This is a genomic window from Pantoea sp. SO10, from assembly GCF_005281435.1.
GTDB lineage: Bacteria > Pseudomonadota > Gammaproteobacteria > Enterobacterales > Enterobacteriaceae > Pantoea > Pantoea leporis.
Genome location: NZ_CP040095.1, coordinates 3563407 through 3794092, shown reverse-complemented (window position 1 = coordinate 3794092; position 230686 = coordinate 3563407). Strand labels below are relative to the sequence as shown.

Here is a 230686-nt window from a genome sequence, read left to right as displayed (position 1 = left end):
GTAACACGAAATCGTACCCCAAACCGACACAGGTGGTCAGGTAGAGAATACCAAGGCGCTTGAGAGAACTCGGGTGAAGGAACTAGGCAAAATGGTGCCGTAACTTCGGGAGAAGGCACGCTGTCATCAGGTGAAGTCCCTCGCGGATGGAGCTGAAGGCAGTCGAAGATACCAGCTGGCTGCAACTGTTTATTAAAAACACAGCACTGTGCAAACACGAAAGTGGACGTATACGGTGTGACGCCTGCCCGGTGCCGGAAGGTTAATTGATGGGGTTATCCGCAAGGAGAAGCTCTTGATCGAAGCCCCGGTAAACGGCGGCCGTAACTATAACGGTCCTAAGGTAGCGAAATTCCTTGTCGGGTAAGTTCCGACCTGCACGAATGGCGTAATGATGGCCAGGCTGTCTCCACCCGAGACTCAGTGAAATTGAAATCGCTGTGAAGATGCAGTGTACCCGCGGCAAGACGGAAAGACCCCGTGAACCTTTACTATAGCTTGACACTGAACATTGAGCCTTGATGTGTAGGATAGGTGGGAGGCTTTGAAGCGTGGACGCCAGTCTGCGTGGAGCCAACCTTGAAATACCACCCTTTAATGTTTGATGTTCTAACGTAGGCCCGTAATCCGGGCTGCGGACAGTGTCTGGTGGGTAGTTTGACTGGGGCGGTCTCCTCCCAAAGAGTAACGGAGGAGCACGAAGGTTGGCTAATCCTGGTCGGACATCAGGAGGTTAGTGCAATGGCATAAGCCAGCTTGACTGCGAGAGTGACGGCTCGAGCAGGTGCGAAAGCAGGTCATAGTGATCCGGTGGTTCTGAATGGAAGGGCCATCGCTCAACGGATAAAAGGTACTCCGGGGATAACAGGCTGATACCGCCCAAGAGTTCATATCGACGGCGGTGTTTGGCACCTCGATGTCGGCTCATCACATCCTGGGGCTGAAGTAGGTCCCAAGGGTACGGCTGTTCGCCGTTTAAAGTGGTACGCGAGCTGGGTTTAGAACGTCGTGAGACAGTTCGGTCCCTATCTGCCGTGGGCGCTGGAGAATTGAGGGGGGTTGCTCCTAGTACGAGAGGACCGGAGTGAACGCACCACTGGTGTTCGGGTTGTCATGCCAATGGCACTGCCCGGTAGCTAAGTGCGGAAAAGATAAGTGCTGAAAGCATCTAAGCACGAAACTTGCCCCGAGATGAGTTCTCCCTGACCCCTTGAGGGTCCTGAAGGGACGTTGAAGACTACGACGTTGATAGGCCGGATGTGTAAGCGCAGCGATGCGTTGAGCTAACCGGTACTAATGACCCGTGAGGCTTAACCTTACAACGCCAGAGGCGTTTTGGTCTGAGAGACCGGATTTTCAGCTTGTTTTACCGGATAAAGAATTAGCGGAAGCGAAGATTTTACGCTGAGGCGAGGCGCCGACCGAGACGGAGCGAGGGAGCATACTGAAGTATGTGACTGAGTTACGCGAGGGAGAGCAACGCGGCATCAGTGAAAAATATTCGTTTCGTGCAGCAAGAATTTGCCTGGCGGCTTTAGCGCGGTGGTCCCACCTGACCCCATGCCGAACTCAGAAGTGAAACGCCGTAGCGCCGATGGTAGTGTGGGGCCTCCCCATGCGAGAGTAGGGAACTGCCAGGCATCAATTTAAAGTGTGCTGATATGGCTCAGTTGGTAGAGCGCACCCTTGGTAAGGGTGAGGTCCCCAGTTCGACTCTGGGTATCAGCACCAGTTTTAAAGCGTGAGTTCGGTAAATTACAGAATTTGCCTGGCGGCTTTAGCGCGGTGGTCCCACCTGACCCCATGCCGAACTCAGAAGTGAAACGCCGTAGCGCCGATGGTAGTGTGGGGTCTCCCCATGCGAGAGTAGGGAACTGCCAGGCATCAAACACAGAAGCCCTGAACGAAAGTTCAGGGCTTTTTTGTATGCATCAGAAACCTTCAGCTGTCACTCACAAACCTAACCCAATTCAAATTGCAGTTATAAAAAAAGCCCCTGCTTTTCAGCAGAGGCGTTTCTTAATCTAACTCACTGGATATCAATGAATAACCTGTGACAGAAACGCACGTGTACGTTCTGATTTCGGATTGGCAAAGAACTCCTGAGGCGGGGCTTCTTCGACAATTTCACCCCGATCCATGAAGATCACACGATCCGCCACCGTACGCGCAAATCCCATCTCATGGGTAACGCACAACATGGTCATGCCATCTTCTGCCAGGCCAATCATCGTATCGAGTACTTCTTTAACCATCTCTGGATCGAGCGCGGAGGTTGGCTCATCAAACAGCATAATTTTCGGCTTCATACAGAGTGAACGGGCGATCGCCACACGCTGTTGCTGACCACCTGAAAGCTGGCCAGGAAATTTATGCGCATGCTCAGCAATGCGTACACGCTGAAGGTAATGCATGGCCAGCTCTTCTGCTTCTTTCTTCGGCATTTTGCGTACCCAAATCGGTGCCAGCGTACAGTTTTGCAAAACGGTAAGATGCGGGAAAAGATTAAAGTGCTGGAAAACCATGCCTACTTCGGTTCGAACTCGTTCAATATTACGCACATCGTGATTGAGATGGATGCCATCCACCACGATGCGTCCTTGCTGATGTTCTTCGAGGTGATTGATACAACGAATAGTGGTCGATTTACCCGAACCGGACGGTCCGCACAGTACGATACGTTCGCGTGGTTTTACTTTTAAATTGATGTCTTTCAATACATGGAACTGACCGTACCATTTGTTAACGTTTTCGAGTGTAATCATCATGGCATCAGCCGCATTAGTCATAGTTTGTGTCATGTTAAACCTCAGTGCGATGCACGCCCGGTGTGAAAACGCTTCTCCAGATACTGGCTATAGCGCGACATACTAAAACAGAAAATCCAGTAAACCATGGCAGCAAATACATAGCCTTCCGTCGACATACCCAACCAGGTTGGATCAACGGTGGCTTGCTGCACGCTACTGAAGAGATCGAATAAGCCGATGATGATCACCAGGCTGGTATCTTTAAACAGCGCAATGATGGTATTCACCAGGCCGGGAATGGTCATCTTGAGCGCCTGCGGTAAAATCACCAGCATCTGGGTTTTACAGTAGCCCAGCGACAGAGATTCAGCGGCTTCATATTGGCCTTTTGGTAGCGCCTGCAAACCGCCGCGCACCACTTCCGCGACATACGCAGACTGGAACAAAATCACGCCAACCAACGCACGCACCAGCTTGTCGATGGTAGTACCTTCCGCCATAAACAGTGGCAGCATCACCGACGACATAAACAGTACGGTGATCAGCGGTACACCACGCCAGAACTCAATGAAGATGATCGAAAGTGTACGCACCACCGGCATTTCAGAGCGGCGTCCCAGCGCCAGTAAAATCCCCAACGGCAGCGCGCCGGCAATCCCCACTGAAGCGATAATCAGCGTTAATGTCAGGCCGCCCCACTGGCGAGTCTCTACGCGCTCTAAACCGAAATAACCACCGTACATCAGGAACCAAACCACAATCGGATAGACCACCGCCCAACAAGCGATGTAGCGACCGCGACGCGGCATTGATTTGATGAACATCGGAATAATCGAGAGCAAGCCGATGACCAGCGACAGGTTGATGCGCCAGCGCAGTTCATGCGGATAGAGCCCATACATAAACTGGCCAAAGCGTGCATGGATAAACACCCAGCATGCGCCTTCTTTGGTACAGTCTGCGCGCGTCTCACCAATCCAGTTAGCCTGAAATACCAGCCAGTTCAGTGCCGGAGGAATCACGTTCCAGATAAGCCAGATGCTGAACAACGTCAGCAATGTATTCAGCCAGCTGGAGAACAGATTTTTGCGTGCCCAGAGCCAAGCCTTGCTAAGTGGATTGGTCGGAATCGGCGGTGTTTCATGTGTAGTAACAGACATAATGATCCCGTTCTCTTAACGCTCAACCAGCGCAATTTTGCGATTGTAGAGGTTCATCAGCAGTGAAATGATCAGGCTGATAATCAGGTAAACCGCCATGGTAATCGCGATGGTTTCTATCGCCTGACCGGTTTGGTTCAGCACGGTACCGGCAAACAGCGAAACCATATCTGGATAGCCGATAGCGGCCGCCAGCGATGAGTTTTTCACGATGTTGAGGTACTGGCTGGTGAGTGGCGGGATAATCACACGCATTGCCTGCGGAATGATCACCTGTCGCATGGTCACTGGATTAGGTAAACCGAGCGAACGTGCAGCTTCACTTTGACCATGTGGCACCGACTGAATACCGGAACGAATCACTTCGGCGATGAACGACGAGGTATAAACCGACAGCGCGAGAGTCAACGCGGCGAGCTCAGGGATCATCACGAAACCGCCGCGGAAGTTAAATCCACGCAGTTCCGGCACATCCCAATGCATGGCAACGCCAAACAAGGTATGAGCAATCAGCGGCAGCAGAATCAGCAACCCAACCGCAGCCGGCCAGGTGCGACGCAGTTGGCCGGTTTTTAACTGATGCTTACGGTTGTAGCGGAACAGCGCCACGCAACCCAGCACCGCTAACGCCAGCGCGATCAGGAATGGCCATGTGCCAGGTGCGTACTCTGGCCACGGAATATACAAACCGCGATTGCTGACGAATGCCAAATCAAAAGCGTTGAGTGCCTGACGTGGGCCGGGCAGGTTACGCAGTACCGCGAAGTACCAGAAAAAGATCTGCAGCAGCGGCGGGATATTACGGAAGGTCTCGATATAAATGGTTGAAAGCTTGCGCAGCAGCCAGTTCTCAGACAAGCGAGCCAGGCCCACGGCAAAGCCAAGGATCGAAGCGAAAACAATACAGAGCGCAGAAACCAGCAGGGTGTTGGTCAACCCCACCATAAACACGCGCGCGTAAGTGTCGCCTTCGGTGTAATCAATCAGGTGCTGGACGATGCCGAAGCCGGCACTGCGATCCAGAAACCCGAATCCGGAAGTGATGCCACGATTGGCCAGATTGATTACGGTGTTGTGGATTAAATATCCCACCACAGCAAGCACGGCAACAATCGCGACGATCTGGTAAAGCCAGGCGCGAACCGTAGGATTACCGAACGAAAAATCCCTTTTTACGGTTGGGCGTTGCGACATGTTAAAACCTCAGTGAAGATTACGCGTGGGCACCGCAGGATGCGGTGCCCGACTGGCAGAATGGAATTAACGAACTGGCGGAGCGTACTGGATGCCGCCCGCATTCCACAGCGCATTCTGGCCGCGCTTAATCTTCAGTGCGCTGTCTTTACCGACGTTACGGTCGAACACTTCCTGATAGTTACCCACTTGTTTGATGATGTTGTAAGCCCACTTGTTATCGAGCTTCAGGTCTTTACCGAAGTCACCTTCCGCGCCCAGCAGATGTGCCATATCCGGCGTAGTCGGTTTCGCTACCATGTCATCGACATTTTTAGAGCTGATACCCATCTCTTCCGCGTTCAGCATGGCATACAGCGACCATTTGACGATGGTGAACCAATCGTCATCACCGCGACGTACCACGGGCCCCAGCGGCTCTTTCGAGATCACTTCTGGCAGTACAATGAACTCGTCTGGCTTGCCAAGTTTGATACGCAGCGCATACAGCTGAGATTGGTCAGACGCGAGGGTGTCGCAACGGCCGCTGTCGAGCGCTTTAGCGGATTCGTCAGAGCGGTCGAAGGTCACGGGGGTGTACTGCATTTTATGGGTTTTGAAGTAGTCAGCCACGTTCAGCTCGGTATCAGTACCGGCCTGAATACACACGGTGGCGCCATCCAACTCTTTAGCACTTTTCAGACCGGCTTTCTGGTGCGTCAGGAAGCCGATACCGTCGTAATAGTTCACGCCTGCAAACAGGAAGCCCATGCCGCCATCGCGTGATGAGGTCCATGTGGTGTTACGAGATAAGATGTCTACTTCGCCAGACTGCAGCGCGGTGAAGCGTTCTTTCGCGGTCAGCGGGGTGTATTTCACTTTAGTTGCGTCGCCAAATACTGCGGCAGCGGCTGCACGGCATACATCCACGTCAATACCGGTGAATTTGCCGTTAGAGTCAGCATAAGAGAAGCCTGGCAGGCCGTCACTGATGCCGCACTGTATAAAACCTTTCTTCTTAATGGCATCCAGCGTGGTGCCAGCGTGCGCTTGTTGAGCAACAGCTAACAGCGAGGCTGCAGCAACCAGAGTGGAAAGCATCATCTTTTTCATAAAGCATCCTGTGTGGCGATATCGTGTGTTGTTATGTTTGCGCGCACTTTAATGTGCGCTGTTTTCTGTCTGTGGTGGTTAGCCATCCACAACTCTGCAAACCTGATGCCAGGTTTGCAGAATCCTGAATTCTCTGGAAAGATCTTTTAATAAACTGAAGCACTCAGAAGATTCTGGCTAATATGGCGCACCAAAAGGCAGCATGACGAGACGACACGATCACAAATAGTGCAAAAAGTTTCACTATATGGAAGCAGTGTGAGCTAACGCTCAGGAGTGGATGTATGAGTTTGCAAGCTTACGGCCGAAGCGGTTGAGGATCACAGAGAAAGCGGGCTGAAGGGTGATGAAAGGATAAGTGAGCGCGTAATAAAGTGAGGGGAAATGCGTTGCTAAGAAGGACGGGATATCACTGCTGCAATTGCAACTATCGTTACCATTACCGCGCCAATTGTTTCATGCGTTCTTAACCTCAGGAAATCATCGGCAGCAGAAACAAAAACGCCAGCCGCAAGGCTGGCGTTATCGCAGCAACGAACAGATTAGTTCATGCCGTATTTTTTCAGCTTCTTACGCAGGGTACCGCGGTTGATACCCATCATCAGAGCTGCACGGGTCTGGTTGCCACGGGTGTACTGCATCACCATGTCCAACAGAGGCTGCTCGACTTCTGCCAATACCAGCTCATACAGATCACTCACATCCTGACCGTTCAGTTGAGCAAAATAGTTCTTCAGTGACTGTTTAACCGAATCACGCAGTGGCTTTTGGGTCACCTGATCCTGAGAGTTAACGGTAGAAACGGTGAGTACGTCAGAATTTACGCGTTGTTCGAACATAGTTCTTTCAGCTCTTTATTTCGTTTACGCAAGATTTTCGAAGTATGCCTCCAACGCCTCCAGCTGTTCGCTGGCATCCTCTATGGCGTTGAATGTGCGCCGAAACTGGTCATCAGGAGCACTTTCCTGCAAATACCAGGAAACGTGTTTTCGGGCAATACGGTATCCTTTGCGCTGACCGTAAAAGTCGTGCAGCTCCCGTATATGTCCAATCAGCATTTGCTTCACTTCAGCCAGCGGCTTCGGTGCCAGCAGCTCCCCTGTGTCCAGATAATGCTGGATTTCCCGGAAGATCCACGGTCTTCCCTGAGCGGCACGGCCAACCATAAGAGCATCGGCTCCGGTATAGTCGAGCACCGCTCTGGCTTTATGCGGGTCAGTAATGTCGCCATTCGCAATAATCGGAATGGAAACGCTCTGCTTAACTGTCCGAATGCTGTCGTATTCAGCAAATCCCTCAAACAAACAGGCGCGCGTGCGGCCATGAATGGTGAGAGCCTGAATGCCACAGCGTTCAGCCAATTGGGCAATCTCTACACAATTACGATTTTCTTTGTCCCAGCCGGTACGAATTTTCAGCGTAACCGGTACATCCACTGCATTAACCACCGCGGTGAGAATCGACTCCACCAGTTGCGGATGTTGCAGCAGCGCTGAACCTGCCATCTTACGATTCACTTTTTTGGCCGGGCAGCCCATGTTGATATCGATAATCTGCGCGCCAGACGCCACATTAATGCGCGCGGCAGCAGCCATCTCATCAGGATCGCAACCGGCAATTTGCACGGCGCGGATACCAGGCTCGTCACTATGCACCATGCGCAAACGGGATTTGTCACTGGCCCAAACTTCCGGGTTCGACGACAGCATCTCGGAGACAGTCATACCGGCGCCGTTCTCGTAACACAGGGTGCGAAATGGCTTATCGGATACTCCGGCCATAGGCGCAGCAATGAGTCGATTACGTAGCTGATGTTGTCCAATGCGCATGAAAAAAGAAGTGACCCTAACTGTTCGCAAGGCGGCGTATATTACGCATTTTTTAAAGAAGATGAAAGGCCAAACTTTGAACAATTCGCTCTCAGAGAGCACGGAAATAGCGTTATCCAGTAAGGGATGAGTTATTAATCTTTATAATTCATGAGATTAAAAAAATATGCTGAAATTGTGTACAAAAATTTTTCTCAAAACATGACCTAAATCACAACATAAAAACCGCTTCTTCCGGTAATTAGCGAAAGAAATGACGCCATTATGATTATTAATTGAACTACTTAGTCACGTAGGGTTAGCGTCACTCCCCAGAAACCCACGTCGTGGAGGAGTGACAGATATAACCTCAGACATCAGGCAACTATTCAATAACCACGCGACCATTCAGCGGCTGTACTGGGCGACTGTTGCCGTGCTCACCTAACAGTTTGGCGAACGTTTTAAGCTGTTCAGTTGATGCCGAAACAGTTTGCTTCATCACTAACCAGCGCACACCTTCGGTACAAGGTGGCGTCGTCAACGAACCGCTAAAGCGATAGTAGTTCTTTTGACCCGGAATCAAAGCGCTGAGATTAAGTGGCTGTTGCAGCGCCGCCTCTTTGTTAACTTCAGGTGGCAGTTCACGCAGGATCTCCGCCAGCGCAGGGTTTTCCGCCCCGGCTTCAAACATCACGCCAACCACCGCCAGATGTCCCTCTTCGCTGGCATGGACGAAATGCGCGGCCAGCGGAAAGCGTTTGCCATCAATCAGATTTTCGCTCGGCGTATGGAAGTGGAACTGACGCAGCGTATAAGCTTCGCCATCCAGCGCGAGCGCATCGCCATCTTTGACGTTGATCTGGGTGGTGTGACCGTTATTGATGATGGATTTTTGTTTGGCTTGATAGCTCAACGTTAGCGGCGGCAATTGTCCATTCACCACCTTGCGGATATCGACAGGCGACTGGTTCACACCGCTTTTACAGGTGTGATAATCGGCGTGCAGATTGCCCCATTCATCCGGCGCTTCATAAGACCAGTTTGAGCTGTGAGCGTGCGCATACGATGCCATGCTTGTCAGCAGAGCGAATAAACAAAGTTTCTTTTTCATCATCCATTATTTTCAGCGATTTATCGAAGTGAAATGCCATCAAAGGCATTGCCAGCAGGGATAGCGCTATCGCCTGGAGCAGGATTGTAATGACTGAAATGTAAAGAAACGGCAAGGGTTGAGAAGGGCTGGCGCTTTGAGACGGGTCTCAGAAAAATAGTACGGCTTGCCAGTCAGTTAGCCCGACTGGCAAGCGGGCAGGTTAGCGGCGTACGCCGGTGATGCGGCACCACTCTTCTTTCTCTGCAACCGCGTCGAGCTCAAAACGCTCAGCGTAGGCTTCACACACGCTTTCAGCCTGGCTCGCTAACACGCCGGACAATCCAAGATGACCGCCGGCTTTCGGCAGCACGCTAATCAGCGGTGCCAGCTCACGCAGCGGACCCGCGAGGATGTTGGCGACCACCACGTCAGCCTGCAAGTTTTCCGGCTGCTGATGGGGCAGATAGAGCGCCAGACGCTCAGAGACGCCATTACGCTCGGCGTTATCACGGCTGGCCTCAATCGCCTGCGGATCGATATCAATGCCGATCGCCTGCGCCGCGCCCAATTTCAGTGCAGCGATAGCGAGAATGCCGGAGCCACAGCCAAAGTCGATCACCGTTTTGCCCTGCAGATCCAGGCCATCAAGCCAGGTCAAACACATCGATGTGGTAGGATGCGTGCCGGTACCAAAGGCGAGGCCCGGATCCAGCATCACATTGACGGCATTTGGATCCGGCACATCGCGCCAGCTTGGGCAGATCCACAGACGCTCACCGAAACGCATCGGGTGGAAGTTATCCATCCATTCGCGCTCCCAGTCTTTATCTTCGATCTGCTCGATCTTATGGCGAAACGCGGATCCCAGCAGCTGATGCTGGCTTAACTCGGCCACCACATCGCTCATCTCGGTTTCAGCGTCGAACAGGCCGATGACATCGGTATCGCCCCACAGCAGTGTTTCGCCCGGCAGCGGCTCGTACACTGGATTGTCGTGCGTGTCCTGGAAAGTGACCGACACCGCGCCAACCTCCATCAGCGCATCGCTTAGGGTTTCGGCGTTTTCGCCGGTGCTGTTAATTTTGATTTGAATCCAAGGCATAGCGTTTCTCTTTATTCCAGTGCCGCGGCATGCGTTGCAGGCGTGCGGCCAAACAGATTGCCCACCAGGAAGGCCAGCAGGCTTAAGGTCAATGACGGAACGATCGGGTGGAAGCCCCACCACTCAATATTCAGGCTGGCAAGCAGCGTATAGCATCCCGCGCCGACCAGCATGCCGCTGATCGCACCGGTGGAGTTGGCGCGCTCCCAGTACAAACCCAGCACCAGCGGCCACAGAAATACCGCTTCAAGGCCACCAAATGCCAGCAGATTCAGCCAGATAATCATATCTGGCGGATTCCACGCTGCCAGCAATAGCAGCACACCGAGCACGAAAGTGATGGTGCCTGACAGCATGCGCAGGCGCGCTTCATTTTCACTGTGCTGCGGGGCAATACGCAGGTAGAGATCTTTGATCAGCGTAGCGGAGGATTGCAGCAGCTGCGCGTTGATGGTCGACATAATGGCCGCCATCGGCGCCGCAAGAAATACGCCCGCCGCCATGGGCGGTAATACGGTAATCATCAGCGTGGGAATCACGCGATCGGGGATGGTGAGATCGGGCAAAATCACGCGTCCCAGCGCACCGGCCAGATGCATACCAAGCATCAGGATCACCACTACAATGGTGCCGAGCACAATACCACGATGCATGGCTTTGCTGTCTTTATAGGAAATACAGCGCACCGCGGTGTGGGGCAGGCCAATCACCCCGAAACACACCAGCACGGCAAACGAGCTGAGGAAGGTTGGGTTGATGACGTTGCCCACGCCTTCCGGTGAGGTCAGCTGCGGATCGATATCATGCAGTTTGGTTACTGCGGAGGCTAATCCGCCAGCGTGGTGAATCACTGCAAAAAGCAGCAGGAAGGTGCCGATCAGCATTACCAAACCTTGCATCGCATCGTTCAGCACGCTGGCGCGGAAGCCACCGAAAGCGGTGTAGAGCGCGATGGTGCCGCCGAAGATCAGCAGGCCGGTGTCATAAGGAATGCCGGCCGCTGTTTCCAGCAGGCGCGCACCGCCGATGAACTGCACGGTCATTGCGCCGATAAACGCCACCAACAAACTGATGCTGGAGAGCCAAATCAGCAGCGTGCTGCCGTAGCGGCCATACAACATGTCGTTGAGCGTCACGGCGTTGTAGCGACGCGCCAGAATGGCGAATTTCTTGCCTAACACGCCAAGCGAAAGCCAGACGGCAGGCACCTGAATCATCGCCAGCAGCACCCAGCCAAGGCCATATTTATAGGCTGCGCCGGGGCCGCCAATGAACGAGCTGGCGCTGATATATGTGGTGGTGATGGTCATGGCCAGCACAAAACCGCCCATCGAACGGCTGCCGAGGAAGTATTCGCTCAGGAAGTTGCCCTGACGCTGCTTGCGCATGGCAAACACCGACAGCGCGGCGATCAGCACCAGATAGGCCAACAGCGGAAGAATGATTTCAGAGTCCATCGTTATCCTCCAGCGACATGTCGCGGAACAGCACGCGCACCATCAGCCAGCACAACACAATAAACAGCAGCGGAGCGAACAGACACGAAAGCTCGAACCACCTTGGTAAGCCAAACAAGCCGATCTCATTGCCGCCCAGCCAGGCAGAAAGTCCCCAAACGGCAAGGTAGGCCAGCGTCAGATAAAGTGACCAGCGCGCCTCTTTGTTTGCTTGTAAAAAACGCCAATCCATTATGTAACCTCAAAGGCGACAAAAATGAAAAAGGCCGGAGTTAACCGGCCTCTGCTTTGCTCTGCGCTGCAATTACTTCTCTTGCAGGCCGAGTTTTTTCTCCAGATAGTGGATGTTGGTGCCACCCTGCTGGAAGTTTTCGTCGGACATGATTTTCATCTGCAGCTCAATGTTGGTCTTGATGCCGTCGATGATCAGTTCCGCCAGCGCATTCTTCATGCGCGAGATTGCCACGTCACGGTTTTCACCGTAGGTAATCAGCTTACCAATCATGGAATCGTAGTACGGTGGCACACTGTAACCGGCATAGATATGCGATTCCCAACGTACACCAAAGCCGCCCGGCGCGTGGAAACGGGTGATCTTGCCTGGGCTTGGCAGGAAGGTGTTGGGATCTTCGGCGTTGATACGGCATTCAACCGCATGACCGCGAATCACCACGTCTTCCTGTTTGATCGACAGCGGCTGACCAGCAGCAATACGCAGCTGCTCTTTGATCAGATCGACGCCGGTGATCATCTCAGTCACCGGATGCTCCACCTGAATACGGGTGTTCATCTCGATGAAGTAGAACTCACCGTTTTCGTACAGGAACTCGAAGGTACCTGCACCGCGATAGCCGATATCGATACAGGCTTTAGAGCAGCGCTCACCGATGTAGCGACGCAGTTCCGGCGTGATGCCTGGCGCTGGCGCTTCTTCGACGACTTTCTGGTGACGACGCTGCATTGAGCAGTCACGTTCCGCCAGATAGATCGCGTTACCCTGGCCATCGGCCAGCACCTGAATCTCAATGTGGCGTGGATTCTCGAGGTACTTCTCCATGTACACCATGTCGTTGTTGAAAGCCGCTTTAGCTTCCGCTTTCGTCATGTTGATGGATTGCTCAAGATCCTTGTCGCTGCGCACTACGCGCATACCGCGACCGCCGCCGCCGCCGGAGGCTTTGATGATCACCGGATAACCGATGCGCTTAGCGAAGGCACGGTTTTTTTCCATGTCGTCGGTCAGCGAGCCATCAGAACCTGGCACGGTGGGTACGCCCGCTTTCTTCATGGCGGTGATGGCAGACACTTTGTCGCCCATCAGGCGAATGGTGTCGGCTTTCGGGCCAATGAAGATAAAGCCTGAACGTTCAACCTGCTCGGCGAAATCGGCGTTCTCAGAGAGGAAGCCGTAACCCGGGTGGATCGCGACCGCGCCAGTAATTTCAGCGGCGGAGATCAGTGCCGGGATGTTCAGGTAGCTTTTGACTGAAGGTGGCGGGCCGATGCAGACGGTTTCGTCTGCCAGCAGCACGTGCTTCAGGTCACGGTCCGCGGTGGAGTGCACGGCAACAGTCTTAATGCCCAGCTCTTTGCAGGCACGCAGAATGCGCAGCGCGATCTCACCACGGTTAGCAATGACAATTTTATCCAGCATGCTTCGCCTCGTTATTCGATGATGACCAGCGGCTCGTCAAATTCAACCGGTTGGCCGCTTTCGACCAGAATCGCCTTCACAACGCCGGATTTATCGGCTTCGATCTGGTTCATCATTTTCATCGCTTCAACGATGCACAGGGTGTCGCCGGCATTCACTTTCTGGCCAACTTCAACGAAAGCTTTCGCGTCTGGGCTTGGCGTGCGATAGAAAGTGCCGACCATTGGTGAACGCACGATGTGGCCACTGATTTCTGGTTTAGCGGCTTCTGCTGCAACCGGTGCGGCAGGCGCCACCGCGGTAGACAACGCAGGCTGCTGCTGCATCATTGGCGCAGCATAAGCCTGCTGCATCATTGGGTAGCCGGCATTTGCAGGTGAACGGCTGATACGAACGGACTCTTCGCCCTCGGAGATTTCCAGCTCGGAGATGCCAGACTCTTCAACCAGTTCGATCAGTTTCTTAATTTTACGAATATCCATGAGTGTGGTTCCGTACTCTGTTTAATTGGAATGTGACAGGCGTTTTACTGCCGTTTGTAAAGCCCACGCGTATCCATCAGCGCCAAGTCCACAGATGACGCCGGCGGATACATCGGAAAGATAGGAGTGATGTCGGAACGGTTCGCGTGCATGCACGTTCGAGAGATGCACCTCAATAAAAGGAATGCTAACCGCCAACAGGGCATCACGCAGTGCAACGCTGGTATGCGTGAACGCAGCAGGATTGATGATGATGTAATCCACGTTGCCGCGGGCTTCGTGAATACGGTCAATCAACTGAAACTCTGCGTTCGATTGCAAATGACTCAATTTCACATGGTGCTGATCGGCCTGTTGCGTCAGATCGCCGACGATTTGCGCCAGCGTGGTGTGACCATACTTATCAGGCTCGCGCGTTCCCAGTAGATTCAGGTTGGGACCGTTCAAAAGCAGTATGTGAAATTTGTGCGCCATCTTGCTGCTATCTCCTGCAATCAGTAAGGCATCGCGTAAAATACCGCGACATCTTGCGTTTGTCACCCTTGCGGATGAAAAACCAGACTTCGCTTGCAATAAAGCCGGGCATTATATCCGTTTCGTCGACATTCGCAGCAAAATACTGGTCTTATCTGCGAAGTTGATCGAATGCGGCCCGAAGGCCACACTTTTTAACAGATCTCGCGGGAGGAACACAACCGTGCGGGGATTATCTGGGGAGACGTTTACGCAACTTATTGTAACGCCACGCTAACAGCGCAATGGCCAGCACGGCGTAGATCACCGGCTGCGGGGAGAGCACTTTCACTGACCAGATATAGTGTATCGGCACGAGGATCGCGACCAGATAGACGCCGTTATGCAGCGTTTGCCAGCGACGACCCAGTTTGCGCTGCATGCGCTGAAATGAGGTGATGGCGAGGGCGCAGAGAATAATCCAGCTGATCATCCCCAGTAACAAATAAGGACGCGAAATGAGCTCGCTGCCGAGTAAACGCAGATGATCGTAGCCAAGTTCCAGCAGGTAGTAGCTGGTGAGATGCAAACTGGCCCAGGCGAAACACCACACGCCGAGCAGGCGGCGAGTGCGAATCAGCAGCGGCTGTTTAAGGTAGCGTGTCAGCGGGCTGACCAGCAGCGTGGCGAGCAGCAACTTAAGCGCCATTCTGCCGGTAAAATGCTGGATATCTTTGGCCGGATCAGCGCTCAGCCAGCCCTGACTCGCTGCCATAAACAGATACACAAACGGCAGAAAAGCCGCCAGATGCAGCACGACTTTCAACGCAGTGATGTGATGTAAAGAGAGGCGCACTCAATAGTTCTCCCGTAAATCCAGGCCGCGATACAGCGACGCCACCTCTTCCGCGTAGCCGTTGAACAGCAGCGTAGGTTGGCGATCAACCTTCAGAATGCCGCCCGCGCCGATAAAGCGCTCGGTTGCCTGCGACCAGCGCGGATGATTCACATGCGGGTTCACATTGGCGTAGAAACCATACTCATTGGCGGCGATCTGGCTCCAGGTCGTTGGCGGGCGATCGTGCGTCAGCGTAATCTTCACAATCGATTTAATCCCTTTGAAACCATATTTCCACGGCACCGTCAGGCGAATCGGTGCGCCATTCTGCGGCGGCAGCGCTTTGCCATACACGCCGGTACTCAGCAGCGTCAGCGGATGCATCGCTTCATCAAGACGCAAGCCTTCCACATAGGGATAATCCAGACCGCCGCCGATAAAGCGATCTTTCTGACCCGGCATTTGGTCAGGTGCGTACAGCGTTTCAAACGCCACAAAGCGCGCATTGCTGGTGGGTTCAGCCAGTTTGAGCAGCTTGTTGAGTTCAAAACCGACCCACGGAATCACCATCGACCAGGCTTCGACACAGCGCATGCGGTAGATGCGCTGCTCCATGGCAAAACGCTTGAAGATGTCATCCATATCCAGCGTGATCGGTTTGGCAACTTCGCCTTCGATACGCAGCTTCCACGGATCGGTTTTCAGCGTGCCAGCGTTGGCAGCAGGATCGGCTTTATCAAGGCCAAATTCATAGAAGTTGTTATAACCTGACACCTTATCAAACGGCGTGAGCGGCAAATCGGCTTGCCATTCAGCCGGTTTAGTAAAATCTAAATCACGGCCAGCGGGCGCGGGCGGACGATCATTGCCTTTAAACCAGCTCAGCACATCGGCTTGCGCGGTGCCGGGTAAACTGGCTGCTGCTGCGCCTAATCCCAACGCTTTCAGCACCTGACGGCGGCGCATATTAAAGACGCTTTCTGGCGTGACGTCGGCTTCTGTGAGCAAGTGCTTCAGGTTCATGACGTTCTCCTGTGAATAGTAAATTATGACCAGCATGCTCAACTTCAGTGTCAGGCGCGAACTTGCGGGGAAAAATGTGAAATTTCCTGGCGCATCGCCCTCTTTGAGAATAGGACGAAAAAGCCCATAGCAAAGTCAGGCCATCACGGTTTAACGCTATACTCGCGCCGTAGCGCTTATCATGCTGTGTTATGTGCGATTTTGATGCCAGTCTGGCGCTGAATCACACCTTGATTTGTGCTATTTTGCTCAGGTTTGCGCCAGGGGTAAGCGTGGCGCCGACGGATTAACACCGTTCATAACCGCAGTGATGCAGGCACAGGGATGCGATTAACAACTAAATTTTCTGCGTTTATTACCTTATTAAGTTTACTGGCGATGATATTGATGCTGGTGGGCTGCGCTTTTAGTTTTATCTGGCTATCGCAGCAGCGCGTGGAAACGCGGATGCAAACGCTGGCGACTGAAGTGGATAAAGCACTGGCTTCACAATCGCCGCAGGAAATCACGCAGTGGCTGACGCGCATGATGCCGGTGGTCAATGCCGAACAGGTGCAACTGCTGAACGGCGATACGTTAGTGTTCAGTTTAGCCCGCCATGAAAATCCGATGTTAGAAGATGAGCCTAATCGCTTTGTGCAGTTCGATTTGCCCCTGACGCATTCGCCAGGCCTCGAACTGCGCGTGGTGGTGCTGGATCCGGCCAAAACGCTGTTTCGCTCCTTTACCGGCACTTATACGCTGGTGGTCCTGTTTACGGTCGTCGCCATCATGTGCGTGCTGCTGGTCATGACCAACCGTTGGCTCAAGCGGCGCTGGCAGGATATGGAACAGTTAGAAGCGCGCGCCGATCGCATTCTGACCGGTGAACGTCATTCGCAGGGTGACCATGCGGCGGAATGGCCGCCGAAAGCCAGTCGCGCCATCGATGCGCTGCTGGGCGATTTGCAGGAAGCGGGCGAGCAGCGTTTACGCATCGATACCTTAATTCGCACCTTTGCGGCGCAAGATCCGCGTACCGGCCTGAACAATCGGTTGTTCTTTGATAACCAATTGGCGACGTTGCTGGAAGATCAGGAAGATGTCGGCACGCACGGCGTGGTGATGATGGTGCGTCTGCCGGACCTCGATATGCTGCACGAAACCCTCGGCCCAACGCTGGTGGAAGAGTATCTGTTTGATTTGATTAATATGCTGTCGACCTTTGTGCTGCGCTATCCGGGCGCGCTGCTGGCGCGATATTTCCGCAGTGATTTCGCCGTCTTGCTGCCGCATCGCACTTTAAAAGAAGCCAACAGCATAGCCGATCAACTGATTAATGCCGTCGATTCACTGCCGCCGATGCGCATGGTCGATCGTGATGATTTGATCCACATCGGCATCAGCGCGTGGCGCAGCGGTCAGAGCGTGTCGCAGGTGATGGAAAATGTGGAGATGGCTACGCGGCGTGCGGCATTGCAGGGCGGTAATAGCTGGTCGGTTGGCGAAGGCAATACGCTGGATATGGGGCGCGGCAGTGTGCGCTGGCGGACCTTGCTGGAGAACACGCTCAATCGTGGTGGCCCGCGTCTGTATCAAAAGCCGGCGGTGTTGCTGGATGGAAAAGTCCATCATCGTGAATTACTGACGCGTGTGTTTGATGGCGACAAAGAAGTGGTGTCGGCTGAGTTTATGCCGCTGGTATTGCAGCTGGGTATGACTGACAGCTGGGATCGTCAACTGGTGACGCGCATCGCGGCGCTTTCGGAAGTGTGGCCGGATGAAACTCTGGCACTTCCCGTGAATATTGATTCGCTGTTGCAGCGGCCTTTTCAGCGCTGGCTGCAAAAACTGCTGCTACAGTGCAGCAAATCGCAAAGAAAACGTTTTTTATTTGAACTTGCTGAGGCCGACGTTTGTCAACACATCAGCCGTTTAGTGCCGGTTTTTCACATGTTAACCGCATTTGGCTGTCGCATTGCGGTGGATCAGGCCGGTTTGACGGTGGTGAGCAGCGCTTATATCAAACAATTCCCGATAGAAGTGATTAAACTTGCGCCGGGTTTGGTACGCAATATTGAACGACGCACCGAGAACCAGCTGTTTGTGCAGAGCTTGCTGGAAGTGTGTAAGTCATCGCCAACTCAAGTTTTCGCCGCGGGTGTGCGAACACGCGCGGAGTGGCAAACGCTGTCGGGATTAGGTGTTTCGGGCGGGCAGGGCGATTTCTTTGCGCCTTCGTTGCCGGTCAACAGTAATGTAAAGAAACACTCGCAACGTTATCGAATTTAGACCTTCAGCGCGCGAAGTGCAGGCTGATGGCTGTTTTTATCGCTTATTAGTGCCGGAGCGCGCGATGCTGACGGCTGGAAATGTTAGATTTTATGTCGAAATTCGCCGGCTAGCGCCGGGGCAATTTAGGTTAAAACGGCGAGTTAACGCCATTTAACTGCGGCAAAAGACCCTACGATCAGGCCAAAAAAGTATTCAGCGTATTTTTTCACCGAAGCCGAACGTTTTTGCGCCTTGTAGCGGCTTCGCGTGGTTGGTAAAGTAGGCGGATTTTATTTTCCGCCCCCAGCTTGCAGGATTATCCCTTAGTATGTTTAAAAAATTTCGTGGCATGTTTTCCAATGACTTGTCCATTGACCTGGGTACCGCGAATACCCTGATTTACGTGAAAGGACAAGGCATCGTGTTAAACGAGCCTTCTGTGGTTGCCATTCGTCAGGATCGTGCCGGCTCCCCAAAGAGCGTAGCGGCTGTCGGTCATGACGCTAAGCAGATGCTGGGCCGTACGCCGGGCAACATCGCTGCTATCCGTCCTATGAAAGATGGCGTGATCGCCGACTTCTTCGTTACCGAAAAAATGCTGCAGCACTTCATTAAGCAAGTGCATAGCAATAGCTTTATGCGTCCAAGCCCGCGTGTGCTGGTCTGCGTACCGGTGGGTGCGACCCAGGTTGAGCGTCGCGCCATCCGTGAATCTGCACAGGGTGCAGGCGCACGCGAAGTGTTCCTGATTGAAGAGCCAATGGCGGCGGCGATTGGTGCAGGTCTGCCGGTTTCTGAAGCAACCGGTTCTATGGTAGTGGATATCGGTGGTGGTACCACTGAAGTAGCAGTGATCTCGCTGAACGGCGTGGTTTACTCCTCTTCAGTGCGTATTGGTGGTGACCGCTTCGATGAAGCTATCATTAATTATGTTCGCCGCAACTACGGTTCACTGATTGGTGAAGCGACTGCAGAGCGTATCAAGCATGGTATCGGTTCTGCTTATCCGGGCGATGAAGTACACGAGATTGAAGTTCGCGGCCGTAACCTGGCAGAAGGTGTGCCACGTGGCTTTACCCTGAACTCGAACGAGATTCTTGAAGCGCTGCAGGAACCGCTGACCGGCATCGTGAGCGCGGTGATGGTTGCGCTGGAACAGTGCCCGCCAGAGCTGGCTTCTGACATCTCCGAGCGCGGTATGGTGCTGACCGGTGGTGGCGCATTGCTGCGTAACCTCGATCGCCTGCTGATGGAAGAGACCGGTATTCCGGTGGTCGTGGCAGAAGATCCGCTGACCTGCGTAGCACGCGGCGGTGGTAAAGCGTTGGAAATGATCGACATGCATGGCGGCGATTTGTTCAGCGAGGAGTAATTCCTCAACGGCTGAGGCCCTGGTCAAATTGCGCAGGGAATAGCGCCTATGCTGACGCAGCTGCTGCAACGCACGACGGCGAAATGCGTCCAGCCCTGAGGCGTTGGTGATTTAGGCTAACGCTTCTTCCCTGATGTCGAGGAACACGCAGAATTTATGAAGCCGATTTTTAGCAGGGGACCTTCCCTGCAGTTGCGCCTCTTTCTGGCAGTCATTGTGGCTATCGCGATTATTATCGCCGATAGCCGCGTGAGCTCCTTTTCCCAGATCCGCAACTACCTGGACACATCGGTCAGTCCATTTTATTTTTTGGCCAACGGGCCAAGACAACTTCTTGATGGCGTTTCCGAAACCCTGGCGTCACGTCAGCAATTGGAACTGGAAAATAAAGCACTGCGCCGTGAGCTCTTCCTGAAAAACAGTGACTTGCTGATGCTGGGGCAATATAAGCAGGAAAACGCGCGTCTGCGCGAACTGCTTGGCTCGCCGCTGCGCCAGGATGAGCACAAGATGGTGACGCAGGTGATCTCCACCGGCACCGATCCTTATACCGATCAGGTGGTTATCGACAAAGGCAGCGTAAACGGCGTTTACGAAGGCCAGCCGGTGATCAGTGATAAAGGGGTAGTCGGTCAGGTGGTCGCGGTCGGTCAGGTGACCAGTCGCGTACTGCTGATTTGCGACGCGTCGCATGCGTTGCCGATTCAGGTGCTGCGTAATGATATTCGTGTTATAGCCGCCGGTAATGGCTGCAGCGAAGATCTGCAGCTGGAGCATCTACCGGGCAACACCGATATTCGCGTGGGCGATGTGTTAGTCACGTCTGGCCTGGGCGGCCGCTTCCCGGAAGGTTATCCGGTTGGCGTGGTCTCTTCGGTGAAAGTCGATACGCAGCGCGCTTACACGGTGATTCAGGCGCGTCCAGCCGCTGGCTTGCAGCGTTTGCGCTATCTGCTGCTGCTGTGGGGCGCGGATCGCAACGGCGTCGCACCGATGGCACCGGACGAAGTGCACCGCGTGGCCAACGAACGTTTAATGCAGATGATGCCGCAGGTGCTGCCGCCAGCAGGCGAAATGGGCCCACCGGCACCGGATACTTTGCAGTCTTCGCAGCAAATGGGGCCACCGCAACCCGCTAACAGCAGTCGTTCGCAAGGGAATTCTGCGAACACACGCGGAGGCCAGCCTTGAGTCGATATCGCAGCCAGGGCCGATGGGTTATCTGGCTGTCCTTTCTGATTGCCCTCATCCTGCAAATCATGCCGTGGCCGGAACAGATCTATATGTTCCGGCCATCATGGCTGTTGCTGATCCTCATTTATTGGGTGCTGGCGCTGCCGCATCGGGTGAATGTTGGTACCGGTTTTTGTCTTGGTGCCATTATGGATCTGGTGGCGGGTTCAACGCTGGGCGTGCGCGCATTAGCCTTTAGCATCATCGCGTATCTGGTGGCCTTTAAATTTCAGTTATTCCGAAACTTAGCGTTGTGGCAGCAGGCATTAATGGTTATGGTGCTGTCCCTTGCGGTGGATGTGATTGTTTTCTGGGCAGAATTCCTGGTGATCAACGTCTCTTTCCGCCCGGAAATCTTCTGGAGTAGCGTGGTCGACGGCGTACTGTGGCCCTGGCTATTCTTATTGATGAGAAAGATTCGCCGTCAATTCGCTGTTCAGTAAGGAATACTATGATAAGCCTGTACCTCGCATCCGGTTCACCGCGTCGACGTGAGCTGTTAACGCAGCTTGGTCTGCAATTTGAACGCCTGATTACCCACGTAGAAGAGCAGCGTCAGCCTGAAGAAGCGGCTGACGCTTACGTGCGTCGTCTGGCGTCAGATAAGGCGCGCGCGGGCGTCGCGGTGGCACCGCAGGATCTGCCGGTGCTGGGTGCTGATACCATCGTGGTGCTGAACGGTGAAGTACTGGAAAAACCGCAGGATGCCGCGCACGCCGCCGCGATGCTGAGCAAGCTGTCGGGACAAACTCATCAGGTGATGACCGCGGTGACGCTGGCCGATACGCAGCGTGAGCTGGATTGTCTGGTGACCACGGACGTGACCTTCCGCACGATGACGGCGGAGGAAATTTCGCACTATATTGCCAGTGGCGAGCCGATGGATAAAGCCGGCGCGTACGGAATTCAGGGCCTTGGCGGCAATTTTGTCCGCAAGATTAATGGAAGTTATCACGCCGTGGTGGGATTGCCGCTGGTTGAGACCGGTGAGCTGCTGAGCCATTTTCAGTCACTGCGGGCGTTAAGGGGACAAGATGACGGCTGAACTGCTGGTAAATGTGACACCTTCAGAAACCCGTGTTGCCTATATTGATGGCGGCATTCTGCAGGAAATCCACATTGAGCGTGAAGCACGACGTGGCATCGTGGGCAACATCTATAAAGGACGCGTCAGTCGCGTCTTACCTGGCATGCAGGCGGCCTTTGTCGATATCGGCATGGAAAAAGCCGCCTTTCTGCACGCTTCCGACATCATGCCGCACACCGAATGCGTGGCGGGTGATGAGAAGAAAAATTTTGTGGTGCGCGACATTGGCGAGCTGGTGCGTCCCGGCCAGGATCTGATGGTGCAGGTGGTGAAAGATCCGCTGGGCACTAAAGGCGCGCGCCTCACCACCGACATTACTTTGCCCTCGCGCTATCTGGTGTTTATGCCTGGCGCGTCACACGTCGGCGTCTCGCAGCGTATTGAGAGCGAAGCCGAGCGCGAACGACTGAAAACGGTAGTTGCTGCGCACTGTGACGATCTCGGCGGCTTTATTATTCGTACCGCTGCGGAAGGCATTGGTTCGGAAGAGTTGTCGCAGGATGCCGCTTTCCTGAAACGTTTGTGGACCAAAGTCAGCGAGCGTAAAAAGCGTAATCAGACGCGCTGCCTGCTCTACGGTGAGCTGGCGTTAGCGCAGCGCGTACTGCGAGATTTCGCCGGTGCCGCGCTGGATCGCATTCGCGTGGACTCACGTTTGACCTGCGATTTGTTGGTGGAATTTACCAGCGAATATATTCCGGAAATGGCCAGCAAGCTGGAGCTTTACAGCGGCAAACAGCCGATTTTTGATCTGTTCGACGTTGAGAACGAAATCCAGCGTTCGCTGGAGCGTAAGGTCGAGCTAAAATCCGGCGGCTATCTGATTATCGATCAAACCGAAGCCATGACCACGGTGGATATCAACACCGGTGCGTTTGTCGGACACCGCAATCTCGACGAGACCATCTTCAACACCAACATTGAAGCGACGCAAGCGATCGCGCGTCAGCTGCGACTGCGCAACCTCGGCGGCATCATCATTATCGATTTCATCGACATGAGTAACGACGAGCATCGCCGCCGCGTGCTGCATTCGCTGGAGAGCGCGCTGAGCAAAGATCGGGTGAAAACCGGCATCAATGGTTTCTCGGCGCTCGGTTTGGTGGAGATGACGCGTAAACGCACGCGTGAAAGTATTGAACATGTGCTGTGCGCCGATTGCCCGGTGTGTAAAGGGCGCGGCACCTTGAAAACGGTGGAAACCGTCTGCTATGAGATCATGCGTGAAATTGTGCGCGTGCATCACGCCTATGATTCCGACCGTTTCCTGGTGTACGTTTCCCCGGCGGTGGGCGACGCGCTGAAGGGCGAAGAGTCACACGCGCTGGCGGAAGTGGAGATTTTCGTCGGGAAACAGGTCAAAGTTCATGTTGAACCGCTCTATACCCAAGAGCAGTTTGATGTCGTCATGATGTGATTTTGAGGTTGAGTTCCGCAAGCCAACGGACAGCAAGGAGAGGTGTGTGAGGCGGTTGCCGAGGATTTTGTTACTGCTGCTCGCCGCAATCATCGTAATTGTGGCGCTGCTGGTCAGCGGGTTGCGCCTCGTGATGCCGCACCTCAACAGTTATCGCAGCGATATTCTGCAGACGATCTCACGCGTCAGCGGCGTCACGGTGACGGCCAGCGAACTGCAGGGCAAATGGGAGAATTTTGGCCCGACGCTGCAGATGCGCAATCTCAACGTCGCGATGCAGGAAGATGGGCAACTGACCATCGGCCGCGTCAATCTGGCGCTAAACGTGTGGCAATCGCTGCTGCACTGGCGCTGGCAATTCCGCGATCTCACCTTCTGGCAGCTGCATCTCGAAACCAATCATCCGCTGTTCACCAGTGACGAACAGAAGAACAGCTTCAAACCGGCGCAAATCAACGATCTGTTTTTGCGTCAGTTCGATCACTTCGATCTGCGCGACAGCAGCATCCGTTTTCTGACGCCGTCCGGCCAGCATGCTGAACTAGCGATTCCGCGCCTTACCTGGCTGAACGAAAATACCCGTCACCGCGCCGAGGGCGAAGTGAGCCTCTCCAGTTTTACCGGTCAGCATGGCGTGGTGCAGGTGCGACTTGATCTCAACGACAGCAACGGCTTACTCAGCGATGGCCGCATCTGGATGCAGGCCGATGATGTGGATGTGCGACCGTGGATTGGTCCGTGGCTGCGTGATAACACCAGCCTTGAGAGCGCGCGCTTCAGTCTGGCCGCGTGGGCGAATTTGCGCGATGGCGATCTCTACGCCGGTGATTTGCTGTTGAGTAAAGGTGGCGCGCGCTGGCGCGGCGAGCAGGGCGATCATCAATTAGAGGTTGATGGCTTAACCGCGCACTTGTCGCGCTACCAGAATGGCTGGAGCCTTTCGGTACCGCAAACCCGCTTGAGAACGGATGGCATCGCATGGGCGCCAGGACATTTTTCCCTGCTGTGGAAGCCAGAAGATAAGCAGATGCTCGGCGCCAACAGTGCGCCGGAGATGCGCGTGCGTGCCACGCAGCTGGATTTAGAACGTCTGGCGCCCGTCGTTCCGCTGTTTGCACCGCTTTCCCCAACCTTGCTGGATAACTGGCGTGCGCTACAGCCGCACGGCCACATTGATGCGCTGGCGCTGGATATCCCGCTGCAGCAGCCTGAGCAAACGCGTTTGCAGGTGAAATGGCGCGATCTCGCCTGGCAACAGTGGGAATTACTGCCGGGTATCAGCAATCTCAGCGGGAGCGCCAGCGGTAGCTTAAACAACGGCTTGCTGGATGTGGCGATGGGCCAGGCGGAAGTACCGTACGGCGATATGTTTCAGGCTCCGCTGCAGATTAAACAGATCACTGGCCAGCTCAACTGGCTGCGCGATGCTAACGGCTTAACGCTGGATGGACATCAGCTGGATGTGCAGGCCCGTTCGCTGTGGGCACGCGGCGATTTCCGCTACCAGCAGAATTTGGGTAGCGCGCCGCGCCTCGATATTCTCGCCGGAATTCGCGTTACCGATGCTGGCGATGCGTGGCGTTATTTCCCGCAGCAGCTGATGGGTCACGATCTTACTCACTATCTCAGTGACGCGATTAAAGGCGGGCAGGTGGATAACGCCACGCTGCTGTTTGCTGGCGATCCCTCGCTGTTCCCGTTCAAACACAATGACGGCATGTTTGAAGTTTGGGTTCCGCTGCGCAATGCCACCTTCCAGTTCCAGCCCGGCTGGCCTGCGCTGGAAAACCTCGACATTAATCTCGACTTCCTCAACAACGGTTTGTGGATGAAAGCCGATAAAACCAGGCTCGGCGAGGTTGATGCGCGCAATGTCAGCGCGGTGATTCCGGATTATTTGAAAGAGAAATTGATCATCGATGGTGACATCAGCGGCGAAGGCAAAAAAATCGCTGACTATTTCGAGCAAACACCGCTGAAACCGACGCTCGGCGCGGCGCTGCAGGAGCTACAGATTGGCGGCAATGTGCGCGGCACGCTGAATCTTGATATTCCACTGGATGGCGAGCAGGTGCACGCCAGCGGCAATGTGGTGCTGAACAACAACAGCCTGCATATCAAGCCGTTAAATACCACGCTGAACAATCTCACCGGCCGCTTCCGTTACAATAACGGCAATCTGGAGAGTGAAGAGCTGCAGGCCAACTGGTTCGGACAGCCAACCGGCGTGAGTTTCAGCACGAAAGAGAATCCCAACGATTTTGGCGTGAACGTCAAGCTGCTGGGCGATTGGCAGCCAGGCAAACTCAAGGTGTTGCCGGACGCCATCACGCGTCAGTTAGGCGGCTCTTTACCGTGGCAGGGCAATGTGGATATCACGCTGCCGCATAAAGGTGGCGCAACCTACAAAGTGGCACTGCAAGGCGAGGGCAAAGCAGTAAGCAGTCACTTACCTGCGCCGCTGGATAAAGCGGCCGGTGAAGCGATGCCGATTACCATCAACGCGGATGGTGATCTTAAAGGCTTTACCTTGAGCGGCAGCGTGCGCGAGCGCCATCGTTTCAATAGCCGCTGGATTCTGGAGCCGCAGCTGCGCGTTGATCGCGGGATCTGGCTGAATGATGCGAAAAGCACACCGAAGCTGCCCGAGAAGCGCGGCATGGAGCTGAATCTCCCGCCGCTGAATGGCGAAGCCTGGATGGGGATGATGGCTGGCGCGGGCAGTGCGCGTAACGCTCAGGGCGAGCCGGAAGTGGGCGGCGCGGCGCTGCCGGGCGACTTTATTCTGCGCACACCGGCGCTGACGCTTGGTGGTCAGCAATGGCACGACGTTAACGCTACCGTTACGCAGGGGCCAGCCGGCAATACCCACTTGCAGCTGGAGAGCCGTGAAGCACGTGGCAGTTTGCAGACGGCGCAGCGCTCTCCGTGGCAGATCAACCTGAGCTATCTTTACTACAATCCTGAATGGGCTGAGAAAAGCGATGGAAAATCATCGCCGTTTGGCGGCAACAGCAGCAACATCAACTTCAGCAGCTGGCCAGCGTTGCAGCTCAACTGTGATGAGTGCTGGATTCGCGGGCAGAAGTTTGGCCATATGCAGGCGAAGCTTCAGCCACAAGGCGATACGTTAGCACTTACTAACGCCTCGATTGATTCTGGCAGCTCTAAATTGAACGTGACGGGTGAATGGGTGAATAAACCCGGCGATCAGCGTACTTCGCTAAAGGGCAGCCTGAGCGGCGACAACATCAATGACGCGGCTAACTGGTTTGGCATGAATACGCCGCTGCGCGATGCACCGTTTAAACTCGATTACGATCTGCACTGGCGTTCTGCGCCGTGGCAGCCATCGGAAGAGACGCTAAGCGGTACGCTGAAAACCCACTTTGGCAAAGGTCAGATCGCCGATGTGAATACCGGTCGCGCCGGGCAGTTACTGCGCCTGTTTAGCTTTGATGCCTTGCTACGCAAGATGCGCTTCGATTTCAGCGACACCTTTAGTGACGGTTTCTATTTCGATTCGATCAACGGCACCGCGTGGATTGAAAACGGTGTGATGCGTACCGATAACCTGCTGGTGGATGGCCTGGAAGCGGATATCGCCATGAAGGGCAACATCGATTTGGTGAAGCGTCAGATCGACATGGAAGCGGTGGTCGCCCCGGAAATCTCCGCGTCGGTTGGCGTCGCCACTGCATTCGTCATCAATCCGGTGGTCGGTGCTGCGGTCTTCGCCGCCAGCAAAGTGCTGGGACCGCTGTGGAATAAGATTTCACTGTTGCGCTACCACATCAGCGGACCGCTGGATAAGCCGGAAATCAATGAAGTACTGCGCAAACCGCGTGAAGACGAGAAGAAGTGAATTTGACGCCGTCGGGTAATTGCCGCAGGCTATGACTATCCGAGCACATAATGAGTGAGAAACGATGACTCTGAATCTGGTAAGTGAGCAGTTGCTAACTGCGAACAGCATTAATCAGCAGGACCTTTATTCCCTGTTAGGGCAGCTTTCAGAACGTCGTCTGGATTATGCCGATCTCTATTTCCAGTCCAGTTTCCACGAATCCTGGATGCTGGAAGACAAAATTATTAAAGATGGTTCCTACCATATCGATCAGGGCGTGGGCGTCCGCGCCGTGAGCGGTGAGAAAACCGGTTTCGCCTACGCTGACCAGATTTCCCTGAATGCACTGCGTCAGTCGTCTGAAGCGGCGCGCAGCATCGTGCGTGAACAAGGCAACGGCAAAGCGCATACCTTATCGGCGGTGCTGAACCGTTCGTTGTATGCGCCCGTTAATCCGCTGGATAGCCTGACGCGCGAAGACAAAATTGCCCTGCTGCACCGTGTTGATAAAGTGGCGCGTGCTGCCGATCCACGTGTGCAGGAAGTGAATGCCAGTCTGAGCGGTGTTTACGAACAGGTGCTGGTCGCCGCAACTGACGGCACGCTGGCCGCAGATATTCGTCCGCTGGTGCGTCTTTCCATCAGCGTGCAGGTGGAAGATCAGGGTAAACGCGAACGTGGCTCAAGCGGCGGCGGCGCGCGTACCGGTTATGAATTCTTCCTCGCTGATGAGAGCGGTGATGTGCGTGCCGATGCCTGGGCGCGCGAAGCGGTGCGCATGGCGCTGGTCAATCTCTCCGCCGTGGCGGCACCCGCTGGCATGTTGCCGGTGGTGCTGGGCGCAGGTTGGCCGGGTGTGCTGCTGCACGAAGCAGTTGGACACGGTCTGGAAGGTGACTTCAACCGTCGTGCGACATCGGTATTCAGCGGCAAAATGGGCCAGCTGGTGGCTTCAGAGCTGTGTACCGTGGTTGACGATGGCACCATTGAAGGTCTGCGCGGTTCGCTGGCGGTCGATGATGAAGGCGTGCCGGGCCAGTACAACATGCTGATCGAAAATGGCGTGCTGAAAGGCTACATGCAGGACAAGCTGAATGCGCGCCTGATGGGCGTCAACCCAACTGGCAATGGTCGCCGTGAATCTTACGCGCACCTGCCAATGCCGCGCATGACCAACACTTACATGCTGGCAGGCAAATCGACGCCGCAAGATATCATTGAAAGCGTGGAGTACGGCATTTACGCGCCAAACTTCGGCGGCGGCCAGGTTGATATCACGTCCGGCAAGTTCGTGTTCTCCACCTCAGAAGCTTATCTGATCGAGAACGGCAAAGTGACGACGCCCGTGAAAGGCGCCACGCTGATTGGCTCCGGCATCGAAGCGATGCAGCAGATCTCGATGGTCGGCAACGATCTGGCGCTGGATAAAGGCGTCGGCGTATGCGGTAAAGAGGGACAAAGCGTACCGGTTGGCGTGGGTCAGCCAACGCTGAAGCTGGATAAAATCACCGTAGGTGGTACCGCCTAACGTTGTCAGGTCGCCATGTATGGCGACCTGAACATCTGCCCTCAACCTTTCCGATGCTGCTGATACTGCTGCGCTACCTGCCTGAAATACTCGGTCAGATAATCAATGCACACCTGCACTTTCAGCGGCAGCTTGTCTTTCTCAGTATAGAGCGCATAGACCGGGCGCGGCTCCGAGTGATATTGCGGGAACAGAATATCGATCTCCCCCGCATTGATCTCATCAATCACCCACATCAACGGCACATAGGCGATACCGCAACCTGCTTTCAGCCAGCGAATCAGCGTCTGCGAATCGTTGGTGACGAAACGGCCTTGCGGCGTAAGGCGGGTAACCAATCCTTCCGGCGCAACCAGTTCAAAAGTGTTATCCGGCCGCACGCTATATTCCAGCCACGAAAAATTATCGATCTCGCTGGGTTTTTCCGGCGTGCCATGCTGCGCCAGATAGCTCTTCGCCGCGCACACCACCATCGGCATTGCACCCAGCCGACGCGAGAACAAGTTCGAATCCTGCAGCGCGCCCACGCGCACCACCAAATCCAACCCGTTGGCGATCAAATCGGGGGCAGGAATGCCCGTCACCAGATTGACGCCCAAACCCGGATATTCGCGTAACATTTCGCTGGTCATCGCCGATAACACATTCTGCGCCATCGTCGATGAGCAGCCGATCCGTAGAATACCGATCGGCGTGTTGTTAAAGGCGTACAGCTGCTCGTGTACCTGCGAAGCCTCCGCCAGCATGCGGCGACAGCCCTGAAAATAGATCTTTCCGGCCTCAGTCAAGCCAATGCTGCGCGTGCTGCGATTAAGCAATTTAACCTGTAACTCATCTTCCAGTTTGGCGACAATCTGGCTCATAGACGAAACGCTAAGCTGTAGCTGGCGCGCCGCGGCGGTAAATGAACCTAATTCAACCACTTTGGCGAAAATGGACATGCTTTTAAGTCGATCCATTGTTTACTCTGGCTAAAAAGTGATTTAGCTCACAATATGTAGAAAACGTATAGTCAAGCGCGTTACTATACGCGCGCTGGGTCTCTTCACTGCACCTGAACACGGCTGTGTTAGCCCGATGATACGCTATGATTAGCTCAACGCGGCCTGAATGTTGCCATCAGTTTATCCGTCATCCCCTGATCGTAAACCCAACGTGCTACACGGCACGTGGGCAGGTATCGGTGCAATCCGGCAAGGTCGAACTAAGGATCCGAAATGAGTGTGCTTCCGGTATTTGTCGTATTCGGGCTGAGTTTTCCGCCCATCTTCATTGAACTACTGGTTTCACTGGCGCTGTTCTGGCTGGTGAAACGCGTGCTAACGCCTAGCGGGATCTACGATCTGGTTTGGCATCCGGCACTGTTTAACACTGCGCTGTATTGCTGCGTGTTTTACCTTGTATCCCGTTTATTCGTCTGAGGTTTTTTAAGTGAAAGCGCTAATAAGAAAAATCGCGCGATACGCGATTACACTCCTGCTGGTTGTCATCGCCATCGTGATCATCTTCCGCGCCTGGGTGTTCTACACCGAATCACCGTGGACGCGTGATGCCAAATTCTCTGCCGATGTGGTGGCGATCTCGCCTGACGTCACCGGCATCATCACTGACGTGCCGGTGCACGACAACCAGCTGGTGAAAAAAGGCGACACGCTGTTTGTGGTTGATCGTCCGCGCTACCAAAAAGCGCTGGACGAAGCCCAGGCGGATGTCGAGTATTACCAGGCTTTGGTGAGTGAAAAACGCCGTGAAGCCAGTCGCCGCAATCAGTTGGGGACCAGCGCGATGTCGCGTGAAGCGATTGAGCAATCCAATAACGATCTGCAAACCAGCGAGCATCAGCTGGCGAAGTCTGTGGCCACGCGCGACCTGGCGGTGATTGACCTCGATCGCACCACTATCAAAGCGCCATCTGACGGCTGGGTCACCAACCTCAATGTCTATCAGGGCGAATTCATCACGCGCGGCTCGGTAGCCGTGGCGCTGGTGCAACAGCACTCCTTCTATGTGCTGGCCTATATGGAAGAGACCAAGCTGGATGGCGTGCGTCCGGGCTTCCGCGCGCAAATCACGCCGTTGGGGAGCAACGCGGTACTGCGTGGCACCGTTGACAGCATCGCGGCGGGCGTAACCAACAGCAGCAGCACCAGCGACAGCAAAGGCATGGCAACCATCGACTCGAATCTGGAGTGGGTGCGTCTTGCGCAGCGTGTGCCGGTGCGTATTCGTCTCGACGAGCAACCGGGCAACCGCTTCCCGGCGGGGACCACGGCGACGGTGGTGATCACCGGTGCGCAGGATCGCGAAACCAAAGTCTCGCCGCTGGCACAGTTGTTCAATCGCCTGCGTGAGTTTGGTTAAGCGAGGGCGATATGATTGAGTTTTTGCGTTTCCCGGTGAAGCTCACCTTCGCGCTGGTTGCGGCGTTGATGATTGGCTTTCACTTCAATCTGGAAACGCCGCGTTGGGCGGTGATGACCGCCGGCATCGTGGCCGGTGGTACCGCCTTTGCTGCGGGGGGCGATCCCTATTCTGGCGCGCTGCGCTATCGCGGCATTCTGCGCATCATCGGTACTTTTATTGGCTGTATCGCCGCGCTCACCATCATGATTGCCACGGTGCGTGCGCCGGTGGTGATGCTGCTGCTGTGCTGTATGTGGGCCGGCATGTGCGTGTGGCTCTCTTCGCTGATCAAAGTCGAAAACTCCTATGCGTTGGGTCTTGCCGGTTACACCGCGCTGATCATCGTGGTGACGGCGGATGCCAGCGGCGGCTTAACGCTGGCTCCGCAGTACGCGGTTGAGCGCTGCAGTGAAATCGTCATCGGTATTCTGTGTGCCATCCTCGCCGACATGCTGTTCTCGCCGCGTTCGATCAAGAAAGTGATTGAGCAGGAAGTGGACGCGCTGCTGGTGGCGCACTACAAATTGCTGCAGCTGTGCGTCGCGCATGAAGACAAAGAGGAAGTGGACAAAGCCTGGAGCGCGTTAGTGCGTCGCACCACGGCACTCAACGGCATGCGCGCCCAGCTGATGATGGAATCCTCACGCTGGAAAAACTCCAGCCGCCGCCTGCAAATGCTTAACACCTTATCGCTGACGCTGATCACGCAGGCCGCCGAAACTTTCCTGATTCAAAACTCGCGTCCGGAATACATTCCACCGCACTATCGTTTGCTGATCGAAAAAGAGGTCAACAGCGTCAACGATGTGCATAAGCGCATGAAGGTGATGCGTCGCCTGATTGGCGTGAGCAGCAAAACCGTGCCGGTGACGCTGGCGAGTTGGGTCGGCGCGGCCACTGAATATCTGCTGCTGATTAACGGCATTAAAAGTAATAGCCGCATCACCACGCTGGAAGAGAGCATTCTGCAGCGTGAGGTAGTGATTCAGGCGCGCTCTGCGGAAACCCATCACGCGATGATCAACGGTATACGTACCTTTGTCGCCACCGCGCTGGGATCGCTGTTTTGGCTATATACCGGCTGGACATCAGGCAGCGGCTGCATGGTGATGCTGGCGGTAATTACCGCGCTGGCGATGCGTATGCCGAATCCGTTGATGATGGCGAAAGACTTCCTTTACGGCATGACGGTTGCGGTGCCGCTCGGCGCGCTCTACTTCATCTTTATTCTGCCCGCGACCCAGCAAAGTGCGCTGCTGTTGTGTATCGCCATCGGCGCGCTGGGTTTTATCGGCGGCATCTTCGTGCAGCGTCGTCAGTTGGGTACGCTGGGTGCGTTGATTGGTACCATCAACGTGCTGGTGCTGGATAACCCGATGAAGTTCGAGTTCAACGTATTCCTCGATAACGTGTTGGGCCAGGTGATTGGCTGCTTTGTAGCGATGATGGTGATTCTGCTGATTCGCGATAAATCCAAAGAGCGTACCGGACGTAAACTGCTGAATCGCTTTATGTATGCCGCAGTTGCTGCGCTGACCACTAATCAGGCGCGTCGTCGTGAAAACCACTTGCCGGCGCTGTATCAGCAATTGTTTTTGTTGCTCAACCTGTTCCCCGGCGATATCGATAAATACCGTATCGCGCTGACGCTGATTATCGGCCATCAACGCCTGAGCAATGCCGAAGTGCCGGTGAATGCAGATCTCTCGGCCTATCACCGCCAGCTGCGCTACACCGCCGATCGCATTATCTCCGCGACCAGCGATGATAAGCGGCGCTATTACTTCGAGCGGCTGCTGAAGGAGCTGGATGTGTATCAGGAGAAGCTGCAGCACTATGCTGCGCCTGATAACGTCACCGAGCCGGTGAAACGGCTGGCACTGATGCTGGATAAGTATCAGAACACCTTAATACAAATCTGAAACTGGCCGCTGCAACCTGCAGCGGCCTTTTAGATCCCACGCTGACACAAAAACCTCTGATATTGGCATCTATACTTTCCTGACAGGATGCAAACTGACAGGAGAAAACCGATGTCCACTTCCCTGCAACAACACGAATTATTCAAGACCGGCTATTTTGCTGATGGTCAATGGCATAACGCCAGCGCCACCTTTGAGGTGACCAATCCTGCCACCGGCGAAGTTATCGCTAACGTGGCGAAAGCCGGCCAGCAAGAAACCGAACAGGCGATTGCCGCCGCGCAGCGTGCGTTTCCCGCCTGGCGCGATAAAACCGCCAAGGCGCGTGCCGAAATCCTCTATCGCTGGTATCAGCTGATCATCGAGAACAAAAGCTGGCTCGGCCAGTTGATGACGGCCGAGCAGGGTAAACCGCTTAAAGAAGCCGAAGGTGAAGTGGAATACGCTGCCAGCTTTATTCAGTGGTTTGCCGAGCAGGCGAAACGCGCCAACGGTGAAATCATCCCGCCGACTAAACCGGGCTCGCGCATTCTGGCGACGCGCGAACCAATTGGTGTGGTCGCGGCGATCACGCCGTGGAATTTCCCGATGGCGATGCTGACGCGCAAACTTGGCCCCGCATTGGCCGCAGGCTGTACCGGCATCATCAAACCCGCTAACAACACACCGCTGAGCGCCTTCGCGTTGCTGGCGCTGGCGCAGAAAGCCGGTGTGCCTGATGGCGTACTCAATGCGGTGGCGGGCGATACGCATGCCATCAGCGACGCGATCATGGCCAGTAAGGCGGTGCGCAAAATCTCCTTTACCGGTTCCACCGCGGTGGGCAAAACGCTGATGCGTAATGCGGCTGAAACCATGAAAAAGGTCTCGATGGAGTTAGGCGGCAACGCGCCTTACATCGTGTTTGATGATGCCGATATTGATGCGGCGGTGCAGGGCGCGATTGCCAACAAATTCCGCAACGCCGGGCAGGTGTGCGTCAGCGTCAACCGCTTCTATGTGCATAACGCGGTCTACAATCGCTTCGTTAATCAATTGGCCGATGCGGTGGGCAAACTAAAAGTCGGAAATGGCGTGGAAGAAGGGGTGATCGTTGGCCCGCTGATTGAGCCGTCCGCGCTGGAGAAAGTGGAAGAGCACGTCAAAGATGCATTGAGTAAAGGCGGCAAATTGCTGGTCGGCGGCGAACGTCATCCTCTTGGCGGCAACTTCTGGCAACCAACGGTGATTGGCGAAGCGCATGAAGAGATGAAGCTGGCGCAGGAAGAGACGTTTGGTCCGGTTGCGGCCTGCTTCCGCTTTGACGATGAAGCCGAGGTGATTGCGCGCGCCAACAACACCGAATTTGGCCTGGCGGCTTACTTCTACACGCAGAATCTGCAACGGGTGTTCCGCGTCTCAGCGGCGCTGGAAGCGGGCATGATCGGCATTAACGAATGCGCGGTATCCACTGAGCTGGCACCGTTTGGCGGCGTGAAAGAGTCTGGACTGGGACGCGAAGGATCGGTGTTGGGGATGGAAGAGTATCTGGAAGTTAAAGCGTTGCACCTCGGCGGACTCAGCTAGCCGCAACAACCAAGAGGGCGTCATGATGAGAACCGAGCGTTTCGATTTCGACGAGATTGTCGATCAAGCCCATTTTTATCGACAGTTTAGCGATCGTTTTGCGTTAGCCGATTTCGCCATCAACGATCTTGACAATCTTTGGGATGCGATTGTCGGTGAGCAACTGCCGTTGCCGCTGGAGATTGAATTTGTAAATCTGGGGAAAGGGCAGAAACGCCGGTATGGCGCATTGATCCTGCTATTTGATGAAGCAGAAGAGGAGCTGGAAGGCCAGCTCCGCTTCAATATAAAGTAAAAAGGGCCCCGGCGAGCGGGGCCAAAGGGTTCGTCTTAATTGACGAGGAATTACTTATACAGCTCAGCTGTTACGTGGTAGCTGTCGCCGGTTTTCGCTTCAATCACTTTGTAAGCGCTGGCACCTTGCTCATCCGCTTTCTGAGAAAGCTCGGCACGATAATCCATTGGCGAACCGCCGGTTCCGCTGATTGAAATAGTGCTGCCGGTAGGTTGCAGATTCTGCGCCTGTTGTTCGGTGACCAGTTGCGCTGCAGAAGCACCAAAGGCGAACAGGGAAAGCAGGGTAGCAGTTGCGATGGTTGTTTTGATTTTCATAATTTTCTCCTCGTTTAATCAACAACCTGCGGCAGAAAAGGGGTGGCGGGTCGTCGATCTATTGCCTGGCGCCATCAAGGCACCGGACGTTCAATTAGTGATTATTTGTACAGTTCAGCAGTTACGTGGAAAGTATCGCCACGGTTGCTTTCGATGATGCGGTAATGGCTGGCACCCTGCGCATCGGCTTTCTGTGACAGTTCCTGACGCACGTTGGTTTGGTCGCCGTCAACACCGCTCACGCTGATGGTTTGGTTCAGAGATTGCAGCTGTTCAGCTTGTTGGTTTGAAACCAGGCTGGCGGCACTCGCGCCAAAAGAAAGAACAGAAGCCAGGCCCAGTACTGCGATAGCTAATTTGGTTTTCATGATTCACTCTCCTGAAATGGGGGCCGGCAACCTGAGAGGCAAGAGCGTCTCAAACGGGTCGCCGTTCACATTGCTTTTTAAGTCAATAACTTATTTGTACAGCTCAGCGGTTGCGTGGTAGCTGTCACCGGTATTCGCCTCAACCACGCGATAGGCTTTCGCACCTTGCTGGTCGGCTTTATCGTTTAACTGCTGACGGATATCCATTGGAGAACCGCCCACGCCGCTGACGCTGATGGTGCCCGCAGGTTGCAGATTCGCTGCCTGTTCGGCATTAATAGAATCTGCTGCAAAAGCACCAAATGACAGGGCAGAGAGAACACTTAAAGTCGCGATAGTAGTTTTAACGTTCATGATAATTTTCCTCGTCGTCTGTTTTTATCTTTTTCTTTCGTGTGATTTGCATCACGAAAACAAGTATAGATCTAATCACCCATGAAATTAATACCGAGCTAATAATGTTTGGTTGTAATTCTTTATCCTTATGGCACTTTTTTAGAACCTGAAGTTATAAAAAACGCCTGGATCTTAACCAGAGGTAGTTATTTCACCGTAAAAACAATGATCTACATCAAATTATCTTTTAGTGCGAAAGATCGTGGTTGATCTCGCTGGCTGATACAGATAGAGAAGGGAAAGACACTGAGCACAATGTGTAAAGCAGCGTAAAATAGCGCATAAGGTTAAACGGGCACAAAGGTCGTACCAATGATAGCGGCTGAAAAGAACCGCTGAGCATATGGATAACTTATTATTTACAAAGGGATTTGTAACAGAATGGTTACGAATGAAGCGTAAAGGGCAAGATAACCGGCAGATGAACTGCCGGAATGCAGCAGGGTTTTATAGCTCTTGTTCGAATAAAACCAGAATCGCGTCGTACAGCTGTTTTACCGAGAAGGTGCGCGCGGGGGTAATAAAGATGGTGTCATCACCGGCAATGGTGCCGAGAATGCCTTCCGCTTTGCCCAGCGAATCCAGCAGGCGCGCAATCAGCTGCGCCGCGCCCGGACTGGTGTGAATCACCACTAACGCATCGTTGTAATCGATATCCAGCACCAGATTCTTCAGCGGGCTGGTGGTGGTGGGCACGCCGAGTTCAGCAGGCAGGCAGTAAACCATCTCCATTTTGGCGTTGCGCGTGCGCACCGCGCCAAACTTGGTCAGCATGCGAGAAACTTTGGACTGATTAATATTCTCGAAGCCGTCTTCCTGCAGCGCCTGCACGATTTCGCCCTGGGAGCTGAATTTCTCTTCCTTCAATAAGGCTTTAAACGCCTTAATCAAGTCGTCTTGTTTCGATGGGTTTCGCATAAGCTACCAATTAAAAAGGGGTTGCAGAGGGCAACAGGCCCACGGCAGATAAATTATTATGCATTTAGATGAATTTTTATGCAATAAGTCTGGTAAGAGAATCGCGGTAATGACCTGCGGGGCGGGCATCATAACAGAATATGATGTTGCACCAAAATCGCGGGTGGACGCGCAAAGCGAAGGTTGCAAAGTTGTTATATTATTGAAGTGGTAACAACAATATCGATGATCATTGCCGTCCATTGTCTTCTGGCTGCGAATGAATCATTCAGGCGACTTCTGAAGTGGAGATGTCTCGGGAGCCGATTGCGGCGTAGTGTTTAGTGCGCGACAGGTTTAGTCGCTATCGCCTGAGAAGTTGATTAAACTCGTAACCTGATGGATTTTCGGCATATCTCTGCCCCACCTTAATAAGGAGTTCAGGATGAAAGTTGCCGTTCTCGGTGCCGCTGGTGGTATTGGCCAGGCGCTCGCACTGCTGCTCAAAACGCAATTACCCGCAGGCTCAGCTCTCTCACTTTACGATATCGCCCCGGTAACGCCCGGTGTGGCGGTCGATCTCAGTCATATCCCAACGGCAGTCACCGTGGAAGGGTTTAGCGGTGAAGATGCTACGCCTGCGCTGCATGGTGCTGATGTGGTGCTGATCTCCGCGGGTGTGGCACGTAAGCCGGGCATGGATCGCGCCGACCTGTTTAACGTCAACGCCGGTATCGTGCGTAACCTGATCGAACAGGTTGCCAGTACCGCGCCAAAAGCGCTGATTGGCGTCATCACCAATCCGGTGAATACGACGGTGGCGATTGCGGCCGAAGTGCTAAAAAAAGCCGGCGTGTATGACAAGAATCGCCTGTTTGGCGTTTCCACCCTCGATATCATCCGTGCCAATACCTTTGTCGCGGCGCTAAAAGGCAAGCAGCCTAACGAGATTGAAGTGCCGGTGGTGGGCGGGCATTCCGGCGTAACGATTCTGCCGCTGCTGTCGCAGGTGAAAGGCGTGAGCTTCAGCGAGCAGGAAGTGGCGGATCTCACCAAACGTATTCAGAACGCGGGCACCGAAGTGGTGGAAGCCAAAGCCGGTGGCGGATCGGCGACGCTGTCGATGGGACAGGCAGCGGCCCGTTTTGGCCTGTCATTGATTCGTGCCCTGCAAGGCGAAGCCAACGTGGTGGAGTGCGCGTATGTGGAAGGCGATGGCGAATATGCCCGCTTCTTCTCGCAGCCGCTGCTGCTGGGCAAAAACGGTATCGTTGAACGCCGTCCGCTGGGCACGCTGAGTGCCTTTGAACAGCAGGCGCTAAACGGCATGCTGGAAACGCTGAAGAAAGATATCGCGCAGGGCGAAGAGTTTGTGAAGTGATAAACTCCGAGCGGCAATAAAAAACGCCCGGCATCTGCCGGGCGTTTTGTTTTTATAATCCGCCAGATTTGAAGGTCTTATTGGCGGGCGCACCGTTAGTCGCGGGGTTTTGCTTTCCTAGCGTCTCCATGCGTACCTGGAATGGTGGGAACGGCATCTCAATGCCGTGCTCCTCAAAGCCGCGCAGAATCAGCTGATGCAGTTCATGGCGCAGCGGCATGCGATGCCCCATCTCCGCCGCATGCACGCGCAGTTCAAACAGCTGAATACCTTGCTGCAGATCGACCAGGAACACATCCGGCGCTGGCATATCAAGCACGTAGGTGCAGCGATCGGCCGCTTGCTTAAGAATGTTGGTCACTTCATCACTGTTGACTCTGGCGGGCGCTGGAATCGTCAGCACCACACGCGTCACTGAATCCGACAGCGACCAGTTCACGAACTGCTCAGTAATGAAAGCCTTATTCGGCACGATGATCTCTTTGCGGTCCCAATCGGTGATGGTGGTGGCACGCGTGTTGATGCGCGTAATGCTGCCAGTCAGGTCGCGAATGGTCACGGTATCGCCAATACGGATCGGTTTCTCAAACAGGATAATCAGGCCGGAGATAAAGTTAGCGAAAATCTCCTGCATCCCGAAGCCCAACCCCAGACCCAACGCAGCAACCAGCCACTGCAGCTTCGACCACTCAATGCCCATCATTGAGAAGCCAATCAAGCCGCCAATCAGCATCAAAGCATACTTGGTCAAAGTGGTAATGGCGTAACCGGTGCCCGGCGCCAAACTGAGATGCTGCAACAGCGCCAGCTCCAGCAGCGCGGGCATGTTACGCACCAGCTGCGTGGTGATGATCAGCACCAGAATCGCAATCAACACCGCACCCAGCGTAATCGCCTGCACGCTGTCCACGCCCTGAATGGTAGTGCTGGCATTCCACAGCGGAATGTTATCAAGGAAGCTAAACGCCGAGTGGATTTCTGACCACAGTACAATTACCGAAACCAGTGCAATCAGCGTCAGGATGGAACGCACCAGACGCAGCGACTGTGCGCTGATCTCATCGAGATCAATGCTTGGCTCATCGATTTCGATGGTGTCGGCATTCGCTGGCGTTGATTGCTCTTTCTCTTCTTCGCTGCGCGCGCGGTTGGCCAGCATATCGGCACGACGCTGACGTGCACGGTCAAAGGCGATGCGGCGGCGCTGAATCAGCATCCAGCGGCGGATGATGTGATACACCACCAGCAGGAAGAACCAGATGCCCACCGAGGTTTCCAGACGCGCCAGCAGCGCCTGCGCGGTGGCGAGATAACCGATGCAGGAGGCGAGGGCAGCCACCAGCGGCAGGGCAATCATCAGGTTCCACAAAATGCGGTTTACGAAGTTATCGCCGTTGCCCTCTTTATCCAGATAGAGCGGAATACCGGCGCGTTTCAGGCTAACGGTAACGATACTCAGCGCGCCACAAATCAGGATGAAGCACACGCGTCCCAGCGTGCCGGAGAATTGCGGATCGTCGAGATTGGCAAAGGCGATCAGCAGCATGATCAGCGGCACAATCAGCCCTACCGATAGCGAGTAATAGCGCATGGCACGCGCCACGCGCGCTTGCGGCCAGCGGAAATGCACCACAAACAAGCCATCGGGACGTGCAAACGCCGCGCTGATCATAAAGGCCCACAGCAGCGGCAGCGTGGCGGTGATGCCATCGCCAATCGCCACGGCGAACGGATAAGGCCAGGCATGCTGTAAACCGTAACCGAGCGCGGCCCACAATACCGGCAGCGGCACCGCCACCAGAATCGACCAAAATACCGTGCGCAGCGTCAGGCTGAAGCGATCCTGCGTCACTTTGCCGACGCGGCTGGCGGAGCGCTCCATAAAGGCGTTGTAGTGACGACGCGAGCTGATGCTGAAGCCAACCAGCAGAATCGCACCAATAATCGGTAACACGGTTTCGCGATTGGTAAACATCATCGCCAGCGCTTTGCCGAGCTGGCCGGCGGTATCCAGCGACAACAGACGCTTGAGATCCTGCGCCATCTCCACCGGGAAATTCAGGCCGATGGTATTAACGTCAGCGGTCCAGAACAGATAGCGATGCGTCGCATCTTTAACTTCGGCTAAGGCATCCTGCAGCTGCGTATTGGAAACTTTGAGCTTGGTGATTTCCAGAATCAGCGTATCGCAACCGGAAATCAGCGAGTTCAGCAGTTCGCGCTGGGTTTTAAGTTGCGCTTCGAGGATACGTACCTGATCGCTGCTGAACGGCGTGCCGTCATCCTGCTTGGCTTTGCGCAGTTCCTGCTGGCGCTCCAGCAGATCCTCATAATGCAGACGCTGCACGCGCAGCTGGCCCATTTCGCTGTCAATCTGCTGAGATTTCGGCATCTCTGGCAGACGGGCAACCTGCGCACGCAAGGCTTCGCCCAACAGATTGGACGCCCCCAGCCATTGCGACTGCTCACGCAGCGTGCTCAGCGCCTGACGCACCTGCAAGGTCTGATTGGTGGCCAGACGCTGCTGCGAAGCGACTAAATCCATGCGCTGCGCTTGCTGATTGAGGTCTGCGGAGAGTTCGCGGTTAACGCGGAACTGATCGCTGATCGAACTCGGCAGATCGCCACTGTTTTCCGCCAGCTGCTCGGTGCGCTCCAGCGCCAGTTCAGCTTCGCGCTGGCGCTGATTGTTGAGCTGATTGCGCAGCGCCTGCAGATAGTTATCCAGTTGAGTCGCTTTGCGCTGATGCACTTCGGCGCGCATGCGCGCCAGTTCCTGACGGTTATTCGCCGAAAGCTGCGCCAGCTCTAACTCGTCCACGCGCGCTTTGTTGGCGGCGTTTTCCGCCTGACGCGCGTAAATCTGCGCCTGCGCCAGCGGCGTGGTCGCCGTCGAAGCGCTCTGCGCGCGACGATCGCTTTCGGTCATCGCCCGGCGTGCGTCGGTTTGCTGCTGCGGCAGCTGCGACAGTGAATCGCTGATCTCGCGCGCGCGATCCTGCTCCTGCTGCGCCTGGCGGCCTTCCTCCAGCAGCTGGCTGCTGACCTGCAACAGCTCCTGATCCAGCTCGGCGCTGCTCATATTGCTGCGCACCGCCTTGCTGCTGTCCGTCAGCGTGGCGATCTGCTGACGTAATTCGCGCGCCAGCCGCGGGAAATCATCAATCACCTGCTGATACTGCTTCGCGCGCTCCAGCGACTCATCGCGCTCGTTGAGGAAATTGATCGCCGATTCGAGCGCCTGCACCTGCTCGGTTTGCGCGGGTGAGGTTTTCGCCAATTTAGCCGCATCCAGTTCCTGCTTTAGCTGGCTGGATTGCGGAACGGTGGCTGCAAATACAGAACTGCTGAGCACAAGGCTCAGCAGCAAGGAGAGGAAAACACGCACGGGAGAGATTCCGGGTTATTTGCTAAGTGAGACGCTGTCGCCAGGCTGAGGCAGGGCGATGGCCAGCGGCTGACCGAGGCGGGTTTTGCTTTCGGCTTCAAGGCTTTCTGCCAGCTTCACGCGATTCGGCGCGAACAGGTTGATCACCGTTGAACCCAACTTGAAGCGACCCATTTCCTGGCCTTTCAGCAGCACCACCGCACCATCATGATCGGCAGACGGATAGCGCCAGCGTTTAATCACACCTTCGCGCGGTGGCGTAATGGTGCCCGCCCACACGGTTTCGATGCTACCCACAATGGTGGCACCGACAAGGATCTGCACCATCGGGCCATGATCGGTATCGAATACGCAGATCACGCGCTCGTTACGCGCAAACAGATTCGGGATGTTACGTGCGGTCAGCGGGTTGACGGAGTAGAGATCGCCCGGCACATAGATCATTTCGCGCAGGATGCCGTTACACGGCATATGCACGCGGTGATAATCGCGCGGGGCGAGATAAGTGGTAACAAACTCGCCGTCATGAAACTGATCCGCCAGATCGTCGTTACCGGCCAGCAGCGCCTGCAGGCTGTAAGTGTGGCCTTTGGCCTGGAAGATCTGATCGCCGGCAATGCGCCCCAGCTGGCTGATCGCGCCATCGGCGGGCAGCGCCAGTAAAGAGGCATCAGTATCGATCGGACGCGCGCCCTCTTTTAACGGACGCACGAAGAAATCATTGAAGGTGCGGTAGCTGCCGGTATGTGGCTTGCTGGCTTCCGCCATATCCACTTTGTAGTACCAGACAAATAGATCGATGACCGCTTTAGTGAGCCAGCCACCACGGCGGCTGGCACCCCAACCGGCGAGCTCGGTGAGCCCTTTTTTAGGCAAAATATGATTCAGGCCGAGTTTAAAACGATCAAACACCGTTGCCTCCTGGCTTAATTACGTGTCGTTAACAAAAAAGGGGGCGGATTGTAGCAGCGCCCCAGCGCGTTGGCGAATGTGCCGTTGTACTGCTTAATCTGCGTCGGAGGAAAAGTTTTTACGCGTCTTTACCTGCGCCATACTTTCCAGAATTCGGTGATAGTTATCGAAGCGGGAGATATCAATCTTGCCCTCTTCTACCGCTTCGCGAATGGCACAGCCAGGATCGGTATCGTGCTTACAGTCGCGGAAACGGCAACCGCCAAGGAATTCACGGAATTCGACAAAGCCGCGCGTCACTTGTTCCGGCTCCAGATGCCATAAACCAAACTCACGCACCCCCGGTGAATCGATCACATCGCCGCCCGCCGGGAAGTGGTAAAGGCGTGACGCGGTGGTGGTGTGCTGACCTAATCCAGAAACGTTCGACACATCGTTGGTCAGAATTTCAGCCGCTACCTCCAGGCCAAGCAGGTTATTCAGCAGGCTCGATTTACCCACGCCAGATTGGCCGGCAAAGATGCTGACGCGGCCGGTTAAGGCGCTTTCCAGTTCAACCAGGCCATCTTTGGCGTGGCTGGAAACCATCAAGACGCGATAACCAATGTTGCGATAGATCTCCATCTGCTCATCAACAAACGCGCGGCCTTCGGCATCTAAAAGGTCGGTTTTGTTGAGCACCAGCAGCGGTTCCACGCCAAGGGTTTCGCTGGCGACCAGGTAGCGATCGATGATGTTGAGTGACAGCTCTGGCAGGATCGCCGAAACGATAATGATCTGATCGATGTTGGCGGCGATCGGTTTCACGCCGTCATAGAAGTCTGGGCGCGTAAGCACCGTCTTACGTTCGTGTACCGCTTCGACGATCCCTTTGCCGCCGCCAATGGCAGCGCGCCATAAAACGCGATCGCCAGTGACCAGCGAGCGAATAGTGCGGCGGATGTTACAGCGATGCACAACGCCTTCGCTGTCTTCCACGTCTGCGTGCATGCCGAAACGGCTGATCACCACGCCATCAGCCGCTTCTCCAAACAGACTATCATCCGGCTCCGGCTTATCGCTCCGTTGCTGCAGACGACGCTGATGGTTGGCGCTTACGCGACGTTGTTGACCTTTCGACAGTTTGTTTTTACTCACGCATCCTCTCACGGCTTTCGCCAGGTTTCGCCCTGCTGGGCAAAACGTCTATGATACACCTGAAATGAGTTTAATGACGACTTTGGCAACAGGCGGGAAACGCATGACAGCTGGAAATGAAAACAACCTGATTTGGATCGACCTCGAAATGACCGGATTGGATCCGGAACGCGATCGCATTATTGAGATCGCTACCATCGTGACCGATGCCAACCTTAACATCCTGGCAGAAGGCCCGGTGTTCGCGGTGCATCAATCTGACGATCAGTTGGCGTTGATGGATGACTGGAACGTGCGCACGCACACCAATAGCGGATTGGTGGCGCGCGTCAAAGCCAGCGAGCACGATGACCGTGCGGCGGAACTGGCCACCATCGAGTTCCTGAAACAGTGGGTGCCGGCGAACACCTCGCCGATTTGCGGCAACAGTATTGGTCAGGATCGTCGCTTCCTGTTTAAGTACATGCCTAAACTGGAAGCCTATTTCCACTATCGCTATCTTGATGTCAGCACGCTGAAAGAGCTGGCGCGCCGCTGGAAACCGGATATCTTGCCAGGTTTTAAAAAGTCCGGTAGCCATCAGGCACTGGATGATATTCGCGAGTCCGTCGCCGAGCTGGCGTACTATCGCGAGCACTTCCTGCAGCTTTAACCGCCGCGGGTGCGCAGGAAATCATCAGGTTGTCGATAAAAGCAGCGAACGCGCGGAAAGCGCAAAATTTTGCTTTTAGACTCTTGCGACTGAAAGGATTTCTCGTATAATGCGCACCCCGTACCGGTGAAGAATTTCATGCGGAACGGAGAAGTAAAGTAGTACGGCGAAGTTCAGAATCGAGTAGTTGAGTTGGGTACAAGGCGGCAACTGAGCGAATATCTGGGAGCTTACTTCAGTAAGTGACCTGATTGAGTGAAGGAAGCCAACGCAGTAACCAACACAAATACGATGATTATGCGGGAATAGCTCAGTTGGTAGAGCACGACCTTGCCAAGGTCGGGGTCGCGAGTTCGAGTCTCGTTTCCCGCTCCAAACTTTCGTTGAGTAGTAAACCTCTAATGCGGGAATAGCTCAGTTGGTAGAGCACGACCTTGCCAAGGTCGGGGTCGCGAGTTCGAGTCTCGTTTCCCGCTCCAGAGTTTGTAGTAAACCATCCAAATCACGGATTTAGTCGTTAGCGTGATTGTTGTGACAAAAATACGTAGAGTCAGAATCGAGTATTTTAGTTTGCAACAAGGCGGCAACTGAACGAATCCCTGGGAGCTTACATGAGTAAGTGACCTGGGTGAGTGAAGGCAGCCAACGCAGTAGCAGACTAAAATACGAAGATTATGCGGGAATAGCTCAGTTGGTAGAGCACGACCTTGCCAAGGTCGGGGTCGCGAGTTCGAGTCTCGTTTCCCGCTCCAGATTTTCATATTCACTAATGTTATTTGCCCTTAGGCGCAATCAGAATTAAAACTGCTGCAGATCTTTTTTGATCGCATACGACACCGTTTTTTTCTGGAAATTTTGCACGCCTCGCTAGCAGCGATAATGCTTGTAGTCTGATGCAGTTATCTTTCAGGTTATCCACAATGCGCCTGCAAGCTTCTGACGGCGTTTTCCCCGTTGTTTAAAACTGTTTTGAACAGAGTTATCCACAAGCTCTGGACAAACCCCTGCGCGCTAAATACGACGTGAATATTTACAATAATCGCTTAATTGATTGATTTTTAAGTGGTTATAACTATTTCAGACTGTGATCTTGCCCTTAAGACGAAATTACGATCTCCGTCACGATTCAGTGGGAAAATTTTATTCACAGCATGTGGAAAAGCGTTTTATCCTGTGCGACTGCTCAATCACGCATCACGTTGCAGGCCTTTTTCGACCGCGCGCACCAGCCGCTGTTTCTTCGCTGGCTGCACTTCTACCGCTTGCGCCGCGCGTTTCTGCAACTGCTGTGCAATCGCCCATTCAATATGCTCATCAAGCAGGGGATGTTCGCCGCTGCGCAATGCTAATGCCGCCATATTTTCTTCTGCCCAGGGCGCATTGCCCAATGCTACCGCAATATTTCGCAACCAGCGCAAATGCCCAATACGCCGAATCGCTGAACCTTCGGTGATGCGCAGAAATTTGGCTTCATCCCATTTGAACAGATCGGTGAGCGGCGGCGCATGCAACACCGCGCGCGGCGAGAAATCATCTTCATCGGTTAACTGGCCGTAACGATTCCACGGGCAGATCAGCTGGCAATCATCGCAGCCATAAATTCGATTACCAATCAGCGGACGGAACTCTTCAGGAATTGCGCCTTCCAACTCGATGGTGAGATAGGAGATGCAGCGACGCGCATCGACCACGTAAGGTTCGACGATGGCGGAAGTGGGGCAGATAGTGATACAGGCGACACAGCGTCCACACTGCTCTTCCTGGGGCTGATCGACCGGTAACGGCAGATCAATCAGCAGTTCGCCGAGGAAGAACCACGAACCCGCTTCACGGTTGAGGATCAGCGAATGTTTGCCGGTCCAGCCTAAACCGGCTTTAGCGGCAATCGGGCGTTCCAGAATCGGTGCGGAATCGACGAACGGACGAAAATTGCGTTCGCCACAGTGCGCCTGAATCATTTCTCCGAGCTTTTTCAGTCGATTGCGCAATACTTTGTGATAGTCGCGGCCCAGCGCATAGCGGCTTACATAGCCCAGCTGCGGATTTTTTAAGGTGCTGGCAAAGGCGGCTTTAGCTGGAAGGTAATTCATGCGTACGCTAATCACGCGCAGCGTGCCAGGTAGCAGCTCATGCGGCCGCGCACGCATCATGCCGTGGCGCGCCATCCAATCCATCTCGCCGTGATATTGCTTATCCAGCCACGCCTGCAGTTTGGGCTCTTCGGCGCTCAGATCGGTATCGCAAATACCCACCTGCTGGAAGCCGAGGTCGCGTCCCCACTGTTTAATTTGTTCAGCGAGCTGTTGAAGATCGAGAGGATATGACATGAGAAACCAGGCAATTGAAGCAAACGCGCGCAGTTTAACACACTCTGTCTGGCCTGCGCAGGCGATGGCGCAACTGGAACGCGATGCCGCCGATAGCCTGGGCTTAACGCTGTTTGAGCTGATGCAACGTGCGGGCCAGGCCAGCTATGAATTAGGCCGCCAGCTGTGGCCGCAGGCGCAGCATTGGTTGATCCTGTGCGGGCACGGCAACAATGGCGGCGATGGTTATGTGGTGGCGCGACTGGCGCAGGCAGCAGGATTGAACGTGACGCTGCTGGCGTGTGCGGGCAGTAAAGCTCTGCCAGAAGAGGCGCAGCAGGCTCAAGACGCATGGCTGGCGGCGGGCGGTGTGATTCACGCGGCGGATGCGCCCTGGCCGGAGCAGGTTGAGGTGATTGTCGATGCGCTGCTCGGCACCGGCCTGAATCGCGCGCCCGCCGATCCTTACGATCGCCTGATCACACTCATCAACGCGCATGCCGCACCGGTGCTGGCGATCGATATTCCCTCTGGTTTGCTGGCGGCTAATGGCACGGCGCCGGGCAAAACGGTCATCGCCGATCACACGTTGAGCATGATTACGCTGAAACCCGGCCAACTGACCGGCAAGGCGCGCGATTACGTTGGCGTTCTGCACAACCATGAGTTGGGCTTGTCGGCATATCTTGCCGCTGAGCAGGCACCGATTTCACGCTATGACGCCGGGGATTTAACGTGCTGGCTGAAACCACGTCGCGCTACTTCACATAAAGGTGATCAGGGGCGGCTATTGGTGGTCGGCGGCGACAGCGGCACGGCGGGCGCGATTCGCATGACCGGTGAAGCCGCCCTGCGAACCGGCGCCGGACTTGTGCGCGTGCTGACACATGAAGATAATATTGGCCCGATTCTCACCGCGCGACCGGAGTTAATGGTTGATGCGCTGAGCGATGAACGGCTGGATCAGGCGCTGGAGTGGGCGGATGTGATCGCCGTTGGACCGGGGCTCGGCCAGCGCGATTGGGCTCAGAAGGCACTGAAAAAGATCGCGGTCAGTGAAAAGCCGATGCTTTGGGATGCGGATGCGCTTAACCTGCTGGCAATCAAGCAGGATAACCGTCAGAATCGCATCATTACGCCGCATCCCGGCGAAGCTGCGCGCTTGCTGGGGGTGAAAACCAGCGAGATTGAGAGTGACCGCTTACACGCTGCGCGCGCCCTGGCGAAACGCTACGGCGGCGTGGTGGTTCTGAAAGGCGCGGGCACGGTGATTGCCAGCGCGGCGGGTGACATCGCCATTGCCGATGTGGGCAACGCGGGCATGGCGTCTGGCGGCATGGGCGATGTGCTGAGCGGGATTATTGCCGCTCTGCTCGGCCAGAAACTGACATTACTTGATGCAGCCTGCGCAGGCTGTGTCGCGCATGGGGCAACAGCCGATGCCGTTGCGCGTCAGCGCGGTACTCGCGGCATGTTAGCCACTGATTTGTTCGAGCTGCTGTGGCAGTTTGTTAATCCAGAGATGATCCAACAATAAAGCATGAAGACCTGTGTTATCCCTTTGCCCGATGAGGCGGCAACCCTGAATCTGGGTGCGCAATTGGCGCGCGTCTGCAACAGCGCGCTGGTGATCTATCTTTATGGCGATTTGGGTGCCGGTAAGACCACCTTTAGCCGTGGTTTTCTGCAGGCGCTCGGCCATCAAGGCAATGTAAAAAGCCCAACGTATACGCTGGTCGAGCCCTACGAGCTCGGCTCTCGCACGCTATACCATTTCGATCTCTATCGTCTTGCCGATCCCGAAGAGTTGGAGTTCATGGGCATCCGCGACTATTTCACCGGCGATGCGCTCTGTCTGGTGGAGTGGCCGCAGAGGGGCACCGGCGTGCTGCCTGAGCCCGATTTAGCGCTGACGTTGCGCTACGTGGATGCGGCGCGTGAAGCCGAAATAAGCGCGATTTCCGCCACGGGCGAAGCGCTGTTAACCCAATTCCAGCAAGGCAGGGATCCGGCATGATGTCACGGATGAAAATCATTGTACTGGGCTTGCTGTGCCTGTTTTCTGCCTCGGCGTTGTCTGCCACGTTATCGGATATCAAAGTCGAGAATGGCGATAGCCAGGCCACCGTTACTCTGAGCTTTAACGGTCAGCCCGTGTATGGTTTTTTCCCGCTGCATAATCCCAATCGTGTGGTGCTGGATATTCGTCAAAGCGGCGCGATTAAAGGTTTGCCGCTCAATTTTAGCGGCGAAAATATTGTGCAGCGCATTCGCCATAGCCAGCCGAAGGATAAGCAAAGCCTGCGTTTAGTGTTCGAACTGACGCAGCCCGCGCAGACGCGCGCCAGCACGCAGCGCGATGGCAGTAATTATCGCGTGGTGTTCACCATTCGTGGGACGCAGCCAGCGAAGCGCCCGGCCGCTGCCGCGCCTGTTACCACCGCGCGTGAAAGCCAGCCGAGCAGCAGCAGCCAAGGCAATCCGTTCAACGCCAATCAGGTGACAGCGGTGACCAGCAGCAATACCACCGTGCGTCCCGGCAACTCGGTTAGTCGCAACGATGTGGTAATTGTGGCGATTGATGCCGGGCACGGCGGTCAGGATCCCGGCGCATCCGGCCAGCACGGTTTGCACGAGAAAAATGTCACCATCTCAATTGCGCGTAAGTTGAAAGCGCTGATGGATCAGGATCCGATGTTCAAACCGGTGCTGACGCGTAACGGCGACTATTTCATCTCGGTAATGGGCCGCTCAGAAGTGGCGCGTAAAGAGAACGCGAATCTGCTGGTATCCATTCACGCCGACGCCGCGCCAAATCACTCAGCCACTGGCGCATCGGTTTGGGTGCTGTCCAACCGCCGCGCCAATAACGAAATGGCGAACTGGCTGGAACAGAAAGAAAAACAATCTGAGCTGCTGGGCGGCGCAGGGGATCTGCTGGCGAACAGCCAGGCCGATCCCTATCTTAGCCAGGCAGTGCTGGATTTGCAGTTTGGTCATTCACAGCGTGTAGGTTATGACGTCGCCGTCAAAGTCCTGCAGCAGTTGCGCGGTATTACGCCGCTGCATAAGCGTCTGCCGGAACATGCCAGCCTTGGCGTTTTACGTTCCCCGGATATTCCCTCTTTACTGGTCGAAACCGGCTTTATTAGTAATGCCGCGGAGGAGCGGCTGCTTGGCAGCAGCGCGTATCAGGAGAAGATTGCGCAGTCGATTTATAAAGGCCTGCGCAATTATTTCCTTACGCATCCGCTGCAATCGATCCCAAAGGAGGAAAACCGGCCGCTGGACAGCGCACCAGCGGTTAGCGTCGCCAGCAACCCGGCGACCGGCACGGTGCAATATACCGGCGCAACGCAGCGTCATACCGTCACGCGTGGCGAAACGCTGTCGGGCATCGCGGCAAAATATGGCGTGAGCATGGCGACGTTACGTGAGATGAATAGCCTGAAGCGCGATGTGGTTTGGGTGGGACAGCGCCTGAAGGTGCCCGCGAAATCCAGCGTCAGCGTGGCGGCGAGTCGTCCAACCCGGCATAAAGTGGTGCGGGGTGATTCCCTCACGGCGATTGCCGCGCACTATGGCGTGAGCTCAAAAGCCATCATGCAGGCGAATAATATGAAGTCGAGCAATGTGATGCTGGGGCAAAACTTAAAAATTCCGCAATCCTGATTGTTGGCTCCCCGTGAGCCAACCAGCCAGAAGGATCACCACCATGCCAATACAGATTTTACCGCCGCAGCTGGCGAACCAGATTGCCGCAGGCGAAGTGGTTGAGCGCCCGGCGTCGGTCGTAAAAGAGCTGGTGGAAAACAGCCTTGATGCCGGCGCCACGCGCATTGACGTCGATATTGAGAAAGGTGGCGCGAAGCTCATCCGCATTCGCGACAACGGCTGCGGCATCGCCAAAGCCGAGCTTGCAATGGCATTGGCGCGGCATGCGACCAGCAAAATTGCTTCGCTTGATGACCTTGAGGCGATCATGAGCCTCGGCTTTCGTGGCGAAGCGCTTGCCAGTATCAGTTCCGTTTCTCGTTTAACGCTGACTTCACGCACCGCCGACCAAAGCGAAGCCTGGCAAGCCTACGCGGAAGGGCGCGACATGGATGTGACGGTGAAACCGGCTGCGCATCCGGTGGGCACCTCGCTGGAAGTGCTCGACCTGTTCTATAACACGCCCGCTCGCCGCAAATTCATGCGCACTGAAAAGACCGAGTTTACCCATATCGATGAGGTGATTCGTCGTATTGCGCTGGCACGCTTTGACGTCGCTATTTCGCTTAGCCACAACGGTAAGTTAATGCGTCAGTATCGCGCGGTCAGTGAAGATGCGCAGCGGGAGCGGCGTTTAGGGGCCATTTGCGGCACCACGTTTATGCAGCACGCTTTACGCATTGAGTGGCAGCACGATGATTTAGCGCTGCGCGGTTGGGTCGCCGATCCTCAGGGTTCGCGCCAGGTTACCGATCTGCAATATTGCTACGTCAACGGACGCATGATGCGCGACAAGCTCATCAATCACGCGATTCGTCAGGCTTATCAAACGCAGCTTGGTGACGATCAGCAGCCAGCTTACGTGCTCTATCTGGAGATCGACCCGCATCAGGTGGATGTCAACGTCCATCCGGCTAAGCACGAGGTGCGTTTTCATCAGTCGCGTCTGGTACATGATTTTATCTGGCAAGGCGTGATGAGTGCGTTGCAAGCCAGCCGCGCGCCGGAATTGCCCATCGCCCACGCCGAAGAACCAGCGCCGAAGTGGCAGCCAGAAAACCGTCAGGCGGCAGGCGCGAACCACTTTGCACAACCCAGCAACACGCCACGCAGCGGCGGCGCTTCTGCGGCCGCGAGTGCGAACTGGCAGAACAAAGAGCCGGTTTACAGTGCGCGTGAAGGTAATGCCTATAAGCAGTTGATGAAAACGCCGATGGTAGAAACGCCGCGCGCTGCGCCAGTTCCTGCCGCGGCTCCGGTACGTCTGCCGGAAAAGCGTGAAGCGCCGCTGGCCGCCCATGCGCAAAGCTTCGGCCGCGTGTTAAGCGTTTTGCAGGATCGTTATGCGCTGCTGGAGCGTGGTAGCGCATTGCAATTGTTATCGCTGGCCGTGGCGGCGCGCTGGCTAAAACAGGCCCAGCTTGAACCAGGGGAAGAGGGTTTAAAACCGCAGCCGCTCCTGATCCCGGTGCGCCTGAAAATTGCTGCGCCCGAGCTGGCCGCCATCGCCGATCATGCCGCGCTGCTGAGCCAGATGGGCATTGATTTACAACGAGAAGGGCAACACGTGACGTTGCGCGCGGTGCCTTTACCGTTACGAACACAAAATTTACAAATCTTGATTCCAGAACTGTTAGGCTACCTGGCCCGGCAGCAAGAGGTTTCTGCATCCACGTTGGCCCAATGGCTGGCGCGTCGAGATGAGGCAGAAGACGCTCACTGGAATCACTCGCAGGCGATTGCACTGCTGGCAGAGCTGGAAAGGCTTTGTCCGCAACTGCTGAAGTCGCCGCCTTCAGGTCTGTTACAGACCATTGAGATTGAGAGCGCGCTAAACGCGTTGAAGCATGAGTGAACTAAACCAGGCTAGCCGGCCAAAGGCAATTTTTTTGATGGGGCCTACCGCCTCCGGTAAGACGGCATTAGCGATTTCGCTGCGTCAGCAACTTCCGGTGGAACTTATTAGCGTTGACTCTGCCTTAATCTATCGCGGGATGGATATTGGCACGGCGAAACCGTCGGCAGAAGAGTTAGCACTGGCGCCCCATCGTTTGCTGGACATTCGCGATCCGTCGGAAGCGTATTCCGCCGCAGAATTTCGTCGCGATGCGTTGGCAGAAATGGCGGATATCACCCGGAAGGGGAAGATTCCGTTGCTTGTTGGTGGAACCATGCTCTACTTCAAGGCGTTACTTGAAGGATTGTCGCCGTTGCCCTCGGCCGATCCCGGGGTGCGTCAGCGAATAGAGCAAATGGCGGCGGAGAAAGGGTGGGAAGCCCTGCACCGTCAGCTGTGTGAAATCGATCCGGTCGCCGGTAGTCGTATTCATCCGAATGATCCGCAGAGACTTTCGCGAGCACTGGAAGTTTTTTTTATTTCGGGTAAAACTTTAACGGAACTGACAAAAACCTCCGGCGAAGCGTTACCCTACGACGTGTACCAGTTTGCTATCGCACCTGCGAGTCGTGAACTGATACATCAACGCATTGCGTTGCGTTACGACCAGATGCTAGCGTCAGGATTTGAAGCGGAGGCTCGTGCACTGTTTGCGCGAGGTGATTTGCATACGGACATGCCTTCCATTCGTTGTGTAGGTTATCGCCAGATGTGGTCTTATTTGTCAGGTGAAATCGATTACGACGAAATGGTTTATCGGGGAATTTGCGCCACTCGGCAGCTCGCTAAACGCCAGATGACCTGGTTACGTGGCTGGCCTGAAGTACACTGGTTAAACAGTGATGAGCCAGAGTTAGCGCGTAATGCGGTGCTTAAGGTAGTTAGTGCGTAGCAGGGATGATTGTGTACAATTGGTCCGTTATCGTGCGCAAATTTTTACGCAGTTTTTCTGAACCACGGTTCTTAAAGCAACAAACAACAAGCATATAAGGAAAAGATAGAATGGCTAAGGGGCAATCTTTACAAGACCCGTTTTTGAACGCATTGCGTCGTGAACGTGTACCGGTTTCGATCTATTTGGTGAATGGTATTAAGCTGCAAGGGCAAATTGAATCCTTTGATCAGTTCGTCATTCTGTTAAAAAACACGGTCAGCCAGATGGTGTATAAACACGCCATCTCTACAGTGGTTCCTTCTCGTCCAGTGTCGCACCATAGCAATAACGCGGGCGGCAGCGGTGGTAGCAGCAACTATCATCACAGCGGAAGCAATCAAAGCGCTCAGTCGCAGCCACAACAAGACGGCGATAACGCAGAGTAATTTTGCGCTGCCGTAAAGCCAGGGCTGGAGAACGAGCACGTTTTCCTGTCCTGGTTATTTTATTTTAGCGAGGTTATAGCTTGTTTGACCGTTATGATGCCGGTGAGCAGGCCGTACTGGTACACATCTGGTTCTCCCAAGACAAAGAGCTGGAAGATTTGCAGGAGTTTGAAACTCTTGTCTCTTCTGCGGGCGTTGAAGCGCTGCAAGTCATTACGGGCAGCCGTAAAGCGCCACATCCCAAATATTTTGTCGGTGAAGGAAAGGCAGTTGAAATTGCCGATGCGGTAAAAGCGAGTGGAGCATCGGTCGTTTTATTCGATCATGCCTTAACTCCTGCTCAGGAACGTAATCTTGAACGGCTGTGCGAATGTCGCGTAATCGATCGCACCGGCTTAATTCTCGATATATTCGCCCAGCGCGCCCGCACCCATGAGGGTAAATTGCAGGTCGAGCTGGCACAACTACGCCATTTAGCAACCCGTTTGGTTCGCGGATGGACACACCTTGAACGCCAGAAAGGCGGTATCGGTTTACGTGGTCCGGGTGAAACTCAGCTGGAAACGGACCGACGCTTGCTGCGTGGCCGTATCAGTCAGATTCTCTCCCGTCTTGAACGCGTCGAAAAACAGCGCGATCAGGGCAGACAAGCGCGTGCCAAAGCTGACGTGCCAACCGTTTCGCTGGTGGGTTACACCAACGCCGGTAAATCCACCCTGTTCAACGCGATTACCTCTGCGGATGTGTACGTAGCGGATCAACTGTTCGCGACACTTGATCCGACATTGCGCCGTCTGAATGTGGCGGATGTGGGTGAAGTGGTGTTAGCAGACACCGTTGGTTTTATCCGTCATTTGCCGCACGACTTAGTTGCGGCGTTTAAAGCCACGCTGCAGGAAACGCGTCAGGCGACATTGCTGCTGCATGTGATTGACGCCGCCGATTTGCGTGTGAATGACAACATTGATGCGGTAAATGAAGTTCTGGAAGAGATTGAAGCTGACGAAATTCCGGCGCTGTTGATCATGAATAAAATCGATATGCTTGAGGACTTTGTGCCGCGTATCGATCGCAACGAAGAGAACCAGCCGATTCGTGTGTGGTTATCTGCACAGAGCGGCGTGGGTCTGCCGTTGCTGTGGCAGGCGCTCTCGGAGCGTTTAGCCGGTGAAATCGCGCAGTACGATTTACGTCTGCCGCCGGAAGCGGGCCGTTTGCGCAGTCGTTTTTATCAGTTGCATGCTATAGAAAAAGAATGGAATGAAGATGATGGCTGTGTGAGTTTGCACGTGCGTATGCCGATCGTTGATTGGCGTCGTCTGTGTAAACAAGAGCCTTCGCTAGCCAGTTATATTGTTTGAAATTGCCCAAACGCCTTTACTCAATATCTTTTAGATTGTCGTCATTATCGTTGCAGGCCGTATGTGCAGGATTTACCCGAATATTTCGGATTCCAGCAAGGCGGCAACTGAGTGAATCCCCAGGAGCTTACATCAGTAGGTGACTGGGGTGAACGAAGGCAGCCAACGAAGCTGCAATCCGAAAGATGAAGGGTAAAAAACGTAAATACAATAAATGGAGTAGAAACATGGCGTGGAATCAGCCCGGAAATAACGGACAGGACCGCGACCCGTGGGGAAGCAGCAATAATCAAGGCGGCAACTCTGGGGGAAATAAAGGAGGTCGCGATCAGGGACCACCTGATCTGGATGATATCTTCCGAAAGTTGAGTAAAAAACTCGGCGGACTGGGCGGTGGCAAACAGAATGACAATGGCCAGCGCAGCGGCGGTAGCGGTGGCAAAGTGGTTGGCATTGTTGCCGTAGCGGCAGTCGTTATCTGGGCGGCTAGCGGTTTCTACACCATCAAAGAAGCGGAACGTGGCGTCGTCACGCGCTTTGGCAAATTTAGCCATCTGGTTGAGCCAGGCCTCAACTGGAAACCGACTTTCGTCGATCAGGTTCGCGCCGTAAACGTAGAAGCCGTACGTGAACTGGCGGCGTCTGGCGTGATGTTGACGTCGGATGAAAACGTAGTGCGCGTTGAGATGAACGTGCAGTACCGCGTGACCGATCCTGAGCGTTATCTGTATGCCGTGACCAGCGCCGACGACAGCCTGCGTCAGGCCACCGACAGCGCCTTGCGTGGCGTGATTGGTCGCTCGACCATGGACCGCATCCTGACGGAAGGTCGTACCGTGGTACGTAGCGAAACTCAGCGTGAGCTTGACGAGACTATCCGTCCTTACAACATGGGTATTACCCTGCTGGACGTAAACTTCCAGGCGGCGCGCCCACCAGAAGAAGTAAAAGCCGCGTTTGATGATGCGATTGCCGCGCGTGAAAACCGTGAACAATACGTCCGTGAAGCTGAAGCTTATTCGAACGAAGTTCAGCCGCGTGCTAATGGTCAGGCGCAACGTATCCTCGAAGAGGGTCGTGCTTACAAAGAACGTACGGTGTTAGAAGCGCAGGGTGAAGTGGCGCGTTTTGCTCGCTTGCTGCCTGAATATAAAGCTGCACCAGAAATCACGAAAGAGCGTCTCTATATTGAAACCATGGAACGTGTGCTGAGTCATACCCGCAAGGTATTGATCAGCGATCGTGGTAATAATTTGACGGTCCTGCCATTGGATCAACTGATGCGCGGTGGTCAGGCATCTGGCCAGGGCGGTCAGAAAATGACGAATCTAATGAAGTCTCCTTCGTCGTCCGATAGTAATGCGAGCCGTGGAGATTCTTCATCTTACAGTCCAGACAGCATCATGGATCAGCGTCGCGCCAATGCGCTGCGCAACGATACCCAGCGCCAGGGGAGGGAGTAATCGATGCGTAAGCCAATCATCGCCGTAATTATTGTAGTGCTGGTGGTGCTTTACGCGTCACTGTTCGTGGTGCAGGAAGGCCAACGCGGCATCGTGCTGCGCTTTGGTAAGGTTCTGCGTGATGACGAAAACAAACCGCTGGTGTACGCACCGGGTCTGCATTTCAAAATTCCGTTTATCGAAACCATGAAATCACTGGATGCGCGCATTCAGACCATGGATAACCAGGCTGACCGCTTTGTTACCAAAGAGAAGAAAGACCTGATCGTTGATTCTTACATCAAGTGGCGCATCAGTGACTTCAGCCGTTACTACCTGGCAACCGGTGGTGGCGACGTTTCTCAGGCAGAAGTGCTGCTGAAACGTAAGTTCAGTGACCGTCTGCGTTCTGAAATGGGTCGTCTGGATGTGAAAGACATCGTGACTGATTCACGTGGCCGTTTAACCACCGACGTGCGTGATGCCCTGAACACCGGCAGCGCTGGCAATGATGATGACGTTCAGACGCCAGCAGCGGATGATGCGATTGCGAGTGCGGCAGCACGTGTAGAACGTGAAACCAACAGCAGTGAGCCGGCACCAAACCCGAACAGCATGGCTGCGTTAGGTATTGAAGTTGTCGACGTGCGCATCAAGCAGATCAACCTGCCGACTGAAGTGTCTGACGCGATCTACAACCGTATGCGCGCCGAGCGTGAAGCGGTAGCGCGTAGTCAGCGTTCACAAGGTCAGGAAGAGGCAGAGAAACTGCGTGCACAGGCCGATTATCAGGTTACGCGCACGCTGGCAGAAGCACAGCGTGAAGCGCTGATTTCGCGCGGTGAAGGTGATGGTGAAGCGGCAAAACTGTTTGCTGATGCCTTCAGCCAGGATCCGGATTTCTATGCCTTTATCCGCAGCCTGCGCGCCTATGAGAATAGCTTCTCAGACAATCAGGATGTGCTGGTGCTGAGCCCGGATAGCGATTTCTTCCGCTATATGAAAGCGCCCTCTAACGCCACGCGTTAAGAACTGATATAAAGTCCAGGCCGACAATGTTGTCGGCCTTTTTTTTGGGAAAAAATCATGAACTCAACCATCTGGATGGCGCTGGCTTTGGTTTTGGTGCTGGAAGGACTTGGACCGATGTTTATGCCACGTGCGTGGCGGCGGATGATTCTGGCGATGACGCAGTTGCCCGATCGTCTCTTGCATCGTTTTGGTGGCGGTTTAGTGGTGGCCGGCGTGGTGATTTACGCCATGATCAGTATGCATGCGCGTTAATCAGCCTGAAATTATGTGAGGCCGCCCGACTCAATTGTGTCTGTTGGCCGCTGTTCCCCCAACATGTTGTGAGCTGAGCAAAACTCAGGCAAAAAACAGCGCAATCGTATGCTAAAAGTGCTGAAAGAGTAAAAGTCAGGTGGTAGAATCCATTTTTAAGCAATCGGTGATTTTGAAAAAATGGGTAAGAACGTCGTCGTACTGGGCACCCAATGGGGTGACGAAGGTAAAGGTAAGATCGTAGACCTTCTGACAGAACGCGCGAATTACGTCGTGCGTTACCAAGGTGGCCATAATGCAGGCCACACACTTGTCATCAACGGTGAAAAAACCGTCCTCCACTTAATTCCATCTGGCATTCTGCGTGAAAACGTTACCAGCATCATTGGTAACGGCGTTGTCCTGTCGCCTGAAGCGCTGATGAAAGAGATGAAAGGTCTGGAAGAGCGCGGTGTGCCGGTACGTGAACGTCTGTTGATCTCTGAAGCCTGCCCATTGATTCTGCAGTACCACGTAGCAATGGATGTGGCGCGCGAAAAAGCGCGTGGCGCTAAAGCTATCGGCACCACCGGTCGCGGTATCGGTCCTGCCTATGAAGATAAAGTGGCACGTCGCGGTCTGCGCGTGAGCGATCTCTTCAACAAAGAAACCTTTGCGGTGAAGCTGAAAGAGATCGTCGATTTCTACAACTTCCAGCTGGTTAACTATTACAAAACCGACGCAGTTGACTACGAAAAAGTGCTGAGTGATACGCTGGCTGTGGCCGATATCATTACCAGCATGGTGGTTGATGTGTCTGATCTGCTGGACGGCGCGCGCAAGCGTGGCGACCTGATCATGTTTGAAGGTGCGCAGGGTACGCTGCTGGATATCGACCACGGTACCTATCCGTACGTGACCTCCTCAAACACCACCGCAGGTGGCGTAGCGACGGGTTCAGGTATTGGTCCACGGTATGTTGATTACGTGCTGGGTATCGTGAAAGCCTACTCAACGCGCGTGGGTGCCGGTCCATTCCCGACCGAACTGTTCGATGAAACCGGCGAGTTCCTGTGTGCTCAAGGTAACGAGTTCGGCGCGACCACCGGTCGTCGTCGTCGTACCGGCTGGCTGGATGCGGTTGCCGTTCGCCGTGCCGTACAGATCAACTCCCTGTCAGGTTTCTGCATGACCAAACTGGACGTGCTGGATGGCCTGAAAGAAGTGAAAATCTGTGTGGCTTATCGCATGCCAGATGGCCGCGAAATGACCACCACGCCGCTGGCAGCTGAAGGCTGGGAAGGCATTGAGCCGATTTACGAAACCATGCCAGGCTGGAGCGAGACCACATTCGGCGTCAAGACGCTGGAAGGTCTGCCGCAAGCTGCACGTGACTACATCAAACGTGTAGAAGAAGTGACCGGTGTGCCGATTGATATTATTTCTACCGGCCCAGACCGCAGTGAGACCATGATTCTGCGCGACCCGTTCGACGCATAATCTCCTCAGGCCGGACTCCGTCCGGCCTTTGTATTTCTAATCTTTGACTCCACTCACTCTATTTTTTCTTGCAAATATCGATACTTGCCGGAAAAAAACGCACCGGCCACCACGCTCTGGTTTATCATCATATTTAAACATCACGCCGACCGGCGCATAACCATAACGTTCGATGATTCACTGAGGTATATGTGCAGCTAACAAGTTTTACCGATTATGGTCTGCGTGCCCTGATTTACATGGCGACGTTACCGGAAGGTAAGCAGACCAACATTACCGAAGTCACCGATACCTACGGGGTGTCGCGTAACCATATGGTTAAAATCATCAATCAACTTAGCCGGGCTGGCTTTGTCGCCGCAACACGCGGTAAAAACGGCGGAATTCGTTTAGGCATGGACCCGGAAAAAATCGTCATTGGCGATGTGGTGCGAAGAATGGAGCCATTGCAGCTCGTGAACTGCGACGAGTGTGTGATCACGCCAGCCTGTCGTTTGCGTAAAGCATTGCACGATGCGGTCCAGCTATTCCTCAAGGAACTGGACAAGTATACGCTGGCCGATTTGGTCAAAGATAACGATTCGCTGTACCAACTTTTATTGTCCGAACCGCCGGTGGCAATCCAAATTAAATGACATCGGAGGAACCGTAATGTCAAAAGATCCTTATCAGGATAGAGAAGCTGAAAAATACGAAAACCCAATTCCAAGCCGCGAATTTATTCTGGCACTGCTGGAAAAACGCGAAAAGCCGACCAGCCGCGATGACATCGCGCAGGAATTGAATATCACCAGCGAAGAGCAGCTGGAAGCGCTGCGTCGTCGTCTGCGCGCCATGGAGCGCGATGGCCAGCTGGTGTTTACTCGCCGTCAATGTTACGCCCTGCCAGAACGTCTTGATCTGCTTCGCGGTAAAGTGATTGGCCATCGCGATGGCTATGGCTTCCTGCGCGTAGAAGGTCAGAAAGATGATTTCTATCTCTCTGCTGAGCAGATGAAATTCTGCCTGCATGGCGACGTGATTCTGGCGCAGCCAGGCAGCGCCGATCGTAAAGGTCGTCGTGAAGCGCGCGTGGTGCGCGTGCTTGAGCCACGTAACAGCCAGATCGTCGGCCGCTACTTTACCGATGCAGGTACTGGTTTTGTGGTGCCGGATGACAGCCGCCTGAGTTTTGACATCCTGATCCCGCAAGAAGAAACGCTTAACGCGCGTATGGGTTCAGTGGTGGTGGTTGAAATCACCCAACGTGCGACGCGTCGCACCAAAGCGATCGGCAAAGTGACCGAGCTGCTGGGCGACGATATGGGCACCAGCCTTGCGGTCGATATGGCGGTGCGCACCCATGAAATCCCGCACACATGGCCGGAAGAAGTTGAGAAGCAGATCGCTAAGCTGAAAGAAGAAGTACCGGAAGAAGCGAAGCTGGGACGTGTTGATTTACGTAAGTTGCCGCTGGTCACCATTGATGGTGAAGATGCGCGTGACTTTGATGATGCGGTTTTCTGCGAGAAGAAACGCGGCGGCGGCTGGCGTTTATGGGTGGCCATTGCCGACGTCAGCTATTACGTACGTCCGGGCACGCCGCTGGACGATGAAGCGCATCAGCGCGGCACCTCGGTCTATTTCCCGTCGCAGGTTATCCCGATGCTGCCGGAGATTCTCTCCAACGGCTTGTGCTCGCTGAATCCGCAGGTTGATCGTTTGTGCATGGTGTGTGAGATGACCATCTCCTCCAGCGGCAAACTTACCGGTTTCAAACACTATGAAGCGGTGATGAATTCCCATGCGCGACTGACCTACAACAAAGTGTGGAACATTCTGCAAGGTGATGCCGATCTGCGTGAACAATACGCGGCTCAGGTTCCTCATCTGCACGAGTTGCACAACATGTATCAGGTGCTGGAAACCGCGCGCGAGCAGCGTGGCGGCATTTCGTTTGAGACCGATGAACCCAAGTTCATCTTCAACGCCGAGCGTCGCATTGAGCGCGTTGAGCGCACCTCACGCAATGATGCGCATAAGCTGATTGAAGAGTGTATGATTCTCGCCAACATCGCCTCGGCGCGTTTTGTTGAGAAAAATGAAGAGCCTGCGCTGTTCCGCGATCACGATCGTCCAAGCGAAGACAGCATCAAAAGCTTCCGTACCGTACTGAACGAGCTGGGCTTAAGCCTGCCGGGTGGCACTAAGCCACACCCGACCGATTATGCCGCCTTGCTGAAGCAAGTGGCCGATCGCCCAGACGCAGAAATGCTGCAAACCATGCTGCTGCGTTCGATGAAACAGGCGGTTTACGATCCTGAAAACCGGGGTCACTTCGGCCTGGCGCTGGCGTCGTACGCGCACTTCACCTCGCCGATTCGCCGCTATCCGGATTTGCTGTTGCATCGCGCCATCAAATATCTGCTGGCAAAAGAGCGCGGCGAAGTGGACGGCATCACCACGCCGACCGGCGGCTATCACTACGACATGCAGCAGATGCTGCAGCTGGGCCAGCACTGTTCACTGACCGAGCGCCGTGCTGATGAAGCCACGCGCGATGTTGCCGATTGGCTGAAGTGTGACTTCATGCAGGATCAGGTCGGCAACGTGTTCAACGGCGTGATCTCCAGTGTGACCGGCTTTGGTTTCTTCGTGCGTCTTAACGAACTGTTTATCGATGGTTTGGTGCACGTTTCCTCGCTGGATAACGACTATTATCGCTTCGATGCGGTGGGTCAGCGTCTGATTGGTGAATCCGGCGGCCGTACTTATCGTCTGGGCGATGCGGTGGAAGTGCGCGTTGAAGCCGTGCATATGGACGAGCGTAAAATCGACTTCGCGCTGATCTCCAGCAAGCGTGTACCGCGCGGCGAAGGCAAAACCGAACGTGAGCGCGAGAAACGCGGTGGCAAACCGCCAGCCAAGCGTCGTCGTGATGCCGGCAAGAAGGGCACTTTCGAACCTGATTCAGCGTTCCGCGGCGAAAAGAAAAAGACTGCGGTTGCTGAAAAACCGGCTAAAACCGAGAAAAAAGGCAAAAAAGTCTCCGAGAAAACCCGTAAAATCGCCGCCGCCACCAAGTCTAAGCGCGCGTCGAAGAAGCAGCCTGACGAAGCCTGATAGTTTGGTCGCCTTGCAGGGCGACCTGACGAAACCGTTGTAGGGTGCGCGTTCCTGCGCACCTGAATCTCCGAATTCAACGATCTAAATCCAACCTTGAGCAAAGTAATGAGTGAAATAATTTTTGGTATTCATAGCGTGCAGGCGCTGCTGGAGCGCGATCCTCAGCGTTTTCAGGAAGTCTTTATCCTTAAAGGCCGCGACGATCGTCGCCTGCAGCCGCTGATCCTCGCGCTGGAAGCTCAGGGAATCCCGGTGCAGGTGGCGAACCGTCAATGGCTCGATAGCCAGGTTGAAGGCGGCGTGCATCAGGGCATCGTGGCGCGCGTGAAGCCGGGCAAGCAGTATCAGGAAGGTGATTTACCGGATCTGCTGCAGAGCCTTGAGAAGCCGTTCCTGCTGGTGCTGGATGGCGTTACCGATCCGCATAATCTCGGTGCTTGCCTGCGCAGCGCGGATGCTGCGGGCGTGCATGCGGTCATCGTGCCAAAAGACCGCGCAGCACCGTTGAATGCCACCGCGAAGAAAGTGGCCAGCGGCGCAGCGGAAAACGTGCCGTTGATTCGCGTCACCAACCTGGCGCGTACCTTGCGCTTGCTGCAGGAATACAACATCTGGGTGGTGGGCACCGCAGGCGAAGCCGATCACACCGTTTACCAAAGCAAAATGACCGGCCCAATGGCGCTGGTGATGGGCGCGGAAGGTGAAGGCATGCGTCGTTTAACGCGTGAGCATTGCGATGAGCTGATCAGCATCCCAATGGCAGGCAGCGTCTCGTCACTCAACGTGTCAGTTGCCACCGGCGTGTGCTTGTTCGAAGCCGTTCGTCAGCGTCAGGCGTGATCCCCGCCGCAAAAAATTTTCCAGGCCAGGCATAACTGCACATCCTCTTCATACTTGAAAAATGAGTATGAGGAGGACGATATATGATTTGGACCACTCACACCGTATTTAATCAGCCCCATCCACTCAGTAACAGCAATCTGTTCACGCGCGATATCGCCCTGTGCGAGGCCGTTGCACGCGAAGGTGCCAGCTGGGATCGCGAATGGCTGGCTTCCGTCGGCTTGCAACTTGGCAGCGCCGAATCCCTTGAACTAGGCCGCTTAGCTAACGTCGAAGCGCCTGAACTGCTGCGCTACAACGCGCGCGGTGAACGCCTTGACGAAGTGCGTTTTCATCCCGCCTGGCATCTGCTGATGCAGGGATTATGCGCCAGTCGGCTTCACAATCTCAGCTGGCAGCCCGACGTGCAGCCACAGGCGATGGTGGCGCGTGCCGCACGATTTATCCTGCATGCCCAAGTGGAAGCCGGCTCGCTCTGTCCGGTGACCATGACGCACGCCGCCATTCCGCTGCTGCAGAATCATCTGCCTGAACCCTACGCTGACTGGCGCGAAGCGCTGCTCAGCGATCGTTACGATGCGCATCATCTGCCTGGCAACAAGAAACGCGGTCTGTTGATTGGCATGGGCATGACGGAAAAACAGGGCGGCACCGATGTGTTGAGCAACACCACACGCGCCGAACCGCTCGGCGTGCGCGGGGCGGGCGAAGCGTATCGCATCACCGGCCATAAATGGTTTTTCTCGGTCCCGCAAAGCGATGCGCATCTGATTCTGGCGCAAACGTCACAGGGATTGAGTTGCTTCTTCCTGCCACGCTTGCTGCCGGACGGCACGCGCAACGCTATTCGCATCGAACGCCTTAAAAACAAGCTCGGCAATCGCTCCAACGCCAGCGCTGAAGTGGAATTTCAGGATGCTATCGGCTGGCTGATGGGCGAAGAGGGCGAAGGGGTGCGGCTGATCCTCAAAATGGGCGGCATGACGCGCTTCGACTGCGCGCTGGGCAGTCACGGACAGATGCGCCGTGCGCTGTCGATTGCCGTGCATCATGCGCAGCAGCGTCAGGTGATGGGCAAGAACCTTATCGATCAACCGTTGATGCGCGCGGTGCTGGCGCAACAGGCACTACAGCTGGAAGGGCAAACCGCACTGCTGCTGCGGCTGGCGCGCGCCTGGTCAACACCGGCCAGCGAACATGAGCGCTTATACGCACGTCTGTTCACACCCGCCGCCAAATTTGTGATCTGCCAGGCGGGCATGCCTTTTGTGGCAGAAGCGATGGAAGTGTTGGGCGGCATTGGCTATTGCGAAGAGAGCGAGCTGCCGCGTCTTTATCGTGAGATGCCAGTGAATAGCATCTGGGAAGGCGCCGGCAATGTGATGTGCCTGGATGTCATGCGGGTGCTCGGTCGTCACGCCGAGGTGATGACCATGCTGCATGATGAGTTTGAGGCGGTGAAGGGCAGCAATCGTCACTTTGATCGCCGCTGGCGGCAATTACGCTTGCATCTCGCCAACCCGCGTGAAGGGCAGGCGCGAGAAATCACGCGCGAGTTACTGCAGCTGGCAAGTGCCGCGATTCTGCTGAAAGTGGCAGAGCCGCCGCTGGCCGATGGCTGGTGTCAGCAGCAGCTTGATCTGCGCGGCACACGGGCATTAAGCGACGATCTCTGCGCGCGCTTACTGTTGCGCTGCAGCGCCGGTTGACGGCGCGCCATACAGAGTGGCAGTGGCGTACCAGAAGCTGGGAAGGGTGGTTTCATCCAGCATCAGAATTTGATAGTAAACCGCACCCGCCTGATTGGCTTTCGCGGCAATAGCGCGCTGCGCATCATCCGGCGAGCCGCGTGTGGTGGTGGTGATAGTGCCGAGCTTCGGCAGGCCAATACTCTGCGCGCGTGAAATTTCCTGCGCGTGCTGCATGGGCGGCGGCGGAGCTTGTGGCGTGGTGGTGAAAGCGGCGCAGCCGCTGAGCAGCAGCGTTAAGGCCAAATAGAGAGTACGCATAGCAACTCCTGAAGCAGGAAGATGGCTCAAGTGTAAGCCATCTTCCTGTGGCTTTTAGTCCTTCAGATGAAAAATGCTCACCAGCTGCGTTAGATGATGCCCTTTCTTACTCAGATGATTGGCGGTGGTTTCTGACTGGTTAATCATATCGCTGCTTTGATGCGTGGCCTGGCTGATGTGATTCATCGCCAGTTTCACCTGACCAATGCCCGCCGCCTGTTCCTGCGCGGCAATATTGATCTCACCCATTAGCGTTTTAACCTGCTCGATGTGATTGACGATATGGCTCATCGCATCGCGCGTCTGCTCAGATAACGTATGGCCGGCCGCCACTTTATCGATGGAGCTGGCAATCAATCCATCAATCTCTTTGGCTGCCGTAGCACTGCGCTGTGCCAGCGCGCGCACTTCCGCCGCGACCACCGCAAAGCCTTTACCGTGTTCACCGGCGCGAGCGGCTTCAACCGCGGCATTGAGCGCCAGAATGTTGGTCTGGAAGGCGATCGACTCAATCACATGGGTGATATCGGCGATGCTCTGCGACGCCACGCGAATCTCCGACATGGTTTCCACCGAACGTGCCACGGTGCTGCCGCCGTGATTCACGGTATTAGCCGCTTCACCGACCAGCGCCATCGCCTGCCGCACGTTGGCAGCGGTTTGTGCCACGGTGGCGCCAAACTGCTCCATGCTGGCCGAGGTTTCCTCCACGCTGCTGGCCTGACGGCCAATCTGCTCGCTGATGCTGGAGCTGCTGGCGGCGATGGTATCGGTGCCGCTGCTGATTTCCCGCGCCGCCGAACGTACCTGACTAACGACTTTCTCCAGTCCATCGCCAATGCCGTTGATCGCGCTGACCAACTGACCAATCTCATCACGACGTGAAGAGTCGAGATGTGCCTGCAGATTACCAGCGGCGTACTGTTCTGCCAGATGGATCACCTGCTGCAGCGGACGCGTGATGGCGCGGCGGCTGTACCACATAAAGCCAATGGCAAACGCGATCACCAGCGCCAGGCCAATCGCCATAAACAGGTTACGGCTGTGCGTGATTGGCGCCAGCAGGCTGGCACGGCTCACTTCACCGGCGATGATCCAGTTCCAGCCCGGCAGCTGCTGCCACGCCAGCAGTTTGGTTTCGCCATCCAGTTCAATCGCCACTAATCCCTTCGGCTGGCTAAGCAATTGCTGCTGCGTGGCGTTATCCCAGCGCGGCAGTTTGCCTTCAGCGTGACGATCAAACAGATATTGGCCCTGGCTGCTGCCCGGCGTCCCATTCAACACCGAGAAGGTGCCGCTGTCACCAAGATGGCGCGCCAGCACTTTGTCACGCATCAGCGCGTACTGCGCGTCGATCTGTACCCCGACGAACAGAATAGCGATCACCGCGCCGCTGCTATCCTGCACCGGCTGATATTGCGTAATGTAACGATGGCCAAACAGCGTCGCCAGGCCGCGATAGACCGTGCCCTGATTGACGCTGCGCCAGGCGGCGCTGCTGCGATCCAGTTTGGTGCCCACCGCGCGGCTGCCATCCTCTTTTTTCAGCGAGGTGGCGATGCGGATGTAATCTTCGCCGTCACGCACGAAGATGGTGGATACCGCACCAGTACGATCGAGAAAATCATCTACCGCGATCTGATCGAGGTTGAGGGTTTTCAATCCCGCTCGCAGCGTTGGCGTGCTGAATTCACCTACCTGCACACGTTCGCTGTCGTCACGACTAAAACGTTTTGGCAGGAAGCTTTGGAACAGTTTGGTGTAATTCGCCACCTCTTCCGACAGCGTGGCGTTGAACATGGTGGCCATTTCATTAATGCCTTGCACCTGATTCTGCATATCATCGGTGGCCAGTTGCTCCAGCTGACGTGCCGCGTTATGGCTCAGGGTCAAGGTCAGCGTAAATAGCACAATTGCCACGCTCAAAGACGTCAATACAGACAGCTTGATTCCGAGACCCATGGCGCTGAGAGAAAGACGCTTCATAAAGTACCTTTTGAGATTATTGAAGGGGTACAAGATCAACGGCAAAGTGGGCTAAATGTTTAGGGCAGAAATTATTCAAACTTAATGTGAAGTGGCTCGCATTTTGTCAGGCAGCGCTTACACTGAGGCCAGTGATAATCATTCTCAATGGAGGCGGTATGATTGAGTTGGCAACGGAGCATCTGGCAGGCATTGAATGTATCCACGCATCACCGGCCGGGCAGCGCCAGGCGCGCTTGCCGACGGTGTTGTTCTATCACGGTTTTACCTCATCGAAAGAGGTTTACAGCTACTTTGCCGTGGCGCTGGCGCAGGCTGGTTTCCGCGTGATCATGCCCGATGCGGACATGCACGGCGCACGTTACAACGGTGATACCGACGCGCGGATGACCCACTTCTGGGAGATCCTTAAACAGAACATCGATGAAGTGCCGTTGCTGGAAAAGGCGCTGCGCGATAACGACTGGATTGCGGATGAGCGTTTTGCCGTGGCAGGCGCCTCAATGGGCGGCATGACCGCGCTGGGCGCGATGGCACGCTATCCACAGATTCACAGCGTGGCGTGTTTGATGGGTTCCGGCTATTTCATGCAGCTGAGTCATACGCTGTTTCCGCCGCTGGTGGCGCGCACGCCAGAGCAGAAAGAGGCTTTTGCCGCGCGTTTAGCACCGCTGGCGCCTTACGATCCCAGCGAACAGCTGGAGAAACTGGCGAATCGACCTTTGCTGTTGTGGCACGGCGAAGCGGATGAAGTGGTGCCCTTTGCTGAAACGGCGCGTTTGCAGAAAGCCTTAGGCGAGGCAGAACTCGATCACCATGTGACCACGCTATCTGAAAAAAACATCGGCCATAAAATCACGCCTGCGGCCCTGACGGCGCTGGTCAGTTTCTTTAAACATCATTTATAAAAATGCGGGTTGGCGTGATTGGCGCCAGCCCGTTTAGGCTGCCGGACTAAAGTTGTGATGACAACCGTTCGGCGGCGCTGGTATTGGCACTGACTGGGTTACTGCTTGCAGGCGCATCCAGCCGATTGACGTAGACATAGCCTGATGCCGCGTTGCTGCTGTGACTTCTCATCTGCTGCGCGAAGTCAGCGGAGCTGGCAAAAGCGGGTGTAGACAGGAAGAGACCCAGTAAAGTGGCGAAAATGATCGTTTTCATTATCGACTCCTCACTCCAGGGATTGCACTCTCAGACGCGGCGAAAAGCGGAATTCGTTGCGCCTGTAAACAGTGTAGTTCTTAACCAATTTGCCGCCAGATCGTCCCTTTGAACGCCTTCTTCAGAGAATTTGATAAAACCTTCTCTAACTCACTGATGCATTTCACTTAGCACGAAAAGCCGCATCAGCTGGCACGATAGTCGCCATTTGATGAATTGTGCGCTTGAGTTTCCGCAAGGACGCCAGTATGATTACGCGTCAATTTTTCAGCTGCATTCAGAGGTGTGTTTCATTTTTTAAATGATTCGCAACCTATAACGTTCCTTGCTTCCGTGGGCCGCAGCTGACCCTGACAGGAGGCTGAATAATCCGTAAGGAGCTATCGATGCGTCATTACGAAATCGTATTTATGGTCCACCCTGACCAGAGCGAACAGGTTCCAGGTATGATCGAGCGTTACACTGGTGCTATCACCGGTGCACAGGGCACGATTCACCGTCTGGAAGACTGGGGCCGCCGTCAGCTGGCTTACCCAATCAACAAACTGCACAAAGCTCACTATGTTCTGATGAACGTAGAAGCGCCGCAGGAAGTGATTGACGAGCTGGAAACTAACTTCCGCTTCAACGACGCCGTTATCCGCAGCATGGTTATGCGCGTTAAGCACGCGGTAACTGAAGCATCTCCGATGGTTAAAGCTAAAGACGAGCGTCGTGATCGCCGCGAAGACTTTGCTAACGAATCGGCTGATGACTCAGATGCTGGGGATTCTGAAGAGTAATCCGACATGACGGCAAATCGACTGCGCCTGTCTGGCACTGTGTGCAAGACGCCGGTTCGAAAAGTCAGTCCGTCAGGGATTCCTCATTGCCAGTTCGTGCTTGAGCATCGTTCTGTGCAAGAGGAAGCCGGTTTCCACCGGCAAGCCTGGTGTCAAATGCCGGTGATTATCAGCGGCAGCACCCATCAGGTGATTACTCAACATATAACGGTCGGCACGCAACTCACTCTCGAAGGCTTTATTAGCTGCCATCAGGCACGCAATGGTCAGAGCAGAATGGTGTTACATGCCGAGCAGATTGATTTGATAGATTCTGGAGACTAGCCAAATGGCACGTTATTTCCGTCGTCGCAAGTTCTGCCGTTTCACCGCGGAAGGCGTTGTAGAGATTGATTACAAAGATATCGCTACACTGAAAAACTACATTACCGAAAGCGGTAAAATTGTCCCGAGCCGTATTACCGGTACTCGTGCAAAATACCAGCGCCAGCTCGCTCGTTGCATCAAGCGCGCTCGCTACCTGTCCCTGCTTCCGTACACTGATCGTCATCAGTAATCGGTAGTTGTCCATTAACGACTTTAAGAGGATAAGGTAATGCAAGTTATTCTGCTTGATAAAGTAGCAAACCTGGGCAGCCTGGGTGATCAGGTTAACGTTAAAGCGGGCTACGCTCGTAACTTCCTGGTTCCACAGGGTAAAGCTGTTCCTGCTACCAAGAAAAACGTTGAGTTCTTCGAAACACGTCGCGCTGAACTGGAAGCCAAACTGGCTGACGTTCTGGCTGCTGCTAACGCACGTGCAGAGAAAATCAACGCACTGGGCACCGTAACCATCGCGTCTAAATCAGGCGACGCTGGTAAGCTGTTCGGTTCCATCGGTACCCGTGACATCGCTGATGCAGTAACTGCAGCTGGCGTTGAAGTGGCTAAAAGCGAAGTTCGTCTTCCAGAAGGCGTACTGCGCACCACCGGTGAGCACGAAGTTGACTTCCAGATCCATAGCGAAGTCTTCGCTAAACTGGTTGTGAATGTAGTTGCTGAGTAAGTTCACTCAGTAATGCGAAAACGCCGGCCATGTGCCGGCGTTTTTGTTTCTGCGTTTTACTGAGCGCGGATAAAGCTGCCATCTGGCTGGCGCGTAAACAGCACCGGACCGTTGCTGCCATCCACCGTTAAACCGGTCACCATGCCTTGCGCGTTCTGACGAATCTTCACCTGCTGACCATTCTGTAACGCACTCAGCGGCTGCCCATCACCTTCGACTCGCGCCATGGCAAACACATCATTCACCGGTAAATTATTGTCGCGGAACAGCTGCGCCAGCGTCTGGCCTGATGCCACATTATAGGTGCGCCACTCGCCCTGCGAATCGGTTTTCGCCGGCGTGTTCTGCTGTTGATTATTTTCGTAAATTTCCGCCTGCATCGGCACTTCTTTAGCGCCAGTGTCCGCCGGACGCTCAACCGGATATTGCGGCGTGCTGCTCGGCCAGAGAAACGCCAGCAGCAGCACCAGCAGGGCAATGACGATGCCGCGACGATGAAAAGCGGGTAGCGGATCCATCCAGCGCACATCATCCAGCAAATGCCAGACGCGCTGTAGTGCGGCGGGAACGCGGGAAGGGTGATCGGAAGCCATTCGTGAATCCTCCTCGCTGGCGGCCTGGCGCGGAATGCGCGGCAGCCAACGTTGCAACCAAGGTAATAAAGTACGCGGTGCGCGCGTCCTGCGACGTCGTGGGGCGATCTGGCCCATGTATTCTCTCTTGTTCCGACGGTGGCGGGTGAAAACCTCGCCACAGCTATAGTATGAGTAATGCTGACAGGAAGTGCCTGGCAGCATTGAAAAATTTGACCGCTGTATTGTTTCCGTTTCGCCGGGAAATGTCATCTGCGGCGCGTGAGATTTTACGCCAGCCGCCCGCGCTGGTATGCTGCCGGTTCTATTTTTCTCCGGGATTAAGGAATCAAGATGACGACCCCTTCATTCGACAGCGTCGAATCACAAGCAAGTTACGGTATCGGTTTACAGGTAGGCCAGCAGCTGCAAGAGTCTGGACTGCAGGGTCTGCAGCCAGAAGCACTGCTCGCCGGCCTGCGCGACGCGCTGGAAGGGAACTCACCGGCCGTCCCGGTTGACGTGGTACATCGCGCACTGCGTGAAGTGCACGAGCGCGCTGAAGGCGTGCGTCGTGAGCGTGTAGAAGCGATGGCGGCAGAAGGTCAGACTTTCCTTAAGCAGAACGCACAACGCGAAGGCGTAAGCAGCACCGAAACCGGTCTGCAGTTCAGCGTCATCACGCAGGGCGAAGGTCCAATTCCTTCACGTCAGGATCGTGTGCGCGTGCATTACACCGGCAAACTGATCGATGGCACGGTATTCGACAGCTCAGTCGCGCGTGGCGAACCCGCAGAATTCCCGGTTAGCGGCGTAATCGCCGGCTGGATCGAAGCGCTGACGCTGATGCCGGTCGGTTCCAAGTGGGAACTGGCGATTCCACACAACCTCGCTTACGGCGAGCGCGGTGCTGGCGCCTCCATCCCGCCATTCAGCACCCTGATCTTCGAAGTTGAACTGCTGGAAATTCTGTAAGTCGCCAAGTTGATTCTCAAAACCGGCACACGATCGTGCCGGTTTTTTTATATCTGTAGAACAAGCTGGTTTTAAATTAATCAGCGTATATAATGTGCGAATCGAACGATTCACACGAAAGGTGCGGTATGCATTCACTTTCCGCCAACGAAGCCAAAACCCAATTTGGCGATATGCTGCTGAAAGCGCAGCGTGAGCCTGTCCAGATTAGCCGTAATGGAAAGCCGGTAGCAGTGGTCATCTCCGCTGAGGAGTATCAGGCGATAGAGGCCATGAAGCAGCAATTTTTGCAGGAAAAAATTGCCCGAGCCAGAAATGATATTGCCAACGGACAACTGACCGATGGTGAAACCTTTTTCGACCAACTGCTGGATTAAATGGCTAATTATCAGCTTACGGATGAAGCGCGACAGGATCTTGTCGATATTCGCCGGTTCACTATGCAGAACTGGGGTGATGCGCAATCAAAAATCTATTTAAGGCGTTTGCAGGAGACGTTACGCACGCTGGCAGAAATGCCGGCATTGGGAAAAAGCAGAGCGCTGGATGTTGCAGAAGGTGTGCTCAGCTTTCCCTATGTCAGCCACATGGTTTATTACCAGCCAGGCCAGAAAGGCATTATTATTTTGGCGGTATTACATCAGAGCAGGGTGCCAGCTATGCATCTGGCAACCCGCTTATAACAACTATTTCTTCTGCAAATCCACCTGCCACAACGCAAAACCTATCTCATCGCTGCCCACCGCTTTCATCGGGTAATCGGCGTGCTGCTCGATAAACTTCGTTGCTTTCGCGCCAGGCGCGGTCTCAAAACGGATATCCAGCGGCGTGCTGCTGTTAATCGGCGCTAAACGCCAGTTGTGATCGGCCTGCGGTTTCACTTCGCCATGCGCTTTGGTTTCGCTGCTGATATAAGCGGCAACCACCGAGCGGTTCTCATCCGGCGACGCGAAGGCGACATACTTATCGCCGGTGCCGGCAAACTTGCCGCCATAAGCGCGATAGTTATTGGTGGCGACCAGGAAACTGGCCTGAGGATCAATAGGTTTGCCTTGCCAGCTAAGATCCTTAATGCGCGAAGCCCCCTTGTTGATCAGCGAGCACTCTGCGTCATAGCGCGCCGGCTGCGTAACATCGATTTGATACTGCACGCCATCGATCACATCAAAATTATAGGTACGGAAATCCCAGTTAATCAGCGCTTGCGGTTTGCTGCTGTGCGGATCGATTTGGTTAAACTGCGCGGCTGAACACTCCAGCCACTCTTTCACCTGTGCACCGCTGACTTTCATCACCACCAGCGTATTGGGATAGAGATAGAGATCGGCGGCGTTACGGAAAGTGAGGTTACCTTTCTCCACTTCGACATAGCTGGCGGGATCGTTTTTGCGGCCGCCAGCTTTAAACGGCGCGGCGGCGGAGAGCACCGGCAAGCGGCCAAGATCAGGATCGCCCTGAATAAAGTGCTCGACGTAAGCGCGCTGCGCGTTGTTAACGATCTGCACCGTGGGATCGTCCTGCACCAGCGACAAGTAGCTGTACATCACGTCGGCGGATTTACCGATCGGTTTGGCAACAAAATCGCGCGTGGCGCGGTGATCTTGCTCCAGCACTTTCACCAGATCGGCATCTTCGGCAGCCAGCGATTTTTTCGCCGCGCTGTCATAAATTGCACGTGCCTCGGCTTTGCCCTGCGCAACCTGCCATTTGCCGCCCTCGTTATTCAGCACCAGATCGACCACACCCAGATGATCGCCCCACATACCGGGCATCACCGCCGGAATACCATTAAGTGTGCCCTGGGCGATATCAGCGCCTTTAATTGCCGCAAACTCTTTGCTCGGGAAGACCGCGTGAGCGTGACCGAACATGATGGCGTTGATGCCAGCAACCTGGCTGAGGTAATAGACCGAATTTTCGGCCATGGCATGATAGGGTTCACTGCTCAAACCGGAGTGCGGAATAGCGATGATTATTTCAGCACCTTTTGCGCGCATTTCCGGCACATAGCGCTTCGCTGTTTCAGTGATGTCATCAACCCGCACTTTTCCCTGCAGATTGTTGCGATCCCAAACCATAATCTGCGGGGGAACGAAGCCGATGTAACCAATTTTCAGCGTATGCGGCTTACCGTCACGGTCTGTAACGGTGGTTTCCTTGATTAAGTAGGGCGTAAACAGCGGTTTTCCGCTCTTTTCATCGATAATGTTGGCGTTGACGTAAGGGAAACGCGCGCCGGCCAGCACTTTTTGCAGATAAGGTAAACCGTAATTGAACTCATGATTACCGAGGTTTCCGACCGCGTAATCCAGCGTATTCATCGCTTTATATACCGGATGAACTTCGCCCGGTTTTAGCCCTTTCGCCGCCATGTAATCGCCCAGCGGACTGCCCTGAATGATATCGCCGTTATCGACCAGCACGCTGTTCTTCGCTTGCGCGCGGGCCTGCTGAATTAAGGTGGCGGTGCGTACCAGGCCAAACTTCTCCGTCGGCGTATCTTTGTAATAATCGAAATCCATCATATTGCTGTGCAGATCGGTGGTTTCCAGAATGCGCAGATCCACCGTAGCAGCCTGTACCGTGGCGGCAGTTATACAGAGTGCCAATAACGACATGCTCGCTTTGAACATCGCTTGCTCCTTGTTCGGTCCAATGGGCCTCTCAAAATAATGTAAAACCATGACGAATTATCATTTCAATTTGTGATGAAGCTCGGACTTTCATCCAATATCTCCCGCCGGGCCGCGCTAAAAGCGCATTCAGCATCCCGCCATAGCCGCCGACGATGAACTATGGTATTGATATTCAAATAGATTGCTGTAGCAGACAGCACAGTCGCAGGCTGTTGAATGACAACTGCTAAAATAAGGACAGATTGGCAGTTGGTGTCTGACAGGCAGAATCAGCGGAAAAGAGGTAAAGAATGTTAGATAAAATTTGTCAGCTGGCGCGTGATGCGGGCGATGCCATTATGCAGGTATATAACGGCGCAGAGCCGGTTGACGTGACCCGTAAGTCGGATGATTCTCCGGTCACCGCGGCCGATCTCGCGGCGCATCGCGTGATTGTGCAAGGTCTGACGGCGCTTTCGCCGGGGGTGCCGGTGCTATCTGAAGAGGATCCCCCGAGCTGGGACGTGCGTCAGCACTGGCAGAAATACTGGCTGGTCGATCCGCTGGATGGTACCAAAGAGTTCATCAAGCGCAACGGCGAGTTTACAGTCAACATTGCGCTGATCGAAAATGGCAAACCGGTATTGGGCGTGGTTTATGCGCCCGTCCTGGGCGTGATGTACTCGGCGGCTGAGGGTAAAGCCTGGAAAGAAGAGAACGGCCAGCAGACGCAGATTCATGCGCGTGAAGCGCGTCCACCATTAGTGGTGGTTAGCCGTTCGCATTTTGAGAGCGATACCGAGTTGCAGGAGTATTTGCACCAGCTCGGCGAGCATCAAACCACCGCGATTGGTTCATCGCTGAAGTTCTGTCTGGTAGCCGAAGGCAGCGCGCAACTCTATCCGCGCTTCGGGCCCACTAACATCTGGGATACCGGCGCAGGCCATGCGGTGGCGATTGCGGCTGGTGCGCATGTGCATGACTGGCAGGGCAAAACCCTCGATTACACCCCACGCGAATCGTTCCTCAATCCCGGTTTCCGCGTTTCATTGTTTTAGGCTTTCAACGGCGCAATTTAATACGTAATAAATTGCGCCGCTAAAGAATGTGCAATGCATGGATGCATCCGTATTGGCCGTCCACGGCAACTTCCGTTCACTTCTGCAACAACTCGTGAATTAACTTCATCGCCTGCTGCACTTCGTCCTGCGTCAGCGGACCATCTTTGACGTAGCGCACATGTGCGGTGTTATCCAGCACCACAATTGCGGATCCGCCTTTCTCCAACTGCCAGGCCTGACGCGCGCTGCCGTTGCTATCGACGATAAACTGCGACCATGGAAACTGCTGCTTATTGCTCTCAAGGCTGCTGCGCACGAACATGCCGGTGCCCGGAATCGCATCGTCGGTATTGACGATAGTAGTGGTTTGATATCGATCGTGCGGCAGATGCGCAGCTTTGATGGCTTCAATTAACGCCGCATTCTGCTCTTTAGCAGAAGAGCGCCCGGCAATATGCAGGATAACGCGAACTTTTCCGCTTAGCTGCGCGCTATTCCAGGATTTGTAGCTAAACTTATCTTCATCTTGTTGATAAACCAGCTCTCCTTTGTCGTTAACGCCAACGGCTGGCACGCGTTCACCCAGTTTGAAGGCATGTGCCGCAGCCAGGCCCGGCAGCAAGAGTGCCAGTGCTATCACAGTGTGTCTCAAACGCATTTATTACTCTCCTTGGTGATCCGACCAGTTGTTCATGTTCCTGCAATATTAGGCGTGGATGATGCGTCTGTCGCAATGAGTTAACAGGTTTGCAACCTATGCCACAATTCCATAATGAGTGAAGGTTTATACTGGGTTTAGTGAGGCTGATAACAGAGTATTCTGTAATGATGTGTCAATTCAGTAAATAATTCACCTTTTCGGAACACGGCTAAGAAAGGATGCTCTATAGTTATGCCTCATTTGCGCTTCACGGGTTCGTACCAAATTTGGTAACGACGGAGCGTATTAAACATTTTAGGAGTTAAACAGCATGAAGATCTTCCAGCGCTATAATCCGCTGCAAATTGCGAAATATGTCAAAACGCTATTTAGAGGAAGGTTGTACATCAAGGACGTGGGCGCGTTCGAGTTTGATAAGGGCAAAGTGATGTTGCCGCGTGTCAAAGATAAACAGCATCTCAGCGTGATGTCAGAAATCAATCGCCAGGTGCTGCGGCTGCAAGCCGAGTACAACTAAGTAAGCATAAGAAAGGGCGCCGATGGCGCCCTCAGTTTTTAGTGCGGTTGTTGGCTTGTCGCCATCAATCGCGATCCTGCGACGACTCTGATTCATCCACCGTATTTTTGTTTACATTCAGCACCGGCGGACGTTCATCAATACGCGTAACCAGCAGCTGGTCGATACGGTAGCTATCAATATCCACCACTTCAAACTTGTAGCCGGAAAACTTCACAAAGTCGGTACGCTTCGGAATCTTGCGCAGCATGTACATCATGAAGCCGCCAATGGTTTCATAATTGCCAGACTGCGGGAAATCATCGATATCCAGCACGCGCATCACGTCATCAATTGGCGTGCCGCCTTCGACCAGCCATGAGTTCTCATCGCGCGCGACAATCTGCTCTTCCTGACCTTGACCCACCAAATCGCCCATCAACGTGGTCATCACATCATTCAGCGTAATGATGCCCACCACCAGCGCGTATTCGTTCATGATCACCGCGAAGTCTTCACCAGCGGTTTTGAAGCTTTCCAACGCTTCAGAAAGCGTCAGCGTATCCGGCACAATCAGCGCTGAACGAATCTGTACGCCGCTGTTCAGCGTCAGGCTTTGATTGCCGAGTACACGCAGCAGCAGCTCTTTGGAATCGACATAGCCGACGATGTGGTCGATATCGCCATCGCAGACGATGAATTTCGAGTGCGGATGCTGGGCGATTTTGGTTTTCAGCGTGGTTTCATCTTCGTGCAAATCGAACCACACCACGTTCTCGCGCGAGGTCATTGATGACGGCACGGTACGCGATTCCAGCTCAAACACGTTCTCAATCAGCTCATGTTCCTGCTTACGCAGCACACCCGCCAGCGCACCGGCTTCCACCACCGCATAGATATCGTCGGAGGTGATGTCGTCTTTACGCACCATCGGCAGTTTGAACAGACGGAAGAAGACGTTCGCCAGGCCGTTGAACAGCCACACCAGCGGACGCAGCACCACCAGACAGAAGCGCATCGGGTTGATGATGCGCAGCGCTACGGCTTCCGGTGCAATCATGCCGACGCGTTTTGGCGTCAGGTCAGCAAACAGAATGAACAGGCTGGTCACGATGGTGAAGGAGCAGATAAAACTGAGCTGTTCAGCCAATTCGGGTGCCATGATGCGGCTGAATAAGCTATTAAAGGCGGGCGAAAACGCCGCATCGCCGACGATACCGCCGAGGATCGCCACGGCATTCAGGCCAATCTGCACTACGGTGAAGAACATGCCAGGTTGTTCCTGCATCTTCAGCACGCGCTGGGCATTGATATTGCCTTCGTCAGCCAGCAGCTTCAGTTTGATCTTACGGGCGGCGGCCAGCGAGATCTCCGAAAGGGAGAAAAATGAACTGATGACGATCAGTAAAAGAATGACAAGTAAGCTATCGAGCATAAAAGGTCCGTTGGGTTAATCACTTGTCATTTTTGGCCTGGGCAGCGCGGGAATGGGCGTACATCCGGTACTTGCCAGTCAAACAGGCTATCCGTGCCAAAAATGTCTGCGCCATTTCGACAAGATAAGGTTAACGTCGGGGCAGAAAGGGTGCAGGCGAGGCCTGCTGGTCGCTGATTATAGCAGCAGCGCTTATCATGCCGCTATAGGCGCGCATCAGGGGGTCGGATTAATCTGAGTGAACGTCATTCGCGAGCTTAAGAATCGCCTTGGTTGTTGTATCGTTTAGCACATTTACCCACAATAGGTCACAATTTGGCTTAGTCGCTGAATTTGCGCCAGTGGGGGGAAAAGAGCGGCTATGCTGATGGGTACACGCGCGCTGGTGATACCCTTCCAGAGAATAAACGCCCCTGCGGAATAGGGGCCGGCATTATTAACAGGAGTACGTGTGCCACGATTTCATATTTATTGTTTGGCCAGCCTGTTGCTTGCTGCACCTGCCGTTGAGGCAGCCAAAGTGCGCTTGCAGCTGGACGGTCTTAGCGGGGATTTGCAAAAGAACGTCAGGGCACGCTTGTCCACCATCGGCAGTGACGAGGTGTCGAACGACGGCCGTTTCCGCGCGCGCGTTGCGGAAGCGATCAAAGAAGGCCTGCGGGCGCTGGGTTATTACGAACCGGAGATCAATTTTGAATCGCGCCCGGCACCGCCGCAAGGTGGTCGTCCGGTATTGATCGCACACGTTAAGCCCGGCGAACCGGTCAAGATCGGCGGCAGCACCATTGTGATCGAAGGTGAAGCCCGCACCGACAAGGATTACCAAGCCTGGGTCAAACAGGGCACGCCGAAAGTCGGTACACAGCTGAATCACGGCGCCTATGACAAATTTAAAAACGGCTTCTCCAGCCTGGCATTGCGTAATGGTTACTTCGACGGTGACTTTAAGCAAAGCCAGCTTGGCGTTTCGGTTGAACGGCGCGAAGCCTTCTGGGACATCAATTACGATAGCGGCCCGCGCTACCGTTTCGGTGATGTCGGTTTCCAGGGCTCGCAAATCGACGAAGCCTATCTGCAAAATCTGGTGCCGTTCAAAAAGGGCGATTACTACAGCTCGCGCGATCTGGCCGAACTTAACCGCCGCTTGTCGGCGACCGGCTGGTTCAACTCAGTGGTGGTCGCGCCTGAGTTTGATAAAGGTCGTCAAAGCAAAGTGCTGCCGCTGAATGCGGTGGTATCGCCACGCGTGGAAAACACCATTGAAACCGGCGTCGGTTACTCCACCGATGTCGGGCCGCGCATTAAAGGCACGTGGAAAAAACCGTGGATTAACAGCAGCGGCCACAGCCTGGCCGCCAGCGCCTACGTTTCTGCGCCGGAGCAACAGCTCGATCTCAGCTACAAAGTCCCGCTGCTGAAAAGTCCGCTGGAGCAGTATTACACCTTCTCCGGCGGCGTGAAGCGTACCGATCTCAACGACACCAAAGCCGATACCACCACGCTGGCGATGTCGCGAAACTGGGACAGCAGCAGCGGCTGGCAGAAGGCAATCAACCTGCGCTGGAGCCTCGATCACTTTACCCAGGCCAGCGTGACCAACACCACTATGCTGCTCTATCCGGGCGTCAGCCTGAACCGCACCCGTTCGCGCGGCGGTCTGATGCCAACGTGGGGCGATTCGCAGCGCTACTCGGTGGACGTGTCGGATACCACATGGGGTTCGGACGTTGATTTCGTCATCATGCAGGCGCAAAACGTCTGGATTCGCACGCTCGCCGATAAGCATCGCTTTGTGGCGCGCGGCAATGTGGGCTGGATCGAAACCAACGACTTCGACAAAGTGCCGCCGGATCTGCGCTTCTTCGCCGGTGGCGATCGCAGCATTCGCGGCTACAAATACAAAGACGTATCGCCACGTGATGATAACGGCAAGCTGACCGGCGCCTCGAAAATGGCCACCGGCTCGCTTGAATATCAATACAACGTGACCGGCAAATGGTGGGGCGCGGTGTTCGTCGATTCCGGTGAAGCGGTCAACGACATCAAGCAGAGCAACCTGAAAACCGGTGCCGGCTTCGGCGTGCGCTGGTCTTCTCCGGTCGGGCCGATCAAGTTTGATATCGCGCGGCCGATTGGCGACGACAAGGAGCATGGATTGCAATTTTATGTAGGATTGGGGCCTGAACTATGAAGCTGTGGAAAAAGGTCCTGATTGGCATCGGTATTTTTCTGGTGCTGCTGTTGGGCAGCATCGCGTTTCTGGTGGGCACCACGCCGGGTTTGCATCTGCTGCTGAAAGGCGCCGATCGCTGGGTGCCAGGTTTGTCGATCAAACAGGTGGAAGGTGGCTGGCGCGATCTGACGCTAAGCGGCGTGAAGTATGAGATGCCGGGCGTCAGTGTGGATGCCGGACGTTTCCACCTGGCGCTGAATCTCAACTGCCTGCTGCATTCGTCGGTGTGTGTCAATGACATCGCGCTGCAGGATGTCAGCGTGGTGGTCGATAGCAAAAAAATGGCACCGGCCAGCGCACCGCCGCCGGAAGAGGAGAGCGGCAGCACCAATCTCAGCACGCCGTATCCCATCACGCTCAGCAAAGTCGGCCTGCATAACATCAACGTAAAAGTGGATGACACCGCAATTTCCCTGCTCGACTTCACCAGCGGCCTGCAGTGGCAGGATCGCGCACTGACGCTGACGCCAACCCATATCCAAAGCCTGCTGATCGCGCTGCCGAAAGCGGCCAAGGTGGTGGATGAGCAAGTAGTGCAGCCAAAAGTGCAGCAGCCACAGCCGGATGAACAGCCTCTGGGCGAAACGCTGCAGGCGATGTTCGCTAAGCCACTGTTACCAGATATGCCGGACTTCCAGCTGCCGCTGGATATCACCGTGCAGGAACTGCTGGGTGAGCAGCTGCGCATCACCGGCGATACCGACATCTCAATCACGCGTCTGCTGTTAAAAGCCAAAACCGCCGATCGTCATCTCCAACTGGAAACCTTTGATGTCGATTCGCCGCAAGGGCAGGTGAACGCCAGCGGTGAAGCAACGTTGGCCGATAACTGGCCGGTGAATTTTGCGCTGAACGGCACGCTCAATCTCGACCCGATCAAGGGCGAGAAGATCAAAATGAACCTTGCAGGCGCGATGCGTGACGAGCTGAAGCTCGGGCTGAATCTTTCCGGTCCGGTGCGTGCGCAGCTGGATGCGACCACGCAACCTGCGGTTGCTGGTTTGCCGCTGGCGCTAAAACTCACCAGCCCGCAGCTGCGCTGGCCGCTCACCGGCGCGGTGCAGTATCAGGCGGATAATCTCGATTATCAGTTCAAAGGCAAAGCCACCGATTACGTGATGTCGCTGCGCACTGCGGTGAAAGGCGAAGGCGTGCCGCCTGCCAGCATTGCGCTCGACGGCAAAGGCAACGAGCAGCAGTTCAATCTTGATAAGCTGCGCGTGGCGGCGCTGCAGGGCAATATCGATCTGACGGCGCTGGTGGACTGGAGCAAAGCCATCAGCTGGCGCAGCGAATTGACGCTTTCAGGCATCAACACCGCCAAACAGTATCCGGATTGGCCAGCGAAGCTGGAGGGCAAAATTGCCACGCGCGGCAGCTTGTACGGCGGAACCTGGCAGCTCAGCGTGCCGCAGCTCGAGCTGAAAGGAAACGTTAAGCAGAACGCGGTGAGCGCCAAAGGTACGTTGACCGGCAACAGCTACAACCAGTGGAAAGTGCCCGGCCTTAACATTGCGCTGGGTCGCAACCATCTGGACGTGAAGGGCGAGCTGGGCGACACGCTCAATCTCGACGCCAGCATTGATGCGCCAAAGCTGGATAACGCGCTGCCGGGCCTGGGCGGCGTCGCCAAAGGTACCATCAAAGCACGCGGCACCTTACAAGCGCCGCAGCTGCTGGCCGATCTCACGGCTACTGGTTTGCGCTGGCAGCAGCTGCAGATCCGTCGCGTGGCGTTACAGGGCGATGTGAAATCCAGCGATCAGATCGCCGGTAAGCTGCAACTGCGCGTGGAACAGCTGCAGCAGGACGCGCTGAAAGTGAACCTGTTAACGCTGAACGCCGACGGCAACGAAAAGCAGCATCAGCTTAAGCTCGAGGTACAGGGCGAACCGGTTTCCGGTCAGCTGGCGCTTAACGGCAGCTTTGATCGCACAACCGAGCGCTGGCAGGGCAATCTCAACAACACGCGTTTCGACACGCCGGTAGGCGAATGGCGACTGACGCGGGCGATGGCGATTGATTACCTCAACAGCAAGCAGACCGCCACCATTGGGCCGCACTGCTGGCAGAACCCGAACGCGCAGCTGTGCGTACCGGAACCGATTGAAGCCGGTGCCAGCGGACATGCGCATGTGGTGCTCAATCGCTTCGATCTGGCGATGATCAAACCGTTCCTCACCGATGCCACCAAACTGAACGGCGTGTTCAGTGGTGATGCGCGCGTTAACTGGACCGCCGACGGCGCGCTGCCAACCGGCACCTTAGCGCTGAAAGGCAGCGGCGTGAAAGTGGAGCAAGACGTGCAGGGCAACAGTTTGCCTATCGCCTTCGACACGCTGAACCTGAATGCGGCGCTGCGTAACGGTCGCGCACAGCTTGATTGGTTGATCCATATCGTCAACAACGGCCAGCTGAGCGGCAATGTGCAGATCGCCGATCCTGAGAATCGGCGTCACCTGTCGGGCAACATCGGCATCAGCAATATTTCGCTGGCGATGCTGAATCCGGCGCTGATGCAGGGCGAGAAGATTAAAGGCAACCTGAACAGCAACCTGCGCCTTGGCGGCACGCTGCAGCAGCCGCAGGTGTTTGGTCAGTTGGGGCTGAGCGATGTGGATGTCGACGGCAGCTTTATGCCGGTCGATCTCACCGCCGCCAACCTTAACATGGTGTTCAACGGCATGAGCTCAACGCTCAACGGCATGATTCAGACGGCGCAGGGCAATCTTAACCTGAGCGGCAACGCCGACTGGAGCCAGCTGGATAACTGGCGCGCGCGCGTGGCGGCGCAAGGTAGCCGCATCCGCGTTACCGTGCCGCCAATGGTGCGCATGGATGTCTCGCCGGATCTGGTGTTTGCAGCCACGCCGGCCGCGTTCAGCCTTGACGGCAAAGTGGATATTCCGTGGGCGCGCATTACCGTGCAGGAAGTGCCGGAAAGCGCCACCGGCGTCTCCTCTGATGAAGTGATGCTGGATCAAAATCTCAAGCCGATTCAGCCGAAAACGGCGGCGATCCCGATCAACAGCAATCTGGTGATCCACGTCGGTAATGATGTGCGGCTCTCGGCATTTGGCCTAAAAGCCAGGCTGAATGGCGATCTCAAACTGGTGCAGGATAAAAACGGCCTCGGCTTGAATGGCCAGATCAACATCCCATCCGGCCGCTTCCACGCTTATGGTCAGGATTTGCTGGTGCGTAAAGGTGAGCTGCAATTCGCCGGACCGCCGGACCAGCCTTACGTCAATCTCGAGGCGATCCGTAATCCTGAGGCCACTGAAGATGATGTCACCGCCGGATTACGGGTAACCGGGCTGGCGGATGAGCCGAAAGTGGAAGTGTTCTCCGATCCGGCGATGTCACAGCAGGAAGCGCTTTCTTACCTGTTACGTGGTCAGGGACTCAACAGCGATGGCGACAGCAACGCATTAACTTCCGCGTTGGTGGGATTGGGGGTTGCGCAAAGTGGTCAGGTTGTGGGTAAAATCGGCGAGACCTTCGGTGTCAGTAATCTCGCGGTTGATACCGCTGGCGTAGGCGATAGCCAGCAGGTGCAGGTGAGTGGTTACGTGTTGCCGGGTCTACAAGTAAAATACGGTGTTGGCATATTTGATTCACTGGCGACCTTAACCTTGCGTTATCGCCTGATGCCCAAACTCTATTTAGAAGCCGTGTCGGGTCTCGATCAGGCACTGGATCTGCTCTATCAGTTTGAGTTTTAGCAATGCGAATAATTGTCTATGGCAGTTTACGGCGCAAACAGGGAAACAGTCATTGGATGACGAATGCGCAGTGGCTCGGCGACCATCAGATTGTGGGGTTTGATCTCTACAATCTGGGTCACTATCCGGGCGTGGTGGAAGGAGAAGGCAGCGTTTATTGCGAGGTGTATCGCATTGACGCCAGCACGCTCGGCGAACTTGATGCCTTGCGCACCAAAAATGGCGAATACAAACGCCAGCTTATTCAGACGCCTTACGGCAGTGCCTGGCTGTATGTCTATCAGCGTTCAGTTGCGGGTCGCACGCACATCGCGAGCGGTGACTGGTTAAGGCGAGATGGCGAAACAGAGGCATAAATAAAAACACCGTCCATTGGACGGTGTTTTTTTATGCGTTGCAGAAAAGAATCTTATTTCTTCTGCGCGCGCTCGTAAGAGGCGATGATTTCAGCTTTGGCCGCTTCTGCGTTGTCCCAGCCATCAACCTTCACCCATTTGCCTTTTTCCAGATCTTTGTAGTGCTCGAAGAAGTGGGTGATCTGCGCTTTCAGCAGTTCTGGCAGGTCGTTCACATCTTTGATGTGATCGTACTCTTTGCTCAGCTTGGTGTGTGGCACCGCAACCAGTTTGGCATCTTCGCCAGACTCGTCGGTCATTTTCAGCACGCCAACGGGACGGCAGCGGATCACTGAGCCCGGTACCAGCGGATAAGGGGTTGGCACCAGCACGTCAACCGGGTCACCATCCAGAGACAGGGTGTGGTTGATGTAACCGTAGTTGCACGGATAGAACATGGCGGTAGACATGAAACGGTCTACAAACAGGGCGCCAGACTCTTTGTCGACTTCATATTTGATCGGATCGGCGTTAGCCGGGATCTCAATGACAACGTAGATATCTTCTGGCAACTCTTTACCTGCAGGCACCTGGTTCAAACTCATCTGGCTTTCCTTCATTAGTCATATGTTGAGTGACGGCTATTATAGCCAACTGACTCTGAAAGTATGCCCCCTTTTTGGCGTTTCGGAATGCTCCAACCCTCTACTTCGCCGTGACAAACAGCGAGACGATCCCCGCCGCAATCAGTGGCCCAACCGGCACACCACGGAAGAAGGCCACGCCAATCACCGTACCAATCAACAGCCCACCAATCACCGACGGCTGCACGCTCATAAAGTTCACGCCGCGTCCGCCCAGCCAGGCAACGAAAACCCCCACTACAATCGCGATAATCGATTGCCAGTTGGCGAACGATTTCAACAGAGAGGAAGCCGGCAGCGTACCGCTGGCCAGCGGCGCCATCACCGCAACGGTGAGGATGATGATGCCAATCTGAATGCCCTGTTTTTCCACATAGGTAAAGAATTGCGACAGCGGGGTGAGCTTGATCGCCAGCAGGATCAGAATCGAGATGGTAACGGCGCTGTTATGAACGAAATAGCTGAGGACGGCGAGGCAAACAAGAATGATGGTGGAGGCATAAGCAGCCATGGTTTCTCCCTGCAGATTAATGGGCGCGCTGGCCGATGCCAGCGCTAAGCGTATTAAACGCTTACATTAATCAACAATCGTCGGGGTTGGCGCAACTGCCTTTGTTAATTGATTGCAACATCAGCGCCTGATTACGCACCAGACTGACGCCCTGCGCACCAACTGACAGCGCGGCCATCGTGCCCTGGCTGCTAACAAAATAGCTGCGGCTGGCATCCAGCCAACTGTCGCGATAGGTCAGCCACGCGCGCTGGGCGCTGCGCAATTTGTCTTTAGGTGCGCCGGTTAATTTTTTCATTGCTTGGGTGTACTGCGCGTTCATCTCTTTATCCCAGGCTTTATTAGCGGTGCCGTAGCATTGAGACATGCCGGCGGTGCTGGATTCCTTATTCAGACACTGATCGAGCTGCTGATCGATAGGGTTTTGTTGCGCTGCAGCAAAACCACTGACCAACAAACACGCCATCGGGAGCCATTTTTTCATCGTTTCATTCCTTAAATTTTGCTGGGGCAGAGTTCAGTAAAAGTGAAGTCTGGATGATCGTCAGCCAGTTGACCATCAACAATGGATAAAGTTTCCGCGATCAACTGCCGATAATCTTTCCGTTTTAGGGCCAGCGGATTTCTGCCTTTTCTTGCAAACGGGGATAATCATGTTCAAACAGCTATCAATTCGTACTGCATTACTCACGCTTTTGGCTTTTATGACGCTGCTGCTGCTGGCAGTCAGCGCGATGGGCATCTCTGCCATCAACGCAGGCAATCAATCACTGGATGCCATTAACCGCATTCAGGGAATTGAACTGAACAGTTTGTATCAAAGCAATGCCGACCTCATGCGCGCGCGCGGCAGCGCCGCATTGGCCGTGCGCAAAATCGAAATCGGATTACTGGAGGACGGCGCCAGCGTCACCAAACAAGCTGAGGAGGATGTCACCAGTTCCCAGCGTCATCTGAAAGCCTTTATTGATGCCGGAACGGTAACGGCTCAGGGTAAAATCCTCGCCGATGCCGTGGCTACTTCGTTCGCTGCCTATCATAAGGGCGCTATCGTGCCGATGATGGATGCGTTGCAAAAGCAGTATACCGACGAATATTACCAGGTTTTGGAAGGCAACCTCTCAACGCTGGCAAGCAACTACGCGAAAGCCGTGCATGATTTTGCCGTTTATGCTGATGAAGTCTCAGCTACACGTCTGGCGCAAGCTGCACACAATGAGTGGCAGATGAAAATCATGATTGGCGTGGCGATGGCGTTGACGCTATTGCTGATCGTCATTGCCTGGCAACTGCTGCGTCGTCTGCTGCTGCGTCCACTCGATGGCGCGATTGTGCATCTGGAGCAAATTGCGGCCGGCGATTTATCCCAGCCGCTGCCCGCAGCCGGAAAGAGTGAATTAGGCCGTCTCAATCAGGCGCTGGCGAATATGCAGCTGGCGCTCAGCAGTTCGGTCAGTCAGGTGCGCGAAGCCAGCTTGCAGATTGACGTGGGAAGCCGCGAGTTAGCGGCGGGCACCGTGCATCTCTCGCAGCGTACCGAAGAGTCCGCCGCTTCGCTGGAGCAAACCGCGGCCAGCATGGAACAGCTCACCGCCACCGTGCGTCTCAATGCCAGCAACGCTAAAGAGGCCAATCAGCTCGCCAGCAATGTCTCCGACAGTGCCGATCGCGGTGCCGAAGTGGTCGGCTACGTGATGGAGAAGATGCAGGAGATCACCCAAAGCGCCAATCGCATTGGCGACATCCTCAGCGTGATTGATGGCATTGCCTTCCAGACCAACATCCTGGCACTGAACGCTGCGGTTGAAGCCGCGCGTGCCGGTGAACAAGGGCGCGGTTTTGCCGTGGTCGCTAATGAAGTGCGCACGCTGGCTGGTCGCAGCGCTACCGCCGCCAAAGAGATCCGCGAGCTCATCGCAGAATCGCAGACGCGGGTGCAAGAGGGCAGCGATATGGCCACGCGCGCCGGTGAAACCATGGATGAGATCTCCAGCGAAGTGATGCGCGTGACTACGCTGATGAAAGAGATCTCCATTGCTTCGGAAGAGCAGAGTCGCGGTATCGAGCAGGTAAATCAGGCGGTGACGCAAATGGATGAAGCCGCGCAGCAGAACGCCGCGTTAGTCGAAGAAGCCAGCGCTGCCACCCAATCGCTGGAAGCGCAATCGCAGCAGTTGCAGGATTCGATGGCGCAATTCCGCGTGGTAAACTGATAATACATAGCGGCCTAAAGGCCGCTTTTGAAATAATTTCACTTCGAACTTTTTAAAATCATATTTCATTATCATATCTACTTTGCTTATCATCACTTATTACACTATTGATAAGTTATTTCATTAAGAACTATAATGTAAATCATGCATTATGTTTTTAATAAGAAATTGTTTATCAAGGGATTTTTGATGGATTGCATTACTCATTCTTTTACTGCTATCGATCTGTTTTGCGGGGCTGGCGGATTAACATGTGGTTTAAAACAAGCTGGTTTCAAAGTCATTGCTGGCGTTGAACTTAATCCAGTCGCAGCTCAAACTTATCGCATAAATCATCCTGAAGACCTTCTTCTTGAACAAGATATTGCTAAAGTTAATCGCCATAAATTGATGAAAGAATTGAATTTAAAACCCGGAGAGTTAGACCTCCTAGCTGGCTGCCCTCCATGTCAAGGGTTTTCATCACATAGGACTCGTAATCAATCTACTGCTGTAGAAGATGATAGAAATGATCTTATATTTGAATTAATGAAATTTACAAAAAAATTTCTACCTAAAGTTATTATGATTGAAAACGTACCAGCTTTAGCTAAGGATGATAGGATTAATAAAGTTATATTTCTTTTAAAAAAATTAAATTACAAAATTAATGAAGAATCTCTTCAGGTTAAAGATACAGCTAATTATGGTGTTCCACAGCGAAGAAAAAGAATGATTCTTGTGGCATCTCGTTATGGTTTTGTTGAACACCCCACGAAAAACAAAGAAATATCAACGGTGAGAAGTACTATCAAGGATCTTACAAATCCTGGATGCGGAAATGATCCACTCCATGATTACTTTTCTAAAAGAAGTGAAAAAGTAATGGAAATGATAAGGTTAGTCCCTAAAAATGGAGGCTCTCGACAGCAGCTCCCAAAAGAATATTGGCTCGATTGCCATAAAAAACACCCCGGGGGATATCGAGACGTTTATGGCAGAATGGCTTGGGATAAGGTATCTCCGACAATTACTGGTGGTTGTATAAATCCATCTAAAGGTCGTTTTTTACACCCTCAAGAGGATAGAGCTATTACTCTCAGAGAAGCTGCACTACTTCAGACATTTCCTCATGATTATATTTTTTCTTTAGAGAAAGGACGAGATGCTGCGGCATTGATGATAGGTAATGCGCTGCCCCCCAAGTTTATATTTGAGCATGCGATAAAAATTAAAAAGCATCTTGAAAGTATCATTAAATAATATTTATAGTGGATGGAATCATGAACAATAACCTCGAAATGCGCTTTGATCCAAGAACAATTGAACATTTAGGCGTTAAGATGTACTCAACGTTGCCACCTGCATTAGCTGAGCTAATATCTAATGCCTATGATGCTGACGCTGAAAATGTATCTTTAAGATTCAGCGAGGTTGGTAGTGATAAAAGTATCTATGTGTTAGATGATGGTACAGGAATGAGTGCCGACGAAATACAAAATAGATTTTTGGTTATTGGTAGAAATAGACGAAGCGATGTTGGAGATACACCTTCACCTAGATTTAAACGACTAGCAACAGGTAAAAAAGGGTTAGGTAAGTTAGCATTATTTGGTTTAGCTAAAAAAATAACGATTGATACTATTAAAAATGGTAGACGTAATAGATTTAATCTAGATTGGGATAAACTCCTAAATTCTGATGGAACTTACAATCCTGAAGTCGAAATTTATAATAAGATGACCGATAAGCGTAATGGTACAACAATTACTTTAGCTAAGCTCAAGAGACAATCACCCTTTGATCTTGATGCAATAGCAAATAACTTGTCAAAAATATTTATTGTTGATAATGATTTTAAAATAAGTTTAACGAATAATGAAGGTGATGTAGTTAATATCACAACGGGTAGACGCTATGAGGGTTTTGTAAAACAATTCTCATGGATACTTGATGATTTCATTGATGATGAAAGTAAATTCAAAGGTAGATTAACTGGAGAGTTTTTCACATCAGATTATCCTATTAAGCCTAACTCAGGGCTTAGAGGAGTATCTCTTTTTTCAAGAGGTAAACTTGTTAATGCTCCTGAATATTTTTCCAGCAGTACATCAAGCCACTTTTTCCAATATTTAACGGGTTGGATATCTGCAGATTTTATTGACCTTCTTCCTGAAGATGTTATCTCTACAAACAGGCAATCTGTTGATTGGGATAACCCAGACATGAAAGAATTAAGGGATTTCTTATCCGATGTAATAAGCAAAATTAATAGTTCTTGGCGAACAAAACGTAAAGAGGATAAGACACTTCAATTCACCCAATCCTCTGGTATAGATACAGAAAAATGGATGAGCACTTTGCCACATGATATTAGGCAAAATACCCAATCAATTTTGAATAAATTGGCTGATGAAGAAGCTATTGAACAATTTGCCCCAGTTGTTAAAGCTCTTTACAATATTGTGCCTGAATACCCTTTGCTTCATTGGCGTCATTTAAATAGTAAACTCAAAGATAGAATACAACCACTTTATATAAATGGACAATACGCCTTTGCTGCAGATCAAGGGGTTAAAATTTACAGTGATTTATTACGTGAGCTTACAGGATTAGATAAGGATGGTGTGGCTTTGATGCAACACGTTTGGTCAGAGAATAATCCGATGTTGACTATTAGTGATCTAACTACCGATTCAGGTAGAAATATTCAGAAGGGACAACTTAGTCTTGCTAAAGGTGTTGTTGAGGCATTTAGAAACCCCTTTAATCATACACCTATGGATAAATTCACAGAATCAGTTTATTCGGAGTTGGATTGTTTGAATATATTAAGTTTGATTTCGTACTTATCCGAGAGGCTAGAACATTTGCGCAATAAAAATGATGATAAATCATGATTTTTAATATATGGCCGAGTAAACATTTTCTCGGCTTTTTATTGCTAATTTAGTTCCCAAGGTTTATCCGTTCGTTTATTCACTTGTTTTAAAATTCCATCTCGACGTAAAAGTTGTGCTGCCCAACGTAAATCATACTGCCACGTATAAAGCATTCCTCCAGATCTTTTAAGGTCTCCTTCATATTTTTCCCAAACATACTTAGCTACATCCTTAGGCCAGCCAACTCCATTCATCGAATGGAGAGCTTCGATAATCCAATCCTTCATAATCTCACGAGTTATCATTAGGAATAACCTTTTATTAATTGTTGTAAGTAAAATTTCACTAGCTGAAAAAATTTATTAAAAATACGTGAATGCTTAGTCCATTAAGTAATTTTTAAAAAAATTTAGGATGTTAAAAATTTACTGTTCTTTTCAATTAAAAAAGCCTGCTATGCAGGCCTTTTTTTAATAATTATCATTTAGGCTGAATGGTCGTCCGGATATTCACGGATGAAGCGTTCAACGTCGCCCACCATTGCGTCGTTGCCGCAGAAGAACGGGCAGCGCTGATGCAGCGTTTCTGGCTGGATGTCGAGGATGCGATTGGCACCATCGCTGGCTTTACCGCCCGCTTGCTCCGCCAGGAAGGCCATTGGGTTGCATTCGTACAGCAGACGCAGCTTGCCTTTCGGGTGGCTGGCGGTGCTTGGATAGAGATAGATGCCGCCTTTCAGCAGGTTACGGTGGAAATCGGCCACCAGTGAACCAATGTAGCGCGAGGTATACGGGCGCTTGGTGGCGATATCTTCTTCCTGACAGAACTTCAGGTATTTCTTCACACCCTGCGGGAAGCGAATGTAGTTACCTTCGTTGATCGAGTAGGTGTAACCCTTCTCCGGGAAGGTCATGCGCTCGTGGCTCAGGCAGAATACGCCGAGCGACGGATCGTAAGTAAACGCATGCACGCCCACGCCGGTGGTGTAAACCATCATGGTCGAAGAACCGTAAACCACGTAACCCGCGGCAACCTGCTTGTTGCCCGGCTGCATGAAGTCGGCTTCGGTGATTGGCGTGCCCGGCTCGCTGATGCGATGGTAGATAGAGAAAATGGTGCCGACGGAAACGTTAACGTCGATGTTTGAAGAACCGTCCAGCGGATCCATTAATACAACGTATTTGCCATTCTCGGAGCCTTCAAAGATGACGAACTCGTCTTCTTCTTCCGACGCGATACCGGCCACCACGCCGCGTGCTTTCAGGGCGGCTTTCAGCTTTTCGTTGGCAAACAGATCAAGCTTCATCTGCTGCTCACCCTGCACGTTTTCCACGCCGCTGGCACCCAGAATATCCACCAGACCCGCTTTGTTGATGTCGCGGTGGATAATTTTAGCGCCAAGCTTAATGGAAGAAATCAGCGCCGTCAGTTCACCTGTGGCGTGTGGAAAGTCGTGTTGCTTCTCGACGATGAATTCGCCTAACGTTTTCATAACACATTCCCTGCATCTACGATGGAGTGGCAGCAGCTGTAACAAGCTACCAACGTATGAGCGCAGTTTAGCCGATTGAACTTTAAAAACCATAGTCCTAATCCGTTTCTTCCCTCTCAACTCGGCGTTACACTGTGCGCCGAACTTTTGAGTAATGGATCTCTTTATGCGTATTCACATCCTCGGGATTTGTGGCACTTTCATGGGCGGACTGGCGATGCTGGCGCGCTCGCTGGGACACGAAGTGACCGGCTCAGACGCCAATGTCTATCCGCCGATGAGCACGTTGCTGGAACAGCAAGGCATTGAATTGACTGAAGGTTACGATGCCAGCCAGCTCGATCCGCAACCGGATCTGGTGATCATTGGTAACGCGATGACGCGCGGCAATCCTTGTGTCGAAGCGGTACTGGAACGCAACATTCCTTACCTCTCCGGCCCGCAATGGCTACACGATTTCGTCCTGCGCGATCGTTGGGTGCTGGCGGTGGCGGGAACCCACGGCAAAACCACCACAGCCGGCATGGCAGCGTGGATTCTCGAGGCCTGCGGCCTGGAACCGGGCTTTATCATCGGTGGTGTGCCAGGAAACTTCGAGGTTTCGGCAAAATTAGGAAAAAGTCCATTCTTCGTCATCGAAGCGGATGAGTACGACAGCGCGTTCTTCGACAAGCGTTCCAAGTTTGTGCATTACTGCCCGCGCACGCTGATCCTCAACAACCTCGAATTCGATCACGCGGATATCTTTGACGATCTGCGCGCCATCCAGAAGCAGTTCCATCATTTGATCCGTATCGTGCCGGGCCAGGGCAAGATCCTGCTGCCGGAGCACGACAACAACATCAAGCAAGTGATGGCGATGGGCTGCTGGAGCGAGCAGGAAACGGTGGGCGATAACGGTCACTGGCAGGCGAAAAAGTTGACGCCCGACTCTTCACATTGGGAGATCTGGCTCGACGGCGAGAAAGTCGGCGAAGTGAACTGGGCGCTGGTGGGCGAGCACAACATGCACAATGGCCTGATGGCGATTGCGGCGGCGCGTCATGTTGGGGTGAAACCGGTGGATGCCGGTGAAGCGTTGAGCAGCTTCATCAATGCGCGCCGTCGTCTCGAACTGCGCGGTGAAGTGAACGCCATCAAGGTGTACGACGATTTCGCTCACCATCCTACCGCGATTCTCGCCACGCTGGCGGCGCTGCGCAGCAAAGTGGGCGGCACCGCACGCATTCTGGCGGTGCTGGAGCCGCGCTCAAATACCATGAAGATGGGCGTGAGCAAGAACGAATTAGCGCCATCGCTGGGCCGCGCAGACGAAGTGTTCCTGTTCCAGCCGCACCATATTCCGTGGCAGGTTTCTGATGTCGCTGAGGCGTGCATTCAACCAGCGCAGTGGAGCGCGGATATCGATACGCTGGTGGAAATGGTGGCGAAGAAAGCCCAGCCAGGCGATTCGATCCTGGTGATGAGTAACGGCGGATTTGGTGGTATTCACCAGAAACTGCTGGAGCGGTTAGGGCGGTGATGGTGCGGGTTTTCCCCTCACCCTGGCCCTCTCCCGCAAGCGGGCGAGGGAATGTTTAGGTGGAGCTCGGTCAGCCCCTTCTCCCGCTTGCGGGAGAAGGGGCTGAGGGGAAAACCGCAGAAAACTTACGCTTCTGCCAACTCACGTAGATACTGGAAAATCAGGCGGGCAGATTTTGGCGGCTTATTCGCGGCTTTCTCTTTCTGCGCGTTACGGATCATGCTGCGCAGTTGCTGACGATCGGCGTGCGGATAGAGGTTAAACACTTCAGCGACCGCGTCATCACCTTGCTCGATCAAACGATCGCGCAAAATCTCCAGCTTATGGAACAGTGCAACCTGCTGGTTGTGACGATTCTTCAGCTTATCCAGCGCCTGGCGAATCGGATCTTCATCGCGTGAACGCAGCATCTTACCGATCAGCTGCAGCTGACGGCGACGGCCTTCTTTCTTGATGCGCTGCGCCAGTTCAATCGCGTCGCGCAATTGTTCGTCGAGTGGGATCTTGTCGAGGGAATTTTTCCCCAGCTCAACCAGCTCGGCACCAAGGCGTTTTAGCTCTTCGGCATCGCGTTTAATTTCGCTTTTGCTGACCCAGATAATCTCTTCATCTTCTTCGTCATTATTATCCGGCACATCGTCGAGCCAGTCTTCGGGCTGCTTGGTCATCTCTTGGCTCCCAAAAAAAAGAGGCTAATCCTACCAGTTTATCGGGCGACTGCGAAATTGTTCTCTGAGTCTGATAGACTCAAACAATTCATACTTAAGATTAGACGGCAGGTCGATGAACGTATCTACTCAGGTTGCAGAACAACGTAAAGTGTTGGAACAGGCTGTCGCGCAGGCGTTGGAACTGGCAAAAGCCAGCACCGATGGCGCTGAAGTGGCGGTCACGAAAACCACCGGCATCGGCGTCAGTACCCGCTATGGCGAAGTGGAAAACGTCGAATTCAACAGCGATGGTGCGCTCGGCATCACCGTCTACCATCAAAACCGTAAAGGCAGCGCTTCCTCCACCGATCTCAGCCCGGATGCGATCAAACGCACCGTGCAGGCGGCGATCGACATTGCGCGCTACACCTCGGTGGATCCATTTGGCGCACCGGCCGATCCCGAGTTGCTGGCGTTTGACGCGCCGGATCTCGATCTCTACCATCCGTGGGAGATCAATGCCGATCGCGCTATCGAACTGGCCGCTCAGGCGGAACAAGCGTCGTTGCAGGCCGACAAACGCATCACCAACACCGAAGGCGGCAGCTTCAACAGCCACGTTGGTATCAAAGTCTTTGGTAACAGCCACGGCATGTTGCAGAGCTACTGCTCCAGCCGCCATTCGCTCTCCAGCTGTGTGATAGCCGAGCAGGACGGCAATATGGAGCGCGATTACGCGTATACCATTGGTCGCGCTTTTGACGATCTGAAAAGCCCGGAATGGGTTGGCGCCGAGTGCGCACGCCGCACGCTGTCGCGTCTGGCACCGCGCAAGCTCTCGACCATGAAAGCGCCGGTGATCTTCGCGCCAGAAGTGGCGACCGGTTTGTTTGGTCATCTGGTGGGCATGATCAGCGGCAGCAGCGTGTACCGCAAATCGACCTTCCTGCTTGATTCGCTCGGTAAGCAGATTCTGCCAGAGTGGCTGACCATTGAAGAGCATCCGCACCTGCTGAAAGGCCTGGCATCCACGCCGTTCGACAGCGAAGGCGTGCGCACCCAATCGCGTGACATCATTAAAGATGGCGTGCTGCAGAACTGGCTGCTGACCAGCTACTCGGCGCGCAAGCTCGGCTTGCAGAGCACCGGCCACGCAGGCGGCATCCACAACTGGCGTATTGCCGGTCAGGGCCACAGCTTTGACGACCTGCTGAAGCAGATGGGCACCGGTTTAGTGGTAACCGAGATGATGGGCTCCAGCATCAACGGCATGACCGGCGACTATTCACGCGGCGCATCCGGTTTCTGGGTGGAAAACGGAGAGATTCAATATCCTGTGAGCGAGATCACAATCGCCGGTAATCTCAAGGAGATGTGGCTCAATATGGTAACCGTCGGTAACGACATTGAAACCCGCAGCAATATACAATGCGGATCGGTGCTGCTGCCGGAGATGAAAATCGCCGGACAATAAGAGTCATCGCTTTCTGAAAGCAGCCCGCAAGGCTGCTTTTTTTTTTGGCCCGACAATAATAAAAGGACATACCAATGCGTAATAAGCATGTGATTGCAGTGTTGTCGTTATCGCTGTTGTTCTCCTCGGCTAGCGTGTTTGCAGCCGATTTAGAAAAAGATATGGATACGCTCAAGGATGGTCTGAGCGTGGTGAAGAAAACCTCTGACGCGCAGGAGATGCATACCGCGTTGGGTAAGATGCGCCAAGCGGCAACGGATGCTAAGCAATCCACGCCGGAAAAACTGGAAGGTCAGGCGGCCGATAGCGCGCAGATCAAGGATTATCACGCCGGTCTGGATTCGCTGATTGCCCAGATCGATGTGGTCGATCAGCTGGCGCAAGCCAACAAGCTGGACGAAGCCAAGGCCGAAGCGAAGAAACTGGAAGATATTCGCAACGCCAACCATAAGAAATTCCGCTGATAACCCGGCCAGCCCCGTGGCTGGCCTTATTCCTCTTTGCCTTATCTCCGTTTTAATCCGCCTAAATCCATCACTTCTCGCATTATGTGACCGCTTTCGCACACTTCGTGCGTCCTGAGATCTGGCGCACACTCGCCCGCGGGATTTCCACTTTGAGGTGGAAAAGTTGCGACTCAACAGCCTCAAGGCGAAAGCGTACTTTCTTATCAACGAGAAATATCTGTAATTGTCCGCTGTAAACAGGAGTAACAAGGTGAGGAGTGAAGCTGTCCCGCTGAAACAGAGCACGCCGGAAGCGATCCAGGCGCTGGCGGATAAGGTGTTAAGCCAAATTGCAGCGATCTACGCCGCGCATCACATCGAAGCCAACGCCGTGCAGCAGCAGATGCTGGCTTCGCATGTCCGGGCGATGGCATCGCGCTCTTTAACGGGTGAAGCGCTACCGGAAGTAGAGGCTGAGCTGTTTGAAGATATCTCGCCGGAAACCATGGCGCTGGCGCAGCAGGTGGTGGATCTGTTTGGCAATCTGCCCAAAGAGGAAGCCTGGTTGTTGTCCGTCCATATCGAAGTGGCGAAATCGAACGAAGCATAAATTGTGAGGAATTGAACATGGTAACTGTAGTGATTGGTGATCGTCTGGGTAAAGGTCAGAAAGTAGCAGCGGGCATCGAGAAAGCCGGTGGTCGTGCGGTGGTGGTGCCAGGCGTGGCAGCCGACATGAAGCTGGGCGACGTGATGAAAGCGGAAAACGCCGACTTCGGTATCTCCTTCTGCGGCAGCGGCGGTGCCGGTGCGATTACCGCGCAGAACAAATATGGCTACAAAGCCAAACACGGGATGCGTTCGATTGACGAAGGCGTTACCGCCATCAATGAAGGTGCCACCGTGCTGGGCTTCGGCTTTATGGATAAAGAAGAGCTGGGTGAGCGTCTGGTGCAGGCCTGGACTAAAAAACACGGCAGCTAAGTATGAAACAGCAATACGAGACGCAGGTAACGGTGCAGGGCAAAGGCGACAGTAAAGCAAAAGCCTTTGCCGATGCGCTCAGCAAGGTGCAGCAGCAAGTGCTGCGCACCAGCCAAAAGATTCTGTTGCGCATTGAACCCATAGATGTGCGGGTGCTGCGCGCGCAGGAGAGCGTGCGCAAGGAAAAATTCTTGTTCTTCTTCCTCGCGCGTGAGCGACGGAATTACAGCGTTGAGCTGGACATTACCGTTAGCGTCACTGTGATCGACACCGACAAGGTGGACTTCATAGCGACTTAATAAAAACGACAACAAGGGTACGACGACATGTTTTTAATCATTTTGTTTAAGTCGTTAATCATTGGCGGATTGGTTGGCGTCGGGGTGGGAGCGGGCGCAGCGCGCATGTTCCACGCACCGACCACACAAGGTATGGGCGCGTTCCGTACCTTGGGAGAACTCAATTCCTGTGAAGGCGATCCGGCATCGCACTTCTCCTTTGGTCTCGGCTTCTTCTTTAACGCCTGGGCATCATCCGTGGCAGCGGGTTCATTCACGCAGGACGTCGATCACCGCATTTTGCCGAACTGGGGCGCGGCGGCACTGATGGTGAAAAACCGCAACGTGGCGGAAACGCTGCACAACCCGAAACGCATGGCGATTGCCTGCGGCATCATCGGCATGATTGTGGTGGCCTTCCTTAACAGCACGGCATCTGCGGTTCCGGCGGCGCTGCAGGTTACCGCAGTAAAAGTGCTGGTGCCAGCGGCTAACCTGCTGGTGAACACCGTGATGCCAGTGATCTTCTGGCTGGCAGCGATTGATGCCGGTAAGAAATCTGGCTTCTGGGCCACCATTTTTGGCGGCCTGGCGCAGCTGATCATGGGTAACGCCGTACCGGGTTTGGTGCTGGGCATCCTGATCGGTAAAGGTGTGGAAGAGAGCGGCTGGAACAAAGTCACCAAGGTGATGATGTTTGCCATCGTGCTGCTGTTTGCCTTGAGCGGCTTCTTCCGCGGTTTCGATCTGAAACTGCTGCAATCCTTCCAGCTAGGTATTCCGGGCTGGCTGGATATGATCCACAACAGCGTCAGCGGCAAATAAGGAGCCATCAGCATGAACGAGAACGAAAACAAAGGGTTCTGGTACGCCGACTGGTCTTTCCCGATTTTTGTTGGCCTGCTCTCCTCCGGCGTATTTGCCGGTACGCACATGTATTACCTGTACGGCATTGGTGCTTTTAACGAAGTGGCGTTTGTCTCGATGCTGCGCTCCGGTATGGAAACCGGCGTGTATGGCGCGGTGGCGGCGTTTGGTGCCAGCTTCCTGTTTGCACGCATTATCGAAGGTTCGCTGGTGGGGATTCTCGATATTGGCGGCGCGATCCAGACCGGCGTCGGCCTCGGCGTGCCTGCGCTGCTGCTCGGTGCCGGCATTGTGTTCCCGGTCGCCAACTTTGCCGCATCGCTGGCCACGGGTTTGGTGGTGGGCTTAGCGATAGGTTATCTGATCATCCTGGCGCGTAAGTTCACCATCAACCAGAGCGACTCAACCTACGGCGCAGACGTGATGATGGGCGCGGGTAACGCATCGGGCCGTTTCCTCGGGCCGCTGATTATCCTGTCGGCCATGGCGGCGTCGATTCCTATTGGTCTCGGTTCGCTGGTGGGGGCGCTGCTGTTCTACCTGTGGAATAAGCCTATTACCGGCGGCGCGATTTTGGGCGCGATGGTGTTGGGTGCGATGTTCCCAATCTCACTCTGATACCGATGTGCGGCCATATGGCTGCACATATCCGTAGCGGCGCCATTTATTGCGCGATAAATCACGCCGCTACGAAATGAGCGTTTGTACGTGAGGAGTAAGCATGTTTGATCTGATTCTGCGCCGCGCACGTCTGTGCGACGAACAGCTGGTGGATATTGCCATCCAGCACGGCAAAATTGCCGCCGTCGGCGAGGTGAGCGGCCCGGCACAGCAGGAGCGCGATCTCGCCGGACGTTACTATGTCAGCGCTGGCTGGATTGATAGCCACGTGCACTGTTATCCCCAATCCCCGATTTATCACGACGATGCCGACACCATTGGTATGGCGCAAGGCGTCACCACGGTGGTGGATGCCGGCAGCACCGGCGCTGACGACATCGACGACTTTTATCAGCTCACGCGTTCGGCTACCACCGAAGTACGCGCGCTGATCAACATTTCACGCACCGGCATTGTGACGCAAAACGAGCTGGCCGATATGGCGCAGATTGATGGCGATGCGGTGGTGCAGGCGGTGAAACGCCGTCCCGACTTTATCGTTGGCCTGAAAGCGCGCATGAGCAGCAGCGTGGTGGGCGAGAACGGCATTCAGCCGCTGGTGCGGGCCAAGGCGATTCAGCAGGCAGCCGGAAACTTGCCGCTGATGGTGCACATTGGCAACAATCCGCCAGTGCTGGAAGAGATCGCCGATCTGCTGACCTCCGGCGACATCATTACCCACTGCTTTAACGGCAAGCCGAACCGTATCTTGTCACCGCAGGGTGAATTGAAAGCAGCGGTGAAAAATGCCATCGCGCGCGGCGTGAAGCTGGATATCGGCCACGGCGGCGCCAGCTTCAGTTTTGAGGTGGCGCGTCAGGCGATTGCGCAGGGCATTCTGCCCGACACCATCAGCTCCGACATTTACTGTCGCAACCGCATCAACGGCCCGGTGCATAGCCTGGCGCACGTGATGTCGAAATTCTTCAGCATTGGCATGACGCTGCCGCAAATCGTCGAGTGCGTCACCGTTAATGCCGCTGCTGGCTTGCGTCTGGCGGGCAAAGGGCGCTTGACCGCCGGTTATGACGCCGACCTGACCATTTTTACCGTCAAAGAGGAAGCCTGCCCGTTCGTTGATGCTGAAGGCGAACGGGTATTAGGTGAACAACATATTCTGCCGCTGGCCGTGGTTATCGCCGGTCACTGGCATCTGACTGATGAAGGGAAAGCGAATCATGTCTTCGATCTATGAAAAATATGACCTGAAACAGGTCATCAACGCCTCGGGCCGCATGACCATTCTCGGCGTCTCCACGCCGTCTGCGGATGTGGTGGATACCGTCAGCTACGGTCTGAATCACTATTTCGAGATGAAAGATCTGGTCAACAAGACCGGCGCTTACATCGCCAAACTGCTGGACGTGGAGAGCGCGGTGGTGGTGTCATGCGCCTCAGCGGGCATTGCGCAGAGCGTGGCGGCGGTGATTGTTAAAGATAACGACTGGCTGCTGGAGAACCTGCACGCCGCACCGCTCAGCGTGCCGCACGATATCGTGGTGCCAAAAGGGCACAACGTGAACTTCGGTGCGCCGGTTGGCACAATGGTGGCGCTGGGCGGCGGGCGTTTGATCGAAGCCGGTTACAGCAATGAATGTTCGCCAGAGCAGTTGGCGGCGGCAATCACGCCGACCACGGCGGCGCTGATGTACATCAAATCGCACCATTGCGTGCAGAAAAGCCATCTTAGCGTGGAGCAGGCAGCGGTAGTGGCGCGCAAGCACGGCATTCCACTGATCGTTGATGCGGCAGCGGAAGAAGATTTGCAGTGCTACTACCAAATGGGCGCGGATCTGGTGATTTACAGCGGCGCCAAGGCGATTGAAGGGCCGACCAGCGGCTTAGTGATTGGTCGCACGCAATACGTTGAGTGGGTGAAGCGCCAGAGCAACGGCATTGGTCGCGCGATGAAAGTCGGCAAAGAGGGCATTCTCGGGCTGACGCAGGCGATTGAAAACTCTCTGGTGCAGCCAAAAACCACCGGCGCCGAGATGGTGGCCAACATGACGCCGTTTATCGACAACCTCAACACGCTGAACGGCGTCACCGCCCGCGTGGTGTGGGATGCCGCCGGACGCGATATTGCGCGTGCCGAGATCAAGTTTGATGAAGCGGTCACCGGCTGGCCGACTGGCGAACTGGTGCAGGCGTTGAAAACTGGCGACATCGCCATCTATTTCCGTGGCTACAAAGCCAACGAAGGCATTATCGAAGCCGATGTGCGCAGCGTTAGCGCCGTTCAGCTGCACATCATCTTTAGCGCTATTCAGGCGTTGATCAGCGGAGGAAAACGCGCATGAGTCTGAACCCGAACTTCTATCAGGATCGCCTGTGCCTTAACGTGCTGGCCGGTTCGAAGCAGAACGCCAAAGCGATCTGGCAGGCGGCTGAAGGCCATGTGCTGGTGGGCGTGCTGTCAAATAACTACGCCAGCAATGAAGAAGCCATTGCCGATATGCGTGAGTATGCGGCGCTGATCGACAATGCGTTATCCGTGGGTTTGGGCGCGGGCGATCCCAACCAGTCGGCGATGGTGAGTGAGATCTCGGCGGTGCTGCAACCGCAGCACGTCAATCAGGTCTTCACCGGCGTGGCGACCAGCCGTGCACTGCTCGGCCAGAATCAAACCGTGGTGAATGGTTTGATTTCACCGACCGGCACGCCGGGCCTGGTGAAAATCTCCACCGGACCGCGCAGCTCGAAGAACGCCGACGCGATTGTACCGATCGACAGCGCCATCGCCATGTTGCAGGACATGGGCGGCAGCTCGGTGAAATACTTCCCGATGGGCGGCCTGAAAGCGGTAAATGAGTATCGCGCGGTGGCGGAAGCCTGCGCGCGTCACGACTTCTGGCTGGAACCCACCGGCGGCATCGATCTCAACAACTTCGAAGAGATTGTGCGTATTGCGCTCGATGCGGGCGTCAGCAAAGTGATCCCGCACGTTTACAGTTCGATTATCGATAGCGCAAGCGGCGACACGCGCATTGACGATGTACGTCAGCTTCTGGCAACGTGCAAGAAACTGCTGTAACAAATGAGTAACAGGTGAGGCTCCGTGAGATTTCCCAATCAGCGTCTGACTCAGCTTTTCGCTGCGCTGCAAAATGAAACGCTGCCGCAGGATGAGCTGGCACGTCGCTTTTCCGTTTCAACGCGCACGGTGCGCACCGATATCACCGCGCTGAACGCGCTGCTGGAACAGCATGGCGCGCAGTTTGTGCTGGCGCGCGGCGCGGGATATCAACTCAAAATTGACGATGCGGCGCGCTTTGGCCGCTTACAGCAAGAGAGCGCGACGCCACTGCGCGTGCCGCGTACCTCACAGGAGCGCGTGCGCTATCTGCTGACGCGCTTTCTGACGGCGGCGTATTCGATCAAGCTGGAAGATCTGTCCGAAGAGTGGTTTGTCAGTCGCGCCACGCTGCAAAGCGATATGGCAGAAGTGCGCGAATGGCTGGGCCGCTATCACCTCAATATCGAAACTAAACCGCATTACGGCATGAAGCTGTTTGGCAGCGAGGCGGCGATCCGCACCTGCTTAACCGACCTGCTGTGGCAGATCGATCAGGAGACGCCGGACAGCCCGCTGCTGACGGTAGAAGCGCTGCACAGCGGCATTCTGGCGCAGCTCGAACCTTTGCTGCAACAGTGCTTCGCCCAGCACGCCATTCGCCTCAGCGATGAGGGTGACCGCTATCTGCAAATCTACTGCGCGGTGGCGGTACGACGCATCAGTGAAGGTTTCCCACTCAACGATCCGGGTGCGGAAGATGTGGGCGAGGAAGTGCGCGAGGCGGCGAACGACCTGATAAACCTGATGCGTCCGCTGGTCGGCAAACCGATTTCACAGGCGGAAGAGAACTGGCTGCGGGTCAACATCGCCGCACGCCAGATTCAGGCGCTGGCACCGAGCACCATTAACGCTGACGACGCCGATGCGCTGGTCGATTACCTGCTAAATTACATCAACACCCATTACAACTATCGGCTGCAGCATGATGAGCAGCTGCGCGCCGATCTGCTCACCCATATCAAAACCATGATCACGCGGGTGCGCTACCAAATCCATATCCCCAATCCGCTGCTGAGCAACATCAAACAGCACTATCCAATGGCCTACGATGTGACGCTGGCGGCGGTCACCAGCTGGGGTAAATACACCCCTTACACTATCAGTGAGAACGAGATCGGTTTTCTGGTGCTGCACATCGGCGTTGGGCTGGAGAGGCATTACGACGTCGGCTATCAGCGCCATCCACAGGTGCTGCTGGTGTGCGACAGCGGCAACTCCACGCTGCGCATGATTGAGGCGCTGCTGCTGCGCAAATACCCGCAATTGGTGGTGACGGCGCGGCTGTCGCAGCGCGACTATGAACTGCGCGAGCATATCGACGAAGACTTCGTGATCTCCACCGCGCGGCTCAGCGAGAAGAACAAGCCGATTGCGGTGATGTCGCCATTCCCAACCGAGTTCCAGCTGGAGCAGCTCGGCAAGCTGGTGCTGGTGGATCGCACGCGCCCGTACATGCTGGAGAAGTACTTCGACGCGCAGCACTTTATGGTGCTGGATAAGCCGATGGCGCAGTCAGAGTTGTTCCGCCTGCTGTGCGATCAGCTGGAGAGCGAAGGTTTTGTCGATGCGGATTTCTATCCGTCGGTTGAGGAGCGCGAAGCGATTGTCAGCACCCTGCTCGGCGAAGGCATCGCGCTACCGCACTCCCTTGGCTTGCTGGCGCAGAAAACCGTGGTCTACACGGTGCTGGCACCGCACGGCGTCAGCTGGGGCGAGGAAACGGCGTCGGTGATTTTCCTGCTAGCGATCAGCAAGAGCGAATACGAAGAGGCGATGGCGATTTACGATCTGTTCGTCACCTTCCTGCGCGAAAGGGCGATGACGCGGCTGCGTGATTGCACGGATTTTGTCAGTTTTAAAGCGGTGGCGATCGATTGTTTGAGTCGGATGTAAGGGTTGTGCGTGCTGTCCCCCATCCCGGCCTTCCCCCGCAAGCGGGGGAAGGAGATGCAGCTTCATCACTAACATGTGGCAGCATCTTCCTCCCCATGCAGCTTCATCACTAACATGTGGCAGCATCTTCCTCCCCCATTTATGGGGGAGGACCGAGGAGGGGGAAACCCCGCACAATCTACCCGCGTTTCGCCAGCAACCTCGGAATCTCACGCAAACACCAGGCTTTGGCTTCGCCCATGCTGTCGCGGCGCCACGCCATAATAATGTCCACTTCGCGCGTATACTCGGCGCTCACCACGCGTAAACGACCTTCGGCGATATCCTGCTCCACCATCGGATACGGCATGGTCGCCACACCCAAACCGGCCAGCAGCGCGCGGCGTTTATCATCCATGCTGCTAACCGTCAGACGCTGCTGCTTATCCAGCAACTGCACCGTCAACACCGGGCGCTCGCGCGCGGTGTCCGCCACCGCGATGCCGCGATACTTCACGCGCGTCACTTCTGACAGCGGCTCAGCTTCCTGATGAATGGGATGATCCGGGCTGGCAACGTAGACGCTCATCGTGCTGTACAGCTTGCGGGTGTTAATTTCGGTTGAGGCGCGGAAGTGCATATCCGGGGCAATCACGATATCGGCGCGGCCCTGTTCCAGCCTTTCCCAGGCACCGGCTAACACTTCCGTGATGAGAGAAATTTGCGTATTGGCTTTTTCTGACAGCTTCTCAACCAGCGGGAATAAACGCTCGGAAGGCACCAGCGCCTCGGCAACAATGGTGAGATGCGTTTCCCAACCGCGCGCCAGCGCTTCGGCATCGGTGGTGAGCTTGTCGGCGGCTTCCAGCAGCACGCGGCCCCGTTCCAGCAGCATGCGGCCCACGTTGGTGAACTTGGTGCGGTGGCCGGAACGGTCAAACAGCACCACATCCAGCTCCTCTTCCAGCTTCTGCATGGTGTAACTCAGCGCGGAAGGGACGCGACCCAGTTCATCGGCCGCAGCGGCAAAGCTGCCACGACGGTCAATAGCATCCATCACACGTAAAGCTTCAAGGGTTAACGCGCGGTCTTTTGCCATGCCGATTCTCTGTCAGTAAATTTGAACATGCCAGGCAGATTAACTGGCTTACAATCCGGCGTCCAGACTTTTACCATAATCCTATCAAGCCTGCGGTCGGTTCTCACCGCAGCGCGTCGGAGGATTATCATGATGACAACCCGCTGCGCGTCCGCATGTGGCCAGGCCGATTTCGGTTGGTTGCAGGCGCGCTACAGCTTCTCATTTGGCCACTATTTCGATCCAAAATTAATGGGCTACGCGTCGCTGCGCGTACTCAACCAGGAAATTCTGGCACCGGGCGCCGCATTCCAGCCGCGCAGTTATCCGCAGGTCGATGTGCTGAATCTGGTGCTGCAAGGTGAAGCCGAGTATCGCGACAGCGAAGGCAATCATCTGGTGGCGCGTGAAGGCGAGGCGATGCTGCTCTCTGCGCGTCAGGGCGTGAATTACAGTGAAATTAACATCAGCAAAGATCGCCCGTTAACCCGCATGCAACTGTGGCTGGCGGCCTGTCCGGAACGTGAAAACCCGCTGTTGCAGAAGCTCGACCTGCCGCAACAAACCAGCGTACTGATCGCCTCGCCCGATGGCGCGCAGGGCAGCCTGCAGCTGCGCCAGCAGGTTTGGGTGCATCAGGTGACGCTAGCACCGGGCGAGCAGTACACGGTGAAATTGCACGGACCGCGCGCTTACCTGCAATCGATCCATGGTTCGCTGGATGTGCAGGCCAGCAGCGCCAACCAGCAGCCGCTAGGCTGCGGCGACGGCGCGTTTCTCAGCGATGAGAACCAGATTAGCCTGCAGGCCAGAACGCCGCTGCGCGCGCTGGTGATTGACCTTCCCGCCTAACCCTCACGCACAAAAAAGGGCGACCGAAGTCGCCCTGATGCTTTGCTGTAACGCTTATTTGAGAATGGTGAAGGCCGTAGTCACGTGCTTCACGCCGCTCACCCGGCTGGCAACATCGGCCGCCGCCTTCGCTTCTTCTGCAGTAACCAGTCCCAACAGGAACACTTCACCGTTTTCGGTGGTCACTTTGACGTTGGAGGATTTCACCTGATCGCTGCCCAGCAGCTGCGAGCGGATTTTGGTGGTGATCCAGGTATCCGATGACGAGGTGCCGAGGCTGACTTTCTGTCCATTACGGATTTCGTTATACACCTCGGTGGCCCCATCAACGCCCATGGCAATCTGTTTGGCACGGCTTGCCAGATCCGGGGTTGGCGACTGGCCGGTTAGCAGTACTTTGCCCTGATAAGCGGTGACAACCACGCGCGCCTGGTTTTTGATCTGTTCATCTTTTGCCAGTGCGTTCGAGACGCGCAGCTCCAGCGTACCGTCATCGACCTGCGTGCCCACGGTGCGCGGATCAGTGGCGGTTTTGGTGGCGACGGCAGCGCCGCCGGCAACCACGGCAACACAACCTTGCAGCAGCATGGCGGTTAAGAGAATGGCGACAGCGTTCAATGCTTTCATTTGAGCTCCTTCAGTCATTCCTGGTGTGGGAATAAAGTGTTATCAATCAAATCGCACAGGCAGTTCAGCGTCAGCATATGCATTTCCTGAATGCGCGCACTGCGATGTGATGGAATGCGAATTTCCACATCATGCGGACCGAGCAGGCCCGCCAGCTCACCGCCGTCGTGGCCGGTTAACGCAACGATGGTCATATCGCGGGTAACCGCAGCTTCAACCGCTTTGACGATATCGCGGGTGTTGCCACGGGTGGAAATGGCCAGCAGCACATCACCAGCCTGACCAAGCGCTCGAACCTGCTTGGCGTAAATTTCATCGTGCAGACGATCATTACCAATCGCCGTCAGCATCACATTATCAGCGCTCAGCGCCAGCGCAGGCAGGCTAGGGCGCTCCGTCTCGAAACGGTTAATCATGCTGGCGGCAAAATGCTGGGCATTCGCCGACGACGCACCGTTACCGCAGCTAAGGATTTTGTTACCGTTCAGCAGCGACTGCACCAGCGTCATCGCAGCGCGGGAAATCGCATCGGGCAGCGCTTCGGCTGCGGCGATTTGGGTCTGAATACTCTCGGTAAAACACGCTTTAATTCTGTCCTGCACAAGACCACCTGGTTCTATCCATCGGCATTAAAGGCATCGGGCAGCCACTCCAGCTCACGCCCGGTAATGGCAATGATGTCAAAACGGCAATTCACCGTATCAAAACTGCCGCCACGCGCCAGCAACCAGAGTGCGGCGGCACGCAGCAGCTTTTGTTGTTTCTGGCGCGTTACGCTGGCGGCGGCACCGCCGTAGCGCGCATCGCGTCGATAGCGCACTTCAACAAATACCCAGCAATCGGCGTCGCGCATAATCAGGTCAATTTCCCCGCTGCGACAGCGTACATTGCTGGCAAACCACTGCAGCCCGGCGCGCTCCAGATAGCGACGCGCCAGTTGTTCCTGCTCAGCGCCAATGCGCTGGCGGTTTACTGCACCGGAACGATCTGTCCCTGACGATACTGGTTCCATGCCAACTTCCTGTTGATCACGCAATCCGTGTCGGCGTTCAGCTTGCCGGTGTTGCCATCAATGGCAAAGCCTGGCACCTGACGCATCTGGTTAAAGTGATTCGCCAGCGTCCAGGCATCAATGCCCATCGCGTAGAGGCGAACCAGCGAATAATCGTTGTTAAACGACTTCGCCGCCTGCTGCATCAGGCCCGGATTGCTACCGGACAACAGCGGGATATCGCTGAACTGCAGGCCATCCATCTCCAGACGGAAGTCCGGACCTGCGCCCGCCTGCGCACTGCGCGAACTGGCGTACAGCGCGGTGTTGTTGCGGCTGCTGGTGCGCATCGCAATCATCGGCTTGATCAGCTGCAGCTCATCCTGGCTAGCGACAATGTACACCGCATCCACGCTACCGCTGCTGGCATCGGCCGCTGGTGCCGGTGCGCTGGTTTGCGGCGCAGGAATCGTAAGGCCAGCAATCGCCACGCTCTGCGATTGCGCAGGCTCAACGTTGAGCGGCGTGCCGCTTAACGCGATACCCGCACCGCTGTTGATGCCTTGCTTCAGTTCGCCAACGCCGCCAAAACGCTGCTGCAGTACGGTTGAACCACCCAACGTTTGCCACTCTTGTGCGAACGCTTTGCTGATACGGTCGCCATAACTGCTGCGCGGCACCAGCAACAATGGCTGACGTTTGCCTTGCTCGTAGATATGGTGCGCGGCATCGCGCGCTTCGTCTTCAGGAGAAAGCGCAAAGTAACAAATATTCGGATGGTTCTGGATCTGTTCGGGTTCGTTCAGCGCCAGCACGTTTAGCGGAGTGTTGCTATTAACGACGGTTTCAACGTCATTTTTTAGGAGCGGGCCGACCACCAGCGTGGCGCCATCTTGCTGAGCCTGCTGCATCACCTGCGCAATCGGCTGGCTGCTGGTGTCATACACTTTTACCTGCGCATTGCTGTTGCCCTGTGCCGCGGCCGGTTGTGCGGCTGGCTGTGGCTGCTCGGTTTGCGGTGGTGTGTTACCGGCAACGGCGGGGCTGACAACGCTATTGGCGTCGGCTGGCGGCTGTGCGCTGGCATCGGCTGCAGCAGGCGCTGACGCGGCTTGCGGTGCCGGTGCGTTGAGCACGCCATTGCGCGCGTCGTTGAAACCTTTTTGAATCGCGTTAGCAAACACCTGCGCCTGGCCGTTGAGCGGCAGTAGCAGCGCGATGGTGCTGGTCGACGCTTTAGTGAAGTTTTGCACCTGGCTGAGCTGCGTTGGCAGCGTCTTCGCGCCTGGGTTCTGTGGATAACGTGTCTGCCAGTCCTGAATCGCCGCTTTCAACATTTGTGGATCCTGGCTGTTTGCACGCCAGGTATTCAGCAGATCCAACCAGCCTTGCAGCGTATTTTCGTCAGCATTGATCACCAGACTGTTGATTTGATCCTGCGTCATCTGCGTCAGCGCTTGCCAGGTTGCATCAATATTGCTTTGGTGATCGGCGCCTTTCAGCTGCGGCTCCTGCGCAATATAGGCACGCAGCAGTGGGAGTGAAGGGCGATTCTGCGCCGCTGCGATTTGCAACGCGTAGTAGCGCACCTGCTGATCCTGCGACAGGTCACCGACTTTCACCTGACCAAGCTGTTGTTGTGCACCGCTGTAATTCTGCTGACCAATCTGCATCTGCGCGCGCAGCAGCAGCAGTTCTTGCTGTTGCACATCGCTTAACTGCTGCGGCAGCTGATTAAGCTGATTCGCTGCCTGCGGATACTTTCCTTCCTTCAACAGGGCACGGATGGCAAGTAATTGCCAGTCGGTCTTGCTATCATCGCTGCTTTGCTGCACCTGTTGCAGATAATAGTCAGACCGGCCAGTCGCAGGACCCTGAATATTGACGTTAGAGGTTTGTTGCGGTCCCTGACCACTACAGGCGGCTAAAATCAGCCCAGCGAGAAGAACAGGTACTAAGCGTCCTGCTTTATGACGTACGACTTTTGAAGGAAGCATACTGTATCCAGTGATGTTTTTTTCAAGATGCTCAATATTAAATCGGCAATTCGGATGAAACAATGAAACAACTCGATCGGGCAGAGATTTCTGCCAGCACGCTCTATATCGTTCCTACCCCGATCGGTAACCTGGGTGATATCACTCAACGAGCGTTGACGGTCCTCTCAAGCGTCGATCTAGTCGCAGCGGAAGATACACGTCATACCGGGCTGTTGCTACAACATTTCGCCATCAATGCGCGACTCTTCGCACTTCACGACCACAACGAACAGCAGAAAGCTGAGGTGCTATTAGCTAAGCTGCAAGAGGGCCAGAGCATCGCGCTGGTCTCCGATGCCGGCACGCCGTTAATCAACGATCCCGGCTACCATTTAGTACGTCGCTGCCGTGAGGCTGGTGTGCGCGTGGTGCCGTTGCCAGGTGCCTGCGCGGCGATTACAGCATTAAGCGCGGCGGGGTTACCGTCCGATCGTTTCTGTTACGAAGGGTTTCTACCGGCCAAAAGCAAAGGACGTTGCGATGTGCTGCGCGCGCTGGGTGAAGAGCCGCGTACGCTGATTTTCTACGAATCGACCCATCGCCTGATCGATAGCCTGCAGGATATGGTCAGCGTGTGGGGCGGCGAGCGCTACGTGGTGCTGGCGCGTGAGATCACCAAAACGTGGGAATCTATTCAGGGCGCACCGGTCGGCGAGTTGCTGGCGTGGGTGCAGGAAGATGAAAATCGTCGTAAAGGCGAGATGGTGCTGATTGTTGAAGGCCATAAAGCGGATGAAGAAGCGCTGCCAGCGGAGGCGTTGCGCACGCTGGCGCTGCTGCAAAAAGAGCTGCCATTGAAGAAAGCCGCTGCGCTGACGGCGGAAATTCATGGTGTGAAGAAGAACGCGCTTTATAAGTACGCGCTGGAGCAGCAAGAGGCGTGACAAACGCTGGCAGATCGCCTATTATCCCGCGCCGAAGCTGACCAGACAGTCGCCGCTTTGTCGTCGTCCTCTTTCGGGGGGAGACGGGCAAAGGGGAGGAAAGTCCGGGCTCCATAGGGCAGGGTGCCAGGTAACGCCTGGGGGGCGCAAGCCTACGACCAGTGCAACAGAGAGCAAACCGCCGATGGCCCAGTAATGGGATCAGGTAAGGGTGAAAGGGTGCGGTAAGAGCGCACCGCGCGGCTGGCAACAGTTCGTGGCACGGTAAACTCCACCCGGAGCAAGGCCAAATAGGGGTTCACAAGGTACGGCCCGTACTGAACCCGGGTAGGCTGCTTGAGCCAGTGAGCGATTGCTGGCCTAGATGAATGACTGTCCACGACAGAACCCGGCTTATCGGTCAGTTTCGACTTTTTTAAACACAAAACCCGCTTCGGCGGGTTTTGTGTTTTCTGGGGTTGGGTGCGCGCTGGCCCTCATCCTAACCTTCTCCCACAAGTGGGAGAAGGAATCGATCGAGCGATCTTTCAAACCGCAATAAACAGTTCCCTCTCCTGTGGGAGAGGGTTAGGGTGAGGGAATACACACACTTTTAATTAAACGCCTCCACGTAAAGAAATGAAAATCCCTGAAAACATTACTGCCGCTATGCCAGAATAAGCGCGTGTTTAACTACTGAGGACAAATTTAATCCACACTGACGAGAAGCAACAACGTGGATAAGTTGTAATTTTATGGACAAAATGTTTGCGTCAAATAAGGCTCCACTCTCCTCCTCTCTCTCTGAATCAAACTGCTCAATCTGCGATCAGCACTGGCGCTTCGCGCTTTAGTTCCGTTCTCTCCTATTCTGACTTTTTAATTTAACTTTGCTAACACGCCTATTTTCGCGTGGGTGGCGTTTATTTCTCGTTCAGGAGAGAAATCATGCTGTATTGGATTTTATTAGCGCTGGCGATCGCCGCGGAAATTATTGGCACCGTCTCAATGAAATGGGCCAGCGTAAACGGTGGCAACGCCGGTTATATTTTTATGCTGGTGATGATCGCACTTTCTTATATTTGTTTATCCTTCGCCATTAAACGTATTGCCCTTGGCGTGGCGTATGCCATGTGGGAAGGCATTGGCATTCTGTTTATTACGCTGTTTAGCGTGCTGTTGTTCGATGAAGCCTTATCCGCCATCAAAGTAGCCGGCCTGCTGACGCTGATCCTCGGCATCGTCCTGATCAAATCCGGTACGCTGAGCCGCAAGGAGCTGCGCCATGGCAACGTTTAACTGGCTGCATATCGCATGGCTGGCGCTGGCCATTGGCCTGGAGATCGTCGCCAATATCTTCCTGAAATACTCCAACGGTTTCCGCCGTCCACTGTTTGGCGTGTTATCGCTGGTGGCGGTGCTGGCGGCGTTCAGTGCGCTGGCGCAGGCGGTGAAAGGCATTGATTTGACGGTAGCCTACGCGTTATGGGGCGGGCTGGGATTGGTCGCCACCGTGGCGGCAGGCTGGATTCTGTTTGGCCAGCGTCTGAGTCGGGTTGGCTGGCTGGGCGTGGGATTGTTGTTGGTCGGTATGGTGCTGATTAAGTTTGCCTAAAGTACCCTCTCCACGTTGGGAGAGGGTAAGAGCATCAACCCCGGCCGTGTGGCTCATCCCAGTCAAAGGCTGGACCCAGCGAGATCACGCCGCTTGGGTTGATGGTTTTGTGGCTGCAGTAGTAGTGATGGCGAATGTGCGGCAAATTAACCGTGTCAGCGATGCCTGGCATCTGATAGATATCGCGCAGGAAGCCGCTCAGATTACGGTAATCACTGATGCGGTGACGATCGCACTTAAAGTGGGTGACGTAGACCGGATCGAAGCGCACCAGGGTGGTCCACAAGCGCAAATCGGCTTCGGTAAGTTGGTTGCCAGTGAGATAGCGGTGTTGGCCAAGAATCTGTTCGAGACGCGCTAACGAATGGAACAGCGCCGTTACCGATTCATCGTACGCCGCCTGCGAAGTGGCAAAACCGCTTTTATACACGCCATTGTTAACAGTGTCGTAAACCCAGCTGTTCACTTCATCAATTTTGTCGCGCAGCTCCGCCGGATAATAGTCACCCGCGCGGGCACCTTGCGCATCAAAAGCGCTGTTGAGCATGCGCATGATGTCGGCAGATTCATTACTAACGATGGTTTGCTGGGTTTTATCCCACAGCACTGGCACGGTCACACGGCCGGAATAGTGCGCATCGGCGTGCAGATAGATCTGATAGAGAAACTCTTTTTGATACAACGCATCGCCGGTGGCATCAGGGAAACTGGCGTCAAAGGTCCAGCCGTTCTCCAGCATCAGCGGATGCACCACCGAAACCGAAATCATCTCCTCCAATCCCTTGAGTTTAAGCATTAATAGCGTGCGATGCGCCCACGGGCAGGCAAGCGAGACGTAAAGATGATAGCGATCACGCTCAGCGGCGAAGCCCGCTTTGCCGGTTGGACCGGCGCTGCCATCGGCGGTAACCCAGTTACGCCAGACGGCTTCTGTGCGCTTGAAGCGGCCACCGGTTGACTTCGTATCGTACCAGGTATCATGCCAGACACCGTCAATCAGCTGTCCCATAAGCCCTCCATAATAAAAAGGGGCGAGGAAAATCCCCGCCCCTGCAATTCAGTATATGTGTTCTCTAACGCTTGTGCTGCTTAGCGTGCGGTCGCTGGCTGAACGCGCTGACGAATCAGACGGTCAATGCTGTAAGCGCCTGGACCTACCAGACCCAACACCAGGAAGCCACCGGCGATGGAGAGGTTTTTCATGAACATCAGCTGGTTAACACCTTCCGCGAAGTTGCTGTGGAACAGGAACGCGGTCAGCAGAGTAAAGCCAGCGGTGAACAGGGCGGTAAAGCGCGTCAGGAAACCGAACAGAATCGCCAGGCCGCCACCGAACTCCAGCAGAATAACCAGCGGCAGCAGGAAGCCTGGGACGCCCATTGCCTGCATGTATTGTGCGGTACCGGCGTAACCGGTGATTTTGCCCCAGCCTGCGGTGATAAACAGAATGGTCATTAATACGCGTGCTACCAGCAGGCCTGAGTCTTCGAATTTTTTCATCATCTACTCCAACAAGGTTTTTGTTGCAGGTTGTTGGCCTGCGGGTTTTGAATCCCCTTGAACCGGTTGTTTCAGTTCACTGGGCTGATGGAGGAAGATGATAATCGCAGGTTGAAAGAGTTGTAAGCGAGATAAACTGTCAATGTTGTTCAGTAAATTTGAGGGGGAGTAAAACCGAATCAATTCGATCCGGTTTTAGAGAGAGAAGCTAGCGGGTATTTAAAGTCGATTTGATCATGCGCCAGGTGCTCCAGACGCCGAAACCGCGCTTGGCCCAGCGCAGCAGACGATTGGGGCTGCGAATCGACCAAATGGCCAATGCACTGCTGCCAATCGCCAGATAACGACGCATGCCAATGATGGTTAACCAGCCGCGATCGTACTGCGCGGTGCTGGTCAGCCAGTCGCGGCTGTCGGCGCTGAGGTCAAGCCGCTGCTGCTGCACCTGATTGAGCAGTTCGTGAATGCGTGCTTCACGTTCGCGGCGGCTCATGAGCGATGCTCCTCCAGCAGTTTGCGATCGGTATCCAGCTCTTTACGCGTATGGCGCAACAACGTTGATTGACGCGATTTGTATAACGTCCACAAACCGAAGATGAGCGCCAGAGCAAATAGCACCGCCGTAGTGATGGCAATCGCCATCAAGCGATATTGTGCGTCCACCGCCCAGATGATCAACACCATCAGGCTCATGAGACCGAAAGCGGTAAACAGCATAGTAAGGCCCACCATCATCAGCATCTGAATCAGGTTGGCCTTTTCCTCTTCCAGTTCCACAATTGCCAGTCTGACGCGCGTCTCGACCATGCTGACCAGCGTGGTAACGACCCGTTGACCGATGTTAAAGACCCCTTTGCCGGGGCCGTGGCTTTGCTGACTATCACTCATCATTAACGCCGTGAGATTAAAATGCCGATGAGAATACCTACCGCTGCACCGATACCCACGCCGTGCCACGGATTGTCGCGCACGTATTCGTCCGCTTTTTCCGCTGCTTCACGTGTGGTTTGTGCAATACGTTCGCCGGAATCGCCGAGACGTTCACGGGAGCTTTCAATAGCGCCGCGCGCTTTATGACGCAGTTTATCCAGCTCACCTTTGGATTTATCTGCTGAGCTGCTCAGCACTTCTTCCAGGGTATCAGCCAGATTTTTCAATTCAGCGCGCAGATGTTCAGATGTTGTTTCTTTAGCCATGGAAATCTCCTTTTACAGCATTGAGTTAAGTCCGATTAATAAGGTTCAGCTTCAAGCTTTTTCAGTTCGTGCTGCGCATCGAGCAGCTTACGTTCGCGCTTCTCAATTTTGTCCTTGTCGCCATCCTGACGCTCTTCTTTCAGCTCACGCTCACGTTCGGCAATTTTGTGCTTCTGCTCAGCGATGCGTTCGCTATGTGCAGATTTCAGCTGCTCATCGGTGCAGCCTGCGCGGACTTCGGTCAACGCGCGCTCCAGCCCGGTAACGCGGCGCTGGTTGTCGTGCTGTTTCGCCATATCGATCTCGCGTTGAATATCCTGCTCTTTTTGTTGGCAGAGCGATTCAGCCGCCAGCAGCGAACCCGAGAGTGAAAAAAGAATAGCACCTAGCAGTAATTGATGTTTCATCAGGTTGTGACCTTCCATTGTTGATGACCTGCCCGAGAGCAGACAGGAGAAGCTTCCCAGCATGTCTTAGGCTTACGCTATCTCTAAGGATAGACAGCAGACGAAAAAATTCAAAGAAGACGCGGGGATAGCGAGGATTAGCTCACCGCCTGGCTTAACGTCAGGCGGTGAAATTTAGCTAAAAATTGGGCGACTGGCGTCAGGATATTGCTGCGAAGCCTGCGGGCCAGCGGCGACCACAAAGCCTTGTGGCAACAGGCGCTTCAACACTTTTTGCGCCGCCAGGCTCTGTTCTTCATTCTCAAAATGAATCACCAGCGCATCGCCGGAGGGCGTAATACTTTTGATACGCACGCCCTGCGCAGAAAGTTGCTGATAAAGATAAAAACCATCGGGCAGATTGGTGCCGCTGTTGGCGACGCGGATCTGCACCACGGTTTCATGCTGCATCAAGGTAGGAACGAAACAGATCGCCAGCAGCGCCAACGCGCCACCCAGCGCCCAAGGCAGGAAACGCCTTGGGAATCCACGGAATGTGATCATGACTGTGAATTCCCGCTACGCGCTGACTGACGTTTACGCCAAATCACCACTAAAGAACCGATCAGGCCAATCACCAGCAGCACCAGCGGCAGCAGCATCAGGCACAACATCAGCTCATCTTCGTAACGACGGAAAATCGGTGTTTTACCCAGCGCGAAGCCCAGCACGGTAAGGATTAGCACCCACAGGAAGCCACTTACCCAGTTGAAGAACTGGAAGCGCGCATTACTCAGGCCAGAAAGCCCGGCGATGGTAGGGAGCAAGGTGCGGACGAAGGCAATAAAGCGACCCACCAGCAGTGCAGACAAGCCATGGCGATGGAACAGCCGGTGGGCGCGTTGGTGATATTGCGCGGGCAAGTGCGAAAGCCATTTTTGTACGGTAGGCGTATTACCGAGCCAGCGGCCCTGAATGTAGCTCACCCAGCAGCCGAGGCTGGCGCCGGTGGTCAGAATCAGCAGCGTCAGCGGGAAACCCATGGTGCCTTTAGCAATCAAAACGCCGACCAGAATCAGTAAACTATCGCCCGGCAGAAAGGCGGCGGGCAGCAATCCATTTTCCAGAAACAGAATCATGAACAACACGCCATAAATGGCCCAAACCAACGTCGGGTCGGAGAGCATTTCGTAATCCTGCTGCCACAAGGCATGCAGCAATGCTTGCAAAATATCCATCAATCATTCCTGAACATCATTGTTAAACGTGCCCGTGAGGGGCTTAGGCGCAGACTGGCGTTGGTTATACATTTTAGATAAGCAGCCTGAGCAGGAGTTTCCGGATCCTTCCAGAATTGATTGTTAAATCAGCGACTTTTTAAAGCCCTGTCGCAAAGGGTAATAAAAGGGCGATAACTGTAACAAAAATAACGTTATCCAGACAGGGGAAAGTGCCTGCCGCACAGGAGTTTTACCTTTAGACGCAGGTGGTCAAAAGGAGCTTTACATGAGCTGACACTATTGCAGACTAACTGACTTTTTCAGCAACAAAACGCCTGAAAAATAAGCAGGATCAGCGTGGATTTTCGCTACCTTCAGGCAGGATGACCGGATTTTCAGCAAACATGTAACGATCAACGTTAAATTCGAAATCGTCGGTGGTGGCGTTAAACAGCATCTGCTTAGTATTTTCCAGATGCTGCCACATTGCCAGCTTACTGGCGGCGGGATCTTTGCGGATCAGGGCTTTGAGGATCTGGTCGTGATCGTCACACCAGCTGGTGATATTTTTGGCATCAATATGTTCGTGCAGCTTTAACCAGTAAGGATTGTGCAGACGGTGCAGCCACATCTTCTCGACAATCGCTGCTAAGGCGCTGTTCTGCGTCGATTGCGCAATGCGCACGTGAAACTCCATATCCCACGCCGAATCGCGCGAATGATCTTCCTGACGCGCTTTCTCCTGAATCGCCATCAATGCCACGATATCCTGGCGTGTCACCTGCGTGGCGGCAAACTCAGCCACGTTGCTTTCAATCAGCTGGCGCGCCTGCAATAACTCGAAGGGGCCAAAATTAGCGAACTCCAGCTGGCTGGACGTTACCACGCGGTTCTGCTGCTGGCTGCTGATGACGTGAATGCCGGAACCTTTCCGCACCTCCACGTAACCTTCCACTTCCAGCATGATGATCGCTTCACGCACCACGGTACGGCTTACCTGCATCTCCTCCGCAATCAGACGCTCGGCAGGCAGTTTGTCGCCGACCCGGTAGTCGGCAGCTTCAATGCGGCGTTTGAGTTCGCTGGCGAGCTGTTGATAGAGGCGTCGTGATTCGGTCAGGTCCATTGCGCGGTCCGCTGTGGGAGAAAGTTGAGTTGTTATACCACTTCAGCCGCACAGAGGAAATGGGCTGGCCGATGCCAGCCCGGAAAGGTTAGGTGCGCACTGCAGCGGACTGCACCGCAGGCTGATCGTCGAGTTCAGAAACCGGCTGGTTTTTCAGCACCGTCCAAATAACCACCGCGCCTAACAGATCAAACACCGCCAGCGCCGCAAACAGCGGGCTGAAGCCCAGCGTATCGGCCAGCGCACCGACCACCAACGCAAACAGGGTGCTCGCCGTCCAGGCCGCCATGCCGGTTAAGCCGTTGGCGGTAGCCACTTCGTTACGGCCAAATACATCCGAAGAGAGCGTGATTAGCGCGCCTGAAAGCGCCTGATGGGCAAAACCACCGACACACAACAACCCAATCGCCACATACGGGCTGGTGAACAACCCGATGGTGCCTGGCGCAATCATTAACACCGCGCCCATGGTCACCACCAGTTTGCGTGAGACGATGAGATTGACGCCAAACCAGCGCTGAAACAGCGGCGGCAAGTAGCCCCCGACGATGCAGCCGAGATCGGCGAACAACATTGGCATCCAGGCAAACATGGCGATCTCTTTCAGGTTGAAGCCGTACACCTTAAACATAAACAACGGGATCCACGCGTTAAACGTTCCCCACGCGGGTTCGGCGAGGAAACGCGGCAGCGCAATGCCCCAGAACTGGCGATTGCGCAGGATCTGGCGTGCCGACATCTTCTTATTATTACCGGTTTGATGCTGCAACTCCTGGCCGGCAATGATGTAGTGACGCTCCTCATCGCTCAGCTTGGTTTGTTGTTTAGGATGCTTATAAAACACCAGCCAGCACAGGGCCCATACCATGCTCAGCACGCCAGTAATAATGAACGCCATTTGCCAGCTGTGCGCCATGATCGCCCACACCACCAGCGGCGGCGCCAGCATTGCGCCAATTGACGAGCCCACGTTGAAATAGCCCACCGCCACCGAACGCTCTTTGGCAGGGAACCATTCGCTACTGGCTTTCAGGCCTGCGGGAATCATTGCTGCTTCAGCGGCACCCACCGCGCCGCGTGCCAGCGCAAAGCCGCCCCAGCTGCCCGCCATCGCGGTTGCCGCACAGAAGATTGCCCACAGCACGGCAAACACCGCATAACCAATTTTGGTGCCGAGCATGTCCAGCACATAACCGGCTACCGGCTGCATGATGGTGTAGCACGCCGAGTAGGCGGCGACGATATAAGAATATTGTTGCGTGGTGATACCCAACTGCGTTTCCAGCGTGGGCGCAGCGACGGCAATGGTATTGCGCGTCAGGTAACCGAGCACGGTGCCCAGCGTCACCAGCCCAATCATGTACCAGCGTAGCCCTTTGATCTTACGCATTATTAACCTCGTCCAGTCTGTCGTTGCGGTTTTACCGCTGTAGTTATCTGGAGCGGGAAGACGTGAACAGTGCTGTTCACTCCCGCTGTTCCTTGCCTGTGCCATTAATCCCGTTAGCAACGGAGCGAGAGGTTAACTTGTTATACCTCTTTAAAAGTTGAATGCCATCACATAAACCTTGTGGCGAGTGTGTGTTAGAGCGAAAGATCGTTAAAACAGCCATTTAACGCATTATCCGCAACATAATCGTCCATATACCCACAGTGAAACTGTCATTATTGTGAGTCGGATCGCAAATAATTTTGCCGCCCGTTTAAATTGGTATGATAACTTTTAGTTAAAAGCCATCTGGCTACAAAATGAGGAAGCAGGTATGTCGCGTTTTATGAGTGAGGATTTTCTACTCGACACAGAGTTCGCCCGTCGTCTGTACCACGACTACGCTAAAGACCAGCCGATTTTCGACTATCACTGTCACTTACCGCCGCAGCAGATTGCCGATAATTACCGCTTCACCAACCTCTATGACATCTGGCTGAAAGGCGATCACTACAAATGGCGTGCGATGCGCGCTAACGGCGTGCCGGAAGCGTTATGCACCGGCGATGCCAGCGATCGTGAGAAATTTAACGCCTGGGCGCGTACCGTGCCGCATACCATCGGCAATCCGCTCTATCATTGGACGCACCTCGAATTGCGCCGGCCTTTTGGCATCACCGATGTGCTGCTGAATGAGCAGAGCGCAGATCGCATCTGGCAGCAGTGCAATGAACTGCTGGCGCAGGACGCCTTCAGCGCGCGCGGCATCATGCAGCAGATGAAGGTGAAAATGGTCGGCACCACCGACGATCCGCTCGACGACTTACAGCATCACCGCAAGCTGGCGCAGGACAGCAGCTTTGACGTCAAAGTGCTGCCGAGCTGGCGTCCAGACAAAGCCTTTAACATTGAGCTGGAGAGTTTCCTACCGTGGATTCAGCGCTTAGCGCAGGTCGCGGATGTTAACGTGCAGCGCTTTGACGATCTGCGCCGCGCCTTAAGCCAGCGACTCGATCACTTCGCCGCGCATGGCTGCAAAATTTCCGATCACGCGCTGGATGTGGTGGTGTTTGCGGAAGCGGATGACGCCACGCTGGATGGCATTCTAGCGCGTCGACTGCAAGGTGCAGCGCCTTCCGCTGAAGAGGCGGCCCAGTTTAAAACCGCCGTGCTGGTGTGGCTCGGCAGCGAATATGCGCGTCGCGGCTGGGCGCAGCAGTATCACATTGGCGCGCTACGCAACGCCAATCGCCGCCAGTTCGATATCCTCGGGCCGGATGTAGGCTTCGATTCGATTAACGATGCGCCGTTGGCGATTCCGCTGGCGCGTCTGCTGGATGCGCAAAACCGCAATAACGCGCTGCCCAAAACCATTCTTTACTGCCTCAACCCGCGCGACAACGAAGTGCTGGCGACCATGGCAGGCAATTTCCAGGGTGAAGGCGAACCCGGCAAGATGCAGTTTGGTTCGGCGTGGTGGTTTAACGATCAGCTGGATGGCATGCAGCGGCAGATGACGCAGCTGGCGCAAATCGGCCTGCTGAGCCGCTTTGTCGGCATGCTAACCGACAGCCGCAGCTTCCTCTCTTACACGCGTCATGAATATTTCCGTCGTCTGTTGTGCCAGATGATCGGCAATTGGGTGGCGCGGGGCGAAGCGCCTGAAGACGAGGCGTTGTTAGGGCAGATGGTACAGAACATCAGTTTCAACAATGCGCGCGATTACTTCGGTATTGAGCTGGGAGCCTGATAATGCAGCGACTCAACCGTCACGATTTTCCTGGCGCGCACTACAGCGAGCGCGTTATCCAGTTTGGTGAAGGCAACTTCCTGCGCGCCTTTATCGACTGGCAGCTCGACTGGCTTAATCAGCATCACAATACCGATGCGGGCGTGGTGGTGGTGCGGCCGCGCAACCGCGTGGTGGAAGAGACACTGAATCAGCAAGATGGCTTATACACCACGCTGATTCGCGGACTCAATGCGGCGGGTGAGCAGGTGAGTGAAGCCCGCCTGATCCGCAGCGTGAATCGTGAAATCCAGCCGTATCAGCAGTTTGATGCGTTTCTCGCGCTGGCACGCGCACCGCAGATGCGCTTTGTCTTCTCTAATACCACAGAAGCCGGCATTGCCTTTGCGGAGCAGGATCGGCTGGACGACACGCCCGCCTCATCCTTCCCCGGCAAGCTGACGCAGCTGCTGTGGGCGCGCTTCAACCATTTTGCCGGTGCCAGTGATAAAGGTTGGCTGGTGGTGCCCTGTGAACTGATCGATTACAACGGCGACACGCTGCGTGAGCTGGTGCTGCGCTACAGCCAGCATTGGCAGCTGCCGCCGGCGTTTGCCCGCTGGGTGCAGGATCACTGCGCGTTCTACAACACGCTGGTGGATCGCATTGTCACCGGTTATCCCGCGGATAGCGCGGCGATCGAAGCGTCATTAGGCTACGAAGATCGCTATCTGGTGGCGGGCGAAGTCTATTACCAGTTTGTGATTCAGGGACCAAATGCACTGGCGCAGGAGCTGCAGCTGCACACGCTGGCACCGGAAGTGAAGCTGGTGGACGACATCACACCGTACAAAGCGCAAAAGGTGGCGATCCTTAACGGCGCGCACACTGCGCTGGTACCGGTGGCGTTTCAGGCCGGGCTGGAGAGCGTGGGAGAGGCGATGGATGATGCGCAGATGGCCGGCTTTGTCGATGCGCTGCTGCGCGATGAGGTCATTCCCACGCTGGATCTGCCGCGCGACGAGCTGCACGCCTTTGCCGACGCGGTGCAGCGTCGCTTCCGCAATCCCTTTATCCGCCATGCGTTGCTCTCCATCGCCCTTAACGGCATGACCAAATTCCGCACCCGTTTGCTGCCGCAATTGTTGTTGTCGCAGCAGCAAAACGGGCAATGGCCTGTGCGGCTGACCTTCGCCTTTGCCGCGCTGCTGGCCTTTTATCGTGGTGCAGAGGGCAAACGTCACTGGCCGCTGCAGGACGACGAACAGTGGCTGCAGCGTTTCGCTGAACTGTGGTCAGCAGTAAATAACGATAAACAGACTCCAGAACAGTTGGTGCGTGCGGTACTCAGCGACGCCAATCACTGGGGCGAAGATCTCACTCAGCAGCCCGGATTAGTGGCTGCGGTCAGCCAACACCTGCAAAACATCATCGTCCACGGGATGCGGACGGCGTTGACACAACTGAGATAACGCTATGCAAGATGCCATTAGAATCCATTCACGCGACAACGTTGCTGTGGCGTTGCGCGATTTGCCAGCCAATACCCAGGTCGAAATCAATCAACAGGCGATCATCTTGCAGCAGGAGGTTGGACGCGGCCATAAGTTTGCGCTGCAGCCTTTAGCCACCGACGCGCTGGTGATCAAATACGGTTTGCCGATCGCGCACGCCACTCAACCGATTGCGGCCGGCGAGATCATTCACTCCAGCAATGCGCGCACCAACCTAAGCGACGTGGATGAGTACGACTATCAACCCGATTTTCTCGATCTGCCGCCGCAAGCTGGCGATCGCGACGTGCAGATTTATCGTCGCGCCAGCGGGGAAGTGGGCATCCGTAATGAGTTATGGATCCTGCCCACCGTGGGCTGCGTCAACGGCATCGCGCGGCAAATCCTGACGCGCTTTATGAAAGAGACCAATGACGCCGAAGGCATTGATGGCGTGCATCTGTTCAGCCATCCGTTTGGCTGTTCGCAGCTTGGGCAGGATCACGAGAACACCCGCACCATGCTGCAGAACATGGTGCGCCATCCCAATGCCGGCGCGGTGCTGGTGATTGGGCTTGGCTGCGAGAACAATCAGGTTGATGTGTTTCGTGAAACGCTTGGTGGCTTCGATAGCGATCGCGTGCAGTTCATGGAGTGCCAGAAGCAGGATGATGAAGTGGAAGCGGGGCTGGAACGTCTGCACGAACTCTATCGTGCCATGCGCGCGGATCAGCGTCAGCCGGGCAAACTCAGCGAGCTAAAGTTTGGTCTGGAGTGCGGGGGTTCGGATGGTTTTTCCGGCATCACCGCCAATCCTATGCTGGGCTGTTTCTCTGACCAGATGATTGCCAACGGCGGCACCACGGTGCTGACCGAAGTGCCAGAGATGTTTGGCGCTGAGCGCATTTTGATGAGCCGCTGCCGCGATGAAGCCACCTTTGAAAAAACCGTGGCGATGATAAATGACTTCAAGCGCTACTTTATCGATCACCAGCAGCCGATTTATGAGAATCCATCACCCGGCAACAAAGCGGGCGGCATCACCACGCTGGAGGAGAAGTCGCTCGGCTGCACGCAAAAGGCCGGACAAAGTCAGGTGGTGGATGTGCTGAAGTACGGTGAGCGCCTGCATACACCGGGACTGAATCTGTTAAGTGCGCCGGGCAACGATGCGGTTGCAACCAGCGCGCTGGCGGGCGCGGGCTGTCATATGGTGCTGTTTACCACCGGACGCGGCACGCCGTACGGCGGTTTTGTGCCGACGGTGAAGATCGCCACCAATACGCAGCTCGCCGAGAAGAAGCCGCACTGGATCGATTTTAATGCCGGGCGTTTGCTTGAAGGAATGAGTATGGCGGAGATGCTGGCGGACTTCGTCGATATGATTGTGGCGATTGCCAATGGCCAACCCGCGCGCAACGAAACTAATGATTTTCGCGAGTTAGCCATCTTTAAAAGCGGTGTAACCTTGTAAAACCAGGTCGCCATGGATGGCGACCTATTCAAAACCTTACCTTACTCCGATTCTGACACCGTACGACGCGGCTGGCGCTCGGCTTCGGCCTGGCATACGGCCGCGGTAAACAGAATATCCGTCGAGGAGTTCAGCGCGGTCTCGGCGGAATCCTGCAGCACGCCAATAATAAAGCCCACCGCCACTACCTGCATCGCCAAATCATTCGGAATACCAAACATGTTGCAGGCTACCGGGATCAGCAGCAGCGAACCGCCGGCCACACCGGATGCACCACAAGCACATAGCGACGCCACCAGACTCAACAGAATGGCGGTTGGAACATCCACCGCAATACCCAGCGTATGTACTGCCGCCAGCGTCAACACCGTGATGGTGATGGATGCGCCAGCCATGCTGATGGTGGCACCCAGCGGGATCGACACGGAATACGTGTCTTCATCCAGATTGAGACGTTTCGCCAGCGCCATATTGACCGGAATGTTAGCCGCTGAACTGCGGGTGAAGAACGCGGTGACGCCACTTTCACGCATGCAGGTAAACACCAGCGGATACGGGTTGCGGCGAATCTTCTGGAACACCAGCATTGGGTTGATTACCAGCGCCATAATCAGCATGCAGCCGAGCAGCAGCGCCAGCAGATTGGCGTATTCCCACAGCGCGTCAAAGCCGGTTGAGGCGAGAATAGAGGCCACCAGACCAAAAATTCCCAGCGGCGCACAGCGGATCACACAGCGCACGACCCAGGTCGCGGCATTGGACGCGTCGTTAAGAAACGCTTTGCTGCTTGGGCTGGCATGACGAAACGCCAGCCCCAATCCCAGCGCCCACACCAAAATACCGATGTAGTTGGCGTTCATCAGCGCTTCAATCGGGTTCGACACCATGCTCATCAGCAAACCGTGCAGCACTTCGGTAATACCCGACGGCGGCGTAATTTGCGTGGCGCCGACGTTCATCGACAGCGTCTGAGGGAACAGATGGCTGAAGATCACCGCCACAACCGCAGCAAAGAACGTGCTGAGCAGATACAGCATGATAATCGGGCGGATATTGGTTTTCTGTCCCTGCTGATGGTTAGCGATCGAAGATATTACCAGCACCAAAACCAACAGCGGCGCGACGGCTTTTAGCGCACGCACGAACAGCTCACCCAGCAAGCCAACGGCCAGTGCGGCATCGCGTGAGAACCACGCCAGCGCCACGCCCGCCACCAGGCCGATCATGATTTGTTTTACCAGGCTTCCTGCGAACAGTGCGCCCAGACGTCCAATAAAGTTGTTTTGCATATCACAGTCTTTTTATATTCGCGGTCATGAGTATTGTGCGCGGTTCCACCACGCACAACGGTTTGCCCGGCGGAGTATAAGGAAAAGAGCTTATGAGGAAAGAGATAATTCTGTGCATGCGCAGCAGATCGGTTTTTTGATCTGCTGATGATGGGAAGTGTGACAGATATATAAAAGGTGAAGGTTGCCACTGGCGAAACAAAGCAGGGGCGATTAGCGCCCCTGCAGAAGATTATGGTGAGATCTTCTTCTGGTCGTTTCTGTGGTTTACCCAGGCGTTGATCAGCAGCGTACCGCCGAGAATTACACCCACCACCGTCAGCGAGATGCCGACGGGAATGTGATAGAACTCGACAATCAGCATTTTGATACCGATAAACACCAGCACAATCGCCAGGCCATATTTCAGCATCGAGAAACGCTCCGCGACGTTAGCCAGCAGGAAGTACATGGCGCGCAGGCCAAGAATCGCGAACAGGTTGGAAGTCAGCACAATGAACGGATCGGTGGTCACCGCGAAGATTGCGGGAATGCTGTCCACGGCGAAAATCACATCGCTTAGTTCAACCATGATCAGCACCAGCAGCAGCGGCGTAGCAAACAGCACACCGTTTTTGCGGGTGAAGAACTTCTCTCCGTCCAGACTATCGGTCATGCGCAGATGTTTGCGCAGCCAGCGTACCACCGGCTTGTCACCCACCGTGCTGTCATCTTCCTCTTTCGCCAGCGCCATTTTCAGGCCGGTAAACAGCAGGAAGGCGCCGAACACGTATAGGATCCAGCTGAACTGAGTAACCAAATAGCTGCCAGCGAAGATCATGATGGTACGCAGCACAATCGCGCCCAATACGCCATAAATCAGCACGCGGCGCTGTAGGTTGGCCGGTACAGCGAAGTAACTAAACAGCATCAGCCAGACAAAAACGTTATCCACCGCCAGCGCTTTCTCTAAAACGTAGCCAGTGAGGAAAGCGAGGGTTTGCGCGGTGGCGACTTCACGTCCGGCGGTACCGTCGAGATACCACCAGAAGGCGGCGCTGAACAGCAGTGAAACTGACACCCAAATCAGCGACCAGACCGCTGCTTGTTTGAATGACATGGTTTGTGCGCCACGGCGGCCCTGTAACAGCAGGTCGATCGCCAGCATGATGAGCACTACGACAGCGAAGCTGCCCCAAAGTAACGGTGTGCCAACTGAGTGCATAGTCGTATCCTTTTCCAGAAATAAAAAAGCGGCTGAAGTCAAAAGACGTCAGCCGCTTTGATCGTGCTGCAAGCAAACCTCGCCTTCCGGCAAGGTCTCACTTACAACTCAGAATAGATTCCGGGTTGCCTGACGACCGGATGCGTAACGCATATTGCATGGCGCATCGTAATGACGATCAATCAGCGTAGAAGTTACTCCCCTTTGCAGCGCTAAACATACGGAGTTCGATAATCGCTTTCAAGAGGGCTCTGGAAATGTTTTGCAATATTTACACTTCAGCCTGATCCGCCGGGAATACCACGCCGGTCTGGCGACGGATTTCCGTGAGCAACTGTGCCGTGATGCGCGAGTTTTCTAAGGCCGCATGCTCAACTTCACCGGCTTCCACCAATTTGGCGAAGGTTTCGGCTTCATACAGCATGGTATTGATGTGCTGCGGCTGCGTCAGGTTTTGGCTCTCGCCACCGCGCGGGATAAAGCGCAGTTGCTGGCACTCGGAGATCTTTTCAATCACCAGCGATCCCGCTTCGCCCTGAATTTCACTCGGGATCAGTGAATCGCTGACCTTTGAGTGCAGCAGCGTGACATCAAAATCGCCGTAGCCCAGCACCACCACGCCATGCGCATCAACGCCACTTTCCAGCAGAGAAGCTTGCGCCTTGACCTGCTGTGGCGCACCCCACAAGGTGACAGCGGCGGCGAGGCAGTAAAAGCCGATATCCATCATCGAGCCATTCGACCAGCGAGGATTAAAGGTATTCGGGTTCTCGCCATCCAGATAGCGCTGATAACGCGAAGAATACTGGCAGTAGTTGATCAAGGCTTTACGCAGTTTGCCCAATTGCGGTAGCGTTTTTTGCAGTTGCAGGAAGGTGGGCAGGCTGGCGGTTTTAAAGGCTTCGAACAGCACCACCTGATGCTGGCGCGCGCAGGCAATCATCGCCTCGGCTTCACGCAGATTAGACGCCATCGGCTTCTCGCAAATCACATGCTTACCGTGCGACATAAACAGTATCGCCTGCTCACTGTGCAGCGCATTTGGACTGGCGATATACACCGCATCGATCTCACTGCTGGCGGCAAGTTCATCCAGAGAGGTGAAGGTCAGCTTGCAGGGATAATCCACCACAAACGCGTCGGCCTGCTGCTGACTACGCGAATAGACGCCGCTCAGCTTCATCTTGCCGGTTTCATGCGCGGCGTCGATAAACTGGCGGGTAATCCAGTTGGTTCCCACGATGGCGAAACGAATCACGTGCTGCTCTCCTGCTAAAGTAAAACGGCAGAGTAACATGTTCATCTGAGCGCCAGGCAGGCGAAATTTGATCCTGAGATCCGCATTCCAATATGATGATGCCGCACAACTTTTTAACCGACTTAGCGGGGACGCGCGGGTGAGTGGAAGTAAACATGCTCTGAACTGGACCACATTACTGATTGCCATCCCCGTTGGATGTGTGGCCTCGCTGGTGACGCTGGCCTTTCGCGGCGTAATTGAATTGATCAACCATCTGCTGTTCAACAGTGACAGTGAAATCACCGTGGCGATGCATGTCTGGCCGTGGATCTTCTGGCCGCTGCTGGTGGGCGCGGGCGGCGTATTGGCCGGTTTTTTCCTGCGCTATGCGGTGGCGATTGAGAAACAGGAAACGGTGCAGACCGATTATCTGGAGGTGATCAACGCGCGGCTCGATGCGGTACCAACCAAAACCTCGCTGTTCCGTGCGCTGTCATCGATGGCCAGCATCGGCAGTGGCGCGTCGATTGGTAAAGAGGGGCCGATGGTGCAGCTATCGGCGCTGAGCGGCAGTTTAATCGGGCGCTGGCTGCCGAAATCGCTGAATCTGCGTAACAGCGATATCGTGGCGATGGCCGCTGCTGCCGGGCTTTCATCGGTGTATCACGCCCCGTTGGCGTCGGCGATATTTGTCGCGGAGATCGCTTTTGGCATCTCGGCGCTACAACGCTTGATTCCGCTAATTGTCTCGTCGGCGGTGGCGGTGATGACCATGTGGTCGCTGGGTTTTCGCAGCGCACTATATCCGTTATCCGAAGCGCTATTCCAGATGGATATCAGCAGTTTGCTGATGACGTTGCTGATTGGTTTTGTCGCCGGTATCGCCGGCTGGCTGCTGATCAAACTGATTGCGCGCAGCAAGGCGCTGTTTGGCCGCGTGCGTTCGCTGCCGCTGCGGCTCGGCGCCGGTGGATTAGCGGTGGGCTTTTTGGCGCTGATCTCCACCGATATTCTCGGTAACGGTTACGAAGTGATCGTGAAAATCATTGATGGCCAATATCTACTGATGGGATTACTGGGATTGCTGGTGCTCAAAACGCTGGCGACCACGCTGTCGGTGGGTTCCAATGCGGTGGGCGGGCTGTTTACCCCTTCCTTATTGATCGGCGCACTGCTCGGCGTGGCGCTGGCGCAAATGGGTGTGATGCTGCATTTACCGGTCGGCAATACTTTGCTGTATGCGGCCATCGGCATGGCGGCGGTGCTGGCGGCGGTCAGCCAGGCACCGTTAATGGCGATGCTGATGGTGCTTGAGATGACGCTGAATAGCAGCCTGTTGTTCCCGATTATGATCGCGTCAGTGCTGGCCTCGATGGTGGTGTATCGCCTGCAATCGTCCAGCACTTATCCGGTGGTGAGCAGCCATTTCAGTCGTTCCGAAGCCAAGTATGATTTCGATAACATGCGTGTCGATCAGTTGATCATTCCCGGCGCGGCGTTGCAGCCAGAAGAGTCAGTAGGGCAGGCGCTGGCGGTGAGCTCGCTCAAGCGGGAACGTTATGTCTATGTGATTAATAGTGAAGGGCAATTTCTCGGCGTGGTGTCGATACACGATATCTCACGCAAGGTGTTGTCGCAGGAGATCACGCTGCATTCGCCAGTCAGTAGCGTGATGGACAATAACTTTCCCTGCATTTATCAGAATCAAAGCATGCGCGAAGGTTGGGAAGCCTTTGCCCGCGTCACGCTTGAACGCCTGCCGGTGCTAAATAATCCGCAGGAGCGCCGTTTTATGGGCGCACTGACCAAAACCAGCCTGATCCAAAAAGCGCAGGAGTTTCTTTAAGCTGCGTTGCCGCGCATCGCCTGATCGGTCATCCACAAGCGGGCGTCAAATTCGAGCTGATGATAATCCGGTTCCATGTGGCAGCAGAGTTGGTAAAACGCTTTGTCGTGCTCTTTCTCTTTCAGGTGCGCCAGCTCGTGCACCACGATCATGCGCAAAAACGCTTCCGGTGCGAGGCGGAAGAAAGTGGAGATGCGAATCTCCGCTTTGGCTTTTAGATTGCCGCCTTGCACGCGCGAAATCGCCGTATGCAGCCCCAACGCGTGCTTCATCACCTTGATTTTATTGTCCCAAATCACTTTGCTCACCGGCGGTGCGCTGCGCATATAGCGGTTTTTCAGCGCCTGCGTGTAATCATAGAGCGCGCGGTCGCTGACGATATTGTGCGTATCGGGATAGCGTTGCTGGAGAAAGGCACCTAAGCGCTCATGTTCGATCAGCGTCTGAACCTGCTCGAGGATGTTTTCAGGGTAGCCCTGCAGATAGATTAATGACATTGGGATTCCCGGCGAAAGACAGTATACTGCGCCCCCTTTTTAGGGCGAAAATCGCGCAAAGTGTACCACGCCGGAGATTCCATGAGCCAACTTGAACTGACCAATCGCACGCTGACGCTGCACCGCTTCCCGCCAATGCGTGAGGAAAGCCCGCTACAGGCGTGGGATTCCGCCGATGAATACCTGTTGCAGCAAGCGCTGCCCGAGGGACCGGTTTTGGTGTTCAACGACAGCTTTGGTGCGCTGACTTGCGGGTTGGGTGCACGTCCCGTGTGGCACGTCAGCGATTCGCTGCTGAGCGAACAGGCGGCTAGACAGAACCTGCGACTCAATGAGATGGATGAAGATCAGGTGCATTTTCTCGATAGCCTGGCACCATTGCCGGCCGCACCGGCGGTGGTGATGATCAAAATCCCCAAAGCGCTGGCGCTGCTCGAGCATCAACTGCGTGCACTGCGCGAAGTGGTGACGCCAGACACGCTGATTCTGGCGGCGGCGAAAGCCAAAGATATTCACAACTCCACGCTGCAACTGTTCGAGCGCATCCTCGGCGAGAGCAAAACCTCGCTGGCGTGGAAAAAAGCGCGTCTGATTTACAGCCGCTTCACTGCGCCGCAATTAGCGGATCAGCCCGCCACCACCGTTTGGCCGCTGGATGATTCTGAGTACCAGATCCACAATCACGCCAACGTGTTTTCCCGCGCGTCGCTGGATGTGGGCGCACGCTTCTTTATGCAGCATCTGCCTTTTGACATTGAAGGGGAGATTCTCGATCTGGGTTGTGGCAATGGCGTGATTGGCTTGCTGGCGCTGGAACAGAACCCAAACGCGGACGTGCTGTTTTATGATGAATCCTACATGGCGGTGGCATCAAGCAAACTGAACGTGGAAGTGAACCGTCCGCAAGATATGGCGCGCTGTCAGTTTCGCGTTAACAACGTGCTGAGTGGCTTCCCGTCCGATCGCCTGCACGCGGTGCTGTGCAATCCGCCATTCCACCAGCAGCACGCGGTGACCGATCATCTGGCATGGCAAATGCTGCGTGATGCGAAACGCTGCCTGCAGTATGGCGGCGAGTTGCGCATCGTCGGCAACCGCCACCTCGGTTATCACGTCAAAATGAAAAAGCTGTTTGGCAACTGCGAGCTGGTGGCGTCCAACGCCAAGTTCGTGGTACTGCGTTCGGTCAAACTGCGCTAATTACACACTCAGCGCCAGTTCGGTCGCCTGAGCGATGGCGCGGCGAGCATCCAGCTCCTGCGCCACATCCGCACCCCCAATCACACGTACGGATTTGCCACGCGCGCTGAGCTGATCCGCCAGCAGGCGCAGCGGTTCCTGCCCGGCACAAATCACCACGTTATCCACCGCCAGCGTCATCGCTTCGCCCTGATGACGCAGATGTAATCCAGCATCATCAATCTGCAAATATTCGACGTCGCCCCACATCTGCACGCCGTGCGCCTGCAAGCTGGCGCGGTGGATCCAGCCGGTGGTTTTCGCTAAGCCTGCGCCCGGCTTGCCGGATTTGCGCTGCAGCAACCAGATTTGCCGATCGGCGGGCTGTGGCTGTGGCACCATCAAACCGCCTCGCGCCTGCAGGCTGCGATCGATGCCCCAGCTTTGGTAGAAATCGTCATGGTTGGTTTGATGCAGCAGAAACTCGGCGGTATCAAAACCAATGCCGCCCGCGCCGATAATCGCCACGCGTTTTCCCACCGGTTTTTTATCGCGAATCACATCAAGGTAGCTCAGCACGCTGGGATGATCGATGCCAGGAATCGTCAGCTGGCGCGGCAAGATACCGGTTGCGATGATCACTTCGTCAGCGGCTGCCAGTTCGTCGGCGCTGACGCGATGTTCCGTTTTAATCGTTACGCCTGCGGCAGCAAGTTGGTGACGGAAATAGCGCAGCGTTTCACTGAATTCGGCTTTGCCGGGAATCTGCCGGGCGATATTAAACTGCCCACCAATTTGCGCATCGGCCTCGTAAAGCGTGACCTGATGGCCGCGCTGCGCCGCCTGCAGCGCGAACGCCATACCCGCGGGCCCCGCGCCCACCACCGCCAGCTGTTTCGGCTGCTTGGTGGCGATCACCGGCATCAGCGTTTCGTGGCAGGCGCGCGGATTCACCAGACAAGAGGTGATTTTGCCGACAAAGATTTGATCGAGACAGGCCTGATTACAGGCAATGCAGGTGTTGATGGCATCGGGCTGGCCGGTTTCGGCTTTACGGACGAAAGCCGCATCGGCGAGGAAAGGGCGCGCCATCGAGACCATATCAGCGATGCCATCACGCAAAAGCTGTTCAGCTACATCGGGATGGTTGATGCGATTGGTGGCGATGACCGGCACCGATACGCGCTCGCGCAGGTGCTGCGTGACCCAGGCAAAACCAGCACGCGGCACGCAGGTGGCGATGGTGGGAATACGCGCTTCATGCCAGCCAATGCCGCTGTTAAACAGCGTAACGCCGCACTGCTCCAGCGCTTGCGCCAGTGAAAGCGTCTCTTCCAGCGAGCTGCCGTTATTGACCAAATCGAGCATCGACAGGCGGAAGATAATGATGAAGTCGCGGCCGACGGCATCACGCACCGCTTGCGTCACCGCTAACGCAAAGCGCTGGCGTCGCGTCACATCGCCGCCCCAGTCATCCTCACGCTGATTGGTGTGCGCCACCAGAAACTGGTTAATCAGATAACCTTCCGAGCCCATGATCTCCACGCCGTCATAGCCGGCCTGTTGCGCCAGTTTGGCGCAGTGCGCGAAGTCCTGAAAGGTTTGCTGAATATCAGCATCGCTGAGCGCTTGTGGCGTAAAAGGATTGATCGGCGCCTGTAATGCCGATGGGGCAACCAGGTCACGCTGATAGCTGTAGCGCCCGGCATGCAGAATTTGCAGCGCGATTTTCCCGCCTTCTGCATGCACCGCATCGGTGATGATACGGTGCCAGTTGCACTGACTTTCCTGGTTGAGGATCGCTCCGCCTTGTGCCACCACGCCTTGCGGATTGGGCGCGATACCGCCAGTGACAATCAGCGCCACGCCTTCACGCGCGCGCTCAGCGTAAAAAGCGGCCAGGCGCTCTGCGCCCTCGGCGTGTTCTTCCAGTCCGGTATGCATCGAACCCATCAGAAAACGATTTTTAAGCTGGGTGAAACCCAGATCCAGCGGGGCGAACAGGTGGGCATAATGCTCAGACATAATCACATACTCAGAGAGTGGTCGGATGAGTGAACTCTAGCGGGATTTTGCAGGGAAGGAAGTGTGTGGCGTTCAGCCTGTGAGAAGTATCAAAAAAAAGCAGGGCGGTAAGTCGCAGACGAAAGTATCGGACTTCTTTCGGCAGGCACGGGAAGAAACCTACTCGCCCTGTAATAGCATGAAGAAGGGGCTAATAAATTAGCTCTGTGGTTATTAATTCCTTTATAACTCAATCTTTTTAGAAACTGTCCGGGGTTAGGACAAGGCATATCATGCCACGCCATAACGTTATTAATCAGCAAGACTAGTCTTGATTTTTCTTTCAACAAGCCCCATTGCGACGTGCAAGTTCGATGATATCAACCAGGTTTTTTGACTCGAGTTTTTGGAATATATTTGTTTTATAAGTGCTGATTGTTTTATTATTTAATCCCAATTCGCAAGCGATGGTTTTATTGGACTTCCCCTGTGCGAGCTGTCGCAAAATTAAATTTTCACGGTCAGTCAGGCGAGAAAGCATATCTTGCTCATTCGCATAACGCTGACGTTTATCCAGAATGTCGCCCGGTAGATAATTCACATTATTAGAAACGCAGCCAATGGCGGCGATCAGTGTTTGAATGGGATCGTAAGTTGACACGAACCCATTCGCACCCTGGCTAAGTGACTGTATGGAAAGGTGGTTATTGCCATCCTGACTAATCAGTATGACTTTCATCCACGTCTTTGATTTGACGATATCGCGTAAAAATGCGATGCCATTTTTTTCTTTAAAGTCAGGATCTAATATTAGTATGTCGATGTGGTGATGAATGATATCATCAATACCATCGTTAATTGTGTGCGCAGTAGTGACACAATTAAAGCCATTCATTAATAATAAAGCCTGCACGCCGGCGGCAACCAAACGATGCTCATCAACGATGAGAATTTTTGCATTAAACATATCTCTCCCTTTAACGGCACCGTAATGATGACGTTGACGGCCATTATGTCCGCCAGATTAATAGGGCGAACCGAGAAATGTCTCGATAAGATTATGATTCTATAAATCTTGATGATTTTTCAGGCGATGTTTCTCAAATTCTTGCAAGGATTCATTAACACGTTTCATTTCCTCGACAATCTGCTGAATTAACGCTTGCGGATCGAGGGCTTCCTCGCGGTGTTTCTCCAACTTGCGGCCCAGTTCAGTCAACGTTGGAGCATTTAGCATTGCTGCTCCTCCTTTTAATTTGTGACCCAGCTGTGACAGGGCGCTGGCATCATCGGTTTGCTGAAGTGATACCAACAACTCATCGTGGCTGGTTCGTATGCTGTTGAGTAACACCAGACAACCTTCACTATCCTGTTCGGCCAATTGTGTTAACAGCTGTGGGAAGGAGGAGATACTCGCTGCCGGCGGGGCCTGGATTTCGGGTTTTATGGCGCTGCGCCGGGTACAACGTGCAACCTGAGCAAGTAAGCTCTCTAAATCCAGCGGCTTGAAAAGACAATCGTTCATTCCCGCCTGAAGGCAGCGTTGCATAATATGCTGCTCAGCCGATGCAGTCAGGCCGAATAGCATGATCGGTGTTAACTGATGCTCATGCTCGTATAGACGCAGCGCTTCAGCGAACTGAAAGCCGTTCATGCCCGGCATATTACAGTCTGTGATGATGAGGTCGAAACGTAATGGATCCTGCTGCCATAACGTCAGTGCTTCTGCCGCACTTTCACTCACCATGACTTGATGGCCAGCCAGTTCAAGCTGTTTCCCAAGCAGTAATCGGTTGGGTGCATGATCGTCGATGATCATCACGGAGAGCTTGTCGGAGATCAGCGGCTGCGACAAATGAGGCTGTGTTTGATCCTGCGGTTCACCGGGCAAGGCACGGAAATAAAAAGAGAACACCGCGCCTTCCCCTGGCGCACTTTCCACAATCAGCTCACCATCCAGTAAATGCGCCAGATTACGACAAATGCTTAATCCTAATCCGGTGCCAATTTGCTGTTGCTGACGATCGCCCACCTGCACAAAAGGTTCGAAGATGGCGTGCTGTTGGTCTTCCGTCATGCCACAACCTTGATCGCTAACTTCGATCACGAATTCACAACCGTCCTCCTCCTGCGCAATGCCCTGCATGAGCACAACAGTGACAGTGCCGTAATCGGAAAACTTAATGGCGTTGCTCAATAGGTTGGAGAGAATTTGATTCAGCATCAATGGGTCTGTCTTCACCCAGTAAGCAGCAATATCCATCTCTACCCGCAGTTCAAGTCCCTTAATCTCTGCTTTATTACGAAATAGCGTAACCGCTTGATCGAGAACATCAGGAAGGTAGACCGTTTCTAACGTTGGTTGATAAAGGCCGGACTCGATTTTCGACAAATCGAGAATATCGCCAATCAATGACAGCAACGCGCGTGCCGAATGGTACGCAACACGGATGTTCTCTGAGAGTGAATCAGCCGGTTGCAAGCGAGTTTCGAGCTCCAGTAAGCCAATCATGGCATGCAGTGGCGTGCGGATTTCATGGCTCATGCTGGCAAGAAATTCACTTTTGGAGCGGTTGGCTTTATCAGCCACATCTTTGGCGAGTTGTAACTCCTGCAGCAGCGCATTGCGTTCAGTGACATCCAGCCAGCCCCCAATAACACCTGCGACATCACCGTGCCGATCGCGAAACGGCAGTATCCAGTGATAAAGCTGGAATGTCCGCTGTTCAAAATCCATGTGTATATCGCGCATGACGGCTTCGCCATCCAGTAAGGTTTTTTGATAGCCATCTTCAATACTGTGAATACTGGCGTTATTGCCAGTGAGAACGTCCGACAGTCGTTTACCGATGACATCTTCTCGCTGGAAATCCATAAAACGTAGGTAGGCATTGTTGCAATCCACTAATCGGGTTTGTTTATCGCGGATATACATTGCAACGGGCGAGTCATTGAAGAGTGTATGGGTAAAATTGAGCTGATTTTTCAATGCATTTTCAGCCTGAATACGCTGCTGAATAACCTTCCGCAGATGACGGTTCCACAGCAAAATAAGGGCTATCAATCCGGCCGAGACGGACACGATCAGCAAGATAACTTGTTTGTAACTCTGCCATGAAGCACTGAGGAACGGCATCTCTGACTGACGCCAATGTGCCAGCAACTTGAACATGGTTTCGGGAGGAATCGCGATCAAGGCTTTATTGAGAATGCTAATCAGCGTTTCATTACCGGGTTCAACACGCATGACAAAACGTGCCGGGTCTGCACCCAACGTGGTTTCAATAATCAGGTCATCTGCGTAGTGGTTGTGGAGCAGATAATCCACAAAAATCTTTGGCATCACTACCGCATCGATTTCATGCGCCTGCAATTCACGCAAGGCCTGCAAAGGATCATTGATATAGGCGAGGTTCAGATGGGGATAATGTAGAAGCATCCAATCCTTCATCTGCCGATTGTTCAGCATGAGAGCCGAGCCAAAGGGAAAAGGATCCCGAGCCATAATATTCCGAGGGCGTTTATGGCGAATAATGACCCAGTGTGAAACCAGCCATGGGCGGGTTATTAACTGAGGTGGCATATCCGGGTTAAGCATCTCAAGCGCATACAGATGTGGAAAATGCTTATCGGTTTGGTTACGTCCACTTTCTTCCTGAACTTCTGAATTAAATGTAATGCCACTTTGGTTGGCTATCAGATCTAAAACATCAATGATCATGCCGCGAAACGGCATGCTTCCGTTGCGACTGCTGAGTGGAGCGAGGGTTTGCGGTAGGGCGGTGTTAATACGCGGGTGTGCCTGTAGCCATTTCTCCTCTTCATGCTTGAGTGCAAGCGGATTACGCTGCAGCACATGGTACGTATCCAGTTGCCAGCGCTTCGCTATCTGCATGCGAATTGAGAGAGGAATTTGTGTTAAGGCAAAATTAATCGCTTCGGCAAGTTGTGGATGACGCGGGCTAATGCCAAAGCTGAAATTCATCGGAATAGCGTGGTCATCTTTGGTTATATCCAGCGCATTTGCGAACATGAAGCGATTTAGGTGCGTAAGTGTGGCGGCATTGCCCCATACACGCTCTGTTTGGCCAAATACTGTTGCTGCGACAGCATCGTAGTAACCAGGAAAGCGAACTAAAAGGTCGCTCTTAAAAGTCTCTTCTAAATGTGCACGCATCAACGCTGAACCAGACCAGGCCATGCGATTGGGTTCATCAATTTTTAATGGAGCGTTCTGCCCAGACTTAAAACCGATCGCTGCATAATCCAGCATCCAGGGGTCGCTGGCGATCAAGGTTTGCGCCTCTGCTACTGAGGATTGCTCCACATAGATCGCTAATAGTTGCATTTCTCCGCTGGTTACGGCTTCCTGGGCCGCGCTATGGCTGGCGTAATAATGGATTTCTATTGTGGTATCCAGCATATTCTGAATCAGAGAGAGATAATCCGCACTTACGCCTTCGAATCGTCGCGTATCCATATCCATAAAAAGGGGCGGTTGTGGTTGCCCAGCGACAGCAACTTTGAGAACGTGATGACGAAACTCTGAAGAGATAGGTTCAGCCAGTTGTAAAGCAGGTTGAGCTACATCATATCGCGCCAGTAATTGCAGTTTTTTCTCTGATGCTATTAATGAACATGAAACTAAAGCCAGAAAAAATAAGGCCAACAAACGAAAAGTAGTAAGGTTAATTAGCACGCTGCCTTCTTAAGGTATCCATTAATATCTATTAGGACCAGGGATTATAAAGATATTATTATCTTTCGCTCGTTCTATTCTTTTACTGTTAAAATTTTGCGACCATTCTCAAATGTTTGATTTTTAGCGAAAGAGAGAGGGTGATGGCGATGTCACTATATGATGTTCATTTCTTAGCTTATTCAGTTAGTTATATTGCTCCTTTTCTTTCAAGACAATTCTTATGTGGTCTTGTTAAGGAGTTAAGTCAGACTTTTCCCACTTTTACGTGAGCAGGCAAGTAAGGATCTATCACGGAAAAATATAAACCTAAAAGGGGTATATAAAAATGACCGCTATTAGGGTGACGCTATCGATTTAGAATTCTGATGTTGTGAAGGCTATTTTTTCACAGCTGTTGTAATCGACACCATTTATTTATTGAAGCGGGTGTGACAGTCAGAATTGGACAAAGTTAATGCTGTAATAAAGGAATAAATAAATGGTATATGCACATAATAAACAAGTGCGTGTGGCTGTCCTTGATGATCACCCCATGGTTCGTACCGTTTTCGAGTTGTGTTTGAAACATGAGCCCGATATTCATTTGGTGGGTACCTGGGCTTCAAGTAATGAATTATTTAATCAGCTGAGAAGTACCGTAGTCGATGTGCTGGTACTGGATTTCCTGCTGGGTGAACGTGAACTGGATGGTTTGGCGCTGGTGAAGCAACTGCGTAATCATTATCCCCAGCAAAAAATTCTGATCTCTTCTTCAATGGAGAGTCCGGCTATCGTCAAAATGGTGCTAAGCGCAGGCGTGAAGGGCTTTATTGGTAAAAGCCACAATATGCAGGAAATTACCCATGCGATTCGTCAGGTGGCGCAGGGCCGTTTGTTCTTGTCTAAAGAAGTCGCTTACGAGGTTGAAAATCTCTATGTCATGAGCGAAGAGTCGCTGGATGACAGCCTCGATTTCAGCAGCAAAGGCAATATGTATGAGAAGGTGAAAACCCTCAGCCCGCGTGAAGTTGAAGTGGTGCGTTGTTTTCTCGATGGCTTGAGCGTGTCGCAAATTGCCGTGAAGTTTAAGCGCAGTCGTAAAACCGTGAGCGGGCAGAAACAATCGGCGCTGAAAAAGCTCGGTTTACGTTCGGATTCTGAGCTGTTCAAATACAGCCACGACCTGATGTCAGGCTATTAATTCTCTTCACAGGCGGCCACTTACGGCCGCCTGTTTTCTCTTCGGAATCACAGACTTCACGTTCCAGGTAACAGCTTTCCGTAACATGTCTTTAGGTGATGTTCATCACAGTTTTAAGCCGCATAATCCGGTCTGATGGCCCCCATTGCTACAGCTCTTATGGGGACGTTATGAATATCGAAACGCAATCCGGCGTGATCACTGGAAAAAAACAAGTCAGCGTTGCGCAGCAGCAGGTGAAATGGGACGGCAAAGGTACGCTGGTGCGTATCACGCGTGGCGGCATTTGTGGATCCGATCTGCATTACTATCAGGAAGGCAAGGTCGGCAGTTTCGAGATCAAAATGCCGATGATCCTGGGCCACGAAGTGATTGGTTATGTAGTGGAGAGCGACAATCCAGCACTTAAACCCCAACAAAAAGTCGCGGTAAATCCCTCTAAGCCTTGCGGCGCGTGCAAATATTGCCAGCGCGATCAGGAAAACCAGTGCACCACCATGCGCTTCTTCGGCAGCGCCATGTATGTGCCGCACGTTGACGGCGGTTTTACCCAATACAAAGTGGTGGATAGCGCGCAATGCGTGCCCTTCCCGCAGGATGCCGATGAAACGGTCATGGTGTTCGCTGAGCCGCTGGCGGTGTGTATTCACGCCACGCAGCAGGCAGGTGATCTTAACGGCAAGCACGTGTTTATCTCAGGCGTGGGTCCGATTGGCTGCCTGATTGCGGCGGCGGCCAAAGCGCGCGGCGCGGCCTCCATTGTGTGCAGCGATATTAGCGAACGTTCACTGGAGATGGCGCTGCAGATGGGCGCAAGTGAGGTGATTCATGCCGCCGACGGCGATTTCGCGCCCTATCTTGCCGACAAAGGCTATTTCGATGTGGCGTTTGAAGCCTCCGGCCATCCTTCTTCGCTGCAGCGCTGCCTTGATGTGGTATGCGCCAAAGGCACGCTGGTGCAGGTTGGCATGGGCGGCACCATTCCCAATTTCCCGATCATGGCGCTGATTGCCAAAGAGATTAATCTGGTCGGTTCCTTCCGCTTCACTCATGAATTCAACACCGCCGTCGAATGGCTGGCCACCGGCGTGGTAAACCCGTTGCCGCTGTTCAGCGGTGAGTATGCCTTACAGGATATCGATGCCGCGCTGCAGTTTGCCGGCGATAAAACCCGTGCCGCTAAAGTCCAGTTAACTTTTTAAGGAGCAGTGATGAGCCAGTTATTTTCCCTCGAAGGCAAGCGTGTGCTGCTGACCGGTTCGGCGCGCGGCATTGGATATCTGCTGGCGCGCGGCCTGGCGGAAGCCGGTGCTGAAGTGATCGTCAACGCCACCACGCACGAAGGCGCAGAGAAGGGCGCGGCGCAGCTGCGTGAGTTGGGCTTACGCGCGCACGCCAAAGCGTTTGATGTCACGCAATCGGCGCAGGTGAAACAGGCGGTAGATGAGATCGAAGCGGAGTGGGGCGCGATTGATGTGCTGGTGAATAATGCTGGCATCCAGCGTCGTCGGCCGTTCCTTGAATTCCCGGAGCAGGACTGGAATGACGTTATCGCGGTCAACCAGACCGCCGTATTCCTGGTTTCGCAAACCGTGGCGAAAAAAATGGTCGAGCGTCAGCAGGGTAAAATCATCAATATCGGTTCGATGCAGAGCGAATTAGGGCGCGACACCATCACGCCTTACGCGGCCTCCAAAGGCGCGGTGACTATGCTGACGCGCGGCATGTGCGTGGAGCTGGCGCGTCACAACATACAGGTGAACGCCATTGCGCCGGGCTATTTCGTCACGGAGATGACTCAGGCGCTGGCTGACGATCCTGCCTTTACCGGCTGGCTAACCAAGCGCACGCCAGCCGCTCGCTGGGGCAAACCGGAAGAGCTGATTGGCGCGGCAGTGTTCCTTGCTTCCGGTGCGTCGAACTTCGTTAACGGGCATCTGCTGTTCGTTGACGGTGGCATGCGCGTCGCCGTGTGATGACCGGGCGCGGCTGGCATTATCATCGGGCCGCGCCTAAACCTTAATCACCCCTCTGTATTCCTAAGGATAATAAAAATGCCAATAACCATCATTGTGCTGGGTGTGATACTGCTGCTGGTGTTGATGATTGTATTTAAGGTCAATGGCTTCATTGCTTTGGTATTTGTCTCGGCGGTGGTCGGTATTGCCGAAGGCATGACGCCACTGAATGTAATGGCCTCGATCCAGAAAGGTATCGGCTCGACGCTGGGCGGATTAGCCATGATCCTCGGCTTCGGCGCCATGCTCGGGCGGCTGGTTTCCGATACCGGTGCCGCACAACGCGTGGCTACCACGCTGATCGCCGCTTTTGGTAAAGAGCGGCTGCAATGGGCGCTGGTGGTGACCGGACTGATCGTCGGCCTGGCGATGTTCTATGAAGTTGGCTTCGTACTGTTGCTGCCGCTGGTGTTCACTATCGTGGCGGCTGCCGGTTTGCCGCTGCTGTACGTCGGCGTGCCGATGGTCGCCGCGCTCTCGGTCACTCACTGCTTCCTGCCGCCGCATCCTGGCCCGACGGCGATTGCCACCATCTTTGGCGCCAATCTCGGTACCACGTTGCTCTACGGCATGATCATCACCATTCCAACGGTGATTATTGCCGGACCGGTTTTCTCGAAGTTCCTTAAAAGCTTTGAGAAGTCACCGCCGGAAGGGCTCTACAACCCAAAAATCTTCACGGAAGAGGAGATGCCAGGCTTCGGCATCAGTATTTTTGCCGCAGTGATTCCGGTGGTGCTGATGGCGATTGCCGCCGTCTTCGAGTTGACCACGTCGAAAGAGAACGCGCTGCGTCAGTTCTTCGAATTCATCGGTAATCCGGCAGTGGCGCTGTTTATCGCGGTGGTGATAGCGGTGCTGACGTTGGGGCTGCGCAATGGCCGTAAGATGGAAGAAGTGATGGATATGTGCGGCGAGTCGATTGCCGCCATCGCCATGATCATCTTTATCATCGCGGGCGGCGGTGCATTTAAACAGGTGCTGGTGGATAGCGGCGTGGGTAACTACATTGCCGATATGATGAAGGGATCGTCACTGTCACCGCTGCTGATGTGCTGGACGGTTGCGGCAATGCTGCGCGTGGCGCTGGGTTCAGCCACGGTGGCGGCGATCACCACCGCCGGTATTGTGACGCCAATTATCGCGGCCACGCATGCCGATCCGGCCTTGATGGTACTGGCGGTGGGTTCCGGCAGCGTGATCGCTTCACACGTGAACGATCCCGGCTTCTGGCTATTTAAGGGCTACTTCAACCTGAGCGTGGTGGAAACCCTGAAAACCTGGACGGTGATGGAAACGTTAATCTCGATTCTCGGTTTAGCCGGCGTGTTGGCGCTCAATGCCATAATTCACTGATCGATAAAGCTTCACAAGGACGTGAAGCCCTTAACCGCGCGTGCGGATCCACGAGAAACGTGACTGATAGCCGCTGTCAAAATGGGTGTTGTAGCGATAGCTGGAACCCGCTTCCGCCATGCAGTAAGTACAGACGTTCAGCACTTCAATATGTTCCGCCACCACTCCCCGCTGTAACAACAAGCCTCGCGCCAGGTTAGGCAGATCAAACCAGATTCCATCCTGCTGGGCCCGCGCCTGCGGACGGATCGCTTGTGCGTTGTGCGGCTGCTGGGTGGAGTAGGGTAACGGCGGAAGATCGTGACGATCCTGCATATGTGTCACCAGATCGTTACCCAGTTCATAGCAGCACGGCCCGATCGCTGGACCGATTACCACACGCAGCGTTTCACGGCTGGCGCCGCGCTCTAGCAGACGATCAATCGCGTTGTTCAATACACCACCGAGCGTGCCTTTTAATCCGGCGTGCACCGCCGCAACCTGCTGTTGTTGCGGATCGGCAAATAACACCGGCAGACAATCGGCGGTATACACCGCGACCGGCAGATGATCTTCGCCAATCAAGCCATCCGATTCGCAACGCTTAGGCGGGATGTTTTGGCTTGCCAGCAACACATTGGCGCTGTGACGCTGTTGACCATAAGCCGCCTCTGCAGGAACGGGCTGGCCAGCCGGCTGAAAGGCGTATTCCAGCCAGGAAAAGTCATCCAATAGTCTTGATCGTGGACCGCTGTGGGGGTGCTGTACCATAAGTGTCTCCTCTCACCAAACCGCTGCTTTCTGCTGCCCACAGCTTACGTTAACTGCTACATTTTTAAAGCTTTACAAAAACTGACCCTAATCACTTAAGGATGAAATGATGAAGAAAACCACCTTGCTGGCGGCATCCGGCTTAATGGCGCTGGCATTAACCGGTTGTGCGCAGCCTTCTAAACAGCAGGCTCAGCAGCAGCTCGGCCAGCAATCGGTGCTGGCAGTAAACTGGTTCCAGCAATCCGGCGAATATCAGGCATTGAGTTGGCAGGCATTTAACAGCGCGCGCATGGCCTTCGATCAGGCGCCATCGCTGGCGGGTAAACCGAAAGCGGTTATCGTCGATTTAGATGAAACGATGATTGATAACAGCGCCTACAGCGCGTGGCAGGCGAAAAACGGCCAGCCCTTCTCGGGTAAAACCTGGTCAGCGTGGACGCAGGCGCGTCAGGCAACGGCCGTTCCGGGCGCAGTGGAGTTTGCCAACTACGTCAACAGCCACGGCGGCACTATGTTCTATATCTCCAACCGCGACCAAAAAGATTTTGCCGCAACGGTTGAGAACCTGAATAAGCTGGGCTTCAGCGGCGTGAGCGAGAAAACGGTGCGCTTGAGTACCGGCAATTCTAACAAGCAAGAGCGCTTCGACGCGGTGAAGAATGCCGGTTACAACGTGGTGCTGTATGTGGGCGACAACCTGAATGACTTTGGCGGTTCAACCTGGCATCAGGGAAATGCGCAGCGTCAGCAGTTCGTTAGCCTTAATCATCAGCGTTTTGGCACCCAATTCATCGTGTTACCGAACCCGCTGTATGGCGACTGGGAAAGTGGCATGGCGGAAAACTACAACAAACTCACGCCTGAGCAGCAACTGCAGGTGCGTGAAGCGCGTATGAAAGCGTGGAACGGTAAATAATTTGTCAGGTAAAATAGCGTCTGCTTAGGCAGGCGCATTCATGTCCTTTTCAGGTCCATCAATATTTACATAACTCCGTAACTATTATTCCCCTCACTGTTTTCCTGATCTCTTACTAAATTCATGGCAACTGAATAGCGAAATATCTCGTCTTATTTGCTGAATGGCAGTGAATCGCACTAATCATAAATTTTTTAATTAGGAATTCTCCCAGCTCATAAGGATTAAATTATAGCGTCGCTAAAATGGCATATAATTTTTGCGTGTATTGTTTTGTAATTGCACCGAAAATATCACATTCAAAATAGCTCTTATTTAATTGTTAATAATGCTTTTTATCGATCCTGCCCATCATTCCGCTCCTTGCATAAACTTACCTGATTCATACGTTTATTGAAGTTTTGTTTACAAAAAGATTCGTTTTGTCGACGTCAGAAATATTCATGATGCAAGGTAATGCTTAAGCGTCTATAAACTATTTTTGTGAGGAAGTTCTGCTTTCATCCTCAATGGTTCTCCATAGCCGCGTTTAATGACGTCGCTATCTGCCTGAAAGCGATCTTTTTAAATGTTGAGAGAAGATTATTGTGATGACCCTGAAACCCTTATTAGTGATAAATCGTACTCTGGCTTTGCGGCGCCGCGCGCGGTTAATTCAGCAATCTGCAGAGGAATCAACGCCATGAATTTAAGCACGCTTCGTCAGGATATTCCGGCTGGTTTGGTGGTGTTTCTGGTCGCGCTACCGCTCTGTCTTGGCATCGCGCAGGCGAGTGGATTGCCGCCCTTTGCGGGTCTGCTCACCGGCGTGATTGGTGGGTTGCTGGTGACTGCGCTGAGCCCCTCGCGTTTTGCGGTTAGTGGTCCGGCGGCGGGATTGGTAACGATTGTGGTCGCGTCGATCGCCACACTAGGTAGCTTTTCCGCCTTTCTCACCGCGCTGATTCTGGCGGGTGCGTTGCAGTGCCTGTTTGGCTTACTGCGTGCAGGACGTTTTATCGCCTTAGTCCCGAGCAGCGTGATTAAAGGTATGCTGGCGGCGATTGGTATTTTGCTGATTATGCAGCAAATTCCGGTAGCATTCGGCGCGGCGGGCGATGTTGAGCTGTTGTCGCTGGTAAACGGGGAATTTCATTTTTCCAGCAGCGCGATGCTGGTTGCTGGCGTGGGATTGGCTATTTTATGGCTGTGGACCACGCCGCTGATCAAGGCAGTTAAAGTGCTGAGCTGGATGCCCGGTCCGCTGGTAGCGGTGCTGGTGGGCTGTGCGGCGACGGTGTTTGGCGATCGCCTGTTTCCAGCGTTAGCTGAAGGCTTGCCGCGTATCGCGCTGCCCGCGTTCGACAGCATGTCGGCGCTGGTGGCTGAACTGGAAACGCCAGACTGGCAAGCGTGGCAGAATCCTGCAGTGTGGATGGTGGCGATCACGCTGGCGCTGGTCGCGAGCCTTGAAACGCTGCTCAGCCAGGAAGCGCTGAAGAAACTGCGTCCGCAACATCCTGCACCTTCACCTAACAAAGAGATGTTTGCGCAGGGTATTGGTAACCTGACCGCCGGTTTCCTTGGCGCGATGCCGATTACTGCAGTGATTGTGCGCAGTTCGGTGAACGTCAGCGTTGGCGCGCAAACCAAACTGTCGATTCTGATTCATGGTGTGCTGCTGTTAATCTGCGGCCTGTGGTTCAGTAATCTGCTTAACGCGATTCCCCTTGCCAGCCTTGCGGCGGTGCTGCTTTATACCGGCTATAAGCTGGCCACGCCGCGCCTGTTCATTGAGCAGATGCGCATGGGACCGCAGCAATATGTGCCATTCCTTGCCACTATCGGCGGCATTATTGTGTTTGGCATGCTGGCCGGCATCGGAATTGGCATCGCTACGCAAATCCTCTACAGCATCTATAAAAGCCATCGCAACGCCTTGCAGCTTACGCGACATGACGATCACTACGTTTTACGCCTGCAGCAAAATCTGACCTTTATGCACAATCCAAAGCTGCAGGGATTGCTGGCGGAGATCCCGGAAAACAGCGTGGTGATTGCTGAGCACGGCAATGCCCAATATATGGATCCCGACGTTAAAGCGGTGCTAAAAGACTTTGGTGAAAACGCACGCCAACGTGGCATTCGTCTGAGTCAATGGCCTGTTGCGGTGAAATAGCCATAAGTCTGGGCTGGAACAACCGTTTTAAAACTAAAAAATCGGATATCTCGGATAGCCGATTTTTTTATTTACAGGGCATAATTGCCAAAAGCTTTATCCTTTGTCTCTGGCGTTTCTACAATGCCATTAGGCGCGACGCTGCTTTTTATGGCAGGTGAGCGCCGCCCAGCCGCAGAGTAGGATGACGAACACTTGCTTAATTACCGAATCATCGCACGGTTATTTCCGGTTTAATGCTTGCTGATGCTTAGGGTTGATGCCGGCACTTTCCAGGTTACAGGGTTCAGACGTATGCGCGTTATGCTGTTTGAAGAGAATAATTTTAAAAAGAATGCCCTCACGCTGTTTTTCATTACGCTGTTTTTCTGCTTTATCGGCAGCCATTTACGCATCCCCGAAGAGTTCTCACTATTCTGGCCGGTGAATGCGCTGGTGGCGGGATTAATAGTGAGGAATCCGTTTTTACACACTACCTCCAGCTATCTGGTGTGCTTCAGTGCGATGATTTTTAACGACACGGTATTTTCCGGCTGGGCGCTGCCAGCGTTTACCGTCAATTTTGCCAACATTCTGTTTATTCTCGTCGCGGTCAGCATGCTGATCAAACATCTGCAACGTCCTTCCGCCCACAGTCAGGTGTTCAATGCCATGCGTATTTTTCCCGCCTGTTTTCTTGGCGCGGCGGCTTGTGCAACCTGGGGCGCGTGGGCACAGGATATTGATTTCAATGCGCGCTTTATTGTGGCGTGGAGCGACTGGTTCAGCGAACAGTTCTCTACTTCGCTGATGCTGCTGCCGGTGATGCTGGCACGCCCGCTGCGAACGGTTTCACCGCACACCTTGCTGCATCCCGGCAAACTGCTGCCGCTGGCGGCGGTGATTCTATCGCTGACTGTTGGGGCACTAATTGGCGGGGCCGGTAGCCTGACATTCCCGGTTCCTGCGCTGATCTGGTGCGCCATTGTGTTACCAATTCCATTGACCAGCTTAGTGATCCTGATAACCGGTATTACGGAGATTGTGCTGGTGTCGCATGGTGTGATGAACATCCAGGGTGACGATGCACTGCTGCCGATTAGCCATCTCACCTCGGCACGGCTTGGCGTCGCCACCGTTGCGCTCAGCCCGCTGCTGGTGGCGGTGAGCATGGATGCGATCCGCCAGTTAAATCATCGCCTTGCACTCCGCGCTAATTTTGATTTTCTCACCCAGTTGCTGTCCCGTTCCGGTCTGTATGAAAGCTTAAGAAATGAACCTTTCTCGCTACAACGGGAAGCTGGCGTTATTATGCTTGATGTCGACTATTTCAAAGCCATTAACGACAATTTTGGCCACGATGCCGGTGATTGCGTGCTGGAAGAGATTGCGCGGCGCATTCAGCGTGTGGTTGGCAATCGTGGCATGGTGTGTCGCTTTGGTGGCGAAGAGTTTGTGATGGTGATGTTCGATTGTAGTCATAGCCAGCTTTACCAACTCGCCGAAACGGTACGTCAGGCGATGGTCAAAGAGAAGTTCTGGATTCAGGGCAATACGGTGACGGTAACTGCCAGTTTAGGTCTGGCGCGCGGCAGTGCGCAAAACGAACGTGAATGGCCTAGCGTGATCAATCGCTTAGTGTCAGCGGCGGATAAGAATCTTTATCTTTCCAAACGCAATGGTCGTAATCAAACCTCACCGGCGATGGAGCCGCGCAGCATGATGAATGACGTGGCCTGAGCCACGTCATGGCGATTCAAACGCTACTTTTCAGTTGGCTGGTTTGCTGGTGACGCTGCTGAGCTAGCTCAATCAGACGGGAAATCAGATCGCTGTAGCTCAAACCCGCTGCCTGCCATAACTTCGGATACATGCTGATATTGGTAAAACCTGGCAAGGTGTTCACTTCATTGACAATGATCTCGCCGCTTTCCGTCAGGAACACGTCAACACGCGCCATGCCAAAACACTCCAGCGCCTGAAACGCAGTAATTGCCACCTGACGAATTGCCTTGCTGGCTTGATCGCTGATTGCCGCTGGCACCACCACTTGCGCACCGCTTTCGCTGATGTATTTGGTGTCGTATGAGTAGAAGGCATCATGCACCACCACTTCGCCGCACGGGCTGGCTTCTGGCGTATCGTTGCCCAGCACGGCACATTCAATCTCGCGCCCCTTAATCCCTTGCTCGATCAAGACCTTGCGATCAAACGTAAAGGCGAGATCCAGCGCGGCATCGAACGCTTCAGGGCTCTCGACTTTGCTCACGCCAACGGACGATCCCTGGTTAGCCGGTTTGATAAACAGCGGCAGGCCAAAGCGTGCAATCACGGCCTCAGCATCAATGTTCGCGCGCTGTGCCTGCGTCACGCTCAGCCAGGGTGCAACGTTCAGTCCGGCATCACGCAGCAGCCGCTTGGTAAAATCTTTGTCCATGCTGACGGCAGACCCGAGCACGTCAGAGCCGACAAACGGCAGATTCGCCATGCGTAATAAGCCCTGTAGCGAACCATCTTCACCCAGCGTGCCGTGCACGATGGGGAAAATGACATCCAGCTGTGACAAAGGCTGCGCCTGCTGACGGGTAATCAGCTGCTGGGAAGAACTGCCCGGAACCAGCGCGACATTTTCACCTGAACGATTAAGCGCAATCAGCTTCGGGTTCTCTGCGTTGAGCAAGAATCCCGAAGCATCATTGAGATGCCATTCACCCTGTTTATCGATTCCCAGCAACACCACCTCGTACTTGCTCTTATCGATGGCTTCGAGGATGTTTTTGGCTGATTGTAATGACACCTCATGCTCGGCCGATTTGCCGCCAAACACGATCCCTACGCGCTGTTTTACCATTGCTATTTGTCCGATTGCGATAAAGCGAGCCAGTAAGATAACACGCCCAGGACGAGCATCAACAGCCTTGCATTTTTCTGCGCCAGGCAGTGCATAAAGCCCGCCTCCGTGCCTGCAATCACGAGTTTAAACAATTATTCCTAACCGTTTGAGACAAGTCTTGGACTGCTCAAAACCTGCCTTCTGTCAGAATTTTCCCAATTCAAACAGGTGCAACGGTGGGCAATGTGCTCACCGTTTTTTTGTCAGGTTTACAGGAGTCGGGAAATGGTCGACCAGAAGCAGGATGCTGTGGAGCAGGATGCGCGTTCTGTTGCTCGTATTGAAACCACGGTAGATGACACGCTGTTAAAAAGCGTGGCTTGGATCTGCAAACACTATAAACGCGAGAAAAGTGAAGAAGCGCTGGTGGCAGGTTTGCCAAAAGCGACATTGCTCTCACCATCACAGGCCATGACAGCGCTCGAAAACGCCGGCATTACCGGCGGCATGGTTGAGCGTCGTCTGCAGGATCTGCCGGAGCAGTTGATGCCGATGATTCTGCTGCGCAAAGGGGGCGGCGGTTGCATTGTGCTGTCGCGCCGCATTCACACTAATGAGGAAAATCAACGCGAATTGCGCTTCCAGCTGGTGATGCCAGAAGTCAGCGCTTCAGCCGTTGAGATGAATCTGGCAGAGCTGAATGAGATCTACGCGGGCTTCGCCGTCATGGCGAAACCCACTGCTGTGGTCGATGAGCGCGCCAGTGAAATGCTGCCGGAAGTAAAAGGCCATTGGCTGTTCACCACACTGTGGCGCTATCGCCGCTATTACCGCAGTGCCGCGATTGCGGCGGTATTGATCAACGTTCTCGGTCTTTCCAGCATCTTCTTCACCATGAACGTCTATGACCGTGTGGTGCCGAACCAGGCATTCGTGACGCTGTGGTCACTGGCGATTGGCGTGACCATTGCGATGATCTTCGAAGCCGTTACCCGCTTCGTACGCGCGCATCTGCTGGATATGGCCGGTAAAAAGGCCGATTTAGTGCTCGGCAGTATGCTGTTCCGTCAGGCACTTTCTATCCAGATGGAACACAAACCCGCTTCCTCCGGTACCTTCGCCAACCAGATTCGTGAGTATGAATCGGTACGTGACTTCGTGGCATCTGCCACGCTGGCGGCGATTTCCGATCTTCCTTTCATTCTGATGTTTGTGGGTGTGATCTTCTTTATCAGCGGTCCGCTGGCGATCATTCCACTGATGATGATCCCATTGATCATCATCGTCAGTGCCGCGATCCAGTGGCCGCTGGCCCGCATCATGAAAGAGAACCTGCGTGACGCCTCACTCAAGCAAGGTGTGCTGATCGAATCGGTTGAAGGTATGGAAACGCTGAAAGCAGTGGGCGGTGAAGCACACATGCAGCGTCGCTGGGAAAACTTCAGCGCACTGCAATCCGCTAACTCGATGAAATCAAAACGTTACTCAACGCTGGCAACCGGCGTGGTGACGTTCCTGCAGCAGTTTCAGACGGTGATGTTGGTGGTGGCCGGTGTTTATCTGATCAATGAAGGCACGTTCACCATGGGTGCGATGATCGCCACCGTGATGCTTGCCAGCCGCGCGACTGGCCCGCTCGGTCAGGTTATTGGCCTGGCTGTGCGTTATCAGCAAGCAAAAGCGGCGCTAACGTCACTCAATAAGCTGATGGAGATGCCTATTGATCGTGACAGCAGCAAAACCTATCTCACCGATCCGCCGCTGAGTGGTGAGATCACGCTGACCAACGTCAACTTCTCCTATCCGGCACCGCCAATGAAGCCGAACCCGGAGATCCTCAAAGATATCTCGTTGAGTATTAAAGCCGGGGAACGCGTCGCAATTCTTGGCCGCATCGGTAGCGGTAAATCCACCTTATTACGTGTGATGGCGCGTCTTTACCAACCGGTGAAAGGTCAGCTTTCGGCCGATGGTCTGGATGTTAACCAGATTGATCCGGCGGACTGGCGCAAGGCTGTTGGCTTTGTCGGTCAGGATGCGCGTCTGTTCTACGGCACGCTGCGCGAAAACGTAATGATTGGGCGCCCGGACGCCACCGCCAATGAGCTGCTGCGCGTGCTAAATCTGACCGGTTTGGACCACGTTGCGGCACGCCATCCAAGTGGTATCAATTTAACGGTTGGCGAGGGCGGCGAAGGCTTGTCTGGCGGTCAGCGTCAGCTGGTTTCTCTGGCGCGAACGCTGCTCACCCGTCCTAAAGTGCTGCTGATGGATGAGCCAACCAGCGCCATGGATAGTATGACGGAAAACCAGTTCCTCGCGCATTTACGTCGCGCCAGTGAAGGACACACGCTGGTTGTGGTAACGCATCGTCCATCCATTCTGGCATTGGTCGATCGCATCATCGTGGTGGAAGAAGGCAAAGTGGTGGCGGATGGCCCGAAAGATCAGGTGCTTGCCGCTTTAGAAGGAAAAAATAAAGCCCGCAAACAGCCGCGTCAGGCGGTTGAACCGGCGGTACGTGCGCCAGCTCCCGCTAACGATTCAGCGCCCACGCAAGCAGCAGCAGAGGAGGCCGCAGTATGAGCAAGTTAATGTCATGGCGTAAGAGCGAGAAAGGTATGTCCGCTGCTGATGCCGAATTTATGAATGACGTGCAGGCTTCTCTGCTGTCGCAAACCACGCCGGGTTCCAAGCTAGTGATGTGGATCATCATTGCGGTGTTAGTTGGTGGCCTTACCTGGGCCAATTACGCACGAGTCGAAGAGATCACTAAAGGCGATGGCAAGGTCATCTCACGCAGCCGTGAGCAGGTTATTCAAAGCCTGGAAGGCGGCATTCTGGCAGAGATGAATGTGCGTGAAGGTACGGTTGTAGATCGCGGTGATGTGCTACTGAAAATTGACCCAACGCGTGCGCAATCCAGCTATCGCGAAGTACTGAGTAAAGTGGTGGGTCTGAAGGGCAGCATTGCACGCTTACGTGCTGAAGCTTATTCATTGCCACTGGCGTTTGATGAGCAGGTACAGAGCGATCCCGCCGTTGTGGCGCAGGAAACTAAAGCTTATGAATCGCGCAAACGTGCGCTAAGTGACAGCATCAACTCATTGCAACGCAGTTACGCACTTTCGATGCGCGAGATTCATCTGGCTGAGCCGTTAGCGGCCAAAGGTCTCTTGTCGGAAGTCGAACTACTGCGTATGCAGCGTCAGGCCAATGACATTCAGGCGCAAATCGTCGAACGTCGTAACCGCTATCAATCAGATGCCCACACCGAGCTGGGACGTCTGGAATTAGAACTGAGCCAGGTTAGCGAAAACCTGATTGGTCGTGCCGATATTGTTGATCGTACCACGATCGTCGCACCGGTGCGCGGCACGGTGAAAAACGTACGCGTTAACACCATTGGCGGGGTTATTCAGCCGGGTGAGCACATCCTTGAAATCGTTCCGCTGGAAGAGCAGTTGCTGGTGGAGGGAAAAATCCGTCCGTCGGATGTCGCCTTCCTGCGTCCAGGCTTACCGGCCAAGGTGAAAATCACCGCCTATGACTTTGCCATTTACGGCGGGCTTGATGGGCACGTGGAGTATATCAGTCCGGATACCTTAAAAGACGATCAGAAAGCCGCCAGTGGACGCCCGGATGATACCTATTATCGCGTACTGATCCTGACGGATAAAAGCACGCTGCACGCAGGTAACAAAGATCTGCCGATCATTCCCGGCATGATCGCTACCGTTGAGGTGCGCACGGGTGAGAAAACCATTCTCGATTACCTGCTTAAGCCGGTCCTGAAAGCTAAAGAAGCATTCCGCGAGCGTTAATAATCATGAAAAATAATAACAAGATGCGCCATGCACAGGCGCGTCATCTCTCTCTGCTTGCCGTTTGTATTGCCGTTGTGATGGCGCCCGCGGTTAACGTGATGGCGGATTCCACCAGTGAGTTGATGATGTTTGCGGAAATGAGCGGCCAGCGTCCTGTCGCTCCTGCGGCAGCGCCGGTGCGAACGCAACGTTTGCAAGGTTCAATGGCGCCTGCATCTGCTCCAGCGACACCTGCGGCAAAGGTTGCGCAACCAACGTTCACTGCGCCAGCGCCGCTGTTTGTTGAAAGACAGATACCGGAGGTCGCGATTACTCCGCGGGTTCAGCCGTCAGTTGCGCCAATCGTACCGGCCCCAATAGCAGAAGCGCCGCACCAGCGCGAAGCCGCCGAACGTCCTGCACAGATCAGCGCGAAAACCAGCCAGTATGCTGAAATTCAGGGCGGAGGTTTCCTGACGGAGGATCAGCGTCGCCCTGAACCACAGCCGTTTAACCCGATACAATCGTCGCGAAATGTGGGTCAGCAGCAGGCTGCAGCAACGAAAACCTATGCTCCAGCTGAAAGCGCTAAGGCAGATTTTAGTTATGTTAGCCCTCCAGCAGCGACTACAGCGGCAGAAACGACTTCACCCGTTACGTTAAGCGGCGGAGTTAATGAAACAGTTGCCGAGAGTGAAATACGGCAACTGTTTCTTTCAGCTGCGCGTATCACCTGGCGAATCAGCCCGGCGCTGAAGTCCTATATCGCTCAGGGTGATGCGGCTGAAGCCAGCGTAGATGAAGCGAAAGGCCAGCGCTGGCCACAAGTTGATGTAAGCGCCGCTTCGGCAACCAAAGAGTTTGGTGGTGGAACTAAAAATTATGAATACCAGGGGAATATGCCGTCTTTAGGTGTTTCAGTAGCGACTAATCTAATCGACTTTGGCCAAACCAGTCGCACCATTGAAAGTCGCGAAGAGCGCGTTAAGTCAGCCTTACAGTCGGTGCAGGCACAGCGAGAAGATTTGGCGATGCAGGTAAGTAACGCCTTGATTGAGTGGAATAAACAGCAGCACGTCATCGCCATCAGTAAGCAGTATTTGGCGCGTATGGCAGAGCTGACCAAAATGCTCAGCGGTATTGTTCAGTCAGATACTGGACGTCGCAGTGAACTGACGCAGGCAAAAGGGCGCTTACTGCAAGCGCAAAGCTACCTGGAAAATGCCGAGTCTCGCGCGCGGGATGTTGAAATCACTCTGAATCGCCTGATGGGCAACAACCGCGTGACGTTACCAGCCAGCGATAAGTGGGCGCTTTCCTTTGGTGATTTAAACCGCCAACTGACGAGTTTGGATGTCCATCCTCTGATCTTGCGCGCCAGCGCTGAGGAGCGAGCAGCCTTTAAAGAGGCGGAGGCAATCAAAGCTTCTGGCCTGCCAAAGCTCAACTGGACGGTAAGCAAAAACACCCGTGAAGATCAGCTCGGACGCCAACAGGCATGGCAAACCGGCCTGAACGTTAGCTGGGGCTTATTCCGCGGCGGTTCAACCAACGCCCAGGAAATTGCGGCGATTAAACGTGCCGAAGCGAGTCGTCAGCAGGTGCAGGAGCAACGCCGCGATCTGGAAAATCGTGTGCGTGCTGCCAACCAGAATGCCCACTCAACAGCGGAACGCGCCGTGCTGTACAAAAACCTGATTGTGGAATCCGATCGGATTCGTAAGGACTTCTTTGATCAGTGGTATCACTTAGGCCGCCGTTCATTGCTGGATGTATTGAGCGCAGAAAGCGATCTGTACAACAACCAGGTCAGTGAAGTCAGCAACCGTTTCGATAGCTATGCCGCCATTATCAGCGGATATGCTAACTCGGGCACGCTAAGTCGTTGGCTAACGAAGGGGAGATAACAATTCCATACACCCGCTTCGGCGGGTTTTTTGTTTTAACCCAACGTAAACGAACGGGCTATTTGAGTTGGCAATGCTGCGTAAGTCACTTTAGAATCGCGGCGAATTTTTACCCAAGAGGAGAACGGCATTGGACACAAGTCCCAAACGATTACAGCAGGACCTCGCGGTAAGATAGCCTTCACGCTGTCTTAACTGCGCGTTAAGACGGTGAATTTCCTTCCAGAATCACCCCTTTTCATAAGCACAATGCGGCTGGTTCCCAGCGGTATTTGCACTGTCTGTAATCCATTTATTAACCTGTTGTTCCGCAAATAGAAAGCTGCGGATTGAGGTCTATCATGGATTGGAAAATCTTTTTACTGCGCGTCACCGTCGCGCTGGTTTTGGGCGCGCTGATCGGCAGTGAGCGCCAACTACGTCAACGCATGACCGGATTACGCACCAATGCGCTGGTGAGCACTGGCGCTTGTCTCTTCGTTCTGATGACACAAAGCGTGCCCGGCATCGCTACGGATGCGTCACGCGTTGCGGCTTATGTGGTTTCCGGTATCGGTTTCCTCGGCGGCGGAGTCATCATGCGCGATGGCTTGAACATCCGCGGATTAAATACCGCAGCCACCTTATGGTGCACCGCCGCCATTGGCGTGCTGTGCAGCATGGGATTGCTGCTGGAGGCGGCCCTCGGCTGCATGGTGATCCTGTGCGCGAATATACTGCTGCGAGAACTGGCCTTGGGTATCAACCGCCAAACCATCGTCTCAGCAGCCGAAGCGATGCAACACTATAAAGTACAAATCATCTGCCTCGCGCAGGATGAGGTTCAGGTTCGCAGCCTAATGCTGCACACGCTGGGCGGCAGCGGATTGCGCCTGCAATCACTGCACAGTGAGGATTTGGATCCGCCGCATCGCATGGAGGTGAATGCTGAAGTGATTGGCAATCCCACATTAACCGATCAGCTGGAAAGCCTGGTGAGCCGCATCAGTCTGGAAAAGGGCGTGAGTTCGGTGCGGTGGCAGGTGAATGAGTTGGAGCGTGATTGATATTTAGAATCGCTTTAGAAAACGTATCGCCATTTAATCGCCACTATGAATGACAAACAAAAAAGCCACCTTGAAAAAGGTGGGTTAACAGTATGATTTACATTATTAAATTTGGTGGCCCCTGCTGGGTTTGAACCAGCGACCAAGCGATTATGAGTCGCCTGCTCTAACCACTGAGCTAAGGGGCCAGCGGAGCGGGGATTATAGAGTATCTTGTTAGGGTGATCCAGAGTTCGCCATTTGGATGGTGAAAATTACAGCAATAGCTGACTCATTGATCTCAAAAGAAAATTCTATCGTCCCACGCTCTATCGCTTATTAAGCGCCCAATCATCATTGGTTTTTGAGACCAGGCTCATTCGAAAGTTTGCTGATGCTACAAATAGCGTGATGCAGGCTTGTTAAGCGAGATGAACGGCAATATGGCGATGCGTGCCTCTTCATAACTCCGCCAAAGATGCACATCTTCAACGGATGGGATGGTCACCAACTCGCCGGCATCGAGTCCACGTAGCGCAGCCGAGACCAAATCATCCACTTCCATCAGCATCTCTGCGGGAAGTTCGTTAATGGATTTTCCTGCGCGCTCGAAAATCTCAGTGCGCGTTAAGCCTGGCAACACCGCCTGCATACGCACACCGCTTTCGGCTAATTCACGATGCAAATTACGGGTCAGGGAAAGCACATACGCTTTGCTGGCGTTGTACGCGCCATTCGCCGATTCGCTCACTAGCGCTAGCACTGAAGCAATATTCACTATCGTACCATTGCGACGTGCACGAAACGCCTGCGCAGCAGTGTGGGCCAGCTGTGTCAGCGCCACGATATTTAACGTCAGCATTGTTTGAATTTTCGCGATGTCACCGTCGATGAATTCACCTTCAACCGTCATGCCCGCATTGTTTACCAGCAGAGTAATCGCTTTATTTTGCTGGATTTCGTGATCGACTCTTTGCAAATCATCATGGTTGGTGAGATCGGCCGCTAACACGCTGACTTCAACGCCATGTGATTCACGCAAAGATTGCGCCAATAGATTGAGCCTGGCTTCATCGCGCGCCACCAGAATCAAGTTTGTACCGCATGCTGCCAGCTGTTTTGCATAGGTCGCGCCAATTCCGCTTGATGCGCCGGTGATTAAAGCCAGTTGTTGTGACATGGTGTATTCCTCTAAATGATGGTTATCATATTTACGAGGTTTAATATGACGATCATAATATTTATCGTCAAGCTAGAATATGATGGTTGTAATAATTACACTGATTGCCATCAACGATATCGGAGTCAATGAAGATGGAAAAGCTGAGCCATAAAGCGCGTACGCGACAGCGCATTCTGGATGAAGCCGCTGTGGTAATGCGCGAGAACGGCACTGAAAGCATCGGCGTCGCGGCGCTGATGAAGCGCGTGGGCTTAACGCACGGCGGCTTTTATGCCCACTTCGCCTCGCGCGAAGATTTAGTGCAAGCGGTGATCGCTGAGATGTTTGCCGATTCGGCGCGCCGCTTTGCGGATATCACCTCAATTAACGATCCCGCTGAACGACTGAGTCAGTTAATCGATAGCTATTTATCCGAGCATCATTGCAACACGCCGGGTGAAGGCTGTCCGCTGCCTGCGCTGGTGAGTGAAATGGCACATTTACCGGTTGAGGCGCGCACACTATTTTCCCAGCGGCGAGAAGCCATGCGGCAGCGCCTGGCGTTGACGCTACATGAACTTAACCATCCGCATGCGGATGACGCCGCGACCACCATGTTGGCTGAAATGGTTGGCGCGGTGGCAATGGCACGTGCTTGTCCGGACGACGAGGAAGCACGTACGATGCTGGCGAGCAGTCGTCGGTCGGTAAAACAACGCGCCGGACTGGAGATGGCATGAGCGAGCACGATATCCGCGACATTATTGCGCCTGATTTACAGGTACTGTTTTGTGGCATCAATCCGGGCAAATCGTCGGCGCACACCGGATTTCACTTTGCGCATCCCGGTAATCGCTTTTGGAAGGTGATTTACCAGGCCGGCTTTACGCGCGAGTTACTTAAGCCCGAGCAGGAGCAGCGGCTGCTGGAAACTGGCTGTGGCATCACCATGCTGGTGGAGCGTCCAACGGTGCAGGCTAACGAGTTGGACGGCGATGAATTACGCGACGGTGGTTCACGCCTGCAACAAAAGATTCTGCACTATCAGCCGCGTGCGTTGGCGGTGTTGGGCAAGGATGCTTTTCAGAAAGCGTTTCGTCAGCGCAAAGTTGAGTGGGGCGAGCAGCCGCAAACGCTGGGTGAAACGCGTTTGTGGGTGCTGCCTAATCCGAGCGGGTTAAATCGTGCGACGCTGGAAGAGATGGCCGCATCCTATCGCCAACTGCATGATTGGCTGCAGAACAACGCGTGAAAGAGCTATTCTTCAGGCAATAAAAAACCCCGGCAAGCCAGGGTTTTTTCGTCTAGACAACGATTAATCGTCGAGGAAGCTACGCAGTACTTCTGAGCGGCTTGGGTGACGCAGTTTACGCAGCGCCTTGGCTTCGATCTGACGAATACGCTCACGCGTTACATCAAACTGTTTTCCAACCTCTTCCAGCGTGTGGTCGGTGTTCATATCGATACCGAAACGCATACGCAGCACTTTCGCTTCGCGCGCGGTCAGGCCAGCCAACACGTCGTGGGTCGCTGAGCGCAGGCTTTCCGAGGTTGCGGAATCCAGCGGCAGCTCCAGCGTGGTGTCTTCGATAAAATCGCCCAGATGCGAATCTTCATCATCACCAATCGGCGTCTCCATAGAGATCGGCTCTTTAGCGATTTTCAGCACTTTGCGGATCTTATCTTCAGGCATCAGCATACGTTCAGCCAGCTCTTCCGGCGTCGGTTCGCGACCCATCTCCTGCAGCATCTGACGCGAAATACGGTTGAGTTTGTTGATTGTCTCAATCATATGCACCGGAATACGGATGGTGCGCGCCTGGTCAGCGATAGAGCGAGTGATGGCCTGACGGATCCACCATGTGGCGTAAGTTGAGAACTTATAACCACGACGATATTCAAACTTATCAACGGCTTTCATCAGGCCGATGTTGCCTTCCTGAATCAGATCGAGGAACTGCAGACCACGGTTGGTGTATTTCTTGGCGATAGAGATAACCAGACGTAAGTTTGCTTCAACCATCTCTTTCTTCGCACGGCGCGCTTTCGCTTCGCCGATAGACATGCGACGGTTAATGTCCTTCACCTGCTCGATGGTCAAGCCGGTTTCTTCTTCGATCTGCTGCAGTTTGTACAGCGAACGATTCACATCATCTTCAACTTCCAGCAGCTTCTCAGACCATGGTTTGTTCATTGCCAGCGCGGCTTTGAACCAGCTTGGGTTGGTTTCGTTGCCGGTGAACAGCGTGATGAAGTTTTTCTTCGGCATCTTGCACAGTTCAATACACAGCTTCATGATCAGGCGCTCTTGCGTACGCACGCGCTCCATCATTTCACGCATATTGTTTACCAGGTAGTCGAACTGCTTCGGTACCAGGCGGAACTGCTTGAACACTTCAGAGAGATTCTGGATTTCGGCTACGGCGTCAGCATGGCTGCGACCTTTAGCTTTGATGACGGTACGCGTGGTTTCATACTGCGTACGCAGGTCGCCAAACTTCTCGCGAGCCAGTTCTGGATCGATAGAATTATCGTCGTCAGAGCTGTCGTCATCCTCTTCATCTTCTTCTTCATCGTCGTTACGATCTTCCTGAGATAACTCAGAACCCACGTGCGTGGCGGTCGGCGCGATATCTTCTTCCGCGTTAGGATCGATGAAGCCGATGATCAAGTCAGACAGGCGATAGTCGCCCGCTTCAACGCGATCATACTGATCGAGTAGATAGGTGATCGCTTCCGGATATTCGGCTACAGAGCATTGGACCTGGTTGATACCGTCTTCGATGCGCTTAGCGATGTCAATTTCGCCTTCGCGCGTCAGCAGTTCAACGGTACCCATTTCGCGCATGTACATGCGCACCGGGTCGGTGGTACGGCCAATTTCAGATTCAACACTGGATAAAACCTGAGCGGCGGCTTCTGCGGCATCTTCGTCAGTATCGGAGCTGTTTTCATTCAGTATCAGATCATCAGCATCAGGCGCTTCTTCAACAACCTGAATACCCATGTCATTAATCATCTGGATGATGTCTTCGATCTGATCGGAGTCGACGATATCTTCCGGCAGATGGTCATTGACCTCAGCATAGGTCAAATAGCCTTGCTCCTTACCACGGGTGACAAGTAGCTTAAGCTGTGACTGCGGGTTTTGCTCCATAAGACGGTATCCACACTTCTGTTAATTAGATTGGTGTCGGTCGGCGCGAGCCAACTATAACAGTGAAGGCGTTGTGTTTTTGCCGCTGCCTACATCGCGGCCAGGGCTGAAGCCCATCTATAATCGGCACTTAAGCCGCTTGTGTTCTTTCCGAGGCTAACTTACTTGCCATTTTCAGTGCAGGCAGTGCTCGCAATCCTCACGTACTTCAGTACGCTCCGGTTGCTGTGCGCTGGCAGCACTGAAACTGGCTGCGACGTTGACGCCTCTAAATTTGTGCTGTGTGTTTCCGGCTTCGCTTATCGCGTCTATCAATCCGGAAATCACTGAACCAGAATACTGTTTTTAACGTACTTGCGGTTCTGACCCCGTAAAAATCTTATTTTTTCGCTAATGCCTGGCTTAGAGCCCAGAATTCGCGGCGTTCTACGGCGCTTAGGCCTTCCGTTCGCTCGCGTGCGATCAGCGCTTCAAGGCGCTGTTCGAGTGCGGAATCGTAAATGCTCGCCAGTGAATCCTGGAACACTTCTTCCGCCTCTTCATCCACTATCATGTGGTTCCAGGTGGCCAGTGTTTCAAGGGGCTGGCTAAAATTTGTTCCGCGATATAACTCTAGTAGCTGTCCGGTGGTCAGGCCAGGATTCTCTGTACAACGGCTGACTAACTCCACAAATAGCGGTAAACCCGCCATTTTTGACTGCTCCAGTCCATCCAGTGTAGGCACGATGGAGGCAAATTGCGGATTCTGCACTAATAACGCGATCAATACGCGCATGGTGGTGCGCTTCAACGGTGGGGCAGTTGGCAGCACTCCGCTTTCTGCCAGCTTCGGCATCAGCTTGTCTAACTGGTTATCGTCAAGAATCCCGAGTTTATTACCCAAGGTTTGACGCATATAAATGCGCAGCGTTTCACCGGGAATTTGACTAATCAGCGGTAACGCCAAGGTCGCCAGCTTGGTCTTGCCATCGCGTGTACTCAAATCCACTTGCGGCATCAGGCTGTCGAACAAAAATGTGGAGAGCGGTGTCGCCTGCTCCATCCGCGCTTCAAAGGCTGCTTTGCCCTCTTTGCGTACCAGCGTGTCCGGATCCTCGCCATCGGGCAAAAACATAAAGCGTAGCTGACGACCATCATTCATGTAAGGCAATGCGGTTTCGAGCGTACGCCATGCCGCTTCACGTCCGGCGCGATCGCCGTCGTAACAGCAAATCACGGTATCCGTTGAGCGGTAAAGCAGCTGAACGTGTTCAGCGGTGGTCGAAGTGCCCAACGAAGCTACGGCATAATCGATGCCAAACTGCGCCAGCGCCACCACATCCATGTAACCTTCGACAACCAACAAACGCGTGGGTTGCGGATGATTTTTTTGCGCTTCATAAAGTCCGTATAACTGGCGGCCTTTATGGAAAATCGGTGTTTCCGGTGAGTTCAGATACTTCGGCGTATCGTTGCCCAGCACGCGGCCACCAAAACCAATCACGCGGCCACGCTTATCACGAATAGGGAACATCACACGATCGCGGAAGCGATCGTAGGTGCGGCCAGAGTCATTGCTGACCAACATGCCCGCTTCCATCAGTGATTCGCGATCGTCTTTCTGCTGCCCAAAGCGCTTCAGAGCATTATCCCAACCCGCAGGCGCATAGCCGATAGCGAAGTGATCGATCACTTCCTGACTAAGACCGCGCGTGGCGAGATAGTTCTGTGCAGATTGCGCTTGTGGATTACGCAGGCTCTGTTGATAGAAGCCGTTCAGGCCATCCAGCAACTGATAAAGACTTTGACGTTGATGGCGCTCCATCTGGCTAGGACCGTTGCCCGCTTCATACGGCACTTCTAAGCCATGAAGCGTGGCGAGCTCCTCAACGCTCTCAACAAATTCCAGACGATCGTGATTCATCAGGAAGTCGATGGCGTTGCCTTTGGCGCCACAGCCGAAGCAGTAATAGAACTGCTTCTCACCGCTTACGGTGAAAGAGGGGGTTTTCTCGTTATGAAAAGGACAGCACGCGTGATAGTTCTTACCCTGCTTTTTCAGCTTAACGCGGGCATCGATAATATCCACGATGTCCGTGCGGGCAAGTAAGTCGTTGATAAATATGCGTGGAATTCGTCCAGCCATAAGCCCCGATTTTTCAGCTCATAAACGACAACAAGCCGCGCTTCCTTTCGGAAAGCACGGCCTTTTACTTGACTCTGTCTGCGTTTATCACGCGGCGGAAGCAAGCTTCCGCAAGAAATTAGTACAGACGAGTGCGGCGTGCGTTTTCGCGAGCCAGTTTCTTGGCATGACGCTTAACTGCAGATGCTTTAGCGCGCTTACGCTCAGTGGTAGGCTTCTCGTAGAACTCACGGCTACGAACTTCTGCCAAAACACCTGCTTTCTCGCATGAACGCTTAAAGCGACGCAGTGCTACGTCGAACGGCTCGTTTTCACGTACTTTAATTACCGGCATGTAACTCTTACCTCGATAAAATTCGGTTTTTGCTGCTGACTGCGGCGCCAGCACATTTCAAAATGGTGCAGCATTTTACTCCAGCCGCGGCCGACTTGTAAAGCACCATGTATAATTTAGAACCAACAGGGGCATATGCCATCGCGGCTGCCGGTTTTTTCAGGCCGTGGAGTATAGCGCACTCTTTGTGCGACAGAAAAACACTTTTTCAGGGGCAAAGTCTCTGGCGTGAGAATTGCCTGTGTTACACTGCGCGCCGCACGAAGAGGGTGATAAAAGCTATGCGAGTTCTGGGTATTGAAACGTCCTGCGATGAAACCGGCATCGCGATTTACGACGATGCGTCCGGTCTGCTGGCAAATCAACTATATAGCCAGGTGAAACTGCATGCCGATTACGGCGGCGTGGTGCCGGAACTGGCATCGCGTGACCACGTCCGTAAAACCGTGCCGCTGATTCAGGCGGCACTGAAAGAAGCGGGCCTTGAGCCACAACAGATTGACGGCGTCGCCTACACCGCCGGGCCCGGATTGGTGGGGGCGCTGCTGGTTGGCGCCACCATTGGCCGAGCGTTGGCATTCGCCTGGAATGTGCCGGCGGTGCCGGTGCATCATATGGAAGGGCATCTTCTGGCGCCGATGCTGGAAGAGAATCCGCCGGAATTCCCGTTTGTCGCGCTGCTGGTTTCCGGCGGGCATACGCAATTGATCAGCGTGACCGGCATTGGTGAATACACCTTATTGGGCGAATCGATTGACGATGCGGCTGGCGAAGCGTTCGATAAAACCGCCAAGCTGCTGGGGCTGGATTATCCCGGCGGACCGATGCTGTCGCGTATGGCGCAGCAAGGCACGCCAAACCGTTTCCGCTTCCCGCGGCCAATGACCGATCGTCCGGGGCTGGATTTCAGCTTCTCCGGCCTGAAAACCTTTGCGGCGAATACCATTCGCGAGCATCAGGGCGACGAGCAAGCTCGCGCGGATATTGCTCGCGCATTTGAAGATGCGGTGGTTGATACCTTAATGATTAAGTGCAAACGCGCGCTTGAGCAAACTGGCTTTAAACGTTTGGTGATTGCGGGTGGCGTCAGCGCGAACCGCACGCTGCGTGAGCGCATGGCCGAGATGATGCAAAAGCGTGGCGGCGAGGTGTTTTACGCACGCCCTGAGTTTTGCACCGATAACGGCGCGATGATTGCTTACGCGGGCATGGTGCGCCTCAAAGGCGGCACCAGCGGTGGACTCAGCGTCAGCGTGCGGCCGCGCTGGCCGCTGGCAGAATTGCCCGCCATCTAAAATAAAAAACCGGCCTTGCGCCGGTTTTTTTATTTCTTCTTTTTCCGCTTCCAGATCTTATTTTCCTGGCCGCGCCACAGGCGCTGGATGTTGTCGTGGTGCCGCAACAGAATCAGACACGAGAGCATCGAAACGGGGAAAGTGAATTGCGGTTTGAACCACCACACGTAAAAGGGTGCGATCAGCGCGCTGACAATCGCGCCAAGTGACGAATAGCCGCTTAGCAGCACCGTCAGCAGCCAGGTGCCGGTCATCAATCCCGTCAAATCCCAGCCAATCGGCGCAATCGCACCAAAGGCCGTCGCCACGCCTTTACCGCCGCGAAAACGAAAGAACACCGGATAGATGTGGCCCAGACAGGCGGCAATCGCCGTGAGGCCAAGATAGAGCGGGGCAACGTGCAGCAGATAAGCAATCCACACCGGCAGCATGCCTTTTGCCACGTCAAAAATCAGCACCGCCGCAGCGGCGGCTTTGCCACCAATGCGCAAAACGTTGGTCGCGCCAGGATTGCCTGAGCCTTGCGAGCGCGGATCGGGTAAACCAGCCAGTTTACAGACCAGTATCGCACTGGAAATCGAGCCGCAAAGATACGCGAAAATAATCATACCAAGCGCGATAGCACTCATAGCGTCGTACCGTTCCTTTTGGGTCGTTTTGTTCTCGATAAGCGTGGATAATACGCATAATCCGCCGGAAGTGGTATCCGGCTTAGCCAAAAACAGAGACTGACATCATGGATATCGTATTTATCGAGCAGCTTACCGTGTTCACAACTATTGGCGTTTACGACTGGGAACAAGGCATGCAGCAGAAGCTGGTGCTCGATGTCGAAATGGCGTGGGACAACCGTCACGCCGCCGCCAGCGACGATGTGAATGATTGCCTGAGCTACGCCGATGTCACGGAAGTGATCCTCAATCATCTGCAAGGCCAGCGTTTTGCCCTGGTCGAAAGGGTAGCAGAAGAAATCGCCGATCTGTTGATGAATCGTTTCAAAACCCCTGGAGTACGCATAAAGGTAGGCAAACCGGGCGCTGTAGCGCAGGCGGCCAGCGTTGGCGTACGTATTGAGCGCGGGACTATTCCGAAATAAATCTTCCGTGATTGCCATCACAATGAAACCAAACCAAATTATGGTGTGTCTCACTTGAGGCCGTTGCGCTAACCAGCAGGAAGTGACCGAATTTCTTAAGGTTTCCTTCAGCGTGACGCAGGCATAATTTCAGGCGGTAGCCCTTTGCGACCGCCTTTTTACTGTTTAAAACGGATAGAGGAAATATTTTGATGGCAGACATTCACCAGCTTTGGGTAGCTGCAATCCTGGGGGTTGTAGAAGGCCTCACGGAATTCCTGCCGGTCTCTTCCACGGGCCACATGATTATTGTTGGCCATCTGTTGGGTTTTGAAGGCCAGACCGCTGAAACCTTCGAAGTGGTGATTCAGCTCGGTTCGATTCTGGCTGTGGTTGTGATGTTCTGGCGCCGCCTGTTTGGTTTGATCGGCATTCACTTCGGTGAGGTCAAACATGAAGGCGTGGGTACGGGCAAATTAACCCTGATTCATATTCTGTTGGGTATGGTGCCTGCGGTGGTGATTGGTTTGCTGCTGCACGACCAAATCAAAACGCTGTTTAACCCGATCAACGTGATGTATGCGCTGGTGGTCGGCGGTGTGCTGCTGCTGGTGGCGGAATACTTCAAGCCGAAGCAGCCGAAAGCGGTTGGCGTTGACGATATCACCTACCGTCAGGCATTTATGATTGGCTGCTTCCAGTGTCTGGCGCTGTGGCCAGGTTTCTCGCGCTCAGGTGCGACGATTTCTGGCGGTATGCTGATGGGCGTGAGCCGTTATGCGGCGTCAGAGTTCTCGTTCATTCTGGCGGTGCCGATGATGATTGGCGCCACCGGACTGGATCTCTACAAGAGCCTCGGCTTCCTGACGATGCAGGATTTACCAATGTTTGCCGTCGGTTTTGTAACGGCTTTCGTCGTGGCGCTGCTGGCGATCAAGGTGTTCCTTGAGCTGATCAAGCGTATCTCGTTCGTCTCTTTCGCTATCTACCGCTTCATTGTTGCGGCCGTGGTTTACGCCATCTTTATGTAAGTTGCCCCGCGCGGCTGGTTACACTGGCCGCGCGTTAATCAATTGCGCCTGCAGCACCGCCACACGCCGACGCGTCAACTCTTCCCGCACTTCCGCCCCTTTAAAACCTGCTGCCACCACATCTTTGGTTGGCACCGCTTGCGCCAGCGCAAACGCCTGACGCAAATAGTCGCCTGGCGGATAAGTCATGCTTTCCAGACCCGCACGCCCGCGCGCATCCGCTTCGCTGGTCAGCGCCATCTTCTCCACGCGATCGGGCTTGCGCCAGGCATCAATTCGATCAAAAAGCGCGATTAACGCGTCAGCTGGCTGGCGCTCAATGGTGTGCACCACGTCATGGAATTCGGTCACCACTAACGCCAAATCACGCACCTGATTCGGCACGCGCAGGCGCTGGCACAGCGCTTCAACAATCGGCACGCCCGCGAGGCCATGACCATGATGGCTCGGCCATTTTTCTGCTGGCGTCAGCGCCTTACCGACATCGTGGAACAGCGTAGCGAAACGCACATCAAGCTGATCCGAGAGCGCAGCGGACATCGCCAGCGTCATCAGCGCATGGATGCCGGTATCAATCTCGGGATGCCATTTGATCGGGGCCGGAATGCCATAAAGATTATCGATTTCCGGGAACAGCACCTGCAGCGCGCCGCAATCACGTAATACCTGGAAATAGACCTGTGGATTGCGCGTCAGCAACGCTTTTTCCGTCTCTTTCCACACTCGTTCTGCGGTGAGATGCGCCAGTTCGCCGCTGACCGCCATTTCGCGCATCAGCGCCTGGGTTTCATCAGCAATCCGGAAATTCAGATGGGCAAAGCGGGCGGCGAAACGCGCCACGCGCAGTACACGCAGCGGATCTTCGTTAAAGGCGGCGGAAACATGGCGCAGCTGGCGTTTCGCCAGGTCGCGCTGGCCGCCATATGGATCAATCAGCTCGCCGCTGTCGCTTTGAGCGATGGCATTGATGGTGAGATCGCGGCGCTGCAAATCTTGCTCGAGCGTGACATCCGGCGCGAACTGCGTCACAAAGCCGGTGTAACCGTTGCCGCTTTTGCGTTCCGTACGCGCCAGCGCATACTCTTCACGGCTTCGCGGATGCAAAAAAACCGGAAAATCCCGGCCAACCTGCTGATAACCTTCCGCCAGCATCGCATCTGGCGTCGCGCCTACAACAACCCAATCTCTATCTTTTACCGGCAAACGCAGTAAGGCATCGCGCACTGCGCCACCGACCAGAAACGTCTTCACTCAACCACTCCAGAGGCAGATCAAAAATTGCGTGCTGAACACGCTTGTTACTTTATTGTTGCATACTTTGGCTAAATATCGGGCACGCCAAAAGGGGCATCTTACGATCCCCTTAAATAAAAGAACAAATCTGCGTGGCGCGTTAGTTCATCCAGCGATCGTTTTTCTTACGACGCGGCACCATATGCGGCAGCAACAGACCCAACAGCAGACCAACGCCCAGCACGCCGCCGCCATACATAAACCATTGCATGATGATGGTGCGCTGCTTGTCATCCAGTTGCACATTGGCGGCGCTGACTTTCTTCTGCGCGACAATCAGCTCATTTTTCAGCTTCTGATTCTCCGCTTTCAGGCCATCAATGGTGCCGTCGCTGTTGGCGACTTTGTTCTGCATCTCAGAAGTGCGCTGATTCCAGCTGTTGTCAATATTCGCTAGCTTGGCCGTCAGATCTTTAACCTGCTGCTCCAGCTGTGGTACGCGAGTACGCAGGCTAGGACTGGCGCTCAGTTGCGACAGTGGAATCCAGTTAGTTTTGCCTTCTGCATCACGAATCTGACCATATTGAGAGTCGTTATTGGTCTGCAGCAAGGTCACTTCCTCTCCGGCGTTCAGCTTACCGATCAGGCGATATTGATCGCCCGGACCGCTGCGCACCCAAGTGGATAATTCATCGGAGATGTAGCGTTTTTCGTCAGCAGCATGAGCAGGTGTGATGGCGCTGAAAGCCAGCAAAGAAAGGGCAGCAAGTGTGATTTTTTTCATTCGATGTCGTTTTTTCTTAATGGCGTAAAATTACCGGCACAGTCTGGAGACGCTTCTCAAAAATCTGAATGAGAACTATCCTGGTCTCAATCCGGTGCGAAAAGGGTCGTAAAAGCACAAGAAAGCGGAGACAGCGGGCTTCCGGTGCATTACTCTTCGCCAGATTAAACTCGTAAGTGCCAGCAGCGTATTGAATAAAAATTATGACCATCGAAATCGAATTAAAGTTCATTGCTACACCGCAAGCCGCCGAAAAACTGGCGGAAAAGCTTGCCGCGTGGCCACATCAGCACTTCGCCGCGCGCGAGCTGACCAATATCTATTATGAAACCGACGACAACCAACTGCGTCGCTGGGACATGGGCCTGCGCATTCGTGGCGTTGATCAACGCTATGAAATGACGCTGAAAGCGGCCGGTAAAACCGTTGGCGGTCTGCATCAGCGTCCGGAATACAATGTTGATCTCACGGAGCCGCAGCTGGATATCGCGCGCCTGCCAGCCGAGATTTGGCCGCAGGGCACCGATATTGCTGCACTGCAATCGCGCCTGCAGCCGCTGTTCAGCACTCATTTCCAGCGCGAAGCCTGGCTGGTGCAATTTGGCGACAGCGAAATTGAAGTGGCGTTTGACCGCGGCGAAGTCGCTGCCGGTGAATTCAGCGAACCGCTTTATGAAGTCGAGCTGGAGCTCAAAAGTGGTCAACGCGATGACATGCTGAAGTTCGCTGAAGCGCTGATTACGATGGGCGGATTACGTCTCGGCAGCCTGAGCAAAGCCGCGCGCGGCTATCAGTTGGCCCAAGGTAACTTACCGCGCCCCATCCGTACGTTGCCACTGCAGAAAATCGCCGCGAAAGCGTCGGTTGAGCAGGGCATGATCAACGCAATGACTGCGGCACTGAATCATTGGCAATATCACGAAGAAGTGTGGCTGCGTGGTAATAAAGATGCCAAAGCAGCGGTAATTGATGCGCTGGAAACGCTGCGTCAGGCGTTCTCACTGTTTGGTGCGTTGGTGCCACGCAAAGCCAGCAGCGATCTGCGCCAGAAATTAACCCGTCAGGAAGAGTTGCTGGCCGATGATGAGAACAATGCTGAAGCTACCTGCTTTTCGTTAACCTCGGTTGAAGCTCAGTTAGCACTTACTCACTGGCTGGTTGAGTCGCAGTGGCAAAAATGGCTCGACGACAAGAGCAAAAGCAAGCTGCAGGGATCGTTCAAGCGCTTCAGCGATATTATGCTAAGTCGTATTGCCGCCGATCTCAGAGAAACATTCGTTGATGTTCAACTGTTCAATGAGTTCCAGGATAAAGCCACGCGCCTGAATCGCCAGCTGTTGGCGGTGAACCTGCTGGCGGGTGCTTATCCGGCCGAAGAGGTGAATGTTTGGCTGGACGGTTGGCTGGAGTTACAGCATGCGATTCGAGAGAAGCAGGAGCGTGGCTTAATGCATCTGGTTAACCTGGCCGTGCGCCCCGCACCTTTCTGGCTCAATAGCGGAATCAAACGCTAACGAAAAATCCAATCAGGGAGAGAAGATGTTGTTACCGTTACCGGCGCTCATGCAGGCGCAGTTGGCTAATGTGGCAGAGCGACTTAATTTGCCATCCTCAGCGTTCACGCCAGAACAGGCGGGCGCGCTGACCTTTAGTGACTTTATCCTCGATAACCTGCAGCAGCATCCCGAATGGTGGCAGCATCTGCAACAGCAAGCGCCTGCGCCAGATGAGTGGCAGCACTATGCCCGCTGGCTAAATGACGTGCTGCACTCGGTTGAAAATGAAACCTCCCTGATGCGTGAACTGCGTTTGTTCCGTCGTCATATGCTGGTACGCATCGCCTGGATGCATGCGCTGCAACACGCCACTACCGAACAAAGTTTGCAGCAACTTAGCACGCTGGCGGAAATCCTCATCGCTGCCGCGCGCGACTGGGTTTGGCAGGATTGCAGCCGCGACTTTGGTACGCCATGCAATGAAGCGGGTGAAGCCCAGCCGATGCTGATTCTCGGCATGGGTAAACTCGGCGGCTGTGAACTCAACTTCTCTTCTGATATCGATCTGATTTTTGCCTGGCCGGAAAACGGCGTAACCCAAGGTGGACGGCGCGAGCTCGACAATGCGCAATTCTTCACGCGCATTGGGCAGCGGCTGATCAAAGTGCTCGATCAACCAACGGTGGATGGATTTGTCTATCGCGTGGACATGCGCCTGCGTCCGTTTGGTGATAGCGGTCCGCTGGTGCTGAGTTTCGCGGCACTGGAAGATTATTATCAGGAGCAGGGCCGCGACTGGGAACGCTATGCAATGGTCAAAGCCCGGCTGATGGGCGACGATCACGGCCACTGGAGCCAGGAATTGCAGCAAATGCTGCGGCCGTTCGTCTATCGCCGCTATATCGATTTCAGCGTAATTCAATCGCTGCGTAACATGAAGGGCATGATTGCGCGCGAGGTGCGTCGACGCGGCTTGAAAGACAACATTAAGCTCGGCGCAGGCGGCATTCGTGAAACGGAATTCATTGTGCAGGTGTTCCAGCTGATTCGCGGCGGACGTGAGCGCTCACTACAACTGCGCTCCTTGCTCCCTACGCTCAAAGCGATTGGTGAGCTGGCTTTGTTAAGTCAGAAACAGGTCGATCATCTACGTGAAGCCTATTTGTTCCTGCGTCGGCTGGAAAACCTGCTGCAAAGCATTAATGACGAGCAAACGCAAACGCTGCCAGAGAACGAACTCGACCGCCAGCGCTTAGCCTGGGCGATGGGTGCGGCAGACTGGAACGCACTGATGGCGCAGCTTGAGCTGCAAATGGCCGGTGTGCGCGCCATCTTTGACGAGCTGATTGGCGACGATGCACCGGATGTCGACGATCAGCCGCAGTTGGCTGAGTTTGCCGGGCTGTGGCAGGACGCGCTGGAAGAGAGCGATCTCATCCCGGTAGTACCGCAATTGGACGATGCGCAGCGTCACGCGCTTTACAACGCGTTGAACAACTTCCGCCAGGATGTGAGCCGCCGTACTATTGGTCCGCGCGGTCGTCTGGCGCTCGACCAGTTGATGCCGCGTCTGCTCAGGGAAGTTTGTCCGCGCGAAGATGCCGATGTATTGCTGAATCGTCTAACGCCGTTGTTGCTGGGCGTGCTGACGCGCAGCACTTATCTGGAATTACTCACCGAATATCATGGCGCGCTGCGTCATCTGATTCGTCTGTGTGCCGCGTCACCAATGGTTGCCAGCCAATTGGCGCGCTATCCGCTGCTGCTGGATGAGTTACTCGATCCCGCAACGCTGTATCAACCTACCGCAACCGACGCTTACCGCGACGAACTGCGCCAATATCTGCTGCGTATTCCCACCGATGACGAAGAGCAGCAGTTGGAAGCATTGCGCCAGTTTAAACAGGCGCAGCATCTGCGCATCGCCGCTGCCGATATTGCTGAAACGCTACCCGTAATGAAAGTGAGCGATCACTTAACTTGGCTGGCAGAAGCGATTATTGAATCCGTGGTGCAGCAAGCCTGGCAGATGATGGTGCAGCGATATGGTCGTCCATCGCATTTGACTAGCGACAGTGAGCGCGGTTTTGCGGTTGTCGGTTATGGCAAGCTGGGTGGTTGGGAGCTGGGTTACAGCTCTGACCTTGATTTGGTGTTCCTGCATGATTGTCCGGATGATGCGGAAACCGATGGCGAGCGTGTCATTGATGGTCGCCAGTTCTATCTGCGCCTGGCGCAGCGTGTAATGCATCTGTTTAGCACGCGCACGTCGTCCGGCATTTTGTATGAAGTGGATGCGCGTCTGCGTCCTTCTGGCGCGGCGGGCATGCTGGTCAGTACTTTTTCCGCTTTCAACGAATACCAGCGCAGCGAAGCATGGACCTGGGAACATCAGGCGCTGGTGCGCGCGCGCATCGTGTTTGGCGAACCTGCGCTCTGTGAACGCTTTGATGAAATCCGCCGTAACGTTCTTTGCCTGCCGCGAGACGTTGAGACGTTGCAAAAAGAAGTGCGTGAAATGCGCGAAAAAATGCGGGCGCATCTCAGCAACAAACATAAAGGTCGCTGGGAAATTAAGACCGATGAGGGCGGGATCACCGACATTGAATTCATCGCGCAATACCTTGTCTTAAGCTACGCGGCCGATCAGCCAGCGTTGACGCGTTGGTCGGATAATGTCCGTATTTTCGAATTGATGGCGCGTCATGGCATTATGCCGGATGAAGAGGCGCAGGCTTTAACGCATGCGTACGTTACGCTGCGTGATGCACTGCACCATCTGGCATTGCAGGAATTACCGGGCCATGTGGCGCCTGAAGCCTTTGTCGCTGAACGCACGGTGGTCAACAACAGTTGGCAGCGTTGGTTAAGCGGTACCCAATCTGACAGCGCGGAACGGTGAGCCTGATGGCTTATGTGGTAATATCCCGCGCATTATTTTGACCGTGTTGGAGTCTCTGAATGAAAGTAACACTGCCCACTTTTGGCAAGGCCACTGTGCTGGTCGTCGGCGATGTGATGTTAGATCGCTATTGGTATGGCCCAACCAGCCGTATTTCCCCGGAAGCGCCGGTGCCGGTGGTGAAAGTGGATACCATTGAAGAGCGTCCAGGCGGCGCGGCAAACGTCGCCATGAACATTGCTGCGCTCGGTGCAGCATCACGGCTGATTGGCTTGACCGGCGCCGATGATGCCGCGCGCGTGTTAAGCGAAACCCTGCAAAAGGTCAACGTCAACTGTGATTTTGTGGCGGTACAAAGCCATCCAACCATCACCAAATTGCGCGTGCTTTCGCGCAATCAACAGCTGATTCGCCTCGATTTCGAAGAGGGTTTTGAGCAGATTGATCCGCAGCCGATTCACGATCGTATGCGTCAATCGCTGACGCAAGCGGGTGCGCTGGTGCTGTCTGACTACGCCAAAGGCGCGCTGAACAGCGTGCAGACCATGATTCAATTAGCGCGTGAAGCTAAAGTGCCGGTACTGATTGATCCTAAAGGCACGGATTTTGAACGTTATCGCGGTGCAACGCTGCTGACGCCGAATTTGTCTGAATTCGAAGCGGTTGTGGGTAAATGCAAAAGCGTGGAAGAGATTGTCAGTCGTGGCATGCAGTTAATCGCTGATTATGAGCTTTCCGCGCTGCTGGTAACCCGTTCTGAAAACGGAATGACGCTGCTGCAGCCGGGCAAAGCGCCGCTGCATCTGCCTACGCAGGCGCAGGAAGTGTATGACGTGACCGGTGCGGGCGATACGGTGATTGGCGTGCTAGCCGCGGTGCTGGCGGCTGGCGACAGCCTGGAAGAAGCCTGCTTCCTGGCGAATGCTGCGGCTGGCGTCGTCGTCGGGAAGCTCGGTACTTCCACTGTCAGCACTGTTGAGCTGGAAAATGCCATTCACGCCCGTCCGGAAACGGGATTTGGTGTGATGACCGAAGCGGAGCTGAAAGCCGCTGTTGCGCTGGCGCGTCAGCGTGGTGAGAAAGTGGTAATGACCAACGGCGTGTTTGACATTCTGCACGCTGGCCATGTTTCTTATCTGGCGAATGCGCGCAAGCTGGGCGATCGCCTGATTGTGGCCGTTAATAGTGATGCCTCGACGAAGCGTCTGAAAGGCGAAACGCGTCCGGTCAATCCGCAAGAAAACCGTATGATTGTGCTGGGTGCGCTGGAAGCGGTGGATTGGGTGGTGCTGTTTGAAGAGGATACGCCACAGCGTCTGATTGCGGGAGTGCTGCCAGATCTGCTGGTAAAAGGCGGCGACTACAAGCCGGAAGATATCGCGGGTAGCAAAGAAGTGTGGGCAAACGGTGGTGACGTGCGCGTATTAAACTTCGAAGATGGCATCTCAACCAGCAACATCATCAAAACGATTCGCAGTCATTAAGTGTGAATGGGCGGGAGGAAAACTCCCGCCCATTAGCTTACTGCGGAGTATCGATTTTCCCAGCGGGATCTGGCGTGACGATCGCCGGCGCGGGTGCCGCTGGACTTTCACTTTCTAACTTCGCCAGGCGCTGTTCCAGCGCAGCTAATTTCTCGCGCGTGCGCAGCAGTACCTGCGTCTGCACATCAAACTCTTCACGATTAACCAGGTCCATGCGCGTCAACTGCGCCTGCAATACCTGACGGATTTTCTTTTCGACATCATCGCCAAAATCGCGAATCCCTTTCGGCATCGCTTCATGTACCTGGCGAGCCAGTTGTTCAATTTTTTTCGTGTCGATCATGATTATTTCCTGGTTACGGTGGCCGATAGCTGCGCGTGTTCGGACTCAATAGCTATTAAGTGTAATGCCTGAAACGAAAAGGTTAAACCTGAAATCCGCAACGCAGGAAATGCAAAAGCATTTGCACTTTTGTCGATTGCCCGACCAGATGATTGGCGTTATAGTTTGTTCGCTTATTCTCAGGGCGGGGCGAAATTCCCCACCGGCGGTAAATCAGCTCTCGCTGAAAGCCCGCGAGCGCTCTCACAGCAATGTGAGAGGTCAGCAGATCCGGTGTAATTCCGGAGCCGACGGTTAGAGTCCGGATGGGAGAGGGTAACGACATCAGCCGGGCTTTGCCCGCGTCACGTTTTTGCCATGTGTTTTGTACGCACTCCTAAGCACGCCCTGGTTCTGGTAACTCATATTTTATAAGGTTTTTTACCATGAATCAGACGCTTCTTTCTGAATTTGGCACGCCTGAACAGCGTGTAGAGCGCGCCATTGATGCGCTGCGCAACGGCCGCGGTGTAATGGTGCTCGACGATGAAAATCGTGAAAACGAAGGTGACATGATCTTCCCGGCAGAAACCATGACCGTTGAACAGATGGCATTAACCATCCGTCACGGCAGCGGTATTGTGTGCCTCTGCATCACCGAAGAGCGCCGTCAGCAGCTTGAGCTGCCAATGATGGTGGAAACTAACACCAGCGCTTACGGCACCGGTTTCACGGTGACAATTGAAGCTGCAAGCGGTGTGACCACCGGCGTTTCTGCTGCCGATCGCATCACCACGATTCGCGCTGCGGTGGCTGATGGCGCGAAGCCTTCAGACCTTAACCGTCCGGGCCATGTGTTTCCGCTGCGTGCGCGTGAAGGCGGCGTTCTGTCGCGTGGTGGACACACCGAAGCGACTATCGATCTGGTGACGCTGGCAGGATTCAAACCTGCGGGCGTATTGTGCGAATTGACCAATGATGATGGCAGCATGGCGCACGCGCCAGAAGCGATCGTGTTTGCAAAGCAACACGATATGCCGGTCGTCACCATTGAAGATTTGGTGGCATATCGCCGTCAGCGAGAAACGCGTCACGCCAGTTAACTGAATTAATACAGAAGAAAGAGGCCGGATAGATATCTATCTGGCCTCTTTTTTTTGTTTTAACGATTGGCATAAAACACGTGATTGCCAATTACTACTGTACGCTGAAAGGTATGACGCCAGGCCGGTTTAGCATGATGTGCATGGAAAAAGGTCGCGCCTTTCGTTACGTCCTGTAATTCCCCTTCAACAATCTTCTGTGCCAGCTTTCTGGCGCGTTGCCAGCTTTTATCTTCATGTGGTGGATAACGATAAGGATGCTTTTTGAGAGACGTCCAGGAGAACTGCTTAGGTGCATACACCACAGGACAGATCTCTTTGACATCCCAATTGGCCCGGTTCATGGTCACCGTACCAACGGCTATTTGTCCTTTAATCGGTTCGCCACGCGCTTCATGGTAGATATTCATCGCCAGGCACAATATTGCTCCCTGAATTAACATAAATTCCAACTCATCTTTCTAAAACCGAGTGGAGTTTAAGAAGTAGATTGATTGGATGTAACAAGACTGGTCTCGCTCGGTCTTAGGTGCGGGCTATATCACTGATATCTAAAAGGCTCGCGTGCAATATTAAGACCTAACCTGTGTCGAATTTATTCGCCCTATATCATTCAAATTCTCTGACAGAGACCATCATACTTATCAGCGTTAATCCCCCAGCGAAAGCGCGTATCGTAGCGGTTAACAAAGCGACACTTCGTCAAAGGATTAATCATGAGCACTACACGCATGCCTGCGCTGTTCCTTGGTCACGGCAGCCCGATGAACGTACTGGAAGATAATCGTTATACCCAAACCTGGCAGCAATTGGGCGCAACCTTGTCGCGTCCACGTGCGATTCTCGCGGTTTCGGCGCACTGGTACACACGCGGCACGGCGGTGACGGCGATGAATAATCCGTGCACAATCCATGATTTTGGTGGTTTCCCGCAGGCGCTATTTGATGTGCGCTATCCCGCGCCGGGATCGCCAGAACTGGCTCAGCAAGTGATGAATTTACTGGCTCCGATCGCCGTTCATGCCGATCAGGAGTGGGGTTTTGATCATGGTTCCTGGGGTGTGCTGGCAAAAATGTATCCCGATGCCGACATCCCAGTGGTGCAACTGAGTATCGACGGCACTAAACCTGCTGAATGGCACTACGCATTGGGGCAAAAGCTGGCGTCATTACGAGATGAGGATGTGATGATCGTGGCCAGCGGTAACGTGGTGCACAATCTGCGTATGCTGCGCTGGCAAGGCGCAGAAACTGCGTATCCGTGGGCGGAGAGCTTTAATCAGTTTGTACGTGAGAATCTGGATTTCCACGGTGAGGCAGCAGATCACCCATTGGTGAACTTTATGCAGCATCCGGATGCAAAGCTTTCGAACCCAACGCCTGAACACTATCTACCGCTGCTCTATATTCTTGGCGCACGTGCCGCTGATGAAGCGATCAGCATTCCTGTGGAAGGGATGGAGTTGGGCGCGATCAGCATGATGTCAGTGCAGATTGGCTAATGCGCAAGGCCGCCCGAAGAGTGCGGGCGGCACAGCCTTTACTCAACAAAGGTATGCGGATAGAAGCGCGACAGATCCTGCGTGATCAAGGCACGATCTTCGCGTAAGCCGATGCCCGCAGGTTGATCGTCAATTAGCCAACTGCCGATCAAGGTATAGCTATCACCGAATTTCGGTAGCTGATAGAACTGCTGGATAATCATGCCTTCTTCGCCATACGGACCATCGGCGCGGGCGATCTCCTGACCGTTTTCAATGATACGAATATTGGCACCTTCGCGTGAAAACAGCGGTTTCACCACGTACTTATCCATCGGCGGCGCGTTCTTATCATCGGCAAAGTAAGCGGGCAGCAAATTGGGATGATTAGGGAACATTTCCCACAGCAGCGGTAACAACGCTTTATTGGAAATGATGCTTTTCCAGGCCGGCTCCAGCCAACGCACGCCCGCATCCGCCAGCTTGGTAGAGAACACTTCGCGCAGCATGAATTCCCACGGATAGAGCTTAAACAGATTGCTGATGACCTGATCGTTTACGTCGGTAAACTGGCCTCTTTCACCCAATCCAATCTCGTCTATATAGAGAAACTCGCTCGGCAAGCCGGCTTCAGTTGCGCAGTCCTGCAGATATTGCACCGTGGCGCGATCTTCCTCGGTATCACGGCAGCAGGAGAAGTGCAGCCAGTTGAAACCGAACTGCTGATGCAGCGTGGCGAAGCGCTCAATCAGCTTCTCTTGCAGGCTGTTGAACTGGTCGCTGCCCTGCGGCAGATTGCCCGCTTTGACCTGGTCTTCTAGCCAAATCCACTGAAAGAAGGCGGCTTCATACAGCGAGGTTGGTGTATCCGCGTTGTTTTCCAGCAGCTTAGCGTCACCTTTGCCATCCCATGCCAGATCGAGGCGCGAATAGAGCGAAGGCTGGCGCAACTTCCAGGAATCACGCACAAAGTCCCAGGTGTGCTTAGGAATACAGAAACGGGTGAGCAGCTCGTCACTGTTCACCACTTTTTCCACCGCCTGCAAACACATCTGGTGCAATTCGGCGGTGGTATCCTCAAGCTGTTCAACCTGCGCTAGCGTGAATTGGTAGTACGCATCTTCACACCAGTAAGGTTCGCCATACATGGTGTGAAACTGGAAACCATACTCCGCGGCTTTTTCACGCCAGTCTGGACGTTCGGGGATTGCAATACGTTGCATGCTGCGGCTTAGCCTCCCAGCGAGCGGCTGCCGGTGCCAGAAGCACTGCTGCGCTGCATGGTGTTTTGTTTTGCCACGCTGTCACCAAAGCCGCCACGCGTAATGGTGGAAGTGGTCGCGGGTTTCGGCGCCATTGCTGTTTTCGGCACGTTGATGGTGCGGCCCGATGTGGCATTACCGTAGTTTTTACCCGCAGCATCAACAAATTTACCGTTTGCCGGGCTGTTCGGATTTTTTGGCGAGAACAGGGGCTGCTGGGCAAACCCTGCACCGCCGCTCATCATACGTCCCATCATGTAACCGGCCATCAACGGCATCCAGAAGCTACCGCTTTGCTGAGCTTCAGCATTGTTTGCGGTGGTGCCCACACCCGCTTGTGCAGGCGTTTGCTGGCATTGGTTTTCACCAAACTCAGCCACACAATCTTCGCGTGTAGCGTATTTTGGCGCGGTACGTTCGGCTTCTTTCTGTGCGTTGTTATACGCAGTGGTACATTGCGCGCTCTGGCCTGGATTGGCTTTGGCGCAATCATCCGCGTTTTGATAGAGCGACACCGTTTCGTCACTCTGCTCGCAGCCTGCCAGCATAAACACTGCGCTAACGGCAAAGGCGACTGGCGTTAAGTGGCGTGCCTGCCAGCTTTTACGAAAAGCGGCATGGCGAATATTTTTCGTCCGTTTCATTATTTTCATCCTGTGCCCAAAGGTGGGGTAAGGATAGGGGATGAGCGGTGGAAAATGAAGCGCGAAGCCAGATGGGGAAAGGATCTTTACGTAGCTATACGATTGAATGCGAAAGGGGCCGCATACGGCCCCCTGGGGAATTAATTACCGAATGGATTTCCGCTGCTGTGTGCGGCAGCTGGACGGGCTTGTGCGGCAGTTGAAGGCGATGAAGCTTTCGGACCGTTATCCACACGCGCGGCCTGCTGGTTATTCTCCGGCGCCACCACTTCAGGAGTCGTGGTGATCTCTTTGCCCAGCGTGCTGTTCAGCTGCTGCAGATCCTGCTCGTTCAGCGTACCCAGCGCATATTTGATATTCAGCTGGTTGATCAGATAGCTATAACGCGCATCAGAAAGCTGCTGTTTAGCATTGAACAGCGTGGTGGTCGCATCCAGCACATCAACGATGGTACGCGTACCGACCTGATACCCGGCTTCCATCGCATCCAGTGAGCTTTGTGCAGAGACAACGGCCTGCTTATAAGCATCAATGCTGCTGATAGAGGCATTCACGTTATTGAATGATGAACGTACCGTCTGAACCGCACTACGATGCGCGCCTTCCAGCTGTTCGCTGGCCGCGACATAGTTGTACTGCGCTTGTTTCACCTGCGAGGTGACCGAGCCGCCGCTGTAAAGTGGCATGGTGAAGCTCAAGCCAACCTGGTTAGAACCGGTGATGGAATCGGTGCTGCCAGCGCTCTGATTGGCGCGACTGCCGCCATATTTGCTATTCGACATACCGGTTGAGGCGGTCAAATCCAGCGTCGGCATGTGGCCGGTTTCGGCTGAACGAATCTGTTCACGCGCCAGATCCTGGCTCAGACGCGCAGAGAGCAAGGTCAGGTTGCGGCTTTCCGCTTCTTTCAGCAGGCTGGCCACAGCATCTGGACGCGCGGTTTTGAAACGATCGATATTCAATGAAGCCAGCGACAGATAATCCATGCCGGTAATCTGACGCAGCGATTCCACCGCATTATCGAGGTTGTTACGTGCGGTCACTTCGTTAGCCAGCACGGTGTCATACTGTGCACGGGCGTTTTGCACGTCAGTAATCGCGACCAAACCCACGTTAAAGCGCTGCGTGGTTTGATCCAGTTCGCGGTAGATAGATTGTTTCTGTGCTTCGGTGTAAGAAAGCGTGTCGATTGCCTTTAACACGTTAAAATAGGCAGTCGCCGTGTTAAGAATCAGGTCTTGCTGAGCAACCTGATAGGTAACATCTTGAATACCAGCCTGTTTTTCCTGCAGCGACAGCGCACGCCATTTCGACATATCGAAAATAGTTTGAGTTAATTGCAGAGAGGCGCTGGTCGTGTTGGAATGAAGTCCGCTGCTGTCACGGTAGCCATTGTTATAAGTGTAATCTGCGCCCAAGCCTAACTGCGGCAATAAAGGACTACGCGCTTCATTGATTTTCTCAAATGCAGCGTCGCGGTTAGCGGCTGAAGATCGCAGATCGGGGTTGCTAAGGCGCGCCTGCTGATAGACCTGCAACAGGTTTTCTGCCTGGCTGGCAAGGCTGAATCCGCCCAGAGTCAGCCCAATAAAAAGTGGGAGCAGTTTTTTCATTTGCATTCCTTTTGTTGCAGCAAAATGCACTGGTAGTGCTGCAGGTAAGCCAAAAAAATAATCGCCGATTCTACAGAGGCGGCGTCAGAGATAAGTTGGCTGAACGTGCCTTCTTCCCCTAATTTACGTAAATAATTCAAAAAGAACCACTCGGACGGAGCGGTAGACTTGGCTTTTCTTTGCTCCATCCCAATCTGCATAAGGAATCAGACGATGGCGAGTGAAAAAAAATCCCCTGTGACTTTCACAAAAAACGATGTAGAAATTATTGCACGCGAAACGCGTTACGATGGTTTTTTTTCCATCGTCAGCTACCGTTTCCGCCACCGTCGTTTTAATGGCGAAATGAGTGGTGAAGTGGTGCGCGAAGTTTTTGAGCGCGGACACGCCGCCGTGCTGCTACCCTATGATCCCTTGCGTGATGAAGTGGTACTGATCGAACAGATCCGCATTCCCGCTTTTGATTCCAGCCCAACGCCCTGGCTGCTGGAAATGGTGGCTGGCATCATCGAACCTGGCGAAACACCAGAAGATGTCGCACGACGTGAGGCGGTAGAAGAGGCTGGCCTTAAGGTTGGCCGCGTCAAACCGATAGTGAATTACTTAGCCAGCCCCGGCGGAACGTCTGAACGTTTATCGGTGCTGGTGGGCGAAGTGGATGCCAGCCTGGCAGAGGGAAATCACGGGCTGGAGGAAGAGAATGAGGATATTCTTGTCCATGTGGTGAGCCGCGAACAAGCTTATCGCTGGGTGGAAGAGGGGATTATTGATAACGCGGCATCTGTCATCGCCTTGCAATGGCTGGCGTTGCACCATGAAAAACTACGACAAGAGTGGAAGCTAAAATGAAACAGCGCTATACCCCTGACTTTCCCGAAATGATGCGCCTGTGCGAAACCAATTTCGCCCAGCTGCGTCGCCTGCTGCCGCGCAATGACGAGGCAGGCGCATCGGTGATTTATCAGGTGAATGGCGCCAGCTATCAGCTCACCATCGAAGAATCGACGCGGTACACCACGCTGGTGGAAGTGCGTCAGGTGGCGCCCGCAGTGAGTTACTGGAGCCTGCCTTCTATGTCGGTGCGGCTCTACCATGATGCGATGGTCGCTGAAGTGTGTTCCACTAAACAGATCTACCGATTTAAAGCGCGCTATGATTATCCTAATAAAAAACTGCATCAGCGCGATGAAAAACATCAGATTAACCAGTTCCTTGCGGATTGGTTGCGTTACTGCTTAGCGCACGGCGCTGTGGCAGTACCGGTTTGCTGATAGCGTAAAAAACGCAACGATGGCGTGGAGATTAAGGAAACGCTTTGGATAGCCTGCTAACTCTTCCTGCGCAAGATGGGTCTGATATCAGGATTTTACAAATCACGGATACCCATCTTTTCGCCGGAAAACATCAATCGCTGCTTGGGGTAAATACCTGGTCGAGTTTTGATGCGGTACTGGATGCTATTGAAGTACAACAGCGCCAGTATGATCTGATTATCGCCACTGGCGATCTCGCTCAGGATCACACCGTCGAAGCTTACCAACACTTTGTAGCAGGCATTAATCGTCTGCCAAAACCTTGCGTCTGGTTGCCGGGAAATCACGATTTTCAGCCGGCAATGGTGGATACGCTGGCCGACGCGGGTATCAAATCTGACAAGCACGTTCTTTTGGGCGATCACTGGCAACTGGTGCTGCTGGATAGCCAGGTATTTGGAGTGCCACACGGCATGTTGAGCGAATACCAGCTGGAGTGGCTGCACACCGCACTTAGCAAGTACCCAGAACGCCACACTTTGGTACTACTGCATCATCACCCGCTGGCTTCCGGATGTACGTGGTTAGATCAGCACAGCTTGCGCAATCCGCATCAGCTGGAAGCGGTACTGCAGCACTTCCCACGCGCACGCAATCTGGTGTGCGGCCATATTCATCAGGAACTCGATCTCGACTGGCATGGTCGCCGTGTGATGGCTTCACCATCAACCTGCGTCCAGTTCAAACCGCATTGCACTAACTTCACCATTGATACGCTGGCGCCGGGCTGGCGTTGGTTTACCTTGCAGCCCGACGGCACGCTGCAGACCGAAGTGAACCGCCTGCAAAGTGACATGTTCCGCCCCGATCTTGATTCCGAGGGCTACTAAGCAATGGCGGCGCTGATCTATCTGCATGGCTTCAACAGTTCCCCGCAATCGGCGAAAGCCACGCAGCTGCAGCAGTGGCTCAACGAACAGCATCCGCATATTAATGTGATGGTGCCGCAACTACCGACGTTTCCGTCTGAAGCCGCCAGCATGCTGGAAGATCTGGTGATGCAATATGCCGGTGAACCGCTGGGATTGGTGGGATCTTCGCTGGGCGGCTATTTTGCTACCTGGCTGTCGCAGTGTTTTATGTTGCCAGCGGTGGTGGTTAATCCCGCCGTACGGCCGTTTGAGCTGTTAGTGGATTACCTCGGCGAAAACCGTAATCCCTACACCGGCCAGCAATATGTGTTAGAGTCTCGCCACATTTACGATCTGAAAGTAATGCAGATTGACCCTCTTGAAGCGCCCGATTTACTCTGGCTGCTGCAACAAACCGGCGATGAGATACTCGATTATCGCCAGGCGCTGGAGTATTACAGCGCATGCCGCCAGACGGTTGAAGAGGGCGGCAATCATGCCTATATCGGATTCGAACGCCATTTCGCACAGATCGTTGATTTTCTGGGATTAAACACCCAGTGACCTTGCGAGGTGGGGCCATTTTCCTATTGCTAATCAGACATTTACGATGAGCCAATCAAGCTATAATGCCGATGCCATTGAGGTCCTGACCGGCCTTGAACCGGTGCGTCGTCGTCCGGGGATGTACACCGATACCACGCGCCCGAACCACCTGGGCCAGGAGGTGATCGATAACAGCGTCGATGAGGCGCTGGCCGGTCACGCTAAACGCGTGGAAGTCATTCTTCATGCCGACCAGTCGCTGGAAGTTATTGATGATGGTCGTGGCATGCCAGTGGATATCCATCCGGAAGAAGGCGTGCCAGCGGTTGAGCTGATTCTTTGTCGCCTGCATGCGGGCGGCAAATTCTCCAACAAAAACTATCAGTTCTCAGGCGGCTTGCACGGCGTCGGGATCTCGGTGGTTAACGCCTTGTCGAAGCGCGTGGAAGTTACCGTGCGTCGTAACGGCGAAATCTACCAGATTGCCTTCGAAAATGGCGACAAGGTGCAGGATCTTACGGTTACCGGCACCGTCGGTAAACGCAATACCGGTACCAGCGTGCACTTCTGGCCAGATGAAAGCTTCTTTGATAGCCCGCGTTTCTCGGTTTCCCGTTTATCGCATCTGTTAAAAGCCAAAGCCGTGCTTTGTCCGGGCGTTGAAATTGTTTTTAAAGACAAGGTCAACGACACCGAACAAACCTGGATGTATCAGGATGGCCTGACCGATTACTTGTGTGAAGCGGTTGACGGCTTACCCACGCTGCCGGAAAAACCCTTTGTGGGCAGTTTTGCTGGCGATGTGGAAGCGGTGGATTGGGCGCTGCTATGGCTGCCGGAAGGCGGAGAGCTGCTAACAGAAAGCTACGTTAACCTGATCCCAACCATGCAAGGCGGTACGCACGTTAACGGCTTGCGTCAGGGCTTGCTGGATGCCATGCGCGAGTTTTGCGAATACCGCAATATTTTGCCGCGCGGCGTGAAGCTGTCGGCAGAAGATATCTGGGATCGCTGCGCGTACGTGCTGTCGGTGAAGATGCAGGATCCACAGTTTGCCGGGCAGACTAAAGAGCGCCTGTCGTCGCGTCAGTGTGCGGCATTCGTCTCAGCGGTGGTCAAAGATGCCTTCAGCCTGTGGCTGAATCAAAACGTGCAGGCGGCTGAAATGCTGGCCGAGCTGGCAATCTCCAGCGCGCAGCGCCGCATGCGCGCCGCGAAGAAAGTGGTGCGTAAAAAACTCACCAGCGGCCCGGCGCTGCCGGGCAAACTGGCTGACTGCACCGCACAAGATTTGAACAAAACCGAACTATTCCTCGTCGAAGGGGATTCTGCGGGCGGTTCCGCCAAGCAAGCGCGCGATCGTGATTATCAGGCGATCATGCCGCTGAAAGGTAAGATCCTCAATACCTGGGAAGTCTCTTCGGACGAAGTGCTGGCCTCACAGGAAGTGCATGATATTTCAGTGGCGATCGGTATCGATCCTGATAGCGAAGATCTGAGCCAACTGCGTTACGGCAAAATCTGTATCCTCGCGGATGCGGACTCCGATGGTCTGCACATTGCCACGCTGCTGTGCGCGCTGTTTGTGAAGCATTTCCGTACGTTGGTGCAACACGGCCATATGTACGTGGCGATGCCGCCGCTGTATCGCATCGATCTCGGCAAAGAAGTCTATTATGCCCTGGATGAAGATGAGAAAGAGGGCGTGCTGGACCAGTTGAAGCGCAAGAAAGGTAAGCCGAATGTGCAGCGTTTTAAGGGCTTGGGTGAAATGAACCCGCTGCAGCTGCGCGAAACCACGCTTGATCCGAATACGCGTCGTCTGGTGCAATTGACGATCAGCGATGAGGATGTCGATCAAACCCTACGCGTGATGGACATGCTGCTGGCGAAGAAACGCTCGGAAGACCGCCGCAACTGGCTTCAAGAGAAAGGCGATTTAGCCGACCTCGAAGTGTAAAAAAACAGGGACGCCGCGGCGTCCCTGTTTTATTGCTGCTGTAATGCCTGTTTAACCCGCGTAATAACCGTGCTCCACGCTTCATCCTGCCCGCGCCCAAACAATCTCATTTGCGGATACCACGGCGATTCATCGCGATTTTCCAACCAGCGCCAGTCTCGCGCCCAGGCGGGAAGTAATACCCAGCAAGGTATCCCCATCGCCCCTGCTAAGTGGATCACCGACGTATCTACACCAATCACCAAATCCAGTTGTGAAATGACCGCGGCGGTATCCTGATAATCAGTGAATTGGGCACCAAGCGGCTGTATGTGTGGAAAGTCAGCGATTTCCTCTTCACCTGCACCTTTTTGCAAGCTAATCCAGTTGATATCAGGCAGGTCAAATAAAGGTGCAAACTGTGAAAGGTGCGCAAGCGATCGTTGGCTATCATTCTTATGCCCGCTAGAGCCTTTCCATACGATACCAATTTTTTTCCCGTTCCCCTCAATCGGCCACCTCGCCTGTTGCTCTGCAGAGCTAAACAGATAGGGATGATGCGCGCTAAAGGGCTGTGTTGAGTTGAGGAAGTGCTGCGGTAAATCCAGTAGAGAGCACCAGTAATCTGCCGGTGGCAACGTGTGTTGTACATCTTCCCGTGTCAGATAATTATCGAGGTGCGGCAGCGTGACCATCAATGATTTTAAGGACTTGCTGCCCAGCATGATCACTTTTATCGCATGCTTTTCAGTTTTAACGCGTGTGAGATAACGACAGAATTGAATTTCGTCCCCCATGCCTTGCTCGGTCCTTACCAACAGCGTTTTACCGCGCAGATCCTCTCCTTGCCAGTAGCGAATAGGGAGTTTCGGTAAGGTAAAGAAGCGATCGGGATTATCGGACGCATAACGCGCCTGATAGTTAGACCAGCCAGCAGCGAAGTTGCCTTGTTGTAGCTGAACCATGCCGAGCGAATTTCGGCAACGTTGATCGGCGTTACGCACTTGCAATACTTGCTTCATCTGACTTTCTGCTTCTTTTAGCTGGCCCATGTGCGCTAGCAACGTACTAAAGCCATAGCGGGCTTCGGTATAATCAGGCTGGCTTTGCAGCGCCAATCGATACTGATCTAAAGCAAGGTGATAGCGCTGCTGTTTATGCAGCAAAATAGCGTAGTTATTGTGACAGGCGGCATAGCCCATATGTGATTGCAGCGCAGCCTGATAACAGGCTTCCGCCTCGCTCCAGCACCCGGCGTCATAATGGGTTAGGCCAAGACCGTTGAGTAATCCCGCATCTGTTGGCGCAAGTTTTAGCGCCCGCTGATAATAGCGCTGCGCCGTATCCAGATCGCCGTTGCGCCGTGCAAGCCGTGCGGCTTCATGAAGGAACCAGCCATCGTAGGGAGCAAGCGTCAGGTGTGCCCGAATCTTACGCCAGGCTTCTTCCTGTCGCCCTTGCTGCAGCAACTGGGTTACCGCTTGTTGCTGACGTAAATCGTTAGCCACCCGAGGTTTATGGCGCATTGTGATATCCTGCCGCTAATAAAGTGGCGTAATTTAAGCCAAAAGTTTCAGAAACCGCGCTAAGACAGGTCTCGATCTTTGAGGATGGGAATTTGAAAATAACACTGGAAGAGTTACGTGCCTGGGTTGCGGTGGTGGATACCGGATCAATCACATCAGCCGCGGAGCAGTTAGATCAAACCAGCTCTGGCGTAAGCCGTGCGCTTAGCCGGCTGGAAGGTAAGCTGCAAACCACCTTAATGCATCGCACCACGCGTCGCCTGGCATTGACCGAAGAGGGGCTGATTTTTCTCGATCATGCGCGGCAGATTCTGGCGTCGGTTGAACAGGCGGAAGAACTGATCGCGCAGCGCCGGGACATTCCTTCTGGACGCTTACGCGTCAATGCCAATACGCCATTTACCCTGCACGTCATTGTGCCGCTGGTGGCGGAGTTTCGTCAGCGCTACCCGCTGATTCAGCTGGAATTAAACACCGACGATATTGTGATCGATCTGCTGGAGCAGCAAACGGACATCGCCATTCGCATCGGCGAACTGCGCGATTCGACGCTGCGTGCGCGTGTGCTCGGAAGCAGCGCCATACGCCTGTTAGCCAGCCCAGATTATCTTGAAAAGTTTGGTGTACCGGAAAACGTTGATGCACTGGCGAACCATCAGCTGTTGGGGTTCAGTCAACTTGATGTACACAACGTCTGGCCGGTTTGGCAGCGCGAAGGCGAGTTCCTGCGTATCAAACCTACGCTGTCCGCCTCCAGTGGTGAAACATTGCGTCAACTGGCTTTAGCTGGGCAAGGTATCGTACGTTTATCCGATTTTGTCAGCCGTGAAGATCGCGAGAGTGGGCGTTTGGTACAGGTTTTGGCAACGGAAACCCGTGAACAGCGTTTACCCATCCACGCGGTCTATTATCGCAATCAATCCCTTACCTCGCGCATTACCTGTTTTCTGAGTTTTTTACGCGAAAAAATTCAGGAAAATCATCTGTTATAGTCTTGTTCCTGCTCAATAATTTACCCTTCATCTTCATATCTTTATTTATAAAAACGCTTTAATTCATATAGTTAATTAACTAATAACTTTTCTGTCAATGTTGGGAAATTTTTTCTTTCCTAACGGGACGTTTCTTATGTCTCGGAAATCTCTCTTTCCCGATTATGTCGCTCACTTTGAGCCCGCACAGGTGGGTTAAGCCAGGGAGATTGCTGCGTTTGTACGCAATCGCACAATCAAAATCTAATGTACGGAAGGGATTAAACATGAACGTTTCGCCCGTGAGTGTTGCGGTTATTGATAAAAAAACAATAACGAAAGCGGAAGCATTGCGTGTAGGTAAAGACGGTAAAGCTGCAAAAGTTCAGGCTATTACCAACGGCAAATATTTGCTGACCCAAGGTAATGACGGCGTTGCACCAGAAAACATTACCGTTAAGCGTGTCGGGAAAGATCTGCTGGTGATGCTGGAGGGATCCGACGCCAGCGAACCGGATCTGATTATCGAAGACTTTTTTGCTAAATCAGGTGCTTTAGTTGGTAAAGCTGAAGATGGCGCCATGCATGAATACGTCGCTACCGATGGTAATGCCGATCACGATGCTGCCGCATTGGCTGATGGCGAAACCACCGCATTAGCGCTTGGAGAGAGCACGGTTGATACCGATTCTGGTTTCATGCTGGCCTCGGGATTTGAATGGTCTCCGGCGTTGATCGCTTTAGGCGGATTGGCGGCTATCGCTGCGGCCGCCGGCCTGGGCTACGTGGCAGCCAAAGAGCAGTATCAGGATAAAAACGCTCACGGAAACGGTAGCAGCGATCAAAATGGTGGAGACAACGGGAAGGGCGGTGATGACGGCGGTAAAGGTGGCGGCGACAGCGGCGGCGGCAATGTAAACGTCCCTGTAGTTAACGGCCTGTATGACGACGTGGGCAGCATTACCGGATTGATCGCGAAAGGCGGCCGTACCGATGACACCACGCCGACACTGAACGGCACGGGCACCAAAGGGAATGTCATTGAAATTTGGGATGGCAGCACAAAAATTGGTGAAACCACGGTTGGTGAAAACGGCACATGGTCCTTTACACCCGGTAAAGCATTGGGCGCCGGTAGCCACAGCATCACCACACGTGAACGCAATGAAAGTGGCGTAGTAGGCGATTCAAGCGAGGCCTGGAGCTTCGTTATCGATCTGACCGCCCCTGCCAAGGGCACCATTGGTAGCATGGTGGATGACAGCGTAAATCCGCCGAAAGAGATCGTGAAAGATGGCATCACCAAAGACAACACGCCGACGCTGGCGGGTAAGGCCGAAGCGGGCGCTACCGTTGAAATCTGGAAAGATGGCCAGTTGCTGGGCACTGCCAAAGTAGACAGCGAGGGTAACTGGACCTACACCAGCCCGACGCTGTCAGAGGGTAAACATGATTTCAGCATCGTCGTCGTAGATGAAGTCGGGAATAAATCGCTGCCTTCCGAAGCCTGGATTATCGAGGTTGATACCGTAGCACCAGAAAATAAAGGCATTGGTGCCATCGCTGATGATGAAGGTAAGTTGATTGAAAATGGTGGCGAAACGCAAGACAGCACGCCAACCTTCTCTGGCGTCGGTGAAAAAGGCGACATCATTAAAATCATTGATAACGGCCAGGTTATCGGCAGCACCGTTGTCGATGACGAAGGAAAGTGGCAATTCACCCCAGAAAAAGCCATTGGTAATGGCGATCATGAATTCCAGATTATTGAAGTGGATCCAGCAGGTAATGAATCTGCGCCTTCAGAAAAAGTCATTATCGAAATTAACGATCCGAATAACCCTATTGATCCCGGCAAGGAAGTGATTCCGAATCCCGATGTACCGGTAACTGGCGCGGTTGACGACGTGTATCGTGATGAAATGTTGGATAACGGCGAAAAGTATTTCATCGGTAAACAGCCTATTGCTAACGGCGATGCGGTGAATGATTCAACGATTTTTGTGGGTGGAACCGGCAACGCGGGCGATATCGTTTATATCTGGCTCAGTGGGAGCAATAACCATTATTACCTCTCCTCTGTCGTAGATGAGAACGGGAAGTGGAGTATCGCCACGCCAGAGTTATCTGATGATGTTTACAAGATTGAAGCGGCATTTAAAAATGCTGAAGGCGTAGTAACAGCTAAAACCGAAGCTTTTGAAGTTGAGATCGATACGATTCCACCGGAACCCATCGATCCGGGCGATCTCTTCCCTGATTTACTCAGCCATGTTGAATTATCTGAGCTGCTCTCGGCAAACGGTGACACGTTATTCAATGAAGCGCAGGAAGAATCTGCATTACTCAATAATATTGATGAAAGCATTTTAAGTAATATGGTTTTCGATGCGGATATTAAGAGTTCTGCAGTGGACGGCGTGATGTCTCTCGATATTACAGCTTTGAAGGATTTAGATATTCATTATTTATCTGAATAATTATCACATCATTGCGATTAATAGAATAAAAACAGGCGTCGCCTGGCGCCTGTTTTCTGGAGTTATAATGAAACTTAAAAAATATGCTATTGCCACGGTGCTTGCGTCATTGTCCATCAGCGCAACTCTCCAAGCGCAATCGAATTTTGGCAAAGCCTGGCAATCCATGCCTGCAGCGGCCTCAGAGCAAACCCGCATCGTTTATTATCGAGCTACAGACGATAATAATAATAAAGCAGCACACATCTATGTTGATGGCGAATTCCAAACGGCATTATTAACCGGCGGCTACACGGTGTTTTGCCTGAAACCGGGTGTACATTCATTGGGAAGTTATATCGATGATGCGCCAGGTTATCAGGGCAAGCAGCAACAACCATGGCGCGATAATCTGGCGGCGGGCAAAACCTATTATATCATTGCCAGCCTTGACGGTTCCGGCCGTCCTCTGGTCATGGATAGCGAACAGGCTCAGCAGCAATTAGTGGGAACACGTCAGCAAACTCATTTGCTTTCCCGCGCTTCAGCGGTGGTGCCGTGCAAGGCTGGAACTACACAGTCTTATGATAATTATGAGTTTTCATCGGATTTGCTGTTTAATTTTGGTAGCGCGAACAGTGCCGATATTTCCGCTCAGGGTCATAGCGCCATTCAACAATTTGCAACCTTGTTGAAAAGCAAAAATAAAGCCGATCAGCGCATTATCGTCACCGGCTTTACCGATCCGATTGGGGAGGAGGAAAGCAACATCAAGTTAGGCCAACGCCGCGCGGATGCAATCAAGAAATTATTGGTTAATAACGGGCTCGCGAGTGATTATATTCAATCGCAAAGTATGGGTGAAAGCCAGGTCACTGCGCAGTGCGCGGGCTCTCTGAAGCAGCAGAAAGCATGCTATCAAGGCGAACGTCGTGTAATTATCAGTGTAGAGAATAAATAGTTTTATCACTTTCTAAAAATTAACCAATGGTCTGATTTTTTATAATTTAGGCCATTTTTTTCAGCTTCAATTTACAATTAATGATTCTATTAAAAACCATTAATTAAGACATGTCCTGTGTTGGTTATTTCACTAACTGGTCGAGAATGCTTACGTTCCGGGAGGAAACCGGAACACGAATCTAAATATTTAAAGGAATATATTCATGGCGAATAACAGCATTAATGAAATTAAAGAAATGAAAATCAGTACTATTACCGAGAAAAATTTTGGTTGGAAAGATAAACAAGTCGATCTAAAAGATGCCGGTGGTCGTGTTGAGATTCTTATTGATGGTGTGGTTTACAAAGCACCTATCGATGAAAATGGTAAGTGGTCATTTACACCGCCAACGGGCTGGGACGAAGGCTTACATACCGTGCAGTTGATCACCATCGATAAAGCGGGTAACCGTGCACCACCAACGTCCTTCATTGTAAATCTGGATACCCAAGCTCCAGAAGCGCCAGAAATCTGGCGTGTGGTAGACAACACCGGTAGTAATAAAGGTAATTTGAATCCGGGCGAAATTACCGATGAACACAAGCCTGTCATTTCAGGCGTAGCGGAGCCGGACGCGATCGTTTACCTGTATGACAACGGTGGAAAAGATCCGATTGCTTCAGTCAAAGCTAATAGCATGGGGGCATGGACCATTACTCCAGAATTGGCTGATGGCGAACACAGCCTGACCGTAGTGGCTAAAGATGCTGGCAAACATGAAAGCCCAGTCTCAGCGCCATTCATTGTGAAAGTTGAAGCGGGCGCAGTAGTGATGGCCGAAGGCCCAACTGCAGAGCCGCAGCCGTCTGAGGATGCGACTGCAAATACCAATAATTTTGGTACTCATGGTAATGCTCTTGAAAAATATATTAATAAAAACTTTATCGAGATATCAACTAAAGTCGAGCCTTTCGCACAGGTTCAAATTACGCTGAACAATGAAGTGTATCTTGTTACCGCAGATAAGGATGGCAATTTACATTTCAAGTCTGATGAACTGCCAGATGGGACCTACTACTATCAGACGCGTGTTCGCGATAGCGCTAATAACTGGGGTCCCGCTACCTCAATCATTCTGCATGTCGAAGCAGGCGCTCCGGAAGCACCACAGATCCTGCGCGTCATTGACGACGAAGGTAATGTTGATCACTTAACTTCGGGTCAATACACCGATGATAAAACCCCAACGCTGTCAGGCGTGGCTAAACCGGGATCGCTGGTCTTCATTTACGGCGTTGATTCAGCACCGATCGGCAGCGTGACCGCTGGCGGTGATGGACGTTGGACCTTCACACCGGAACTGACCACGGATGATACCTATATCTTCAACGTAGCGTATCAGGATCGCTACGGTCGTATGAGTCCGAAATCAGACAACTTCATCCTGAAACTGGATGCTACTGCACCTGAAGCGCCTTCACTGGAAGGTGTTTACGATGACGTAGGCCGCGTAACCGGTCAGCTGAAATCAGGCGATACCACTGACGACACCACTCTGTCACTGTCGGGTAAAGCGGATGCCGGCTCCATTGTACGTATCTGGGATGGCGAAAAATTAGTTGCAACCGTTATTGCCAACTCACGTGGTCAATGGTCTTACGAACTGGATGTGGCCGAAGGCAAACATGCGCTGCGCGTAGATTCCGTCTCCAAAGGTGGTGCTGCTTCTACTCCATCAGAAGAGTTCATTGTGATTGTTGATACCCAAACGCTGCCTCCGGCACAGATTGAAGAGATCGTCGCCAACAACGGTGCAGAAGAGCGTCCACTGGTGAGCGGTGATGCAACCAACGATGACACCCCAGTGCTGCGCGGTTCAGGTGAAGAGGGTGAAATTGTTTATGTTTACGATAAAGACAAAGTCATTGGTTCTGCTGCCGTAGGCAAAGATGGCAAATGGGAAATCGAGCTTGATCCACTGAAAGAAGGTTCTCATGAGCTGAAGATCAAAGTCGAAGATCCAAAAACTGGCAAAAGTTCAGACTTCTCAGATCCGGTCACCATCGTGGTGGATTTAACTGCACCTGAAAAACCGGTCGCTCCGGGCATTATCGACAACACCGGTGATGAGCAGGGCGTCATCCAGCCAGGCACGCCAACTGACGAAACCCAGCCGGAGTTCACCGGTGGCGGTGCAACGCCGGGTGACGTTGTGGAAATCATCATCATTGATAAAGACGGCAAAGAGCAGGTCATTGGTAGCGGCGTCGTTGACGAGAAAGGTGATTGGACAGTCACCCCAACCGATCCAATCGGTGATGGTGATTACGACGTGGTGGTTGAAATTACCGATCCGGCGGGCAACACCTCTGATCGTTCCGATCCAATTGAACTGATTATCGATACCAAAGTGCCGGACGAAATCACGGACTTCGAATTGTGGGATGACGTGGGCGTCATCACTGGTCAGATCCTTGATGGCGGCATCACTGATGACAAATCACCAACCGTACGCGGTACCGGTGAAAACGGTTCTAAAGTCATTATCTATGATGGCGAAAAACAGATCGGTTCAGCAACCGTAGTTGATGGTAAATGGAGTATTGATCTGCCTGCCCTGACGGAAGGTGCGCATAATATCCGCGTTCAACCTGTCAGCGCTTCAGGTGTGAAAGGCCCTATCAATGACGGCATCAACTTTGATGTGGATCTGACCGCACCACAGGCTGGTACTTACACCGGTGGTTCATTCCTTGATGTAGAAGGTTTTACCCGCCCGATCGGGTCGGATATCAATGGTCAGGTTATGACGCTGAACGGTACCGGTAAAGAAGACGGCACCGTAGTGGTGGTCTATGGCGATGCGGCGCGTACCGAAATTATTGGCAGCGCGGTGGTGACCAACGGCAAATGGACGCTGGATACCAATAAACTGGCTGAAGGTAGCTACCATATCTCCTTCGGTTATCGTGATGCGGCGGGCAATGAAGTGGCCGGTGCAGAATCGTTCGACGTTAACGTTGACATTACGCCACCAGAACCTATCGATCCAGGCGACATGTTCCCAGACTCATTCAACGAAGCGCTGATGAGCATGTCACTGTCGGATATTCTGTCCATGAGTGAAGACTCATTGTTCATTGACAACGGTAAAACGCAGTTGATGATTTCGGATTCTGCGCAGGAAGTGACCTTGCAAGACATCCTGCCGGAAGGTGAAGACGTGAATAACTGGAGCCAGGCAAATGGCACCGTAACCGTGGCAGGCGTTGAATATAACGTTTACCAGAACAACGGTGGCGATGCTGAAGTGATGGTTCCACAGCACCTGCTGCAGGAACAACAGCACTAATTTCTGATTAGCTGCGAAACAAAAGCCCCGATCGAAAGACCGGGGCTTTTTTATGCATAATGATGAACGAGAAAAAATTGGCTTACTTAGCCGCTTCCAGCACCAGGATCTTCACATCAACCACTTCATCTTTAATCAACGCGCGATGCGCATCCATGTGTGGCATCTGCTGATGCTGCTCCAGATGACGCAGTGATTCCCACAGCTCCAGCATGAAAATGGAATCGGGTGAATTCTGTTTCCACGGCACTTGCGCCTGATGATCAACTAATGCGTCATATTGATGACAGCCATCTTCTTCCAGCACGGTAGGAATCAGCTGGTTAATCGCATCCAAAACCACCTGGCGACGGCCCGGTTTGACACAAATTTCTGCAACGACGGTTAACATAGTGCTTCCTCTTTTCCCTGGGTGCTTACAGTTAAGCAAAGATCTGGCTGAGATGAGTCCGATAACGTTCGATATCGCGCGGCACGTCCGGCATTTTAATTACATCGTTACAGATAAAGGTCGGCAAACCTTCCATACCGAGGAACTGGTTGGCCTTGTGGAAGTGCAGATACAAACCGTCCACGCCCACGCCTTCAAAGAATTGCTCAGGATCGTTAAAGGCTTCCAGCGGCGCGTTCCAGGTCAATGACAGCATGTATTTCTTACCCTGAATCAGGCCGCCGGAGCCGTATTTTTTACCGGCATCGCTGCGTGTGCGGCCATCGCTGGCATACAGTGAACCGTGACCTTCGGTGAAGACATCATCGATATACTTTTTTACTGTCCACGGCTCGCCCATCCACCAGCCGGGCATTTGATAAATCACCACATCGCTGTCGAGGTATTTCTGCACTTCTTCTGCCACGTTGTAGTCGCTGTCAGCAATCGTTATCTGCACCTGATGACCAAGATCGCGCAACTGGCTGGCTGCGACGTCAGTTAAGGTATGGTTTAGTTCGCCTTTCGAATGGGCGAAGGTTTTGCCACCATCGATAATTAAAAAGTTCATGTCATCCGCTCCGTTTCTCGTTGATGCCGCACACTCTACGCGCGCGCAGCAGCGAGAAAAATGCGTGATTGATCACAACACTTTTGCTAAAAAAGCAATAATACGCAGGGTTATGAAACAATCCGTGAGCAAACCAACATCAATTCCCATAAAAGAAGAAAACATGAAAACCGCGATACTGAGTGTATTATTTCTGGTGACGGGCGCTGCTCAGGCGCAATCCCACCTCGATGACATCCGCGCAAGCAAAACCTTAAAAGTCTGTACCACCGGTGATTACAAGCCATATAGCTATTTGCGCAGCGATGGCCAATACGAAGGATTGGATATCAGCATGGCGCAATCGCTGGCAGCAAGCCTGGGTGCAAAAGTGCAGTGGGTGCCAACCACATGGAAAACCCTGAGCGATGATTTTGTGGCCAAGCAGTGTGATATCGCATTGGGCGGCGTATCGGTCACCCTCAAGCGTCAGCAGATCGCCTGGTTTGCCCAGCCGCTCGGCATCGATGGAAAAATTCCACTGGTGCGCTGTGCTGATAAAGCGAAATATCAGACGGTTGAGCAGATTAACAAGGCGAGCGTGCGCGTGATCGAACCGGCAGGCGGCACCAACGAAGCCTTCGTGCACAGCCATCTGCCGCAGGCAACGCTGCAGCTGGCTGACAACGTGGGGATTTTCCAGCAGTTGGTGGATAACAAAGCAGATGTGATGATCACCGATGCGTCTGAAGCGCTGTTCCAGCAGCAGCATTATCCCACGCTGTGCGCCATCAATCCGGACAAACCGATGCAGTACGGCGAGAAGGCCTACATGATCCCGCGCGATGATATGAGCTGGAAGTTGTATGTTGATCAGTGGCTGCATCTCAGCACCGCCACCGGCGAATACGCCCAGATTACGAAGAAATGGTTAGGTGCGAAGTAGCGACGCCATTCCTGGCGATCTGAGTTTCTGGTGCGCCATAATGCGCACCAGATAACAGAACTCAACGATACAAACTACGATACAAACTCGCCTTACCCAACCCGCCAAACAGATTCATTTTGTAGCGAATGACTTCCTTCGCCGCCGCAATGGCATCGGGATAAATCACATTCGGATCCCACCAGGTTTCGCGTGCCAGAATCTCGCGCAGCTTAGCGAAATAGGCGAACTTCATGTCGCTGGAAATATTGATTTTGCCCACGCCCAGCGTCACCGCTTCCGCGATCTCGGCATCCGGATTTGCTGAACCGCCGTGCAGCACCAGCGGAATAGTGGTGCGCTGCGCAATGTCTCTGAGGATATGCATCTGCAGCTCAGGCTTCATATCTTTCGGGTAGATGCCGTGCGCGGTGCCAATCGCTACCGCCAGCGTATCTACACCGGTGCGCTGCACGAAATCCTCTGCCTGCGCCGGTTCGGTGTAGATCACTTTACTCACGCCGCCTTCCACTGAAGTGCCGGTATCGCCGATGGTGCCGAGTTCACCTTCCACCGAAACGCCCACCGCATGCGCCAGTTTCACCACTTCTTTGGTCAGCGCTACGTTCTCTTCATAAGGCAGCAATGAACCATCGATCATCACTGAGGTAAAGCCGCATTGAATAGCGCGCAGCACCTGAGCAATGGACGCACCGTGATCGAGGTGGATGGTGAACGGCACTTTGCTTTTCAGCGTGCGTTCGCGCACATAGCCAAAGAACTCATCAGTGACAAACTCCAGCTCGCTTGGATGGATGGAAATGATCGCCGGCGTATGGGTAGCTTCAGCTTCTTCAACTACCGCGCGGATAAAGCAGCTGTCGGCCACGTTAAAAGCGCCAATCGCGTAACGGTGTTCACGAGTCGGTGCCAACATCTCTTTCATTGAAATCAACATGTTAATATTTCCTCAGCGTGATGTTTACCGGAGCCGACGCATGCGCCGACCCGATAGTGGATATGAATGTGAAATTGATAATGCGACCTTGTGTCGCCATTCATGGCGAACACCAACCAACCTGATGGCTAAACCTTGCCCGCCGATCCCGACCAGCTTAGGTACTCCGCCACCACTTCGCGGCAGGCGGACTCCATCAGCCCAAGCACATCGGCTAACTCAGCGTGAGGATGCTGCTTCAAGGCCTGTTCCACCGCCATTTTTCCGGCATCAAACACTGCCGCGCCGACGTTGATCTTGGCTACGCCAAACTCACTGACGCGGCGAATATCCTCAGCGGGCGTGCCCGATCCGCCGTGCAGCGCCAGCGGTCGCGAAGAAACCGCCTGCAACTCCTGCAAGCGCTGAAAGTCGATCTTTGGCTTCACGCCCGCCGGATAAAGCCCGTGCGCGGTGCCAACCGAGATCGCCAGCAGGTCGATATCGGTCTGTTCGATAAACGGCAGCACATCGGCCACCTGCGTCATCTTCACTGAGGCATCAGCTAGTTCGTAGGTTGGCGCATCGGCGATATGTCCTAGCTCGCCCTCGACGCACACGCCGGCGGTATGCGCCATTTTCACCACGGCGGCGGTCTGGCGAATGTTCTCGGCCAGCGGCTCCGAGGAGGCGTCAATCATTAAGCCGGTAAAACCGGCGCGAAACGCCTGACCAATCAGCGGAAAGGCTTTGCCGTGATCGAGTGCCAGCGCCACCGGCACGCTGGCGGTCTCGGCCAGCGCACGCACTAACGGCACCGCGACAGCAGGCGGGAAGTGCGCGCTGTGTCCCTGATAAACGTTGAGGATCAGCGGAGCACGCTGCTGCTCGGCGGCCTGAATGGCGGCGCGCGCGGTTTCAAGGTTGAAGCAGTTGATCGCTAACACCGCATAGCGCTGTTGGGCGGCGGCCTGAATCAGGTCGTTCATCATGGCAAACATGGTGGCTCCTTATTCCAGAGTGAATTTGATCTCTTCATCGCGGACGCCGGGGGCTTCCACGTCATCGAACTCTTCATCCGCCTGCGTCACCGGCTTTTTCAGTACCGACAGCATCACGCCGCACACCGTGGTGCCGATACCGAGTGCCAAACAGAACAGCCAGGGTTTGGTGAACAGCGGCACCACAAACATGCCGCCGTGCGGCACCGGTGCGCCGACGCCCCACACCATAATCAGCCCACCGGCGATGGCGGAGGCCACCACGCAGCTGCCGACCACGCGGAACAGGTCGCGCGCTGCAATCGGAATCACGCCTTCGGTAATCATGCAGATGCCCATCGGGAAGGCGGCTTTCAGCGCCTCTTTTTCCGCTTTGGTATATTTGTTGCGGCTCAGCAGATAAGAGAGCGTGATGCCGAACGGCGGAATCATTGAGCCGACAAACTTCACCGCTTCCGGTCCGTAAATGCCATCAACCAGCATGCCGTCGGCGAACAGCGACATGGTTTTATTCACCGGACCGCCGAAGTCGAAGGTGGCCATCGCGCCGAGGATCGCGCCCATCACAAATTTCGAACCGCCTTGCATCGACTCCAGCAGGGCAATCAGCGCCTTCTGCAGCCAGACAATCGGCTGGCCGATAAAGGTCATCATCAGCAGCCCGGCGATGATGGTGCTCAGCACCGGCAGCACCATAATCGGCATCAAGCCCTGCATCGATTTCGGCAACTTAATGGTGCGGCGCAGCAGCAGCACGGTGTAACCGACCAGAAAACCGCCGAAGATGCCGCCGATAAAGCCGGTACCGATCTGCCCGCAGATAAAACCGACGATCAGGCCAGGCGCGAAGCCGGGACGATCGGCAATCGAGTAAGCAATCGCCGCGCTGATCAACGGCACAATCAGCCCCATGCCCCAACCGCCGATCTGATTCAACATCCACGCGAGGGTGCCGGTCTGTTTACCGACATCCGGCCCGCCGATCACCTGGCCGAGCGCGATGCAGATCCCGGCGGCGACGATCAGCGGGATCATCCACGAGATCCCGGTAAGCAAATGCCCTTTGATCTCCTGGCCGTACTGACGTTTGTTGTCACTCATGATGGATCTCCTCAGGCGCGCGCCAGTGAATCCGCCACTTTTTCGAGGAATTTCACCGGTGATTTGATCACTACTTCGGTTTTCACTCGCACAATGGGTTTGCCCTGAAAGCGCTCCTCGCCTTTGATCTTCACGTCAACGGCGAGGATCACCACGTCCGCAGCGGCGATATCTTGCTGCGTCAGCGCCGTTTCGGTGCCGATGGTGCCCTGAGTTTCAACGTGGATGGTGTGGCCCAGCGCGTGGGCCCCTTTAATCAGTTTTTCGCGCGCAATGTAGGTATGCGCGATGCCTGCCGTGCAGGCCGCTACACAGACGATATTCATGTGTCACCTCAGAGAGTTAGGGTGTTAACAGAGGTCGGTTTCGGCGTACTGACTAAACAGCCGGATGATATTGCTGGCATCGTTTTCCACCAGCAGTTGGGCTATCACCTCATCATCGGCCAGCGCACTGGCCACCTGCGACAACAGGCGAATATGGGTGGTGTTCTGATCTTCCAGTCGCACCGCGAACAGGATGATGCAGCGCACCTGGCTGCCATCGAGCGTTTCCCACGGAATGTCGTGTTGGGTGCGGCCGATGGCGAGCGTGGTTTGTTTCACCGCGGCGGATTTACCGTGCGGGATGGCGATATGATTTTCGAAGCCGGTGGAACCTTCAGCTTCCCGCAGCCAGACGTCTTCAATAAAGGCAGCGCGGTCGCTGATGGCGCCGTCGTGGTAGAGCAAATCGGTGAGCTCATGAATCGCTTGCTCTTTGGTGGTGGCGGTCAGCGCCAGGTTAACGCGGCGTGGCGTCAGAATGCGCGAAATATCCATGTTCAATCCTCATTCAATTAATGTTCAGCCAAAGCGCAGGAGGCGCCGTCGGGCAGCTGGCTGCCAATCATGGCGTCAGTCACCCGCCGAATATCGTCATCGTTAAAAAAGGCACTGACATACACCGCCGGAACCGCTCCGGCGTTGAGGTGAATAGTGGTAATCACCAAATCCACCGTCTCTCGCTGGCAAAACTCCGCGTGATTACTGGCGGAAACCACGCCGACAATCTCCCAATCCGGGAAGGCGCGCAGAATGCGACTCTTCAAAAGATGCGAGGTTCCCACGCCGCTGGAGCACACCACCAGAATGCGTTTGTGGGCGATTTGTCGCTCCAGCGCTGCCTGGAAATGCACGCACAGATAACCTATTTCGTCATCCGCCACTGATGAAAGTCCCTGGCTGCGCGCGGTTAATTGCATCGCCTGTTGCGTTAATGAAAATATTTCCTTCATCTCCTGCTGAATATCCTCCAGCAGCGGATTACGAATATGAATATGATATTTGAGTCGATTTAATAATGGCTTTATATGAACTAATAACCCTTCAAATAATAATCGGTCCTGCGCTAAGTCCTGCTGAATAAATGACGCGAAGCGATCGATTAATTCACAGGTTATTTTCACTGATTCAGCGGTGGAAAATTGATTATGCAGCGGGGCATTATCTCCACGTTCTTCCACCACAATGCCGGACGAGACAATATATTGATAAATAAAACCCACTTCATCGGCTGGCAATGCGCAGCACATGCGCTGTTCAATCTGCACCACCATGTTTTGGGCAATCTTCAGAATGCGCTGGTCAAGATCCTGCGCGCTGGTCAGGGTTTCCAGCGCCAGCGCGTTACCTTGCGCCATGCGATGCATCATGATCAGAATATGGGTGCAGAGATTGAGGTACCACGCGTCGCCCAACGGATAACTCAGCTGCTGCTCCATTTGCTGCAGCAGCGCCTGCACAAAAGCCACATCCTCGTCGCCAAAATAGTGCACCAGCGCTTGCTGGCTGCCGGGGTCGAGGCGTGGTAGCAGCGGCGTGCCGGCGACGTTCTGCTGCATCACATCATTAATTAGCGACACCATCGCCTGGCGCAACGTCTGCTCATTGCCTTCTATGTGGGTGCCGCCGGGGCCGCGCTGCAGCACCAAACCCAGCGGCTGCAGCCACTCCTCGATCACCTTCAGGTCATTCACGATCGACGCATGACTGATAAAGTAGCGTTCCGACAATTTACTGATTGAAGTCGCGCGTGGCGCATCACTCAGCAGCTGCGAGGCAATCTTCACCCGTCGGCTGTTGTGGCTCAGCGCATCCGAACTGCTTTCGTCGCCGTTAAGCTGCTGCTCCAGTTGCAGACGCTGCTGCAGATCGTCTACCCGCAGAAGTATGCCGCGTCCCGGCATTTTTTCCAGCTGCAGCGACCAGTCGCGAAGCCAACTCTCCAGCCATTGCAAATCACGCTGGATGGTTTTCTCCGACACGCCAAGCTGTAAAGCTAATTCTTTTGTCGGCTGCGGTGCGGCATGATGCAGCAGCAATTTTACTAATCGGTGTTGTCGCGAAGTCAGTATTTGCATTCGTTCACCCTTATTTTGGCAAAACGTTTATGGCTAATTGGTGGTTATATTTATTCCATGCCAGAAATCAGACGCGCAAAAATGTGGGGCTTGTGGAGTATGAATTTAGGAGAGTAATCACTAAGCAACAATACTAAATGTTGTCCTGGCTTGCGGACACCATTAATACGCTAATTGCCTCGCGATATTAATTGCGAAGTTGCTCACAGATTATTGCCGATATTCACTGTGACATGGCTCCCATTCCGTTTTAATTTTCCAACCAATATCACGCTATTTAATGCAAGACGATTCTGTTTGCTGAACGGGCTTCTCTGTGACTAAACCGCACGAATAAGGTAATATCCTCGCCAAATGACCGCCGGATGTCCCGCCGTTGCGGGCCACGAAGTGAGGATGCGAGCTGAATGAGCGAATTGACGCAGGATGGTGCAGAGCGTCTTGCCCTGCACACGTTTACCGAAAACGCGTACCTGAACTACTCCATGTACGTGATCATGGACCGCGCGCTGCCGTACATCGGCGATGGCCTCAAGCCAGTGCAGCGCCGTATTGTGTATGCCATGTCGGAATTGGGTCTCAATTCCAATGCTAAATTCAAAAAATCGGCGCGTACCGTTGGTGACGTGCTGGGTAAATACCATCCGCACGGCGACAGCGCCTGTTATGAAGCGATGGTGTTGATGGCGCAGCCGTTCTCCTACCGCTATCCGCTGGTGGATGGCCAGGGAAACTGGGGTGCGCCGGATGATCCAAAATCCTTCGCCGCGATGCGTTACACCGAATCGCGCCTGTCTAAATACGCTGAAATCCTGCTGGGTGAACTCGGTCAGGGCACGTCCGATTACATCCCGAACTTCGACGGCACCCTGCAGGAGCCGAAGATGTTGCCGGCGCGTCTGCCCAACATTCTGCTCAACGGCACCACCGGCATCGCCGTGGGGATGGCGACCGACATTCCGCCGCATAACCTGCGCGAAGTAGCGGAAGCAGCGGTCAAGCTGATCGACAACCCGAAAACCACGCTGAATGAGCTGCTGGATATTGTGCAAGGTCCGGATTACCCGACCGAAGCGGAGATCATCACGCCACGCAGCGAAATCCGTAAGATTTATCAGAGCGGTCGCGGTTCGATTCGTCAGCGTGCGGTGTGGAAAAAAGAAGATGGTGATGTGGTGATCACCGCGTTGCCGCATCAGGTGTCGGGCGCACGCGTGCTGGAGCAGATCGCTAACCAGATGCGCAATAAAAAGCTGCCGATGGTGGAAGATCTGCGTGATGAGTCCAACCACGAAAACCCGACGCGTTTAGTGATTGTGCCGCGCTCCAATCGCGTGGATCTCGAGCAGGTGATGAATCACCTGTTTGCCACCACCGATCTGGAAAAAAGCTACCGCGTTAACCTGAATATGATCGGACTGGATAACCGTCCGGCGGTGAAAAACCTGCTGGAAATCCTCTCTGAATGGCTGGTGTATCGCCGCGATACCGTGACGCGCCGCCTCAACTATCGTTTAGATCGCGTGCTGCGTCGCCTGCATATTCTTGAAGGTATGCTGGTGGCGTTCCTCAATATTGATGAAGTGATCCACATCATCCGTACCGAGGATGAGCCGAAGCCGGTGCTGATGTCGCGTTTTGACATCAGCGAAACCCAGGCCGAAGCGATTCTCGAACTGAAACTGCGCCATCTCGCCAAACTGGAAGAGATGAAGATTCGCGGCGAGCAGGCGGATTTGGAAAAAGAGCGCGATCAGCTGCAGGCGATTCTGGCGTCCGAGCGTAAGATGAGCAATTTGCTGAAGAAAGAGCTGCTGGCCGATAGCCAAACCTACGGCGACGATCGCCGTTCGCCGCTGCACGAGCGCGAAGAAGCCAAAGCGCTGAGCGAAACCGAGCTGGTGAGCGCTGAGCCGGTGACCATCGTGCTGTCGCAAATGGGCTGGGTGCGCAGCGCCAAAGGTCACGATATCGATCCGGCGGGCTTAAGCTACAAAGCGGGCGACAGCTATCTGGCCGCCGCACGCGGCAAGAGCAATCAGCCGGTGGCCTTTATCGACTCCACCGGACGCAGCTACACGCTGGATCCGACCTCATTGCCGTCCGCGCGCGGACAGGGCGAGCCGCTCACCGGCAAACTGACGCCACCGCCGGGCGCGGTGATTGAGCAGGTGCTGATGGAGCCCGACGATCAGAAGCTGTTGATGGCCTCTGACGCCGGTTACGGTTTCATCTGTACCTTTGCCGATCTGGTGTCGCGCAACCGTGCCGGTAAAGCGCTGCTGACGCTGCCGGAAAACGCCAAAGTGATGACGCCAATGGCGGTACATTCGGGCGATGATATGCTGCTGGCAATTACCCAGGCCGGACGCATGTTGATGTTCCCGGTTGGCGATCTGCCGCAGATGTCGAAAGGCAAAGGCAACAAGATCATTTCGATTCCTGCAGCGGAAGCCGCGGCGGGCACCGACAAACTACAATGGTTGCTGATTCTGCCGCCGGGCGCGTCAATCACCGTATATGTCGGTAAACGTAAGCTGATCATGCGTGATGAAGATCTGCAGAAAGTGCGTGCCGAGCGCGGTCGTCGCGGCAGCGTGGCGCGTGGCCTGCAACGCATCGATAGCGTAGAAGTGAATGCACCAGCGCGTCCGAAAGCCGACGCGAGTGAAGAGTAACGCTGTAATTCAGGCGATGGAATGCCCCATTTGAGGAATCTATGTTACTAATTTTACGAGCAATTATTGTTATTGTTTATTCGATTCTGGTCAGTATTGTTGGCTGTATCTGGTGTCTGTTTTCACCGCGTAATCCGCGTCACGTCGCAACCTTCGGCCATCTGCTCGGTCGTCTGTCGACGGTGTTTGGTCTCAAAGTGGAACTGCGTAAACCGGCGGAAGCCGCGCATTATGGCAACGCGATCTATATCGCTAACCACCAGAACAACTACGACATGATCACGGCGGCTAAAATCGTGCAGCCGACCACCGTGACCGTGGGCAAGAAAAGCCTGCTGTGGATTCCGTTTTTTGGCCAGCTCTACTGGCTGACCGGTAACCTGCTGATTGACCGTGATAACCGCTCCAAAGCGCACGGCACCATCGGTGAGTTGGTGGAACAGTTCAACAAAAAGCGCATTTCGTTCTGGATGTTCCCGGAAGGGACGCGCAGCCGCGGTCGTGGTTTGCTGCCGTTCAAAACCGGTGCGTTTCATGCAGCGGTAGCCGCCGGTGTGCCAATCATCCCGATTGTGGTTTCCAACACCCACGACAAGATCAAGCTGAACCGCTGGAACAACGGTTTGGTAATTGTGGAGATGTTGCCGCCGGTCGATACCTCGCAGTTTGCTACCACCTCGGTGCGTAAGCTCGCCACGCACTGCCGTGAATTAATGTCGACTAAACTGGAAGAATTGAACGCCGAAGTCGCCGAACGCGAAAAAAACGGTAAACTCTGAGCAGCCAAAATGGGGCAGGTGATCATCTGCCCCGTTCTCAAGCCACACAGCAACTCATCATTAATTAGAACAACATGGACACGGCGTCCTCACGCCACGCTCAAAAGGTCTGAAGTTTTATGTCTTGCAGCAGACGTCAGTTTATTCAGCTTTCTGCCGGTGTCGCACTGGCTTCCGGTGCTATGCCTTTCGCCGCCCGCGCCGCCGCGCCATTGGGCGATACGCCACTTCCTATTCCACCGCTGATTGAATCACGTCGCGGTCAGCCGCTGTTTCTCACCTTGCAGCGCAGCCATTGGTCGTTCAGCGGCAACAGCAACAAAGTGCCGGTGTGGGGCTTTAACGGCATGTATCTCGGCCCAACGGTGCGCGTTTATAGCGGCGACGATGTGAAGCTGATTTACAGCAACCGCCTCAACGAACCGGTATCGATGACCGTCAGCGGTTTGCAGGTGCCGGGCGCGTTAATGGGCGGTGCGCCGCGCATGATGTCGGCCGGAGCTGATTGGGCGCCGGTGCTGCCGATTCGTCAGGGCGCGGGCACATTGTGGTATCACGCCAATACGCCAAATCGCATGGCGCCGCACGTCTACAACGGACTCGCCGGCATGTGGCTGGTGGAAGATGACGTCAATAAATCGCTGCCGCTACCGAAGCATTATGGCGTCGATGATTTCCCGCTGATTATTCAGGACAAGCGCCTCGATAACTTCGCCACGCCGGTTTATAACCCGCCCTCCAGCGGCGGTTTTATGGGCGACGTGCTGCTGGTGAACGGCGTGCAAAATCCCTATGTCGAAGTGTCGCGCGGCTGGGTGCGTTTGCGTTTGCTGAACGGCTCGAACGCGCGCCGCTTCGATCTCACCTTCTCCGATAATCGTCCCTTTACGGTGATCGCCAGCGATCAGGGCTTCCTGCCTGCGCCGGTGGCGGTGCAGCTGCTGACGCTGGCTCCCGGCGAACGTCGTGAAGTGCTGGTGGATATGTCGCAGGGCGATGAAGTTTCGATCATGGCCGGAACGGCGGCGGGTTTGATGGATCGCCTGCGCGGATTTTTTGAGCCGTCATCGATTCTGACCAATACGCTGGTGCTGAGCTTACGCCCAACCGGTTTATTGCCGCTGGTGACTGACAATCTGCCGATGCGTTTGCTGGCGGATCAGATTCTTGATGGTGTGGCGGTGCGCACGCGCGAATTCCGCATTGGCGATAGCGAGCCGGGCATTAACGGCGTGTTGTGGGACATGAACCGCATCGATACCACCGTGCAGCAGGGCACCTTCGAGCGCTGGATTATCCACGCGGATCGCCCGCAATCGCTGCATATTCAGGGCGTGATGTTCCTGATTAAGAACGTCAATGGCGCGCAGCCGATGGGCGAAGATCGCGGCTGGAAAGATACCGTTTGGGTTGATGGCAGCGTGGAGCTGCTGGTGAGCTTCCCGCAGAGTTCGTCGGATCACTTCCCATTTGTCTATTACAGCCAGACGTTAGAGATGGCGGATCGCGGGACGGCGGGGCAGTTATTGGTGAATTCAGCGTCTTAATGCCCTCACTCCAGCCCTCTCCCGCAAGCGGGCGAGGGAGCAGATCGAGCAAAACGCACCTTACGGTTCCCTCTCCCGCCTGCGGGAGAGGGTTAGGGTGAGGGGAAACGCGCGCCATTCTACCCGTTAAACGCCTCCGGATCCGGTCCCAAACGGTTGCCGCTATCCAGCTTACTGATCTCACTCACTTCAGTTTTATCCAACCTAAAATCAAACACCTGGAAATTCTCACGAATGCGTTCCGGGGTAATCGACTTCGGAATCACCACCAGGCCGCTATCCAGATGCCAGCGAATCACGATTTGTGCCGGCGTCTTGCTATATTTCTTCGCCAGTTCGCGGATAATCTCCTGATCAAACACGCCTTTACCGCCTTGCGCCAGCGGGCTCCAGGATTCGGTTTGAATCTGGTGCAGCGCATTCCACGCATGCAGCGTGCGCTGTTGCAGCATCGGATGCAGCTCGATCTGGTTCACCACCGGCGACACGCCGGTTTCATCGATCAAACGCTTCAGATGCGCCTCGTGGAAGTTACATACGCCGATGCTTTTGGTTAAGCCCTGTTGCTGCAGCTCAATCAAGCCTTTCCAGGCTTCAACGTAGTGATCTTTTTCCGGGCACGGCCAGTGCATGAGATACAAATCCACCTGCTCTAACTGCAACTTCTTCAGGCTGGTTTCCATTGCCTGTTGCCAGTTGGTCTGGTCGTCGTTCCACAGCTTGGTGGTGATAAAAATGTCATCGCGCGCCACGTCGGTCTCTTGCAGCGCTTGCCCAACCGCTTCCTCATTTTTGTAGATAGCGGCGGTATCGATGGAGCGATAGCCGACTTTCAGGGCTTCCAGGATGGCGTTGCGCGCATCCTCAATGCTCGCTTGCCACACGCCGAGGCCAAGCTGCGGCATCATGTTGCCGTCGCGCAATTTAATAATTGGTTGATCTGCCATAATTGCTCCTTATCTGTTGCAGGGACTTACCGTAGAAAAGATGTGCTTAAGTCTAGTCAACAAACCTCACCTCAGGATCATTGTGGCAAGCGGGCGGCACTTTTGCCTGATAGATTTCTGCAAGAATCTTGCCTGATTCTCCAGAATGATGGAGCTTTGCACAGCCTTACGGCAAACTGACTTTTTTGCTGCCTGAGAGAGATGCATGCCAAACGACGCCCTTTGCCGCCAGCTAGCGCAGCGCGTGGTTGCGCTGATGAATGACCTGCATAAGCCGCTGTGCGCGGTAGAAAATGTCAAATTGATCTATGCCTGCGAAACCTTGCCGCGTACGCCGATGATGTATCAACCCGGCATTGTGATTCTGTTTCAGGGGCGTAAAACCGGCTATCTCGGCAGCACCGTTTTCCACTACGACGCCACCAAATATCTGATGCTCACCGTACCGCTGCCGGTGGAGTGCGAAACCGAAGCCACGCTGGCGGAGCCGCTGGCCGGCATGTGTTTGAGCGTGGATGTCGCCAGCCTGCAGGATTTGCTGATGGATATCGGCGATGACGAGCAGTTCCAGCCGCAGGCACAAACTTCCGGCATCCATTCGGCGTTCATGAGCGAAGAGATGCTGTGTGCGGCCGAACGCTTGCTGGATGTGATGAATAACCCGCGCGACGCCCGCGTGCTGGGGCCGCAGCTGGTGCGCGAGATCATCTATTACGTGTTAACCGGACCGATTGGCGGCGCGTTGCTGTCGCTGGTCAATCGTCAGACGCAGTTCAGCCAGATTGCGCGTGCGCTGCGTCGCATCGAAAACCACTTCGCGGAGAGTTTGAGCGTCGACATGCTGGCCGCTGAAGTGAACATGAGCGTTTCAGCGTTTCATCATAACTTCAAAGCGGTGACGCAAACCTCGCCGCTGCAATACCTTAAGCGCTATCGCCTGCATCAGGCGCGCCTGATGATGCTGCAGGATGGCATGAAAGCCAGCGCGGCGGCGGTGCGCGTCGGTTATGAAAGCCCATCGCAGTTTTCGCGTGAGTTTAAGCGCTATTTCGGCGTGACGCCGGGAGAAGAGGCGAGCCGCGTGCGTCAAACCTTACCGTTTGACGCCGCGTCGTAATCAGGAGAGTTTCTGGCGGCGTTTTTTCCAGATCACCACAATGCTGCCGGCCAGGCCGATAAACAGCAGCGCGATCGGCAGAATCATCAGGATCGCCATCACCTGATCTTCATGGCGCTTGATAAAGGGCACATGGCTGATGCCGTAGCCCAGCGTCACCACAATCCCAACCCACAACAAGCCGCTCAGCCAGTTAAACAGCTGGAAGCGGCCATTGTTTAAGCCGGAAATCCCGGCCATGGTCGGCAGTAAGGTGCGCACAAAGGCCAGGAAGCGGCCAACCAGCAGCGCCATCAAACCGTGGCGGTTAAACATATTCCACGCGCGCTGATGATATTGCGCGGGCAGATGCAGCAACCAACTTTTCACCAGTTTGGTGTTGCCGAGCCAGCGTCCTTGCAGATAGCTGAGCCAGCAGCCGAGACTGGCCGCCGTGGTCAGAATCACAATGGTCGGCACGAAGTCCATCACACCTTTGGCGACCATCGCGCCCGCCAGTAACAGCAGGCTATCGCCCGGCAGGAATGACGCGGGCAGCAAACCGTTTTCCAGAAACAGCGTTAAAAACATCACGCCGTAGACAATCCAAACCACATCCGGATTGCCGAGCGCGGCAAAATCCTGATGCCAAAGCGCTTGGACAATCTCATGTAAAACACCCATCAGCTATTCCATCGAGTCACAAGGAGTCTAATTTTAACCTTCTGTGGCATTGCATACGTTGATCTCTCATCGCCGCCACAGCGTGGTTTATCTTCTGTTTAACTTCTTAAACGTGCAAAACCGGCTTTAAGATCATCCAGCAAGTCATCGACATGTTCGAGGCCGATATGCAGACGCACCAGCGTGCCGTCAAAATCCACGCCGCCCGCCGGACGAATCGCCGCCAGCTCTTCAGGCTGGTTCGCCAGAATCAGGGATTCATAGCCGCCCCACGAATACGCCATGCTGAAATGGTGGAAGTGATCGAGGTAATTTGCCAGCTGCTCACGGCTCAGTTTTTCATGCAGGATGAACGAGAACAAACCGCTGCTGCCGCTGAAATCGCGCTGCCAGAATGCGTGGCCTTTACACTGCGCCAGCGCCGGATGATTAACGCGCGCCACTTCCGGCTGCGTGGCCAGCCATTCCGCCACCTGCAATCCGCTCTCTTCGTGCTGACGCAGACGTGTGCCCAGCGTACGAATGCCGCGGCTCGCCATATAAGCGGTATCGGCATCGACCATTTGGCCCATCAGATAGGAGTTCTCGCGCAGCTGCGGCCAGCAACGCTCATTTGCTACCGCCGTGCCAATCATCACGTCGCTGTGACCAATGATGTATTTGGTGCCGGCCTGAATCGAAATATCGATGCCATGCTCCAGCGCGTTAAACAACACGCCCGCCGCCCAGGTGTTATCGATCATGATGATCGCCTCCGGCGCTTTGGCGCGCACGGCGGCAACAATCGCGGGAATATCCTGCACTTCCATGGTGATCGACGCCGGTGATTCCAGGAACACCACGCGCGTATTCGGCTGCACCAGTTCGCCAATTTCGCTGCCGATGCAGTGATCGAAATAGGTGGTGGTGACGTTCAGCTTACTGAGAATTTTCGAGCAGAAATCCTGCGTCGGTTCGTAGACCGCGCCGCTCACCAGAATATGGTCGCCGGCTGCGACAAAGGACAAAATGGCATTAGAGACCGCCGCCGCGCCGCACGGATAGAGCGCGCAACCTGCGCCGCCTTCCAACTCGGTCATGGCGTCTTGCAGCGAGAAATGGGTGAGGGTGCCGCGACGACCATAAAACAGCTCGCCTGACGCGCGGCCAGCGGTAGCACGTTTCTTGTCGGCGACCGTGTCAAAAACCAGGGATGAAGCGCGTTGAATTACGCTGTTAACTGAGCCTTGCGTGTAACGTTTACTGCGTCCCGCGCTGACAAGCGTGGTGTCTATTTTTTTCGTTGCCATCACTGCCTTTCCTGACATTTCCCACAAAACATTCACGTTACCACGAATCAGTGTAGCGGGTTGAGCCTGATTGCGGATTATCAGAGTGAGGCCAGTATTGCGCATAACATCCGCTAACTTGTGGAAATCGCGGGCATCTTTGCTTTGTAAATAGTAATGAGAACCACTATCACTTCGGTGGTATTTTTTGCTATGATCCGCGCTTCAATCGTGAACTGTGCAACAGAAGTTGGAGATGCAGCGTGGTAGCCAGTGATTTGATGCAAACGGATCTTTCCGTTTGGGGCATGTATCAGCATGCCGATATCGTGGTAAAGATTGTGATGATTGGCCTGTTACTGGCTTCGGTTGTCACCTGGGCAATTTTCTTCGGTAAGTTTGCTGAGCTGAGCGGGGCGAAACGTCGCCTGAAAAGCGAGCAGCAAGCGCTGGGCGAAGCCCGCTCATTAAACGATGCTTACCGTGCTGCTGAAAACTTCAAAAGCAACAGCCACAGCGCTGTGCTGCTAAACGACGCGCAGAATGAGCTGGAGCTCTCCGCTGGTACTGAAGATCTGGATGGCATCAAAGAGCGCACCAGCTTCCGTCTCGAACGCCGCGTGGCTGCATTTAGCCGTCATGCCGGTCGCGGTAATGGATTCCTCGCCACCATCGGTTCCGTTGCGCCGTTTATCGGTCTGTTCGGTACCGTTTGGGGCATCATGAACAGCTTCATCGGCATCGCGAAAACGCAAACCACTAACCTCGCAGTCGTCGCGCCGGGCATCGCCGAAGCGCTGCTGGCTACCGCGATTGGTCTGGTGGCGGCAATCCCCGCCGTGGTTATCTACAACGTCTTCGCGCGTATGATTGCCAGCTACAAAGCGTCGCTGGGCGATGTCGCCGCGCAGGTGATGTTGCTGCAGAGCCGCGATCTGGATCTCGGCAACGTTGATACCGCGAAAGAAGCCAACCGTCCAGCGGCGGCACAGAAACTGCGCGTAGGATAAGTATTATGGCGATGCGTTTAAACGATGACTCGGTCGGCGATGGCGAAATGCACGAAATCAACGTGACGCCGTTTATCGACGTCATGTTAGTTCTGCTGATCATCTTTATGGTCGCCGCGCCATTAGCTACCGTCGATGTGCGCGTTAACCTGCCAGCATCGACCAGCGCGCCGCAGCCGCGTCCGGAAAAACCGGTTTATCTCTCCATCAAGGAAGATAAGCAGATCTTCATCGGAAACGATGCGGTCACCAAAGAGACGCTGGTGAATGCGCTGACGGCACAAACCGAAGGCAAGAAAGACACCACCATCTTCTTCCAGGCGGATAAATCGGTGGATTACGCCACCCTAATGGAAGTGATGGACCAGCTGCGTGAAGCCGGTTATCTGAAGATTGGTTTGATGGGCATGGAAACGGTGAAGAAGTAACGTCACTCCACTTAGCCTTGCCGTAAAGGTCGCTCCCGCAGCGGCCTTTTTTAATGCCTGCACGCGATTTGTTAATTTATTGTTACTATTGGTCGTATTTTTGTAAACTGCAATGGTGAAGAAGATCACGTTTATTCCTGGCCCGGCACGCTACAACGGAAGAAAAACCAGGAAGGACAATATGAGCGCGAGTCACTCTTTACAAAAGTCGCCGCAAAGCGGTGCCAAAACCATCTTTAGCGTTACCAGCGGTAACTTCCTTGAGATGTACGATTTCATGGTGTTTGGCTATTACGCCACGGCAATCGCCAAAACCTTTTTCCCCGGCGATGATCCCTTTGCCTCTCTCATGCTGACGCTGATGACCTTCGGCGCAGGCTTCCTGATGCGCCCGCTCGGCGCGATTATTCTTGGTGCTTACATCGACCATCATGGCCGTCGTAAAGGCTTGCTGTTAACGCTCGGCTTGATGGCGATTGGGACCTTAACCATCGCGCTGGTGCCCGGATACGCCACGCTCGGTGCCGCCGCACCGATCCTGATTCTGCTCGGTCGTTTATTGCAGGGCTTCTCGGCGGGCGTTGAGCTGGGCGGCGTCTCGGTGTATCTGGCGGAAGTGGCGCCGAAAGGGCGCAAAGGCTTCTATGTCAGTTGGCAATCGGGCAGCCAGCAGGTTGCGGTGATCTTCGCCGCGCTGCTCGGTTTGGGCCTGAACCATCTGCTGGCGAAAGACGCCGTCACCGAATGGGGCTGGCGTATTCCGTTCGTGGTGGGATGTATGATCGTGCCGTTCCTGTTCTATATCCGCCGCATGTTGGAAGAGACCGAAGCCTTCAGCCAGCGTAAACATCACCCCTCAATGCGTCAGATTATGCGTTCGGTCGGGCAGAACTGGGCGCTGGTGCTGGCAGGGATGTTGATGGTGGTGACCACCACCGTAATGTTCTACATGATCACCGCCTTTACCCCGACGTTCGGCAAAACCGTGCTGATGATGAGTGACAAACAGAGCTTCCTGGTGACGCTGTTTGTCGGCATCTCCAACCTGTTTTGGCTGCCGGTGATGGGTTCGCTGTCGGATCGCATCGGTCGTCGTCCGCTGCTGATTGTCTGCACCCTCTTGATGATTTTAACTACCTGGCCGGTGCTGCATTGGCTGGTGGGAGCGCCGACCTTCTCCCATCTAGTTGAGGCCGAGCTGTGGCTCTCGTTCCTGTATGCCAGTTATAACGGCGCGATGGTGGTTTATCTGGCTGAGATCATGCCGGCAGAAGTGCGCGCTTCGGGTTTCTCACTGGCCTACAGCCTGGCAACCGCGCTGTTTGGCGGCTTTACGCCAGCGGTGTCGAGCTATCTGATTCATGCCACCGGCGATAAAGCGATGCCGGGCGTGTGGCTCTCTTTTGCTGCGGTGTGCGGATTAGTCGGTACGCTGCTGATTGGCCGCATGGTGAAGCAATATCAAGCGCAACATCGTTCCCCTCACCCTAACCCTCTCCCGCAAGCGGGAGAGGGAATGTTTAGGTAACGTCGCGATCAGCTCCTTCTCCCGCCTGCGGGAGAAGGCTGGGATGAGGGACAGCGCGCACCCCGCTAAAACGACACATCCACCACCACGCTATCGGTATAATTCCCCGCTGCGGGCGTATTCTGCGTGGTCAAAATCTGCGCCGTATAGGTAAAGTTGCGCGTCACGGTATCCGCATTCAACGATGTCGAGGTGGTGCTGCTCCAGCGATCGGTGCCGGTCGGTCCCCAGCGCGATGTGGTGGTGGTGCCTTTGTAGATGTCATACGCCAGCCGGTTAGTTCCGCTCGCCATCTGCCGCGTGGTGCCGCTGTAGTAACTGCCGTTGCTCAAGCCCACGGTATAAGTGCTGCCCTTCGAACACACCACGTTAATCGTCTGCTGCACCGTTGAGAAACTGCCCACCAAAGGCGCGCTGCCAAAACTGACGTTGGGTGCAGTGATGGTGGTGCAATCGTTGGTCACCACCAGATTCACGGTAATCGGCATCGCCGTACCCGTGCTGCTCTGTACCGTTCCCACACACAATCCTCCCACGTTTAACCCGGCGCACACCGTATAACTCACGGTAATGGTAATGGTGGTGGTATAGGTGCCGGCGGCGATCACCTGGCCGGGTACGGTGCGGAAGTAGAGCGGAATATTGAAGTTAAGGGTGTTTCCCAACGCCAGCAGCGAGGCTGAACTCCAGCGATAGCTGCCGCCCTGCTGTAATTCGGTGGCGCAGGCGCTGTCGATACACAGCTGAATCGGAATGTTATCGGTGCCGCCGCTGGCGGTTTTCAACACGGCACGCGTGCCGCTGAGGTTTGAGGCGGTGGTAAAAGCGTAGGTAATGTTATCGGAGCCCAGCAGCGAAAGCGTACCCGAACCGCAGTTGACGTTAGTGGTGCTTGAGGTGTTATTCACCGTTGAAGCGACGGAAAACGTGGTAACCGATCCGAACGTGGCGGCGGGGGCCGATAAGCTACACAACGCATAGCTGGTGCCCGGCAGTAAAAACAGCGCCAGCAGGAGCAGAAGCTTTCTCATGGTGAAATCCCTGACGGTGAATTATCCACGCTGCTCACCGCAGAGCCTTGCGGCGGCGGTGACAGCGGGCAGGTAAGCGGTCCGTAAGTTTCCAGCGCTTTGGGCTGGCCGTCGGCGATAGCCAGTTGCGTATCGCAGCTGCGTCCATCTGGCGTCACCACGTGAATCGGGTTATTAGCACCGAGATCTTCCATCCACACAATGCCGTCCCAGCCGACATATTCGGTGGCCTGATTCGGACGTAACACCTGGCTGGAAATCGGCAGCGGCTGATGATTGCTGTCATGCAGTACCACGCTGGCGGCGCGCAGACGCTCCACCGGGAAATTGAGCAGGTAGCCACTTTTGCGCTTCACCGCAAAGCGTTGTTCAACCTTCGGCGCGGTGCGATCGGCGGGCAGGTCCAGCGTATCGATGTCGTATTTGGCGCCGTAATAGCTGCTGATCGATGGCACCAGCAGATAGCCTTGTTTATCGGTGCGGCCCATCGTCTGGTTCTCATAACGCACCGTGACATCCGGATAATCGGTTTTCACTACCACGAAGGCATCGTTAATGTCGTTGGCAGCGAACACGCGGTTATCCATCAATACCACCGAGCCGGTAAAATCGGCCCATTGCGTGGTGTTGTCGTTATCGCCGTAGAAACCGGCTGAGGTATCAATTTTGTTATTGCGATAACGCAGGCTGCCCTGGCGATAATCGCCGCTGTCGCTGGCCTGATTAGCCCAGGCCGCATCCCAGGAGAAGCCACCGTCGGTTGGCATCGCGCGCGACACATACAGACGCTGGCTGTTATTGCCCTCCTGATCGCGTTCCGTACTTACCGAGGCGCTGCTCTGTTCGCCGAACGGGATGATCAGCGAAATGGCGCCGCTCCAGTTGCCCTGATCCTGATCGCGGCTGGCGGAGATATACAGGCTGCTGTTGCCCCACAGATTTTTACTCCACGACAGATTTAATAAACGGGTGCGGTCACCGTTGCCGCCGGAGATATCAAAATAAGCCAGGCCAAGGCTGCCGTAGTCACTCAGCGACACGCTGGCGGTGTATTGCGCGCTGCGTCGCGCCAGCGAGTAACTGGTGTTGGCGCTGTCGCCACGGCTGCCGACCAGCGCGAGATTCCCGAAATCGACGCTGCGAATGATGTGCTGTGTTCCCAGGCTGAACCAACTGTTGTTGTACTGATAGCCCCAGCTGTATTGCGTGCCGGGATTACCGTCCATCTGGCTCTGCGCCAGCGCGCCATTCACCACGCCAAAACTGCCCAGTTTCACCAAGCCACCCGCACCGCCCATCGCCACGCTGTCGCTGCCTTCCGCATGGCTCTCCAGCGTCAGCCAGTCGTTCAGCCCGTAGCGATAGGAGCCGCTGGCCGCCGCCGCACCGTAATCAAAATTGTTGATGCCGTAGTTTTCGCGAATGGCACCGGCGGAGAATGAATAATCGGATAACCCGGTTTTCAGCAAGCTGCTGGAGACGTAAAACGGCAGCGTGGTGGTGACTTGTCGGCCCACCGCATCGGTGGTGGTGATCACTGCATCGCCGGCGCCGTTAACGAAAGGGACATTGGTGAGCGACCACGGGCCCGGTTGCACGTCGGCCTGTGTGCTGCGATAGCCGTTGATAAACAGATCGACCGAAGAGGGCACCGCCGCCTGGCCGGAAAAGGCGGGCAGCGGATAGGTCACCAGATCCGGCCGTACGCTGAAGTCGCGGCCAATCTGCACGCCACCCAGCCGCACGCTGTTGCTCCAGCTCAGCGCATCAGTAACCAAATCCCCGGCGCGCCAACTGATCGCTGCGTTCTCGTTTTCATTACTGAACCACGTATCGTAGCGGATATAGCCTTCCTGCTGACCGGCAACGCCACCTTCCAGTTGCTGCACGTAAACGCCGTTGGTAGAAAACTGACCAGCCGGGCCAAACAAGCGCAGTTCGTTCCAGCTGGAGAGGCGCGAACCGGCGTTATCGGTACGGGTGGCGTAAAAGTCATAGTTGAGCAGCGCGCCATTGCTGGCGCGACCGGGAAAGCGCGGTGCATGCTGTAACTGGCCAATGGTTTGACCCGGCAGCCAGGCGGGTGGCACCGTCAATAACAGGCGCTGGCGTCGTTCGTCATACTCCACTTTCGCTCCGCTGAGTTGATTGACATCGATCTGCTGGCCTTGCAGTTTCTCGGCCGGAATACCGGCGCGTTGCAAATCGCCGCGTCGCAACCAGAAATCACCATTCTTACGTTCAACCGGCACGATGTCGCCACGTTCGCCCTGATTCACCACCAGTTCCAGCATGTATTGCTGACCGCTGGCGTTATTCTCCAGCGCAGGCGGCGGTGGCAGTTCGGAGAAGGTCTCCGCGCTGCTACTCATCGGACTGATACAAAGCACGCTGGCGACGGCCAGCGCGCAGGGATGCGGCGTAAACTTCATCAACGCGCGGCCGCGCTGCTCCAGTGACCTTTATTCATTTCGGCCGACAGCTCACCGCTCACGCTGCGGGTTAACGGCCAGCGATGGCTGCTGTTGGCCAGCACATAGCCAAACAAGCCGTTGCCCATTTTGCGTCCGCCAATGGTGACGTTACTTAAGCGCGCGTGGCCATTACCGCGATTAGTCAGCTCCAGCCAGCGTTTGCCGCCGCTGTTCACTTCCTGCCAGCTCAGCTGCGGTTTTGCCGTGTCGCGCGTCACGCCGCTGCCGTAGATGAACAGCGGCACCGAATAGCGCATCTGGAAAGTGAGTCCGGCCTGATTCTCGCCTGGCGTGCGCGGCGTAGGGATCTCATCCAGCACCACGCGAAAGGCCACTTCACGTCCGGCTTCAGGTGGCGTTTGCTTAATTAAACGCACCAGCTGCTTCTGCCCTGGCTCGAGGCGCACCATCGGCGGGCTCGCCACCACTTGCTGCTGGGTTTGATACTGCTCCTGGCCGTTAACCTGCTGCCAGCTGAAGATGCGCACCTGCATCATGGTGGTGGCATTGCCGCGATTCTCCAGCCACAGCTCGCTGGCTTTATCTTCCGGATCAATCGCCGGATCGATCGGCCACACCATCAGCGAATTGGCGGCATGCACCGCAGGTGTTAGGGCCAAAGATAACAACAGGATCAGGGCGCGCAGGTTCATCATCATTCCTCCTTTTAAGTGACGCCATCACCAACTCAGCGTGACGGTTAAAGTGTCGGTATAGGTCCCGGCGCGCGTGGGGCCGGGCAGCGTTAATAAGCCGTAAATCGGCAACGTGATGTTGTTGGCATTGCTGTAGCTCAGCGCCATCGGGCTATTCACCGGAATAGCCGTGGTGTGTGCCGCATTGGTATACAGGCTGTACGCCACGGTATTGGTGTTACTGGTGTGTTTGAGATTGCGCGTGGAGGTGTAATTACTGCCGCCGTTGATGCTCATACTCACGGCGGTGCCTGGCGTGCAGGCGAGCGTGATGGTGGTGCTTTGCACATAGCTGGCGCTGACGCTGCTTGCGGCCACGCCAGATTGGGTACCAAAATTAAGCGTGCCAAATACCCCGGTATTGGTTCCGGAGACAACACAGCCTGCCACTACTGATGCTGAAACCTGAAACGTTGCGGTCGGCAACCCCCAGGCGGAGACGCTCCCTATCAGCAGGGCAAGGCCGCCTGCACTGTGCACCCACCGCTGCACCACGGCCTCCCTGATTATCCTTTCCCTCAGTAATTCACCGCCACGTTGATGGTGTCGGTGTAGGTCCCTGCCGGAATCAAGGGGTTAAACCCGCCGCCCACAACCTGACCGTAAATGGCGTAGTTGGTCCCGAGTGTAGGATCGGTGGTACCACTGGCAGCGATATTGGTGTTGTTGGCGATGGCGGTAGTGAATGCGGCGTCGCTATACAGCGTATAGGCAATGCCTTGCGTATTGTTGGAGCCGAGGATCAGGTAGCGTGGCTGGCCACTCACCGTACCGTAAACGGTCGCCGGTGCAGCGTTGCTGCTGGTGACCTGCACGTTGAAAGTTTGTCCGGTGGTGCAGCGAACAAAGATGCCGTTACCCGCTGCGCCAACCAGGGTGGCATTGAGTGTATCAAAAGTGGCTGCGCTGCTACCAAAGTTCAGGGTACCGAAGTTCACTCCCGCCGTGGCCGATTGACCGTTCACCAAACAACCGGTGGTCAGCGTCAACGTCGCATTGATGGTTCCCGTTGTGGTGGCGGCAAAAACAGTATGAGGTGCCAGTGCGGCGCTTAGGCTAGACGCCACAAGAAAAAGCTTGAGTTTCATAATCATTCCTTACTGATTATCCAAGGTCAGTGCTTTTTCACCTGGTCATACATTTATGGAAATACATCCGAAATCAAACAAGAGCCGCAATGGACTCGACAGCATAAGCGCCTGCCGCCTAAGAAAATTCCTGGATGGCGGATTAATGATTTATATCAGTTTTCTTTACTATAGATCAGCAAATTGGCCCTTGTATGCAGATGGTTCAATTTTTCCCTAATCAATTCACGCTTTTCGCCGATAACTCAGTAATCACAAGGGGTAGCGAGCGGTTAAAAAAACTAAATAGACGATGATTTCACCCTCTACCGCGCGCTTCGGTTCAATGTTATGTTCGTGCATTAATCAGATATTATTAATTTTTCGCTTAACGACTGACGATGAAAATAAAAAAAATCCGCACGACGACTCCAGATTTTTCTGGACCAGTTCTGTATTGAACTGCGCCGCAGGGGGACATTAATCGCCCTTGATCGGCGCTTTATCATTCTTGTTTTGTTTTGACGACACCGCACCCGCTCCGCAGCGGGTGGAGTTTAGGAGCGCACATGCTGCTGGTTACCTGGGATAGCGTTCTGGTTACCGTTTCACTGATCGTGGCCTTCATTGCCGCGTTCACCGCCTTAGATACCGCCGGGCGCGTGGCCGTTTCACGCGGTTATCTGGCAACACTGTGGTTGATCGGCGGGGGCACCGCGATGGGCATCGGCGTGTGGGCAATGCACTTTATTGGCATGCTGGCGATGATGATGCCGATGACCATGCGCTACAACGTCGAGCTGACCGCCATCTCACTGCTGGTGGCGATTATCAGCGCCATCTTCGCCTTTGCGCAGGGCGTGCAGGGCAGTCATCTCACCCGACGCCGCCTAATTCGCGGCACCTTAATCATGGGAAGCGGCATCATTGTCATGCACTACCTCGGCATGAACGCGCTGATGATTGCCACCCCGATTTACTGGAATCTGCCGCTGGTGGCGCTCTCGGTGCTGATTGCCTACGCAGCATCAGGTGCGGCGTTATGGCTGGCGTTTCATCTGCGCCAGGGCGAAAGCCTGCTGCTGCTGCGCGCCTGTGCAGCACTGGTGATGGGCATTGCGATTGCCGGCATGCATTACACCGGCATGGCGGCAGCAGAATTCGTTATGCCGGTGAGCATGCAACATCACGGCGCCAGCGAAGAGGGAATGGCGGTGTGGGTCACGATTATCACGCTGAGCATTCTGGGGCTGATGTTGCTGATATCGATGCTGGATGCGCAACTGCGTGCCGCGCGTCTCGCCGCCAAACTCAAGCGCGCCAACAGCGAGCTACGTCAGCTGGCGATGCATGACAACCTCACCGCGCTGCCAAATCGCGTGATGCTGGAGCAGCAACTCACCACGGCGATCAAGCAGGCGACGCTGCAGGATGAAAACTTCGCGCTGATGTTCATGGATCTCGATGGTTTCAAAGCCATTAACGACACATGGGGCCATCACGTTGGCGACCGCTTGCTGATCGCGGTAGCCGATCGTTTGCGCGATGAACTGAGTGAGGAGATTCTTTTGGCGCGTCTGGGCGGCGATGAATTCGTCATACTGTGCCCGCAATTTCATCTGCATCAGGCCACCAAACTGGCGCAGCGTTTGGTTCAAATCATTGATGCGCCTTTCGAACTCGATCGCTATTCGCTGCGCGTCTCGCTCAGCGTCGGTATCGTTATCTTCCCGCTGCATGGTCGCAGCCAGCAGGAGCTGATGTTCAACGCCGACTCCGCCATGTATCACACCAAACACAGCGGGCGTAACGGCTGGTGCCTGTTTGAACCGGCGATGAGCGCGGTGGCGCAGCATCAGTTGGCGCTTGCTAACGATCTGTGGAACGCGCTGGAGTATCAGGAGATGCGCCTGTTCTATCAGCCAAAATTCCGCGCGGGTGGCACCGTATTGATGGGCTTCGAGGCGCTGCTGCGCTGGCAGCATCCGCGTCGCGGCCTGCTGATGCCCGATATGTTTCTGGCGCGCGCCGAGAAAACCGGGCAAATTGTCGCGCTGGGTAACTGGGTGATCAATGAAGCCTGCCGCCAGCTGAAGCAGTGGCACGATGAAGGTAACGGCGACTGGACGGTATCGGTCAATCTCTCGGCGCTGCAGTTCCAGCAGCGTGATTTGATTGAGAGCGTGCGCCAGGCATTGCAGCGCCATCAAATACCTGACGGGGCGTTGATGCTGGAAATTACCGAGAACATTGCGATGCGCGATCCGCAGTTCAGCCAGCAGCGCATTGCCGAACTGCATCGTCTTGGGGTGAAAGTGGCGATTGATAACTTCGGCATCGGCTACGCCAACTTGCTGCACTTGAAACACCTCGAAGCCAGCGAGCTGAAAATCGACCGCGCCTTTATCAACAGTTTGCGTGCTGGCAGCGAAGACGCCACGGTGGTGACCGCGATGTTGACGCTGGCACAAACGCTTAACCTGCGCATGGTGGCGGAAGGAGTCGAAACCGAGGAGCAACAGCGTTTGCTCACCGGGTTAGGCTTCGACACGCTGCAAGGTTATCTGCTCGGCAAGCCCACGCCAGCCGATCGCATCGGTGAATTTACCGCTGCGCTTGCGGTGCCGCTGGCCTTTAGCGATAACGTGGTGCCGCTGGCGGGCGCGCAATAAACAATTTTTAGTTTCTTCCCCATCGGAAGGTTTCATCGTTCAAAAACTCATATCGGCAGTTACGCTGCCGATAATTCCTACAATAAAACCAATAGACCGCACTTTTTTAACAACAACACCACAGCTGACTTACACCGGCTTTTACTTGGGAAATCACTATGTTAGTGACTTCGTACGATTCGTTTACCGTCATCGTCTCGATTCTGGTAGCGATGCTGGCCTCGTTTACTGCGCTTGATATGGCAGGGCGCGTGGCTTCCTCAACTGGCAAGGTGGCGCTGGTTTGGTTATTCGGCGGTGGATTCGCTATGGGTGTCGGCATCTGGGCGATGCACTTCATTGGCATGCTGTCGATGAGCCTCGATATGGTCATGAGCTATGATCCCACGCTCACCGTCACCTCCATGGTGGTGGCGGTATTAGCCTCGGTTTTTGCGCTGTGGCTGGTGTGCTCAACGCCGACCTTGCCGTGGCTGCGACTGTGTGGAGGCGCTGTGGTGCTGGGTACCGGCGTTGTAGCAATGCACTACACCGGCATGGCGGCGCTGATGTTTACGCCCGGCATCACCTGGAATTGGGGTTGGGTGGCGGCATCGGTGGCGATTGCGCTGGTGGCCTCAGGCGCCGCACTCTGGCTGGCGTTTAACCTGCGCGAAGGTCACGGCCGCATCACCGCGCTGCGTTTAGGCGCATCGGTGGTGATGGGCTGTGCGATTGCCGGCATGCACTACACCGGCATGGCGGCGGCCAATTTCCCGATGCACAGCCATGCGACGCACATGGGCGTAAACAGCAACTGGCTGGCGGTGGTGGTGACGGTGGTGACGCTAGCGATCCTCGGCATTACTTTGCTGGTCTCAATGCTCGATGCACGTCTGCAAGCGCGCACCTCGATCCTCGCCCACTCGCTGGCGGAAGCCAACCGTGAGCTGGCACAGCTGGCGCTACACGATAACCTGACGCGTCTGCCCAACCGTATTTTGTTAGAAGATCGTCTGGAGCAAGCCCTCAATAAAGCCAACCGTGAGAAAACGCAGTTTGCGCTGATGTTTATGGATCTGGATGGCTTCAAAGCGGTAAATGACGCTTTTGGCCATCACGTGGGCGACAACCTGCTGATTGGCGTGACCGAGCGCATGACCGAACAGATGAAAGGGCATTACACGCTGGCGCGCATGGGCGGCGACGAGTTTGTGCTGCTGCTGGAAATTGATGAACCCAATGATGCTGCAGCGGTTGCTGATACGCTGGTGAAAGCGGTGGATCGCCCATTCGATATCTCGCGCTATGAGCTGGTGGTGTCGCTGAGTATTGGAATTGCGGTTTACCCTGGTGACGGCAAAGACGATCGCGAGCTGATGTTTAACGCCGATGCCGCCATGTATCACACCAAGAACAACGGCCGCAACGGTTACACCTTCTTCCAGCCGTCAATGAACACGCTGGCGCAGTCGCAATTGCAGCTGAACAACGATCTGTGGCAAGCGCTGGATAACGAAGAGTTACGCCTGTTCTATCAGCCCAAATACTGCGCGCCGAGCGGCCCGATCCTTGGCTTTGAAGCGCTGCTGCGCTGGCAGCATCCTTCACGCGGTCTGCTGGCGCCGGACGCCTTTCTGCCGATGGCGGAAAAGACCGGCATGATCATTAACATCGGCAACTGGGTGATCAACGAAGCCTGTCGCCAGCTGCGTGCCTGGCATCTGCAGGGCCACCCGCACTGGTCGGTGGCGGTCAATTTGTCGGCTGTACAATTTGAGCAAAGCAATCTGGTGGAAACCGTCACCGAGGCGCTGACGCAGCACCAGATTCCGGCTGAACTTTTGACGCTGGAAGTGACCGAAACCACGGCGATGCGCGATCCGGAAGAGAGCGTGCGTATCCTCACCGAACTCACCAATATGGGCGTAAAAGCCTCGATTGATGATTTCGGCACCGGTTACTCCAGCTTGTTGTATCTCAAGCGGTTACCGGCCAGCGAGCTGAAAATCGATCGCGCTTTTGTTAATGAACTGCAGGCGCATTCGGAAGATGCCACCATCGTCTCCGCCATTGTCGCGCTGGCGCAGTCGTTGCATCTGAAAGTGGTCGCCGAAGGGGTAGAAACCCAGGATCAACAGGCGTTCCTCACTGGTTTAGGCTGCGATACCTTGCAGGGCTATTTGCTGGGTAAACCGGTGCCACCGGAACGCATTGGCGAGTTGCCGAATTTTTATCAAGAAGAGTTAGCGCTGGAGCAGGTGCCTTAACGCCTTCATTCCCTCTCCCGCTTGCGGGAGAGGGTTAGGGTGAGGGAAACTAGCCGCCAAATCCTCTACATCGGAGTTCGGGTGGCGAAATATCAGCAGTTGGTCGAGCAGCTTCGCACGCAAATCGAGGCGCGCATCTGGCCGCCGGGCGAAAAACTGCCGTCGCTACGCCAGCAGGCGGAGCAGAGCGGGTTGAGCCTGATGACGGTGATGCACGCCTATGAAGTGCTGGAGAGTCAGGGCTGGATCGTCTCAAAGCCGCAATCCGGCTATTACGTGGCGCCGCGCGCCGCCGAAAGCCGTCCGCGACTGCCCACGCAAGAGATCGGCAAAACCGATCAGGCGGATACCAACAGCTTCGTGTTCGACGTGCTGCAAGCCACGCGCAATCCCGCCATCATGCCGTTTGGCTCAGCCTTTCCCGATCCCGAACTCTTCCCGCAGCGCCAGCTGATGCGCTCGCTGGTAAAAGTCTCACACAACTTAAAGCCCACCGATGCGCTCAACAACCTGCCGCCAGGCAATGAAGCGCTGCGCAAAATTCTCGCCCAGCGCTACGCACAGCAGGGCATCACGCTGTCGCCGGATGACATCGTCATCACCAATGGCGCAATGGAGGCGCTCAACCTCAGCCTGCAAGCCGTCACCGAACCCGGTGATTGGGTGATCCTCGAAAACCCATCGTTTTATGGTGCGCTCCAGGCGATTGAACGCCTGAAGCTGAACGCGATTGCCATCGCCAGCGATGTCGAACACGGCATGGATCTGGATGAGCTGGAGCAGGCCTTGCAGCGCTGGCCGGTGAAAGCCTGCTGGCTGATGACCAACCGGCAAAATCCGCTCGGCTTCACCCTGAGCGCCGAGCGCAAGCAGCAGTTGGTGGAACTGCTGGCGCGCTTCAACGTGGCGATGATTGAGGACGATGTGTACGGCGATCTGTATGAAGGCCATGACAAACCGCTGCCGGCTAAAGCTTTTGATCTTGATGGCAACGTGCTGCACTGCGGAAGTTTCTCGAAGAATCTGGTGGCGGGATTTCGTGTCGGTTGGGTCGCGGCCGGACGTCATGCGCAGCGCGTGCAGCGTATTCAGTTGATGAGCACGCTGTCGACCAGCGCGCCGATGCAGCTGGCACTGGCCGATTTCCTCAGCACGCGCAGCTACGACACGCATTTAAAGAAGCTAAGGCAGACGCTGGCTAAACGTAAGCAGCTGGCGCAACAGGCGCTGCGCCGGGTATTACCTGCTGAGGCCAGCATCAGCGATACGCCAGGCGGTTATTTTCTCTGGGTTGCGCTGCCGGCGCAGATCAATACCACTGAGCTGTATCATTTGGCCTTGCAGCAGGGCATCAGCATCGCGCCCGGCCAGCTGTTTTCCAGTAGCGAGGGCTTCAGCCACTGTTTCCGCTTCAACACCGCCTGGCCGTGGGATGCACGCGCCGAGGCGGCGGTAGAGACGTTGGGAAGACTGATTGGCACGCTAAACGGTTAAACCTGGGCCGCCTGCTGGTGGCCCCAGGTGAGATAGTAAACGTCGTAGAAATCCACTTCACCTTTCTGCTTCATCAGGCGATCAATGCCGCTGCGTACGCGCTCCGGCGTGTGGGGGTTATCGAGGATCTTATCCAGCGCTTGTTGAGAAACCGGCTGCACGTAATACCATTCGCCGTTGTAACAAACGCGCAAATCCAGCGTGTCGATATCTTCGAAGCGATATTTCGGGTTGATATCCATCAGCATCAGCACGCTCATCACCACCACAAACACCGTGGCAAACCAGAACGCTGGCCAGCCGAGCATGTCGGTTGAAAAGATCAGCGCCACGCACAGCGCGTAGCACAGATACATAATGGCCCAGAGCCCCGGATGGGTTTTGAGGAAGGAAAAGCTAAAGCGCGGCAAATTATCACGCTGTCCTTCGCGGTTCAGCGTGGCGATTTCGTCGAGCAGGATTTGTTTGATCGCGTCCATTGTTCACCTCTGATTATCACTGCCTGCCAGTAAAGCACATAACAGTGAAGCGAATTAGAGACAGATTCGCTGTGTTTTTTTATAACAGTTGCGATGTGTTGCTCAAGATTGCACTGCATGCGTTGAGATTGAGCCATTGCGGAAACAAGATGCGCTTTTTCAGGATGAATAACATGCGACATCATGTGCTGCGCGCGAAGGAACTGAGAAATAACATGACCCCGGCAGAGCGAAAGCTATGGTCTGTGCTGCGTGCCAGACAATGTGGCGGTATGCGATTTCGCCGACAGTACCCTTTCGGCCCGTATATTTTGGATTTCGCCTGCCTGGAGAAGCGGCTAGCGATTGAACTCGATGGATCGCAACATGGTGAAACTATCAGATATGACGATGAACGTACGCAACGGTTAAATAGACATGGCTGGCGGGTGCTGAGATTTTGGAATCATGAGGTGATGCTGCAGCCGGACGCGGTTTTTGCGGTGATTATGGCGGCGTTGATGGGATAGTGCTGGGTGTTCGAATTCGCTCGTGCTCGCTGTCCCCCTCCTCGGTCCTCCCCCATTAATGGGGGAGGAAGATGCTGCCACATGCAGTTTCATTACTGGCATGTGGCAGCGTCTCCTTCCCCCGCTTGCGGGGGAAGGGCGGGATGGGGGACAGCCAGCACAATCTGGGGACAGCCAGCACAATCTGTGACAGCCACCACGATCTAACTCACCTGACCCACAATCTGCAAATTCGCATCATCGGGCACTTCGTTGTACGACAACACATTCAATCCATTGGCAAACAGACGGGCGTAGCGCGCAATCAGCGGGCGCAATTGCGGTGTTACCAGCAGCACCTGCGTCAGGTTTTGCGCTTTCAACTGCTCCACCATCACCGGCAGCGTGCTCTGCAGCTGCGTCAGGATATTCGGATCAACCGGGAAGCTATCCAGCGCCACTTTGCCGGCTTGCTGTGCCTGATTCAGCGCTGCCAGCAGCAGATTCTCCAGGCTGTTTTCCAGCGTATAAGCCGACAGCGGTTTGTTGTCCGGCGCAATCGCCGCCACCATGGCGCGACGCAGGGCATAGCGCACATCGGAAGTCAGCAGGATCGGATCTTTGGTGATCGCCGCGCTCTCCAGCAACGTCGTCGCGATGGTGGTGATGTCTTTCAGCGACACCTGATCGTTCAGCAGCAGACGATACACTTTCAGCTGCAAGCTGAAGTTCACCGCCGCATTCACATCTTCCGACAGCTTAGGCGCCACATTCGCCAGACGCTGATGCAGCTGAGTGATGTCATCGTAGTTAAACAGCTCCGGCAGATTCTCGCGCACCACTTTATTCACATGGGTGGCCACCACGCTGGCGCAATCCACCACCTGATAACCCAGGTTCAGCGCTTTGGCTTTCTGCTCGGGCAGAATCCACGTCACCGCCATGCCGTAGGCCGGATCGGTATCCAATACGCCATCGATTTCGCCGTACTGTTCCGGCGTCGGGATCGCCATCAGACGATCGGCATGCACTTCGCCGACGGCGGTGCGCACGCCATTGATCTTGATCGCGTACTGCGCCGGCTTGAGGTGGAAATCTTCGCGCAGCGCAATCTCCGGCAGCAGTACGCCGCTGGTTTCCGACACCACTTGCCGCACGCCACGCATACGCAGCGTCAGCGGCGCACCTTTGCCTTTATCCACCAGCGTCACCAGCTTGTAGCCGAGATTCAGCCCGATCGGCTCAACCATCGGGATAGTGTCCCAACCGATGGCGGGCTGATCGTCCGGCTGCGTCAGCGCCTGGTTGATCGCTTCCATAGCGTGTTGATCTTGCGTCGGCGCTTTGATTTTCTGGCTTTGACGCCACGCAGCGAACAGCAGCAGGCCGGTAAATACCAGGAACACCAGATGCGGCATGCCTGGCACCACCGCCAGCACAAACATCACGGCCGCAGCGGTATACAGCGTACCTGGCTTAGCCAGCAGCTGAGACTTGATGTCATCGCCCATGTCCGCACCATCGCTGATGCGCGTCACGATAATCGCCGCCGCCGTTGAGAGCAGCAGTGAAGGAATTTGTCCGACTAAGCCATCACCGATGGTCAGCAGGACATATTGTTCGAACGCTTGTCCTGCCGGTAAACCGTACTTGAACACGCCAATCAAGATTCCGCCAACCACGTTAATCAGCAGGATCATGATGCCGGCGATGGCGTCGCCGCGTACGAATTTGGACGCGCCATCCATTGCACCGTAGAAGTCGGCTTCGTTTGCCACATCCTGGCGACGCGTGCGCGCCTGTTCCTGATTGATTAACCCGGCATTGAGATCGGCATCGATCGCCATCTGTTTGCCTGGCAACGCATCAAGCGTAAAGCGCGCCGAGACTTCAGATATACGTTCGGCACCTTTGGTGACCACCACAAAGTTGATGATCATCAGAATGACGAACACCACAAAACCAACGACAAAATTACCGCCAATCACCACATTACCGAAGGCTTCAATCACCTTACCGGCGGCGCCGACGCCTTCGTGGCCGTTAAGCAGCACCACGCGCGTTGAGGCGACGTTGAGCGTCAAACGCATCAGCGTGGTAACCAGCAACACGGTGGGGAAGATGGAGAAATCCAGCGGACGTTTACTGTTCACGCTCGCCAGCAGCACCATGATCGCCAGCACGATGTTAAAGGTGAATAACACATCCAGCACAATTGGCGGCAGGGGCAAAATCACCATCGCCAGCACGCTAAGCAGCAGCACCGGTACGCCGATGTGTGCCTGGCGCAGCATCTGGCTTAACTGGCGCGGATTAAATTGGCTCATGAGCTTTCATTACCTCATCTAAGTTCGGCAGTTGGGTATCCAGCCGCGGTTTTTCGCCCTGGCCACTACGCCAGGTTTGCAGTTGCATCACGTAAGTCAGCACCTGTGCAATCGGACGGAACAGGGCTGCGGGAATTTGTTGGTTGATACGCGTGCTGCGATAGACAGCGCGCGCCAGCGGCGGAAACTCCACCACATCAATCTTGTGTTTACCGGCCACGCTTCGGATGTAGAGCGCGACGTCATCCACACCTTTGGCCACCACGTAGGGTGCAGCGGCCTTTTTCGGGTCGTATTTCAGCGCCACCGCGAAGTGCGTGGGGTTGGTGATCACCACATCCGCCAGCGGCACTTGCTTGTTGATCTGGCCCATCGCCATCTGGCGTTGCAGGTTACGAATGCGGCCTTTTACCTGCGGATTTCCTTCGTTGTTCTTGTGCTCATCGCGCACCTCTTTCTTCGACATCTTCATTTTTTTGGTGAAGAAGAATTTGGTCAGCGGCACATCAATCACCGCGAACAGCACGATGGTGAGGATAAACAGCCGCATCATCGACTCGAACAGGTGCAGGCCCTGATTAATGGCGTCGCGTAAAAACAGGCCTTGCAGATCCATCATCGCAGTCAGATTGCCGGTAATGGTGCTCCACAGCAGCGCCAGCATCAGCAAACATTTGGCGATCATCTTCAACACCTCAACGTAGTGCTGCATCGAGAACATGCGCTTTACTCCGCTGATCGGATTGAGCTTTTTAAAGTCTGGCTTAATGCGTGTCAGCACAAAGATCCAGCCACCCGGCACCAGCGTTGAAAGGGCGGCGGCGAAAGGGATCGGGATCAGCGTGACGATAAATTTCATGATGATCAGCACCTGCGTCAGCATGAACTGGTGCAGCGCGCCGTCATCCTGGATGCGATCGGCCATCTGGCGTACGGCCTGAAAGGACGCCTGGATTAACTCCCGATAGTAGGGAAAAAACAGGCCCATCATCACCAGCGCCATCACCAGGCTAACGGCCAGGTTTACCTCTTTGGAGCGGGGAATGTCGCCTTTTTCACGCGCTTTACGCAGTTTTCCCGGGCTGGGTTTTTCGCTCTTATCACCACTTCCTGCATCGGCCATCAGTAGCTCCTCATTTTTTCCAACATACCGAGCACCTGATTGGTGAGCTCAAGGTAGTGGCTGCCGACATTGCCCATCAACAAGGTGAAGCAGAACAGGCCGAACAGCATGCTGATCGGGAAGCCCAGCGCGAACAGGTTCAGCGTCGGTGAAATGCGGTTCAGCAGGCCAAATACGCCCTGTACCAGCATCATGATGATCACCGTCGGCATCGCCAGCAGCAGCGCGCCGCTGAAGATCCAGCCAACGCCGCCCGATAGCGTACGCAGGGAAATCTCATTAATTGCCTGACCAATCGGCCAATAGGTGAAGCCACTAAACAGAATCGACATCAGCAGCAAATGCCCATCCATGCTGAAAAACAGCAGCGCGGCCCACACCTGAATAATCTGTGAGATCACCATGGTGGAACTGCCGCTGGAGGGATCGTTCATCACCGCCATGCCGAGGCCCATGTTCATCGACAAAATATTGCCCGCCGTCTGCAGCGCCCAGAAGGTCCACCACAGCATCTGGCCAAACAGGAAGCCCCAGAAAATTTGCTCGCCGGTCAAAATCAAACTCTGTACCGACATCAGGTCACGCAGCACCACGTTGTGCGCCAGCATCGGCGTCATAATGATGCTGAGCAGCAGCGCCAGACCCAGTTTGGCCTTGCGCGAAAAAGCCCGGTTATCCAGCAGCGGGCAAACGTGCATAAAGGCATAGATGCGCACGAAGGGCAGCCACAGCGCGAAGATCGGTTGGATCAGATCGTTGATGGCGATATCCATCGTTAGCCTACTAGCTGCGCGGCTTGCTGAAAGATCAGCTGGGTGAAATCGATCAGCTGCGTCAGCATCCATTTACCGGCAAACACCAGCACCAGCAGCGTCATGATCAGACGCGGCAGAAAGCTCAGCGTCTGTTCGTTGATCTGGGTGGTGGCCTGGAAAATACTCACCAGCAGGCCAGTGATCAGACTGGGCACAATGGCAACCGCAGAGATCATCAGCACCAGCTTCAGGCCCTGCGCCAGAATGTCGCCGGCAATGTCGATATTCATCATAATCCCAGCCCCTGCACGCTCTGCGTCAGCGTACCCACAATCAGCGACCAGCCGTCACACAGCACAAACAGAATCAGTTTGAATGGCAGCGAGACAATCAGCGGCGACAGCATCATCATCCCCATCGCCATCAAAATACTGGCGACGATCAGGTCGATCACCAGGAACGGGATGTAGATCATGAAGCCAATTTTAAAGGCGGTTTTCAGCTCGCTCAGCACAAAGGCCGGCGCGATGATAGTGAGATCCTGCGCTTCCGGCTCGCCGGTGGCGTTAGCAATGGTCATGATCTGCGCCAGCGACGTGCTGTGAGTTTGCGACAGCATGAACTTCTTTAGCGGCATCTGACCGGTGCTCAGCGCCTGTTGCAGGCTGATCTCATTATTCTGATAAGGGACAACCGCGTTGTCATAGACGTTGGTCCACACCGGACGCATCACC

At 54.3% G+C, this 230686-nt stretch carries 206 protein-coding genes, 5 tRNA genes, 3 rRNA genes, 1 other RNA gene and 1 riboswitch (2 of these 216 running past the window's edge); of the genes, 117 read left to right on the top strand and 98 right to left on the bottom strand.

Features of this window, described 5'->3' with window-relative positions:
* From FCN45_RS17470 to rrf (FCN45_RS17455), 4 genes are all read left to right on the top strand, one after another.
* A 23S ribosomal RNA gene (locus FCN45_RS17470) occupies nucleotides 1-1318 on the top strand (it extends 1587 nt beyond the left edge of the window).
* A 206-nt stretch (nucleotides 1319-1524) separates the two neighbouring features.
* Nucleotides 1525-1640: ribosomal RNA gene (gene rrf, locus FCN45_RS17465) — 5S ribosomal RNA — on the top strand.
* Between the two features lie 15 nt (nucleotides 1641-1655).
* Nucleotides 1656-1731: transfer RNA gene (locus FCN45_RS17460), tRNA-Thr, on the top strand.
* 36 nt (nucleotides 1732-1767) lie between these two features.
* Nucleotides 1768-1883, top strand: a 5S ribosomal RNA gene (gene rrf, locus FCN45_RS17455).
* 156 nt (nucleotides 1884-2039) lie between these two features.
* On the opposite strand, the gene FCN45_RS17450 is transcribed toward rrf (FCN45_RS17455), so the two are convergent.
* The 15 genes from FCN45_RS17450 to msrP form a co-directional block, all read right to left on the bottom strand.
* Nucleotides 2040-2801, bottom strand: a complete 762-nt coding sequence (locus FCN45_RS17450; protein ID WP_061720213.1) for an amino acid ABC transporter ATP-binding protein — start codon at nucleotides 2799-2801, stop codon at nucleotides 2040-2042.
* An 8-nt stretch (nucleotides 2802-2809) separates the two neighbouring features.
* Nucleotides 2810-3910: an amino acid ABC transporter permease gene (locus tag FCN45_RS17445; RefSeq protein ID WP_137386626.1), complete on the bottom strand. Its 1101-nt coding sequence runs from the start codon at nucleotides 3908-3910 to the stop codon at nucleotides 2810-2812.
* A gap of 15 nt (nucleotides 3911-3925) precedes the next feature.
* Nucleotides 3926-5104: an amino acid ABC transporter permease gene (locus tag FCN45_RS17440; protein ID WP_101762827.1), complete on the bottom strand. Its 1179-nt coding sequence runs from the start codon at nucleotides 5102-5104 to the stop codon at nucleotides 3926-3928.
* Between the two features lie 66 nt (nucleotides 5105-5170).
* A complete protein-coding gene (locus tag FCN45_RS17435; protein ID WP_101762828.1) occupies nucleotides 5171-6196 on the bottom strand; it encodes an amino acid ABC transporter substrate-binding protein in 1026 nt (341 codons plus the stop codon).
* 542 nt (nucleotides 6197-6738) lie between these two features.
* A complete protein-coding gene (gene fis / locus FCN45_RS17430) occupies nucleotides 6739-7035 on the bottom strand; it encodes a DNA-binding transcriptional regulator Fis (protein ID WP_007891954.1) in 297 nt (98 codons plus the stop codon).
* 24 nt (nucleotides 7036-7059) lie between these two features.
* On the bottom strand, nucleotides 7060-8025 hold the full coding sequence (gene dusB, locus FCN45_RS17425) for a tRNA dihydrouridine synthase DusB (protein ID WP_101762829.1): 966 nt from the start codon (nucleotides 8023-8025) through the stop codon (nucleotides 7060-7062).
* A gap of 364 nt (nucleotides 8026-8389) precedes the next feature.
* Nucleotides 8390-9079, bottom strand: a complete 690-nt coding sequence (locus tag FCN45_RS17420) for a carbonic anhydrase (protein ID WP_137386625.1) — start codon at nucleotides 9077-9079, stop codon at nucleotides 8390-8392.
* Between the two features lie 241 nt (nucleotides 9080-9320).
* Nucleotides 9321-10202, bottom strand: coding sequence for a 50S ribosomal protein L11 methyltransferase (prmA, locus tag FCN45_RS17415; protein WP_137386624.1), 882 nt, complete (start codon nucleotides 10200-10202; stop codon nucleotides 9321-9323).
* 11 nt (nucleotides 10203-10213) lie between these two features.
* The gene (gene panF / locus FCN45_RS17410) at nucleotides 10214-11659 is read right to left on the bottom strand and encodes a sodium/pantothenate symporter (RefSeq protein ID WP_101762832.1); all 1446 of its coding nucleotides are present in this window, start codon (nucleotides 11657-11659) and stop codon (nucleotides 10214-10216) included.
* Complete coding sequence (locus tag FCN45_RS17405) at nucleotides 11649-11891, bottom strand: YhdT family protein (protein WP_101762833.1); 243 nt, start codon at nucleotides 11889-11891, stop codon at nucleotides 11649-11651. The genes panF and FCN45_RS17405 overlap by 11 nt, the downstream gene beginning before the upstream one ends.
* Before the next feature lie 72 nt (nucleotides 11892-11963).
* On the bottom strand, nucleotides 11964-13313 hold the full coding sequence (gene accC / locus FCN45_RS17400) for an acetyl-CoA carboxylase biotin carboxylase subunit (protein ID WP_008101999.1): 1350 nt from the start codon (nucleotides 13311-13313) through the stop codon (nucleotides 11964-11966).
* A gap of 11 nt (nucleotides 13314-13324) precedes the next feature.
* Nucleotides 13325-13795 carry an acetyl-CoA carboxylase biotin carboxyl carrier protein gene (gene accB, locus FCN45_RS17395; RefSeq protein ID WP_101762834.1) on the bottom strand — a complete coding sequence of 157 codons (471 nt, stop codon included), beginning with the start codon at nucleotides 13793-13795 and terminating at the stop codon, nucleotides 13325-13327.
* Nucleotides 13796-13816: 21 nt separating this feature from the next.
* Complete coding sequence (aroQ, locus tag FCN45_RS17390; RefSeq protein ID WP_101762835.1) at nucleotides 13817-14269, bottom strand: type II 3-dehydroquinate dehydratase; 453 nt, start codon at nucleotides 14267-14269, stop codon at nucleotides 13817-13819.
* Between the two features lie 232 nt (nucleotides 14270-14501).
* Nucleotides 14502-15104: a protein-methionine-sulfoxide reductase heme-binding subunit MsrQ gene (gene msrQ / locus FCN45_RS17385; protein WP_137386623.1), complete on the bottom strand. Its 603-nt coding sequence runs from the start codon at nucleotides 15102-15104 to the stop codon at nucleotides 14502-14504.
* Nucleotides 15105-16109, bottom strand: coding sequence for a protein-methionine-sulfoxide reductase catalytic subunit MsrP (gene msrP, locus FCN45_RS17380; RefSeq protein ID WP_137386622.1), 1005 nt, complete (start codon nucleotides 16107-16109; stop codon nucleotides 15105-15107).
* 324 nt (nucleotides 16110-16433) lie between these two features.
* Between msrP and csrD the strand changes: the two genes are divergently transcribed.
* The 8 genes from csrD (at nucleotide 16434) to tldD (ending at nucleotide 28846) form a co-directional block, all read left to right on the top strand.
* Nucleotides 16434-18380, top strand: a complete 1947-nt coding sequence (gene csrD, locus FCN45_RS17375; RefSeq protein ID WP_137386621.1) for an RNase E specificity factor CsrD — start codon at nucleotides 16434-16436, stop codon at nucleotides 18378-18380.
* Nucleotides 18381-18690: 310 nt separating this feature from the next.
* Nucleotides 18691-19734, top strand: coding sequence for a rod shape-determining protein MreB (gene mreB, locus FCN45_RS17370; RefSeq protein ID WP_007891976.1), 1044 nt, complete (start codon nucleotides 18691-18693; stop codon nucleotides 19732-19734).
* A 156-nt stretch (nucleotides 19735-19890) separates the two neighbouring features.
* Nucleotides 19891-20925, top strand: coding sequence for a rod shape-determining protein MreC (gene mreC, locus FCN45_RS17365; protein ID WP_008101989.1), 1035 nt, complete (start codon nucleotides 19891-19893; stop codon nucleotides 20923-20925).
* Complete coding sequence (mreD, locus tag FCN45_RS17360) at nucleotides 20922-21410, top strand: rod shape-determining protein MreD (protein ID WP_101762839.1); 489 nt, start codon at nucleotides 20922-20924, stop codon at nucleotides 21408-21410. The genes mreC and mreD overlap by 4 nt, the downstream gene beginning before the upstream one ends.
* Nucleotides 21411-21418: 8 nt before the next feature.
* Nucleotides 21419-22012, top strand: coding sequence for a nucleoside triphosphate pyrophosphatase (locus FCN45_RS17355; RefSeq protein WP_137386620.1), 594 nt, complete (start codon nucleotides 21419-21421; stop codon nucleotides 22010-22012).
* Nucleotides 22002-23471, top strand: coding sequence for a ribonuclease G (gene rng, locus FCN45_RS17350; RefSeq protein ID WP_101762841.1), 1470 nt, complete (start codon nucleotides 22002-22004; stop codon nucleotides 23469-23471). The genes FCN45_RS17355 and rng overlap by 11 nt, the downstream gene beginning before the upstream one ends.
* 46 nt (nucleotides 23472-23517) lie before the next feature.
* A complete protein-coding gene (gene yhdP / locus FCN45_RS17345) occupies nucleotides 23518-27336 on the top strand; it encodes an AsmA2 domain-containing protein YhdP (protein ID WP_137386619.1) in 3819 nt (1272 codons plus the stop codon).
* A gap of 64 nt (nucleotides 27337-27400) precedes the next feature.
* A complete protein-coding gene (tldD, locus tag FCN45_RS17340; protein WP_137386618.1) occupies nucleotides 27401-28846 on the top strand; it encodes a metalloprotease TldD in 1446 nt (481 codons plus the stop codon).
* A gap of 41 nt (nucleotides 28847-28887) precedes the next feature.
* On the opposite strand, the gene aaeR is transcribed toward tldD, so the two are convergent.
* Entirely contained in the window at nucleotides 28888-29805 is a 918-nt protein-coding gene (gene aaeR / locus FCN45_RS17335) for an HTH-type transcriptional activator AaeR (RefSeq protein ID WP_137386617.1), read from the bottom strand.
* A 258-nt stretch (nucleotides 29806-30063) separates the two neighbouring features.
* Here aaeR and aaeX point away from each other — a divergent pair, with 258 nt between their 5' ends.
* The 5 genes from aaeX (at nucleotide 30064) to FCN45_RS17310 (ending at nucleotide 35032) form a co-directional block, all read left to right on the top strand.
* Nucleotides 30064-30267, top strand: a complete 204-nt coding sequence (gene aaeX / locus FCN45_RS17330; protein ID WP_021508145.1) for a p-hydroxybenzoic acid efflux pump operon protein AaeX — start codon at nucleotides 30064-30066, stop codon at nucleotides 30265-30267.
* Between the two features lie 10 nt (nucleotides 30268-30277).
* Nucleotides 30278-31207 (top strand): p-hydroxybenzoic acid efflux pump subunit AaeA, encoded by a 930-nt coding sequence (gene aaeA, locus FCN45_RS17325; protein ID WP_101762847.1) that lies wholly within the window; start codon nucleotides 30278-30280, stop codon nucleotides 31205-31207.
* Nucleotides 31208-31218: 11 nt separating this feature from the next.
* The gene (gene aaeB / locus FCN45_RS17320) at nucleotides 31219-33171 is read left to right on the top strand and encodes a p-hydroxybenzoic acid efflux pump subunit AaeB (protein WP_137386616.1); all 1953 of its coding nucleotides are present in this window, start codon (nucleotides 31219-31221) and stop codon (nucleotides 33169-33171) included.
* Between the two features lie 111 nt (nucleotides 33172-33282).
* Nucleotides 33283-34737 carry an NAD-dependent succinate-semialdehyde dehydrogenase gene (locus FCN45_RS17315; protein ID WP_137386615.1) on the top strand — a complete coding sequence of 485 codons (1455 nt, stop codon included), beginning with the start codon at nucleotides 33283-33285 and terminating at the stop codon, nucleotides 34735-34737.
* A 25-nt stretch (nucleotides 34738-34762) separates the two neighbouring features.
* Entirely contained in the window at nucleotides 34763-35032 is a 270-nt protein-coding gene (locus FCN45_RS17310) for a barstar family protein (protein WP_137386915.1), read from the top strand.
* Between the two features lie 50 nt (nucleotides 35033-35082).
* Here the strand turns inward: FCN45_RS17310 and yhcN (FCN45_RS17305) are convergent, their stop codons facing one another.
* The 4 genes from yhcN (FCN45_RS17305) to argR all read right to left on the bottom strand — a co-directional run bounded on the left by yhcN (FCN45_RS17305) (nucleotide 35083) and on the right by argR (nucleotide 37031).
* Entirely contained in the window at nucleotides 35083-35349 is a 267-nt protein-coding gene (gene yhcN / locus FCN45_RS17305) for a peroxide/acid stress response protein YhcN (protein ID WP_008101968.1), read from the bottom strand.
* Between the two features lie 101 nt (nucleotides 35350-35450).
* Nucleotides 35451-35717: a YdgH/BhsA/McbA-like domain containing protein gene (locus FCN45_RS17300; protein ID WP_007891990.1), complete on the bottom strand. Its 267-nt coding sequence runs from the start codon at nucleotides 35715-35717 to the stop codon at nucleotides 35451-35453.
* Between the two features lie 90 nt (nucleotides 35718-35807).
* Nucleotides 35808-36071 (bottom strand): peroxide/acid stress response protein YhcN, encoded by a 264-nt coding sequence (gene yhcN, locus FCN45_RS17295; protein ID WP_101762851.1) that lies wholly within the window; start codon nucleotides 36069-36071, stop codon nucleotides 35808-35810.
* 489 nt (nucleotides 36072-36560) lie between these two features.
* Nucleotides 36561-37031 (bottom strand): transcriptional regulator ArgR, encoded by a 471-nt coding sequence (gene argR / locus FCN45_RS17290; RefSeq protein ID WP_008101964.1) that lies wholly within the window; start codon nucleotides 37029-37031, stop codon nucleotides 36561-36563.
* Between the two features lie 424 nt (nucleotides 37032-37455).
* On the opposite strand from argR, the gene mdh reads away from it, so the two are divergent.
* The gene (mdh, locus tag FCN45_RS17285) at nucleotides 37456-38391 is read left to right on the top strand and encodes a malate dehydrogenase (RefSeq protein WP_097095873.1); all 936 of its coding nucleotides are present in this window, start codon (nucleotides 37456-37458) and stop codon (nucleotides 38389-38391) included.
* A gap of 52 nt (nucleotides 38392-38443) precedes the next feature.
* Here mdh and mscM read toward each other — a convergent pair whose 3' ends face one another.
* The 3 genes from mscM to rsgA form a co-directional block, all read right to left on the bottom strand.
* Nucleotides 38444-41779 carry a miniconductance mechanosensitive channel MscM gene (gene mscM / locus FCN45_RS17280; protein ID WP_137386614.1) on the bottom strand — a complete coding sequence of 1112 codons (3336 nt, stop codon included), beginning with the start codon at nucleotides 41777-41779 and terminating at the stop codon, nucleotides 38444-38446.
* A gap of 15 nt (nucleotides 41780-41794) precedes the next feature.
* On the bottom strand, nucleotides 41795-42691 hold the full coding sequence (asd, locus tag FCN45_RS17275; protein WP_101762854.1) for an archaetidylserine decarboxylase: 897 nt from the start codon (nucleotides 42689-42691) through the stop codon (nucleotides 41795-41797).
* 93 nt (nucleotides 42692-42784) lie between these two features.
* A complete protein-coding gene (gene rsgA / locus FCN45_RS17270; protein ID WP_101762855.1) occupies nucleotides 42785-43828 on the bottom strand; it encodes a small ribosomal subunit biogenesis GTPase RsgA in 1044 nt (347 codons plus the stop codon).
* Between the two features lie 103 nt (nucleotides 43829-43931).
* On the opposite strand from rsgA, the gene orn reads away from it, so the two are divergent.
* The 4 genes from orn to FCN45_RS17250 all read left to right on the top strand — a co-directional run bounded on the left by orn (nucleotide 43932) and on the right by FCN45_RS17250 (nucleotide 45232).
* Nucleotides 43932-44480 (top strand): oligoribonuclease, encoded by a 549-nt coding sequence (gene orn / locus FCN45_RS17265; protein WP_137386613.1) that lies wholly within the window; start codon nucleotides 43932-43934, stop codon nucleotides 44478-44480.
* A 299-nt stretch (nucleotides 44481-44779) separates the two neighbouring features.
* A tRNA-Gly gene (locus tag FCN45_RS17260) sits at nucleotides 44780-44855 on the top strand.
* A gap of 28 nt (nucleotides 44856-44883) precedes the next feature.
* Nucleotides 44884-44959: transfer RNA gene (locus FCN45_RS17255), tRNA-Gly, on the top strand.
* A gap of 197 nt (nucleotides 44960-45156) precedes the next feature.
* Nucleotides 45157-45232 (top strand) — tRNA-Gly (locus FCN45_RS17250).
* Nucleotides 45233-45667: 435 nt separating this feature from the next.
* Here FCN45_RS17250 and queG read toward each other — a convergent pair.
* Nucleotides 45668-46807, bottom strand: coding sequence for a tRNA epoxyqueuosine(34) reductase QueG (gene queG / locus FCN45_RS17245; RefSeq protein ID WP_137386612.1), 1140 nt, complete (start codon nucleotides 46805-46807; stop codon nucleotides 45668-45670).
* Between queG and nnr the strand changes: the two genes are divergently transcribed.
* The 15 genes from nnr (at nucleotide 46806) to FCN45_RS17170 (ending at nucleotide 64940) form a co-directional block, all read left to right on the top strand.
* On the top strand, nucleotides 46806-48323 hold the full coding sequence (nnr, locus tag FCN45_RS17240) for a bifunctional ADP-dependent NAD(P)H-hydrate dehydratase/NAD(P)H-hydrate epimerase (protein ID WP_137386611.1): 1518 nt from the start codon (nucleotides 46806-46808) through the stop codon (nucleotides 48321-48323). The two genes, queG and nnr, sit on opposite strands and share 2 nt — an antisense overlap.
* A 3-nt stretch (nucleotides 48324-48326) precedes the next feature.
* A complete protein-coding gene (tsaE, locus tag FCN45_RS17235; protein ID WP_137386610.1) occupies nucleotides 48327-48803 on the top strand; it encodes a tRNA (adenosine(37)-N6)-threonylcarbamoyltransferase complex ATPase subunit type 1 TsaE in 477 nt (158 codons plus the stop codon).
* Nucleotides 48800-50458 (top strand): N-acetylmuramoyl-L-alanine amidase AmiB, encoded by a 1659-nt coding sequence (amiB, locus tag FCN45_RS17230; protein ID WP_137386609.1) that lies wholly within the window; start codon nucleotides 48800-48802, stop codon nucleotides 50456-50458. The genes tsaE and amiB overlap by 4 nt, the downstream gene beginning before the upstream one ends.
* A gap of 43 nt (nucleotides 50459-50501) precedes the next feature.
* Nucleotides 50502-52355 carry a DNA mismatch repair endonuclease MutL gene (gene mutL / locus FCN45_RS17225; RefSeq protein WP_137386608.1) on the top strand — a complete coding sequence of 618 codons (1854 nt, stop codon included), beginning with the start codon at nucleotides 50502-50504 and terminating at the stop codon, nucleotides 52353-52355.
* A complete protein-coding gene (miaA, locus tag FCN45_RS17220; RefSeq protein ID WP_137386607.1) occupies nucleotides 52348-53289 on the top strand; it encodes a tRNA (adenosine(37)-N6)-dimethylallyltransferase MiaA in 942 nt (313 codons plus the stop codon). The genes mutL and miaA overlap by 8 nt, the downstream gene beginning before the upstream one ends.
* A gap of 110 nt (nucleotides 53290-53399) precedes the next feature.
* Nucleotides 53400-53717, top strand: coding sequence for an RNA chaperone Hfq (gene hfq, locus FCN45_RS17215; RefSeq protein ID WP_101762863.1), 318 nt, complete (start codon nucleotides 53400-53402; stop codon nucleotides 53715-53717).
* Between the two features lie 80 nt (nucleotides 53718-53797).
* Nucleotides 53798-55078, top strand: coding sequence for a ribosome rescue GTPase HflX (hflX, locus tag FCN45_RS17210; RefSeq protein ID WP_007892011.1), 1281 nt, complete (start codon nucleotides 53798-53800; stop codon nucleotides 55076-55078).
* Nucleotides 55079-55305: 227 nt separating this feature from the next.
* Entirely contained in the window at nucleotides 55306-56541 is a 1236-nt protein-coding gene (hflK, locus tag FCN45_RS17205; protein WP_101762864.1) for an FtsH protease activity modulator HflK, read from the top strand.
* Nucleotides 56542-56544: 3 nt separating this feature from the next.
* Nucleotides 56545-57549 (top strand): protease modulator HflC, encoded by a 1005-nt coding sequence (gene hflC, locus FCN45_RS17200; protein ID WP_101762865.1) that lies wholly within the window; start codon nucleotides 56545-56547, stop codon nucleotides 57547-57549.
* Nucleotides 57550-57606: 57 nt separating this feature from the next.
* Nucleotides 57607-57804, top strand: coding sequence for a DUF2065 family protein (locus FCN45_RS17195; RefSeq protein WP_008103612.1), 198 nt, complete (start codon nucleotides 57607-57609; stop codon nucleotides 57802-57804).
* 180 nt (nucleotides 57805-57984) lie between these two features.
* On the top strand, nucleotides 57985-59283 hold the full coding sequence (locus FCN45_RS17190) for an adenylosuccinate synthase (protein ID WP_008103611.1): 1299 nt from the start codon (nucleotides 57985-57987) through the stop codon (nucleotides 59281-59283).
* A 191-nt stretch (nucleotides 59284-59474) separates the two neighbouring features.
* Entirely contained in the window at nucleotides 59475-59918 is a 444-nt protein-coding gene (nsrR, locus tag FCN45_RS17185; protein ID WP_008103609.1) for a nitric oxide-sensing transcriptional repressor NsrR, read from the top strand.
* Nucleotides 59919-59934: 16 nt separating this feature from the next.
* Nucleotides 59935-62385: a ribonuclease R gene (gene rnr, locus FCN45_RS17180; protein ID WP_110867435.1), complete on the top strand. Its 2451-nt coding sequence runs from the start codon at nucleotides 59935-59937 to the stop codon at nucleotides 62383-62385.
* A 108-nt stretch (nucleotides 62386-62493) separates the two neighbouring features.
* On the top strand, nucleotides 62494-63228 hold the full coding sequence (rlmB, locus tag FCN45_RS17175; protein WP_137386606.1) for a 23S rRNA (guanosine(2251)-2'-O)-methyltransferase RlmB: 735 nt from the start codon (nucleotides 62494-62496) through the stop codon (nucleotides 63226-63228).
* 83 nt (nucleotides 63229-63311) lie between these two features.
* Nucleotides 63312-64940 (top strand): isovaleryl-CoA dehydrogenase, encoded by a 1629-nt coding sequence (locus FCN45_RS17170; protein WP_137386605.1) that lies wholly within the window; start codon nucleotides 63312-63314, stop codon nucleotides 64938-64940.
* On the opposite strand, the gene bsmA is transcribed toward FCN45_RS17170, so the two are convergent.
* Both bsmA and FCN45_RS17160 read right to left on the bottom strand, forming a co-directional pair.
* Nucleotides 64914-65240: a biofilm peroxide resistance protein BsmA gene (gene bsmA, locus FCN45_RS17165; RefSeq protein ID WP_137386604.1), complete on the bottom strand. Its 327-nt coding sequence runs from the start codon at nucleotides 65238-65240 to the stop codon at nucleotides 64914-64916. The genes FCN45_RS17170 and bsmA overlap by 27 nt on opposite strands.
* A gap of 54 nt (nucleotides 65241-65294) precedes the next feature.
* On the bottom strand, nucleotides 65295-67226 hold the full coding sequence (locus FCN45_RS17160) for a methyl-accepting chemotaxis protein (protein WP_137386603.1): 1932 nt from the start codon (nucleotides 67224-67226) through the stop codon (nucleotides 65295-65297).
* Nucleotides 67227-67384: 158 nt separating this feature from the next.
* Between FCN45_RS17160 and yjfP the strand changes: the two genes are divergently transcribed.
* Nucleotides 67385-68134, top strand: a complete 750-nt coding sequence (gene yjfP, locus FCN45_RS17155; RefSeq protein ID WP_137386602.1) for an esterase — start codon at nucleotides 67385-67387, stop codon at nucleotides 68132-68134.
* 46 nt (nucleotides 68135-68180) lie between these two features.
* On the opposite strand, the gene FCN45_RS17150 is transcribed toward yjfP, so the two are convergent.
* Nucleotides 68181-68390, bottom strand: a complete 210-nt coding sequence (locus FCN45_RS17150; protein WP_137386601.1) for a hypothetical protein — start codon at nucleotides 68388-68390, stop codon at nucleotides 68181-68183.
* Nucleotides 68391-68776: 386 nt separating this feature from the next.
* Here FCN45_RS17150 and rpsF point away from each other — a divergent pair, with 386 nt between their 5' ends.
* The 4 genes from rpsF to rplI are packed head-to-tail and all read left to right on the top strand — an operon-like array spanning nucleotide 68777 to nucleotide 70217.
* Nucleotides 68777-69172, top strand: a complete 396-nt coding sequence (gene rpsF, locus FCN45_RS17145) for a 30S ribosomal protein S6 (protein WP_101762874.1) — start codon at nucleotides 68777-68779, stop codon at nucleotides 69170-69172.
* Between the two features lie 6 nt (nucleotides 69173-69178).
* Nucleotides 69179-69496 (top strand): primosomal replication protein N, encoded by a 318-nt coding sequence (gene priB, locus FCN45_RS17140; RefSeq protein ID WP_007892027.1) that lies wholly within the window; start codon nucleotides 69179-69181, stop codon nucleotides 69494-69496.
* Nucleotides 69497-69500: 4 nt separating this feature from the next.
* Complete coding sequence (gene rpsR / locus FCN45_RS17135; protein ID WP_002210155.1) at nucleotides 69501-69728, top strand: 30S ribosomal protein S18; 228 nt, start codon at nucleotides 69501-69503, stop codon at nucleotides 69726-69728.
* A gap of 39 nt (nucleotides 69729-69767) precedes the next feature.
* A complete protein-coding gene (rplI, locus tag FCN45_RS17130) occupies nucleotides 69768-70217 on the top strand; it encodes a 50S ribosomal protein L9 (RefSeq protein WP_137386600.1) in 450 nt (149 codons plus the stop codon).
* Nucleotides 70218-70273: 56 nt separating this feature from the next.
* On the opposite strand, the gene FCN45_RS17125 is transcribed toward rplI, so the two are convergent.
* On the bottom strand, nucleotides 70274-70927 hold the full coding sequence (locus tag FCN45_RS17125) for a LysM-like peptidoglycan-binding domain-containing protein (RefSeq protein WP_168197469.1): 654 nt from the start codon (nucleotides 70925-70927) through the stop codon (nucleotides 70274-70276).
* 216 nt (nucleotides 70928-71143) lie between these two features.
* Here FCN45_RS17125 and fklB point away from each other — a divergent pair, with 216 nt between their 5' ends.
* The 3 genes from fklB (at nucleotide 71144) to FCN45_RS17110 (ending at nucleotide 72447) form a co-directional block, all read left to right on the top strand.
* The gene (gene fklB / locus FCN45_RS17120; protein ID WP_137386599.1) at nucleotides 71144-71764 is read left to right on the top strand and encodes an FKBP-type peptidyl-prolyl cis-trans isomerase; all 621 of its coding nucleotides are present in this window, start codon (nucleotides 71144-71146) and stop codon (nucleotides 71762-71764) included.
* 128 nt (nucleotides 71765-71892) lie between these two features.
* A complete protein-coding gene (locus FCN45_RS17115) occupies nucleotides 71893-72141 on the top strand; it encodes a type II toxin-antitoxin system Phd/YefM family antitoxin (RefSeq protein ID WP_101762875.1) in 249 nt (82 codons plus the stop codon).
* A complete protein-coding gene (locus FCN45_RS17110) occupies nucleotides 72142-72447 on the top strand; it encodes a type II toxin-antitoxin system RelE/ParE family toxin (RefSeq protein WP_137386598.1) in 306 nt (101 codons plus the stop codon).
* A gap of 3 nt (nucleotides 72448-72450) precedes the next feature.
* Here the strand turns inward: FCN45_RS17110 and FCN45_RS17105 are convergent, their stop codons facing one another.
* Entirely contained in the window at nucleotides 72451-74397 is a 1947-nt protein-coding gene (locus FCN45_RS17105; RefSeq protein ID WP_137386597.1) for a bifunctional 2',3'-cyclic-nucleotide 2'-phosphodiesterase/3'-nucleotidase, read from the bottom strand.
* A 293-nt stretch (nucleotides 74398-74690) separates the two neighbouring features.
* Between FCN45_RS17105 and cysQ the strand changes: the two genes are divergently transcribed.
* Nucleotides 74691-75437 carry a 3'(2'),5'-bisphosphate nucleotidase CysQ gene (gene cysQ / locus FCN45_RS17100; RefSeq protein WP_101762878.1) on the top strand — a complete coding sequence of 249 codons (747 nt, stop codon included), beginning with the start codon at nucleotides 74691-74693 and terminating at the stop codon, nucleotides 75435-75437.
* A 97-nt stretch (nucleotides 75438-75534) separates the two neighbouring features.
* Here the strand turns inward: cysQ and FCN45_RS17095 are convergent, their stop codons facing one another.
* Nucleotides 75535-76098, bottom strand: coding sequence for a YtfJ family protein (locus FCN45_RS17095; RefSeq protein WP_101762879.1), 564 nt, complete (start codon nucleotides 76096-76098; stop codon nucleotides 75535-75537).
* A 313-nt stretch (nucleotides 76099-76411) separates the two neighbouring features.
* Between FCN45_RS17095 and FCN45_RS17090 the strand changes: the two genes are divergently transcribed.
* Complete coding sequence (locus FCN45_RS17090) at nucleotides 76412-76618, top strand: DUF1107 domain-containing protein (RefSeq protein ID WP_007892150.1); 207 nt, start codon at nucleotides 76412-76414, stop codon at nucleotides 76616-76618.
* 64 nt (nucleotides 76619-76682) lie between these two features.
* On the opposite strand, the gene FCN45_RS17085 is transcribed toward FCN45_RS17090, so the two are convergent.
* Nucleotides 76683-78032 (bottom strand): hemolysin family protein, encoded by a 1350-nt coding sequence (locus FCN45_RS17085; protein ID WP_110867426.1) that lies wholly within the window; start codon nucleotides 78030-78032, stop codon nucleotides 76683-76685.
* Between the two features lie 451 nt (nucleotides 78033-78483).
* On the opposite strand from FCN45_RS17085, the gene FCN45_RS17080 reads away from it, so the two are divergent.
* Genes FCN45_RS17080 through FCN45_RS17070 form a run of 3 tightly spaced genes read left to right on the top strand, consistent with a single transcriptional unit; the run spans nucleotide 78484 to nucleotide 84346 of the window.
* Nucleotides 78484-80223 (top strand): autotransporter assembly complex family protein, encoded by a 1740-nt coding sequence (locus tag FCN45_RS17080; RefSeq protein ID WP_137386596.1) that lies wholly within the window; start codon nucleotides 78484-78486, stop codon nucleotides 80221-80223.
* Entirely contained in the window at nucleotides 80220-83990 is a 3771-nt protein-coding gene (locus FCN45_RS17075) for a translocation/assembly module TamB domain-containing protein (RefSeq protein ID WP_137386595.1), read from the top strand. The genes FCN45_RS17080 and FCN45_RS17075 overlap by 4 nt, the downstream gene beginning before the upstream one ends.
* A gap of 2 nt (nucleotides 83991-83992) precedes the next feature.
* A complete protein-coding gene (locus FCN45_RS17070) occupies nucleotides 83993-84346 on the top strand; it encodes a gamma-glutamylcyclotransferase (RefSeq protein ID WP_101762883.1) in 354 nt (117 codons plus the stop codon).
* A gap of 53 nt (nucleotides 84347-84399) precedes the next feature.
* Here FCN45_RS17070 and ppa read toward each other — a convergent pair whose 3' ends face one another.
* The 3 genes from ppa to FCN45_RS17055 form a co-directional block, all read right to left on the bottom strand.
* Nucleotides 84400-84930: an inorganic diphosphatase gene (gene ppa, locus FCN45_RS17065; protein ID WP_007892166.1), complete on the bottom strand. Its 531-nt coding sequence runs from the start codon at nucleotides 84928-84930 to the stop codon at nucleotides 84400-84402.
* 100 nt (nucleotides 84931-85030) lie between these two features.
* Nucleotides 85031-85480, bottom strand: a complete 450-nt coding sequence (locus FCN45_RS17060; protein ID WP_137386594.1) for a DUF441 domain-containing protein — start codon at nucleotides 85478-85480, stop codon at nucleotides 85031-85033.
* A 70-nt stretch (nucleotides 85481-85550) separates the two neighbouring features.
* Nucleotides 85551-85964: a lysozyme inhibitor LprI family protein gene (locus FCN45_RS17055; protein WP_101762885.1), complete on the bottom strand. Its 414-nt coding sequence runs from the start codon at nucleotides 85962-85964 to the stop codon at nucleotides 85551-85553.
* Between the two features lie 169 nt (nucleotides 85965-86133).
* Between FCN45_RS17055 and FCN45_RS17050 the strand changes: the two genes are divergently transcribed.
* The 3 genes from FCN45_RS17050 (at nucleotide 86134) to FCN45_RS17040 (ending at nucleotide 90572) form a co-directional block, all read left to right on the top strand.
* Entirely contained in the window at nucleotides 86134-87693 is a 1560-nt protein-coding gene (locus FCN45_RS17050) for a methyl-accepting chemotaxis protein (protein WP_137386593.1), read from the top strand.
* 189 nt (nucleotides 87694-87882) lie between these two features.
* Nucleotides 87883-88935 carry a DNA cytosine methyltransferase gene (locus FCN45_RS17045; RefSeq protein ID WP_137386592.1) on the top strand — a complete coding sequence of 351 codons (1053 nt, stop codon included), beginning with the start codon at nucleotides 87883-87885 and terminating at the stop codon, nucleotides 88933-88935.
* A 20-nt stretch (nucleotides 88936-88955) separates the two neighbouring features.
* Nucleotides 88956-90572, top strand: coding sequence for a TIGR02391 family protein (locus FCN45_RS17040; RefSeq protein WP_137386591.1), 1617 nt, complete (start codon nucleotides 88956-88958; stop codon nucleotides 90570-90572).
* A 44-nt stretch (nucleotides 90573-90616) separates the two neighbouring features.
* Here the strand turns inward: FCN45_RS17040 and FCN45_RS17035 are convergent, their stop codons facing one another.
* Both FCN45_RS17035 and fbp read right to left on the bottom strand, forming a co-directional pair.
* The gene (locus FCN45_RS17035) at nucleotides 90617-90859 is read right to left on the bottom strand and encodes a hypothetical protein (RefSeq protein WP_137386590.1); all 243 of its coding nucleotides are present in this window, start codon (nucleotides 90857-90859) and stop codon (nucleotides 90617-90619) included.
* A gap of 179 nt (nucleotides 90860-91038) precedes the next feature.
* Complete coding sequence (gene fbp / locus FCN45_RS17030; RefSeq protein ID WP_008103565.1) at nucleotides 91039-92046, bottom strand: class 1 fructose-bisphosphatase; 1008 nt, start codon at nucleotides 92044-92046, stop codon at nucleotides 91039-91041.
* Nucleotides 92047-92212: 166 nt separating this feature from the next.
* Here fbp and mpl point away from each other — a divergent pair, with 166 nt between their 5' ends.
* Nucleotides 92213-93568, top strand: coding sequence for a UDP-N-acetylmuramate:L-alanyl-gamma-D-glutamyl-meso-diaminopimelate ligase (gene mpl, locus FCN45_RS17025; RefSeq protein WP_137386589.1), 1356 nt, complete (start codon nucleotides 92213-92215; stop codon nucleotides 93566-93568).
* 125 nt (nucleotides 93569-93693) lie between these two features.
* Here the strand turns inward: mpl and yjgA are convergent, their stop codons facing one another.
* Nucleotides 93694-94236: a ribosome biogenesis factor YjgA gene (gene yjgA / locus FCN45_RS17020; protein ID WP_101762888.1), complete on the bottom strand. Its 543-nt coding sequence runs from the start codon at nucleotides 94234-94236 to the stop codon at nucleotides 93694-93696.
* Nucleotides 94237-94351: 115 nt separating this feature from the next.
* Between yjgA and pmbA the strand changes: the two genes are divergently transcribed.
* The 11 genes from pmbA to FCN45_RS16965 all read left to right on the top strand — a co-directional run bounded on the left by pmbA (nucleotide 94352) and on the right by FCN45_RS16965 (nucleotide 103896).
* Entirely contained in the window at nucleotides 94352-95692 is a 1341-nt protein-coding gene (pmbA, locus tag FCN45_RS17015) for a metalloprotease PmbA (RefSeq protein WP_137386588.1), read from the top strand.
* 74 nt (nucleotides 95693-95766) lie between these two features.
* Nucleotides 95767-96156: a cytochrome b562 gene (gene cybC / locus FCN45_RS17010; protein WP_110867416.1), complete on the top strand. Its 390-nt coding sequence runs from the start codon at nucleotides 95767-95769 to the stop codon at nucleotides 96154-96156.
* Nucleotides 96157-96409: 253 nt separating this feature from the next.
* Entirely contained in the window at nucleotides 96410-96748 is a 339-nt protein-coding gene (locus tag FCN45_RS17005; protein WP_007892186.1) for a glycine dehydrogenase, read from the top strand.
* A gap of 17 nt (nucleotides 96749-96765) precedes the next feature.
* On the top strand, nucleotides 96766-97122 hold the full coding sequence (locus FCN45_RS17000) for an SFCGS family glycine-rich protein (RefSeq protein ID WP_008103553.1): 357 nt from the start codon (nucleotides 96766-96768) through the stop codon (nucleotides 97120-97122).
* A 2-nt stretch (nucleotides 97123-97124) separates the two neighbouring features.
* Complete coding sequence (locus FCN45_RS16995; RefSeq protein WP_137386587.1) at nucleotides 97125-97421, top strand: DUF4312 family protein; 297 nt, start codon at nucleotides 97125-97127, stop codon at nucleotides 97419-97421.
* A 27-nt stretch (nucleotides 97422-97448) separates the two neighbouring features.
* Complete coding sequence (locus FCN45_RS16990; RefSeq protein ID WP_101762892.1) at nucleotides 97449-98225, top strand: DUF4311 domain-containing protein; 777 nt, start codon at nucleotides 97449-97451, stop codon at nucleotides 98223-98225.
* 12 nt (nucleotides 98226-98237) lie between these two features.
* Complete coding sequence (locus tag FCN45_RS16985; protein WP_064738408.1) at nucleotides 98238-98885, top strand: DUF4310 family protein; 648 nt, start codon at nucleotides 98238-98240, stop codon at nucleotides 98883-98885.
* Nucleotides 98886-98988: 103 nt separating this feature from the next.
* Nucleotides 98989-100122, top strand: a complete 1134-nt coding sequence (locus FCN45_RS16980; protein ID WP_137386586.1) for an amidohydrolase/deacetylase family metallohydrolase — start codon at nucleotides 98989-98991, stop codon at nucleotides 100120-100122.
* Entirely contained in the window at nucleotides 100106-101227 is a 1122-nt protein-coding gene (locus FCN45_RS16975; protein ID WP_137386585.1) for a DgaE family pyridoxal phosphate-dependent ammonia lyase, read from the top strand. The genes FCN45_RS16980 and FCN45_RS16975 overlap by 17 nt, the downstream gene beginning before the upstream one ends.
* Complete coding sequence (locus tag FCN45_RS16970; RefSeq protein ID WP_137386584.1) at nucleotides 101224-101961, top strand: KDGP aldolase family protein; 738 nt, start codon at nucleotides 101224-101226, stop codon at nucleotides 101959-101961. The genes FCN45_RS16975 and FCN45_RS16970 overlap by 4 nt, the downstream gene beginning before the upstream one ends.
* A 24-nt stretch (nucleotides 101962-101985) precedes the next feature.
* Nucleotides 101986-103896 (top strand): transcription antiterminator, encoded by a 1911-nt coding sequence (locus tag FCN45_RS16965; RefSeq protein ID WP_137386583.1) that lies wholly within the window; start codon nucleotides 101986-101988, stop codon nucleotides 103894-103896.
* 178 nt (nucleotides 103897-104074) lie between these two features.
* On the opposite strand, the gene FCN45_RS16960 is transcribed toward FCN45_RS16965, so the two are convergent.
* Entirely contained in the window at nucleotides 104075-104974 is a 900-nt protein-coding gene (locus FCN45_RS16960) for a LysR family transcriptional regulator (RefSeq protein WP_101762897.1), read from the bottom strand.
* A 129-nt stretch (nucleotides 104975-105103) separates the two neighbouring features.
* Here FCN45_RS16960 and FCN45_RS16955 point away from each other — a divergent pair, with 129 nt between their 5' ends.
* Nucleotides 105104-105805, top strand: a complete 702-nt coding sequence (locus FCN45_RS16955) for a pirin family protein (RefSeq protein ID WP_110867406.1) — start codon at nucleotides 105104-105106, stop codon at nucleotides 105803-105805.
* 54 nt (nucleotides 105806-105859) lie between these two features.
* On the opposite strand, the gene dolP is transcribed toward FCN45_RS16955, so the two are convergent.
* The 4 genes from dolP to FCN45_RS16935 are packed head-to-tail and all read right to left on the bottom strand — an operon-like array spanning nucleotide 105860 to nucleotide 109420.
* Nucleotides 105860-106432, bottom strand: coding sequence for a division/outer membrane stress-associated lipid-binding lipoprotein (gene dolP, locus FCN45_RS16950; protein ID WP_101762899.1), 573 nt, complete (start codon nucleotides 106430-106432; stop codon nucleotides 105860-105862).
* Nucleotides 106433-106446: 14 nt separating this feature from the next.
* Entirely contained in the window at nucleotides 106447-107034 is a 588-nt protein-coding gene (gene diaA, locus FCN45_RS16945; protein WP_007890352.1) for a DnaA initiator-associating protein DiaA, read from the bottom strand.
* Between the two features lie 14 nt (nucleotides 107035-107048).
* The gene (locus FCN45_RS16940; RefSeq protein ID WP_008103534.1) at nucleotides 107049-107444 is read right to left on the bottom strand and encodes a YraN family protein; all 396 of its coding nucleotides are present in this window, start codon (nucleotides 107442-107444) and stop codon (nucleotides 107049-107051) included.
* The gene (locus FCN45_RS16935) at nucleotides 107402-109420 is read right to left on the bottom strand and encodes a penicillin-binding protein activator (protein WP_137386582.1); all 2019 of its coding nucleotides are present in this window, start codon (nucleotides 109418-109420) and stop codon (nucleotides 107402-107404) included. Before FCN45_RS16935 ends, FCN45_RS16940 begins: the two co-directional genes overlap by 43 nt.
* Nucleotides 109421-109482: 62 nt before the next feature.
* On the opposite strand from FCN45_RS16935, the gene rsmI reads away from it, so the two are divergent.
* The 4 genes from rsmI to mdtI all read left to right on the top strand — a co-directional run bounded on the left by rsmI (nucleotide 109483) and on the right by mdtI (nucleotide 111940).
* On the top strand, nucleotides 109483-110346 hold the full coding sequence (gene rsmI / locus FCN45_RS16930; RefSeq protein ID WP_101762901.1) for a 16S rRNA (cytidine(1402)-2'-O)-methyltransferase: 864 nt from the start codon (nucleotides 109483-109485) through the stop codon (nucleotides 110344-110346).
* 33 nt (nucleotides 110347-110379) lie between these two features.
* An RNA gene (gene rnpB, locus FCN45_RS16925) (RNase P RNA component class A) lies at nucleotides 110380-110758 on the top strand.
* Between the two features lie 515 nt (nucleotides 110759-111273).
* On the top strand, nucleotides 111274-111624 hold the full coding sequence (gene mdtJ / locus FCN45_RS16920) for a multidrug/spermidine efflux SMR transporter subunit MdtJ (protein WP_101762902.1): 351 nt from the start codon (nucleotides 111274-111276) through the stop codon (nucleotides 111622-111624).
* Nucleotides 111611-111940 (top strand): multidrug/spermidine efflux SMR transporter subunit MdtI, encoded by a 330-nt coding sequence (gene mdtI / locus FCN45_RS16915; protein WP_101762903.1) that lies wholly within the window; start codon nucleotides 111611-111613, stop codon nucleotides 111938-111940. Before mdtJ ends, mdtI begins: the two co-directional genes overlap by 14 nt.
* 34 nt (nucleotides 111941-111974) lie before the next feature.
* On the opposite strand, the gene FCN45_RS16910 is transcribed toward mdtI, so the two are convergent.
* From FCN45_RS16910 to FCN45_RS16865, 10 genes are all read right to left on the bottom strand, one after another.
* Nucleotides 111975-112949 carry a glutathione S-transferase family protein gene (locus FCN45_RS16910; RefSeq protein WP_137386581.1) on the bottom strand — a complete coding sequence of 325 codons (975 nt, stop codon included), beginning with the start codon at nucleotides 112947-112949 and terminating at the stop codon, nucleotides 111975-111977.
* 80 nt (nucleotides 112950-113029) lie between these two features.
* A complete protein-coding gene (locus tag FCN45_RS16905; RefSeq protein WP_008103518.1) occupies nucleotides 113030-113440 on the bottom strand; it encodes a DoxX family protein in 411 nt (136 codons plus the stop codon).
* Nucleotides 113441-113648: 208 nt separating this feature from the next.
* Nucleotides 113649-113933, bottom strand: a complete 285-nt coding sequence (locus FCN45_RS16900; protein WP_008103516.1) for a YqjK-like family protein — start codon at nucleotides 113931-113933, stop codon at nucleotides 113649-113651.
* The gene (locus FCN45_RS16895) at nucleotides 113930-114328 is read right to left on the bottom strand and encodes a phage holin family protein (RefSeq protein WP_192236531.1); all 399 of its coding nucleotides are present in this window, start codon (nucleotides 114326-114328) and stop codon (nucleotides 113930-113932) included. The genes FCN45_RS16900 and FCN45_RS16895 overlap by 4 nt, the downstream gene beginning before the upstream one ends.
* Before the next feature lie 2 nt (nucleotides 114329-114330).
* On the bottom strand, nucleotides 114331-114636 hold the full coding sequence (locus FCN45_RS16890; protein ID WP_007890363.1) for a YqjD family protein: 306 nt from the start codon (nucleotides 114634-114636) through the stop codon (nucleotides 114331-114333).
* Between the two features lie 35 nt (nucleotides 114637-114671).
* Nucleotides 114672-115043 (bottom strand): DUF1090 domain-containing protein, encoded by a 372-nt coding sequence (locus tag FCN45_RS16885; RefSeq protein ID WP_137386580.1) that lies wholly within the window; start codon nucleotides 115041-115043, stop codon nucleotides 114672-114674.
* 174 nt (nucleotides 115044-115217) lie between these two features.
* Nucleotides 115218-115586 carry an EnvZ/OmpR regulon moderator MzrA gene (mzrA, locus tag FCN45_RS16880; protein ID WP_101762907.1) on the bottom strand — a complete coding sequence of 123 codons (369 nt, stop codon included), beginning with the start codon at nucleotides 115584-115586 and terminating at the stop codon, nucleotides 115218-115220.
* Nucleotides 115583-116260, bottom strand: a complete 678-nt coding sequence (locus tag FCN45_RS16875) for a DedA family protein (RefSeq protein WP_137386579.1) — start codon at nucleotides 116258-116260, stop codon at nucleotides 115583-115585. Before FCN45_RS16875 ends, mzrA begins: the two co-directional genes overlap by 4 nt.
* Before the next feature lie 334 nt (nucleotides 116261-116594).
* Nucleotides 116595-117368, bottom strand: coding sequence for a transcriptional regulator ExuR (exuR, locus tag FCN45_RS16870; RefSeq protein ID WP_008103503.1), 774 nt, complete (start codon nucleotides 117366-117368; stop codon nucleotides 116595-116597).
* A gap of 88 nt (nucleotides 117369-117456) precedes the next feature.
* The gene (locus tag FCN45_RS16865) at nucleotides 117457-118758 is read right to left on the bottom strand and encodes an MFS transporter (RefSeq protein WP_101762910.1); all 1302 of its coding nucleotides are present in this window, start codon (nucleotides 118756-118758) and stop codon (nucleotides 117457-117459) included.
* A 373-nt stretch (nucleotides 118759-119131) separates the two neighbouring features.
* Between FCN45_RS16865 and uxaC the strand changes: the two genes are divergently transcribed.
* The 3 genes from uxaC to FCN45_RS16850 are packed head-to-tail and all read left to right on the top strand — an operon-like array spanning nucleotide 119132 to nucleotide 123493.
* A complete protein-coding gene (gene uxaC / locus FCN45_RS16860) occupies nucleotides 119132-120547 on the top strand; it encodes a glucuronate isomerase (protein ID WP_137386578.1) in 1416 nt (471 codons plus the stop codon).
* A gap of 2 nt (nucleotides 120548-120549) precedes the next feature.
* Nucleotides 120550-121998, top strand: coding sequence for a tagaturonate reductase (locus FCN45_RS16855; protein WP_137386577.1), 1449 nt, complete (start codon nucleotides 120550-120552; stop codon nucleotides 121996-121998).
* A gap of 4 nt (nucleotides 121999-122002) precedes the next feature.
* On the top strand, nucleotides 122003-123493 hold the full coding sequence (locus tag FCN45_RS16850; RefSeq protein ID WP_137386576.1) for a UxaA family hydrolase: 1491 nt from the start codon (nucleotides 122003-122005) through the stop codon (nucleotides 123491-123493).
* Between the two features lie 41 nt (nucleotides 123494-123534).
* On the opposite strand, the gene sstT is transcribed toward FCN45_RS16850, so the two are convergent.
* From sstT to FCN45_RS16835, 3 genes are all read right to left on the bottom strand, one after another.
* Nucleotides 123535-124782 (bottom strand): serine/threonine transporter SstT, encoded by a 1248-nt coding sequence (gene sstT, locus FCN45_RS16845; RefSeq protein WP_101762914.1) that lies wholly within the window; start codon nucleotides 124780-124782, stop codon nucleotides 123535-123537.
* Between the two features lie 232 nt (nucleotides 124783-125014).
* Nucleotides 125015-125986, bottom strand: a complete 972-nt coding sequence (locus FCN45_RS16840) for a TerC family protein (protein ID WP_008103489.1) — start codon at nucleotides 125984-125986, stop codon at nucleotides 125015-125017.
* A 271-nt stretch (nucleotides 125987-126257) separates the two neighbouring features.
* Nucleotides 126258-127244, bottom strand: coding sequence for a Gfo/Idh/MocA family protein (locus FCN45_RS16835; RefSeq protein WP_137386913.1), 987 nt, complete (start codon nucleotides 127242-127244; stop codon nucleotides 126258-126260).
* Between the two features lie 139 nt (nucleotides 127245-127383).
* Between FCN45_RS16835 and FCN45_RS16830 the strand changes: the two genes are divergently transcribed.
* Nucleotides 127384-129072 (top strand): chloride channel protein, encoded by a 1689-nt coding sequence (locus FCN45_RS16830; RefSeq protein ID WP_137386575.1) that lies wholly within the window; start codon nucleotides 127384-127386, stop codon nucleotides 129070-129072.
* Here the strand turns inward: FCN45_RS16830 and FCN45_RS16825 are convergent.
* A complete protein-coding gene (locus FCN45_RS16825; protein WP_101762916.1) occupies nucleotides 129069-129569 on the bottom strand; it encodes a M48 family metallopeptidase in 501 nt (166 codons plus the stop codon). The genes FCN45_RS16830 and FCN45_RS16825 overlap by 4 nt on opposite strands.
* A gap of 81 nt (nucleotides 129570-129650) precedes the next feature.
* Between FCN45_RS16825 and rlmG the strand changes: the two genes are divergently transcribed.
* On the top strand, nucleotides 129651-130769 hold the full coding sequence (gene rlmG / locus FCN45_RS16820) for a 23S rRNA (guanine(1835)-N(2))-methyltransferase RlmG (RefSeq protein WP_137386574.1): 1119 nt from the start codon (nucleotides 129651-129653) through the stop codon (nucleotides 130767-130769).
* On the opposite strand, the gene FCN45_RS16815 is transcribed toward rlmG, so the two are convergent.
* The 3 genes from FCN45_RS16815 to FCN45_RS16805 all read right to left on the bottom strand — a co-directional run bounded on the left by FCN45_RS16815 (nucleotide 130770) and on the right by FCN45_RS16805 (nucleotide 137451).
* Nucleotides 130770-132773: an NADPH-dependent 2,4-dienoyl-CoA reductase gene (locus FCN45_RS16815; protein ID WP_137386573.1), complete on the bottom strand. Its 2004-nt coding sequence runs from the start codon at nucleotides 132771-132773 to the stop codon at nucleotides 130770-130772. It abuts the gene before it with no gap.
* A 322-nt stretch (nucleotides 132774-133095) separates the two neighbouring features.
* Nucleotides 133096-133719, bottom strand: coding sequence for a response regulator transcription factor (locus FCN45_RS16810; RefSeq protein ID WP_137386572.1), 624 nt, complete (start codon nucleotides 133717-133719; stop codon nucleotides 133096-133098).
* Nucleotides 133720-133818: 99 nt separating this feature from the next.
* A complete protein-coding gene (locus FCN45_RS16805) occupies nucleotides 133819-137451 on the bottom strand; it encodes an ATP-binding protein (protein ID WP_137386571.1) in 3633 nt (1210 codons plus the stop codon).
* Nucleotides 137452-137932: 481 nt separating this feature from the next.
* Here FCN45_RS16805 and FCN45_RS16800 point away from each other — a divergent pair, with 481 nt between their 5' ends.
* From FCN45_RS16800 to FCN45_RS16785, 4 genes are all read left to right on the top strand, one after another.
* Complete coding sequence (locus tag FCN45_RS16800) at nucleotides 137933-138634, top strand: response regulator transcription factor (protein WP_008103473.1); 702 nt, start codon at nucleotides 137933-137935, stop codon at nucleotides 138632-138634.
* A 170-nt stretch (nucleotides 138635-138804) separates the two neighbouring features.
* Entirely contained in the window at nucleotides 138805-139836 is a 1032-nt protein-coding gene (idnD, locus tag FCN45_RS16795; RefSeq protein ID WP_137386570.1) for an L-idonate 5-dehydrogenase, read from the top strand.
* A gap of 9 nt (nucleotides 139837-139845) precedes the next feature.
* Nucleotides 139846-140610, top strand: a complete 765-nt coding sequence (gene idnO / locus FCN45_RS16790) for a gluconate 5-dehydrogenase (protein WP_137386569.1) — start codon at nucleotides 139846-139848, stop codon at nucleotides 140608-140610.
* A 78-nt stretch (nucleotides 140611-140688) separates the two neighbouring features.
* A complete protein-coding gene (locus FCN45_RS16785) occupies nucleotides 140689-142008 on the top strand; it encodes a gluconate:H+ symporter (RefSeq protein WP_137386568.1) in 1320 nt (439 codons plus the stop codon).
* Nucleotides 142009-142038: 30 nt separating this feature from the next.
* On the opposite strand, the gene FCN45_RS16780 is transcribed toward FCN45_RS16785, so the two are convergent.
* Nucleotides 142039-142758 (bottom strand): polyphenol oxidase family protein, encoded by a 720-nt coding sequence (locus FCN45_RS16780; protein ID WP_101762924.1) that lies wholly within the window; start codon nucleotides 142756-142758, stop codon nucleotides 142039-142041.
* Nucleotides 142759-142867: 109 nt separating this feature from the next.
* Between FCN45_RS16780 and FCN45_RS16775 the strand changes: the two genes are divergently transcribed.
* From FCN45_RS16775 to FCN45_RS16765, 3 genes are all read left to right on the top strand, one after another.
* On the top strand, nucleotides 142868-143677 hold the full coding sequence (locus FCN45_RS16775; RefSeq protein WP_101762925.1) for a 5'-nucleotidase, lipoprotein e(P4) family: 810 nt from the start codon (nucleotides 142868-142870) through the stop codon (nucleotides 143675-143677).
* Between the two features lie 682 nt (nucleotides 143678-144359).
* Entirely contained in the window at nucleotides 144360-145835 is a 1476-nt protein-coding gene (locus FCN45_RS16770; protein ID WP_137386567.1) for a SulP family inorganic anion transporter, read from the top strand.
* A 294-nt stretch (nucleotides 145836-146129) separates the two neighbouring features.
* Nucleotides 146130-147554 carry a GGDEF domain-containing protein gene (locus FCN45_RS16765; protein ID WP_137386566.1) on the top strand — a complete coding sequence of 475 codons (1425 nt, stop codon included), beginning with the start codon at nucleotides 146130-146132 and terminating at the stop codon, nucleotides 147552-147554.
* Nucleotides 147555-147570: 16 nt separating this feature from the next.
* On the opposite strand, the gene ddlA is transcribed toward FCN45_RS16765, so the two are convergent.
* Nucleotides 147571-148665 (bottom strand): D-alanine--D-alanine ligase, encoded by a 1095-nt coding sequence (ddlA, locus tag FCN45_RS16760; protein WP_137386565.1) that lies wholly within the window; start codon nucleotides 148663-148665, stop codon nucleotides 147571-147573.
* 267 nt (nucleotides 148666-148932) lie between these two features.
* Here ddlA and FCN45_RS16755 point away from each other — a divergent pair, with 267 nt between their 5' ends.
* The 4 genes from FCN45_RS16755 (at nucleotide 148933) to FCN45_RS16740 (ending at nucleotide 155406) form a co-directional block, all read left to right on the top strand.
* On the top strand, nucleotides 148933-151233 hold the full coding sequence (locus tag FCN45_RS16755; protein WP_137386564.1) for a type I secretion system permease/ATPase: 2301 nt from the start codon (nucleotides 148933-148935) through the stop codon (nucleotides 151231-151233).
* Entirely contained in the window at nucleotides 151230-152471 is a 1242-nt protein-coding gene (locus FCN45_RS16750) for an HlyD family type I secretion periplasmic adaptor subunit (protein ID WP_137386563.1), read from the top strand. The genes FCN45_RS16755 and FCN45_RS16750 overlap by 4 nt, the downstream gene beginning before the upstream one ends.
* A gap of 5 nt (nucleotides 152472-152476) precedes the next feature.
* A complete protein-coding gene (locus FCN45_RS16745; protein WP_137386562.1) occupies nucleotides 152477-154360 on the top strand; it encodes a TolC family protein in 1884 nt (627 codons plus the stop codon).
* A gap of 341 nt (nucleotides 154361-154701) precedes the next feature.
* Nucleotides 154702-155406, top strand: coding sequence for an MgtC/SapB family protein (locus FCN45_RS16740; RefSeq protein ID WP_110867369.1), 705 nt, complete (start codon nucleotides 154702-154704; stop codon nucleotides 155404-155406).
* 112 nt (nucleotides 155407-155518) lie between these two features.
* Here FCN45_RS16740 and FCN45_RS16735 read toward each other — a convergent pair.
* A tRNA-Ile gene (locus FCN45_RS16735) sits at nucleotides 155519-155594 on the bottom strand.
* Nucleotides 155595-155782: 188 nt separating this feature from the next.
* The gene (locus FCN45_RS16730; protein ID WP_137386561.1) at nucleotides 155783-156565 is read right to left on the bottom strand and encodes an SDR family oxidoreductase; all 783 of its coding nucleotides are present in this window, start codon (nucleotides 156563-156565) and stop codon (nucleotides 155783-155785) included.
* 134 nt (nucleotides 156566-156699) lie between these two features.
* Between FCN45_RS16730 and FCN45_RS16725 the strand changes: the two genes are divergently transcribed.
* Nucleotides 156700-157287, top strand: coding sequence for a TetR/AcrR family transcriptional regulator (locus FCN45_RS16725; RefSeq protein WP_137386912.1), 588 nt, complete (start codon nucleotides 156700-156702; stop codon nucleotides 157285-157287).
* Nucleotides 157284-157799, top strand: coding sequence for a G/U mismatch-specific DNA glycosylase (gene mug, locus FCN45_RS16720; protein ID WP_101762980.1), 516 nt, complete (start codon nucleotides 157284-157286; stop codon nucleotides 157797-157799). The genes FCN45_RS16725 and mug overlap by 4 nt, the downstream gene beginning before the upstream one ends.
* 63 nt (nucleotides 157800-157862) lie before the next feature.
* Here mug and rpoD read toward each other — a convergent pair whose 3' ends face one another.
* The 3 genes from rpoD to rpsU all read right to left on the bottom strand — a co-directional run bounded on the left by rpoD (nucleotide 157863) and on the right by rpsU (nucleotide 162163).
* Nucleotides 157863-159704, bottom strand: a complete 1842-nt coding sequence (gene rpoD, locus FCN45_RS16715; RefSeq protein ID WP_064738465.1) for an RNA polymerase sigma factor RpoD — start codon at nucleotides 159702-159704, stop codon at nucleotides 157863-157865.
* A 379-nt stretch (nucleotides 159705-160083) separates the two neighbouring features.
* The gene (gene dnaG, locus FCN45_RS16710; protein ID WP_110867319.1) at nucleotides 160084-161829 is read right to left on the bottom strand and encodes a DNA primase; all 1746 of its coding nucleotides are present in this window, start codon (nucleotides 161827-161829) and stop codon (nucleotides 160084-160086) included.
* Between the two features lie 118 nt (nucleotides 161830-161947).
* Entirely contained in the window at nucleotides 161948-162163 is a 216-nt protein-coding gene (rpsU, locus tag FCN45_RS16705) for a 30S ribosomal protein S21 (RefSeq protein ID WP_008103436.1), read from the bottom strand.
* A gap of 281 nt (nucleotides 162164-162444) precedes the next feature.
* On the opposite strand from rpsU, the gene tsaD reads away from it, so the two are divergent.
* Nucleotides 162445-163458 carry a tRNA (adenosine(37)-N6)-threonylcarbamoyltransferase complex transferase subunit TsaD gene (gene tsaD, locus FCN45_RS16700; protein WP_101762982.1) on the top strand — a complete coding sequence of 338 codons (1014 nt, stop codon included), beginning with the start codon at nucleotides 162445-162447 and terminating at the stop codon, nucleotides 163456-163458.
* 29 nt (nucleotides 163459-163487) lie between these two features.
* Here tsaD and plsY read toward each other — a convergent pair whose 3' ends face one another.
* Nucleotides 163488-164087 carry a glycerol-3-phosphate 1-O-acyltransferase PlsY gene (gene plsY, locus FCN45_RS16695; RefSeq protein ID WP_061720459.1) on the bottom strand — a complete coding sequence of 200 codons (600 nt, stop codon included), beginning with the start codon at nucleotides 164085-164087 and terminating at the stop codon, nucleotides 163488-163490.
* A 107-nt stretch (nucleotides 164088-164194) separates the two neighbouring features.
* On the opposite strand from plsY, the gene folB reads away from it, so the two are divergent.
* Complete coding sequence (gene folB / locus FCN45_RS16690) at nucleotides 164195-164554, top strand: bifunctional dihydroneopterin aldolase/7,8-dihydroneopterin epimerase (protein ID WP_101762984.1); 360 nt, start codon at nucleotides 164195-164197, stop codon at nucleotides 164552-164554.
* A gap of 191 nt (nucleotides 164555-164745) precedes the next feature.
* Nucleotides 164746-165564: an undecaprenyl-diphosphate phosphatase gene (gene bacA / locus FCN45_RS16680; RefSeq protein WP_137386559.1), complete on the top strand. Its 819-nt coding sequence runs from the start codon at nucleotides 164746-164748 to the stop codon at nucleotides 165562-165564.
* An 18-nt stretch (nucleotides 165565-165582) separates the two neighbouring features.
* Here the strand turns inward: bacA and FCN45_RS16675 are convergent, their stop codons facing one another.
* On the bottom strand, nucleotides 165583-166815 hold the full coding sequence (locus tag FCN45_RS16675) for a multifunctional CCA addition/repair protein (RefSeq protein WP_137386558.1): 1233 nt from the start codon (nucleotides 166813-166815) through the stop codon (nucleotides 165583-165585).
* 142 nt (nucleotides 166816-166957) lie between these two features.
* The gene (locus FCN45_RS16670) at nucleotides 166958-167581 is read right to left on the bottom strand and encodes a TIGR04211 family SH3 domain-containing protein (RefSeq protein ID WP_101762988.1); all 624 of its coding nucleotides are present in this window, start codon (nucleotides 167579-167581) and stop codon (nucleotides 166958-166960) included.
* Nucleotides 167582-167784: 203 nt separating this feature from the next.
* Here FCN45_RS16670 and FCN45_RS16665 point away from each other — a divergent pair, with 203 nt between their 5' ends.
* From FCN45_RS16665 to hldE, 3 genes are read left to right on the top strand one after another with little or no spacing between them, the layout of a single operon-like run.
* Nucleotides 167785-169095, top strand: coding sequence for an inorganic triphosphatase (locus tag FCN45_RS16665; RefSeq protein ID WP_137386557.1), 1311 nt, complete (start codon nucleotides 167785-167787; stop codon nucleotides 169093-169095).
* A gap of 25 nt (nucleotides 169096-169120) precedes the next feature.
* Nucleotides 169121-171979, top strand: coding sequence for a bifunctional [glutamate--ammonia ligase]-adenylyl-L-tyrosine phosphorylase/[glutamate--ammonia-ligase] adenylyltransferase (glnE, locus tag FCN45_RS16660; RefSeq protein WP_137386556.1), 2859 nt, complete (start codon nucleotides 169121-169123; stop codon nucleotides 171977-171979).
* Nucleotides 171980-172038: 59 nt separating this feature from the next.
* On the top strand, nucleotides 172039-173463 hold the full coding sequence (gene hldE / locus FCN45_RS16655) for a bifunctional D-glycero-beta-D-manno-heptose-7-phosphate kinase/D-glycero-beta-D-manno-heptose 1-phosphate adenylyltransferase HldE (RefSeq protein ID WP_137386555.1): 1425 nt from the start codon (nucleotides 172039-172041) through the stop codon (nucleotides 173461-173463).
* Nucleotides 173464-173500: 37 nt separating this feature from the next.
* On the opposite strand, the gene FCN45_RS16650 is transcribed toward hldE, so the two are convergent.
* On the bottom strand, nucleotides 173501-173806 hold the full coding sequence (locus FCN45_RS16650) for an accessory factor UbiK family protein (protein ID WP_110867312.1): 306 nt from the start codon (nucleotides 173804-173806) through the stop codon (nucleotides 173501-173503).
* A 171-nt stretch (nucleotides 173807-173977) separates the two neighbouring features.
* Nucleotides 173978-174127: riboswitch (FMN riboswitch) on the top strand.
* Nucleotides 174128-174231: 104 nt separating this feature from the next.
* Here FCN45_RS16650 and ribB point away from each other — a divergent pair.
* Complete coding sequence (gene ribB / locus FCN45_RS16645) at nucleotides 174232-174888, top strand: 3,4-dihydroxy-2-butanone-4-phosphate synthase (RefSeq protein ID WP_008103416.1); 657 nt, start codon at nucleotides 174232-174234, stop codon at nucleotides 174886-174888.
* Between the two features lie 59 nt (nucleotides 174889-174947).
* On the opposite strand, the gene FCN45_RS16640 is transcribed toward ribB, so the two are convergent.
* The gene (locus FCN45_RS16640; protein WP_110867311.1) at nucleotides 174948-175331 is read right to left on the bottom strand and encodes a cell wall hydrolase; all 384 of its coding nucleotides are present in this window, start codon (nucleotides 175329-175331) and stop codon (nucleotides 174948-174950) included.
* Nucleotides 175332-175604: 273 nt separating this feature from the next.
* Here FCN45_RS16640 and ygiD point away from each other — a divergent pair, with 273 nt between their 5' ends.
* Nucleotides 175605-176390 carry a 4,5-DOPA dioxygenase extradiol gene (gene ygiD / locus FCN45_RS16635; RefSeq protein WP_137386554.1) on the top strand — a complete coding sequence of 262 codons (786 nt, stop codon included), beginning with the start codon at nucleotides 175605-175607 and terminating at the stop codon, nucleotides 176388-176390.
* 38 nt (nucleotides 176391-176428) lie between these two features.
* Here the strand turns inward: ygiD and FCN45_RS16630 are convergent, their stop codons facing one another.
* The 4 genes from FCN45_RS16630 to FCN45_RS16615 all read right to left on the bottom strand — a co-directional run bounded on the left by FCN45_RS16630 (nucleotide 176429) and on the right by FCN45_RS16615 (nucleotide 180076).
* On the bottom strand, nucleotides 176429-177592 hold the full coding sequence (locus tag FCN45_RS16630; RefSeq protein WP_137386553.1) for a glutathionylspermidine synthase family protein: 1164 nt from the start codon (nucleotides 177590-177592) through the stop codon (nucleotides 176429-176431).
* A gap of 8 nt (nucleotides 177593-177600) precedes the next feature.
* The gene (locus tag FCN45_RS16625; protein ID WP_061720467.1) at nucleotides 177601-178275 is read right to left on the bottom strand and encodes a DUF1190 family protein; all 675 of its coding nucleotides are present in this window, start codon (nucleotides 178273-178275) and stop codon (nucleotides 177601-177603) included.
* 140 nt (nucleotides 178276-178415) lie between these two features.
* Nucleotides 178416-179888: an outer membrane channel protein TolC gene (tolC, locus tag FCN45_RS16620; protein ID WP_137386552.1), complete on the bottom strand. Its 1473-nt coding sequence runs from the start codon at nucleotides 179886-179888 to the stop codon at nucleotides 178416-178418.
* On the bottom strand, nucleotides 179885-180076 hold the full coding sequence (locus FCN45_RS16615) for a hypothetical protein (RefSeq protein ID WP_225614418.1): 192 nt from the start codon (nucleotides 180074-180076) through the stop codon (nucleotides 179885-179887). Before FCN45_RS16615 ends, tolC begins: the two co-directional genes overlap by 4 nt.
* Nucleotides 180077-180101: 25 nt before the next feature.
* On the opposite strand from FCN45_RS16615, the gene nudF reads away from it, so the two are divergent.
* The 5 genes from nudF to parE are packed head-to-tail and all read left to right on the top strand — an operon-like array spanning nucleotide 180102 to nucleotide 184558.
* Nucleotides 180102-180737: an ADP-ribose diphosphatase gene (gene nudF, locus FCN45_RS16610; RefSeq protein WP_101762996.1), complete on the top strand. Its 636-nt coding sequence runs from the start codon at nucleotides 180102-180104 to the stop codon at nucleotides 180735-180737.
* Complete coding sequence (locus FCN45_RS16605; RefSeq protein ID WP_008103400.1) at nucleotides 180734-181159, top strand: DUF1249 family protein; 426 nt, start codon at nucleotides 180734-180736, stop codon at nucleotides 181157-181159. Before nudF ends, FCN45_RS16605 begins: the two co-directional genes overlap by 4 nt.
* Nucleotides 181160-181203: 44 nt before the next feature.
* Entirely contained in the window at nucleotides 181204-182031 is an 828-nt protein-coding gene (cpdA, locus tag FCN45_RS16600; RefSeq protein ID WP_101762997.1) for a 3',5'-cyclic-AMP phosphodiesterase, read from the top strand.
* A gap of 3 nt (nucleotides 182032-182034) precedes the next feature.
* Nucleotides 182035-182616, top strand: coding sequence for an esterase YqiA (yqiA, locus tag FCN45_RS16595; RefSeq protein ID WP_137386551.1), 582 nt, complete (start codon nucleotides 182035-182037; stop codon nucleotides 182614-182616).
* A 46-nt stretch (nucleotides 182617-182662) separates the two neighbouring features.
* Complete coding sequence (gene parE / locus FCN45_RS16590; RefSeq protein ID WP_137386550.1) at nucleotides 182663-184558, top strand: DNA topoisomerase IV subunit B; 1896 nt, start codon at nucleotides 182663-182665, stop codon at nucleotides 184556-184558.
* Nucleotides 184559-184587: 29 nt separating this feature from the next.
* Here parE and FCN45_RS16585 read toward each other — a convergent pair whose 3' ends face one another.
* Nucleotides 184588-186006 carry a tetratricopeptide repeat protein gene (locus tag FCN45_RS16585; RefSeq protein WP_246862541.1) on the bottom strand — a complete coding sequence of 473 codons (1419 nt, stop codon included), beginning with the start codon at nucleotides 186004-186006 and terminating at the stop codon, nucleotides 184588-184590.
* Between the two features lie 149 nt (nucleotides 186007-186155).
* On the opposite strand from FCN45_RS16585, the gene FCN45_RS16580 reads away from it, so the two are divergent.
* From FCN45_RS16580 to FCN45_RS16565, 4 genes are all read left to right on the top strand, one after another.
* Nucleotides 186156-187055, top strand: a complete 900-nt coding sequence (locus FCN45_RS16580) for a LysR substrate-binding domain-containing protein (RefSeq protein WP_101763001.1) — start codon at nucleotides 186156-186158, stop codon at nucleotides 187053-187055.
* Between the two features lie 266 nt (nucleotides 187056-187321).
* Nucleotides 187322-189514, top strand: a complete 2193-nt coding sequence (locus FCN45_RS16575) for an Ig-like domain-containing protein (protein WP_137386548.1) — start codon at nucleotides 187322-187324, stop codon at nucleotides 189512-189514.
* 67 nt (nucleotides 189515-189581) lie between these two features.
* The gene (locus FCN45_RS16570; RefSeq protein ID WP_137386547.1) at nucleotides 189582-190454 is read left to right on the top strand and encodes an OmpA family protein; all 873 of its coding nucleotides are present in this window, start codon (nucleotides 189582-189584) and stop codon (nucleotides 190452-190454) included.
* Nucleotides 190455-190692: 238 nt separating this feature from the next.
* On the top strand, nucleotides 190693-193788 hold the full coding sequence (locus tag FCN45_RS16565; protein ID WP_246862540.1) for an Ig-like domain-containing protein: 3096 nt from the start codon (nucleotides 190693-190695) through the stop codon (nucleotides 193786-193788).
* A gap of 82 nt (nucleotides 193789-193870) precedes the next feature.
* Here the strand turns inward: FCN45_RS16565 and FCN45_RS16560 are convergent, their stop codons facing one another.
* Entirely contained in the window at nucleotides 193871-194179 is a 309-nt protein-coding gene (locus FCN45_RS16560) for a putative quinol monooxygenase (protein WP_008103384.1), read from the bottom strand.
* A gap of 31 nt (nucleotides 194180-194210) precedes the next feature.
* Nucleotides 194211-194789 (bottom strand): NAD(P)H-dependent oxidoreductase, encoded by a 579-nt coding sequence (locus tag FCN45_RS16555; RefSeq protein WP_137386545.1) that lies wholly within the window; start codon nucleotides 194787-194789, stop codon nucleotides 194211-194213.
* A 163-nt stretch (nucleotides 194790-194952) separates the two neighbouring features.
* Here FCN45_RS16555 and FCN45_RS16550 point away from each other — a divergent pair, with 163 nt between their 5' ends.
* Nucleotides 194953-195714, top strand: a complete 762-nt coding sequence (locus FCN45_RS16550) for a transporter substrate-binding domain-containing protein (RefSeq protein ID WP_137386544.1) — start codon at nucleotides 194953-194955, stop codon at nucleotides 195712-195714.
* Nucleotides 195715-195775: 61 nt separating this feature from the next.
* Here FCN45_RS16550 and FCN45_RS16545 read toward each other — a convergent pair whose 3' ends face one another.
* From FCN45_RS16545 to FCN45_RS16520, 6 genes are all read right to left on the bottom strand, one after another.
* The gene (locus FCN45_RS16545; RefSeq protein ID WP_137386543.1) at nucleotides 195776-196651 is read right to left on the bottom strand and encodes a ketose-bisphosphate aldolase; all 876 of its coding nucleotides are present in this window, start codon (nucleotides 196649-196651) and stop codon (nucleotides 195776-195778) included.
* 128 nt (nucleotides 196652-196779) lie between these two features.
* The gene (locus FCN45_RS16540) at nucleotides 196780-197631 is read right to left on the bottom strand and encodes a class II fructose-bisphosphate aldolase (protein WP_101763007.1); all 852 of its coding nucleotides are present in this window, start codon (nucleotides 197629-197631) and stop codon (nucleotides 196780-196782) included.
* 9 nt (nucleotides 197632-197640) lie between these two features.
* Entirely contained in the window at nucleotides 197641-198732 is a 1092-nt protein-coding gene (locus FCN45_RS16535; protein WP_101763008.1) for a PTS fructose transporter subunit IIC, read from the bottom strand.
* 11 nt (nucleotides 198733-198743) lie between these two features.
* A complete protein-coding gene (locus FCN45_RS16530) occupies nucleotides 198744-199058 on the bottom strand; it encodes a PTS fructose transporter subunit IIB (protein WP_101763009.1) in 315 nt (104 codons plus the stop codon).
* A gap of 24 nt (nucleotides 199059-199082) precedes the next feature.
* A complete protein-coding gene (locus FCN45_RS16525; protein WP_061720482.1) occupies nucleotides 199083-199553 on the bottom strand; it encodes a PTS sugar transporter subunit IIA in 471 nt (156 codons plus the stop codon).
* A 17-nt stretch (nucleotides 199554-199570) separates the two neighbouring features.
* Nucleotides 199571-201133, bottom strand: a complete 1563-nt coding sequence (locus FCN45_RS16520) for a transcription antiterminator (protein WP_137386542.1) — start codon at nucleotides 201131-201133, stop codon at nucleotides 199571-199573.
* A 407-nt stretch (nucleotides 201134-201540) separates the two neighbouring features.
* On the opposite strand from FCN45_RS16520, the gene parC reads away from it, so the two are divergent.
* The 3 genes from parC to ftsP all read left to right on the top strand — a co-directional run bounded on the left by parC (nucleotide 201541) and on the right by ftsP (nucleotide 206137).
* Complete coding sequence (gene parC / locus FCN45_RS16515) at nucleotides 201541-203811, top strand: DNA topoisomerase IV subunit A (protein WP_137386541.1); 2271 nt, start codon at nucleotides 201541-201543, stop codon at nucleotides 203809-203811.
* A 41-nt stretch (nucleotides 203812-203852) separates the two neighbouring features.
* Nucleotides 203853-204590 (top strand): 1-acylglycerol-3-phosphate O-acyltransferase, encoded by a 738-nt coding sequence (locus tag FCN45_RS16510; RefSeq protein ID WP_101763012.1) that lies wholly within the window; start codon nucleotides 203853-203855, stop codon nucleotides 204588-204590.
* A 119-nt stretch (nucleotides 204591-204709) separates the two neighbouring features.
* The gene (gene ftsP, locus FCN45_RS16505) at nucleotides 204710-206137 is read left to right on the top strand and encodes a cell division protein FtsP (protein ID WP_137386540.1); all 1428 of its coding nucleotides are present in this window, start codon (nucleotides 204710-204712) and stop codon (nucleotides 206135-206137) included.
* Between the two features lie 119 nt (nucleotides 206138-206256).
* Here ftsP and dkgA read toward each other — a convergent pair whose 3' ends face one another.
* Nucleotides 206257-207084, bottom strand: coding sequence for a 2,5-didehydrogluconate reductase DkgA (dkgA, locus tag FCN45_RS16500; protein ID WP_110867295.1), 828 nt, complete (start codon nucleotides 207082-207084; stop codon nucleotides 206257-206259).
* Nucleotides 207085-207289: 205 nt separating this feature from the next.
* Between dkgA and FCN45_RS16495 the strand changes: the two genes are divergently transcribed.
* Nucleotides 207290-208201 carry an AraC family transcriptional regulator gene (locus FCN45_RS16495; RefSeq protein ID WP_137386539.1) on the top strand — a complete coding sequence of 304 codons (912 nt, stop codon included), beginning with the start codon at nucleotides 207290-207292 and terminating at the stop codon, nucleotides 208199-208201.
* Here the strand turns inward: FCN45_RS16495 and FCN45_RS16490 are convergent, their stop codons facing one another.
* Complete coding sequence (locus FCN45_RS16490; RefSeq protein WP_101761796.1) at nucleotides 208202-208864, bottom strand: DedA family protein; 663 nt, start codon at nucleotides 208862-208864, stop codon at nucleotides 208202-208204.
* 98 nt (nucleotides 208865-208962) lie between these two features.
* Nucleotides 208963-210153, bottom strand: coding sequence for a cystathionine beta-lyase (gene metC, locus FCN45_RS16485; protein ID WP_137386538.1), 1191 nt, complete (start codon nucleotides 210151-210153; stop codon nucleotides 208963-208965).
* A gap of 260 nt (nucleotides 210154-210413) precedes the next feature.
* On the opposite strand from metC, the gene exbB reads away from it, so the two are divergent.
* From exbB to FCN45_RS16470, 3 genes are all read left to right on the top strand, one after another.
* Nucleotides 210414-211142: a tol-pal system-associated acyl-CoA thioesterase gene (exbB, locus tag FCN45_RS16480; RefSeq protein WP_210421286.1), complete on the top strand. Its 729-nt coding sequence runs from the start codon at nucleotides 210414-210416 to the stop codon at nucleotides 211140-211142.
* A gap of 5 nt (nucleotides 211143-211147) precedes the next feature.
* Nucleotides 211148-211570 (top strand): TonB system transport protein ExbD, encoded by a 423-nt coding sequence (exbD, locus tag FCN45_RS16475; protein WP_008103349.1) that lies wholly within the window; start codon nucleotides 211148-211150, stop codon nucleotides 211568-211570.
* A 181-nt stretch (nucleotides 211571-211751) separates the two neighbouring features.
* Entirely contained in the window at nucleotides 211752-213098 is a 1347-nt protein-coding gene (locus FCN45_RS16470) for an MFS transporter (RefSeq protein WP_110867293.1), read from the top strand.
* A 65-nt stretch (nucleotides 213099-213163) separates the two neighbouring features.
* On the opposite strand, the gene FCN45_RS16465 is transcribed toward FCN45_RS16470, so the two are convergent.
* Genes FCN45_RS16465 through FCN45_RS16445 form a run of 5 tightly spaced genes read right to left on the bottom strand, consistent with a single transcriptional unit; the run spans nucleotide 213164 to nucleotide 218386 of the window.
* Nucleotides 213164-214129, bottom strand: coding sequence for a spore coat U domain-containing protein (locus FCN45_RS16465; RefSeq protein WP_137386536.1), 966 nt, complete (start codon nucleotides 214127-214129; stop codon nucleotides 213164-213166).
* Nucleotides 214126-216561 carry a fimbria/pilus outer membrane usher protein gene (locus FCN45_RS16460; RefSeq protein WP_137386535.1) on the bottom strand — a complete coding sequence of 812 codons (2436 nt, stop codon included), beginning with the start codon at nucleotides 216559-216561 and terminating at the stop codon, nucleotides 214126-214128. Before FCN45_RS16460 ends, FCN45_RS16465 begins: the two co-directional genes overlap by 4 nt.
* Nucleotides 216561-217259 (bottom strand): molecular chaperone, encoded by a 699-nt coding sequence (locus FCN45_RS16455; protein WP_210421269.1) that lies wholly within the window; start codon nucleotides 217257-217259, stop codon nucleotides 216561-216563. Before FCN45_RS16455 ends, FCN45_RS16460 begins: the two co-directional genes overlap by 1 nt.
* Before the next feature lie 24 nt (nucleotides 217260-217283).
* Nucleotides 217284-217793 carry a spore coat U domain-containing protein gene (locus FCN45_RS16450; protein WP_210421268.1) on the bottom strand — a complete coding sequence of 170 codons (510 nt, stop codon included), beginning with the start codon at nucleotides 217791-217793 and terminating at the stop codon, nucleotides 217284-217286.
* 23 nt (nucleotides 217794-217816) lie between these two features.
* Nucleotides 217817-218386 carry a spore coat protein U domain-containing protein gene (locus tag FCN45_RS16445; RefSeq protein WP_137386533.1) on the bottom strand — a complete coding sequence of 190 codons (570 nt, stop codon included), beginning with the start codon at nucleotides 218384-218386 and terminating at the stop codon, nucleotides 217817-217819.
* 548 nt (nucleotides 218387-218934) lie between these two features.
* On the opposite strand from FCN45_RS16445, the gene FCN45_RS16440 reads away from it, so the two are divergent.
* The 3 genes from FCN45_RS16440 to FCN45_RS16430 all read left to right on the top strand — a co-directional run bounded on the left by FCN45_RS16440 (nucleotide 218935) and on the right by FCN45_RS16430 (nucleotide 224780).
* Nucleotides 218935-221037, top strand: a complete 2103-nt coding sequence (locus FCN45_RS16440; protein ID WP_137386532.1) for a bifunctional diguanylate cyclase/phosphodiesterase — start codon at nucleotides 218935-218937, stop codon at nucleotides 221035-221037.
* A gap of 158 nt (nucleotides 221038-221195) precedes the next feature.
* Nucleotides 221196-223286, top strand: a complete 2091-nt coding sequence (locus FCN45_RS16435; protein WP_137386531.1) for a bifunctional diguanylate cyclase/phosphodiesterase — start codon at nucleotides 221196-221198, stop codon at nucleotides 223284-223286.
* An 81-nt stretch (nucleotides 223287-223367) separates the two neighbouring features.
* Entirely contained in the window at nucleotides 223368-224780 is a 1413-nt protein-coding gene (locus FCN45_RS16430; protein ID WP_137386910.1) for a PLP-dependent aminotransferase family protein, read from the top strand.
* On the opposite strand, the gene FCN45_RS16425 is transcribed toward FCN45_RS16430, so the two are convergent.
* Complete coding sequence (locus FCN45_RS16425; protein ID WP_101761807.1) at nucleotides 224777-225259, bottom strand: YlaC family protein; 483 nt, start codon at nucleotides 225257-225259, stop codon at nucleotides 224777-224779. The two genes, FCN45_RS16430 and FCN45_RS16425, sit on opposite strands and share 4 nt — an antisense overlap.
* A 71-nt stretch (nucleotides 225260-225330) precedes the next feature.
* Here FCN45_RS16425 and FCN45_RS16420 point away from each other — a divergent pair, with 71 nt between their 5' ends.
* Entirely contained in the window at nucleotides 225331-225768 is a 438-nt protein-coding gene (locus FCN45_RS16420; RefSeq protein ID WP_246862539.1) for an endonuclease domain-containing protein, read from the top strand.
* A 203-nt stretch (nucleotides 225769-225971) separates the two neighbouring features.
* Here the strand turns inward: FCN45_RS16420 and FCN45_RS16415 are convergent, their stop codons facing one another.
* The 5 genes in view from FCN45_RS16415 to fliP are tightly spaced (at most 2 nt apart) and all read right to left on the bottom strand, a layout consistent with a single transcriptional unit that may run on beyond the window.
* The gene (locus tag FCN45_RS16415) at nucleotides 225972-228074 is read right to left on the bottom strand and encodes a flagellar biosynthesis protein FlhA (protein ID WP_137386530.1); all 2103 of its coding nucleotides are present in this window, start codon (nucleotides 228072-228074) and stop codon (nucleotides 225972-225974) included.
* Complete coding sequence (gene flhB / locus FCN45_RS16410; RefSeq protein WP_137386529.1) at nucleotides 228061-229197, bottom strand: flagellar biosynthesis protein FlhB; 1137 nt, start codon at nucleotides 229195-229197, stop codon at nucleotides 228061-228063. The genes FCN45_RS16415 and flhB overlap by 14 nt, the downstream gene beginning before the upstream one ends.
* The gene (gene fliR, locus FCN45_RS16405; RefSeq protein ID WP_137386528.1) at nucleotides 229197-229970 is read right to left on the bottom strand and encodes a flagellar biosynthetic protein FliR; all 774 of its coding nucleotides are present in this window, start codon (nucleotides 229968-229970) and stop codon (nucleotides 229197-229199) included. Before fliR ends, flhB begins: the two co-directional genes overlap by 1 nt.
* A gap of 2 nt (nucleotides 229971-229972) precedes the next feature.
* Entirely contained in the window at nucleotides 229973-230245 is a 273-nt protein-coding gene (gene fliQ / locus FCN45_RS16400; protein WP_168197468.1) for a flagellar biosynthesis protein FliQ, read from the bottom strand.
* Nucleotides 230242-230686 carry the 3' portion of a flagellar type III secretion system pore protein FliP gene (gene fliP / locus FCN45_RS16395; RefSeq protein ID WP_137386527.1) on the bottom strand. 323 nt of this gene lie beyond the right edge of the window, so the window shows 445 of its 768 coding nt (coding positions 324-768); its start codon lies off the right edge, out of view; its stop codon occupies nucleotides 230242-230244. The genes fliQ and fliP overlap by 4 nt, the downstream gene beginning before the upstream one ends.

Bases quoted from the DNA above. Each gene is read 5' to 3' on its own strand.
- parE (WP_137386550.1), top strand. From the start codon at position 182,663: ATGAGCCAATCAAGCTATAATGCCGATGCCATTGAGGTCCTGACCGGC.
- FCN45_RS16465 (WP_137386536.1), bottom strand. From the start codon at position 214,129: ATGAGAAAGCTTCTGCTCCTGCTGGCGCTGTTTTTACTGCCGGGCACC.
- tldD (WP_137386618.1), top strand. From the start codon at position 27,401: ATGACTCTGAATCTGGTAAGTGAGCAGTTGCTAACTGCGAACAGCATT.
- FCN45_RS16625 (WP_061720467.1), bottom strand. From the start codon at position 178,275: ATGAAACGGACGAAAAATATTCGCCATGCCGCTTTTCGTAAAAGCTGG.
- FCN45_RS16555 (WP_137386545.1), bottom strand. From the start codon at position 194,789: ATGAACTTTTTAATTATCGATGGTGGCAAAACCTTCGCCCATTCGAAA.
- FCN45_RS17435 (WP_101762828.1), bottom strand. From the start codon at position 6,196: ATGAAAAAGATGATGCTTTCCACTCTGGTTGCTGCAGCCTCGCTGTTA.
- FCN45_RS16775 (WP_101762925.1), top strand. From the start codon at position 142,868: ATGAAGAAAACCACCTTGCTGGCGGCATCCGGCTTAATGGCGCTGGCA.
- FCN45_RS16415 (WP_137386530.1), bottom strand. From the start codon at position 228,074: ATGAGCCAATTTAATCCGCGCCAGTTAAGCCAGATGCTGCGCCAGGCA.
- FCN45_RS16520 (WP_137386542.1), bottom strand. From the start codon at position 201,133: ATGCAAATACTGACTTCGCGACAACACCGATTAGTAAAATTGCTGCTG.
- pmbA (WP_137386588.1), top strand. From the start codon at position 94,352: ATGAACGTATCTACTCAGGTTGCAGAACAACGTAAAGTGTTGGAACAG.
- FCN45_RS16550 (WP_137386544.1), top strand. From the start codon at position 194,953: ATGAAAACCGCGATACTGAGTGTATTATTTCTGGTGACGGGCGCTGCT.
- FCN45_RS17075 (WP_137386595.1), top strand. From the start codon at position 80,220: ATGAAGCTGTGGAAAAAGGTCCTGATTGGCATCGGTATTTTTCTGGTG.
- aroQ (WP_101762835.1), bottom strand. From the start codon at position 14,269: ATGGCGCACAAATTTCACATACTGCTTTTGAACGGTCCCAACCTGAAT.
- FCN45_RS16815 (WP_137386573.1), bottom strand. From the start codon at position 132,773: ATGTCTGAGCATTATGCCCACCTGTTCGCCCCGCTGGATCTGGGTTTC.
- dkgA (WP_110867295.1), bottom strand. From the start codon at position 207,084: ATGGCAGATCAACCAATTATTAAATTGCGCGACGGCAACATGATGCCG.
- FCN45_RS17070 (WP_101762883.1), top strand. From the start codon at position 83,993: ATGCGAATAATTGTCTATGGCAGTTTACGGCGCAAACAGGGAAACAGT.
- yhcN (WP_101762851.1), bottom strand. From the start codon at position 36,071: ATGAACGTTAAAACTACTATCGCGACTTTAAGTGTTCTCTCTGCCCTG.
- FCN45_RS17105 (WP_137386597.1), bottom strand. From the start codon at position 74,397: ATGTTCAAAGCGAGCATGTCGTTATTGGCACTCTGTATAACTGCCGCC.
- FCN45_RS16530 (WP_101763009.1), bottom strand. From the start codon at position 199,058: ATGAATATCGTCTGTGTAGCGGCCTGCACGGCAGGCATCGCGCATACC.
- FCN45_RS17050 (WP_137386593.1), top strand. From the start codon at position 86,134: ATGTTCAAACAGCTATCAATTCGTACTGCATTACTCACGCTTTTGGCT.
- FCN45_RS16980 (WP_137386586.1), top strand. From the start codon at position 98,989: ATGTTTGATCTGATTCTGCGCCGCGCACGTCTGTGCGACGAACAGCTG.
- flhB (WP_137386529.1), bottom strand. From the start codon at position 229,197: ATGGCCGATGCAGGAAGTGGTGATAAGAGCGAAAAACCCAGCCCGGGA.
- rlmG (WP_137386574.1), top strand. From the start codon at position 129,651: ATGAGCCAACTTGAACTGACCAATCGCACGCTGACGCTGCACCGCTTC.
- glnE (WP_137386556.1), top strand. From the start codon at position 169,121: ATGTTGTTACCGTTACCGGCGCTCATGCAGGCGCAGTTGGCTAATGTG.
- cysQ (WP_101762878.1), top strand. From the start codon at position 74,691: ATGTTAGATAAAATTTGTCAGCTGGCGCGTGATGCGGGCGATGCCATT.
- FCN45_RS17040 (WP_137386591.1), top strand. From the start codon at position 88,956: ATGAACAATAACCTCGAAATGCGCTTTGATCCAAGAACAATTGAACAT.
- dusB (WP_101762829.1), bottom strand. From the start codon at position 8,025: ATGCGCATTGGACAACATCAGCTACGTAATCGACTCATTGCTGCGCCT.
- rpsU (WP_008103436.1), bottom strand. From the start codon at position 162,163: ATGCCGGTAATTAAAGTACGTGAAAACGAGCCGTTCGACGTAGCACTG.
- tsaE (WP_137386610.1), top strand. From the start codon at position 48,327: ATGAAGACCTGTGTTATCCCTTTGCCCGATGAGGCGGCAACCCTGAAT.
- FCN45_RS16560 (WP_008103384.1), bottom strand. From the start codon at position 194,179: ATGTTAACCGTCGTTGCAGAAATTTGTGTCAAACCGGGCCGTCGCCAG.
- mreB (WP_007891976.1), top strand. From the start codon at position 18,691: ATGTTTAAAAAATTTCGTGGCATGTTTTCCAATGACTTGTCCATTGAC.
- dnaG (WP_110867319.1), bottom strand. From the start codon at position 161,829: ATGGCTGGACGAATTCCACGCATATTTATCAACGACTTACTTGCCCGC.
- FCN45_RS17420 (WP_137386625.1), bottom strand. From the start codon at position 9,079: ATGGCATCGTATGCGCACGCTCACAGCTCAAACTGGTCTTATGAAGCG.
- fis (WP_007891954.1), bottom strand. From the start codon at position 7,035: ATGTTCGAACAACGCGTAAATTCTGACGTACTCACCGTTTCTACCGTT.
- FCN45_RS17150 (WP_137386601.1), bottom strand. From the start codon at position 68,390: ATGAAAACGATCATTTTCGCCACTTTACTGGGTCTCTTCCTGTCTACA.
- sstT (WP_101762914.1), bottom strand. From the start codon at position 124,782: ATGCAAAACAACTTTATTGGACGTCTGGGCGCACTGTTCGCAGGAAGC.
- accB (WP_101762834.1), bottom strand. From the start codon at position 13,795: ATGGATATTCGTAAAATTAAGAAACTGATCGAACTGGTTGAAGAGTCT.
- FCN45_RS16850 (WP_137386576.1), top strand. From the start codon at position 122,003: ATGCAAGATGCCATTAGAATCCATTCACGCGACAACGTTGCTGTGGCG.
- FCN45_RS16545 (WP_137386543.1), bottom strand. From the start codon at position 196,651: ATGTTGATTTCAATGAAAGAGATGTTGGCACCGACTCGTGAACACCGT.
- exuR (WP_008103503.1), bottom strand. From the start codon at position 117,368: ATGGACCTGACCGAATCACGACGCCTCTATCAACAGCTCGCCAGCGAA.
- FCN45_RS16525 (WP_061720482.1), bottom strand. From the start codon at position 199,553: ATGGATATTTCGCGCATTCTGACGCCACGCCGCGTTAACCTGGCGCTG.
- FCN45_RS16970 (WP_137386584.1), top strand. From the start codon at position 101,224: ATGAGTCTGAACCCGAACTTCTATCAGGATCGCCTGTGCCTTAACGTG.
- ddlA (WP_137386565.1), bottom strand. From the start codon at position 148,665: ATGGTAAAACAGCGCGTAGGGATCGTGTTTGGCGGCAAATCGGCCGAG.
- msrP (WP_137386622.1), bottom strand. From the start codon at position 16,109: ATGAACCTGAAGCACTTGCTCACAGAAGCCGACGTCACGCCAGAAAGC.
- exbB (WP_210421286.1), top strand. From the start codon at position 210,414: ATGCAAACGGATCTTTCCGTTTGGGGCATGTATCAGCATGCCGATATC.
- rpsF (WP_101762874.1), top strand. From the start codon at position 68,777: ATGCGTCATTACGAAATCGTATTTATGGTCCACCCTGACCAGAGCGAA.
- FCN45_RS16895 (WP_192236531.1), bottom strand. From the start codon at position 114,328: ATGAGTGATAGTCAGCAAAGCCACGGCCCCGGCAAAGGGGTCTTTAAC.
- FCN45_RS17405 (WP_101762833.1), bottom strand. From the start codon at position 11,891: ATGGATTGGCGTTTTTTACAAGCAAACAAAGAGGCGCGCTGGTCACTT.
- mreC (WP_008101989.1), top strand. From the start codon at position 19,891: ATGAAGCCGATTTTTAGCAGGGGACCTTCCCTGCAGTTGCGCCTCTTT.
- FCN45_RS16665 (WP_137386557.1), top strand. From the start codon at position 167,785: ATGACCATCGAAATCGAATTAAAGTTCATTGCTACACCGCAAGCCGCC.
- yqiA (WP_137386551.1), top strand. From the start codon at position 182,035: ATGGCGGCGCTGATCTATCTGCATGGCTTCAACAGTTCCCCGCAATCG.
- ribB (WP_008103416.1), top strand. From the start codon at position 174,232: ATGAATCAGACGCTTCTTTCTGAATTTGGCACGCCTGAACAGCGTGTA.
- FCN45_RS16725 (WP_137386912.1), top strand. From the start codon at position 156,700: ATGGAAAAGCTGAGCCATAAAGCGCGTACGCGACAGCGCATTCTGGAT.
- FCN45_RS16840 (WP_008103489.1), bottom strand. From the start codon at position 125,986: ATGCACTCAGTTGGCACACCGTTACTTTGGGGCAGCTTCGCTGTCGTA.
- tolC (WP_137386552.1), bottom strand. From the start codon at position 179,888: ATGAAAAAACTGCTCCCACTTTTTATTGGGCTGACTCTGGGCGGATTC.
- FCN45_RS17115 (WP_101762875.1), top strand. From the start codon at position 71,893: ATGCATTCACTTTCCGCCAACGAAGCCAAAACCCAATTTGGCGATATG.
- FCN45_RS16670 (WP_101762988.1), bottom strand. From the start codon at position 167,581: ATGAAAAAAATCACACTTGCTGCCCTTTCTTTGCTGGCTTTCAGCGCC.
- cybC (WP_110867416.1), top strand. From the start codon at position 95,767: ATGCGTAATAAGCATGTGATTGCAGTGTTGTCGTTATCGCTGTTGTTC.
- rnr (WP_110867435.1), top strand. From the start codon at position 59,935: ATGTCAAAAGATCCTTATCAGGATAGAGAAGCTGAAAAATACGAAAAC.
- FCN45_RS16995 (WP_137386587.1), top strand. From the start codon at position 97,125: ATGAAACAGCAATACGAGACGCAGGTAACGGTGCAGGGCAAAGGCGAC.
- argR (WP_008101964.1), bottom strand. From the start codon at position 37,031: ATGCGAAACCCATCGAAACAAGACGACTTGATTAAGGCGTTTAAAGCC.
- bacA (WP_137386559.1), top strand. From the start codon at position 164,746: ATGGCAGACATTCACCAGCTTTGGGTAGCTGCAATCCTGGGGGTTGTA.
- rng (WP_101762841.1), top strand. From the start codon at position 22,002: ATGACGGCTGAACTGCTGGTAAATGTGACACCTTCAGAAACCCGTGTT.
- plsY (WP_061720459.1), bottom strand. From the start codon at position 164,087: ATGAGTGCTATCGCGCTTGGTATGATTATTTTCGCGTATCTTTGCGGC.
- metC (WP_137386538.1), bottom strand. From the start codon at position 210,153: ATGGCAACGAAAAAAATAGACACCACGCTTGTCAGCGCGGGACGCAGT.
- FCN45_RS16935 (WP_137386582.1), bottom strand. From the start codon at position 109,420: ATGCTTCCTTCAAAAGTCGTACGTCATAAAGCAGGACGCTTAGTACCT.
- FCN45_RS16605 (WP_008103400.1), top strand. From the start codon at position 180,734: ATGAAACAGCGCTATACCCCTGACTTTCCCGAAATGATGCGCCTGTGC.
- FCN45_RS17300 (WP_007891990.1), bottom strand. From the start codon at position 35,717: ATGAAAACCAAATTAGCTATCGCAGTACTGGGCCTGGCTTCTGTTCTT.
- fliQ (WP_168197468.1), bottom strand. From the start codon at position 230,245: ATGATGAATATCGACATTGCCGGCGACATTCTGGCGCAGGGCCTGAAG.
- fklB (WP_137386599.1), top strand. From the start codon at position 71,144: ATGACGACCCCTTCATTCGACAGCGTCGAATCACAAGCAAGTTACGGT.
- uxaC (WP_137386578.1), top strand. From the start codon at position 119,132: ATGTCGCGTTTTATGAGTGAGGATTTTCTACTCGACACAGAGTTCGCC.
- FCN45_RS16825 (WP_101762916.1), bottom strand. From the start codon at position 129,569: ATGTCATTAATCTATCTGCAGGGCTACCCTGAAAACATCCTCGAGCAG.
- yjfP (WP_137386602.1), top strand. From the start codon at position 67,385: ATGATTGAGTTGGCAACGGAGCATCTGGCAGGCATTGAATGTATCCAC.
- FCN45_RS16745 (WP_137386562.1), top strand. From the start codon at position 152,477: ATGAAAAATAATAACAAGATGCGCCATGCACAGGCGCGTCATCTCTCT.
- FCN45_RS16440 (WP_137386532.1), top strand. From the start codon at position 218,935: ATGCTGCTGGTTACCTGGGATAGCGTTCTGGTTACCGTTTCACTGATC.
- folB (WP_101762984.1), top strand. From the start codon at position 164,195: ATGGATATCGTATTTATCGAGCAGCTTACCGTGTTCACAACTATTGGC.
- rpsR (WP_002210155.1), top strand. From the start codon at position 69,501: ATGGCACGTTATTTCCGTCGTCGCAAGTTCTGCCGTTTCACCGCGGAA.
- FCN45_RS16890 (WP_007890363.1), bottom strand. From the start codon at position 114,636: ATGGCTAAAGAAACAACATCTGAACATCTGCGCGCTGAATTGAAAAAT.
- hflC (WP_101762865.1), top strand. From the start codon at position 56,545: ATGCGTAAGCCAATCATCGCCGTAATTATTGTAGTGCTGGTGGTGCTT.
- FCN45_RS17310 (WP_137386915.1), top strand. From the start codon at position 34,763: ATGAGAACCGAGCGTTTCGATTTCGACGAGATTGTCGATCAAGCCCAT.
- ftsP (WP_137386540.1), top strand. From the start codon at position 204,710: ATGTCTTGCAGCAGACGTCAGTTTATTCAGCTTTCTGCCGGTGTCGCA.
- FCN45_RS16445 (WP_137386533.1), bottom strand. From the start codon at position 218,386: ATGAAACTCAAGCTTTTTCTTGTGGCGTCTAGCCTAAGCGCCGCACTG.
- ygiD (WP_137386554.1), top strand. From the start codon at position 175,605: ATGAGCACTACACGCATGCCTGCGCTGTTCCTTGGTCACGGCAGCCCG.
- FCN45_RS17085 (WP_110867426.1), bottom strand. From the start codon at position 78,032: ATGCTCGATAGCTTACTTGTCATTCTTTTACTGATCGTCATCAGTTCA.
- rsmI (WP_101762901.1), top strand. From the start codon at position 109,483: ATGAAACAACTCGATCGGGCAGAGATTTCTGCCAGCACGCTCTATATC.
- FCN45_RS17315 (WP_137386615.1), top strand. From the start codon at position 33,283: ATGTCCACTTCCCTGCAACAACACGAATTATTCAAGACCGGCTATTTT.
- FCN45_RS16865 (WP_101762910.1), bottom strand. From the start codon at position 118,758: ATGCGTAAGATCAAAGGGCTACGCTGGTACATGATTGGGCTGGTGACG.
- FCN45_RS16810 (WP_137386572.1), bottom strand. From the start codon at position 133,719: ATGTTTAATGCAAAAATTCTCATCGTTGATGAGCATCGTTTGGTTGCC.
- FCN45_RS16535 (WP_101763008.1), bottom strand. From the start codon at position 198,732: ATGAGTGACAACAAACGTCAGTACGGCCAGGAGATCAAAGGGCATTTG.
- FCN45_RS16615 (WP_225614418.1), bottom strand. From the start codon at position 180,076: ATGGAGCAAAGAAAAGCCAAGTCTACCGCTCCGTCCGAGTGGTTCTTT.
- FCN45_RS16510 (WP_101763012.1), top strand. From the start codon at position 203,853: ATGTTACTAATTTTACGAGCAATTATTGTTATTGTTTATTCGATTCTG.
- hfq (WP_101762863.1), top strand. From the start codon at position 53,400: ATGGCTAAGGGGCAATCTTTACAAGACCCGTTTTTGAACGCATTGCGT.
- FCN45_RS16885 (WP_137386580.1), bottom strand. From the start codon at position 115,043: ATGAAACATCAATTACTGCTAGGTGCTATTCTTTTTTCACTCTCGGGT.
- FCN45_RS16910 (WP_137386581.1), bottom strand. From the start codon at position 112,949: ATGGGACAGCTGATTGACGGTGTCTGGCATGATACCTGGTACGATACG.
- queG (WP_137386612.1), bottom strand. From the start codon at position 46,807: ATGTCATATCCTCTCGATCTTCAACAGCTCGCTGAACAAATTAAACAG.
- mutL (WP_137386608.1), top strand. From the start codon at position 50,502: ATGCCAATACAGATTTTACCGCCGCAGCTGGCGAACCAGATTGCCGCA.
- mdtJ (WP_101762902.1), top strand. From the start codon at position 111,274: ATGCTGTATTGGATTTTATTAGCGCTGGCGATCGCCGCGGAAATTATT.
- rpoD (WP_064738465.1), bottom strand. From the start codon at position 159,704: ATGGAGCAAAACCCGCAGTCACAGCTTAAGCTACTTGTCACCCGTGGT.
- FCN45_RS16785 (WP_137386568.1), top strand. From the start codon at position 140,689: ATGCCAATAACCATCATTGTGCTGGGTGTGATACTGCTGCTGGTGTTG.
- rlmB (WP_137386606.1), top strand. From the start codon at position 62,494: ATGAGTGAAATAATTTTTGGTATTCATAGCGTGCAGGCGCTGCTGGAG.
- FCN45_RS16765 (WP_137386566.1), top strand. From the start codon at position 146,130: ATGCGCGTTATGCTGTTTGAAGAGAATAATTTTAAAAAGAATGCCCTC.
- FCN45_RS16770 (WP_137386567.1), top strand. From the start codon at position 144,360: ATGAATTTAAGCACGCTTCGTCAGGATATTCCGGCTGGTTTGGTGGTG.
- FCN45_RS17450 (WP_061720213.1), bottom strand. From the start codon at position 2,801: ATGACACAAACTATGACTAATGCGGCTGATGCCATGATGATTACACTC.
- FCN45_RS16565 (WP_246862540.1), top strand. From the start codon at position 190,693: ATGAAAATCAGTACTATTACCGAGAAAAATTTTGGTTGGAAAGATAAA.
- mzrA (WP_101762907.1), bottom strand. From the start codon at position 115,586: ATGATCACATTCCGTGGATTCCCAAGGCGTTTCCTGCCTTGGGCGCTG.
- FCN45_RS17190 (WP_008103611.1), top strand. From the start codon at position 57,985: ATGGGTAAGAACGTCGTCGTACTGGGCACCCAATGGGGTGACGAAGGT.
- FCN45_RS17090 (WP_007892150.1), top strand. From the start codon at position 76,412: ATGAAGATCTTCCAGCGCTATAATCCGCTGCAAATTGCGAAATATGTC.
- FCN45_RS17055 (WP_101762885.1), bottom strand. From the start codon at position 85,964: ATGAAAAAATGGCTCCCGATGGCGTGTTTGTTGGTCAGTGGTTTTGCT.
- FCN45_RS16960 (WP_101762897.1), bottom strand. From the start codon at position 104,974: ATGGCAAAAGACCGCGCGTTAACCCTTGAAGCTTTACGTGTGATGGAT.
- bsmA (WP_137386604.1), bottom strand. From the start codon at position 65,240: ATGCGTACTCTCTATTTGGCCTTAACGCTGCTGCTCAGCGGCTGCGCC.
- FCN45_RS17045 (WP_137386592.1), top strand. From the start codon at position 87,883: ATGGATTGCATTACTCATTCTTTTACTGCTATCGATCTGTTTTGCGGG.
- parC (WP_137386541.1), top strand. From the start codon at position 201,541: ATGAGCGAATTGACGCAGGATGGTGCAGAGCGTCTTGCCCTGCACACG.
- priB (WP_007892027.1), top strand. From the start codon at position 69,179: ATGACGGCAAATCGACTGCGCCTGTCTGGCACTGTGTGCAAGACGCCG.
- aaeR (WP_137386617.1), bottom strand. From the start codon at position 29,805: ATGGATCGACTTAAAAGCATGTCCATTTTCGCCAAAGTGGTTGAATTA.
- FCN45_RS16975 (WP_137386585.1), top strand. From the start codon at position 100,106: ATGTCTTCGATCTATGAAAAATATGACCTGAAACAGGTCATCAACGCC.
- FCN45_RS16575 (WP_137386548.1), top strand. From the start codon at position 187,322: ATGAACGTTTCGCCCGTGAGTGTTGCGGTTATTGATAAAAAAACAATA.
- FCN45_RS16495 (WP_137386539.1), top strand. From the start codon at position 207,290: ATGCCAAACGACGCCCTTTGCCGCCAGCTAGCGCAGCGCGTGGTTGCG.
- panF (WP_101762832.1), bottom strand. From the start codon at position 11,659: ATGGACTCTGAAATCATTCTTCCGCTGTTGGCCTATCTGGTGCTGATC.
- miaA (WP_137386607.1), top strand. From the start codon at position 52,348: ATGAGTGAACTAAACCAGGCTAGCCGGCCAAAGGCAATTTTTTTGATG.
- FCN45_RS17095 (WP_101762879.1), bottom strand. From the start codon at position 76,098: ATGCGTTTGAGACACACTGTGATAGCACTGGCACTCTTGCTGCCGGGC.
- idnO (WP_137386569.1), top strand. From the start codon at position 139,846: ATGAGCCAGTTATTTTCCCTCGAAGGCAAGCGTGTGCTGCTGACCGGT.
- hldE (WP_137386555.1), top strand. From the start codon at position 172,039: ATGAAAGTAACACTGCCCACTTTTGGCAAGGCCACTGTGCTGGTCGTC.
- FCN45_RS16640 (WP_110867311.1), bottom strand. From the start codon at position 175,331: ATGTTAATTCAGGGAGCAATATTGTGCCTGGCGATGAATATCTACCAT.
- FCN45_RS16800 (WP_008103473.1), top strand. From the start codon at position 137,933: ATGGTATATGCACATAATAAACAAGTGCGTGTGGCTGTCCTTGATGAT.
- FCN45_RS16875 (WP_137386579.1), bottom strand. From the start codon at position 116,260: ATGGATATTTTGCAAGCATTGCTGCATGCCTTGTGGCAGCAGGATTAC.
- FCN45_RS17000 (WP_008103553.1), top strand. From the start codon at position 96,766: ATGGTAACTGTAGTGATTGGTGATCGTCTGGGTAAAGGTCAGAAAGTA.
- FCN45_RS16630 (WP_137386553.1), bottom strand. From the start codon at position 177,592: ATGCAACGTATTGCAATCCCCGAACGTCCAGACTGGCGTGAAAAAGCC.
- FCN45_RS16540 (WP_101763007.1), bottom strand. From the start codon at position 197,631: ATGTTTGCCATGATGAACGACCTGATTCAGGCCGCCGCCCAACAGCGC.
- FCN45_RS17195 (WP_008103612.1), top strand. From the start codon at position 57,607: ATGAACTCAACCATCTGGATGGCGCTGGCTTTGGTTTTGGTGCTGGAA.
- FCN45_RS16740 (WP_110867369.1), top strand. From the start codon at position 154,702: ATGGATTGGAAAATCTTTTTACTGCGCGTCACCGTCGCGCTGGTTTTG.
- rplI (WP_137386600.1), top strand. From the start codon at position 69,768: ATGCAAGTTATTCTGCTTGATAAAGTAGCAAACCTGGGCAGCCTGGGT.
- FCN45_RS16750 (WP_137386563.1), top strand. From the start codon at position 151,230: ATGAGCAAGTTAATGTCATGGCGTAAGAGCGAGAAAGGTATGTCCGCT.
- nudF (WP_101762996.1), top strand. From the start codon at position 180,102: ATGGCGAGTGAAAAAAAATCCCCTGTGACTTTCACAAAAAACGATGTA.
- FCN45_RS16780 (WP_101762924.1), bottom strand. From the start codon at position 142,758: ATGGTACAGCACCCCCACAGCGGTCCACGATCAAGACTATTGGATGAC.
- FCN45_RS16900 (WP_008103516.1), bottom strand. From the start codon at position 113,933: ATGAGCCGCCGCGAACGTGAAGCACGCATTCACGAACTGCTCAATCAG.
- csrD (WP_137386621.1), top strand. From the start codon at position 16,434: ATGCGATTAACAACTAAATTTTCTGCGTTTATTACCTTATTAAGTTTA.
- mug (WP_101762980.1), top strand. From the start codon at position 157,284: ATGAGCGAGCACGATATCCGCGACATTATTGCGCCTGATTTACAGGTA.
- amiB (WP_137386609.1), top strand. From the start codon at position 48,800: ATGATGTCACGGATGAAAATCATTGTACTGGGCTTGCTGTGCCTGTTT.
- FCN45_RS16490 (WP_101761796.1), bottom strand. From the start codon at position 208,864: ATGGGTGTTTTACATGAGATTGTCCAAGCGCTTTGGCATCAGGATTTT.
- tsaD (WP_101762982.1), top strand. From the start codon at position 162,445: ATGCGAGTTCTGGGTATTGAAACGTCCTGCGATGAAACCGGCATCGCG.
- fbp (WP_008103565.1), bottom strand. From the start codon at position 92,046: ATGAAAACGTTAGGCGAATTCATCGTCGAGAAGCAACACGACTTTCCA.
- FCN45_RS16455 (WP_210421269.1), bottom strand. From the start codon at position 217,259: ATGATGAACCTGCGCGCCCTGATCCTGTTGTTATCTTTGGCCCTAACA.
- yhcN (WP_008101968.1), bottom strand. From the start codon at position 35,349: ATGAAAATCAAAACAACCATCGCAACTGCTACCCTGCTTTCCCTGTTC.
- fliR (WP_137386528.1), bottom strand. From the start codon at position 229,970: ATGGATATCGCCATCAACGATCTGATCCAACCGATCTTCGCGCTGTGG.
- FCN45_RS16730 (WP_137386561.1), bottom strand. From the start codon at position 156,565: ATGTCACAACAACTGGCTTTAATCACCGGCGCATCAAGCGGAATTGGC.
- FCN45_RS17440 (WP_101762827.1), bottom strand. From the start codon at position 5,104: ATGTCGCAACGCCCAACCGTAAAAAGGGATTTTTCGTTCGGTAATCCT.
- FCN45_RS17160 (WP_137386603.1), bottom strand. From the start codon at position 67,226: ATGAAGCGTCTTTCTCTCAGCGCCATGGGTCTCGGAATCAAGCTGTCT.
- FCN45_RS16955 (WP_110867406.1), top strand. From the start codon at position 105,104: ATGATGACAACCCGCTGCGCGTCCGCATGTGGCCAGGCCGATTTCGGT.
- FCN45_RS16905 (WP_008103518.1), bottom strand. From the start codon at position 113,440: ATGAAAAAATTCGAAGACTCAGGCCTGCTGGTAGCACGCGTATTAATG.
- mpl (WP_137386589.1), top strand. From the start codon at position 92,213: ATGCGTATTCACATCCTCGGGATTTGTGGCACTTTCATGGGCGGACTG.
- FCN45_RS16650 (WP_110867312.1), bottom strand. From the start codon at position 173,806: ATGATCGACACGAAAAAAATTGAACAACTGGCTCGCCAGGTACATGAA.
- FCN45_RS17355 (WP_137386620.1), top strand. From the start codon at position 21,419: ATGATAAGCCTGTACCTCGCATCCGGTTCACCGCGTCGACGTGAGCTG.
- aaeX (WP_021508145.1), top strand. From the start codon at position 30,064: ATGAGTGTGCTTCCGGTATTTGTCGTATTCGGGCTGAGTTTTCCGCCC.
- exbD (WP_008103349.1), top strand. From the start codon at position 211,148: ATGGCGATGCGTTTAAACGATGACTCGGTCGGCGATGGCGAAATGCAC.
- FCN45_RS17110 (WP_137386598.1), top strand. From the start codon at position 72,142: ATGGCTAATTATCAGCTTACGGATGAAGCGCGACAGGATCTTGTCGAT.
- FCN45_RS16435 (WP_137386531.1), top strand. From the start codon at position 221,196: ATGTTAGTGACTTCGTACGATTCGTTTACCGTCATCGTCTCGATTCTG.
- FCN45_RS16570 (WP_137386547.1), top strand. From the start codon at position 189,582: ATGAAACTTAAAAAATATGCTATTGCCACGGTGCTTGCGTCATTGTCC.
- FCN45_RS17060 (WP_137386594.1), bottom strand. From the start codon at position 85,480: ATGGCTGCTTATGCCTCCACCATCATTCTTGTTTGCCTCGCCGTCCTC.
- FCN45_RS16855 (WP_137386577.1), top strand. From the start codon at position 120,550: ATGCAGCGACTCAACCGTCACGATTTTCCTGGCGCGCACTACAGCGAG.
- dolP (WP_101762899.1), bottom strand. From the start codon at position 106,432: ATGAAAGCATTGAACGCTGTCGCCATTCTCTTAACCGCCATGCTGCTG.
- FCN45_RS17035 (WP_137386590.1), bottom strand. From the start codon at position 90,859: ATGATAACTCGTGAGATTATGAAGGATTGGATTATCGAAGCTCTCCAT.
- FCN45_RS17125 (WP_168197469.1), bottom strand. From the start codon at position 70,927: ATGGGCCAGATCGCCCCACGACGTCGCAGGACGCGCGCACCGCGTACT.
- mdtI (WP_101762903.1), top strand. From the start codon at position 111,611: ATGGCAACGTTTAACTGGCTGCATATCGCATGGCTGGCGCTGGCCATT.
- FCN45_RS17170 (WP_137386605.1), top strand. From the start codon at position 63,312: ATGATTTGGACCACTCACACCGTATTTAATCAGCCCCATCCACTCAGT.
- aaeB (WP_137386616.1), top strand. From the start codon at position 31,219: ATGATTGAGTTTTTGCGTTTCCCGGTGAAGCTCACCTTCGCGCTGGTT.
- ppa (WP_007892166.1), bottom strand. From the start codon at position 84,930: ATGAGTTTGAACCAGGTGCCTGCAGGTAAAGAGTTGCCAGAAGATATC.
- nnr (WP_137386611.1), top strand. From the start codon at position 46,806: ATGAGAAACCAGGCAATTGAAGCAAACGCGCGCAGTTTAACACACTCT.
- FCN45_RS16940 (WP_008103534.1), bottom strand. From the start codon at position 107,444: ATGGAACCAGTATCGTCAGGGACAGATCGTTCCGGTGCAGTAAACCGC.
- accC (WP_008101999.1), bottom strand. From the start codon at position 13,313: ATGCTGGATAAAATTGTCATTGCTAACCGTGGTGAGATCGCGCTGCGC.
- FCN45_RS16470 (WP_110867293.1), top strand. From the start codon at position 211,752: ATGAGCGCGAGTCACTCTTTACAAAAGTCGCCGCAAAGCGGTGCCAAA.
- FCN45_RS16990 (WP_101762892.1), top strand. From the start codon at position 97,449: ATGTTTTTAATCATTTTGTTTAAGTCGTTAATCATTGGCGGATTGGTT.
- idnD (WP_137386570.1), top strand. From the start codon at position 138,805: ATGAATATCGAAACGCAATCCGGCGTGATCACTGGAAAAAAACAAGTC.
- FCN45_RS16425 (WP_101761807.1), bottom strand. From the start codon at position 225,259: ATGGACGCGATCAAACAAATCCTGCTCGACGAAATCGCCACGCTGAAC.
- yjgA (WP_101762888.1), bottom strand. From the start codon at position 94,236: ATGACCAAGCAGCCCGAAGACTGGCTCGACGATGTGCCGGATAATAAT.
- FCN45_RS16460 (WP_137386535.1), bottom strand. From the start codon at position 216,561: ATGAAGTTTACGCCGCATCCCTGCGCGCTGGCCGTCGCCAGCGTGCTT.
- orn (WP_137386613.1), top strand. From the start codon at position 43,932: ATGACAGCTGGAAATGAAAACAACCTGATTTGGATCGACCTCGAAATG.
- FCN45_RS16985 (WP_064738408.1), top strand. From the start codon at position 98,238: ATGAACGAGAACGAAAACAAAGGGTTCTGGTACGCCGACTGGTCTTTC.
- mdh (WP_097095873.1), top strand. From the start codon at position 37,456: ATGAAAGTTGCCGTTCTCGGTGCCGCTGGTGGTATTGGCCAGGCGCTC.
- FCN45_RS17445 (WP_137386626.1), bottom strand. From the start codon at position 3,910: ATGTCTGTTACTACACATGAAACACCGCCGATTCCGACCAATCCACTT.
- hflK (WP_101762864.1), top strand. From the start codon at position 55,306: ATGGCGTGGAATCAGCCCGGAAATAACGGACAGGACCGCGACCCGTGG.
- prmA (WP_137386624.1), bottom strand. From the start codon at position 10,202: ATGCCTTGGATTCAAATCAAAATTAACAGCACCGGCGAAAACGCCGAA.
- FCN45_RS16755 (WP_137386564.1), top strand. From the start codon at position 148,933: ATGGTCGACCAGAAGCAGGATGCTGTGGAGCAGGATGCGCGTTCTGTT.